The sequence below is a fragment of the Hymenobacter piscis genome, from assembly GCF_018760735.1.
GTDB classification, from domain to species: Bacteria; Bacteroidota; Bacteroidia; order Cytophagales; family Hymenobacteraceae; genus Hymenobacter; species Hymenobacter piscis.
On record NZ_JAHHZN010000004.1, the window covers coordinates 114,896 to 335,827 of the forward strand.

Annotated in this window: 180 protein-coding genes, 4 tRNA genes and 1 other RNA gene (1 of these 185 running past the window's edge); 99 read left to right on the top strand and 86 right to left on the bottom strand. The window is 63.0% G+C overall.

Annotated features, from left to right (window positions below):
* On the top strand, positions 1–280 hold the final stretch of the coding sequence (locus tag KLP40_RS06075; RefSeq protein WP_215592867.1) for a hypothetical protein. The gene continues 344 nt to the left of window position 1, outside the view; the window shows 280 of its 624 coding nt (coding positions 345–624); the start codon falls outside the window, past its left edge; the stop codon is at positions 278–280.
* A gap of 186 nt (positions 281–466) precedes the next feature.
* Here KLP40_RS06075 and KLP40_RS06080 read toward each other — a convergent pair whose 3' ends face one another.
* From KLP40_RS06080 to KLP40_RS06120, 9 genes are all read right to left on the bottom strand, one after another.
* Positions 467–1,003: a pyridoxamine 5'-phosphate oxidase family protein gene (locus tag KLP40_RS06080; RefSeq protein ID WP_215592868.1), complete on the bottom strand. Its 537-nt coding sequence runs from the start codon at positions 1,001–1,003 to the stop codon at positions 467–469.
* 503 nt (positions 1,004–1,506) lie between these two features.
* On the bottom strand, positions 1,507–6,516 hold the full coding sequence (locus KLP40_RS06085) for a DNA repair ATPase (protein ID WP_215592869.1): 5,010 nt from the start codon (positions 6,514–6,516) through the stop codon (positions 1,507–1,509).
* 897 nt (positions 6,517–7,413) lie between these two features.
* Positions 7,414–9,573, bottom strand: a complete 2,160-nt coding sequence (locus KLP40_RS06090) for a flotillin family protein (RefSeq protein WP_215592870.1) — start codon at positions 9,571–9,573, stop codon at positions 7,414–7,416.
* A 300-nt stretch (positions 9,574–9,873) separates the two neighbouring features.
* On the bottom strand, positions 9,874–10,281 hold the full coding sequence (locus KLP40_RS06095) for a PH domain-containing protein (RefSeq protein ID WP_215592872.1): 408 nt from the start codon (positions 10,279–10,281) through the stop codon (positions 9,874–9,876).
* Between the two features lie 61 nt (positions 10,282–10,342).
* Positions 10,343–11,008, bottom strand: a complete 666-nt coding sequence (locus tag KLP40_RS06100) for a hypothetical protein (RefSeq protein ID WP_215592875.1) — start codon at positions 11,006–11,008, stop codon at positions 10,343–10,345.
* Between the two features lie 55 nt (positions 11,009–11,063).
* A complete protein-coding gene (locus KLP40_RS06105; RefSeq protein WP_215592877.1) occupies positions 11,064–11,252 on the bottom strand; it encodes a hypothetical protein in 189 nt (62 codons plus the stop codon).
* Positions 11,253–11,290: 38 nt separating this feature from the next.
* Positions 11,291–11,491 carry a hypothetical protein gene (locus KLP40_RS06110; RefSeq protein ID WP_215592879.1) on the bottom strand — a complete coding sequence of 67 codons (201 nt, stop codon included), beginning with the start codon at positions 11,489–11,491 and terminating at the stop codon, positions 11,291–11,293.
* Between the two features lie 88 nt (positions 11,492–11,579).
* The gene (locus KLP40_RS06115; RefSeq protein ID WP_215592881.1) at positions 11,580–12,281 is read right to left on the bottom strand and encodes a PspA/IM30 family protein; all 702 of its coding nucleotides are present in this window, start codon (positions 12,279–12,281) and stop codon (positions 11,580–11,582) included.
* A 74-nt stretch (positions 12,282–12,355) separates the two neighbouring features.
* Positions 12,356–12,802 (bottom strand): YbjN domain-containing protein, encoded by a 447-nt coding sequence (locus tag KLP40_RS06120; protein WP_246558665.1) that lies wholly within the window; start codon positions 12,800–12,802, stop codon positions 12,356–12,358.
* A 182-nt stretch (positions 12,803–12,984) separates the two neighbouring features.
* Between KLP40_RS06120 and KLP40_RS06125 the strand changes: the two genes are divergently transcribed.
* Positions 12,985–13,767 (top strand): XRE family transcriptional regulator, encoded by a 783-nt coding sequence (locus KLP40_RS06125; RefSeq protein WP_215592883.1) that lies wholly within the window; start codon positions 12,985–12,987, stop codon positions 13,765–13,767.
* A 104-nt stretch (positions 13,768–13,871) separates the two neighbouring features.
* Here the strand turns inward: KLP40_RS06125 and KLP40_RS06130 are convergent, their stop codons facing one another.
* Positions 13,872–14,021, bottom strand: coding sequence for a hypothetical protein (locus KLP40_RS06130; RefSeq protein ID WP_215592884.1), 150 nt, complete (start codon positions 14,019–14,021; stop codon positions 13,872–13,874).
* Between the two features lie 304 nt (positions 14,022–14,325).
* On the opposite strand from KLP40_RS06130, the gene hutU reads away from it, so the two are divergent.
* The 3 genes from hutU to KLP40_RS06145 all read left to right on the top strand — a co-directional run bounded on the left by hutU (position 14,326) and on the right by KLP40_RS06145 (position 17,641).
* Positions 14,326–16,092 (top strand): urocanate hydratase, encoded by a 1,767-nt coding sequence (hutU, locus tag KLP40_RS06135; protein WP_215592885.1) that lies wholly within the window; start codon positions 14,326–14,328, stop codon positions 16,090–16,092.
* Between the two features lie 28 nt (positions 16,093–16,120).
* Positions 16,121–16,765: a hypothetical protein gene (locus KLP40_RS06140; protein ID WP_215592886.1), complete on the top strand. Its 645-nt coding sequence runs from the start codon at positions 16,121–16,123 to the stop codon at positions 16,763–16,765.
* 147 nt (positions 16,766–16,912) lie between these two features.
* Positions 16,913–17,641 carry an NADPH-dependent F420 reductase gene (locus KLP40_RS06145; protein WP_215592887.1) on the top strand — a complete coding sequence of 243 codons (729 nt, stop codon included), beginning with the start codon at positions 16,913–16,915 and terminating at the stop codon, positions 17,639–17,641.
* A gap of 151 nt (positions 17,642–17,792) precedes the next feature.
* Here KLP40_RS06145 and KLP40_RS06150 read toward each other — a convergent pair whose 3' ends face one another.
* Positions 17,793–18,344, bottom strand: a complete 552-nt coding sequence (locus KLP40_RS06150) for a hypothetical protein (RefSeq protein ID WP_215592888.1) — start codon at positions 18,342–18,344, stop codon at positions 17,793–17,795.
* 367 nt (positions 18,345–18,711) lie between these two features.
* Between KLP40_RS06150 and KLP40_RS06155 the strand changes: the two genes are divergently transcribed.
* Entirely contained in the window at positions 18,712–18,918 is a 207-nt protein-coding gene (locus KLP40_RS06155; RefSeq protein WP_215592889.1) for a heavy-metal-associated domain-containing protein, read from the top strand.
* Positions 18,919–18,996: 78 nt separating this feature from the next.
* Here KLP40_RS06155 and KLP40_RS06160 read toward each other — a convergent pair whose 3' ends face one another.
* Positions 18,997–19,947: an NmrA family NAD(P)-binding protein gene (locus KLP40_RS06160; RefSeq protein WP_215592890.1), complete on the bottom strand. Its 951-nt coding sequence runs from the start codon at positions 19,945–19,947 to the stop codon at positions 18,997–18,999.
* A gap of 351 nt (positions 19,948–20,298) precedes the next feature.
* Here KLP40_RS06160 and KLP40_RS06165 point away from each other — a divergent pair, with 351 nt between their 5' ends.
* Complete coding sequence (locus KLP40_RS06165) at positions 20,299–20,490, top strand: cold-shock protein (RefSeq protein WP_019949498.1); 192 nt, start codon at positions 20,299–20,301, stop codon at positions 20,488–20,490.
* A gap of 130 nt (positions 20,491–20,620) precedes the next feature.
* Complete coding sequence (gene ctlX, locus KLP40_RS06170) at positions 20,621–21,550, top strand: citrulline utilization hydrolase CtlX (RefSeq protein WP_215592891.1); 930 nt, start codon at positions 20,621–20,623, stop codon at positions 21,548–21,550.
* A gap of 163 nt (positions 21,551–21,713) precedes the next feature.
* Here ctlX and KLP40_RS06175 read toward each other — a convergent pair whose 3' ends face one another.
* The 3 genes from KLP40_RS06175 to KLP40_RS06185 all read right to left on the bottom strand — a co-directional run bounded on the left by KLP40_RS06175 (position 21,714) and on the right by KLP40_RS06185 (position 25,292).
* Positions 21,714–23,252 carry a malate:quinone oxidoreductase gene (locus KLP40_RS06175; RefSeq protein WP_215592892.1) on the bottom strand — a complete coding sequence of 513 codons (1,539 nt, stop codon included), beginning with the start codon at positions 23,250–23,252 and terminating at the stop codon, positions 21,714–21,716.
* Between the two features lie 217 nt (positions 23,253–23,469).
* Positions 23,470–24,033: a GNAT family N-acetyltransferase gene (locus KLP40_RS06180; protein ID WP_215592893.1), complete on the bottom strand. Its 564-nt coding sequence runs from the start codon at positions 24,031–24,033 to the stop codon at positions 23,470–23,472.
* Between the two features lie 134 nt (positions 24,034–24,167).
* Positions 24,168–25,292 carry a mechanosensitive ion channel family protein gene (locus tag KLP40_RS06185; protein ID WP_246558666.1) on the bottom strand — a complete coding sequence of 375 codons (1,125 nt, stop codon included), beginning with the start codon at positions 25,290–25,292 and terminating at the stop codon, positions 24,168–24,170.
* A gap of 179 nt (positions 25,293–25,471) precedes the next feature.
* Here KLP40_RS06185 and KLP40_RS06190 point away from each other — a divergent pair, with 179 nt between their 5' ends.
* Together KLP40_RS06190 and KLP40_RS06195 are read left to right on the top strand one after the other, a co-directional pair.
* Positions 25,472–25,915 (top strand): BLUF domain-containing protein, encoded by a 444-nt coding sequence (locus KLP40_RS06190; protein WP_215592894.1) that lies wholly within the window; start codon positions 25,472–25,474, stop codon positions 25,913–25,915.
* A 20-nt stretch (positions 25,916–25,935) separates the two neighbouring features.
* A complete protein-coding gene (locus KLP40_RS06195; protein ID WP_215592895.1) occupies positions 25,936–26,742 on the top strand; it encodes a class I SAM-dependent methyltransferase in 807 nt (268 codons plus the stop codon).
* 24 nt (positions 26,743–26,766) lie between these two features.
* Here the strand turns inward: KLP40_RS06195 and pncA are convergent, their stop codons facing one another.
* Positions 26,767–27,375: a bifunctional nicotinamidase/pyrazinamidase gene (pncA, locus tag KLP40_RS06200; RefSeq protein WP_215592896.1), complete on the bottom strand. Its 609-nt coding sequence runs from the start codon at positions 27,373–27,375 to the stop codon at positions 26,767–26,769.
* Positions 27,376–27,528: 153 nt separating this feature from the next.
* Here pncA and KLP40_RS06205 point away from each other — a divergent pair, with 153 nt between their 5' ends.
* Together KLP40_RS06205 and KLP40_RS06210 are read left to right on the top strand one after the other, a co-directional pair.
* Positions 27,529–27,960, top strand: coding sequence for a BLUF domain-containing protein (locus KLP40_RS06205; RefSeq protein WP_215592897.1), 432 nt, complete (start codon positions 27,529–27,531; stop codon positions 27,958–27,960).
* Positions 27,961–28,068: 108 nt separating this feature from the next.
* A complete protein-coding gene (locus KLP40_RS06210; RefSeq protein ID WP_215592898.1) occupies positions 28,069–28,998 on the top strand; it encodes a hypothetical protein in 930 nt (309 codons plus the stop codon).
* A gap of 13 nt (positions 28,999–29,011) precedes the next feature.
* On the opposite strand, the gene KLP40_RS06215 is transcribed toward KLP40_RS06210, so the two are convergent.
* Together KLP40_RS06215 and KLP40_RS06220 are read right to left on the bottom strand one after the other, a co-directional pair.
* Positions 29,012–29,530, bottom strand: coding sequence for a 2'-5' RNA ligase family protein (locus KLP40_RS06215; protein WP_215592899.1), 519 nt, complete (start codon positions 29,528–29,530; stop codon positions 29,012–29,014).
* Between the two features lie 123 nt (positions 29,531–29,653).
* The gene (locus tag KLP40_RS06220; protein ID WP_215592900.1) at positions 29,654–31,165 is read right to left on the bottom strand and encodes a T9SS type A sorting domain-containing protein; all 1,512 of its coding nucleotides are present in this window, start codon (positions 31,163–31,165) and stop codon (positions 29,654–29,656) included.
* A 229-nt stretch (positions 31,166–31,394) separates the two neighbouring features.
* On the opposite strand from KLP40_RS06220, the gene hutI reads away from it, so the two are divergent.
* Positions 31,395–32,666 carry an imidazolonepropionase gene (gene hutI / locus KLP40_RS06225; protein ID WP_215592902.1) on the top strand — a complete coding sequence of 424 codons (1,272 nt, stop codon included), beginning with the start codon at positions 31,395–31,397 and terminating at the stop codon, positions 32,664–32,666.
* A gap of 65 nt (positions 32,667–32,731) precedes the next feature.
* Here hutI and KLP40_RS06230 read toward each other — a convergent pair whose 3' ends face one another.
* The 3 genes from KLP40_RS06230 to KLP40_RS06240 are packed head-to-tail and all read right to left on the bottom strand — an operon-like array spanning position 32,732 to position 35,818.
* Positions 32,732–33,697, bottom strand: a complete 966-nt coding sequence (locus KLP40_RS06230) for a hypothetical protein (RefSeq protein WP_215592903.1) — start codon at positions 33,695–33,697, stop codon at positions 32,732–32,734.
* A gap of 38 nt (positions 33,698–33,735) precedes the next feature.
* Positions 33,736–35,271: a hypothetical protein gene (locus KLP40_RS06235; RefSeq protein ID WP_215592904.1), complete on the bottom strand. Its 1,536-nt coding sequence runs from the start codon at positions 35,269–35,271 to the stop codon at positions 33,736–33,738.
* Complete coding sequence (locus KLP40_RS06240; protein ID WP_215592905.1) at positions 35,264–35,818, bottom strand: RNA polymerase sigma factor; 555 nt, start codon at positions 35,816–35,818, stop codon at positions 35,264–35,266. The genes KLP40_RS06235 and KLP40_RS06240 overlap by 8 nt, the downstream gene beginning before the upstream one ends.
* 218 nt (positions 35,819–36,036) lie before the next feature.
* Here KLP40_RS06240 and KLP40_RS06245 point away from each other — a divergent pair, with 218 nt between their 5' ends.
* On the top strand, positions 36,037–36,840 hold the full coding sequence (locus KLP40_RS06245) for a PhzF family phenazine biosynthesis protein (RefSeq protein ID WP_215592906.1): 804 nt from the start codon (positions 36,037–36,039) through the stop codon (positions 36,838–36,840).
* Positions 36,841–37,058: 218 nt separating this feature from the next.
* Positions 37,059–38,096 carry a tetratricopeptide repeat protein gene (locus KLP40_RS06250; RefSeq protein WP_215592908.1) on the top strand — a complete coding sequence of 346 codons (1,038 nt, stop codon included), beginning with the start codon at positions 37,059–37,061 and terminating at the stop codon, positions 38,094–38,096.
* Positions 38,097–38,104: 8 nt separating this feature from the next.
* Here the strand turns inward: KLP40_RS06250 and KLP40_RS06255 are convergent, their stop codons facing one another.
* From KLP40_RS06255 to ruvC, 3 genes are read right to left on the bottom strand one after another with little or no spacing between them, the layout of a single operon-like run.
* The gene (locus tag KLP40_RS06255) at positions 38,105–38,323 is read right to left on the bottom strand and encodes a KTSC domain-containing protein (RefSeq protein WP_119656118.1); all 219 of its coding nucleotides are present in this window, start codon (positions 38,321–38,323) and stop codon (positions 38,105–38,107) included.
* A gap of 30 nt (positions 38,324–38,353) precedes the next feature.
* On the bottom strand, positions 38,354–38,797 hold the full coding sequence (locus tag KLP40_RS06260) for a hypothetical protein (RefSeq protein ID WP_215592909.1): 444 nt from the start codon (positions 38,795–38,797) through the stop codon (positions 38,354–38,356).
* Between the two features lie 31 nt (positions 38,798–38,828).
* Positions 38,829–39,467 (bottom strand): crossover junction endodeoxyribonuclease RuvC, encoded by a 639-nt coding sequence (ruvC, locus tag KLP40_RS06265; RefSeq protein ID WP_215592910.1) that lies wholly within the window; start codon positions 39,465–39,467, stop codon positions 38,829–38,831.
* A 190-nt stretch (positions 39,468–39,657) separates the two neighbouring features.
* On the opposite strand from ruvC, the gene KLP40_RS06270 reads away from it, so the two are divergent.
* The 6 genes from KLP40_RS06270 to KLP40_RS06295 all read left to right on the top strand — a co-directional run bounded on the left by KLP40_RS06270 (position 39,658) and on the right by KLP40_RS06295 (position 45,555).
* Positions 39,658–40,722 carry a lysylphosphatidylglycerol synthase transmembrane domain-containing protein gene (locus tag KLP40_RS06270; protein WP_215592911.1) on the top strand — a complete coding sequence of 355 codons (1,065 nt, stop codon included), beginning with the start codon at positions 39,658–39,660 and terminating at the stop codon, positions 40,720–40,722.
* The gene (locus KLP40_RS06275; RefSeq protein ID WP_215592912.1) at positions 40,719–41,912 is read left to right on the top strand and encodes a glycosyltransferase; all 1,194 of its coding nucleotides are present in this window, start codon (positions 40,719–40,721) and stop codon (positions 41,910–41,912) included. Before KLP40_RS06270 ends, KLP40_RS06275 begins: the two co-directional genes overlap by 4 nt.
* A gap of 182 nt (positions 41,913–42,094) precedes the next feature.
* Positions 42,095–42,622 (top strand): c-type cytochrome, encoded by a 528-nt coding sequence (locus KLP40_RS06280; RefSeq protein ID WP_246558669.1) that lies wholly within the window; start codon positions 42,095–42,097, stop codon positions 42,620–42,622.
* Positions 42,623–42,716: 94 nt separating this feature from the next.
* Positions 42,717–42,974: a MarR family transcriptional regulator gene (locus tag KLP40_RS06285; RefSeq protein WP_215592913.1), complete on the top strand. Its 258-nt coding sequence runs from the start codon at positions 42,717–42,719 to the stop codon at positions 42,972–42,974.
* Positions 42,975–44,150 (top strand): ABC transporter permease, encoded by a 1,176-nt coding sequence (locus KLP40_RS06290; protein WP_215592915.1) that lies wholly within the window; start codon positions 42,975–42,977, stop codon positions 44,148–44,150.
* A 172-nt stretch (positions 44,151–44,322) separates the two neighbouring features.
* On the top strand, positions 44,323–45,555 hold the full coding sequence (locus KLP40_RS06295; RefSeq protein WP_215592916.1) for a PP2C family protein-serine/threonine phosphatase: 1,233 nt from the start codon (positions 44,323–44,325) through the stop codon (positions 45,553–45,555).
* Between the two features lie 111 nt (positions 45,556–45,666).
* On the opposite strand, the gene KLP40_RS21530 is transcribed toward KLP40_RS06295, so the two are convergent.
* On the bottom strand, positions 45,667–47,124 hold the full coding sequence (locus tag KLP40_RS21530; RefSeq protein ID WP_215592917.1) for an O-antigen ligase family protein: 1,458 nt from the start codon (positions 47,122–47,124) through the stop codon (positions 45,667–45,669).
* Positions 47,121–48,200, bottom strand: a complete 1,080-nt coding sequence (locus tag KLP40_RS06305; RefSeq protein ID WP_215592918.1) for a GumC domain-containing protein — start codon at positions 48,198–48,200, stop codon at positions 47,121–47,123. The genes KLP40_RS21530 and KLP40_RS06305 overlap by 4 nt, the downstream gene beginning before the upstream one ends.
* A 230-nt stretch (positions 48,201–48,430) precedes the next feature.
* Between KLP40_RS06305 and KLP40_RS06310 the strand changes: the two genes are divergently transcribed.
* From KLP40_RS06310 to KLP40_RS06345, 8 genes are all read left to right on the top strand, one after another.
* Positions 48,431–49,834: an oligosaccharide flippase family protein gene (locus tag KLP40_RS06310; protein WP_215592919.1), complete on the top strand. Its 1,404-nt coding sequence runs from the start codon at positions 48,431–48,433 to the stop codon at positions 49,832–49,834.
* 78 nt (positions 49,835–49,912) lie between these two features.
* Complete coding sequence (locus tag KLP40_RS06315) at positions 49,913–51,049, top strand: glycosyltransferase family 4 protein (RefSeq protein ID WP_215592920.1); 1,137 nt, start codon at positions 49,913–49,915, stop codon at positions 51,047–51,049.
* A 210-nt stretch (positions 51,050–51,259) separates the two neighbouring features.
* The gene (locus KLP40_RS06320) at positions 51,260–51,889 is read left to right on the top strand and encodes a polysaccharide deacetylase family protein (RefSeq protein WP_246558671.1); all 630 of its coding nucleotides are present in this window, start codon (positions 51,260–51,262) and stop codon (positions 51,887–51,889) included.
* Between the two features lie 208 nt (positions 51,890–52,097).
* A complete protein-coding gene (locus tag KLP40_RS06325) occupies positions 52,098–53,201 on the top strand; it encodes a glycosyltransferase (RefSeq protein WP_215592922.1) in 1,104 nt (367 codons plus the stop codon).
* Between the two features lie 212 nt (positions 53,202–53,413).
* Positions 53,414–55,690: a glycoside hydrolase family 3 C-terminal domain-containing protein gene (locus KLP40_RS06330; protein ID WP_215592923.1), complete on the top strand. Its 2,277-nt coding sequence runs from the start codon at positions 53,414–53,416 to the stop codon at positions 55,688–55,690.
* Positions 55,691–55,885: 195 nt separating this feature from the next.
* Complete coding sequence (locus KLP40_RS06335) at positions 55,886–56,665, top strand: TatD family hydrolase (protein WP_215592924.1); 780 nt, start codon at positions 55,886–55,888, stop codon at positions 56,663–56,665.
* Positions 56,666–56,938: 273 nt separating this feature from the next.
* On the top strand, positions 56,939–57,991 hold the full coding sequence (locus KLP40_RS06340) for an asparaginase (RefSeq protein WP_317196754.1): 1,053 nt from the start codon (positions 56,939–56,941) through the stop codon (positions 57,989–57,991).
* Positions 57,992–58,072: 81 nt separating this feature from the next.
* Positions 58,073–58,160 (top strand) — tRNA-Ser (locus KLP40_RS06345).
* Positions 58,161–58,387: 227 nt separating this feature from the next.
* On the opposite strand, the gene KLP40_RS06350 is transcribed toward KLP40_RS06345, so the two are convergent.
* Positions 58,388–60,067 (bottom strand): SBBP repeat-containing protein, encoded by a 1,680-nt coding sequence (locus KLP40_RS06350; protein ID WP_215592925.1) that lies wholly within the window; start codon positions 60,065–60,067, stop codon positions 58,388–58,390.
* A 430-nt stretch (positions 60,068–60,497) separates the two neighbouring features.
* Between KLP40_RS06350 and KLP40_RS06355 the strand changes: the two genes are divergently transcribed.
* The 8 genes from KLP40_RS06355 (at position 60,498) to KLP40_RS06390 (ending at position 69,844) form a co-directional block, all read left to right on the top strand.
* Positions 60,498–60,974, top strand: coding sequence for an META domain-containing protein (locus tag KLP40_RS06355; protein ID WP_215592926.1), 477 nt, complete (start codon positions 60,498–60,500; stop codon positions 60,972–60,974).
* 229 nt (positions 60,975–61,203) lie between these two features.
* Positions 61,204–61,839: a (2Fe-2S)-binding protein gene (locus KLP40_RS06360; RefSeq protein WP_215592927.1), complete on the top strand. Its 636-nt coding sequence runs from the start codon at positions 61,204–61,206 to the stop codon at positions 61,837–61,839.
* A 153-nt stretch (positions 61,840–61,992) separates the two neighbouring features.
* Entirely contained in the window at positions 61,993–62,976 is a 984-nt protein-coding gene (locus tag KLP40_RS06365; protein WP_215592928.1) for an FAD binding domain-containing protein, read from the top strand.
* Positions 62,977–63,078: 102 nt separating this feature from the next.
* Positions 63,079–65,409, top strand: a complete 2,331-nt coding sequence (locus KLP40_RS06370; RefSeq protein WP_215592929.1) for a xanthine dehydrogenase family protein molybdopterin-binding subunit — start codon at positions 63,079–63,081, stop codon at positions 65,407–65,409.
* Positions 65,410–65,555: 146 nt separating this feature from the next.
* Entirely contained in the window at positions 65,556–66,752 is a 1,197-nt protein-coding gene (locus KLP40_RS06375; protein WP_215592930.1) for an XdhC family protein, read from the top strand.
* 153 nt (positions 66,753–66,905) lie between these two features.
* Entirely contained in the window at positions 66,906–67,499 is a 594-nt protein-coding gene (locus KLP40_RS06380; RefSeq protein WP_215592931.1) for a nucleotidyltransferase family protein, read from the top strand.
* A gap of 308 nt (positions 67,500–67,807) precedes the next feature.
* Complete coding sequence (locus KLP40_RS06385) at positions 67,808–69,214, top strand: MFS transporter (RefSeq protein WP_215592932.1); 1,407 nt, start codon at positions 67,808–67,810, stop codon at positions 69,212–69,214.
* A 114-nt stretch (positions 69,215–69,328) separates the two neighbouring features.
* Complete coding sequence (locus KLP40_RS06390; protein WP_215592933.1) at positions 69,329–69,844, top strand: DinB family protein; 516 nt, start codon at positions 69,329–69,331, stop codon at positions 69,842–69,844.
* Positions 69,845–69,939: 95 nt separating this feature from the next.
* Here KLP40_RS06390 and KLP40_RS06395 read toward each other — a convergent pair whose 3' ends face one another.
* Positions 69,940–71,607, bottom strand: coding sequence for an amidohydrolase (locus tag KLP40_RS06395; protein WP_215592934.1), 1,668 nt, complete (start codon positions 71,605–71,607; stop codon positions 69,940–69,942).
* Between the two features lie 187 nt (positions 71,608–71,794).
* Positions 71,795–72,568, bottom strand: a complete 774-nt coding sequence (locus tag KLP40_RS06400) for an AMP nucleosidase (RefSeq protein ID WP_215592935.1) — start codon at positions 72,566–72,568, stop codon at positions 71,795–71,797.
* 236 nt (positions 72,569–72,804) lie between these two features.
* Between KLP40_RS06400 and KLP40_RS06405 the strand changes: the two genes are divergently transcribed.
* Positions 72,805–73,251, top strand: coding sequence for a type I restriction enzyme HsdR N-terminal domain-containing protein (locus KLP40_RS06405; RefSeq protein WP_215592936.1), 447 nt, complete (start codon positions 72,805–72,807; stop codon positions 73,249–73,251).
* Between the two features lie 160 nt (positions 73,252–73,411).
* Here the strand turns inward: KLP40_RS06405 and KLP40_RS06410 are convergent, their stop codons facing one another.
* The 4 genes from KLP40_RS06410 to KLP40_RS06425 form a co-directional block, all read right to left on the bottom strand.
* Positions 73,412–75,841, bottom strand: coding sequence for a TonB-dependent receptor (locus tag KLP40_RS06410; protein ID WP_215592937.1), 2,430 nt, complete (start codon positions 75,839–75,841; stop codon positions 73,412–73,414).
* A 119-nt stretch (positions 75,842–75,960) separates the two neighbouring features.
* Positions 75,961–77,301: an HTTM domain-containing protein gene (locus tag KLP40_RS06415; RefSeq protein ID WP_215592938.1), complete on the bottom strand. Its 1,341-nt coding sequence runs from the start codon at positions 77,299–77,301 to the stop codon at positions 75,961–75,963.
* A 140-nt stretch (positions 77,302–77,441) separates the two neighbouring features.
* Positions 77,442–78,563 (bottom strand): imelysin family protein, encoded by a 1,122-nt coding sequence (locus tag KLP40_RS06420; protein WP_215592939.1) that lies wholly within the window; start codon positions 78,561–78,563, stop codon positions 77,442–77,444.
* Positions 78,564–78,664: 101 nt separating this feature from the next.
* Complete coding sequence (locus KLP40_RS06425; RefSeq protein WP_215592940.1) at positions 78,665–79,771, bottom strand: DUF4856 domain-containing protein; 1,107 nt, start codon at positions 79,769–79,771, stop codon at positions 78,665–78,667.
* A 357-nt stretch (positions 79,772–80,128) separates the two neighbouring features.
* Here KLP40_RS06425 and KLP40_RS06430 point away from each other — a divergent pair, with 357 nt between their 5' ends.
* Both KLP40_RS06430 and KLP40_RS06435 read left to right on the top strand, forming a co-directional pair.
* Positions 80,129–82,006 (top strand): PAS domain-containing sensor histidine kinase, encoded by a 1,878-nt coding sequence (locus tag KLP40_RS06430; protein WP_215592941.1) that lies wholly within the window; start codon positions 80,129–80,131, stop codon positions 82,004–82,006.
* Positions 81,987–82,409 (top strand): response regulator, encoded by a 423-nt coding sequence (locus KLP40_RS06435; RefSeq protein ID WP_215592942.1) that lies wholly within the window; start codon positions 81,987–81,989, stop codon positions 82,407–82,409. Before KLP40_RS06430 ends, KLP40_RS06435 begins: the two co-directional genes overlap by 20 nt.
* Here the strand turns inward: KLP40_RS06435 and KLP40_RS06440 are convergent.
* The 4 genes from KLP40_RS06440 to KLP40_RS06455 form a co-directional block, all read right to left on the bottom strand.
* Positions 82,406–84,370, bottom strand: a complete 1,965-nt coding sequence (locus KLP40_RS06440) for an LTA synthase family protein (protein ID WP_215592943.1) — start codon at positions 84,368–84,370, stop codon at positions 82,406–82,408. The two genes, KLP40_RS06435 and KLP40_RS06440, sit on opposite strands and share 4 nt — an antisense overlap.
* A gap of 132 nt (positions 84,371–84,502) precedes the next feature.
* Positions 84,503–85,105, bottom strand: coding sequence for an SMI1/KNR4 family protein (locus KLP40_RS06445; protein WP_215592944.1), 603 nt, complete (start codon positions 85,103–85,105; stop codon positions 84,503–84,505).
* 156 nt (positions 85,106–85,261) lie between these two features.
* Positions 85,262–86,389 (bottom strand): alanine dehydrogenase, encoded by a 1,128-nt coding sequence (gene ald, locus KLP40_RS06450; RefSeq protein WP_215592945.1) that lies wholly within the window; start codon positions 86,387–86,389, stop codon positions 85,262–85,264.
* Positions 86,390–86,605: 216 nt separating this feature from the next.
* On the bottom strand, positions 86,606–87,379 hold the full coding sequence (locus tag KLP40_RS06455; protein WP_215592946.1) for a DUF1573 domain-containing protein: 774 nt from the start codon (positions 87,377–87,379) through the stop codon (positions 86,606–86,608).
* Positions 87,380–87,681: 302 nt separating this feature from the next.
* Here KLP40_RS06455 and KLP40_RS06460 point away from each other — a divergent pair, with 302 nt between their 5' ends.
* Positions 87,682–90,105, top strand: coding sequence for an alpha-ketoacid dehydrogenase subunit alpha/beta (locus tag KLP40_RS06460; RefSeq protein ID WP_215592947.1), 2,424 nt, complete (start codon positions 87,682–87,684; stop codon positions 90,103–90,105).
* An 82-nt stretch (positions 90,106–90,187) separates the two neighbouring features.
* Here KLP40_RS06460 and KLP40_RS06465 read toward each other — a convergent pair whose 3' ends face one another.
* Positions 90,188–90,739, bottom strand: coding sequence for a hypothetical protein (locus KLP40_RS06465; RefSeq protein WP_215592948.1), 552 nt, complete (start codon positions 90,737–90,739; stop codon positions 90,188–90,190).
* 117 nt (positions 90,740–90,856) lie between these two features.
* On the opposite strand from KLP40_RS06465, the gene KLP40_RS06470 reads away from it, so the two are divergent.
* The gene (locus KLP40_RS06470) at positions 90,857–91,858 is read left to right on the top strand and encodes an acyl-CoA synthetase family protein (protein ID WP_215592949.1); all 1,002 of its coding nucleotides are present in this window, start codon (positions 90,857–90,859) and stop codon (positions 91,856–91,858) included.
* A gap of 47 nt (positions 91,859–91,905) precedes the next feature.
* On the opposite strand, the gene KLP40_RS06475 is transcribed toward KLP40_RS06470, so the two are convergent.
* The 5 genes from KLP40_RS06475 to KLP40_RS06495 form a co-directional block, all read right to left on the bottom strand.
* Positions 91,906–93,084, bottom strand: coding sequence for a sigma-54-dependent transcriptional regulator (locus KLP40_RS06475; RefSeq protein ID WP_215592950.1), 1,179 nt, complete (start codon positions 93,082–93,084; stop codon positions 91,906–91,908).
* A 203-nt stretch (positions 93,085–93,287) separates the two neighbouring features.
* Positions 93,288–93,775: RNase P RNA component class A (gene rnpB, locus KLP40_RS06480), an RNA gene on the bottom strand.
* 236 nt (positions 93,776–94,011) lie between these two features.
* The gene (locus tag KLP40_RS06485) at positions 94,012–95,880 is read right to left on the bottom strand and encodes a M1 family metallopeptidase (protein WP_215592951.1); all 1,869 of its coding nucleotides are present in this window, start codon (positions 95,878–95,880) and stop codon (positions 94,012–94,014) included.
* Positions 95,881–96,104: 224 nt separating this feature from the next.
* Positions 96,105–97,232: a Smr/MutS family protein gene (locus tag KLP40_RS06490; protein ID WP_215592952.1), complete on the bottom strand. Its 1,128-nt coding sequence runs from the start codon at positions 97,230–97,232 to the stop codon at positions 96,105–96,107.
* Positions 97,233–97,469: 237 nt separating this feature from the next.
* Positions 97,470–98,429 carry a DUF2279 domain-containing protein gene (locus KLP40_RS06495; RefSeq protein ID WP_317196755.1) on the bottom strand — a complete coding sequence of 320 codons (960 nt, stop codon included), beginning with the start codon at positions 98,427–98,429 and terminating at the stop codon, positions 97,470–97,472.
* Positions 98,430–98,614: 185 nt separating this feature from the next.
* On the opposite strand from KLP40_RS06495, the gene KLP40_RS06500 reads away from it, so the two are divergent.
* Positions 98,615–101,452: an alpha-amylase family glycosyl hydrolase gene (locus KLP40_RS06500; protein WP_246558673.1), complete on the top strand. Its 2,838-nt coding sequence runs from the start codon at positions 98,615–98,617 to the stop codon at positions 101,450–101,452.
* A gap of 199 nt (positions 101,453–101,651) precedes the next feature.
* Here the strand turns inward: KLP40_RS06500 and KLP40_RS06505 are convergent, their stop codons facing one another.
* Positions 101,652–102,500 carry an N-acetylglucosamine kinase gene (locus KLP40_RS06505; protein WP_215592953.1) on the bottom strand — a complete coding sequence of 283 codons (849 nt, stop codon included), beginning with the start codon at positions 102,498–102,500 and terminating at the stop codon, positions 101,652–101,654.
* A gap of 355 nt (positions 102,501–102,855) precedes the next feature.
* Between KLP40_RS06505 and KLP40_RS06510 the strand changes: the two genes are divergently transcribed.
* Both KLP40_RS06510 and KLP40_RS06515 read left to right on the top strand, forming a co-directional pair.
* Entirely contained in the window at positions 102,856–104,079 is a 1,224-nt protein-coding gene (locus KLP40_RS06510) for a T9SS type A sorting domain-containing protein (protein ID WP_215592954.1), read from the top strand.
* A 475-nt stretch (positions 104,080–104,554) separates the two neighbouring features.
* Positions 104,555–105,667, top strand: coding sequence for an IS4 family transposase (locus tag KLP40_RS06515; RefSeq protein ID WP_215592955.1), 1,113 nt, complete (start codon positions 104,555–104,557; stop codon positions 105,665–105,667).
* 224 nt (positions 105,668–105,891) lie between these two features.
* Here KLP40_RS06515 and KLP40_RS06520 read toward each other — a convergent pair whose 3' ends face one another.
* The 3 genes from KLP40_RS06520 to KLP40_RS06530 are packed head-to-tail and all read right to left on the bottom strand — an operon-like array spanning position 105,892 to position 111,437.
* A complete protein-coding gene (locus KLP40_RS06520; RefSeq protein WP_215592956.1) occupies positions 105,892–106,674 on the bottom strand; it encodes a SusE domain-containing protein in 783 nt (260 codons plus the stop codon).
* A gap of 56 nt (positions 106,675–106,730) precedes the next feature.
* Positions 106,731–108,395: a RagB/SusD family nutrient uptake outer membrane protein gene (locus KLP40_RS06525; RefSeq protein ID WP_215592957.1), complete on the bottom strand. Its 1,665-nt coding sequence runs from the start codon at positions 108,393–108,395 to the stop codon at positions 106,731–106,733.
* A gap of 12 nt (positions 108,396–108,407) precedes the next feature.
* The gene (locus KLP40_RS06530) at positions 108,408–111,437 is read right to left on the bottom strand and encodes a SusC/RagA family TonB-linked outer membrane protein (protein ID WP_215592958.1); all 3,030 of its coding nucleotides are present in this window, start codon (positions 111,435–111,437) and stop codon (positions 108,408–108,410) included.
* A gap of 969 nt (positions 111,438–112,406) precedes the next feature.
* Between KLP40_RS06530 and KLP40_RS06535 the strand changes: the two genes are divergently transcribed.
* The 13 genes from KLP40_RS06535 (at position 112,407) to phhA (ending at position 127,180) form a co-directional block, all read left to right on the top strand.
* A complete protein-coding gene (locus KLP40_RS06535) occupies positions 112,407–113,831 on the top strand; it encodes an alpha/beta hydrolase-fold protein (RefSeq protein WP_215592959.1) in 1,425 nt (474 codons plus the stop codon).
* 381 nt (positions 113,832–114,212) lie between these two features.
* Entirely contained in the window at positions 114,213–115,628 is a 1,416-nt protein-coding gene (locus KLP40_RS06540; protein WP_215592960.1) for an anthranilate synthase component I family protein, read from the top strand.
* A gap of 116 nt (positions 115,629–115,744) precedes the next feature.
* Positions 115,745–116,311 (top strand): anthranilate synthase component II, encoded by a 567-nt coding sequence (locus tag KLP40_RS06545; RefSeq protein WP_215592961.1) that lies wholly within the window; start codon positions 115,745–115,747, stop codon positions 116,309–116,311.
* A 159-nt stretch (positions 116,312–116,470) separates the two neighbouring features.
* Entirely contained in the window at positions 116,471–117,460 is a 990-nt protein-coding gene (gene trpD, locus KLP40_RS06550; RefSeq protein WP_215592962.1) for an anthranilate phosphoribosyltransferase, read from the top strand.
* Positions 117,461–117,559: 99 nt separating this feature from the next.
* Positions 117,560–118,372: an indole-3-glycerol phosphate synthase TrpC gene (gene trpC / locus KLP40_RS06555; RefSeq protein ID WP_044012943.1), complete on the top strand. Its 813-nt coding sequence runs from the start codon at positions 117,560–117,562 to the stop codon at positions 118,370–118,372.
* 122 nt (positions 118,373–118,494) lie between these two features.
* On the top strand, positions 118,495–119,163 hold the full coding sequence (locus KLP40_RS06560; protein WP_246558674.1) for a phosphoribosylanthranilate isomerase: 669 nt from the start codon (positions 118,495–118,497) through the stop codon (positions 119,161–119,163).
* Between the two features lie 95 nt (positions 119,164–119,258).
* Complete coding sequence (trpB, locus tag KLP40_RS06565; RefSeq protein WP_044001618.1) at positions 119,259–120,455, top strand: tryptophan synthase subunit beta; 1,197 nt, start codon at positions 119,259–119,261, stop codon at positions 120,453–120,455.
* A gap of 133 nt (positions 120,456–120,588) precedes the next feature.
* Complete coding sequence (gene trpA / locus KLP40_RS06570) at positions 120,589–121,371, top strand: tryptophan synthase subunit alpha (protein WP_215592963.1); 783 nt, start codon at positions 120,589–120,591, stop codon at positions 121,369–121,371.
* Between the two features lie 159 nt (positions 121,372–121,530).
* Positions 121,531–122,544 (top strand): 3-deoxy-7-phosphoheptulonate synthase, encoded by a 1,014-nt coding sequence (gene aroF, locus KLP40_RS06575; RefSeq protein ID WP_215592964.1) that lies wholly within the window; start codon positions 121,531–121,533, stop codon positions 122,542–122,544.
* 341 nt (positions 122,545–122,885) lie between these two features.
* A complete protein-coding gene (locus KLP40_RS06580) occupies positions 122,886–124,229 on the top strand; it encodes a helix-turn-helix domain-containing protein (protein ID WP_215592965.1) in 1,344 nt (447 codons plus the stop codon).
* 266 nt (positions 124,230–124,495) lie between these two features.
* Positions 124,496–124,882: a hypothetical protein gene (locus KLP40_RS06585; protein ID WP_215592966.1), complete on the top strand. Its 387-nt coding sequence runs from the start codon at positions 124,496–124,498 to the stop codon at positions 124,880–124,882.
* Between the two features lie 428 nt (positions 124,883–125,310).
* Positions 125,311–126,060: a phenylalanine 4-monooxygenase gene (locus KLP40_RS06590; protein WP_262898920.1), complete on the top strand. Its 750-nt coding sequence runs from the start codon at positions 125,311–125,313 to the stop codon at positions 126,058–126,060.
* Positions 126,061–126,421: 361 nt separating this feature from the next.
* Positions 126,422–127,180, top strand: coding sequence for a phenylalanine 4-monooxygenase (gene phhA, locus KLP40_RS06595; protein ID WP_215592968.1), 759 nt, complete (start codon positions 126,422–126,424; stop codon positions 127,178–127,180).
* A 182-nt stretch (positions 127,181–127,362) separates the two neighbouring features.
* On the opposite strand, the gene KLP40_RS06600 is transcribed toward phhA, so the two are convergent.
* The 6 genes from KLP40_RS06600 to KLP40_RS06625 form a co-directional block, all read right to left on the bottom strand.
* A complete protein-coding gene (locus KLP40_RS06600; protein ID WP_215592969.1) occupies positions 127,363–127,848 on the bottom strand; it encodes an Mpo1 family 2-hydroxy fatty acid dioxygenase in 486 nt (161 codons plus the stop codon).
* Positions 127,849–128,181: 333 nt separating this feature from the next.
* Positions 128,182–129,045 (bottom strand): dienelactone hydrolase family protein, encoded by an 864-nt coding sequence (locus KLP40_RS06605; RefSeq protein ID WP_246558676.1) that lies wholly within the window; start codon positions 129,043–129,045, stop codon positions 128,182–128,184.
* Positions 129,046–129,336: 291 nt separating this feature from the next.
* Positions 129,337–130,653, bottom strand: a complete 1,317-nt coding sequence (locus KLP40_RS06610) for an ABC1 kinase family protein (RefSeq protein ID WP_215592970.1) — start codon at positions 130,651–130,653, stop codon at positions 129,337–129,339.
* A 149-nt stretch (positions 130,654–130,802) separates the two neighbouring features.
* Entirely contained in the window at positions 130,803–131,471 is a 669-nt protein-coding gene (locus tag KLP40_RS06615; RefSeq protein WP_215592971.1) for a TetR family transcriptional regulator C-terminal domain-containing protein, read from the bottom strand.
* Positions 131,472–131,528: 57 nt separating this feature from the next.
* A complete protein-coding gene (locus KLP40_RS06620; protein ID WP_215592972.1) occupies positions 131,529–132,836 on the bottom strand; it encodes a cryptochrome/photolyase family protein in 1,308 nt (435 codons plus the stop codon).
* A gap of 113 nt (positions 132,837–132,949) precedes the next feature.
* The gene (locus KLP40_RS06625; RefSeq protein WP_215592973.1) at positions 132,950–133,663 is read right to left on the bottom strand and encodes an SDR family NAD(P)-dependent oxidoreductase; all 714 of its coding nucleotides are present in this window, start codon (positions 133,661–133,663) and stop codon (positions 132,950–132,952) included.
* 326 nt (positions 133,664–133,989) lie between these two features.
* On the opposite strand from KLP40_RS06625, the gene KLP40_RS06630 reads away from it, so the two are divergent.
* The 3 genes from KLP40_RS06630 (at position 133,990) to KLP40_RS06640 (ending at position 139,885) form a co-directional block, all read left to right on the top strand.
* Positions 133,990–137,439, top strand: coding sequence for a pyruvate carboxylase (locus KLP40_RS06630; protein ID WP_215592974.1), 3,450 nt, complete (start codon positions 133,990–133,992; stop codon positions 137,437–137,439).
* Between the two features lie 59 nt (positions 137,440–137,498).
* A complete protein-coding gene (locus tag KLP40_RS06635) occupies positions 137,499–138,227 on the top strand; it encodes a hypothetical protein (RefSeq protein ID WP_215592975.1) in 729 nt (242 codons plus the stop codon).
* A 317-nt stretch (positions 138,228–138,544) separates the two neighbouring features.
* Positions 138,545–139,885: a M20/M25/M40 family metallo-hydrolase gene (locus KLP40_RS06640; RefSeq protein WP_215592976.1), complete on the top strand. Its 1,341-nt coding sequence runs from the start codon at positions 138,545–138,547 to the stop codon at positions 139,883–139,885.
* Positions 139,886–140,065: 180 nt separating this feature from the next.
* Here KLP40_RS06640 and KLP40_RS06645 read toward each other — a convergent pair whose 3' ends face one another.
* Together KLP40_RS06645 and KLP40_RS06650 are read right to left on the bottom strand one after the other, a co-directional pair.
* Positions 140,066–140,920 carry a transporter gene (locus KLP40_RS06645; RefSeq protein ID WP_215592977.1) on the bottom strand — a complete coding sequence of 285 codons (855 nt, stop codon included), beginning with the start codon at positions 140,918–140,920 and terminating at the stop codon, positions 140,066–140,068.
* A gap of 232 nt (positions 140,921–141,152) precedes the next feature.
* Positions 141,153–143,624: a M1 family metallopeptidase gene (locus tag KLP40_RS06650; RefSeq protein ID WP_215592978.1), complete on the bottom strand. Its 2,472-nt coding sequence runs from the start codon at positions 143,622–143,624 to the stop codon at positions 141,153–141,155.
* 194 nt (positions 143,625–143,818) lie between these two features.
* On the opposite strand from KLP40_RS06650, the gene KLP40_RS06655 reads away from it, so the two are divergent.
* Complete coding sequence (locus KLP40_RS06655; RefSeq protein WP_215592979.1) at positions 143,819–144,697, top strand: alpha/beta hydrolase; 879 nt, start codon at positions 143,819–143,821, stop codon at positions 144,695–144,697.
* A 225-nt stretch (positions 144,698–144,922) separates the two neighbouring features.
* Here the strand turns inward: KLP40_RS06655 and KLP40_RS06660 are convergent, their stop codons facing one another.
* Positions 144,923–145,264: a tetratricopeptide repeat protein gene (locus KLP40_RS06660; protein ID WP_125419800.1), complete on the bottom strand. Its 342-nt coding sequence runs from the start codon at positions 145,262–145,264 to the stop codon at positions 144,923–144,925.
* A gap of 74 nt (positions 145,265–145,338) precedes the next feature.
* On the opposite strand from KLP40_RS06660, the gene KLP40_RS06665 reads away from it, so the two are divergent.
* The 4 genes from KLP40_RS06665 to KLP40_RS06680 all read left to right on the top strand — a co-directional run bounded on the left by KLP40_RS06665 (position 145,339) and on the right by KLP40_RS06680 (position 148,677).
* Complete coding sequence (locus KLP40_RS06665) at positions 145,339–146,079, top strand: electron transfer flavoprotein subunit beta/FixA family protein (protein WP_215592980.1); 741 nt, start codon at positions 145,339–145,341, stop codon at positions 146,077–146,079.
* A gap of 121 nt (positions 146,080–146,200) precedes the next feature.
* A complete protein-coding gene (locus KLP40_RS06670; RefSeq protein ID WP_215592981.1) occupies positions 146,201–147,178 on the top strand; it encodes an electron transfer flavoprotein subunit alpha/FixB family protein in 978 nt (325 codons plus the stop codon).
* Positions 147,179–147,280: 102 nt separating this feature from the next.
* Entirely contained in the window at positions 147,281–147,913 is a 633-nt protein-coding gene (locus tag KLP40_RS06675; protein ID WP_215592982.1) for a bifunctional nuclease family protein, read from the top strand.
* Between the two features lie 218 nt (positions 147,914–148,131).
* Positions 148,132–148,677, top strand: coding sequence for a YfiT family bacillithiol transferase (locus tag KLP40_RS06680; RefSeq protein ID WP_215592983.1), 546 nt, complete (start codon positions 148,132–148,134; stop codon positions 148,675–148,677).
* Positions 148,678–148,915: 238 nt separating this feature from the next.
* On the opposite strand, the gene KLP40_RS06685 is transcribed toward KLP40_RS06680, so the two are convergent.
* Both KLP40_RS06685 and KLP40_RS06690 read right to left on the bottom strand, forming a co-directional pair.
* The gene (locus tag KLP40_RS06685; protein ID WP_215592984.1) at positions 148,916–149,692 is read right to left on the bottom strand and encodes an ABC transporter ATP-binding protein; all 777 of its coding nucleotides are present in this window, start codon (positions 149,690–149,692) and stop codon (positions 148,916–148,918) included.
* An 82-nt stretch (positions 149,693–149,774) separates the two neighbouring features.
* Positions 149,775–150,506, bottom strand: a complete 732-nt coding sequence (locus KLP40_RS06690) for an MlaE family ABC transporter permease (RefSeq protein ID WP_215592985.1) — start codon at positions 150,504–150,506, stop codon at positions 149,775–149,777.
* A gap of 118 nt (positions 150,507–150,624) precedes the next feature.
* Here KLP40_RS06690 and KLP40_RS06695 point away from each other — a divergent pair, with 118 nt between their 5' ends.
* Positions 150,625–151,335, top strand: coding sequence for an SDR family oxidoreductase (locus tag KLP40_RS06695; RefSeq protein WP_215592986.1), 711 nt, complete (start codon positions 150,625–150,627; stop codon positions 151,333–151,335).
* Positions 151,336–151,395: 60 nt separating this feature from the next.
* On the opposite strand, the gene KLP40_RS06700 is transcribed toward KLP40_RS06695, so the two are convergent.
* On the bottom strand, positions 151,396–152,175 hold the full coding sequence (locus tag KLP40_RS06700) for a GIN domain-containing protein (RefSeq protein ID WP_215592987.1): 780 nt from the start codon (positions 152,173–152,175) through the stop codon (positions 151,396–151,398).
* A gap of 17 nt (positions 152,176–152,192) precedes the next feature.
* On the opposite strand from KLP40_RS06700, the gene KLP40_RS06705 reads away from it, so the two are divergent.
* From KLP40_RS06705 to gldG, 4 genes are all read left to right on the top strand, one after another.
* Positions 152,193–152,888 carry an SDR family oxidoreductase gene (locus tag KLP40_RS06705; RefSeq protein WP_215592988.1) on the top strand — a complete coding sequence of 232 codons (696 nt, stop codon included), beginning with the start codon at positions 152,193–152,195 and terminating at the stop codon, positions 152,886–152,888.
* 138 nt (positions 152,889–153,026) lie between these two features.
* The gene (gene gldA / locus KLP40_RS06710) at positions 153,027–153,938 is read left to right on the top strand and encodes a gliding motility-associated ABC transporter ATP-binding subunit GldA (protein WP_215592989.1); all 912 of its coding nucleotides are present in this window, start codon (positions 153,027–153,029) and stop codon (positions 153,936–153,938) included.
* A gap of 104 nt (positions 153,939–154,042) precedes the next feature.
* On the top strand, positions 154,043–154,768 hold the full coding sequence (gene gldF, locus KLP40_RS06715) for a gliding motility-associated ABC transporter permease subunit GldF (protein ID WP_215592990.1): 726 nt from the start codon (positions 154,043–154,045) through the stop codon (positions 154,766–154,768).
* Between the two features lie 115 nt (positions 154,769–154,883).
* Positions 154,884–156,614, top strand: a complete 1,731-nt coding sequence (gldG, locus tag KLP40_RS06720) for a gliding motility-associated ABC transporter substrate-binding protein GldG (protein WP_317196759.1) — start codon at positions 154,884–154,886, stop codon at positions 156,612–156,614.
* 27 nt (positions 156,615–156,641) lie between these two features.
* Here the strand turns inward: gldG and KLP40_RS06725 are convergent, their stop codons facing one another.
* Positions 156,642–157,553, bottom strand: a complete 912-nt coding sequence (locus tag KLP40_RS06725) for a DUF2971 domain-containing protein (protein ID WP_215592991.1) — start codon at positions 157,551–157,553, stop codon at positions 156,642–156,644.
* Positions 157,554–157,833: 280 nt separating this feature from the next.
* On the opposite strand from KLP40_RS06725, the gene dnaN reads away from it, so the two are divergent.
* Positions 157,834–158,958 (top strand): DNA polymerase III subunit beta, encoded by a 1,125-nt coding sequence (gene dnaN / locus KLP40_RS06730; RefSeq protein ID WP_215592992.1) that lies wholly within the window; start codon positions 157,834–157,836, stop codon positions 158,956–158,958.
* Between the two features lie 98 nt (positions 158,959–159,056).
* The gene (gene gldC / locus KLP40_RS06735; RefSeq protein WP_215592993.1) at positions 159,057–159,395 is read left to right on the top strand and encodes a gliding motility protein GldC; all 339 of its coding nucleotides are present in this window, start codon (positions 159,057–159,059) and stop codon (positions 159,393–159,395) included.
* A 78-nt stretch (positions 159,396–159,473) separates the two neighbouring features.
* Here the strand turns inward: gldC and KLP40_RS06740 are convergent, their stop codons facing one another.
* From KLP40_RS06740 to KLP40_RS06760, 5 genes are all read right to left on the bottom strand, one after another.
* Positions 159,474–159,989: a hypothetical protein gene (locus KLP40_RS06740; protein ID WP_215592994.1), complete on the bottom strand. Its 516-nt coding sequence runs from the start codon at positions 159,987–159,989 to the stop codon at positions 159,474–159,476.
* A gap of 163 nt (positions 159,990–160,152) precedes the next feature.
* Positions 160,153–160,689 carry a dCTP deaminase gene (gene dcd, locus KLP40_RS06745; protein ID WP_215592995.1) on the bottom strand — a complete coding sequence of 179 codons (537 nt, stop codon included), beginning with the start codon at positions 160,687–160,689 and terminating at the stop codon, positions 160,153–160,155.
* Positions 160,690–160,803: 114 nt separating this feature from the next.
* Complete coding sequence (locus KLP40_RS06750; RefSeq protein ID WP_215592996.1) at positions 160,804–161,652, bottom strand: hypothetical protein; 849 nt, start codon at positions 161,650–161,652, stop codon at positions 160,804–160,806.
* A 216-nt stretch (positions 161,653–161,868) separates the two neighbouring features.
* Positions 161,869–163,194, bottom strand: a complete 1,326-nt coding sequence (gene hemL / locus KLP40_RS06755; protein ID WP_215592997.1) for a glutamate-1-semialdehyde 2,1-aminomutase — start codon at positions 163,192–163,194, stop codon at positions 161,869–161,871.
* A gap of 154 nt (positions 163,195–163,348) precedes the next feature.
* A complete protein-coding gene (locus KLP40_RS06760; RefSeq protein WP_215592998.1) occupies positions 163,349–165,175 on the bottom strand; it encodes an ABC transporter substrate-binding protein in 1,827 nt (608 codons plus the stop codon).
* Positions 165,176–165,496: 321 nt separating this feature from the next.
* Here KLP40_RS06760 and KLP40_RS06765 point away from each other — a divergent pair, with 321 nt between their 5' ends.
* The 6 genes from KLP40_RS06765 (at position 165,497) to KLP40_RS06790 (ending at position 174,897) form a co-directional block, all read left to right on the top strand.
* The gene (locus tag KLP40_RS06765; protein WP_215592999.1) at positions 165,497–167,209 is read left to right on the top strand and encodes a peptidase domain-containing ABC transporter; all 1,713 of its coding nucleotides are present in this window, start codon (positions 165,497–165,499) and stop codon (positions 167,207–167,209) included.
* Between the two features lie 98 nt (positions 167,210–167,307).
* Positions 167,308–168,690, top strand: a complete 1,383-nt coding sequence (locus tag KLP40_RS06770) for an HlyD family secretion protein (RefSeq protein ID WP_215593000.1) — start codon at positions 167,308–167,310, stop codon at positions 168,688–168,690.
* Between the two features lie 138 nt (positions 168,691–168,828).
* Complete coding sequence (locus tag KLP40_RS06775) at positions 168,829–170,316, top strand: TolC family protein (RefSeq protein ID WP_215593001.1); 1,488 nt, start codon at positions 168,829–168,831, stop codon at positions 170,314–170,316.
* Positions 170,317–170,411: 95 nt separating this feature from the next.
* Positions 170,412–171,113, top strand: a complete 702-nt coding sequence (locus tag KLP40_RS06780) for a DUF1361 domain-containing protein (RefSeq protein WP_215593002.1) — start codon at positions 170,412–170,414, stop codon at positions 171,111–171,113.
* An 88-nt stretch (positions 171,114–171,201) separates the two neighbouring features.
* The gene (gene dgt, locus KLP40_RS06785) at positions 171,202–172,626 is read left to right on the top strand and encodes a dGTP triphosphohydrolase (RefSeq protein WP_215593003.1); all 1,425 of its coding nucleotides are present in this window, start codon (positions 171,202–171,204) and stop codon (positions 172,624–172,626) included.
* 243 nt (positions 172,627–172,869) lie between these two features.
* Positions 172,870–174,897 (top strand): tetratricopeptide repeat protein, encoded by a 2,028-nt coding sequence (locus KLP40_RS06790; RefSeq protein ID WP_215593004.1) that lies wholly within the window; start codon positions 172,870–172,872, stop codon positions 174,895–174,897.
* A 4-nt stretch (positions 174,898–174,901) separates the two neighbouring features.
* Here the strand turns inward: KLP40_RS06790 and KLP40_RS06795 are convergent, their stop codons facing one another.
* The 4 genes from KLP40_RS06795 to KLP40_RS06810 all read right to left on the bottom strand — a co-directional run bounded on the left by KLP40_RS06795 (position 174,902) and on the right by KLP40_RS06810 (position 180,008).
* Positions 174,902–178,138 carry an AsmA-like C-terminal region-containing protein gene (locus KLP40_RS06795; RefSeq protein ID WP_215593005.1) on the bottom strand — a complete coding sequence of 1,079 codons (3,237 nt, stop codon included), beginning with the start codon at positions 178,136–178,138 and terminating at the stop codon, positions 174,902–174,904.
* A 119-nt stretch (positions 178,139–178,257) separates the two neighbouring features.
* A complete protein-coding gene (locus KLP40_RS06800) occupies positions 178,258–178,734 on the bottom strand; it encodes a nucleoside deaminase (protein ID WP_215593006.1) in 477 nt (158 codons plus the stop codon).
* 660 nt (positions 178,735–179,394) lie between these two features.
* On the bottom strand, positions 179,395–179,769 hold the full coding sequence (locus KLP40_RS06805; protein ID WP_215593007.1) for a hypothetical protein: 375 nt from the start codon (positions 179,767–179,769) through the stop codon (positions 179,395–179,397).
* A gap of 56 nt (positions 179,770–179,825) precedes the next feature.
* Positions 179,826–180,008: a DUF2256 domain-containing protein gene (locus KLP40_RS06810; protein ID WP_215593008.1), complete on the bottom strand. Its 183-nt coding sequence runs from the start codon at positions 180,006–180,008 to the stop codon at positions 179,826–179,828.
* Positions 180,009–180,133: 125 nt separating this feature from the next.
* Between KLP40_RS06810 and KLP40_RS06815 the strand changes: the two genes are divergently transcribed.
* Together KLP40_RS06815 and KLP40_RS06820 are read left to right on the top strand one after the other, a co-directional pair.
* Positions 180,134–180,868 (top strand): class I SAM-dependent methyltransferase, encoded by a 735-nt coding sequence (locus KLP40_RS06815; protein WP_215593009.1) that lies wholly within the window; start codon positions 180,134–180,136, stop codon positions 180,866–180,868.
* A gap of 199 nt (positions 180,869–181,067) precedes the next feature.
* Complete coding sequence (locus KLP40_RS06820; RefSeq protein WP_215593010.1) at positions 181,068–181,523, top strand: acyl-CoA thioesterase; 456 nt, start codon at positions 181,068–181,070, stop codon at positions 181,521–181,523.
* A gap of 160 nt (positions 181,524–181,683) precedes the next feature.
* On the opposite strand, the gene KLP40_RS06825 is transcribed toward KLP40_RS06820, so the two are convergent.
* Positions 181,684–182,223 (bottom strand): DinB family protein, encoded by a 540-nt coding sequence (locus KLP40_RS06825; RefSeq protein WP_215593011.1) that lies wholly within the window; start codon positions 182,221–182,223, stop codon positions 181,684–181,686.
* A 95-nt stretch (positions 182,224–182,318) separates the two neighbouring features.
* On the opposite strand from KLP40_RS06825, the gene KLP40_RS06830 reads away from it, so the two are divergent.
* On the top strand, positions 182,319–182,993 hold the full coding sequence (locus KLP40_RS06830; protein ID WP_215593012.1) for a nitroreductase family protein: 675 nt from the start codon (positions 182,319–182,321) through the stop codon (positions 182,991–182,993).
* A 165-nt stretch (positions 182,994–183,158) separates the two neighbouring features.
* Here the strand turns inward: KLP40_RS06830 and KLP40_RS06835 are convergent, their stop codons facing one another.
* Positions 183,159–184,142, bottom strand: a complete 984-nt coding sequence (locus KLP40_RS06835) for a pyruvate dehydrogenase complex E1 component subunit beta (protein ID WP_215593013.1) — start codon at positions 184,140–184,142, stop codon at positions 183,159–183,161.
* A 205-nt stretch (positions 184,143–184,347) separates the two neighbouring features.
* On the opposite strand from KLP40_RS06835, the gene KLP40_RS06840 reads away from it, so the two are divergent.
* Positions 184,348–184,938, top strand: coding sequence for a hypothetical protein (locus tag KLP40_RS06840; protein WP_215593014.1), 591 nt, complete (start codon positions 184,348–184,350; stop codon positions 184,936–184,938).
* A 55-nt stretch (positions 184,939–184,993) separates the two neighbouring features.
* Here the strand turns inward: KLP40_RS06840 and KLP40_RS06845 are convergent, their stop codons facing one another.
* Positions 184,994–186,808, bottom strand: coding sequence for a tetratricopeptide repeat protein (locus KLP40_RS06845; RefSeq protein WP_215593015.1), 1,815 nt, complete (start codon positions 186,806–186,808; stop codon positions 184,994–184,996).
* Between the two features lie 171 nt (positions 186,809–186,979).
* On the opposite strand from KLP40_RS06845, the gene KLP40_RS06850 reads away from it, so the two are divergent.
* On the top strand, positions 186,980–187,198 hold the full coding sequence (locus tag KLP40_RS06850) for a PspC domain-containing protein (RefSeq protein WP_215593016.1): 219 nt from the start codon (positions 186,980–186,982) through the stop codon (positions 187,196–187,198).
* Positions 187,199–187,363: 165 nt separating this feature from the next.
* On the opposite strand, the gene KLP40_RS06855 is transcribed toward KLP40_RS06850, so the two are convergent.
* From KLP40_RS06855 to KLP40_RS06895, 9 genes are all read right to left on the bottom strand, one after another.
* Entirely contained in the window at positions 187,364–188,425 is a 1,062-nt protein-coding gene (locus tag KLP40_RS06855; RefSeq protein ID WP_246558678.1) for a glycosyltransferase family 2 protein, read from the bottom strand.
* Positions 188,415–188,750, bottom strand: coding sequence for a YbaB/EbfC family nucleoid-associated protein (locus KLP40_RS06860; RefSeq protein WP_215593017.1), 336 nt, complete (start codon positions 188,748–188,750; stop codon positions 188,415–188,417). The genes KLP40_RS06855 and KLP40_RS06860 overlap by 11 nt, the downstream gene beginning before the upstream one ends.
* A 236-nt stretch (positions 188,751–188,986) precedes the next feature.
* Positions 188,987–190,924 (bottom strand): T9SS type B sorting domain-containing protein, encoded by a 1,938-nt coding sequence (locus KLP40_RS06865; RefSeq protein ID WP_215593018.1) that lies wholly within the window; start codon positions 190,922–190,924, stop codon positions 188,987–188,989.
* A gap of 96 nt (positions 190,925–191,020) precedes the next feature.
* Positions 191,021–192,520: a histidine ammonia-lyase gene (gene hutH / locus KLP40_RS06870; protein WP_215593019.1), complete on the bottom strand. Its 1,500-nt coding sequence runs from the start codon at positions 192,518–192,520 to the stop codon at positions 191,021–191,023.
* 78 nt (positions 192,521–192,598) lie between these two features.
* Complete coding sequence (gene hisS / locus KLP40_RS06875) at positions 192,599–194,017, bottom strand: histidine--tRNA ligase (protein WP_215593020.1); 1,419 nt, start codon at positions 194,015–194,017, stop codon at positions 192,599–192,601.
* A 92-nt stretch (positions 194,018–194,109) separates the two neighbouring features.
* The gene (locus KLP40_RS06880; protein WP_215593021.1) at positions 194,110–194,478 is read right to left on the bottom strand and encodes a hypothetical protein; all 369 of its coding nucleotides are present in this window, start codon (positions 194,476–194,478) and stop codon (positions 194,110–194,112) included.
* Positions 194,479–194,668: 190 nt separating this feature from the next.
* On the bottom strand, positions 194,669–195,343 hold the full coding sequence (locus tag KLP40_RS06885; RefSeq protein ID WP_215593022.1) for a TIGR02117 family protein: 675 nt from the start codon (positions 195,341–195,343) through the stop codon (positions 194,669–194,671).
* A 128-nt stretch (positions 195,344–195,471) separates the two neighbouring features.
* On the bottom strand, positions 195,472–195,945 hold the full coding sequence (locus tag KLP40_RS06890; protein ID WP_215593023.1) for a carboxypeptidase-like regulatory domain-containing protein: 474 nt from the start codon (positions 195,943–195,945) through the stop codon (positions 195,472–195,474).
* Positions 195,946–196,103: 158 nt separating this feature from the next.
* Positions 196,104–198,584 (bottom strand): outer membrane beta-barrel protein, encoded by a 2,481-nt coding sequence (locus KLP40_RS06895; RefSeq protein WP_215593024.1) that lies wholly within the window; start codon positions 198,582–198,584, stop codon positions 196,104–196,106.
* Positions 198,585–199,170: 586 nt separating this feature from the next.
* On the opposite strand from KLP40_RS06895, the gene KLP40_RS06900 reads away from it, so the two are divergent.
* The 7 genes from KLP40_RS06900 (at position 199,171) to KLP40_RS06930 (ending at position 209,299) form a co-directional block, all read left to right on the top strand.
* Positions 199,171–200,418, top strand: coding sequence for an efflux RND transporter periplasmic adaptor subunit (locus KLP40_RS06900; protein WP_215593025.1), 1,248 nt, complete (start codon positions 199,171–199,173; stop codon positions 200,416–200,418).
* A 119-nt stretch (positions 200,419–200,537) separates the two neighbouring features.
* Positions 200,538–201,983: a TolC family protein gene (locus KLP40_RS06905; RefSeq protein WP_215593026.1), complete on the top strand. Its 1,446-nt coding sequence runs from the start codon at positions 200,538–200,540 to the stop codon at positions 201,981–201,983.
* Positions 201,984–202,262: 279 nt separating this feature from the next.
* Entirely contained in the window at positions 202,263–202,931 is a 669-nt protein-coding gene (locus KLP40_RS06910; protein ID WP_215593056.1) for an ABC transporter ATP-binding protein, read from the top strand.
* A gap of 102 nt (positions 202,932–203,033) precedes the next feature.
* Positions 203,034–204,284, top strand: a complete 1,251-nt coding sequence (locus KLP40_RS06915) for an ABC transporter permease (RefSeq protein WP_215593027.1) — start codon at positions 203,034–203,036, stop codon at positions 204,282–204,284.
* Between the two features lie 25 nt (positions 204,285–204,309).
* Entirely contained in the window at positions 204,310–205,503 is a 1,194-nt protein-coding gene (locus tag KLP40_RS06920) for an ABC transporter permease (RefSeq protein ID WP_215593028.1), read from the top strand.
* 768 nt (positions 205,504–206,271) lie between these two features.
* Complete coding sequence (locus KLP40_RS06925; protein ID WP_215593029.1) at positions 206,272–207,648, top strand: sigma-54-dependent transcriptional regulator; 1,377 nt, start codon at positions 206,272–206,274, stop codon at positions 207,646–207,648.
* 328 nt (positions 207,649–207,976) lie between these two features.
* A complete protein-coding gene (locus tag KLP40_RS06930) occupies positions 207,977–209,299 on the top strand; it encodes a sensor histidine kinase (RefSeq protein ID WP_215593030.1) in 1,323 nt (440 codons plus the stop codon).
* Between the two features lie 242 nt (positions 209,300–209,541).
* Here the strand turns inward: KLP40_RS06930 and KLP40_RS06935 are convergent, their stop codons facing one another.
* From KLP40_RS06935 to KLP40_RS06950, 4 genes are all read right to left on the bottom strand, one after another.
* Positions 209,542–210,990, bottom strand: a complete 1,449-nt coding sequence (locus KLP40_RS06935; RefSeq protein WP_215593031.1) for a toxin-antitoxin system YwqK family antitoxin — start codon at positions 210,988–210,990, stop codon at positions 209,542–209,544.
* 163 nt (positions 210,991–211,153) lie between these two features.
* Positions 211,154–212,335, bottom strand: coding sequence for an acetyl-CoA C-acyltransferase (locus KLP40_RS06940; protein ID WP_215593032.1), 1,182 nt, complete (start codon positions 212,333–212,335; stop codon positions 211,154–211,156).
* A 239-nt stretch (positions 212,336–212,574) separates the two neighbouring features.
* Positions 212,575–213,552 (bottom strand): tetratricopeptide repeat protein, encoded by a 978-nt coding sequence (locus KLP40_RS06945; protein ID WP_215593033.1) that lies wholly within the window; start codon positions 213,550–213,552, stop codon positions 212,575–212,577.
* Positions 213,549–214,541, bottom strand: a complete 993-nt coding sequence (locus KLP40_RS06950) for a vWA domain-containing protein (RefSeq protein WP_215593034.1) — start codon at positions 214,539–214,541, stop codon at positions 213,549–213,551. Before KLP40_RS06950 ends, KLP40_RS06945 begins: the two co-directional genes overlap by 4 nt.
* Here KLP40_RS06950 and KLP40_RS06955 point away from each other — a divergent pair.
* The 8 genes from KLP40_RS06955 to KLP40_RS06990 all read left to right on the top strand — a co-directional run bounded on the left by KLP40_RS06955 (position 214,540) and on the right by KLP40_RS06990 (position 219,692).
* Positions 214,540–214,752: a hypothetical protein gene (locus tag KLP40_RS06955; RefSeq protein ID WP_215593035.1), complete on the top strand. Its 213-nt coding sequence runs from the start codon at positions 214,540–214,542 to the stop codon at positions 214,750–214,752. The two genes, KLP40_RS06950 and KLP40_RS06955, sit on opposite strands and share 2 nt — an antisense overlap.
* Positions 214,731–214,818 (top strand) — tRNA-Ser (locus KLP40_RS06960). Before KLP40_RS06955 ends, KLP40_RS06960 begins: the two co-directional genes overlap by 22 nt.
* A 101-nt stretch (positions 214,819–214,919) precedes the next feature.
* Positions 214,920–214,993 (top strand) — tRNA-Pro (locus tag KLP40_RS06965).
* A gap of 50 nt (positions 214,994–215,043) precedes the next feature.
* Positions 215,044–215,117: transfer RNA gene (locus KLP40_RS06970), tRNA-Arg, on the top strand.
* A 98-nt stretch (positions 215,118–215,215) separates the two neighbouring features.
* Entirely contained in the window at positions 215,216–215,509 is a 294-nt protein-coding gene (locus tag KLP40_RS06975) for a hypothetical protein (protein WP_215593036.1), read from the top strand.
* Between the two features lie 314 nt (positions 215,510–215,823).
* Positions 215,824–216,339 (top strand): (2Fe-2S)-binding protein, encoded by a 516-nt coding sequence (locus tag KLP40_RS06980; RefSeq protein ID WP_215593037.1) that lies wholly within the window; start codon positions 215,824–215,826, stop codon positions 216,337–216,339.
* A gap of 93 nt (positions 216,340–216,432) precedes the next feature.
* Positions 216,433–217,455 carry an FAD binding domain-containing protein gene (locus KLP40_RS06985; protein WP_215593038.1) on the top strand — a complete coding sequence of 341 codons (1,023 nt, stop codon included), beginning with the start codon at positions 216,433–216,435 and terminating at the stop codon, positions 217,453–217,455.
* Between the two features lie 5 nt (positions 217,456–217,460).
* Positions 217,461–219,692, top strand: coding sequence for a xanthine dehydrogenase family protein molybdopterin-binding subunit (locus tag KLP40_RS06990; RefSeq protein WP_215593039.1), 2,232 nt, complete (start codon positions 217,461–217,463; stop codon positions 219,690–219,692).
* A 66-nt stretch (positions 219,693–219,758) separates the two neighbouring features.
* Here the strand turns inward: KLP40_RS06990 and KLP40_RS06995 are convergent, their stop codons facing one another.
* Complete coding sequence (locus KLP40_RS06995) at positions 219,759–220,733, bottom strand: hypothetical protein (RefSeq protein ID WP_215593040.1); 975 nt, start codon at positions 220,731–220,733, stop codon at positions 219,759–219,761.
* Positions 220,734–220,932: the final 199 nt, after the last annotated feature.

The window sequence follows — 220,932 nt, forward strand, 5'->3', positions numbered from 1 at the left end:
AGCAGATGCGTATTTGAAAGATGGGTTTCCAGTTAAAATACCTTACTCTACAAACAGGACCAAATTAGAGGATTATAAAAAAATAAGAAATCATATCGCACATAATTCTGTTCAATCGTTAAGTCAATATAAAAAAGTTTTGCTGAGATATCTGGGTGTTATTCCTCTGAGAGCGCCAGTTCCTGGTGAGTTTCTGTTAAAACGGTCAATAACTCATGGATACATTCTTCTTGAATTCTTTTCAATAATCCGTCAATTAGCAACTGATTTAGTTAGTTGATATTCCTAATCAACTTCACCTCAACACCTCCCAAATCCCACTCCATCCGCCGGCAATGTTTTCCAGTTGCTCGAGCATCTGCAGGAGCTGAGTGGGGCCGGGGTGGCGGAGGTGGTTGGGGAAGGGGTGCTTGATTGGGTGTTAGCGGGCGGGGTATTGGTGGCGGGCCCACGCCGCTGGGCCGGCTCAGATGCCGGTGGGTTTGCCGTCGAGGCTGCGGGTGTTGCGGGTGTACCAGTATTGCGCCACCTGCTCGGGGCCGCGCTTGTCCATGGCGTGGTTCAGCTCGTTGCGCTCTTGCTGGTATTCGAAGAAGGGCACGGCCATGCCGCAGGAGGTTTGCACCAGATCCACGGTTACCACCAGTATCTGGCGGGCGCCGGGCAGGGGCGGGAACAGCGGCAGCAGCTCAGCCCACTCCGCGTCGCGGGGATGGTAGACGGTGGCGGTGCCGTAGAGGCGCAGGATGTTGGGCTTGCCCTCGAAGGCACACCACATCAGGGTAATGCGGTTTACCTCAAGCAAGTGGGCGGCGGTTTCGTTGCCGCTGCCGGTCAGGTTGAGCCAAGCCACGCGGTTGGCATCGAGCACGCGCAGAGTATCCTGGCCCTTGGGGGAGATGTTGACGCGCCCATCCGCAGCGGCAGTGCCCACGAAGAACAGGTGCTGCTGCTCAATAAACGTTTGAATTTCAGGCGTGATGGTGGAGTAGTGCTTGCCCATTAGGAAGTGCGGTTTAGCCGGGTAGCAAGGTAAGGCTGCTTTGGAGTGCGGTCAAGCTTCTCTAACAAAGAGCGTGTTTGGAAATGTCGAAGAACGTCATGCTGAGCCCGCCGAAGCATCTCGCGTGCTGACGTTGGGGTAGTCATCCAGAACGTCATGCTGAGCTTACCGAAGCATCTCGCGTGCTGACATTGGGGTAGTCATCCAGAACGTCATGCTGAGCCTGCCGAAGCATCTCGCGTGCTGACATTGGGGTAGTAATCCAGAACGTCAGCACGCGAGATGCTTCGGCAAGCTCAGCATGACAGTTACTTTGGCAACGTCAGCGGGCGAGATGCTTCGGCAAGCTCAGCATGACGGTTACTTTGGCAATGGCAGCGGGCGAGATGCTTCGGCTGCGCTCAGCATGACGTTCTTTTGACAATGGCAGCATGACGGTTACTTTGGCAATGTCAGCGGGCGAGATGCTTCGGCAGGCTCAGCATGACGTTCTGGGTTGGTAGTTACTTCCGCTTCAATGCCTCCCGAATGCCGCTTAGGCCGCCGGCAATGTTTTCCAGTTTCTCCAGCATTTGGAGAAGCTGGGCGGGGCCGGAGTGGCGGAGGTTGTCGAGGTAGGTTTGCTTGATTTGCTGCCAGCGGGCGGCTTGCTCGGGAGTTTGCCAGCCGAGCAGCTCGCGCAGCTTGAGCAGGTTGGCTTCGGTGGCGCTGGTCAGGGTTTGGGCCTCGCTTTCGTAGTGAGCGGCCAGCAGGTCCGTTATTTCCTGGTCGTTCATCACGGGGCGGACTTTCTCGGCCAGTTTGTTCATGTTGCGGTAAGAGCCTTGCAGCTTGAAGGGCGGCTCGGTGCGATAGGCGTCGGCCTGGGCGGCGCTGGCAATGTAGGCGGCGTTTACGCGGGCCACTACGTCGCGCAGGCGCAGCAGCTGGCCGAGCACGGCCACATATTCGGTGAGCTCCTCGGGCGAGTGGTTGCCCTCGAAGCTGAGGCCGTCCTGCTGGCCGGTTTCGGCGAGGCGGATGAGGGCGGGCACGTCCTGGGGGCTCTGGGTGGCGAGGCGGGCCAGGGCCGTGTTGCTGGTGAGGGCGTTTTCGAGGTAGGAGAGGCGGAAGGCGTCTTCGGAGCCGGCCGTGAGGATGTCGCCGAGGTTGTAGATGTCGGCGCGGTTGGCGAGCATGTCGGGCAGCTGGAACACGTCGCCGCTTTCGGTGTAGGGGTTGCCGGCCATCACCACGGCCACCTTGCGGCCCCGGAAGTCGTAGGTGCGGGCGCGGCCCTGGTACACGCCCTCAATCTTGCGCTGGGCGTCGCAGAGCGAGATGAACTTCTGCAGAAACTCGGGGTGGCAGTGCTGAATGTCATCGACGTAAATCATCACGTTGTCGCCCATCTCGAAGGCCAGGTTCAGCTTCTCCAGCTCCTGTCGCGCCCCGGCGTTGGGGGCCTGGGCGGGGTCGACGCTGGTGACGGCGTGCCCGATGGCGGGGCCGTTGATTTTCATGAAGATGAGGCCCAGGCGGTTGGCCACGTACTCCATGAGGGTGGTTTTGCCGTAGCCGGGCGGTGAAATCAGCAGGAGCAGGCCCATCAGGTCGGTGCGCTTGCCCTCGCCGGCCGTCCCGATCTGCTTGGCCAGGTTGGCCCCGATGAGCGGTAGGTACACTTTGTCAATCAGCTGATTGCGCACGAACGACGTGAGCACGCGGGGCCGGAAATCTTCCAGGCGCAGGTCCTCGGCGGCGCGGGCCAGCAGCTGCTTTTTCGTCTCCTGAAACTGCTCGAACTGGGCCACGGTGGCGCGGTCGTAGTGCAGCAGGCGGCGGCGGAAGTCGGGGAAGTTGAGGGTGTAGTTGTTGGTTGTTAGTTGTCCGTTGTTGGTCGTGATGATGCGCGGGTGGGTGCCCTGGAAGCCGGTGAGGGTTTCGGTGGTGGGCGTGTGGACCACGCGGGCGGGGTCGAAGGTGTGGGTGAGGAGGAGGACGGCGGTTTCGAGGGCCAGCCCCGTGGACCCCACCCCCGGCCCCTCCCCGGTGGGGAGGGGTGCGTCCTGGAGTACAGTTCCCTGCTCTTTTGTCTGCAATGTCGTCTGGCTCCCCCTCCCCACCGGGGAGGGGGTTGGGGGGTGGGGTTTGGCCGCCTGCACCCACTGGCGCACCAGCTGGAACTGCGCTACGGGCTGGTCGTGGAGCTGGTCGATGGACTGCTGGAAGAGGTCGGTGGCGTGGCGGTCCTGCAGCTGCTTCTGGAACTGCTGGTGCAGGTCGGTGGCTTCGTGGGAGATGATGAAGGAGCCGGTGTGGGTCAGCTCGTGGAAGAGGTAGTCGCCGGCTTCCTGCACCTGAGCGGGCGTGAAGAGGCCGGTTTGGGCAGCGAAGGTTTCGACGGCGGCTTGCAGCTCGGCTTTGAGCTGGTCGAACTCCTGGGAATCGGGGAAGACCTGCAGCAGCACACCGATGCCCTGCAGCTGCCGCTCCCAGTGGGCGCGCTGGTCGGGGTCAGCGAAGCGCAGCCAGTAGAGGGCAGCGGCGGCGCGGGTATCGGCCGGGTAGCGGAGCAGGTCGGCGGTGCGGGTGAGGCGCACGAGGGCCGTGAGCAGCAGGGCGGCGTCGTGGTCGTGCACGCCTTTGAGGTAGCCTTCCTGGTAGCGCGCGGCCATGAACTGCTGCACGTAGGTGAGCAGCTCGGCGGGGCTGAGGTGGGTTAGCTCGGGCACCGACAGCACGGCGGGGCGGCCGGCCTCCGGGTTGGCGGGGGCGGGGTGCTGGGCGGCCTGCAGGATGCGCCAGGCCAGAAACTCGGCCCGGTACACGTCCTGGTTTTCCGACACCACGGTTTGCTCCCACACGGGCCGGGAGGCCAGCAGGGCGGGGTCGGTTATCTTCTGGAAGAAGTTGGTGCCGGTGAGATGGTAGTGCAGGTCGCCGTCGCGCAGCACCACGGTCAGCTCCAGGGGCTGGGTGTTCACGGTGAAGGCGTGGGTGCCGAACTTGAGCGTCTGGCCGCCGTCGGCGAAGAGGTCGGCCCGGTCGCGGAGCTGGCGCACGGCGTTTTCGCGCAGGGTTTTCAGGCGGCTCTGCACGTCGTCGGCCTTCACCGAGTCGCCGAGGCTGAGCAGGTCCTGGGCGGTCTGGCGCACCTTTTCCACCATCACGTCGGCGGCAAAGTAGCCGTTGATGTCGGCCACCGATTCCAGCCGGCTGACGCGGCTCTGCACCGCCTTTAGCAGCCGCTCGGCGCTTTGCAGCAGGGCGGTGGCGCGCTGGTTGCGGGCGGCTACCAGGGCGGTTTTCTTGCTCTCGAAGGCTTCTACCACCTGCTCGCGGCGGGTGGTGAGCTGCTCGATGAACTGGTCGAAGTCGGGGAATTTGCCTTCCAACTCTTCCAGCTGCACCATGAGCTTGGTCAGGTACTCGTCGCACTTGGCGGGGGTGTCGGCCAGGTCGAGGTAGTTGGTGAGGGCCTGTTCCAGCAGCTTGAGCTGGGCCGTGAATTCGGCCTGGGCCTCGGTGCCGGCCAGCGCCTGCCGCCGCCGCTTCAGCGCCGCCCGAATCTGATTGAAGCGGGCGTACACCGTCGAGATGTTGTCGATGATGGCCGTGGTCTGGGTGGGGTCGGGGATGGGCAGGTTGCTCACCACCTCAATCAGCAGCTCCAGCTCCTGGGCCACGGCGGCGGTTTCCTGCTCGCGCTGGTCGGCCTCAATGGTTTTCTGCACCTGCTCCACGCCGTCGGCAATGGCCTGCACGCGCTGGGAGTAGGGCAGGAGGGCATCGGGCCGGAGCAGGAAGTCCACGGTTTGCAGCGCCACTTCCTTGCTCAGCGCCTCCAGGTCCTGGGCGTGCTTTTCCACGGCTGGCAGCTCCACGTAGCGCAGCTCCTTCAGCGAAATAACCTCGCCCCGCACCCCGCGCAGCTCGCCCAGCTGCTGCACAAACTCCGTGACGGTATCGGGGGCCGAGCGGCGGATACGGCCGGTCAGGTCGGCGGCTTTCTGGAACACGGCGGCCGTTTGCTGGGCCGTGTTCTTGCGCAGGCTCTGCACCTTCTCAAACTCCTCCACGGCCGCCGTGGCCGTCTGGCGGATTTCGGCCAGGGGCTCGGCCAGGGCCTGGGCCGCGGGCTCGCGCAGCCAGTGGTAGGCGTCGGTGAGGGCGGTGGTCTGGCGGATCAGGTCGAGGTAGAGGCCGGCGTAGGAGTCATCCTTGCCGGCCAGGGTCAGGACTTCCTGCACCTCGCTCATGGCCCGTACAATCTCCTTGTTGCCCAGCTTGTAGAGGTAGGAATCGGAGGTGACGGGCAGCTGGAAATCGGGGGCGGTGTAGGGTGTCTGCCAGATCTGCACGGCGTGGTGCTTCTTGGGCTCGTCGTCGGCGCGGAAGTAGCACAGCTCCCCGTTCTCAAACAGCGCGTAGCCGTGGCACACGATGGGGTTGTCCACGCGCTGGGCAATGCGGTTGTAGCTCAGCAGCAGGTAGGTGCCGTGGTCCTTGTTGAAGAACACGTACAGGAAATCCTCCCCGTTCGGCGACACCACGCGCTTCTCAAACAGCATCTCGCGCAGGCCGTTGTCGAAGAGCTTGTTGTCGCCGGTTTGCAGGTAGAAGCCGTGGGGGAAGATGAGGCCCTGGCCGTCGGGCAGCAGCACGCAGGCATCGGCCAGGGCGTCGAGGCGCTGGGCGGTTTTGAGCCGGTGGTTGAAGATGAAGTACCGATACTGCTGCTCCTGGTAGGGTCGGATTTTCAGCAGAATCAGGTTGCCGACTACCGCATAGTAGATTTCCGAGTCGTCGAGGGTCTGGTCCTTGTCGTCCACCGGCTCGCTCAGAATGCCCTGGCCGGTGCTGGTGTTGTCCTCGACTTTGATGGTCAAATCACCGCCCACAGTTTCCACGAACACCTTGTCCTCGATGCTGATGTGGGGGTGCTTGCCGCCGCGCTGCATGTCGCGGGTGGCGCGCTTCCACTGGAACTCGTGTTGGGGCGGGAAAGTGTACTCGTGGTCGGAGCGGTTGTCGAGGTAGCTCAGCGTGTCGCCCTGGATGAGCCACTTAAACGTCTTCACATCAGAACTGCCCCGGCCCACCCGAAACACCATGAACAGGTGCACGCCGATGACGGCGAACTTCACGAACTGGGTGTTTTTGTAGTAGCGGTAGAGGTTGCGGAACTCCTCCAGAAACTGCGGGTTCTGCAGCATCTCCAGCCCCAGCGGCCGGAAGTCGTGCCCGGCGTACTCGTACACCCCAAACACGTCGGCCAGATCGGGCTCGGCCTTCAGCCCCAGCACCACGTTGTACCCGAAGATGAACCGCTGGCCCACCGGCACCATGTCCCAGGCCACGCAGTTGTTTTCGGTGCTGATGCGGCCGGTGCCTAGCAGGCGCGTATCCACGGCCCCGAACACCTGCTTGCGCTCGGTATTCAGCTTGTCGAGGCGCTGGCGCAGGTCGGTGCTGCTTTTGAGCAGGCGGTTGCGCAGGATTTCGTAGGTGCCGGTTTCGAGTTGGTTCATCGGTTAGTGGCCTAGCTCTAGTCGCCTCACCCCAACCCCTCTCCGGAAAAGGAGAGGGGCTCTAGTTGTAGCTTTTCAGAGGTAGTAGTTAGGTCTAAAAACTGTTTCCTTTCCTCAACAGTAGCCAGGAAAGCTGCTTGTTAATGGGACTTAGAAATTTGAGTGGGACTCGTACTTTCGGATGCGTAATACCTCCCCGGTGTGCGCGTTTAAAACGATTTTCCTCATGTCTGATGCGAAATCGGTTTTGCGTTGGCGCACGGTCATTATCCACCTCATAATGCCCAATTCAGGCGCATAACTCAGCTCGGAGTAAACATCTTCAGGCCGGGTGTTTTTGCGAACTACTCGTTTCCGCTTCGCAATTTGAAGCGCTGCGCTTCTGGAAATCCAATTGGTTCTTTCCGGATACCGGCGTACATCCGGTAAGGTGAGGGCGTTGATCGGCTGGCCCCATCTGTCAAGCCCTATCTGCGCAATAGCGCCCTGGAAAGTGAAGCAGAGATAATAGCTGCATATGTTCCATTTGTAGTTGTTAGGCCGTTTCAGCACGCTGTCTACGTCAACTACACGTCCTTCAAGAAACCTGACTCGCGAGTAGGCAGATTCGCCTAAGCGGTCTTTTATGTACGAGTCCAGCTTATAGCGGACATTGTCAGGCAGCTCGCTCAGCGAGGCAACCGTTTTTGAAGGTGAAATAAATGGTCCACAATAGAGTGAGGCAATGACGGTGCTATCCTCTGCTGAGTTAGCGGTGTAGTTTTGCGCACTGACACTATACGCTCTTAATACTGCTAACAGTAGTGCAGCCCAAAATCGAAAACACGCCATAAAAACTAGAAGCTAGTTCCCCCTCTCCTTTTCGGAGAGGGGGTTAGGGGGTGAGGCGACTAGAGGTTACAGCAGCCGCGCCGGCTTATCCCCGATACCCAGGGCCACAGCCGTGCCGGCCAGCTGCGTGATGGTGGCGCGGGTGGCGTCGTCGCCGGCCTGGTTCATCATCTTCAGCAGCAGGGCCGAGACGCTCAGGTTCTTCATGTCCTCCGAGCTCAGGCCGAACTGGTCCACGAAACGGCGCAGGTTGGCTTTGAAGTCGCCGCCGCCGTCCGGGGAGAAGAAGGCGTCCTTCACGGTGCCCAGCACTTCGGAGTTGTGCACCGTGCGGTCAATCATCTTGCCCTTGGTGATGGAGCCGATGATCTGGTCGAAGAACATGGTTTCGCCGCCCACGATGTCGATTTTGGCGGCTTTGAGGGCCTCACCGATAACGCCGGCCTGGGAGGCGGCAATGTCCTTCTGGATGTTGATCTGGGCCAGCTCCACCGACTTGTCCTTGTCGAGGCGCAGCTTGAACTCCTCGTGGTCTTTGCCCACGCCGTCGAGCTTCTTCATGGCGTCGGCCTTGGCCTCGATGCCCTTGGCTTCCACCGCGAATTTCTGCTCCGATACGGCGGCTTCGGCCAAGCCCTTCTTCTGGTCGGCGGCGGCGCGGAACTGGATGATGTCGGCGTCGGCCTGGCCTTTCTCGCGGTTTACTTTGGCGGCTACCAGACCCAGCTTCTCGTCGGCTTCGGCCTGGGCGCCGGCTTTGGCCTGGATGGCCTGGGCCTCGGCGGCGGCGGTGAGCTGGAGCACGGCGGCCTCGGTTTCGCCTTCCTTCTGGCGGGCAGTGGCTTTGGCCTGCATCACCTGGGCTTCGGCCAGGCCCACGGCCGTGGCTTTGCTGGCTTCGGCTTCGGCCAGGGTGCGGATGGCCTGACCCTTGAACTCGGCGGCAGCTTTTTCGGCTTCGGCATCAATGAGGGCCTGCCTGGCGCGGAACTCGGCGGCCTGGCGCTCCATGTCGGCCGAGCCCACCATGCTCACGGTGGCGGCTTCAGTTTCCTGGCGGGCAGCGGTCAGGGCCACCAGCTTGTCGCGCTCGGCCTGGGCCTGGGCGCGGGTGTCCTTGATTTTTTCTTCCTCAACCACTGTGGCTTTTTCCACCGTGATTCGCTCCCGGATGATGGTCTGAATGTTCTTCTTTTCTTCCTCCAGCGCCTTTTCCTTTTCAATCTGGGCCAGGGCCACAATCCGCTCCCGCTCGTTGGCTTCCAGGGCCTGGGCCTGGGCTACGCGCTCGGTTTCCACGGCGTCGGTGCGCTGCTTGTTGCGCTCGGCCACCAGCACCTGCCGGTCGCGGTTCTGCTCGGCAATGCGCACTTCCTCCTCGGTGGCAATGCGCGCCTTTTCCGATTTCAGGGTTTCTTCCTGCTGCACCTTGGCCGCCTCGGCGTTTTCGCGGGCCTTGATGTTGGCAATTTCGCGCTTCTGCTTTTCCTGGTTTTCAATCAGCTGCTTTTCGAGCTGCAGAATGGTTTCCTGGGCCTCCACGTCCTGCTTCTTGATGGTTTTCTGCTTTTCGCGCTCAATGGAGTTAGCCTGGATTTTCTGCTCCGAGGTCAGAGCAATAATCTTCTTGATGCCCTCGGCATCGAGAATGTTGTCCTGGTTGAGGGCCGTGAGCGGGGTTTGCTCCAGGTAGTCGATGGCGCAGTCGTCGAGCACGTAGCCGTTGAGGTCGGTGCCGATGATGCGCAGGATTTCCTGCTTGAACTGCTCGCGGGAGTTGTAGAGCTCAATGAAATCGAAGTGCTTGCCCACGGTTTTGAGGGCTTCCGAGAACTTGGCGTCGAAGAGGTTTTCCAGGGCGGCCGGGTCGGAGGCGCGGTGCGCCCCGATGCTCTGGGCCACGTTGAGCACGTCGTCGTGGGTTTTGTTGACGCGCACGAAGAAGTTCACCTTCACGTCGGCCCGCAGGTTGTCTTTGCACACCAGCCCCTCGGAGCCGGCCCGCTGGATGATGATGGTTTTGAGCTTGATGTCCATCACCTCCAGCTTGTGCAGCACCGGCACGATGAAGATGCCGCTGAACGAGACCTTGGTTTCGCCCATGCCCGTGCGTACCAAGGCCTCGCCCTGCACGGCCTTTTTGTACATGCGGGCCACAATGGCAATAAAGCCCAGCAGCAGCACCGCCACGATGACCAGCACCGCGAGAGAAAGTTGTTCGATCATGAAGGTAAGGAGTAGAGGTTTTTTCAGAAGAGAAGGAGATGGCGCGGCACGAAGCCGGAGCAGGGAAAAAGCGGGAAACGGGACCCCCCACCGGGCAGCGGCCGGGCGCGGCAGACCGGGCGGGCCGGGCGCAGGAGGCCGGGCGCGGCGTTACCGCGGCGGGTACCCGGCCGGAAACAGGAGGGGGGCGGCGCTCAGGACAGAAGCCAGTCGGCCAGCCAGTTGAAGAAGTCGGCCAGCAGGCCATCGAGCAGGGCCTCGCCCAGCCAGTGCAGGGCTTTGGCTACCAGTTGCAGGAGCTTATTCATAGCGGATAGCCGGATTGAGGGCCCGCAGCGCCGCCAGCAGCCCGGCTTTGTCGGCCGGCGAAATCAGCACGGCATCAGAAGTGCCGTAACGCACCCGGAGCCGGTCCAGGGACAGGGCGGGCGAGCTGAGCGGGTTGTGGGTAGTTGTGATAGACGTAATGGTGGTCACCGGCACCTGCCACACCATGGGCCCCGACACAATGCGCAGGTTTTGTTGGTCGGGCTGCACCTCGTAATAGGTGTAGCGCAGCAGCCAATAGAAGATGCCAAGTACCGTCAGGCTCGTCAGCACCTGCGGCCATACCTGCTTAACTGCCGCGTAAATGCCCTGACCCAACAAAAATGCGATAATTGGCCCGAACAGCCACCAGCTGACTTTGGAAGGAAATATCTGGCTCATAAAAGTAGAATAGGCAGCGGGGAAGGAAAGGTAGGAAGATTTCGGGAAGCCGCAAGACCGGTTAACGGTCGAGCTCGAAGGGCTCCACCAGGTAGCAGCGGCGGTGCGCATCGTAGTCGAGGATGAGGGCCGTATCGCCCTTGCGCAGCTCGGCGGTGGGGGAGGCGGCGCGCACCGTGAGCACGAGCGGAGAACCGTTGCGGAGCCGCACGCTGGCCTGGCCCAGGTGGGTGTGGGTGGCGGGCAGCAGCAGGGTACACACCTTACCCAGGGGCGAAGCGCCGGCATCGGCGTCGCGGTCCAGGGCCGCAAATACCCGTACGAAGGGCGTGGTCAGGACCTTGGCGGCCAGCAGGCTGGCCAGCAGCAGGGGCACCAGCAGCACCGCGCCCAGCAGCAGGGTTTCGTTGCCGAGGTAGTAGTTGAGCAGGATGCTGCCCACCCACCAGGGCAGGGCCAGCAAACTCACGAACACCATCAGCGGCACCCGGCCCAGGTTGAAAAAGGCCAGGGCGTGGTTGAGAAACGAAACGCCCGCTTCGCCCGCGTGCAGGCCCGGGTGGCCGTCAACGGCATCGACATCGACCCCCGTGGCCACTTCCAGGTCCAGGGATTTGAAGTCAATCAGCCCCAGAATAACCGTCAGCCAGTACAGCAGCACGAACACCAGCAGGCCGGTGGGTAGCAGGTTGGGCGGGGCGACGGCCGCGTGCAGCAACTCATTCATGGGCAAGAAGGCTAGCGGCGGAAAGATAGAGTAGAGTGGGGGCGGGAGCAGGCGCCTAAGGGCGGTTGGCAGTCGGGTTCTGACAGCGGTGGTAGCGTACCAGCGCAATGGTCAGGATGTTGGAACCAAACAGCAGCAGCACCGGCGACCAGCGGGCATCCACCCCGGCGGCGGAGCGCAGCCCCGCGCTGGCCAGCAGCAGCAGACCACCGAGTAGAAAAGTAACGTAGTCGGAGCGTTTCATAGGGATAGGGTGAAGGGGGAAGAATGATGGGAAAAGGGCTAGGGGCGGGCTTCCAGCGTCTGATTGTGCTGCCGGAGCCGGGTGAGGCAGCGGCGCTGCCCACTGGCCAGCAGCACGGTACCTACAATTAGGGGCAATATCAGCTTATCGGCGGACTGCAGGTGGAAGCCGTAGGCCAAGATGGCGACGGCGGCCAGCAGCAGGCCCGGGTAAAAGAGGATTTTTTCGGAGGTATTCACTGGTCGATCGGTAACGGTAGAACAAAAGGGCAGTGACGTAAATCGGGGCAGCAGCAGAGCCGCCGGCCAGTAGCCGCCCGGGGGCAGCTTACAGGCCCAGCCGGGCCTTGAGCGCCGTCAGCTCAGCCGAAGCCTGACCGCCACCGTCGGTGCCCAGCACCTTCTCGATTTCCTGATCGATGGACTTGCTTTCCTGCGCAATCTGTCCGTACGATTCAGCCAGGGCTTCCTCGGTGGCTACCTTTTCCTTCATGCGCTCCAGCAACGTTACGGTGCCCGAGGAATCGAGCTGGGCCAGCTGCTGGTTGATGGTTTTGGTGGCCGTGCTCACCGTGACGCGGGCCTTGAGGGTGCGCAGCTCGTTGTCCCACTGCGAGATGGTGGCTTTGAGCTGCTGCACGTTCTGGTCGAGCTGCTGGGCGGAGGCTTCGAACTTCTGCTGGTCCTGGGTGGCGCGGGCGGCCTGGGCTTCGTGCTGGGCTTTTTTGCGCAGGGCCTCGGTGGCCAGCCGGTCGGCCTCGGCGGACTCCAGCTCCTGGCGCTGGGCTTTCTGGAGCAGCAGCACGGCCTTGTTCTCGTAGTCGAGGGCGCGGTTGCGGTCCTGCTCGGCGTCGTTGCGGCTGCGGATGGCCAGGGCTTTCACTTCGGCCAGGGCCTGCAGGGCCTTGTCGAGGTCCTCGCGCAGGTCGCGCAACCCCTGCTCGGTCATCTTGATGGGGTCTTCGAGCTGGTGAATGGCGGAATGGGCTTCGGCCTGCCCGATTTTGAAGAGGCGGTTGAGAAAGTTCATAGTGGTTGGGGTTGATGGGGTCTTGGGGTTGATGGGGTTGATGGGGTCTTGGATGACGTTCTGCTATTGGGAGTTCACGGCAGCACGTCAACCAAGCTCCTAAGCCCCCCCAAGTCCCCAAGACCCTCCTTAGAAAACTCAATCAGCTCGTCGCCAAACTCGCTGAGTAACAAAGCCAGGGAATTGAGCACGGCTTCCAGGGCGGCGCGGTCGAGCAGGTCGAGCTGGAGGGTGTCGCGGTAAATGACCTTCAGGCCGGATTCGTCGAGCACGAAGGCGCCGTGGATGATGTCGCGGTTTTTCTGGAGCAGGCGCTGGTAGATGTCGCCGTTGGGGGCGGGCAGCTCCAGCAGGTACTGCTCCAGAATCAGCAGGGGCTCACCGCAGCCCAGCACTAGGTGGTCGATGCCCAGCTCCGGGCGGCTGACGACCAGCAGGTTGCTGGCTTCGTGCTCGTGGTGCAGCACGTAGCCCAGCTCCAGCAGGTAAGTCCGGATACTAGTAAAGTAGGAGTTGGTCATCGGCAGCGGGGAATAGGTAAAGGAGAGAAGGAATAGGCGGGCAGTGGAAACGGCGGCGGGCTTATGCTCAAAAAAAGAGCGTTTTTTTCGGGGCGGCCGGAACTAATGTGCTAGCTTTACGATGCAAGTGTACTCAAAGTTTGAGATATGCTCAAGGTTTGAGCGAAAAATATTTTGCCCGTATGTCGCACGTAGGAAAGAACATTCGCAAGATCAGAACCGTCAAGAAGCTGAGTCAGGCCGCTTTTGCCGAGCTTTTTGGCCTCGCCCGGCCCAGCGTGGGGGCCTACGAGGAAGGCCGATCGGAACCCAAAATGGAGACACTGATACAGATTGCTCAGCATTTTGGCTTGTCGGTGGACCTGCTACTAACAAAAGAGCTGACCGTAAATGAGCTCTACCACTTCGATATTTTCCGCAAGGAAGGCGTGGCCCCGCCGCCCCCGCCGCCCACCGCCCAGGCCGACCGCCAGCCCCATACCACGCCCTTCGTGCCCGCCGACCGGCTCCTGGAGTACATCGTGCAGCACCACGACACCGGCTTCGTGGATGCGCTGCCCCCGCTTTCCTTTCCCCACCAGCTGGGGCCCGCCACCCGGGCCTTCGAAATTGTAGGGGCCGAAATGCAGCACCAGCAGCAGGGGCTGCGCCACCAGGACGTGGTGCTCTGCTGCCGCGTAGACAAGGCCACGGCCACCCTGCGCCCGGGCCGCATCTACGCCTTTGTCACGCAAAACAGCCTGCTGGTGCGCCGCCTGGCCGAGCGCCTGCCCGCGGGGCTGCTCAAGCTCCGGGCCGATAACCCCGACTACGGGGCCCAGGAATTCGCCCTCGACCAAGCCCTGGAAGTCTGGGAAGTGAAAGCCGTGTTCACCACCCACCTGCGCCCGCCCTCCCGCATCGAAGACCGCGTGACCCGCCTGGAGCGGCAGGTAGAAGAGCTGCTGGCCCGTCTGGATGGGTAGCCGGCCGTAGCGCGAAGCGAATTGGCCGGCCGCCCCGGGCCACAAAAAAAACGCGGAGCCGAAGCCCCGCGTCTGGTGTAATGCGCCCGGAAAAATGTCGTCCGCTAGCCTTTGGGGATGGTCACGGTCCGGAGCAGGGCCGAAACGTCATCGGAAAGGGAGGACTGCTGCACGGGCCGGGGCCGGTTGGCGGCACCCAGCACGAGCAGTAACAGCAGAGCAATAAAGCGGAACAGAGTAGAAAAACGCTGCATAAGAAAGTGAGCCTGGTCAACACATTGCCTACCACCCGGTGGCAACGCCGATACATACGGCAAAGGTAGCCCCGGAGCGGTTGGCACCAGGTTATTATTAGATGAACAGGCAGTTAAGGGCCACCAACCGCAGAAAAACCGGGTGGTGTTCTGGCCGGCCTGTCCTGGCTGGCGGCCGGCCCCGAGGGCAGCGGAAAGCCAAAGCCGGCGGTAGGGAACACGGGTAAGGGAGCCGGCCGGGGAGGGCCTAGCGCGCGGGGTAAAATCAATATCTTGCCGCTTCCCACCCCTGCTTTTCTCCACCATGTCCCACTCCGCCCTCGATACGCCCGAACACCACCGCGCAGCCACTGCTACGTCTGCCACCACCGCGCCCCCCACGCGGCCCATGTACTACGAGTACCAGCCCGCGGAAACCGTGAAAGCCATGCACGGCACTACCCTGCGCTGCAAAACCTGGGAGGCCGAAGCCGCCCTGCGGATGCTGGAAAACAACCTCGACCCGGCCGTGAGCCTCGTGTACGACGAGCTGATTGTGTACGGCGGGGCCGGCCGCGCCGCCCGCAACTGGAAGGAGTACCAGACCATTGTGCGCACCCTCAAAAACCTGGAGCCCGACGAAACCATGCTGGTGCAGAGCGGTAAGGCTGTGGGCGTGCTGCGCACCTGGGCCCACGCCCCGCGCGTGCTCATCGCCAACTCCAACCTCGTGCCCGCCTGGAGCACCCAGGAATATTTCGATGAGCTGGACCGGCTGGGCCTCATGATGTACGGGCAGATGACGGCCGGCTCCTGGATTTACATTGCCACCCAGGGCATTTTGCAGGGCACCTACGAAACCTTCGCGGCCGTGGCCGACAAGCACTTTGCGGGCACGCTGGCCGGCACCGTTACCGTGACGGCCGGGCTGGGTGGCATGAGCGGTGCGCAGCCCCTGGCCGTGACCATGAACGACGGCGTGTGCCTGGTTATCGAGCCCATCGACGAGCGGGTGAAGCAGAAGGTGCGCGAAGGCTACCTCGACGAGCAGGCCCGCGACCTGCCGCACGCCCTGGCCCTGTGCGAGCAGCACAAAGCCGCCCGCACCGGCTGGAGCATCGGCCTCACCGGCAACGCCGCCTCCGTGCTGCCCCAGCTGCTAACCCAGGGCTACCGGGTGGACATCGTAACGGACCAGACCTCGGCCCACGACCTGCTCGACTACATTCCCGAAGGCGACATCGACGCCGTACTGCAGCTGCGCAAAGACAACCCCGCCGAGTTCCGGCGGCAGGCCCTGCAGTCCATCATGAAGCACTGTCAGGCCATTATCGATATGCAGGCGGCCGGGGCCGTGGCCCTCGACTACGGCAATAACCTGCGCGGGCAGGCTGAGAAAGGCGGGCTGAAAGTGCGCGACGAGCACGGCCAGTTTCTCTATCCTGGCTTCGTGCCCGGCTACATCCGGCCGCTGTTCTGCGAGGGCAAGGGCCCGTTCCGCTGGGCCGCCCTCAGCGGCGACCCCCAGGACATCCTGCGCCTTGACCGCGCCCTGCTCGAAACCTTCCCCGACAATAAGATGCTGGCCCGCTGGATTGAGAAGGCCCAGGCCAAGGTGCCGTTCATCGGCTTGCCGGCCCGGGTGTGCTGGCTGGGCTACGGCGAGCGAGAGAAGTTCGGCCTGGTCATCAACGACCTGGTGGCGCGGGGCGAGGTATCGGCCCCCATCGTCATCGGCCGCGACCATCTCGACTGCGGCTCGGTGGCCTCGCCCAACCGCGAAACCGAAGGCATGAAGGACGGCTCCGACGCCGTGGCCGACTGGCCCCTGCTCAACGCCCTGGCCAACTGCGCCAGCGGCGCCGACTGGGTTTCGCTGCACAACGGTGGCGGCGTGGGCATCGGCAACTCCACGCACTCCGGCATGGTGATAGTGGCCACCGGCACCCCCGAAAAGGCCGAACGCCTGCGCCGCGTGCTCACCACCGACCCCGGCATGGGCGTCTTCCGCCACGCCGATGCCGGCTACGAGCTGGCCCAACAGGTAGCTGAGGAACGCGGGGTGAAGATTCCGGGACGGGAACAGGCGTAGCGTATATCTTGCAGCATCTTACCTTATCATGTACACTGTGCTAATTTCCGTGAAACCGGTATTTCTACTCGCTGGCCTGCTGGGGCTGGCTGCCTGTCAGAGCACCCCCGATGCTGGCGCTGCCATTACGGAGCCGGTCCGGCCGGCCCAGACAACCCCGGAGTCGCCCCAACCCGCCCTCACTGCTACCCCGCCCGATAACCCGGAATATATTGAGCTGTCCATGCTGACCATCAACGGCAAGCCGCACGAGCAGCTCAGCACTAAGATGCTGATCAGTCAGCTCGGTCGCCCCGACAGCATCGCCAGGGGAGCGGTAGAGTGCGGCGGGGAGCTGGAGCCCATCGATAACACCAACGGCGACTTCTGGTACTATGGCAAAACATGCTACGAGGTAGCCGGCTCCCAGGCCGTACTGGCCAGTTTCAACGTGACTACCGGCCAGTTTCAGGGCAAGCTGGGGAAGCTCCGGCTTAATCAGCATACCACCCTGGAGGACGTCCGCCGCTTCTATCCGATTTCTGCCAAACAAGCTGACGAGCCTGCATCCGGCCGGCCGGGAGAAGCAATGTATTTGCCTTTCTTCTACAAAGGCGTTCCTACGGATGCTTCGCTGAATCTGCTGTTCAAAAATGGCCGTCTGCAGGAAGTGGAGTTTTTCAACCCCTGCTAATTAATTGCGTGCCGCCCGAGCACCCGCTCCGGCGGCGTTGCTCGTTCTACACACCCCGCCCAAAAAAGCAAAACCTATACCTCCGCTGTTTAGTAACCTATACCTGCGCCGGTCCATCACCGGCACATCAACCAAAACAACGGAACTATGAACATCGGAATCATTGGCGCCGGCCACATCGGCAGCGCCCTGGGCGTGCGGCTCACCAGCCTGGGCCACCAAGTCTACATTGCCAACTCCCGCGGCCCCGAAACGCTCAAGGACGTGGCCCAGAAAACCGGCGCTACGCCCGTTACAGCCGAGGAAGCCGCCCAGCGCGGTACCGACCTCATCGTGGTAACCATTCCGCTCAAAAACATCCCTGACCTGCCCAAGGACCTGTTCGCGGGCGTGCCGGCTGAGGTGCCCGTCATCGACACGAGTAATTACTATCCCCACCTGCGCGACGGGAAAATGCCCGAACTGGAAACCGGCGACCTGACCGAAAGCCAGTGGGTGCAGCAGCACCTGGGCCGCCCCGTGGTGAAGGTGTTCAACAACATCTACGCCGACCACCTCGAAAACAAAGGCCAGCCCGCCGGCACGCCCGGCCGCATTGCCCTGCCCGTGGCCTCCGACGATGCCGCCGCCAAGCAGAAAGTAATGGCCGTGGTGGACGAGCTCGGCTTCGACGCCGTGGACGACGGCACCCTGGCCCAGTCGTGGCGCCAGCAGCCCGGCACCCCGTCCTACGGCGCCGATATGCCCGCTGACAAGCTGCGTGAGCACCTGGCCAGCCTCGGCACCGAGCGCAGCGAGGAACAGCACAAAGAATATCTGGCCAACCACGCCAAGGCCGAGAAGGCCATGGAAGACCAGGGCATTAAGCTGAAGTAGCCCAGGGCCGCCGCCGGAATCACCCGCGGCTCTGCCTCGTATGCTACCACCCGTCAAAGCCAAACGCCGCGCTGCCCCGGACTGTCCGGGGGGCGCGGCGTTTGGCTTTGACGGGTGGTAGCATCTGGGGCGGTGGGGCCGGGCGCGGAGCTTAGGCAGCCGGCTGCCGGTGGCTGGCCCGGTAGAATAGCAGTGCCGAACCAGCCCAGAGCAGCGCAAAGACGCCGTTGAAGGCCAGCGTCAGCCAGAAACCCCTGTCGATTGCCGGCTGCCAGATCAGGGCCGCCACCAGGGGCACCAGCAGCTGAACGGCGGCCGCGGCCAGCATCGTGCGGGCCAGACCGGCGGCCCGGAACCGCGCCCGCAGGGCCCCGGTCAACACCGTGCCCAGCACCCCGAGGTAGAGCAGGTTGGCCGGATTGGCCTCACTGCCGATGATGCCCACGGCCAGGTTCACCCACACCAGCAGCAGCCCTGCCACCACGCCCAGCGCCACGCCCAGACGGTAAACCGTAGTAGCACCCGCCCGGGCGGCCACCAGCTCGTAGGTCAGGCCCGTGCCGAACAGGAGCATGCCCATCACCACGAAATCGAAGAAAGTCCAGCTCACTTCCCGGGTGAACTGCATGGCCACCAGCGGCACTGCAAGGAGCAGCAGGGTGAGCAGAATGGGTCGGGCGAAGATTTTAAACGACAAAGACATCCGATAGAGGCGAAAAGAGAATGGAACACATGTCAGCCCGCCCAGGCCGCCAGATGGTGGCCAACCAGCAAGCCTGGCGGGAATGGCTTGTAAATAAAACGAAAGAACTTTGAATTGCAAAGTATAAGTGAATCTGTTTTTGTAACGCAGGGTAGTGATGTCGGTCGGGGCTGGTAGCCGGCCCGGCCACCGGCCCGCAGCGGCGGGCTCCCAGCGCAGCAGGGGCTCATTCCCCGAAAAGATGCCGGATTGCAAGCGAATCCTGTACGGCGCTTCTGCTCGGGCGGCCGTATGTTTGTTGAGTGCTGGCGGCACCTTCGCGGGCGCCGGTCAGCGTTTTACCCACTCTGCTTTTCTTCTGTTCAGTATGGATACGCTCCATTTCAAAACCAACATCAACTGCGGCGGCTGCATCAGGGCCGTGACGCCCACCCTCAACGGCGAAAAAGCCATTGCTAAATGGGAGGTGGACACCGCCCACCCTGCCAAAATCCTGACCGTGACCTCCGACCTGACCGCCGCCCAGGTGGTGGAACTGGTGACCGAGGCCGGCTTCGAGGCTCAGCCGGTGTAGCTACTGGCCCGCCGGTTACGTCAAAAGCCCGCTCTCCGGCCTCGGAAAGCGGGCTTTTGACGTAACCGGCGGGCCGGCTTACTTGCCCCCGGCCAGCACCGCCCGCACGGGCGTCCAGCGGATGTCGGGGTAGCGGGCGTTATCCAGAGGCTCGGCTAATTTGGCCTGGCCACTGAGCATGTTGTGCAGGTACTGCATGCCCTGCCAGGGCGAGAATACCTCGTCGGGGGCCGGGGCCAGGGTTTTGGTGACTTTGATGAGCGTGCCAAGCAGGCCCAGGCCGCCGGCCCGGAATAGCTTGAATGTATGGCCCGTGGCGGCCGTGGCCGCTTCGCGCAGCTGCCGGATGCTGGCTACCTCACCCGCAATGCGCAGGAAGCGGGGCGTAGTGGCATCCAAGGCGGCGGCGGCCGTAAACTCGGCCGTATTGACCATGGTGGTAAAATCCAGGGGCTGGTCGGCGGAGCCCCAGTACAGCACCCGCCGTGGCCCCTGCAGCACCAACGGCGCCTGGCCGGTAAGCAAATCCGCGAACATGCCGTTGAGCACCGACGTGGCCCGGATGGGCGCTTGGTCGAGGCGGCGCTGAAACTCCCGGCGCAGGTCGAAGTTGCGGTTGCTGCCCTCGGGCAGGCGGGTGAAATCGGCCGAGAAATCGGAGGGAATGAAGCGCGGCACGCCGGCCGCCACCGCGGCATCAAGCAGGCGGCTTTGGGTATCCACGATGATGTTGCGCAGGCCGTTGAGGGCCGATACCACGCAGCTGGCGCCCTGGCAGGCCCGGGTGAGGTCGGCCACGCTCCCGTAATCCACGGCCACCACGTCCGCCCCCTGCAGGCGCAGGGAGTCGGCTTCCGCGCTGGTGCTGCTTTGGGGGCGTACCAGGGCCCGCACGGCGGCTCCGCGCCGGCGCAGGTGGTGGGCAATGAGCAGGCCCAGGGCCCCGGTTGCGCCGGCCAGCACCACGAGTGGGGTGTCAGGGGCAGCGGAGTCAGGGGCAGCGGCAGGCAGAGGAGTAGGGGTCGTCATGGGGGATTGGGAAGTGGAAGGAAGCGGAACCGGCGGGGCCGGGCGGGCCCGCCGGTAGTACCCGGGAGCGTATCATAAGGTTGTGCCGCGGCCTTCCCGGCCCCGACTCCGCCGCTGCGCTCCGCTCGCTGCGGCCGGTTGGGCCGCCCGAGGCCGGGACCGTAGCCGACGCGCGGGGGGGAGGTTTCCGGCCAATCTGCGGGGCAGGGCGCCGGTTGTCGAAATAAAGTATACCTTTACACAGTTAAAAGGCAAATCGCCAACGAGTCGCTATCATAATTCATTGTGTTGAATTAGTAATAGGGTTCCGCTGCTGCTTGCTTCATCATCCATCACCTCCTTCAAAGCATCATGCAGACGGGAACCGTAAAATTCTTCAATGAAACCAAAGGGTTTGGTTTCATCAACAACGCCGAAACCGGCGAAGACATCTTCGTACACGTAACCGGCCTCATTGACGAAATCCGCGACAATGACAAGGTAGAATTCGAAGTGGAGCAGGGCCGCAAGGGCCTGAACGCTGTTAAAGTGCGTCGCGCTTAGTACAGCCCGCTTTCGTTAGCTTAAAAAGCACGTTCCCTCCCGGGAACGTGCTTTTTTTATGGGCTTTTGACTAATGGCAGAATTCTGGTCGCCGCGCCTTAGTCCGGCCGCTTTGCTGTAGTTTGGGGCCATGATGCAAACTGCCCGTACCGTATTCGTCGTCCGCCCCGCCCGCTTTGGCTTCAACACCGAAACGGCCGCTTCCAACCACTTCCAGCACCTACCCGGTGGGCTGAGCGCCGCAGAAACCGCCACCCGGGTCGCCACCGAATTTGCCGCTTTGGTGGAAACCCTGCACGGCCGGGGCCTGCGGGTACTCGTGTTCGAGGACACGCCGGAGCCCGCCAAGCCCGATGCCGTGTTTCCCAACAACTGGCTCACCCTGCACGCCGATGGCCGGGTGGCGCTCTACCCCATGTGCGCGCCCAACCGTCGCTCTGAGCGCCGGCCCGACATACTGGCGGCCCTGGCCCGGGAGTTTCGGGTGGGGGAGGTGCTGGACTGGTCGGGGGCCGAGCAGGCGGGACGGTTTCTGGAGGGCACCGGCAGTATCGTCTTCGACCACGTGCACCGCCGCGCCTACGCTGCCCTCTCGCCCCGCACCGAGGCCGGGCTGCTAACCGAGGTCTGCGCCCGGCTGGGCTACCGGCCGGTGCCGTTCCGGGCCCTGGATGCGCAGGGGCAGGCAATCTACCACACCAACGTGCTGCTCAGCATCGGGCCGGGTTTCGCCGTTATCTGCCTGGAAAGCCTGCCCGACCCCGCCGAGCGGGCCGCCGTAGCCGATTCGCTCACCGAAACCGGCCACGAGCTCGTGCTCATTTCCCGGGCCCAGGTGGGGCGTTTCGCCGGGAACATGCTGGCCCTGCAGCCTGCCGGCGGCCCGGTGCTGCTGGCCCTCTCCCAAACCGCCCACGACGCCCTCAGCCCCACCCAGCGGGCCCGGCTGAGCCGCCACGCCGAGCTGCTGCCGCTGGCCATCCCCACCATCGAAACCATCGGGGGCGGCAGCGTCCGGTGCATGCTGGCGGAAGTATTTCTGCCGGAAGGTGGAGGGTAAGTGGATTAGTAGCGGTTTGTGGTTAAAGAGAGCGTCATTCCGAGCGGAGCCGAGGAATCTAGCGTGCTGATGTTGCAATGGTGACCTCAACGACAGGCTTACTGTGGCAACCTCAGCACGCGAGATTCCTCGCGCTGCTCGGAATGACGGGCTTTCTGATTCCTTAGCGGCCAACTTCTTCCGAAGACGGCTCCACGAGGCCCAGCACGGCGCTGGTACGCTCCCGGATGCGGGTCACGAGGGCGGGCTCCTCGGCCAGGTGATGGCCGAAGGAAGGAATCATTTCGCGGAACTTGGCCTGCCACTGCTCCGTGGCGGCCTGGCGGGGGAAGCACTTCTGCACCAGCTCCAGCATGATGCTCACGGCCGTGGAGGCCCCGGGCGAAGCACCCAGCAGGGCCGCAATGGAGCCATCGGCGGCCGTTACCATCTCGGTGCCGAATTCGAGCACCCCGCCCTGCTTCTTATCTTTCTTGATGACCTGCACGCGCTGGCCGGCCACGGCCAGCTCCCAGTCCTGGGCCTGGGCCTCGGGCATGTACTCGCGCAGGGCCGCCACCCGGTCCTGGGGCGACTGGCGCACCTGCTGGATGAGGTACTTGGTGAGCGAGAGGTTCTTGAGGCCGGCCATAATCATGGGCTTCACGTTGCCCAGCTGAATGGAGGCCGGCAGATCGAAGTAGGAGCCGGTTTTGAGGAACTTGGTGCTGAAGCCGGCGTAGGGCCCAAACAGGAGTTGCCTTTCGCCGTCGATGACGCGGGTATCGAGGTGGGGCACCGACATGGGTGGCGAGCCCACGCTGGCCTTGCCGTACACCTTGGCCTCGTGGCGGGCAATAACGGCGGGATTGGTGCAGCGCAGCCACTGCCCGCTCACCGGGAAGCCCCCGAACCCATCGGCCTCCGGAATGCCCGATTTTTCGAGCAGGGGCAGCGAGCCGCCCCCGGCCCCGATGAACACGAATTTGGCCCGCACCTTTATTTCCTGGCCGGTCTGCAGGTTTTCGGCCTTCACGCCCCAGGTGCCGTCGAACTTATGGCGCAGCTTCTGTACTTCGTGGTGGAAGTGGAACGTGACGCCGGGCTTCTGCTGCAGCAGCGTGAACATGCCCCGGGTCAGGGAGCCGAAGTTCACGTCGGTGCCCAGATCCATGCGGGTGCCGGCTACGGGCTGGGCCGGGTCGCGGCCGTCCATGACCAGCGGAATCCAGTCCTGCAACTCGGCCCGGTTTTCGGTGAACAGCATGCCCTTAAACAGGGCCGACTCGGTGAGGGCCGCGTGGCGCTTGCGCAAAAATTCCACGTTCTCGTGGCCCCACACGAAGCTCATGTGCGGAATGTGGTTGATGAAGCGCTGAATTTCCTGCACGTGGTACTGCTCCGTGAGGTAGGCCCAGAACTGCTTGCTTTCCTCGAACTGCTCGGCAATTTTGAGGGCCTTGCTGATGTCGATGCTGCCGTCGGCCTTTTCGGGGGTGTAGTTCAGCTCGCAGAAGGCCGAGTGGCCGGTGCCGGCGTTGTTCCAGGCATCGGAGCTTTCGGCGGCGGCCACGTCGAGGCGCTCGAAGATGGTGATGCTCAGGGTGGGGTCTAACTCCTTAAGCATGAGGCCCAGGGTGGCACTCATAATGCCGGCCCCGATCAGGATGACATCGGTGGGGGCGTCGGAGGGAAGCAGGGTAGCTGCGCTGGTAAGGCTCATAGGGCAAGTCGGGCAAGTCGGAAACGGGACTTAGCAAGTACGGGCGTCCGCTGAAAAGGTGGGGGCCGGCGGCGGATTTGCCGCGTTTCGGGGCGCAAAAGTACCGCGCCCCGGCCCGAAAACGCAACGCCGCGCCCAACTCTGCCACCCGCTGCCGAGGCCCGCGCCGCCGCCAACCGGCCCGGGGGCGGGCGGCGGCCCCTACTGCCAAACGGACCTACGCCGCCGGCTCCTGGGGGACGCGGGGCGCCTGGAGCGCCCGCCACTCGTGGTCGAGCATGCTCATCTCGATGAGGCTCCAGTATTCGTCTTCGTACCTGAGGATGTCGCGGGAACGGCCTTCCTGCTGCATGCCGGCCTTCTGGTAGCAGCCAATGGCGGCGTGGTTGAAGTCGTACACGCCCAAATCGATGCGGTGCAGGCCCAGGTCTTCGAAGCCGATGCGCAGCAGGGCCTTCATCATGCCCTGGCAGATGCCCCGGCGGCGGGCCGTGTTGTTGCCCACCAGCACCCGGCTGATGCGGGCGGCGTTGTTTTTGCGGCTGATGCCACCCAGGGAAATGTGGCCCACCACCTCGCCGGTAGTGGTTTCAATGGCCTTGTACACCAGCGCGTCGGAGGTGAGCGGGTCGTTGGTATCCTCCAGATACCAGGCCAGCTTGGCCTCGGTGAGCGGAAAGCTGAAGAGCGAACCCGACCAGTTCATGAGCAGGCGGGCGTCGGTAATCCAGGAAATGAGTTGCGGAAAATCGGCGGGGGTGAAGTATTCGAGGCGAATCATGCGGGGTACGGCAGCCACCGGCGGCACGGCCGGGCCGCGCAAAGGTAGCGCCGCCCCACCCCGTTTGATGCTGGGAACGGAAGCCGCCGGCCGGAAATTTAGGTGAGCCCGACCCGCCGGCCGCCCGACCCGGCTTAGCTGCCGGCCGCTGCCGCCGCCGCCGGCGAGAAGGGCTGGTCGGTGGGCTCGGTGAGGGTGCGGGTTTTGGGCAGGCTTTCGGGGTGGTGCTGCTGAATGTAGGCCACCAGATGCTCGCGGATGTCGCAGCGCAAATCGAAGGCCTGGGCCGAGTTGTGGGCGCTCATCAGGCAGCGCAGTTCCAGGGTGCGCTCCTTGGAATCTGTGACCTGCAGCACGCACACGCGCTGGTCCCAGAGTGGGTGTTGGGCCACCAGGCGTTTTAGCTCGGTGCGCACAGCCTCCACCGGGATGGCGTAATCGGTGTACAGAAACACGGTGCCCAGCAGGTGGGCCGTGGTGCGGGTCCAGTTCTGGAAGGGCTTCTCGATAAAGTAATTGAGCGGCAGCACCAGCCGGCGTTCGTCCCAGATGCAGAGCACCACGTAGGTGAACGTGATTTCCTCCACCCGGCCCCATTCGCCCTCCACCACCAGCACGTCGTCGAGGCGGATGGGCTGGGTGAAGGCAATCTGAAAGCCGGCCAGCAGGTTGCCGATGGATTTCTGGGCTGCAAAGCCGATAATGACGCTGGCAATGCCGGCCGAAGTGAGCAGGCCCGTGCCGATTTTGCGCACCGTGGCGAAGCTCATCAGCACCAGGGCCACGGCCACGAAAATAATGAGCGAGACCACCATTTTCTTCACGAACTGCAGTTGCGTAAAGAGCTTGCGCACCCGCAGGTTGTCGCCGTGGTCGTTGGCGTGGGCCAGGCGGTAATGCTGCAGCACCAGGTCCTGAATCACGTCCACGGTCTGCACCAGCCCCCAGGCGAAGGTGGTCAGCAGGGCCGTTTCCACCAGGCGGCGAGCTACTTCCAGGGCGCGGGCGGTGAGGGGCGTGAGCGGCAGCACGAAGGAGAGCACCAGCACCGGAAAAAACCAGGCGCTGGCCCGGCGCAGGTGGCGCAGCACGGAGGCGGCCAGCAGCGGGGCCGGCTCGCGGCGCACGTAGGCGGCCAGCAGGCCAAAAATAACCAGCTTCAGCACCCAGCCCATCAGCAGGCTGCCCGCCACAATACCAATAGTGGACAGCACCTGCGCAAACGGGACAGGCAGGAAATCGGGGAAAGAAAAGGTCATGCGCAGGGGCGTAACGGAGGGAAAGGCCCGGAGGCAAACGGCTTTAACTACCCGTTAGGGGCGGCAAAGGTTATCGGCGGCCGGCGGCCGGCGCCGGGTAAATCAGAAATTTTCCGCAATTTCCGGAACGCGTCGGTGCCCACTGGCGGCCGGGCTGAATCCGGCGGGAAATTTACGTTATGCTGATCCGGATGATGCACCACATTGTGTACCTGAGCGAGGCCGTGGGGGAGTTGAGCGAAGTCGAGCTCAAGGAGCTGCTGCTCCACTCGCGCCGTAAAAACGAGCAGCGTGCCGTCACGGGTGTGCTGCTCTACAGCCAGGGGCACATGTTGCAGGTGCTCGAAGGCGAAGAGCCGGAGGTGGCGCAGCTCTACGAGCGGATTGCCCGGGATTGTCGGCACACGAACCTGGTAAAACTGGCCGACGGGCCCGCCACGCACCGCGAGTTTCCCGACTGGTCGATGGGTTTTGCCGTGGCCAATACCGAAGCCTTTAGCCGGCTGGCCGGCTACTGTAACCCGGCTAATCCCGGCTTCCCGGTAGCCCGTGGCCGCCACCTGAGCCCGGCCGTACTGGCCCTGCTGCGCGAATTCGCCCACGCCCACGAAGCACCATTTTAAGGTTCCTGACAGGCTCGCCCATGCCCGCTTACCCCGCTGACTACGCCGACCTCAACCGCCGGCTCTGGAATGAGAAAACCGCTCATCACGTGGCCTCGGCCTTCTACAACGTGCCCGCCTTTCTGGCCGGAGCCTCGTCGCTGAATCCCATTGAACTGGCCCTGCTGGGCGAGGTGGCCGGCCAGCGCGTGCTGCACCTGCAATGTCATTTCGGGCAGGATTCCCTGTCGCTGAGCCGCTTGGGGGCCCGGGTCACGGGCGTGGATTTATCGGACGTGGCCGTAGACCAGGCCCGGCAGCTGAACGCGCAGCTCGGGCTGGATGCCGAGTTTATCTGCGCCGACGTCTACGATTTGCCCGGACAGCTGCCGCCCCGGTCCTTCGACGTGGTATTTACCACCTACGGCGTGCTGGGCTGGCTGCCCGACCTTTCCCGCTGGGCCGCCGTGGTGGCGCAGTTTCTGCGGCACGGCGGCCGCCTGGTGCTGGTGGAGTTTCACCCGGTAGTCTGGATGTTCGATAACGATTTCACGCGCTTCGACTACTCCTATTTCAACCGCGAAACCATCACGGAGCAGGAAACCGGCACCTACGCCGACCGGAGCGCACCCATCGAGACCACCTCCGTCACCTGGAACCACAGCCTGAGCGAGGTGCTGAGCGCCCTGCTCGGCCAGGGCCTGGAAATCCGCCACTTCGACGAGTACGACTACTCGCCCTACGACTGCCTGCCCGGCCTGGAGGATATGGGCGAGCGGCACTACCAGTTTCCGCACCTGCGCGGCAAGCTGCCGATGGTGTATTCGGTGGTCGCCCACAAAAAGTAGGGGAATGCCCCGGCCGCCGGGCCGCTACTCCACGTCGGCCGCCTGCACGAACCGGACCCCGCGCTCCTGCAGGTCGGCGCGGGCCTGCTCGTAGCCCTCAGGGGAAATGGCGCGGGTGGCGTCTTCCACCACTGCCACTGCAAAGCCTTCTTGCACGGCATCCAGGGCCGAGAAGTACACGCAGTAGTCGGCCGCCAGGCCGGCCAGCCATACCTGTCTCACGCCCCGGCCGCGCAGGTAATCGGCCAGGCCGGTGCTTTTGCGGTGGCCGTTGTCGAAAAAGCCGCTGTAGGAGTCGAGGGTGGGGTTGGTGCCCTTGCGGAAGATGGCCTCAATGCGGTGCTGGTCGAGGGCTGGGTGCAGTTCGGCCCCGGCGGTGCCCTGCACGCAGTGGTCGGGCCAGAGGGTCTGGGGCAGGCCGTGCAGCTCGCCCTGCTCGAAGGGCCGGCGGCCGGGGTGCTGGCTGGCGAAGCTGCCGTGGTTGGCCGGGTGCCAGTCCTGGGTGGCCACTACCAGCTCAAACTGCGGCTGGAGCTGGTTAACGAGGGGCAGAATGGCGTCGCCGGCGGGCACGGCCAGAGCCCCGCCGGGCACGAAGTCGTTTTGGATATCAATCAGGAGCAACGCGTTCATGGAGCAGAGCAGAAAGAAAAGTGCAAATACGGGATGAATTCCTCACAATGGGACGTTTTCTGGCCCAAAATAGAGCATAACTGACGTGTTTCCGTCGGCCCGGAATCCGTACATTTTGATACCCTAGTTCACCTCATCAACAAAGGCTATGTTATGGAACCGTTACATCATCTTATCTACCAGAGCAAGGCTACAATGGTTTTCTCGGGGCCGCAGGTAAGCCAGCTGCTCAACTGCGTACAACAGCGCAATCAGGCGGCCGGCATCACGGGCATGCTCTGGTACGACGGCCGCCGGTTTCTGCAGATTATGGAAGGGCCGGCCTCAACGCTGGAACACGTATTCTCCCGTATCTGCCTCGACTGCCGCCATACCCGGGTGCAGGTGCTGGCCAACGGCCCCATTGGGCACCGGCAGTTTACGACCTGCGCAACGGCCATCGTGAGCGGTTCGCACCCGGAGGACGGCTCTGCCCCCGGCTCGCCGCATCTGGCCGAGCAGGATGAGGCCCTGTGGCTGCTGCTGGAAGATTTCCGGCTGACTGCTCCGCCGACTGCTCTGCTGGTTGCGGCCGGCCATTCGTAGGGGCCGGCCGCCATTTCTTCGGCTACTGACTGTCCTTGGGCTCAATTCCTGCCTACCTTGCGGCCCCGCCCAGACGGCGGGACCCCGGCAGATTCAGGTAGCGTAGCAATGAGAAGTCAGATTCTGGCAGTAGCGAGTGTAGTAGCAGGCAGTTGGTTGCAGCCCGGGCGGAGCCTGGCCCAGGCCCCGGCCGCGCAGGTGGTGGCCGGTACCCAGGTATGGCTGGTGCCCCCCGCCGGGTTCGGTCCCGCGGCCGGCTTTACCGGACTGCGCCGGGGGCCGGCCGCTCTGCAGGTGCTGGATCTGAAGGGCAGCAATTATTACCGGCAGTCGCCGGGGTTTAGCGCGGCGCGGTTTGAAGCCAAAGGCGGAAAAGTAGTGGAGTTCCGCCAGCTCACGGCCGGCGACTATCCGGCCCAGTTAGTGCGCGTGCGCCTGACGCCCACGCAGGAATCGGCCCAGCTGTTGTTCGGCGACTCCACCTTCGCCGTACTGCTCGACGCCCGCTACCCCGTTGCCGATACGGCTACGGGTGCCGCGTTGCGCCACAGCCTGCTCTCGGCCACTTACCGCAAACCCGACGATGGAGCTGTGCCCACCCTGGGCAACACGGTGTTCGTGCTGGAGGAGAAGAAGTCGCCCTTCGCCCTGGCCCAGGTACGGAGCGGGCACTACACCTACTCCCTGGGTGGCCAGCGCAAGCCCGATTACGGCACCGAGCCCCTCGTGACGGTGAGCATCTATCCTTACAACCCATCCGTTACGGCCGCCGACATCAGCCGGCAGGCCCTGAGCCGTCAGAATGGGCTGACCGGGTACACGGCCCGCAAAATGACCTCGGGCAAAGTAAACGACCTAGTTACCTACGAAACCGAAGGCTTTGCCCAGTGGCAGGGGCGGCGGGTGCTGGTATACCAGCAGGTGACGGTAATCGGGAATACGGCCGTGGCCCTGCAGGGCCTGGCCCACCAGGATTTCGACACCGCCCTCGCCCAGTTCAAGAGCCTGACGCACACCATCACGGCCCGGACCCGGTAGGCGTTACGGGTTTTCAGCCTGTAAAAGGGAACTGGCCGAGCGCCTCCCAGGGGCCGCCCCGGTACGCCCACAGTCCCAGTCCCGTCCCGGTAACCGTGCAGGGCACGAAGTCGGCGGCCAGCTGCTCGTGCAGGGCTTTGGCCACGGGGGGCAGTACTTTATTCTGAACGGTGACGTGGGGGCGGAGCGGCTGGCGGTCCTGGGGCGTAAGCCAGTCGGCCCACTGGGTTTGCAACTGGCGGTGGAGCTGCCGGAGGACGTCGTTTTCGAGGCTGTAAGCCACGCCCTGCCCCAAAAACCGCAGGCCGGTTACGCGCACGTTCAGGAGGGGAGTGGCCTGGGCGAGACGGCCGAGCTCCGCCGCCACAGCGGCGTATTCGGGGCCGGGTAAGTGGTGGAACAGCGTGACGTGGGCCTGCAGAAAGTTGCGCGCCGGCGGGAAGTGGGCCTGGCGCAGGGCATCGAACTGTTGCTGGGCAGCTTCATCGAGCAGCAGCGTTACAATCAGCGGGGCATCGGAAGCGGCAGACACGGTAGGGGAGGGAAGAGGGGAAGATAGAAAGCAGACGAAACGGCCCTGCAGCGGCCGGAAGAAGTCGGGATCCGACGAGCATTCCAACGGCTGCAGGGCCGGTAGGTTCCGTTTCCGGAGGCGTTAGGGCTCCAGCACCAGCAGGCGGGAAGTAGCGGTAGTGCCCGCCTGCTGCACGCGCAGCAGGTACACGCCCTGGGGCAGACCGGCCGTACGCAGGCTGGCGTGGGTGGTGCCCGCTCCGGTGACAAGCCGGCGCACCACCTGGCCCTGAGCCGTGAGCAACTCCACTACGGCTGCCGGCTCACGGCCGGCCAGTTCCACCGTAACCTGCTGCGAAGCCGGATTAGGATAGGCAACCAGGTCTACCGGCCGGGCCACGGTCTGCACCGGGGAATAAGAGCTGGTCCCATCCTGGTCGTGCATGGCCAGGCGGTAATAGGCCAGGCCGGGCAGGGGCCGGGTGTCGGCGACGGAGTAGTGCTGGCCCTGGGGCTGGTTGCCGGCTGCCACCCGGGCCACGGGCTGCCAGCTGAGGCCGGTGGCGCTACGCTCCACCTCAAAATACGCCGCCTGCTGCTCGGTGGCGGTCGTCCAGCGCAGGCGCACGGCCGGGCCGCTGGCCTGGGCCGTGAAGCTGACCAGCGTCACGGGCAGGGGCAGGGCATCGGGAAAGCTCACCGCGTCGCCCCGGTTGCAGCCCAGGGCTGAGCCAAAGGTCTGGCCCGTGAAATTGCCGGTCAGACGGTCAATCTTGTAGAGGGTGCCGTCCTGGGCATTCACCGCGTACACGCCCCCAAACCGGTCGGTAAACATGGAGCCGATGTCCTGGGTCGCCGGAATGGGGGTGGTGGGCGTGGTCGTGACGGCCACCGGGCTGGTGCGGATGCCGCTGATGGCAATAAACTTGTCGTCCTGCCCCGCGTAGCTGATCAGCCGGTCAGTACCAGGGTCGAATACCCAGTCCTGAATGCCGCCCTCCGGCGCCGGGCCGCTGAAGCCGCTGCTGATATAACTCTGCACCTGCTGGGCGAACTGGGCAATCAGGGCCGCCGTGGCCGGGTCGCTCACATCAAGCAGGCGCCAGGTAGGGGTGGCGGTACTGAACGGGCTGAGCTGCACCTGCCCCACGTAGAAGCGGAAATTGGAAATCCTACCGGAGAAGATGTTGTAGGTGAAGGAGACGCCGCCCACAAAGTAGCCGGACGTGTTATCCCCGTCGCCGATAAAGTTCAGCGTCTGGCGGTAGGCAACATTGGGGAAGTTAGCCGACGGCAGCGGCGGCGGCGTAACGGGGCCCAGGGCCGTAGCCTGGGCCGTGGCCAGGTTGACGCGGTAAAGAGTAGGCGGCGTGCTGAAATTGGCCAGCGTGACGGGCTGCACCACGTTCATGGCGTACAGATTGGCTGGGTCCTGGGCGTTGTTGCCCAGGGCGTTGAGCACCAGTCGGGTAGTGCCCGTACGGATGGTGTCAATCAGGGTCAGCGACCCGTCGGTATTGATAATTTCCAGTACCGATGGGTTGTTGGCAGTACCCGGGCAGGCGGAACGCACGGCGTAGCTGTTGGTGGGGAACTGAGCCTGTACCCGCCAGGAAAACGCCACTAAACTGCAGATAAGGAAGAGCTTTTTCATTTTTGGAAAGGAAGGAGTGGGGTGTGGCCGAATGGTAACCTGCTTCTAAACAATGTTTTGCTGTTTAAATAAGATACGCATTCTCTCGCTTCTAACTCCGTTTTCTCAAATTTGGATGCTTTTTGACCCAGGTATTTTTAAGTATTTATATAGGAATAATAACATTAAAAGTTGCTTTTCCGGATTTGCGGGCCGTTCTGAGCATCTTTGAGGCTCCTTAGCTCTGCCCATGTCCTACACCCTGCTCCTGCGCCACTGCGGCCAGCTCCTGACGCTGGCCGGACCCACTGCCGCCCGTCCCCTGGCCGGTCCCGCCCAGGCCAGCTGGGCGGTGATTCCGGACGGCTACGTGGCCTGCTCCGGGGCGCGGATTGTGGCCCTGGGGCCCATGGCGGAGCTCGACGAAACCCAGGTGACGCCCGCCACCCGCGTGGTGGATGCCGCCGGCCGGGTCGTGCTGCCGGGCCTGGTGGAATGCCACACCCACCTGGTGTTCGGGGGCAACCGGGCGGCGGAGTTCCAGCGCAAGTTGCAGGGTGAAACCTACCTTGATATTCTGGCCAGCGGCGGCGGCATTCTGAGCACCGTGCGCGCCACCCGGGCCGCCCCGGAGGCCGAGCTGCTGGACAATGCCCTGCACCACCTGACCGGCTTCCGGCGCTATGGCGTGACCACGCTCGAAGCCAAGAGCGGCTACGGCCTCGAGGCCGAAACCGAGCTGCGCCTGCTACGGGTGGCCCGGGAGGCCGGCCGCCGCCAGCCGGTGCGGGTGGTGCCCACCTTCCTGGGCGCTCACGTGCCTGGGCCCGAGTACCGCGGCCGCCCCGCCGAGTACCTGCAGATGCTGGTGCAGGACGTGCTGCCCCAGCTTAACCCCGTCGAGGTGCCGTTCGTGGATATTTTCTGCGAGGAAGGCGCCTTCAGCGTGGCCGAGTCGCGGGATTTTCTCACGCGGGCGCAGCAACTGGGCTTCGGCCTGAAAATCCATGCCGAGCAGCTCCACGAGCTGGGTGGCTGCGAAATGGCCGCCGCGCTGGGTGCCGTCAGCCTCGACCACGCCGACTACCTCACCCCCGAGGCCGCCGCCCGCATTGCCGACCAGACTCAGGGGCACACCGTGGCGGTGCTGCTGCCGCTGGTGCCGCTGTTTCTGCGCCAGGAACGCTACGCCCCCGGCCGGGCCTTCATCGACGCGGGCCTGCCAGTGGCCGTCAGTACCGATTTCAACCCGGGCTCCTGCCCCAGCAAAAACCTGTGGCTGGCCCTGAGCATGGCCTGCCTGAAAATGGGCCTCACCCCCCGCGAGGCCCTGGCCGCCGTCACCATCAACGCGGCCTGGGCCATCGGGCAGCAACGGGAGTGCGGCTCCCTGGCGCCCGGCAAGCGCGCCGACCTGCTGGTGCTGGACGTGGCCACGGCCGAGGAAATTCCCTACTGGCTGGGTGAAAATCCGGTCCGCCACGTCATCATCGGCGGCGAGCTGCTGGAGGATAAGGCCTGAGGACCGCCCGTAAAAAAGGCCCGGCTCTGCAAACGAGAGCCGGGCCTTTCGATAAAGTGTTGCGCTCAGAGAGAAGTTAGCTCAGCCACCAGGGCGGCGGCAGTGGTTTCCTGCAGGACCGGCGCAAACGGCGTACCGGCCTGCACCGTACCGTCTTGCCGGCCGTAGTAAAGCTTGTCGTTTTCGGTGCGGATGACCACAATGCTCACGCGGGCCCCCTGGGGCACGTTGGCGGTCTGGAACACGTTGGGGGCGGTGAAATTGCAGACGGCGAGCGTGCCGTTCATGTCCCGGAATACGGCAAAAACCATTGTATTCAGGTCGCTGACATTGGTGGCGGGCACTTGTACCACGAGGGGCAGCGGGTTAGGCGTGCCGTAGAACCGGTCGCAGTTAAACCAGCCGATGCCGTTGTTGTACAACAGGCTGCTAACGGTCATTGTGTTGCCTGTGGCCGTGGGCGTGAGAGTAGAGCCCGGATCACTATTCAGGTTCCAGTTGAAGCAGTTGTTGGATCCCGTACCCGCAGAAGCCGGGGCCACAAACAGACGCATGGAGTCGCGGCTGGCCAGGGTGGGCGGGTTTTGGGTCTGCAGGCGGATAACGGCCCCAGACACCATGCGCACCGTGGAATCCTGGTCGGCGGCGCGCAGGAACACTTCCCCCGCCGACTCCAGCAGCTGCCCGTTCGATACGGTGGGCATGTTGCTGAGCACCATGTCGGCCCGGCTAAAAATTTCGCGCAGCGTCAGCTGAATCGGGGCCGAGATGGGCTGGCCATGCCGTACGAAGGCATTGGCGGGAATTGTCACGATGGTGCCCTTCGCGCCGGTAAAGGTATTTACCTGGCCCGGCGTGTAGGTAAAGGTCTGGCGGGCGGCCCCGAGTTGGGTTTGCAGGTCGCGGATGGTGGCCGGAACCGGGAGCTGGGGGCCGGGCGTGGTGCCATCCTCACAGACAACGATACCCGCGTCGAACTGGCAGGCGGACAGCAAAGGCAGCAGCAGAGCAGCGAACAGAAGACGTTTCATAGTACAAGGGGGATAGGGGAGGATACTGGAATGAAGGATTAATGCTGGCGTGGGTCGAGGTCCCAGCTGTAGCCTACCTGCACGCCCACGCTCCAGGGGCGGCGCGCGGTGCGATTACCGAGGGTAAGCGAGTTAAGGAACAGCTGGCCCTGGGGCCGAATGGTGAGCCACTGTCCCGGGGCAACCTGGTAATTGGCAAACGCCCCAACGGTCAGGGCTAGGTTCAGGCGCTGGAAGGTGGAGTCAGCGGTGCCCGGAATCCAGCGCCGCTGGCCGCAGTTGCAGACCGAGCCTTCAGTGGTGCGTGCGCCGGTAAGCAGGGCCAGTGTACCGCCGCCCAGCACCCCGTAGCGCCAGCGGTGGTTGCCCTGTAACGTGAACTGGGCTTGTACCGGGATGGTCACGAAGTTGTACACGTCGCGGAAGTCAATCTGCCGGGTCTGGTCCGTAGCGGTTTTCTTGAGCGTGTAGCGCATCGCGTTGGCATACTGCGCGAAACCCAGCCCCCCGGCCACCGTGAGTTGGCGCGACCAAGCGTAGGCGCCCATCAGCTGCCCGCTGCCACCTATGGCCGGCCGCTCCAGACCCTCGAGCTGAGTGGGCGACCCACCCAGCAACCGGTACGTCAGGCCCGGGCCGCCGGTGAGCTGCACGCTCCAGTTGTGCAGGCGCAGCTCCTGCTGGGTCGGGCGCTTGGCGCGGGGGAGACGCTGACGGTTCACCTCGGGTTCTTCGGTCAGGGCTGGGGGCGTGAGAAGCGGGCGCAAAGCCAGCGGCTCATTCGTGAACGAAGCGGCCGATTCGGGTTGAGCTGCCTGGTCGGTAGCCCGGTCCCGCCGGCTCAGCGGCCGACCTTCTACGCGGCTGCGTAGTCCGGGCCGGTCAGTGGTCCGGGAGTGAGCCTGCGTCCCGCCCCGGTCAGCTGCCGCCACCAAACCCAATCGGCGGGCAACCGCCGTGCGAGATTCCGCCGCGGTCCGGTTTCGACGGCTGGTGGTGCCTTCGGTGGCGGCATAGCGGGCCACGTCCGAAGCGTCGGAACCGGTGCGGAGGCGCGTCCGGCGGCGGTTGGGCAGCACGCCGAACCGGCCACTGGGTCGCTTGGCCGCCAGTGGGGCCAGTCGCCCCAGGCGGATGGTCGTCCGCTCGTTCGGGCCCGCGCCAGCGGCCAACGGGTCATCCCCGGCGCTGGTAGCCGCGGGCGGGTTGACACCCGTTGAATTAGCTGCGGCGGCCGTAGCCGGCGAGGTATTGGCCAGCTGCTCAGAAGCCGACGAGCCAGTCATCGACCCCGATTCAGAGTTGCGTTGGGTCGCCACCGAGCCGTCCGTTGGCGCGACCTGCTCCGCTGAAGAGCCGCCGAAAAGTGGCCGCCAATACGGAGTGGTTACCGTGATGCTGACCAGCAGCAGGGCCAGCAGCAGCACCGGCGCCAGCCGCCGCCAGCGGGGCGGCCGCGGGGGCGGCAGCTGCTGCTGAATGCCCGCCCACGCCGATTCGGGCGGCGGGCTCCCGTAATTTTCCAGCTTGCGGCGCAGGTCCTGGTAAAATGGATCAGAGTCTTGCTCAGTCATGACAATGGGAGATGTGGGCCTGCTGGTGCAGGCGTTCTTCGAGCAGGCGGCGGGCCCGGGAGAGTTGCGATTTGCTGGTGCCTTCCGAAATGCCCAGCAGCTCCCCGATTTCGGCGTGCGAGTAGCCCTCAATGGCGTAGAGGTTGAGCACGGTCCGGTAGCCCGGGGGCAGGGCGTTGATCTGGCGAATCAGGTCCTCGGCCGAAAGCTGGTCGAAGGGCGTGCCGCCGGGGGCGGGTACGTCGTGGGCTTCGTCGGCGTCGAGGTGGGAGCCGCGCTGCTGGTGCTGGTGCCAGAGGTTGAGGGAGGTGGTCACGGCAATGCGCCGGGCCCAGGCCTCAAACGGCCCCTGGTTGCGGAACTGGTCGAGGCGGGTAAAAATCTTGACGAAGGTGAGCTGCAGGGCATCCTCGGCTTCCTCCCGGGAAGGGCAGTAGCGCAGGCACACGCCCATTAGGTGGTAGCCCAGCCGCTCGTACAGGCCCCGTTGGGCCGCCGGCCGGCCACGCCGGCAGCCCGCTAGCAGGGTATCAAGTGATTCGGCCATAGGCGGGGAAGAATAAGCAAGTAGACATGTCGTACGCTAGCGTTCTGCCCCCATGACCGACCCGGGTAGCGCCGGGGTTGCGTGGAGGAAAGAAATATTTTCATTGTCCGATAAAGCCCCGCAACATACGACACGCTACCGCCCGAAACCGTAGTTTCGCCTTCTCGTCGTGCGCCGTTGGCCGGCGGGCTTATCTGCTTCTATTTTCCCGCTCCGCTATGCAGCTGCCCCTCTACCAGATTGATGCCTTTTCCGACCGGCCCTTTGCCGGCAACCCCGCCGCCGTGTGCCCGCTCCGCGAGTGGCTGCCGGCCGAAATCATGCAGGCCATAGCCGCCGAAAACAACCTCGCCGAAACGGCCTTCTTCGTGCCCAAAGCCGGCAGTGAGGGCGAGTATGAGCTGCGCTGGTTTACGCCGGCCGTGGAAGTGGAGCTCTGCGGCCACGCTACCCTGGCTTCGGCCCACGTGCTGTACCGCCACCTGGGGTTCACGGGCCCGGAAATCGTGTTTCACTCGAAAAGCGGCCCGCTGCGCGTCAGCCAGGCCGAAGGCGGCCTGCTCACCCTCGACTTCCCGGCCCGGCCCCCGCACCCCATTACCGCGCACCCCGACGGCCTGCTCGACGGCCTGCGCGCCACCCCGCTGCAGCTGCTGGCCGGCCCCGACCTGGTGTGCGTCTTCGCCACCGAGGCTGAAGTGCGCGCCCTGCAGCCCAACCAGAACCGCCTGGCCGAAATAGCCTACCGGGGCATTATCGCCACCGCCCCCGGCTCCGACGGGGTGGACTTCGTGTCGCGCTTTTTCGGGCCCCGGGTGGGCGTGCCCGAAGACCCGGTGACGGGCTCGGCCCACACCACGCTGGTGCCCTACTGGGCCGACCGGCTGGGCAAGCTGCACCTGCACGCCCGCCAGGTATCGGCCCGCAGCGGCGACCTGTGGTGCGAGCTGCGCGCCGACCGGGTGCTGATGAGCGGCCACGCCGTCACATATCTGCGGGGCGAGATAGAAGTGCCGGCGTAGTGGATGCCGGAATCCGCAAAGTGCTAATGATAAGTGGATTACAGCAGAATGTGGCCACTCAGGGCGCTTCTCATGATAAGCTAGTGCTGAAGGCCTATTGGAGCGAACACACGCTGCGTGAGGCCGCGGCTTGCTGAACGGCCAGCCATTTATATACCCTCAACGTATCCGAGCAACCTATGCCTTTCCGCCGATTCTCCGCCTCCGTTCTGAGCCTAATGCTACTGGCAGCAGGCCCCCTGCAAGCCCAGCAAACCGATACTCCCGCGCAGCTGGTGAAGCAGGGCGTGGCCCTCTACGACCAGGGCAAATACGACGAAGCCGTGCTCCGCTACAAGCAGGCCCTCCGGCAGGATCCGGGTAACCACACCGCCCGCTACGAGCTGGCTATGACCTACAACGCCCTGGGCCAGAACGAGGAAGCCGTGGCCCTGTGCCGCAAGCTGGCCAAGGACGACCCCGAGCCCGGCCCCAGCCTCTACGACACCTGGGGCAACGCTCTCGACGGTCTGCACAAGCCCAAGGACGCCGTGAAGGTGTACCAGCAGGGCCTGCGCTTTTACCCCAACGAAGGCTCGCTCTACTACAACCTGGGCGTGACGCAGGCCGTGAGTCTGGGGCAACTGGAGGAGTCGATGGCCAGCATGCAGCAGGCCGTGCGCTGCCGGCCCACCCACGTCAATTCGGTTAATACGCTGATGCAGCTCACCCTCAAGCAGGGCAACCGCGTGCCGGCCCTGCTCGAAATGCTGCGCCAGCTCCAGCTGGAGCCCACCGGCGAACGGGCCGCCGTCACCCTGAAAGGCTTAGACCAGCTGGTGGGGCGGGGCGTGGAAAAGACCGGCGAGCAGGCCGTCACCATCAACGTATCTAGGGAGTCTTTGAAGAACAGCGGCCGGAAGAACCAGCCCGATAATTTCGGTCACGCCGACATGCTGCTGAGCATGAGCGGCGCCCTCGACTACAGCGAGGAAAATAAGGATAAAACGCCCACCGAGCAGCTCATCCGCAAGCTCGAATCCCTGATTAGCGTGCTCGAGGAGCAGCACCCGGCCACGCAGCCGGGCTTTGCCTGGCAGTACTTCGTGCCCTATTTCGTGGAGCTGAAAAAGCAGGGCTACCTGCCCGCGCTGGCTTACTCGGTGCAGGCTTCGCGGGCCGCTGCCACGCCCGAGGTGCAGCAGTGGCTGGCGGCCCACACGGCCACCCTGGAAGAATACCAGCACTGGTCGGAAGCCTACAGCTGGCCCAAATAGGGGCCGGGCTACCCCCGCAGCTGCTCGCGCCCGAAGCCGCCGCGCTCCACCACCTGCTCCACGAACAGGGCCTTGCCCGGCACCCGCAGCAGCGCCTGATGCAGCTCCGCCGGCACGCCAGTGTAGCGCACCAGCCCGCCGTGGCGATACTCAATTTCCAGGGTTTGCGTAGCCGGGTCATAGCCCACGGCTTTCAGGGAAGTGGAACGGATAGGGCGGCGGAGCATAGTAGAAAAGTGCTGTCGGCAGACAGGTTGCTATAATATTTGTTTTACCAAGTATATATCGAACTCATCGTTATAAAGCACACGACGTTTCTTTATAATCAAGGTATCGGCATCCAAGCGCGTAGCAGAGTGACGGAATAATTGACCATACGTAAGAGTGTCGGCAAGTGGCCTACGGCGCCCGTTGACGCGATGCCATCTGTTGCTGGTTTCATGCACTGTACGGATAGAGGAAAGAAGTATGCGTTGTTTACGCATCTCATAATACCCAGAATCATGCACCGAATAGCCAGCATGCGTCCATTCATCATAGGTGTAAATATTTGGCCCGAGTAATACGAGTGACGTATAGATTTCTCGTCCTACCCCTCCCTTGTATGAAATAGGATAAGCTGCACGAATTACGGGTGTTGGCCATGCACAAAAGGCGATGGTCAGGATGGTGCTAATAATGTTGAGGAAGAAAAACTGCATTTCTCTAAAAATCCAAGGCTCATAAAATTTCCTACGCCGCCGGTTTCTTCCTGGGCGCGGCCACCTTCTTGCCGGCCACGGGGGCGGCGAGCTTGCCGGGGTTGTCGGCCAGGAACTTGCCCCAGCTTTTGCCGCCGGCTTTCACGTTGTTGCCCTTCTGGTAGTGGTGGCAGAGGGCCACGCCTAGGGCATCAGTAGCATCGAGGAACTTGCTGGCCTCCTCGATGGGGGGCAGCGTGAGCGTCTGGCGCAGCATGTGGGCCACCTGCTCCTTGGTGGCGTTGCCCGAGCCGGTAACCGACTGCTTGACCTTGGTGGGGGCGTACTCCACGTACGGAATCTGGCGGGAGAGGCAGGCGGCAATGGCCACGCCCTGGGCCCGGCCCAGCTTGAGCATGCTCTGCACGTTCACCCCGAAAAACGGGGCTTCAATGGCCAGCTCATCGGGCAGGTACTCGTCAATCAGCTCCAGCATCCGCTCGAAAATCCGCTTGAGCTTGAGGGCGTGGTTGTTGCCGATTTTCTTCATGTCGATGACGTCGTAGCAGAGCACGGTCACCTTCTGGCCCCGCACCTCAATCACGGCGTAGCCCATCACCGACGTGCCGGGGTCGACGCCCATAATCACTTTGGGCAGCAGTTCGGAAGAGGAGGCGAGGGGAAGAATCATTTTTTAAAGCTGGTAGCGGGAAGCTAGTAGCTGTTGGCTTTTGGTGGGCGGCCAGTAGAATATCAGGCGTGCTGAATAAAGAATACGAGTCCGTATCCGGAGCCGGCAGCATTCCAAAGCTAGTGTTTTACTTGTTAGCTTCGCCTGAAAAAAGGCGGACAGTCCGCCGCAAATAGCCATCAACGCCCGCATGCTGCCACCCCAAAGCTACGCCCAAACTCCTGAACCTGCCTCAGCTTCGGCCCGGCGCGGGGGCTGGGTGGTAGCGGGCAAGCTGGCCATCACCCTGCTCACGCTGGGCCTGCTCTGGCACTCGGTGGTGGCCGATGCCGCCACGGCCGCCGCCTGGCGGGGGCTGCTGGCGCGCAGCCTGGGCGGGCAGGGGCGGGGCCCGGTGCTGGCGGCCCTGCTGCTGATGCCCCTCAACTGGGGGCTGGAGGCCTGGAAGTGGTGGCGGCTGGCCCGGCACCTGGAGCCCGTCTCGTTCCGGCGCAGCTTCCGGGCGGTGCTGGTGGGCCTCACCCTGGGCTTCGTGACCCCCAACCGGGTGGGCGACTACGCCGGCCGCATCATGGAGCTTAAAAGTCGGCGGCTCGATGCGCTGGGGGCCGTGTTCCTGGGGCGCTACTGCCAGCTGGTGGCCACGGTGGCGGCCGGCACGGTGGGGCTGCTCTACTTCCTGGTACGCTTCTACCTGCCCGGCTACCCGGCCGCCCAGCTCGGGCTGCTGGTGCTCACGGTGCTCATCAACCTGCTGGTGCTGCTGCCCCTCTACCACTCCGAGCTGCTGGTGGCGGCGGTGCGGGCCGTGAAGCCGCTGCGCCGGTTTACGCCCTACCTGGCCGTGATGCCCACCTACCCGGCCCGCCTGCTAACGGATGTGCTGCTGATTTCGGGCCTGCGCTACCTGGTTTTCGGGGCCCAGTTCGGGTTGCTGCTGCTGGCCTACGGGGTGCGCGCCCCGCTGGGGCCGGCGGCGGCGGCCGTAGCGGGTACCTTCCTGCTCAAGTCGCTGGTGCCTTCGCTCAACGCCCTGGCCGACGTGGGCGTGCGGGAGTTGTCGGCCACCCACCTGTTCGGGCTGCTGGGCCAGCCGGTGCTGCCGGTGCTCAGCGCCAGCCTGAGCTTGTGGGTGCTCAATATTGCCGTGCCCAGCGCCCTGGGGCTGGTATTTGTGCTCCGCCTGAAAGTGCTGCGGAAGAAGAAAAGTAGCCGCCCGGCCCCGGCCGAAAATCCGCAACTCCCGGCCGCATGAGCAGCGCCTGGGGATTGTTGCTGCTGGCCTTCACGGCCCTCTACGCCGCCCAAATGGGGCGCTACCGCCGCGCCTGGCAGCGGCTGCCGGCGCCCACGCTACCGGCTGATGTGCCGCCCGCGCCGCCTGCCCGCGCTGCCGTGGCCGCGGAATCCGCCGCCCCGCGCTTCTCGGTGCTGGTGGCCGCCCGCAACGAGGCCGCCAACCTGCCCCACCTGCTCCGCGACCTGGCCCGGCAGACCCTGCCCGCCGCCGAGTTCGAGGTCCTCATCACCGACGACCACTCCACCGACGATACGCTGGCCCTGCTCACCGCCGCCACTAAAAACAGCCCCTTTCCCTTGCGGGTCATCAATCTGGCCGATGGGACGGAAGCCGGCACCGGCAAGAAAGCGGCGTTGCAGGCAGCCCTGGGCCGGGCCCGGGCGGAGTGGATCATCTGCACTGATGCCGACTGCCGCGTGGGGCCCGACTGGCTCCGCAGCTACGCCGCCTTGCTAACTCAGGAAGGCCCGGCGGTACGCTTCGTGAGCGGGCCGGTGCTGCTGACGGGGCCGGATACGGTGCTCCAGACCTTGTCGGGGCTGGAGTTTGCCGGGCTGGTGGGCACGGGCGGGGCGGGCATCGGGGCCGGCACGCCCACCATGTGCAACGGGGCCAACCTGGCCTACCACCGCGCCGCCTTCGCGGCCGTGGCCGGCTACGCGGGCAACGACCACCTGGCCAGCGGCGACGATGAATTCCTGCTTCACAAGCTCCACGCCGCGTTTCCGGGCAGCATTCGGTTCCTGAAGCACCCGGCGGCGCTGGTACGTACGGCGGGCCCCGCCACGCTGGCGGCCCTGCTGCGGCAGCGGGTGCGCTGGGCCAGCAAGTGGCGGCACTACCGGCACCCGGCCTCCCAGCGGCTGGCCGTGCTGGTGCTGCTGGCCAACGTGGCCCCGGCCGTCGGCCTGCTCGCCGCGCCCTGGCAGTCGGCCCTGCTGCCCTGGGCGGTAGCCGCCACCGGGCTCAAGCTGGGTGCCGATGCGTGGTTTCTGGCCCCGGTGCTACGGTTTCTGGGCCGCTCCCGCTGGCTGAAGTGGGTGCCGGTGCTCCAGCTGGCCTACGCGCCCTACGCCCTGCTGGTGGGCCTGGCCGGCCTGCGCGGCGGCTACGAGTGGAAGGGCCGGCGGGTAGGAGGGAAGTAAGTAACGGTGGCGGTGGCGGTGGCACGGACTTCAGTCCGTAGCCCGCTGGGCAGTATAGTTTCAATCGGGCTACGGACTGAAGTCCGTGCCACCGCCACCGACGACCATACAAACCCCAAAAACCCCTTGCGTTTACCGCGTTTGGGGGCGTACTTCATAGGATACTTATAAACCCTTATCCAATGAGTAAGAATCTGCTGGAAATCGTGATGCCCGCCAGCCTGACGGTGGTGGCCGGGGCCATTGGCTTGTGTTTGGTAATGCTGGGCGGTGAGTTGACCGGTACGCAGGTTTTTGAGAAAGCGCAGCCTTTGTCACTTGCCGATGATGTAGTAGAAATGGCTCCGTTTGCCGATTCCGTTTCGATGAAGGCTGTAGCTTTGTCGGAAGAACAATCCGCTTCGGTAGCCGCCGGGAATGCCCTGTTCAAAGGCAACTGCGCCCAGTGCCACGCCGCGAATGAGGTGATAGTAGGCCCCGCCCTGGCCGGAGTGCGGAAGCGGCGGCCGGAATCCTGGCTGCGGGCCTGGGTCCGGAACTCCAGCAAACTGGTGGCCAGCGGCGACGAGTACGCCGTCAAAATCTTCAACCAGTATCAAAAGCAGCAGATGCCCAGCTTCCAGCTCTCGGATGAGGAAATCAGCCAGATCCTCGACTACGTGGAAACCTACGAGACTCGGGCTACGGATGTAGTTGTAGTGGTTGATTGAATGTCCGCTGCGTTCCTTGGCGCATCCCTGCGCGAACCACTGCGGGAAACCTCCTCCGAACGGCTACCTTTGCCCTGAACCCGCGCCCCAACCCGTGACCGACGCTGAATTTGACATCCTCGACGAACTCTACTTCGTCACCCCCTTCGCCGAGCTGAGCAAAAAAACCGGCCTTTCGGCCCCCGTGCTCACCGAAAACCTGCGCCGCCTGCTGGAAGTGGGCTACGTGCGCAGCTTCTGGCCCGACCCCGACACCGAGCTGGCTTACGAGGAAAGCTCCTTCGGGGCCCTAGTGGGTGACTGCCACTTTCTGGCCTCCAAGGAAGGGCTGCTCCAGCACAACACCCGCTGAATGGCCGTTGCCGCGCCCGCTGCCCCTCCCGCGCTGCCGCCGGCCCGGCCGCCGGGCTACTACGTGCGCCAGCGCCTGCTGCGCAACATGCCCGCCATGCTCGGGCTGGGCTTTATCGTGCTCTGCACCCTGGTGGCCGTGCTCGGCTACTGGGTGATGCCCGATAACTCACCCTCGGCCAACAACGGTCTGGTCCAGCTCCAGAAGGAAGCGCCCGGCTTCCGGGCCACCATCCTACGCCTGCCCCGACCCGACTCCATCCGCGGGGCCGATAACCCGCTCCTGACCTGGTGGCAGGGCCGGGCTCCGCGCTTCCGCGAGGTGCCCATTGCCAGCTATGAAATCCGGGGCGACTCGCTCATTACCCGGCCCTACCAGAACCACTCGGCTTTGGCCGACCGGCGCCAGGCCTACGCCCTGAGCGCCGTGGCCGGCCAGCCCGGTTCGGCCGCCGCGCTGGCCCCGCTGGCTCGCCAGAACATCATTGAGCGCACCTACTGGCTGGGTACCGACAAGGCCGGGCGCGACGAGCTGAGCCGCCTGCTGCTGGGTACCCGCGTGAGCCTGGGTATCGGGCTGGTGGCGGTGCTGATTTCGGTGCTGCTGGGCATGCTGGTGGGGGCCGTGGCCGGCTACGTGGGCGGCTGGGTCGATTCGGTGCTGCTGGGGCTGATGACGGTGGTGTGGAGCATTCCGGGCATTATGCTCGTCATTGCCATTTCCCTGGCCCTCGACAGCAAGGGCGTCTGGACCTCGTTCGTGGCCGTGGGCCTGACCATGTGGGTGGACGTGGCCCGGGTGGTGCGGGGCCAGATGCTGAGTCTGCGCTCGGCTACCTTCGTGGAAGCCGGCCGGGTGCTGGGCCTGCCCCAGGACCGCCTGATTGCCCGCCACCTGCTGCCCAACATGACCGGCCCGCTGATTGTGCTGGCCACGAGTAATTTTGCGGCGGCCATTCTGCTGGAAGCCGGTCTGAGTTTCTTAGGTTTGGGGGTGCAGCCCCCGGCGCCCTCCTGGGGCCTGATGGTCAACGAGGGATTTCAGCTCCTGGGCACCGCGGCCGGCCTCTGGCTCACGCTGCTGCCCGGCCTGGCCATCAGCCTGCTGGTGCTCAGCTTCAACCTGCTCGGCAACGGCCTGCGCGACGCCTACGACCCCAAAACGCCGTTGGCGTGAGGTGAGATGGTGAAATAGTGAGCTGGTGAGTTGATGTTTGGCCGGCGCTGATGGCAACAGTGTCCTCCTCCAGTCAACCGCTAATTTTCCGTCACCGTTTCTGATTTTACCCTCGCGCCAGCAGCCCATCCGAACATCAAACTCACCATTTCACCATCTCACCACTTCACCGATGTCGACCATTACTCCCGAGAAACGGTTATTTCTGAAAGAGCGGGAGCTGGGCGCGCTGCTGGAAATCACCCAGGCCATCAACCAGGAGCTGCCGGAGGCCGCGCTTTACAAGATTTTTCAGTTTACCCTGCTCGGCCAGCTCAACATCCGGCGGCTGGTGCTTTACGTGAAGGAGGAAGGGGCATGGGAGTGCACCGTCTCGTTCGGAGCGGGCCTTTCCGACTTCCGCCGCGTGGCGCTGCCCGACAGCATTGCCGACCGCAGCACCGCCGAGCCCTACCGCCTGCGCGACCTGCCCGGCCTGAGCGCCGCCTGGGACAACCTGGAAATCGTGATTCCGGTGGTGCGCAACGGCGTGGTGCTGGCCCAGGTCATCATCGGCAACGTGAACGACGACTACGCGGGCGAGGAAGCCACCAAGTTTCTGCAGACGCTGAGCAATATTCTGGTGGGCGCCATCGAGAACCGGCGCCTGGGCCGGCAGCGGGTGGCTTCGGCGGCCATGCGCAAGGAAATCGAAATTGCCCGCGAGGTGCAGACCATGCTCTTCCCGCGCACCCTGCCCAACGACGCCTGCGTGGCCGTGCACGCCAGCTACGTGCCCCACACGGCCGTGGGCGGCGACTACTACGACGTGGTGGAGCTCGACGCCGACCGGTTTCTGTTCTGCGTGGCCGACGTGTCGGGCAAGGGCGTGGCGGCCTCGCTGCTCATGTCCAACTTCCAGGCCGGGCTGCGCACCCTGCTGCGCCAGAAGGTGGACCTGGCCACCGTGGCCCAGGAGCTCAACAACCTCATCTTCCGCAATGCCGGTGGCGACAAGTTCATCACCGTGTTCTTCGGCCTCTATGACCGCCGCAGCCGGGAACTGAGCTACGTCAACGCCGGCCACAACGACCCCATGCTCATCCCCGATGCGGGCCCCGTGCTGCCCCTTAAGGAGGGCACCATCATGCTGGGCGTCATGGACGAGCTGCCCATGCTCAAGGTCGGCCGCCTCACGGTGCCCCCGCGCAGCCTGCTGCTGGCCTACACCGACGGCCTGACGGAAGTCTTTGATGCCCAGCAGAACGAGTTCGGGGAAGAAGGCGTGCTCGAGGTGCTGCGCCACACCCGCTACGCCCCTCTGCGTACCGTGCACAGCGAGCTGCTGCGCGAAATCACGGCCTTCGACCGCTCCGGCTCCGGCTTCGCCGACGACGTGACCATCCTCAGCTGCCGGTTTAAGTGAGAAGTGAAATAGTGAGGTGGTGAAATGGTGAGTTGATGTTCGGTAGGTCCTGACTGCGCCACTTGCGCCAAACAGGATGCCCGAACATCAACTCACCATTTCACCACCTCACTATTTCACTGTATTCTCCTCCCGCACCCAGGTGCCCACGCGGATGAGCAGGGCCAGGTTGATGAAAAAGAAGGAGCCGATTTTGTCCACTTCGACCAGCTCATTGAGCAGCAGGTGGAACACGATGATGACGAAGCTCAGGCCGCTGGCCAGCAACACGTAGCGGGGCGGGGTACCGGGCCGGGTGCGGTGGTAGAGGGTTTCGATGGTGATAAAGGCCGCGCCCACCAGCGCGACAAACAGCAGCATGCCCGGAAAGCCCTGCTCGGCCAGCAGCAGCAGGAAGTAGTTGTGGGTAGTAGAGCGTTCGGGGTTGTCACTCACGTAGGTACGGAAGCTGCGCACCGTGTAGCGCTTGTATTCGGGGTAGAAGGTGCTCGGGCCGCTGCCCACCAGGGGCTTGTCGGCGGCCATGCGGCTGGCGGCCACCCAGCGGTACACCCGCTCCATGCCCGACACGTCTTCCAGCTTGTAGGTGGCCTCCAGGTGCTTTTCGAAGTTCTCGCCGTTGAAAATCGTTTTCTCGAAATCCGGGGCGTAGAGCATGAAGTTGTTCTGGCTCAGAAAGTAGGTAGCGCCCGCCAGCGCGGCCACCAGCACGCCCGCCAGCAGCAGGCGCGTCTGCCGCAGCCGGATAACTCCGTAATACAGCCCGGCTACCGGCACGGAGAGCACCGAGGCCCGGGTGTAGGAGGTGAGCAGGCCCAGCAGCATAAGGCCCAGGGCCAGACCCCAGGCCAGCTTCGGCAGGCCCCGGGTGCTGCGCAGGCGGTAGAAGGCAAACGGCAGCAGCAACGCCAGCACCGTGGCGTAAATCACGTGGTTGCGGTAGAAGTCGTGCAAGGCCCACTGCACCTCGTTGAAGGCGAAGCCCCGGCTGGCGTGCCGGGCCACAATCACCACCACCGTCACGCAGGTCCCGGCCGTGTAGAGCGCGGCCACCCGCCACACGTCGGCCGGGCGGCGTAGCAGCAGCAGCGTGCCCAGCACGAAGGGCATCAGGTACCAGCCCTTGGCCAGCAGAAACTTAACGGATTTGGTGCTGTCAACCGAAAACAGGCTCGACACTACGGCCCAGAACAGCGTGAGCAGCAGCAGGACAATAAGCGGGTGCTGCAACTCCCGGGCGGCCAAACGGTGCCGGCCGATGAGCAGGCTGGCCCCCACGCAGCCGGTGAGCACCAGCATCAGGGGCTCGGAGGGTACGTCGAGGCTCAGGCTGCCCACTCCAATTTCGCGGGCGAAGGGCAGGGTCAGAAAGAACAGGAAGTACACCAGTCGCCAGTCGGTGAGCAGCAGCAGCCCGCCCAGCACCAGTACCACCGGCAGCAGGAGCACCACCGAAGACGTAACAGCCAGCAGCGTGCCGCCCAGCAGCAGCAGGCCCATTACGCCTACAAACACGCGCTGCGCCGGTTCCCGGGGCAGCCAGCGGCGCAGCTGCTCCACTACGCTCACGCCCGTGCCCCGCCGAGCGACCGGCGTTGGGTGCGCTGATAGAGCTCCAGCAGGGTGATGAGCACCAGCGCCACGGCCAGCGTCACTACCATCGAGCCCACCACAATCAGCCAGCGGATAGGCTTGCTTTTGCGGGTGGCCGGGTAGGCCTTCTGCACCAGGTAGAGCGAGGAAATCTTGCCCTTAAGCGTCAGGTCGGCCGTTTCGTAATCGCCCCGGGCTTTCACCAGGCGCTCCTGCAAATCAGTGAGGCGGGCGGCAAACATGGTCAGCGAGTCGGAGCCCTGCACGTAGCGCGCCAGGTTGAGCAGGTTTTCCCCTTCCTCGTCGGTCAGGCCGCGCAGGGCCCGGCGCAGGCCGGCGGCCTGGCTGCGGTTGCCGCTGCCTTCGGCCTGGCGCAGGGCACTTTCGAGGCGCACAATTTCGCGGCTCATGTAGCGCGATTCCTCCTCGAGGCCGTAAATGCCGTAGCGCCGCCGGGCCTGCACCAGCTGCTGGCGGGAACGCTCAAACTCGGTGCGCAGGAAGTCGTAGCGCTGGCGGTAGAGGCCGAGTACGCTGCGGCGGTTCTCGAGCGTAAGCTGCTGGTTGATGGAGTCGATGACCTCCACCAGGCGGTTAGCCAGACGGGCCGCCAGCTGCTTATCCGGGTCCTGGAAGGTCAGCTCGATGGCGTCGCGCTCGTTGTGCACGATGCTCAGGTTGGAGCTGAATTCGTAGAGCACCGCGTTATCGGCCGCATCGTCGCCGGGCTGCCCGGCCTCGTAGTGCCGGTACAGGTCGAATTCGCGGATGAGCAGCTCGGCTACCGGCTGGGCCTGGCCGATGGTGATGATGCGGTCCAGGTCTTCACTGCGCCCGCCCAGCTCCAGCTTGCCGCCGTTCACGAGGCGGTCGGGGTCGGTACTTTCGGGGTTGGTGGGGAAGAAAACGGCCGTCGATTTGTAGATGTTGGGCAGCCACAGCGCCACGGCCACGCTGATGGCGCCGGCCAGGCCCACGGCCAGCAACACCAGATTTTTCCACCGACGAACAATGGGCCAGAGCCCTAATAAGGAATACGCTTGATCCGACATACGAGCAACGGGCCGGCCAGTCCGAAGGAAGGAAAGGAAGGAGAGCGGACTGGCGGCGGGCAAAGATAGGGGGAAAATGCGGTCCGGGAGGGGAGCGGAAGCCTGGTCCGGCCCGACGGGTTTTTGCGTAGTTTTGCCCCCAGTAGTCCGGTGGCCCGTACCGGCCGGGCTGCCTTCCGCCCGCTCAACTCCCCGCTGATATCAAACGCTTCTTCGGAAATATCGGGTTTGTGGTCCTGCTCAACCTGCTCATTAAGCCCGGCTGGGTAGTGCTGGAGAATGTAGTGCAGGACCGCCTGGGCCACGAGCTGTTCGGCACCTTCACGGCCGTGCTCACGCTGGCCACCATTGTGGCGGCCGTGTCCGATCTGGGCACTACCCAGCTCAGCACCAAGCGCCTAGCCGCGTCGGCCAGCTACTTCCCCGATTTCTTCCCGACGCTGCTGCCCCTGCGGGCCGGGCTGGGGGGCGGGTTTCTGGCGCTTACCGTAGGTCTGGGCTGGCTGCTGGGCTACCGCAACTACTGGCTGCTGGTGCTGGCGGCGGTGGCGGCCGGGCTGCTGTTTACCCACTACACCCAGTTTCTGCGGGGTGTGCTCCAGGCCCACCAACGCTTTACTACCGACGCCGTGCTTTCGGTGCTGGAGCGGGTGCTGCTGCTGGGCCTGGTGCTGGCGCTGCTGCCGCTGGGCCTCACGCTGGAGCGGTTCGTGGCCGCGCGGGTAGTGGCGGGACTGTTCACGCTGCTGCTGCTCGGGAGCCTTATCCGGCGCTTCTACGGACGGCTGCGCCTGCGCCCGCGCTGGCCGCTGGCCCGCCAGGTGCTGCGCGAAAGCCTGCCGCTGGCGCTCATTACGCTGGTTTACGGCCTCAATGAGCGGGTAGACATGTTGATGCTGGAGCGGCTGGTATCGGCCCGCGAGGCCAGCTACTACGCCGCCGCCTACCGCTGGGTTGATGCCGTGATGATGTACCTCTGGACGGTACTGCCCCTGTTCTTTGCCAAGTTCGCCCGGGCCACGGGCCAGTCCGGGGAGCAGCAGCAGCTGCTCTGGTTCGGCCAGCGGGTTGTGACGGTGCCGCTGCTGCTGGTGGTGGCCTTCGGACTGTTCCGGGGCGAGCTGCTCTTCTTCCAGTTCGGCCACAGCACCCCGGCCGAAATCGGTTACATGACCCGCTGCCTGCAGCTGCTGTTTCTCAACGTGCTGGTGCACGGCTTCTTCGCTATCTACAGCACCCTGCTTACCAGCACCGACCACGAAAAGCCCGTTTCCTGGCTGGTAACGGGGAGTATCGTCCTCAACGTGGGGCTCAATTTCTGGCTCATGCCCCGCTACGGCGCCCTGGCCGGGGCGGCCAACACGCTGCTGTGCGCCGTAGTTGTGTCGGGGGGCTACCTGTGGCTGGTACCGCGCCGCACCGGTGTGACGCTGCCGGTACGCCTGCTGGGCCAACTGGCCCTGACCTTCGCAGGGCTGTGCGCCGGCTGGTACGTTCTGCGTACTTCCGCCGGGCTGCCCTGGTGGCTGGAAACCGCCCTGGCCGCCGTCTGGCTGCTGGCCTTGGTATTCGCGCTGGGGGTAGTGCGCGTACGTGAGGTCCGGGCCGTGCTGCGCCGCCGTGCTGCGCACTGAATCTGCGGCAAAATCAGGTAGGCAGCGCCACGTTTTACATCTTCTCCGAGCCCCCAAGCCCCCAAGCCCCCAAGCCCCATGCACATTGCCGTTAACGTCCGCTTTCTGCTGCCCGGCGATAAGCTGGAGGGCATCGGGCGCTTTACCCTCGAAACCGTGCGGGAGCTGGTGCGCCAGCAGCCGGAGCATACGTTCCACTTCCTTTTTGATCGGGCGTTTGATGAGCGGTACCGGCTGGGTCCCAACGTAGTGCCCCACGTGCTGAGTCCGCCGGCCCGGCACCCGCTGCTGTGGGTGGCCTGGTTCGAGGGGGCCGTGGCCCGCTGGCTGGCCCGCCACCGTCCGGCCGTTTTTCTAAGCCCCGACGGCTTCACCACGCTGCGCACCCGGGTCCCCCGCGTGACGGTGCTCCACGACCTGGCCTTCGAGCATTTTCCCCGGGACGTGGACCGGCTGGTGCTGGCCTACTACCGCTACTTCACACCCCGTTTCGCCCGGGCCTCGGCGCGGCTGGTGGCCGTGTCGAAAGCCACCAGGCAGGACATCACGGCCCGCTACGGCACCGACCCGGCCAAAATCAGCGTGGTGTACAATGCCGTGGATGCCCACTTCCGGCCCCGGCCGCCGCAGGTGCAGCAGGCGACCCGGGAGCGGTACGCAGCGGGCCGGGCGTACTTTCTGTTTGTGGGCGCCCTGCAGCCGCGCAAGAATCTGGTCAACCTGCTCCGGGCCTTCGACGCGTTCAAGACGGCCACCAACGCCCCCACGAAGCTGCTGGTGGTGGGGCGCACGGCCTGGAAAGCCGGTCCCATCTTCGACGTGTACCAGCAGCTTACCCACCGCCACGACGTGCACCTGACCGGCCGCGTTACCGATGTCGAGTTGGTGGAGCTTTACGCCGCGGCCCTGGCCACCTGCTACGTGCCCTATTTTGAGGGTTTCGGCATTCCCATCATTGAGGCCCAGGCCAGCGGCTCGCCCGTCATCACGGCCAACTGCAGCTCCCTGCCCGAAGTAGCCGGCGGCGCGGCCTGCCTCGTCGACCCGTTTGCGGTGGACTCCATCAGCGCCGGCCTCACCCGGGTGCATGAGTCGGCCGATTACCGCCGGGAATTAGTGGAACGTGGCCACCGCAACGTGCAGCGCTTCAGCTGGGCCGAAAGCGCCCGGCAGCTCTGGCAGGAAATCGAGCGGGCGGCTGAAATGCGTGAATGAGTGAAGTGGGGAATGAGTGAAGTGGGAAGTGCGTGAATAAGTGAACGTCCTGCTGAGCGCAGCCGTAGCCGGAGGCGAAACCGACGCAGCTCTACCACCGCCATAGTAATCCTGCCGGCTGCAACAAAAACAGAAGAGCTGCTTCAACTTCGCTCAGCATGACGTTCGTACTTTTACTCACTACTCACTACTCACTACTCACTACTCAGTTTGCACTTACACCGCCTGCCGGGGCTGGTGCGGGGGCTGTTTCCGGACTGCCTCTGGAGCCTGCCCGCCACCGACCCGCCTACGCTTTACCTGACCTTCGACGACGGCCCGATTCCGGAGGAAACGCCCTTCGTGCTGGAGCAGCTGGCCCGCCACGGGGCGCGGGGTACGTTTTTCTGCGTGGGCGAGAACCTGGAGCGCCACCCCGACGTGGCCCGGCGGGTGCTGGCCGAAGGGCACCGGCTGGCCAACCACACCTACCACCACCTCAGCGGCTGGCGCCACGCCCGCCCCACCTACCTGGCCGATGTAGCCCGCTGCCAGACGGTGCTCCAAGAACTGCAGCCCGAGGCGCGGCCCCTGCTGCGCCCGCCCTACGGCCGCCTCACGCCCGGTCTGGCCCGCGCCCTGCACCCTACTCATCAGGTGGTGATGTGGGACCTGCTCACCTGCGACTATGACCGGGATTACGCCCCCGCCGAGTGCCTGGCCACCGCCATCCGGCTCACCCGGCCCGGCAGCATCGTTGTGTTCCACGACAGCCTCAAGGCCAGCCCCAACCTGCGCTACGTGCTGCCCCGCTACCTCGACCACTTCGCCGGTTTAGGCTACCGGTTCGCAGCGCTGTAAGGCGGGGGAGTTGTTGGTTGTTAGTTGCCAGTTGCCAGTTGTCAGTTGCCAATTGTCAGAAAGAACGTCATTCCGAGCGGAGCGAGGAATCTCGTGTGCTGACGTTGAACTGCCATGACAACATCAGCACGCGAGATTCCTCGCTTCACTGGGACTGACGTACTTTCTGACAACTAACAACTAACAACTAACAACCGACAACCACAACATGCTCCTCTTCGCGCTTTACTTCACGGGATGGTTCACGCTGCTGGCGGTGGCAGTGCTGGTGCTGGCCCGGGGAGGAGGGGAGCCGGCGCCGCCGCTGCCGCCCGGGCCGTTGCCGCGGGTAAGCATCCTGATTGCGGCCCGCAACGAGGCAGCGGCCATCGGCCGCTGTTTGCTCGCCATCCGGGCCCTCAACTACCCCGCTGAACTGGTGGAAGTGCTGCTCGGCAACGACGGCTCCGAGGACGCCACGGCGGCCGTGGCGGCGGCGGCTATGCAGGGGTACGGGGGCACGTTCCGGGTGTTGGAAATTCAGGAGAACCTCGGCGCCGCCCGGGGCAAGGCCAACGTGCTGGCCCACCTCGCCCGGGCCGCTACCACCGACTACTACTGTATTACCGACGCCGATATTGCCGTGCCCGCCACCTGGCTTCAGGGCCTGCTGGCTTACCTGGCTCCGGGCGTGGGCAGCGTCACGGGCCTGACGCTGGTGACGGGCCCGCGCCTGTTCCACCGCCTCCAGGGCCTCGACTGGCTGCTTTCCCTGGGATTGGTGCAGGTGGTCACGGACCTGGGCCGGCCCGTGACGGCCATGGGCAACAACATGCTGGTTACCCGGGCGGCCTACGAGGCTACCGGCGGCTACGAGGCCCTGCCGTTTTCCGTGACCGAGGATTTTGAGTTGTTCAAGGTCCTGATGGTCCGAGGTTTCGGCAGCCGCAACCTGTTCCGGGCTGAGGTGCTGGCCGAGTCGCTGCCCCAGTACCGCTGGCGGGGGCTGCTGCACCAGCGGCGGCGCTGGCTGCGCGGGGTGGAGCAGCTGCCCGGCTGGCTGCAGGCGTGTCTGGCGCTCTACGGGTCGTTTTACCTGGTGCTGCTGGCGCTGGCCGGGGTGGCGGGCCCCGGGGCGGCGCTGGCGGTGTGGGCGGCCAAGCTGGTGGTGCAGGGGGCGCTGGCCGGGGTGTGCTTCCGGCGGGTAGGCCGCCGTCCGCCCCTGGCGTTGCTGCCGCTGTTCGAGCTCTACACCCTGGGGCTTTCCGTCAGCCTGGTGCTGTTTCGGCTGCTACCCCTGCCCTTCGAGTGGAAGGGCCGGCGCTACCGGTAAATAATCGATTGTTTTTTAAGCGTTCCGGCTTCCGTCTGCGAGGGCCGGAGCGGCCTGCAGGAGCCCGGTTGCGTGTGCCCTAAGCGTATGGGTTGATTCGGGCAGGCGGAGGATAAAGGCTGTTTGCGTGGTGTGAGGGTGGTTTTTGCTGGCTGCGGAGCTTACATTTGGATACCCCACCACCTACTTCCCACCGCGTTTCGCGTTTTTTTATGTTCCCATCTTATTCCCGGGCCGCCCTGCTGGCGGCCGCCCTGTTCTGCGCCTCCTGTCAGGCCTCCTCCTCTTCCTCCGAAACTGCGGCGGCCGACTCGCCCGCCGCCGCGGACGTCAACCGCCAACAGGCGCTGCTGGCCAATGAGGCCAAGATTGACGCGCTGCTGGCCAAGCTGACGCTGGAGGAGAAAATTGCCATGATTCACGCCAATTCCTCCTTCACCTCGGGCGGCGTACCCCGCCTCAACATCCCGGAGCTGGTTACCTCCGACGGCCCCCACGGGGTGCGCGTGGAGCACGGCCGCGACTGGGAGGTGGACAAGGACGTGAACGACGCCGGCACTTACCTGCCCACCGGCAACACCCTGGCTTCCACCTGGAACCCCGAGCTGGGCTACGCCTTCGGGGCAGTGCTGGGCAGCGAGGCCGCCTTCCGGGGCAAGGACGTAATTCTGGGCCCCGGCATCAACATCATCCGCACGCCCCTCAACGGCCGCAACTTCGAGTACCTGAGCGAGGACCCCTACCTGGTGTCGAAGATGGTGGTGGGCTACATCCGCGGGGTGCAGGACCAGGGCGTGTCGGCCTGCGTGAAGCACTTCGCGGCCAACAACCAGGAGGAGCACCGCAACGACATCGACGTGAACATGAGCGAGCGGGCGTTGCGCGAAATCTATCTGCCCGGCTTCCAGGCGGCCGTGCAGCAAGGCGGCGTGAACACGCTCATGGGCTCCTACAACAAGTTCCGGGGCCAGTACGCCACCCACAACGCCTACCTGATGAACGACATCCTGAAGGGTGAATGGGGGTTCAAAGGGTTGGTTATCAGTGACTGGGGCTCGGTGCACGACACCCAGCAGGGCCTGCGCAACGGCACCGACCTGGAAATGGGCACCGACCTGTCGCTGATGTACAATACCGTCGACCAGACGGCCAGTGCCGGCATGCCGGCCCTCACCCCGACCCTCTACGACCGGTTCTTCTTCGGCACCGCCGCCCTGGAAGCCGTGAAGAAAGACCCCGCCCTGGTGCCGATGCTCGACGACAAGGTGCGCCGCATCCTGCGCGTGATGTACGCCACCAACATGCTGGACGGGGCCAAGCGCAAGGCCGGTGCCTACAACGCGGCTGAGCACCAGGCCACGGCCCTTAAGGTGGCCGAGGAAGGCATTGTGCTGCTCAAGAACGAGGGCAACCTGCTGCCCCTGAGCAAATCCACCAAGACCTTCGCCGTTATCGGAGCCAACGCCACCCGGCCCAACTCCATGGGCGGGGGCAGCTCCCAGGTGAAGGCCAAGTACGAAATTACGCCCCTCATGGGCCTGCAAAAGGCCCTCGGCCCCAGCGCCCGGATCAACTACGTGCCCGGCTACACCATTGCCCGGGGCCAGCAGGCCGACGCCCAGCAGATTGCCCAGGCCGTAGCTGCCGCCAAGGCCGCCGACGTGACCATCCTGGTGGGCGGCACCACCCACGGCTACGATTACAAGGTGTGGAGCGACAACGCCTACGATGCCGAGGGCTACGACAAACCCGACATGAAGTTGCCCTTCGGCCAGGATGAGCTGATCAGCGCTGTGTTGGCGGCTCAGCCCAACACCGTGGTGGTGCTCCTGGGCGGCGGGGCCGTCGATGTATCGGCCTGGGCTGGCAAGGCCCGCGGCATTGTGGAGGCCTGGTACCCGGGCATGGAGGGCGGCACCGCCCTGGCCCACGTGCTGCTGGGCGACGTGAACCCCTCGGGCAAGCTGCCCTTCACCTTCCCCGTGAAGCTCGAAGACGCGCCCGCCCACAAGCTCGGCGAGTACCCCAGCACCCCCGGCAACCCCCTCCAGCAGACGTATAAGGACGATATCTGGGTGGGTTACCGCTACTTCGACACTTACAAGGTGGCCCCCCAGTTTGCCTTTGGCCACGGCCTGAGCTACACCAGCTTCGAGTACGGCAAGCTGAACGTGAAGCCCGGCTCCCGCAACGCCACCGTCACGCTCGCGGTGCGCAACACCGGCAAGGTGGCCGGGGCCGAAGTAGTTCAGCTCTACGTCCACGACGACCAGGCCAGCCTCAAGCGCCCCGAGAAGGAGCTCAAGGCCTTCCAGAAGGTCTTTCTTAAGCCCGGCGAATCCAAAACCGTTACCCTCACCCTCGGTCCCGACGCCTTCCGCTACTACGATGAGGGCCAGAAGCAGTGGATTCTGGAGCCCGGCCGCTTCACCCTGCTCGCCGGCTCCTCCAGCCGCGACATCCGCCAGCAGGGCACCGTGGAGCTGTAGGGTTTGAGCGACTCAGGAACCGGGCAACCGGGGGACTGAATTGATATGCTGTCATCCTGAGCGAAGCGAAGGACCTTGTCCCGCCAAAACGAGTAGTCTTGACTATTCCGGCGGAATAAGGTCCTTCGCTCCGCTCAGGATGACAGTATCTTTGTGGCCCAATCCCCCAGTTCCTAAGTCCCCCAGTCCCTCACAATGACCTTCTCCGATTCCCACGCCCACGTGTACTCGCCCCAGTTCAAGCCCGACCAGGACGAGATGCTGCAGCGGGCCTATGAACACGGCATCGAAACCATCTTCATGCCCAACATCGACCACGACAGCATCGAGGCCATGCTCGACGTGGAGGCGCGCTACCCCAGCCAATGCTTTGCCATGATGGGCCTGCATCCCTGCCACGTGACGCGCAACCTGCAACGGGAGCTGTACGAGGTGGAGGAATGGCTCAGCCGCCGGCCCTTCGCGGCGGTGGGGGAGTGCGGCATTGATCTGTACTGGGACAAAACCCTGCTCGCCGAGCAGCAGGAGGCCCTGCGGGTGCAGGTGGCGCTGGCCAAACAGCACCACCTGCCCCTGGTGCTGCACACCCGCGACGCCTTCCGCGAAACAGCCGACATCATCGCCGAGGCCCAGGACGGCACCCTGCGGGGCGTGTTCCACTGCTTCTCGGGCACGCCCGCCGAGGCCGAGGAGGTCGTGCGCCTGGGCTTCAAGCTGGGCATCGGGGGCGTGGCCACGTTCAAAAACGGCGGCCTTGATAAGGTGCTGCCCGGCCTGGGGCTGGAGCATGTGCTGCTGGAAACCGACTGCCCCTACCTGGCCCCCGTGCCCCACCGCGGCAAGCGCAACGAGCCCGCCTACGTGCCCCTGGTGGCCCGCCGGGTAGCCGAGCTGCTGGATATTTCGGTGGAAGAAGTAGCCCAGGCCACTACCCGCAACACGCTGGCCCTGTTTGGAGAAGCGGGGGTTAGGTAACAGGTGATGGGGTGAGGAGGTGAGGAGGTGAGGAAAGAACTGTCATCCTGAGCGGAGCGAAGGATCTTATCACGTTGCAACTAGTCGTTGGTGCGGCCGTTTCGGCGTGATAGGATCCTTCGCCACATGCTCAGGATGACAGTTCTTTCCTCACCTCCTCACCCCATCACCTCCTCACCCTATCACCTCCTCACCCCATCACCTCCTCACCCCATCACCTCCTCACCCCATCACCTGTTACCTTAGCAGCTCCACCCCAACCCCTGTCCGACCGTGTCTGCTACGCTGCCTGCTGCCCCCGAAACCTCCATTCTCGTGATTTACACCGGCGGCACCGCCGGCATGGCCTATAACAAGCGCGGTGAGCTGGTGCCGATGAAGTTCGAGCAGATCCGGCGCAAGATGCCCGAGCTGGGCCAGCTCAACATGCAGGTGGACGTGACCAACCTGGGCGAGCCCATTGACTCGAGCAACGTAACCACTGCCGACTGGCGGCGCATGGCCGCCCTCATTGCCGAAAACTACGCCCGCTACGACGGCTTCGTGGTGCTCCACGGTACCGATACCATGGCCTACTCGGCGGCGGCCCTGAGCTTTCTGCTCGAAAACCTGGGCAAAACGGTGGTCTTTACCGGGGCCCAGGTGCCCGTGGGCCGCATCCGCACCGATGCCCGCCGCAACCTGGTAACGGCCCTGGAAATGGCCGCTGCCCGCCACCCCGCCACCGGGGCCGTGCGCGTGCCCGAAGTCTGCCTGTTCTTCAACGACCTGCTGATCCGGGGCAACCGGGCCAAAAAGGTGGAAAGTCAGCAGTACGCGGCCTTCCGCAGCGAAAACTACCCGCCCCTGGCCCGGGCCGGCATCGAGCTTACCTTCCACGACCGGCAGATCCGACCCCTGCCCGCCGCCGCCCTGCGCGTGCACGAGCACCTGGACGAGCGCGTAACGGTGCTGCGCCTGTTCCCGGGCCTGACCGAGCGCATGGTGCGCGCCCAGCTGGAAGTGGACGACCTGCGCGGCTGCGTGCTCGAAACCTACGGCTCGGGCAACGCGCCCACCACGCCCTGGTTTCTGCGCTGCCTGCGCGAAGCCGCCGACCGGGGCGTGCTGCTGCTCAACGTGAGCCAGTGCGAGGAGGGCCGGGTACTGCAGGGTCGCTACGAAACCAGCGCCTATTTGTCGGAAATCGGGATTGTGGGGGGGGAGGATATCACGGTGGAAGCGGCCATCACCAAGCTCATGTTCGTGCTGGGAATCAGCGAGAACCCGGCCCAGGCCCGCCACCTGCTCGGCCAGAACCTGCGGGGAGAAATCTCGCCCCTCTGAGGTTTTGGACCGGCGGGGCTTGCGTATCCCGAAAATCGGGTGTTATTTTGCGCCACCTAACCGCAGCCCGGCTGCGCACCCAGAGAGGTGTCCGAGTGGTTGAAGGAGCACGCCTGGAAAGTGTGTATGGGTCTAAAGCTCATCGTGGGTTCGAATCCCATCCTCTCTGCAAGAAAGCCCGTTTCTGAGTCAGAAACGGGCTTTCTGTTTCTTCAGGGTACGCGTAGGGAGCGGGTTGGCTCAGAAAAAGAGCTGTAGAGATGCAGCACTTCGCGTCGCAGCGTTAAATGGCGGGCCCGGCCCCGGTTTGCTTGCTGCGCGAAGCCTCGGGGAGCGGGAGAGACTTCGCCGGAGTCGGGGGGCGGGCCGGGGGGCGCCAACTGCCCCGACAACCGCTTACTCCACCACCAAGCGGCCAGCGTAGGGCTGGTTCTGGGCGTCGAGGGCGCGCAGGAGGTAGAGGCCCGGAGTAAGGTCCTGAAGGGAGAGGATGGCATCGGGGGGGAGGTGGGGGGTGCGCACAAGGCGGCCCAGGCCGTCCAGGATTTGTACGGGGTGTCCGGTGGGTAGGCCGCTGAGGTGCACTTGGCCACGGGCCGGGTTGGGGGCGAGGTGCAGAGCCAGCGGCCGGGCAGAACCGGTGCCGAGCATAGCATTGCCCAGGCGGGCCACGAAGGTTTCAGAAGAACGGGTGGTGGTGAGGGCGAGGGAGCCGAAAGTGGCCGCCCAAGCGAAACTGCCGGTTACGAACAGGTCGCCGTTGGCGGCGGCCCCGAGGTAGTAGCCGTTGTCGTTGCCGGGGCCACCGGCCTGCTGAACCCAGCGGAACTGCCCCTGGGGGGAATAAGCGGCTACCAGCACGTCGACCCCGCCAGCGCTGGTAAGGGTTTGGGTACCCATGGTAACGCGTTGCTCGAAATAGCCCGTTACGTAGGGGGCTCCGGCGGCATCCAGGGTCAGGCCCGAGAGCTTATCGAAGCCGGGGCCGCCCAGGGGCCGGGCCCACTCCACGGTGCCGGTGGCATCGTACTTAAGCAGCAGCCCGTCGGCGCTGCCGGCGTTGGGCAGGGTAACGCTGCCGGCCGTGACGGACCCAAATGACAGACCGGCCACGTACAGGTTGCCGGCGGTATCGGTAGCCGTCTGGCTTACTTCGTCGCGGGCGGGGCTCCCGAACTGGCGGGCCCATTGCAGGGTGCCGTCGGGAGCGTAACGAAGCACGGCCACGTCGGTATCGCCGGTGCTGGTGAGGGGGGTGGTAGTGGGCAGCAGCAGGCTCTGCTCGAAGCGGTTGAGCACGTACACCTGCCCGGTGGGGGAGGCTGTTATCAGAGGATTAAAATAAGACAGGCTGCCCGTGGTGGGAACCGGGTAGGTGAAGGCGGTGGTCAGGGCTTCCAGGGCGCCGGTAGCGGCCGTGAAGCGCGCTACGTAGCCAGCCTGTAGGCTTAGGAGGCCGGTTGGCTCGCCGATGGTGGTAGGGCCGATAGTGAGGGCCCGCGTCAGGAGTCCGGTGACGTACACGTGGCCGGCGGCATCGAGGGCAATGCCCGTGCCCCTGGCGGATTCGTTATTGTTGGCGCTGGTGCTTTGCTGCACCCATTCAGGCTGGCCCTGGGACGAGTAGCGGATGCAGTAGAGTTTGCGGCCGGTGGTGGTGCCGCCCTCCAGCTTCAGGTTGTTGCCCAGGTCCACGGAGCCGGTGAAGTAGCCCGTCAGATAGGCGTTGCCAGCCGCGTCGAGGGCAACGGCGTAGGCGTAGTCGGCCCCGGGGGAGGCCAGTTGCCGCACCCAGAGTACGGTGCCGTCGGAGGCGTATTTGGCCAGGAAGCCATCGGTGCTGCCCTGGCTGGTGAGGGTGGTACCGCCCACGGTAGTGGAGCCGGAGAACGTACCGGCTTCGTAGAGGTTGCCCGCGGCATCGACGGCAGCGTTGCCCACGGCACTGCTGCCCGACCCCACAGCCCGGGCGCTGGTCCAGGCAGGGGGGGCGGTTTGGGCAGTAGCGGCGGCGGCAGTCAGCAGCAGCCCGGAGAGGGCAGCGGTCAGGCGGCGGGGGAGGGTAAGCGTGTTCACGATAGGAAAAAGTAAGAAAAAGGAAAGTATAGGGGGATTTCGGGGGAGGGTAGTACTTCGCGTACGCGCCGTCGTGGGTGGGGACGGGGTTAGCCCAGCGGGTCGCAGAAGACTAGCAGGAAGAGGCCGTAGTTGGCGTGCGCCGCGTCGCCGGCTGATTTCCAGCGGGCTTCAAATTCAGGGTAAGTCAAGGAAGATAGAAACCAGGTAGCGGAACGGGCGGGGAAGATAGGGAGCTTCGGTTGTATTACGATGGTTTAAAAGCTGGTTGCGTGCAGAGCCGCAAAATCTTGCGTCTCTGCCCCAGTACAGTATCTGAAGACTACCGTACGACTCCCGGCGGAAACGCTGAGAATTTGCTGCTGAAAGCAGCCAAAGGACTTTTCTCGCGTATGGTCGTTACAGAGTGCTACCCTCTTTCCATACCCGCATGACTTTCTCCTTCCGCATCTACCCGGCCCTGATGCTGGGTCTGCTGGCCACGGCGGCCTGTAATCAAGAAATGAACAAACAACCCGCTGCCGCCGATGCTTCGGCAACGCCCGCCGTGGCACCCGCCACCATGCCCCTGCAGGGCCTGCGCTGGGAACTGCGCGAGCTGGCCGGCGAGCCGGCCCCGCAAACGGAAAAAATGCCGTTTCTGCTGTTGCAGAACGACCGGGCCGAGGGTGAGGCGGCCTGCAACGGTTTCGCCGGGCCGTTCGAGCTGGGCGCTGGCCGTCAGCTGCGGCTGGGGCCTTTGATGAGCACCCGCATGGCCTGCCCCGACCTGGCCGTGGAAACCCGCTTTATGCAGGCCCTGCGCGATACCCGCCACTACCGCATCAGCGCCAATATGCTGAGTCTGTTCGGGGCCGATACCCTGGGCACCCCGCTGGCCCGCCTGGCTACCGTGGGCGGGAAGTAAGCCATCTGCACTGATCATCTGCCTTGGGCGGGCAACTGCTGTTACGCCCCGTGTTGCCGCCGGCCGCTGGCACTTCCAACGGTGGCCGACAACGCGGGACACGGCGCGAGCGTACGTGTGAAGTACCGTGATTCGGCCCCGGCTGTCCCGCCCGGTACCGGGCGGAGCCAAACCATCAGTCCGGCACCAGGTTGCTTGCTTTCACCCCCTCATTATTCCTGCCCCTTCCATGACCGAACCTATCACCCCCGATACTCCCGCCGGCGGCCCGGGCAAGCCTGCCAACGACGGCTCCCGCCGCACTTTCATGAAGCAGGCTGGCGGCATCCTGGGGCTGGCCCTGGCCCCTCCTTTCCTCAGCCAGGCCGAGCGCCTGACAGCCCTTTCCCGCAAAGTGGAAGGGGTTTCGGCCCTGAGCCTGAAGGTGAATGGCACCGTCCGTACCATTCAGGCCGAACCCCGCGTCACCCTGCTCGATGCCCTGCGTGAGTACCTCGACCTGACCGGCTCCAAGAAAGGCTGCGACCACGGCCAGTGCGGGGCCTGCACGGTGCTGGTGGATGGCCGCCGCGTGAACAGCTGCCTGACCCTGGCCGTGATGACTCAGGGCAAGGAAATTACCACCATCGAGGGCCTGGCCAAGGGCGAGGAGCTGCACCCCATGCAGGCCGCCTTCCTCAAGCACGATGGGTTCCAGTGCGGCTACTGCACCCCCGGCCAGATTATGTCGGGCGTGGCCTGCGTGCAGGAAGGGCACGCCGGCTCCGAGGCCGAGGTGCGCGAGTGGATGAGCGGCAACCTGTGCCGCTGCAGTGCCTACCCCAACATCACGGCCGCCATTCTGGAGGCGGCCAAGAGTAGTTAGTATGGAGTACTGGGTATTGAGTCGATGACTGGAATGCCGTGGAGGCGAAATCGATTCTTCGACGCGAAATACCCTACTACTGACGTCAGCCTGCTAGCCGAAGCAGCCCGACGATTCATCAATACGAAGTACTCACTACTCAACACTGCACAGATGAATAACTTTTCCTACTACCAGGCCGACAAGGCCAAGGACGCCACCTCCGCCAAGCGGGCCGATAAATCGGCCGCTTTTATTGCCGGCGGCACCACCCTGCTGGATCTGATGAAGCTCAACGTGGAAAACCACGACCAGCTCATCGACGTGAACACGCTGCCCTTCCGGGGCGTGGAAATGACCAAGAACGGCCTGCGCATCGGGGCCCTGGAGCGCATGAGCGACGTGGGCGAGCACCCGCTGGTGGTGAAGAACTTCCCAGCCGTGTCGCAGTCGCTGCTGCTGGCGGCCTCGGCCCAGCTGCGCAACATGGCCAGCATCGGGGGCAACATTCTGCAGCGCACCCGCTGCGGCTACTTCCGCGACACGGCGTTTCCCTGCAACAAGCGCGAGCCCGGCACTGGCTGCCCCGCCCTCGAGGGTGACCACCGCAACCTGGCCATCCTGGGCACGAGCGAGGCCTGCATTGCCACCAGCTACCCCGGCGACCTGTCAGTGGCCCTCACCGCCCTCGACGCCGTGCTGACCCTGGAAAACGCCAAGGGCAAGCAACGCGAGGTACCCATCACCAGGTTCTACCTGCTGCCCGGCTCCACGCCTCAGAAGGAAACGGTGCTCGAAGACGATGAGCTGCTAGTGGCCGTGACCATTCCGCAGACCGTGGCGGCCCAGAAGTCTTTGTACCTGAAAGTGCGCGAGCGGACTTCCTACGCCTACGCGCTGGCTTCGGCCGCCGTGGGCCTGGAGGTGCAGGGCGGCATTATCCGGGCGGCCAAAGTGGCCCTGGGGGGCGTGGGCACCCAGCCCTGGCGCTCCCCCGAGGCCGAAAAGATGCTGGTGGGTAAAGCTCCCTCCGAGGCCGTGTTCCGGGCTGCCGCCGAAGCGGCCCTGCGCGGGGCCAAGCCCCGGGAGCACAATGCCTTCAAGGTGGAAATGGCCCAAAATACGCTGGTGCGGGCTTTAAGTGAAGTGGCCGCCTAACTTATTTCTCGCAGAGGGCCGCAGAAGGAGGCGCAGCGGTTGACCAGAAAACCTGCTTTTGCCTCCGCGAATCTCTCTGCGAGAAAACAACTACCGAATCAAATGGAAACCAATCAGACAAAGAACGCGCCCACCAACGTGGTCGGCAAGCCCCTGGACCGCGTCGATGGCCCGGCCAAGGTCACCGGGGCGGCCCGCTACTCGGCCGAGATAAGCGTGCCCGGCACAGTGTACGGGGTGCTCAAAACCAGCACCATCGCCAAAGGCCGCATTACCAGCATCGATACGTCCCGGGCCGCCAAGGAGCCGGGCATCATCACCATCCTCACCCACGAAAACCTGCCCAAGCCGGCCAAAACGCCCCAGCAGGTGGAGAAGTGGCGGGCCGCCCAGAGCTACTTGCCCATGCAGGATGCCCAGGTGCAGTACGCCGGCCAGCCGGTGGCCCTGGTGGTGGCCGACACGCTGGAGCGCGCCACCCAGGCGGCCGCCCTTATCAACGTCACGTACCAGGCCGAGGCACCCATCGACTCCTTCCACGACCCCAAAGCCGAGCTGTTCGACCCGCAGAAAATCCAGCAGGGCAAGAAGGACAGCCACGTGGTGCGCGGCAACCCCCAGCAGGCCTTCGACGGGGCGGCCATCAGGCACGAGGCCACCTACGTGCACGCTATCAACCACCACAGCCCCATGGAGCCCGCCGCCACACTGGCCGTGTGGGAGGGCGCCGATAAGCTGACGGTGTACGAATCTAGCCAGAACGTGACCATGCACCAGGGCGCGCTGGCCGATTTGCTGGGCATGCCCCGGGAGCAGATCCGGGTGGTAACCAAGTACATCGGGGGCGGCTTCGGCTGCAAGGGCTCGTTCTGGCCCCACACCATCCTGACGGTGCTGGCCGCCAAGGCCGTGAACCGGCCGGTGAAGCTGGCCCTCACCCGCCAGCAGATGTTTACCGGCGTCGGCCACCGCGAAGACCAGGAGCAGACCCTGAAAATGGGCACTACCGCCGACGGCAAGCTGGTGTCTCTGGTACACACCAAGCGCGCCACGACTTCACCCTGGGACAACTACACCGAGTCGAACGGCAAGATTCTGGACATGCTCTACGCCTGCCCCAACTACTCGACCACCTACGAGCTGGCCCGGGCCAACGTAATGACGTCGGTGTGGATGCGTGCCCCCGGCGAGGCCCCCGGCTCCTTCGCCCTGGAAAGCTCCCTCGACGACGTGGCCAACCAGTTGGGCCTGGATCCGCTCGAAATCCGGTTGCGCAACTACGCCGACTATGACCACAGCAACGGCAAGCCCTGGAGCAGCAAGAGCCTGAAGCAGTGCTACGCCCGCGGGGCCGAGTTGTTCGGCTGGGATAAGCGCCAGGCCAAGCCCGGCCAGAACCGTCGGGGCCGTCTGTTGGTGGGCCACGGCATGGCCACGGCCAGCTACCCGGTGCACAGCTCCCAGGGCACGGCCCGCGTGCGCCTCTTCGCCGACGGCCACGCCGTAGTGGAAGCCGGCGCCACCGACCTGGGTACCGGTACCTACACCGTCATGACCCAGGTTTCGGCCGATGCCCTGGGCCTGGCACCCGAGAAAATCCGCTTCGAGTTGGGCGACACGCGCCTGCCCACGGCCCCCGGCTCGGGCGGCTCGGTGGCGGCCGGCACGGTAGCTTCCTCCATCATGGCCGCCGCCGAGGATGTGTGGGACAAGGTGGTGAAGATGGCAGTGGCCGACAAGAAGTCGCCCCTCTACAAAGCCAAGCCTGCCGATGTGAAGGTGGAGCTGGGCCGTATGTTCCTGACCAAGGACCCCCAGAAGGGGGAAACCCTGGTGGCTGCCTTGGTGCGCAGCGGCCAGCCCGACATTGAGGGCAGCGGCACCGGCAAGTACGGGGCGGGGTACGAGGAAAAGAACTTCGGCCAGAACGGAGCCGACCCCAACAACGACAGCAAGGAAAAGAAAACCGGCGGCCACTCCATGCACTCGTTCGGGGCTCACTTCTGCGAGGTGGAAGTAGACCCCGACCTGGGCACGGTGCGCATCACCCGCTGGGTGGGCGTGCACGGGGCGGGCACGGTGCTCAACCTGAAAACTGCCACCAGCCAGATGATTGGCGGGGCCATCTACGGCATTGGGGCGGCCCTGATGGAGGAAACCCACCGCGACGCCAGTTTTGCCCGTTACACCAACGCTGATTTGGCCGGCTACCACATCCCCGTCAACGCCGACATCCCCGAAATCAAGGTGGAATTCGTGCCCGAGTCCGACCCCTATATCAACTACCTGGGAGTAAAGGGCATTGGCGAGCTGGGCATGGTGGGCGTGGCCGCGGCCGTGGGCAACGCCATCTTCAACGCCACCGGCCGCCGCCTGCGTCACCTACCCATCACCCCCGACAAGGTGCTGGAAGCCCTGCGCCAGCCAGCATAGTCTTCACACTGTTAGCTGAGAGCCAGTAGCTCAGAGCTTTGGTTCAAGGGGCGTATTTATCAGAATACTCGTCTTCTGCATCTTGGCTGAACGTTATCAGAACGAAAGCTAACAGCTACTGGCTCTCAGCTAACAGCTTCATAAATATGACTGAACTCCAACGCCTGCTTATTGCCTACGACGCGCACCGCGCCGAGGGCCGCGCCTGCGCCCTGGCCTCGGTGGTGGACGTGGCCGGTTCGGCCTACCGTCGTCCCGGGGCCCGCATGCTGGTCACCGACGAAGGCCGCCTGACCGGGGCCATCAGCGGCGGCTGCCTCGAAGGCGACGCCCGCCAGCGCGCCCGCCGCGTGATTCAGCAGGGCCGCCCCACTGTCGTCACCTACGATTCCACCGACCCCGACGACGACTTGCAATTCGGGGCCGCGCTGGGCTGCCAGGGCATCGTGCAGATTCTGCTCGAACCCCTCGACTTCCAAAACCCCGACAACCCCGTGGAGCTGCTGCGCCGCTGGGCCGAAGGCGTGGAGGCCAACGCCGTGGTGGCCACCGTATTCAGCACGGCCGGTTTGGGGGCTGAGGTAGCCGTGGGCCAGCGCCTGCTGCTGACTTCGGATAACACCGCTCAGGGCACGCTGCCGGAAGCCGCTGACCTGTACGCCGCTATTCTGGCTGATGCCCGCACTGCTTTGGCGGCCGGGCAGCCGGCTACCCGGCACTACCCGCCTGATGCCGGTACCGTGCGCGTGAGCCTGGAAATCCTGCGCCCGCCCGTGCGCCTCACCGTGTACGGGGCCGGCAACGACGTGCAGCCGCTGGTACGCTTGGCCGCCGGCCTCGGCTGGCGCGTGCTGGTAGTAGATGGCCGCCCCGCCCAGGCCCAGCCCGCCCGCTTCCCCGAGGCTGATGAAGTGCGGGTGCTGCCGCTGGCGCAGGTGAGCCAGCAGCCCCACGACGGCAGCTTCGCGCTGCTGATGACACATAATTACTACTATGACCTCGCGGTGCTCCAGCACCTGCTGCCGGCCGCCACGGCGCGCTACATCGGGCTGCTGGGGCCGCGCAAGAAGTACGAGCGGCTACTGGAAGACCTCACCAAAGATACGTCTGACGCGGCTGAGCAGCTGCGGGGCCGCATCCATAGCCCCATCGGCCTGAATTTAGGGGCCGAAACCCCCGAGGAAATTGCCCTGTCCATTGTGGCCGAAATCCAGGCGGTGCTTACGGGCCGCCCCGCCGGCTTCCTGCGCGACTCCCCGCATCCTATCCACCCACCTCTGCACGCCAACGCCCCGCTGGTACCCGAGGGCCGGGTAGACGCCATGTGCGCCATCGGCGAGTAAACCCACAGTAGCGTGAACTTTGTAGTTCGTGTCCCCGCGGCGTCAGATTCGTTCAACGGCCCGGGGGCGCGAACTGCAAAGTTCGCGCTACTGCTTTTTCAGCCCTCCGACTTTATTGCCGGATAGCCATTCATCCGGCTACCTGCCACCCCCATGTCCAACGCCATTCTCCTGCTGGCTGCCGGCTCCTCGTCCCGACTCGGCCAGCCCAAACAGCTGCTCCAGTTTCAGGGCCAAACGTTGCTGCGCCGCGCCGCCGAAACGGCCGTAGCCGCCGCGTCTGGCGCGCCGGTGGTGGTTGTCACTGGCGCCCTGCATCAGGAGTTGCTGCCGGAGCTGGCGGGCCTGCCGGTGCAGGTGGTGCGCAACCCCGACTGGGCCGCCGGCATGGGCGCTTCCATCCAGACCGGCCTCACCTTCCTCGAAACCCTGCTGCCAACCCCGGCCGGCGTAACCGTCATGCTCTGCGACCAGCCTTTCGTGACGCCCACCTTGCTGGCGGAGCTGCACGCGGCGCACACCTGCACCGGCCGGCCCATCGTGGCCTCGGCTTACGCCGAAACCCAGGGCGTGCCGGTGTATTTCGCGACCGAAGCGTTTCCGCTGCTGCGGGCGTTGCCGGCCGGGGCGGGAGCGGGGCAGCTGTTGCGCCAGCACGCGGCCTTGGTGGCGGCAGTGCCCTTCGCGCTAGGTGCCGTGGACGTGGACACGCCGGAGCAGTACGCAGCGCTGCTGGCTGGGGAGTAGAAGGGAATCGGTTGGGATTACAGGTTGCTGCTTCGCTGATGAGAGGCCTTTTGAGCTGTTTTTTCAGTGAGCTGAGAAGTGTGTAGAGACGCAATATTTTGCGTCTCGTCGTTGAACAACTGGCACCGAGCAGTTCACCAAAACAACTTCAGCAACGACGAGACGCAAAATATTGTGTCTCTACATCGTTTTATACCGTTCGGGCAGCTATTCGTATTGGTTCGAACAGCTTCCAGGGACCCAGGCCCAGCAACGGTGGCGCCAAAATCCCGTTATCTTGCCCGAATCTACCTAAACTCTCCCCTTGTATGAGCGACGCTACCGCCGCCCAAGCTACTCCCGGTACGGACCTGTACCATATTCCCAAGGACGATAAGCGCATCACCCGGGGCTGGACGTTCTACGACTGGGCCAACTCGGTGTACCCGCTGGTCATCACCTCCAGCATTTTCCCCATCTACTGGGGTGCCATGGTGAAGCAAATCACCAAAACCGACAGCGGCAAAAGCCCGGTGGATTTCCTGGGGTTCCAGGTGCCCGGCTCCTCGCTGTTGACCTACGCCATTTCGGCGGCCTTCCTGTTCATTGCCCTCATCAGCCCGTTTCTCACGTCGCTGGCTGATTTCTCGGGGCGCAAGAAGCTGTTTATGCAGATTTTCTGCTACCTCGGGGCCTTTTCCTGCGCCGCGCTGTTCTTCTTCACGCCCGATACGCTCACGCTCAGCACCTTCGTGTTCGTGCTGGCTACCATTGGGTTTTCGGGGTCCATCGTGTTCTACAATTCCTACCTGCCCCTGATTTCCAGCGAGGAAAAGTACGATTCGCTGTCGGCCCGCGGGTTTTCCATGGGCTACATCGGCTCGGTGCTGCTGCTGTTGGTTTGCTTGGGGCTGATTATGGGCCACGAAGCGGTAGGGCTAGAAGAAGGGTTTGCTACCCGGCTGGCTTTCCTGCTCACGGGGCTGTGGTGGGCCGGTTTCGCCCAGATTGCCTTTTTCGCCCTGCCCGCCGACCCTGGCCGTCCCGCCGGGGCCGCCGACGAGTCGGGCTGGCTGCTCAACGGCTTCCGGGAGCTGGGCAAGGTATGGGACCAGCTCAAGCAGCTCCCCAATCTGAAACGCTTCCTGCTGGCCTACTTCACTTACAACATGGGCGTGCAGACGGTGATGTACGTGGCCACCATCTTCGGCGATGAAGAGCTAAAGCTGGAAAGCACGGCCCTGATTCTGACTATTCTGCTGCTCCAGATTGTGGGTATTCTGGGCGCGTACCTGTTCTCGAAACTGTCGGAGCGCATCGGCAATACCCGGGCCCTGAGCTGGGCCGTGTTCATCTGGATGCTGATCTGCATCGGGGGCTACTTCGTGCAGGCGGGCTGGTCGTTCTACGCGCTGGCCGCCGTTATCGGCCTCACGATGGGCGCGGTGCAGAGCCTTTCGCGCTCCACCTACTCCAAGATTATTCCCGAAAACACGCCCAACACGGCGGCTTTCTTCAGCTTCTTCGACGTGACCGAGAAGCTCAGCATTGTGATTGGTACGGCCGTTTTCGGCGTTATCGCCCAACTCACGGGATCCATGCGCAACAGCATTCTGTCGCTCATCGTGTTCTTCGTGCTGGGCCTGATTTTCCTGCTTCGCCTACGCGGCAAGAAGCTGCGCGACGATGTGAGCGGCGCTGATCCGAAGCTGGCGGAAGGCCTCAGCGGCAACTAGCAGCCGGACGAAACGTAGCCGTTGGCTGATACCCGCAAATTTCAGTACTTGCCAACGAGCACCGGCCGCCCCGGTGCTCGTTGCTGTTTTCACGCCCTCAAACCGCAGTTGCTCATGCACACTTCCTCCCTTCAACAGAACATCCTCGCCGAGCTCGACCACGAGCTGGCCACCACCCGCAAGCTGCTGGAGCGCGTGCCCTACGAGCAGGCCGACTTCACGCCTCACCCCAAAAGCATGAAGCTGTGGCAGCTGGCCTCCCACATCGTGAACCTGCTGGCCTTCAACCAGCTCTTCGTGCAGCACGCCTCCCGCGACTTCCTCGACCCTAACGGCCCCAAGCCCGGTCCCACGCCTACCAGCTCCGAGGAGCTGCTGCAACGCTTCGACCAGTACAGCGCCAGCCTGCGCCAGGCCCTCCAAGACTCCGACGATGAGCAGCTGACCAGCAGCTTCCGCCTGCACGCAGGTGAGCAAACTTTCATGGAGCGGCCCAAAGGCGCGGCCATCCGCATCATGGGCCTCAACCACAGCATCCACCACCGCGGCCAGCTCAGCGTCTACCTGCGCCTGCTCGACATCCCGCTGCCCGCCATGTACGGCCCCTCCGCCGACGAGCAGGGCTGGTAATTTTATAGAGCTGAGAGTATAGAAGTGAGAGCAAAGACTTTCGTTGTGGAGCCCAAATAGGCCAACAGAACGAAAGTCTTTGCTCTCACTTCTCACTACTTCACCGAAAACACCCGTTCGCCGGCAATCCAGGTTTGCTGGACCTGGGCGGTGCGGAGCTGCTCTTTGGGGGCTTCCAGCAAATCGGTTTTCAGGATCACGAAGTCGGCGGCCATGCCGGGGTGGATGCTGCCTTTCTGCTTGTCCTCGAAGGCGGCGTGGGCGGCCCAGGTGGTCATGCCGCGCAACGCGTCGGGGCGGCTAAGGGCGTTTTCCATCTGGAAGCCGCCGGCCGGGTAGTTCCTGGCATCCTGCCGGGCCACGGCCGAGTGGAAGCCGTAGAGCGGGTTGATGTCTTCCACCGGGAAGTCGGAGCCCAGGGCCACCTGGCCATATTGCTTGCGCAGGTCATTGAAGGCGTAGGCGGTTTTGAGGCGGTCGGCACCCAGCCGCTCGCCGGCCCAGTACATGTCGGAGGTGGCGTGGGTGGGCTGCACCGAGGGCACGATGCCGTACTGCCCGAACTTGGCTATGTCGGCCCCACTCACCACCTGGGCGTGCTCGATGCGCCAGCGCCGGTCCTGCTGGCCCTTCAGCGCCTCGCCGTAAATGTCCAGCAGCAGGCGGTTGCTGGAATCCCCAATGGCGTGGGTGTTCATCTGGAATTTGCTGGCCGCCAGCTCTCTTGCCAGGTTACGGAAATCCGCCACCGACGACAGCAGGAAGCCCGTTTCCTTGGGCCGGTCGGCGTACGGATGGATCAGGCAGGCCCCGCGGGAGCCCAGGGCGCCGTCGGCGTACACCTTGAATGAGCACACCGTGAGGCGGTCCTTGAATACCGGACCGTTTTTGAGGTAGAACTCTTTGTTTTCCTTGGTGGGGGCCAGCATGGCGTAGAGGCGCACTTTCAGCTTGCCCTGCTGCTGTAAGGCATCGAGCCGGTCCACGTTGGCTTTTTCCAGGCCGGCGTCGGCCATGCTGGTGAGGCCCACGGCCACGCAGCGTTTCTGGGCTTCCAGCAGCGCCGTTTCGGCCTCGGCGGCAGTCGGTTCCGGGATTTTGGTGGCCACCAGCTTCACGGCGTTATCCACCAGCAGTCCGGTGAGCTGACCGGCAGCGTTTTTGGTGATGGTGCCGCCGCTGATGGGCGTGCGGGCCGTGACGCCCGCCAGATCCAGCGCCTTCTGGTTCACGAGGGCCGCGTGCCCATCCACCCGAATGATGAAGACGGGCGTGTTCGGAAACAGCGCGTCGAGGGTGTCTTTGGTGGGAAATTCCTTGCGGGCCCAGTCGTTCTGGTCCCAGCCGCGGCCCGTGAGCCAGGCGGCCTGCGGGTACTGCTGGCGCTGCTGCTGGAGCTTCTGTACCACTTCCTGCCACGAGCCGGTGCCCACTAAGTCGGCATCACGCAACCCCAGGGCGTAGCGGTAAAAGTGGCAGTGCGCGTCGTAGAAGCCGGGGTAGATGAACTGGCCCTGGGCGTCCACTTCCTGCTTGCCCTGGTACTTGGCCCGGATTTCCTCGGCCGTGCCCACGCCCACAAACTTGCCATCCTGCACCGCAAACGCCTGCACTTTGCTGAACGCCGAATCGACGGTGTACACCGTGGCGTTGTACACGATAAGGTCGGCGGGCTGGCGGTTGCCGGCGGGGTTCGACTGGCAGGCGCTGAAGCCGGCCGCCAGCAGGGGCAGGGCCAGCCAGAAGCGGAAATGTGGGAGCATAGAAGAGGGAGTAGGTTTGGAAACGGGAAGGTCGGGGAAAAGCCGGAAAGGTTGTTGGGCCGAAATAAGAAAACCGTGTCATCCTGAGCGAAGCGAAGGCCCTTGTACCACCAAAACGGTGAGTGGTGCAAGGGCCTTCGCTTCGCTCAGGATGACACGGTTTTCGTTCTGTAGCGGTCAGTCGGCTCTAGTCGAAGCGCATGTGCTTGACCGACTCGCCGGAGTTCTTGAGCTCCAGCAGCGACTCAATGCCGATCTGCAGGTGGGTTTTCACGTAGCCGGCGGTTACTTTCTTGTCGCTCTCCGACGTTTTCACGCCCTCGGGCGTCATCGGGTTGTCGCTCACCAGCAGCAGGGCGCCGTGGGGAATACCATTGACGAAGCCCACGGTGAAGATGGTGGCCGTTTCCATGTCCACGGCCATGGCCCGGATCTGGCGCAGGTACTCCTTGAACTCCTCGTCGTGCTCCCACACGCGGCGGTTGGTGGTGTACACCGTGCCGGTCCAGTAGTCCATTTCGTACTTCTTGATCATGCTGCTCACCGCGCGCTGGAGGCGGAAGGAGGGCAGGGCCGGAATTTCGGCCGGCAGGTAGTCGTCGGACGTACCCTCGCCCCGGATGGCGGCGATGGGCAGGATCAGGTCGCCGAGCTTGGTGTTGGTTTTCAGACCGCCGCACTTGCCCAGGAACAGGGCCGCCTTGGGCTCAATGGCCGAGAGCAGGTCCATGACGGTGGCCGCCATGGGGGAGCCCATGCCGAAGTTGATGATGGTGATGCCATTGGCCGTGGCCGTTTGCATGGGTTTGTCGAGGCCGCGGACCTCGGTGCCGAACTGCTCGGCAAACATGGTCACGTAGTTCATGAAGTTGGTCAGCAGAATGTACTGGCCAAATTCCTCCAGCTCCACGCCGGTGTAGCGGGGCAGCCAGTTCTTTACAATGTCGGCTTTGGTTTTCATATGTAGGGTCTTGGGGACTTAGGGTCTTGGGAGCTTAGGGTCTTGGATAACGTTCAGGGGAAATACTTTGGAGCATTGAACAACGGTGCCACACGGGGCGTGCGAACATCATCCAAGTTCCCAAGCCCCTAAGCCCCCAAGACCCTATAAAAAAAGCCGTCGAGGCCCTCAGCGGGGGAACGACGGCACGGAATGAAAAGCGGGAGGAAATCCCCGGGGCCGTACCTTTGGAGGTGATGCAAGAGTTGAACCTGCCGCCTTTCGAGGCCAAAGTTACACAAAGCGGCGAAAATTTGCTAATCTGGGACGTGCTGCGCCGCCGCCACGTGGTGCTCACGCCCGAGGAATGGGTGCGCCAGCACGTGGTGCACTACCTCATCAACCACCGCGGCTACCCAAAGGGGCTCTTGAGCCTGGAGCGGGGCCACCAGTACAACAAGCGCCAGAAACGCACCGACCTACTGGCCCTCGACGCCACCGGCCGGCCCCTGCTGCTGGTGGAGTGCAAGCGCCCCACGGTGCCCATCACGGCCGCCGTGGCCCAGCAGATTGCCACTTACAACGCCACCATCGGGGCGCCGCTGCTGCTGCTCAGCAACGGCCTGCACCACTACTGCTGGCGCGTGGATACGGAAAAGCGCACGAACGAATTGCTGACGGAGGTGCCGATGTATTTGGGGTAAAATATTGTCATTCTGAGCGAAGGCGCAGCCGCAGTCGAAGAATCTCACGTGCCAAAGTAATTCTTGGCGACAGGTCTACCATAACACGCAAGATTCTTCGACTGCGGCTGCGCACCCTGGCTTGATTCGCCACATGCTCAGAATGACGGGCTATTGACCGCTAGAACTGCGCCTGCAGGGTCAGGTAGAAGCTGCGGGCGTCGGCGGGGATGATGCCGGGGCCGGGGTAGGCGGTGGCGCGGCGGGTGAAGTAGCGGTTGTCGGTGAGGTTGTTGAGGCCGGCTTCGAGCTTGAGGAACTTGTACTCGTAGCTGCCCGAGAGGTCCATGATCCAGTAGGCCGGAATTTCGCCGAACACAGCCGTGGGTTCGCGCAGGCTGTTGGTGGCATCAGTGAACTGGCGGCTGGTGTAGGCGTACTGGTAAGCCAGCTTCAGCGGGCCCCGACGCAGGGTGAGGCCGGCTTTGGCAATGAGGGCGGGGGCCAGCTCCACCTTTTTGTTGCGGAATACGGCTCTGTCGATGTTGTAGCGGGCATCGACCAAAGTCAGGTTGGAGAACACGCTCAGGCCGGTGCGGGCATTTTCGCCCTGGAGCAGGCGCAGCAGGTCGGCTTCCACGAAGGTTTCGAGGCCCAGGTTGCGCGAGGGACCAATATTGGTGCGCAGCAGGTAGTTCTGGCTGCGCACCGTATCCTTCTCGGGGCTCAGACCGATACGGTTGTTGTAGGCCAGGTAAAACAGGCTGGCATCGTAGGTAAACACGCCCGGTCGGCCCCCGCGCAAACCCAGATCGGCGCTGAAGCCCCGTTCGTCGCGCAGGTTCTGATCCACCCGGATGCCGGGGTTGACGACGCGCATGTCGTTGAAGTTGATGGCCCGGTAGTTCTGCGAGAAGTTGGCGTACACCTCCACCTGCTCAGTGGGCTTAAAGCTGGCCCCGAAGCCGCCCAGCAGCAGGCCCCGGGTGGTCTGACGCTGCTCGGCGAAATTCTCTTCCGACAGGAAATTGTTGGCCTGGTCGTACTCTTTCTTAAGAAACGTGCCGCGGGCGCGGGTCTGAATCCACTCGTAACGCAGGCCGGGCGTGAGGCTGAGGCGGGGCGTGAGGTTGAAGATGTTCTCCACGAACACGGCCGCGTTGCGACTCGGGTACTTGTAGCCGGCCTGAACGATGGAAGCGTTCTGCTCGGCGGGGTAAAACGTAAAGTCGGCGTCGGCGGCGCGGGAGCCGGGGCCCTGGCGCTGGTCGGTGAACCCGTGGTAGTAGCGCCCGCCCACCAGCAGGGTCGAAAACGAGCCGGCCAGGGAGTAGCGGTGCAGCAGCCGCAACTCGGAGCCCACGTTGCGAAACTCGTCGCGCAGCAGCAGGCGGGCCGTGCTCAGGTCGTCGGGCCGGTTAATGCGGCTCAGGTTGCCCAGGGCGGTGCGGTCGGCCAGCAGCCCGAAGGTGCGCCAGTTCAGGCGGGTGGCCTCGGAGAAGCGGTAGTCGGCGGTGGCGGCCAGCAGGTTCCAGTTGACGCGGAACCAGTTGCGGGTGCGCTTGCTCTGGCGGGCATCCTGGTCAAACTCGGCGTCGGTGAGGCCGCCGGGCTGCTGGGCCAGGTAGTACATGCGGGTGTAGTCGAGCCCGATTTTGAGTTGCTCAGTGGCCGCGTGCTGCACGCTGGCGTAGGCTGTGTGCACATCAAAGCCCGAATTGGGCCGCCACCCGTCGCCGCGCTTGTACTGGTAGTAGGCGTAGTAGTTGGTGCGCCCGAGCTGGCCGCCCACGCTGTTGAAGGAGTTGAAAAAACCGAATGAGCCGCCCGTCTGCCGGGTCGTGAACTGCACCTTTTTATCCGTCGGCCCCCGGCGCAGCACGAAGTTCAGCATGCCCCCGAACTGGGTGCCGTACTGCAAGGAAGCCGCCCCGCGCACCACCTCAATGCGGTCCAGGGCCTCAGTAGGCGGCGTGTAATAGCTTTCGGGGTAGCCCAGGGCGTCGGCCGAGATGTCGTAGCCGTTCTGGCGGGTGTTGAAGTTGGCCGTACGGTTGGGGCTCAGTCCCCGCCCCCCGATGCCGAGCTGGAGGCCCGCCCCGTCGCTTTCCCAGATGTTGAGGCCGGCCACCTTGGCAAACACCTGGCGGGCGTTGTTGGTGGCCAGGTTGGCCGTCACGTTCTGAAGCTCCACCACCTCCGTTTTCTTGGCCTCGTAGATGGCCGTGCCCTCCACCGCGTTCAGGCGCCGGATGCCGAAGCCCTGCTCGCGCTGGCCCTCCACGTTCACTTCGCGCAGCTGCACATCGGAGGGCGCGAGGGCAAAATCCAGCGTGGCGTCGGCCGTTGTCAGCTCCACGGGCCGGGTCAGGGAGGTGAACTGCTCGGCAAAGGCGGTGAGGGCGTAGGAGCCCGCCGCCAGCCCCCCGAACTGGTAGCGGCCCTGGGCGTCGGTGCGCGTGAGTTGGTCCGAGCCGGTTAGCAGCACCTCGGCCCGGGCCACCGGCTGCCCCGTGCGGGCATTGGTCACCCGCCCGCTCAGCGTCAGGTTCTGGCCGAACGCGGGCAGGGTGAGCAGCAGCAGCAGAAAGGGGAGGAGCAAACGGGGCATGAACGGTGAATGAGTGATGCAGTGAATGAGTGAAGTAAGGAATGAGTGAGCCGGTGAATAGTTTTATAGCCGGGTGCGCGGACCATTCAGGCTGATTTGCCCTCCACTCATCCGCCGAATCACTGTTCCAGGGGCAAGATCCAGGTTTTTGGCCCGAATCCTTCCCGCTGAGAGGCCAAATCCAGGTCGGGGTTGATGAGCAGGCGGGAACTGCGGCCGTTGAGGGTGACGTAAACTTCGGCCCGGACCTGGGGCGCCGGCATACCGCGGCGGCGGTAGTCGTCGCGCAGCAGGTGGGCGAATTGCAGGAGCATATCGGGCTGGGTGGCCACCTGTTTTTCCTGGGTGACGGTGAGGTAGTCGCGGTTGCGGATTTCGGTTTCGTGGCCCGTGCGTGGGTCCCTAACGTAGAAAAAGGCCGTGCCGCTCTTTTCCATCAGCATCACCCGCCACGAGAAGCGGTAGCCCTGCTCGGTCCAGAACAGCGGCCCCGGGTAGAGCACAAACCGCCAGGGCACCAGCACCTGCACTAGCAGCCAGAGCCCCAGCGCCCCCACCAGCCAGGGCGAGGCGGCGGCTGGCACTGCGGCCACCGGGGCGGCGCGCGGTCCGGCCGGGCGGCCCAGCAGGCGGCGGGCAACAGCCAGCACTTTTTCGTGGAACGAAGCCGGAAAAAACAGCAGGGTGCTCACCAGCATGATGTAGGGAAACATGCCAATCTGAAACAGCACCGCCGTGAGCACATGAAACACCACCACCGTGGCGTAGGCCCAGGCCCGGGTGCGGCGGGCACTCAAAAAAAACGGAATCGTGAGGTCGTAGAGCGCCCCGAACCAGCTGAAGGCGTAGGCCACCCAGAGCTGGTCAAAAAGCGGCCCGATGAGCGGCAGGTCGGTGTGGGCGGGCAGCCACAGGCGCAGGGGCATGGCCTCCAGCAGCCAGTCGGGGTTGAGCTTGGCCACCCCGGCAAAGAAGTACACCAGCCCCAGCTGGGTGCGCAGCAGCAGGCCGGCCCACTGCGGCACCGTGGCCCGCCAGCGCCCCGGCTGCCGGCGGGCATCGAGCGAAAACTGCGCATTGGCCGGCACCCAGATCAGCAGAAACGCCACCACCGACACGAAGTAGTAGTGGTTGAGGTAGTTGCTCTTGTCCAACAGCTCCACGTAGGTGAAGGTGAGAAAAAACAGCCCCGCCGACCACCGGTACCAAGCCCCCAGCAAAATGCCCAGGGCCCCCAGCGCCATCAGCCCGAACACCACGGGCATGCCCACCGCGCCGGCAGGCTTCACCCACTCGAACCCGTAGTAGGGAAAGAACACCCTGGGCGCCACATAGAGCTCGGTAATCCAGCCCTTGGCCGCAAACCGCCCGATGCTGGCCAGCATCATCCCCCCGAACAGCACCCGGAATACCACCAGCGGCGCCGCCGAAACCGGCCGCATCAACCAGGAAAAGGTCATATCTGAGCGGTTAGCTGAGAGCTAGTAGCTGTCAGCTTTCTGGTGGGAAGTAGAAAAGTCGTCGGGGGCAAGCGGTTGCTCAGCTGTTATCAACCGAAAATGCTATCAGCTACCAGTTCTCAGCTACCAGCCAAAAAAAGCTAGTCGCCGTCGTTGTCGGTGTAGGTGATGGACACGCCCAGGGCCGAGGGCATATCGGTTTTGGTGAGCACGATGAGCTTCTGGAACTCGTCGTACACCTTATTCACGGTGGCCGGCTGGCTGACCACGGCCTGGGTGAGGGGGCCGGGCACGGCGTCGATGGCCGTGAGCACGGCGTTGAACTGCTGCTCGATAACGCCGGCCAGCGGCTTGCCGTTGTACTGGGCGTTCACGTGGGTCAGGTAGTCGTCGAGGCCCGGGCCGTTGGTGGTGCCGGTTTGGCCCAGGAACAGGTTCCTTTCGGCCTGCACGTTGCGCTTGAGCAGCTCCAGCGAGAGGTTGCCGTAGGGAGCCTCGGCCTTCAGGGGCTGGGGCGTACCCGCCGTGAAGCGCCCGCCCGGGATGCCCACCTTGTAGCGCTTGGTCATGTCGATGTCGGAGTTGAGCTGGTTGACCAGGTTGGCCACCGAACTGCCCACGGCCGTGCCGGTAGCCTGCTGGAAAGTGCTGGTGTAGCCCCCCGCGAGCCAGCCATTATAGGTGGCCTCCGTTAGCTGCCGCAGCTGGTCGCCCAGGGCTACAGCGTAGTCGGCGCGGTTGGCTGAGGCCCCGAACCTGGCGGCTACCGTTTCCGGCGTTGCGCCATCGTAGAGCAGGTAGTCCAAGGCCGGAAAGCCCTTGGCGGCCAGATTGGAGGCGGCGTTCAGGTCGTAGGTACCGGCCGCGATGTTGCTTTCAATCTGGGTCGTGGACGTGGGGTACACGTTGAGGTTAGAGCGCAGCATCTGCTGCTCGGCGGGGCCGAACTCGTAGCTGCTCATAGCCTGCCAGGCCAGGCTAGCCTCGCGCAGGGCCTCGCGGGCGCTCAGCACGGCGGCAGCCGTCGGAGTACCGGCAAGCGCCACCAGGCGGGCTTGCAGCTGAGTGGTTTTCTCGCTCAGGTCGCGGAAGCCGGGTACAATCAGCTGGTCGCTGTAGTTGGTGAGCATGGCGGCCCGGTCGAAGGAGTCGGCGGGGGCGTTGTCCTCGCCTTTGTCGGAGCTGCAGGCGCTCAGCAGGGCCAGGGCCAGGGCCAGGGCCAGGGTGGCGGCAGTCAGGCGAAAAGTTTTCAGGTCGGGCATCAGCAGGGAAGCGAAGTGAAAAAGCAACGGGCAGCTCCCGTCCGCGAGCGGAAAAAGAGCTGCCGGGTGCGAGTAACAGATAGGCCGAGGCCGCGGTTCAGTTAAATCGTGCCTTTGATGGCATCGAAGCCGTAGGCCGTGCTCAGCAGGTCGATGGCCTCGTTCACATCGGCGCCGGTGGTGTCATAAAAATTGTCGCCTATTTTGGCCAACACCTGCGCATACACCGCGTCGCTGATTTTCCGGTCGCCCTTATAGCGCAGGCCCATCACAAAGCCCCGGGCCTCGGAGAGGTAGTGGCTCTTGAGGGCTTGGTCGGCCAGCACTTTCTTGGTCACGTTCAGCTCATAGATGGCCGAGGCGGCCACCAGCCGCTCCCACTCGGTGCGCAGGGTGGCGGCGGCTTCGGCTTTGCCGGCCATGTCGTTGTTGGAGATGGCGGCCCGGCCCTTGAGGAAAGCGTCCATCATGGTTTTGTTCGACTTCAGTGCCGCGTCCACTTTGTTGCTGTAGTTTGCCCAGAACGTGAGGTCGTTAACGTTGGCCGGGAAATCGGTGGGCGCCCCGAAGTAGCCGAAGGCCTCGTCCCAGTGGTGCTCCATGGCGGTGCCCTGACCGGGCTTCACGGTTTTGTTGTCCACGGCGGCCCCGATCTTTTCCTCCGTCAGGTAGCTGTCCACGGCCTGGGAGTAGAACACGGCGCCCATCAGGCCCTTCTGAATCAGCTGGCCCAGCTCCACGCCCTTGGCATTCACCAGGTACTTTTTGGTGCCGTCGGCCGAGGTAAGCACGCCGGGCGTGCCGTTGGTGGCCGCCTGCTGGCCACTCAGGCTGGCCGTGGCTACGTCGGTGAGGTAGCCCTCGTACTCGGCGCGCACGGTGCTCAGGGTTTTGTCGCGCAGCTGCTTGCCGGAGGTGTTGAGGGCCGCCGTGGAGAAGGCGTTGTTGGTGTTGGCGTACAGGTTTTGCAGCTTCTCCTGGCTGAGCACAGCCCCGGTATTAGCGGTTTTGATGTAGGCATCGAGTTCTCCCAGCATGGCGATCCGGGCCTGCTGACCGCTGTAATCGACGTTGGCAAAAGAGTAGGTGGTAGGCACCTGGTAAGCCGGCGTCGGGTCCGTTACGTCTTTGTCGTCGGAGCAGGAAGAGAAGGCAACGGAGGCCACTGCCAGGGCAGCAAACGCGAAGGAACGAGCGGTGGAGAACATGAAAAGAGGGAGATGCTTATGTAGAATCATTTCAATTATGCTGCAAAAGTAGAGGTGTCAGCAACGTCAGGCAAGCTTATCTTTAATTATTTTAAATAAAGATAAGCCAGGCAACTGGTTTCTGAAGCAGGGCCTTCCCGCCAACAAACCCCGTTCCGGCGGCTGCCCCAGCCCGTCTTCAGTCATCCGTTCCGGCTCCTCCGGCTGGTAGGGGCCCGGCCAGCGTTCCGGGACGCGAAGCCCCATAACTGCCGCCCCGATTTGCCGTAGTAGCAGAGAAGTAAAAATCTGTACTATTTATAGATGGCGGCCCACCCGTTGCTACAGCAGCCCCCGGCCCCGTTCATATCCGCCGCCATGTCGCTTTCGTCTTATCCTTTCGCCGCTGGTTTTTTTTCTCAGGAAGCGGCCGCCGTACTGACGCTGGATTCCGGCGGCCGGATCAGTCAGGCAAGTCCGCGCCTGGCTGGCCTGCTGGGGCAGCCGGCGGCGGCGCTGCCGGGCCGTTGCCTGCTGGAGTTTCTGCCCCTAATCGAGAAAAACCGGGTTCAGGAACTGATAGCCCAAGCGGCGGCTGGTCAGGTGCTGGGTGAGGAAAGCATCCTGCTGGGCGTCCAACGGCCCCGCAAGTACCGGCTGGCCCTGTTCCCGCAGTTGGCCGACAACCGGATTACCGGGGTGTACGGCGTAATCGGGGCCGCGCCGGAGGCGGCCAATGGTACTCTGCTGGCTCAGCAGCAGCTGTACTCAGTTATCTTCGAGAACATGAACGACGGCACGTTTGTGGTGGAGGTGGAGCCCCCGGAACGCTACCGCTTCACGTTTGCCAACCGCGCGTTCGGGCGCACTACCGGCCTGGACCTGCCGCAGGTCATTGGCGGGTACGTCGATGAGGTGCTGCCGGAGCCCGCCCGTTCGGTGATGCTGGTTCATTGCGCAAGCGCAGTGCGCACCCGGCAGCCGGTGGAGTGGCAGGAAACGGCCGAGTACCCGACCGGTAAGGTGACCAGCGAGGTAACGCTAACGCCGGTGCTGGATGAAACCGGCGCCTGCTGCCAGCTGGTGGGCATCGTACACGACCTGACCCGGCAGAAAAAGGTAGAAGAAGACCTGCGCGCAAGCAACGAGCGGTTCCTGTACGCCATCAAGGCCACCACCGATGCCCTCTACGACTGGAACGTGGAAACCGACACGCTGTACTGGGGCGAGGGATACGAAATGCTCTTCGGACACCGGCTGCGCGAAAATCCGGAGCCCTTCAGCCGCTGGGCCGACCACGTGCTGCCCGCCGAGCGGCTGCGGGTGGTGGGCGGGCTGCGTCACCTGGCCTACGAAACCACCGACTGGCACTGGCAGGATGAGTATCACTTCCGCCGGGCCGACGGCAGCCTGGCCTGGGTGTTCGACCGGGGCTATATCCTGCGCGACGAGCACGGCCGGCCTGTGCGCATGATCGGGGCTATGCAGGACATTACGGAGCGCCGCGAGGCTGAGCAGCGCCAGCGCCTGATGGGGGAGCGGCTGTTTCGTCAGAACCAGGATCTGCAGCAGTTCACCTACATCGTATCGCACAATCTGCGCGCCCCGCTGGCCAATGCCCTGGGCTTTAGCCAGCTGCTGACGCAGGTGGCACCCGACTCGGAGGTGTTTCGGCAGTCTTTGCAGAATCTGCACACCAGTCTCCGGCAGGTCGATGATGTGCTGATGGACGTGAATACCATTCTTTCGGTGCGGGACCAGCGCGGGGGCTACCGCCCCGAGCCCGTGGCACTAGCTGCCGTGTGCCGGGAAGCGTTGCAGAGTCTGGAACCGCTGCTGGAAAGCTGCGGCGGCCAGTGGCAGTGCCACATTGCCGAGGAACTGCGGCTGCCGGGCCGCCGGGCCTACTTTCACAGCATCTTCCACAACCTGGTATCCAATGCCATCAAGTACCGCTCCGATGACCGTCCGCTGCGGATAGAAATCGGGGCCACGGCCGAAGAAGAAAACGGGCCCACCACCCTGTGGGTAGCCGACAACGGCCGCGGCTTTGATCTGGCTGCCGCCGGCGACGCCGTATTTCAGCTCTACCAGCGCTTCCACTCCGATAAAAAGGGCCGTGGCATCGGGCTTTTTCTGGTGAAGGCCCACGTGGAATCAATGAGCGGCAGTATCAGCGTAGAAAGCCAGCCCGGCGTCGGCACCCGGTTCGTCCTGCACTTTAACCCGGCTGGCCATGAAGACCTACCTCATTGACGACGACCGGCTGGGCCTTTATCTGACCGAGCAACTGCTGCGGGCCGAAGGTTTTGCCAGCTGTATCTGCCCGTTCGAGTCGGCGCAGCAGGCTCTCGAGGCGCTGTTGCGCGAGTCGGCCGCCACGCTGCCGCAGGTGGTGTTTCTGGATCTGAACATGCCCCTGCTCAACGGCTGGCAGTTTCTCGACGCCCTGGCCCCCTACCAGGACCGGCTGCGGGGCCGTTGCGCCGTGTACATCCTCACTTCTTCGCTGGCCCTCACCGACCTGGAAAAGTCGCGCAACTACGAGCTGGTAGCCGGCCTGATTCACAAGCCCATCGACGGCGAAGAAATCCGGGCTATTCAGGCCCGCCTGGAGCCGGGCTTCCGGGCCGAGGAGGCGGGTAGCCTGGGGGGCTAGGGTCGGGCCGCGCGGGGTGAAGCAGCCGGAGCGGGGTAAAGGCGGTTGTCGGCCAGCCCGTTCACGTACCACTGCACGCAGGCCCGGAGCTCCTGGCCGTAGGCCCGCAGCGTGGCCGGGTCGGGGTGAGCGAGCGGGGTGGCGGGCAGCCGGTGGCGGCGGTAGGGGTAGAGGCGCACCTGGTCGTCGGCGGTGAGCTCGGTAACGTAATCCGTATGCACCAGCCAGTAGCTGCCCCCGCTCAGAAACAGGGCCCGGCCGGTGGTAGTGGTATCGAAGACCGAGTAGCCGAAGGGCAGCAGCCGGCCCCGGGCCGGCAACCCCAGCAAATCGAGCACGGTGGCCGGTACATCGGCCTGCTGGGTGATGCGGGGCGCGGGCAGGGCCGGCAACGCCGCGCCGGGGGCAAACAGCAGCAGGGGCGTCTTGTACTGGCCCAGCAGGTTCTGGTAGCCCGGCGCATCCGACTGCGACGTATGGTCGGCCAGCAACACGAACAGGGTGTTACGGTACCAGGGCTGGCGGCGGGCGGCGGCGAAAAACTGCCGCAGCGCCCGGTCAGTGTAGGCGACGGTGGGATGAATGGGCAGCGTACCCTTCGGCAGCCGGGCCGGATAGCCGGTCGGCAACCCGAAGGGCTCGTGGGCGCTGAGCGTGAACAGGGTGCTGAAAAACGGCTGGCGCTGCCGGCTCAGCTGCCGGCTGAAATACTGCAGATAAGGCTCGTCGAAAATGCCCCAGTGCCCATCAAAATCCGGACTCCGGGTCGCGCCCGGGTATTCCTCAAGACCGTAGTAGCGCTGCATGCCGGCTATGCCGGCGAAAGTGTTAAAGCCCATGGTGCCGTTCTGGGCCCCGTGGAACAGGCTGGTCTGGTAGCCGTGGCCGGCCAGCAGGGAGCCCAGACCGTGCAGCTCATTGGTCTGGAAGTTGGACGTGATAAAGGCCCCTTCCATCAGGTTGGGCAAACCCGCCAGCACCGCCGGCAGGGCCTCAATGGAGCGGCGGCCGTTGGCGTAGTGGTCGGGCAGCAACCGGCCGCCGTGGGTGGCCAGGGAGTCGAAGAACGGAGTATAGCCACGCCGGCCGGGGTTTTCCACGCCGGTGTACTCGGAGCCGAAGCTTTCCAGAATCAGCACCACCACATTGCGGCCCGGCAGGGGGGGCGCCGGCCGCCGGGGCAGGGGCCGGGCCGCCAGGGCCCGGGTGAGGGCCGCCGTCGACTGGAAGTAGGCTTTGCGCTCGGGGGTGGCGTAGCCCAGGCTCTTGAGAAACGTAAAGGTGCTGTTCAGGGCCAGGTGGCCCAGCACGGCCGGCTGCTGCACAAAGGCGGCTCCGGTGCGCAGGGGCTTCAGCTGCAGCCCACCCCGGATGCCCAGCACCACCAGCAATACGATAGTGGTGAGCTGTAAGCCATAGGCAGTCAACTGCTTTTTCGGTCTGCTGGGTTTGCTGCCGTTGGCTTGCGGCGCGGAACTTACCGTTGGCTGCTCCTGGCGCGGCATCGGGTAAAAAGACCAGAGCGCGGCCACCAGTACCGCAAAAGGCAGCAGCAGCCACCAGTAGCTGAGCAGCAGCTGCCCGGCCTGGCGCTGTACATCAGCCCCGATGGTGGTCAGCTCGTTGCTGGTGCGCCGCCCGATAAAGCGGAAATACTCCCAGTCGATGAGGTTCAGGGCTAGGCCGAAGCCGTTGAGCAGCAAGTACACGGCCCGTACCAGCCGCTGCCAGCCCCGGCCCCGGGCCGGCACCAGGCTCAGCACCAGCCAGGGCAGGTTGAGCAGCAGCAGGGCCGCCATATCGAAGCGGAAGCCGTGCCAGAAGGCCAGCGCCACCTGGCCCGCCGTAGCCGCCTGGAAAGCCGCCTGGTTCAGCGCATAGAAACCCGCCCGCAGCAGCAGGTAGGCGCCCAGCAGCAGGGCAAAACGACGAACCAGCAGGCGCAGAAATTCGGAGGGCATAGGCGGGAGGGCAAAGCGCCGCTTCACCCCGAAGGCAAAAAACAACCAGAACGGAACGGGCCGCTAACTGCTGCCTTCACTTCGGCGCGCAGCACGCGGAGAATACGAACAGGAACGAAGCCGCGCTTCGTTCTAAAGCGGGTCGAAGGTAACGGCCTGGCCGTCGGGCAGGTGCTTGATCTGCTCGTGGAAGCTGGCCAGCCAGGCCAGCCGCAGGCTGACTGGTACAGCCTTGGCCGAGGGCCGCGACGCCGCATTCTTGGGGGCGATGCACAGGGGCGGGTAGAGGCTCAGCAGCTGGCCCGGCCGCAGCACCCCGCCCGCCTGCTGAAAGGCCCGCAGCGGCTCCAGGCCCAGGGCGTCTACTGGAAACTTCTCGGCCCCGAACAGGAAGTGCTTGAAATCGACTTCCAGGTCGGCCAGCTCCCCTGTTTCGGTGTCGAGGAAAAGTACGGCGTCGCCGCGCAGCAGAAACTGGTTGCCGGCGCAGTCCTGGGCAAAGGGGATGTCGGACTTTTTCAGCGCGGCGTAGGTGCGCCAGAGCGCCCGCTCGCCCTGCCAGACGCCGGCCAGGGAGTGCCAGCCCGGCGCGGCCACGCAGCCCCGGAGGTGCAGCCCGCCGAAGTAGGCTACCACCCCGTTCTGCTCGCGCAGAAATGCCTGCAGGTAAACCGGCAGCCGGGCCAGCGTCACCAGGTCGGTCAGCTCGCCGCCGGTATAAATAATTCCTTTCACGTGGGTCAATTTAAGAGGAGAAATGAGCAAGCCGGCCGGCACGCCGCCCGCACCACTGGCCGGAGCGTAAAACCGGGTGTTGTAGAAATCAAAAAATTGAGCGTCCCAACGCCCAAAGGCCGCCGGAACGCTCAATTTCTAACACGCAACGTTCAACTAAACAGCCGCTTCTTCCATGACGGATTCCACCGACTCCAGGGGCAGGCCCCAGGCATCGGCCACGCCTTTGTACACCACTTTGCCGTGTACCACGTTCAGGCCGAGGCGCAGGGCCTCGTCGCGGCGGCAGGCTTCCTGCCAGCCCAGGTTGGCCAGCTTCACGGCGTAGGGCAGCGTGGCGTTGGTCAGGGCCAGGGTGGAAGTGTAAGGCACCGCACCCGGCATGTTGGCCACGCAGTAGTGCACGATGTCGTCGATGATGAAGGTCGGGTTTTCGTGGGTGGTGGGCTCGCAGGTTTCGATGCAGCCACCCTGGTCCACGGCCACGTCTACGAGCACGGTGCCGGGACGCATGGTCTTGAGCATCTCGCGGGTGATGAGGTGCGGGGCCTTGGCACCCGGAATCAGCACCGCGCCGATGATAAGGTCGGCGGTTTTGATGGCTTCGCGGATGTTGTACTCGTTGGAGTACTGCGTCACCACGTTCTTGGGCATGAAGTCGTCGAGCTCGCGCAGACGGTTCAGGCTGATGTCCATCACGGTTACTTTGGCGCCCAGGCCGGCGGCAATTTTGGCGGCCTGCGTGCCCACGATGCCGGCGCCCAGCACCAGCACTTCGGCGGGCTTCACGCCGGGTACGCCCCCCAGCAGAATGCCGCGGCCTTTCAGGGGCTTCTCCAGGTACTTGGCGCCTTCCTGTGGGGCCATGCGGCCGGCCACCTCGCTCATCGGAATGAGCAGGGGCAGGGCGCGGGTGGGCAGCTCCACGGTTTCGTAGGCCAGGCACACGGCCTTGCGCTCAATCATGGCGTGGGTCAGCTCCTCGCCCGAGGCAAAGTGGAAGTAGGTGAACAGCAGCTGATTTTCCTTGATAAGCGGGTACTCGGAGGCAATGGGCTCCTTCACCTTCACAATCATCTCGGCCTTGGCGTACACGTCCTCAATGGTGGGCAGCACGGTAGCCCCGGCCTGCTCGTACTCGGCGTCGGAGAAGCCGCTGCCGTTGCCGGCCGTGGCCTGCACGTACACCTCGTGACCGTGCTTGCGGAATTCCGCTACACCGGCGGGCGTCAGGCCCACGCGGTTTTCGTTGTTTTTAATTTCTTTCGGTACGCCGATCAGCATGACTCGCAGCTAAAAGTGAGGGTGGGTGGTAAGGGTGGTTTTCTTGTGCCGCAAAGGTAAGGAGGACAGGAGTCAGAAGCTAGAAGTAAGGAGTTGCTTGGTAGAAGCCAGAAGCCAGGAGCTGGGAGGCGAGAAGAGCCGAATCAAATCTGGCGTCTCCTGGCGTCTCACTCCCGTCTTCGCGCTTCTGCCAAGCAACTCCCACGAAGCAACTCTTTATTTGAACGGCACCGAGGTAGCGCTTTCCTTCACCATGCTGCCCGCGTTCAGGTCCTTGAGCACGAAGGCCGAAAGCGTGAGCTGGGCGTCGCCGGTCAGGTCGTTGCTGGTGATGGTGACGGGCTCCTGCTGCAAACCCAGCTTGCGCTGGCTGTACACCAGCTCCACCATGGCGCTCTGGCCGGGCTTGATGGGCGAAGGCACGTTCTTGTAGCCCACGCAGTAGCAGGGCGAGCTGATGGCGCCCAGCACCAGGTCCTGCTTGCCGGTGTTGGTAACCTTGAAGCGGGCCGTAAGGGCCTGGCCGGCTTCCATCTTACCGAAATCATGAGTGGCGCGGTCCAGGGTCAGGCGCGGCGACTGGGCCAGCTGGGCGGGCGTGAGCCGGGACTTCATCTGCTCCTTATTGAGCACGTTGCCTTTGATGGTGAGCACCGTGCTGGGCGTGGTGGCATTGCTGGTGACCGTAACGGTTTTGTTGAAGATGCCGGGGCGGCCGGCGCTGCTGTACACGGCCTTCACGATGCCGCTCTTGCCGGGCAGAATGGGCGTCTTGGTCCAGTCGGGGGTGGTGCAGCCGCAGCTGGCCTGCACGTTGGCAATGATGACGGGCTGGTTGCCGGTGTTTTTGAAGCGGAACTCGTGGGTGGCCATCGTGCCCTCGGGCACCTGCCCGAAATCGTGCAGCTCTTTTTCGAACGTGAGCACGCCCTGGGCCTGGGCGGCCGAAGCGCCGAGCAGCGTGAGCAGGAAGAAGAAAAGGTGTTTCATAAGGAAGAGTTAGAAGGTAGAAGTCAGGAGCTGGGAGTCAGGAGCGGGCATAAAAAAAGCTGGAAACAACAACGTTTCAATCAGCCTCCTCAAAAGCGGGCTGAAATTCAAACCTGGCGCTGTTGCCGCTGCTTCTGGCTCCCGGCTCCGGACTCCTGTCTACTTCAAAGTTAACCACAAAAATTGCGCGCGGCCGCATCGGCGGCAAATCCGTACTTTTGGGGGCCTGATTCCCGGGGCCGCGGTTCCCACCCGCCGTGCTTTCGTCCCCACTTACTCCCACCACCCGCCCGCTCATTCTTATGTTCACCGCCGAAACTGCCGCCGACGTGCCGACCCGTGTAGCCTCCCTGACCAAAGACGATTTCCTGCGTGATTACCGCCTGGGCTGGGAAAGCCGACAGGCCTCGCTGGCGGGCCGCAAGGAAGTGTTCATGGGCAAGGCCAAGTTCGGCATCTTCGGCGACGGCAAGGAAGTGCCCCAGCTGGCTATGGCCCGCGCCTTCCGGGCCGGCGACTGGCGCGCCGGCTACTACCGCGACCAGACCTTCATGCTGGCCATCGGGGAGCTGACCCTGCAGCAGTACTTCGCCCAGCTCTACGCCCACCCCGACGTGGAGGCCGAGCCCGCCACCGCCGGCCGCGCCATGAACGGCCACTTCGGCACCCGCCACCTCGACGAGGACGGGCAGTTCAAAAACCTGGCGGACAGCAAGAACTCCTCGGCCGATATTTCGCCCACCGGCGGCCAGATGCCCCGCCTCGTGGGCCTGGCCTACGCCTCCAAGCTCTACCGCCAGAACCCCGAGCTGCACGAGCTGACCCAGTTCTCCACCAACGGCAACGAGGTGGCTTTCGGCACCATCGGCAACGCCAGCACTTCGGAGGGCATGTTTTTCGAGGCCATCAACGCGGCCGGCGTCCTCCAGATTCCGATGCTGGTCAGCGTCTGGGACGACCACTACGGCATTTCGGTGCCTGCCGAGTATCAGACAACCAAGCAGAATATCAGCGAGATTCTCAAGGGCTTCCAGCGCGAAGGCGAAGGCCAGGACGGCTTCGAGATTTACCGGGTGAAGGGGTGGGACTACGCCACTCTGGTGGACACCTACCAGCAGGCCGCCGAGGTCTGCCGCGCCCAGCACGTACCCGTGCTCATTCACGTGCAGGAAGTCACCCAGCCCCAGGGCCACAGCACCTCCGGCTCGCATGAGCGCTACAAGAGCAAGGACCGGCTGAGCTGGGAAGAGGAGCACGACTGCCTGCGCAAGATGCGCGAGTGGCTGCTCCAGGAAGGCCACGCCGCCGAGCACGAGCTGGACGCCATCGAGAACGAGGCCAAGGAAACCGTGAAGGCCGCCCGCACTGCCGCCTGGGCCGAGTTCTTCACCCCCATCAAGCAGGAGCGCGACGAGGTGGTGGCCCTGCTCAACCAGCTGGTGGCCGAAACCGGCACCGAAAACACCCTGCACGAGCTGGTGGAGCCCCTGCAGCACAACCCCACGCCCATCCGCGCCGATCTGGTGCGTACCGTGCGCCGGGCCCTGCGCCAGGTGCGCGGCACCCGCAACTACACCCGCCGCGAGCTGCAGAACTGGCTGGAGCAGGCCCTGGCCGAAAACGCCGACCGCTACAACTCCTACCTCTTCAGCCAGAGCGAGGAAGCCGCCCTCAACATCGAGGAAGTGGGCGTGGAATTCGCCGCCGACGCCGCCCAGGTGGACGGCCGCGAGGTGCTCCAGGCCTGCTTCACGGCCAACTTCGAGCGGGACCCGCGCATTTTCGCCATCGGCGAGGACGTGGGCCGCATCGGCGACGTGAACCAGGCCTTTGCCGGCCTCCAGGACAAGTTCGGGGAGCTGCGCGTGACCGATACCGGCATCCGGGAGTGCACCATCATCGGGCAGGGCATCGGGGCGGCCATGCGCGGCCTGCGCCCCATCACCGAAATCCAGTACCTCGACTACCTGCTCTACGCCATCCAGATTTTGAGCGACGACGTGGCCTGCCTGCAGTACCGCACCAAGGGCGGCCAGAAGGCGCCCCTCATCGTGCGCACCCGGGGCCACCGCCTGGAGGGCATCTGGCACTCGGGCTCGCCCATCCAGATGATTCTGGGCGCCATCCGGGGCATGCACCTGTGCGTCCCGCGCGACATGACCCAGGCGGCCGGCTTCTACAACACGCTGCTGCGCTCCGATGAGCCGGCCATCGTGATTGAGTGCCTCAACGGCTACCGCCTCAAAGAGAAGATGCCCCGCAACGTGGGCGAGTTCACCCTGCCCCTGGGCCAGCCCGAAACGCTCAGGAAAGGCGACGACCTGACCATCGTGACCTACGGCTCCATGTGCCGCATCGTGCTCGAAGCCGCCCGCCAGCTGGCCGAAGTGGGCATTACGGTGGAAGTAATCGACGTGCAGACCCTGCTGCCCTTCGACGTGGACCACGTGATTGTGGACAGCATCCGGCGTACCAACCGCGTGCTCTTCGCCGACGAGGACGTACCCGGCGGCGCCACCGCCTACATGATGCAGCAGGTGCTCGATGAGCAGCAGGCCTACCGCTTCCTCGACTCCCAGCCCCGCTGCCTCTCGGCCCAGGCCCACCGCCCGCCCTACGGCTCCGACGGCGACTACTTCAGCAAGCCCAACGTGGAGGACGTCTTCGACGCCGTGTACGAAATCATGCAGGAAGCCTACCCCAAGCGGTTCCCGGCCATTTACTAGCGCGGGGTCACTCACTAGAAAAAGGCCGGGCCGCTCCGTAAGGTGAGCGGCCCGGCCTTTCTTTGAGGAGATGAAACCCAAGCTACTGAAGCGTGATGGGCGAGGTCAGCACTTCATTGCTTTCGTTCAGGTCACGGTCCTTGATTTTGATCTTGAACCGCACTACCGAGCCTCTGGGCAACACCGGCGGTGTAGCGGTAACCACAACATTAAGGGTCAGGTCGCCCCGGATGGGGGCCGCTCGGTCGCCTTGTTCTGCCGGGGGCAGGTACGGAAACTGGCCGCTGTAGCCGGGGAAGATGGGGGTAAAGTTGTAATCAATGAATGTGTTGCTGCCGTCGCGGATCTGCAGGGTGCAGATGTAATTGTAGCTGTTCGGGCTCTGGGGCGCATTGCCCGCCTGCCTAATCTCGTCCTCCTTCATGCCCAGGTTGCCGTCGCCGTCGCGGTAGCTGACCGTGATGCCCACGTTGTTCTCGATACCCCCCAAAGGGTTCGTGCGGGGCTGCTGGGTGATGCTCTTGAACTCAATTTCCGGGGTGTCCGGGTAATCGGGCGGGGAGATGCAGGCGGCGGCGCCCAGGCCCGTGAAAGCCAGCAGGGCAGCCAAGCGGAGCGTAGGAAGTGTGAGCATACGAAATCAAGCTAAAATACGGCGAAAGAAAGCCCGGCAGGCAGGAAGGTACAACATCTGAACGAACGAACCGCCGCCCGCATTGTTACTCCCTTTCGCTAACCCCAACCTCTGTCCATGAGTTTCCGCGACGACTACCTGGCGCAACTCCCGCACCTGACGGCGGCCACGGCTCCGGCCGCCGCCCTGGCCCTGTTCCGCTACCAGGCCGAACACTGCGCGCCCTACGCCGCCTATCTGGCGGCCCTGGGCCGACTGCCGGAGCAGGTGCAACAGCTGGAAGACATTCCGTTTCTGCCCATTGAGTTCTTTAAAACCCACGCCGTCCGGACCGAAGAAGCCACCTGGGAGCCCCGGGAAACCTTCCTGAGCAGCGGCACCACCCGGCAGCAGCGCAGCCACCACTACGTGCGCGACCCGCAGCTCTACCGCCGCCACGCCCAGCGCATTTTCGAGCAGTACTACGGCCCGCTTTCGGGCTGGACGGTGCTGGCCCTGCTGCCATCCTACCTGGAACAGGGCGGCTCCTCGCTGGTCGCCATGGTGGAGCACTTCGCCCGCGAGTCGGGCCAGGGCCAGCCGGCCTTTTTCCTGCACGACCACGCCGCGCTGCTGGCCGCGCTGGCGGAGGCCAGGCAGAAGCCAGCGCGGAAAGTGCTACTGATCGGGGTGAGCTACGCCCTGCTGGACTTTGCCGCCGCCCACGCCGGCCGGCCCGAGCTGCTCGGTCTCACGGTGCTGGAAACCGGCGGCATGAAAGGCCGCCGCCGCGAGATGATCCGGGAGGAGCTGCACGCCGAGCTGCAATGCGCCTTCGGGCCGGCGGGTATTCATTCCGAGTATGGCATGACGGAAATGCTGGGCCAGGCCTACAGCTTCGGCGACGGCCGCTTCCACGCCCCGCCCCAGCTGCGGGTGCTGCTGCGCGACCCGTCCGACCCGTTCTCCGCGTCGGAAACCCGCCCCGCCGGCGCCCTCAACGTCATCGACCTGGCCAACATCGACAGCTGCGCCTTCCTCGAAACCAAGGACCTGGCCCGCCGCCATTCCGACGGTTCCTTCGAAGTGCTCGGCCGCCTGGATAACTCCGACGTGCGCGGCTGCAACCAGATGGTGTAGGGCTTTTTCTAAGTTCTAAGCTCTCCTGTCTAAGCTCTAAAAAAGCCCTATTTCCCCGCAAACGCCCTGGCGTCGGCTTCCGAAATGGTGGCGTCGCTCATAATCACGAGGCGTTCCACCACGTTGCGCAGCTCCCGGATGTTGCCGCGCCAGTCCAGTCCTTGCAGGTATTCCAGGGCCTTGTCGTCGATTTTCTTGGGCTTGTTGCCGTAGTCCTGGGCAATGTCCTTGAGGAACTTCTCGATGAGCAGGGGCACGTCGTCGCGGCGCTCATTGAGGGAGGGCACCTGAATCAGGATGACGGAGAGGCGGTGGTAGAGGTCTTCGCGGAAGTTTTTGTCGGCAATTTCCTGGAGCAGGTCTTTGTTGGTGGCGGCCAGCACGCGCACGTTCACCGAAATTTCCTTCTCGCCGCCGACCCGGGTAATCTTGTTTTCCTGCAGGGCGCGCAGCACCTTGGCCTGGGCCGAGAGGCTCATGTCGCCGATTTCGTCCAGGAACAGGGTGCCGCCGTCGGCCTGCTCGAACTTGCCGATGCGCTGCTTCACGGCCGAGGTGAACGAGCCCTTCTCGTGGCCGAACAGCTCCGACTCAATCAGCTCCGAGGGGATGGCGGCGCAGTTCACTTCCACCAGTGGGCCGTTGCTGCGGCCGCTGAGCTCGTGCAGCTGCCGGGCTACCATCTCCTTGCCCGCCCCGTTGGGACCGGTAATGAGCACCCGGGCATCGGTGGGGGCCACCTTCTCAATGGTTTTGCGCACGGCCTGCAACCCGGCCGAGTCGCCAATCATTTCCGAGCTCTTGGCCAGCTTCTTCTTGAGCGTCTTGTTTTCCGAGCTGAGCTTGGTGGTTTCGGTGGCCAGCTGCACGTGGTCGAGGGCGTTGCGCACCGTTACGAGCAGGCGGTTGAGGTCCGGGGGCTTCTGGATGAAATCGTAGGCGCCCTTTTTGGTGGCCTCCACGGCCATTTCCACGTTGCCGTGGGCCGAGACCATAATAAAGGTGGAGTGGGGGGCCAGGATGCGGGCGCGCTCCAGCACTTCAAGGCCGTCCATCTTGGGCATTTTCACATCGCAGAGCACCACGTCGTACTTTTCCTGGATGAGCATATCGAGGCCGGTGGGGCCGTCCTCGGCCTGGTCAACCTGGTAGCTTTCGTATTCAAGAATTTCCTTCAGCGTGTGCCGAATGGCTTTTTCGTCGTCGATAATAAGCAGGCGGGGCATAGTGCGGGAAAAGGTGTAGCGGCGAAAGTAACAAAATGCGGGGCGAAGCACTGCGGCGCCCCCTTCGGAAACGGTGCGGACCCCACAACGGTTTTGCCGGCCGCGTCGCAACGTCGCAACAAGCACCCGCCAAGGCAGGCAGAGGCCGGGCCCTGTTACGCCCAACGGCCGCCGCAGCTAAATGCTACGGCGGCCGCGTGAGGGGACGTGATGAGTCTGTAAGCCGGGTTTTGTCCGCCTGCCCGAAAGCACGCGGCCCCACCATTTATCTAGGCCAGTCGTTGCCGAAAGGCTCCATCAACCTACCCGCCAGCGCCGGACGAGCCGCCCGGTGCCGCCCCCTGGAAGCGGGGCCGACGTGCTGGCTTATTTGGTCTTTCAACCCCTGAGGTTTACCCAGCCGGACTGGTCACCCAGCCGCTGGTGCGCTCTTACCGCACCTTTTCACCCTTACCCGGTTAGGGTCTTGGGGACTTAGGGTCTTGGGGACTTGGCTGTCGTTCAACAATCCAAGACCCTAAGCCCCCAAGACCCTAAGCCCCCAACGGGCGGTTATTTTCTGTGGCACTGGCTGTCCTGGTTCGCATTATACTAGCCAGTCCTTCCCGTTAGGAAGCAGGGTGCTCTGCGTTGCCCGGACTTTCCTCGTCGCAGTTCTTGCGTTCCGCGCCGCGGTGGGGCGACCCATCACTGCGGGCAAAGGTAGGGGAAGTTTTGGGCAACAGCTGCAAAAAATGGCTTTGAAAGCCCCAAAATGGCGGCATATCGGTAGAAAATACGCGCCATGCTATTTTAAGCCCCAATGGGGCGACACATCCCGTTCAACCCGTGGTGTCGCCCCACTGGGGCTTTATTATTCCTGAATAGGCTGATTGCTACCGATATGCAGCCCCGTTGGGGCTTGCCTGAACGATTACACTTGAACGGTTATTTCCCCGTCCACACGTTGTCCTGGGGGTAGCTGTCGGGCACCAAAGTGGCGCCGAGTTTCAGCTGCTTCACGGCTTTGGTGGTGGCCACGGGCACCGTGACGGTGCGGGCGCCGGATTCCCAGACGGCGATGGTGCGGTGAAGTTTGGCGGTAGAGTTGTCGGCGTAGGTGATAGTCAGGTCCACGGGGACGGGCTTGGTGCCTTTGGATTCCACGACCACGTCGTAGCCAGCCGCCGTTTGGGTAACCTGCTGAATGGCCAGGTCGGGGTAGCCGCCGTCGAAGAACCAGCGCCGCCAGAACCAGTTCAGGTTGCGGCCTGCGCCTTCGTTCATGGAGTTGAAGAAGTCGTAGGGCATGGGGTGCTTGCCGTTCCAGTTACGGATGTAGGTGTGCAGGGCCTTCGTGAACAGCTCGTCGCCCAGTAAGTCCTTCACGTAGAGGTAGCCCAGGCCGGGTTTGGGGTAGGAGTTGAGGAAGAAGGCCGTGCCCGTCTGCTGGGTGCTGAGCGTGACGATGGGCAGGTCCACCTCGGTGTCGGCGGCGGCGGCGTAGGGCGCAATGCCGTAGTTGTCGTCGAGCTTGGGGTCGATGATGCCCGAGATAATCCACTCTCCGATGGTAGCCCAGCCCTCATCCATCCAGCCGTACTTGGTTTCGTTGGTTCCCATGTAGAAGGGGAACATGGTGTGGAATATTTCGTGGTCGGTGAGGGTGATGGCGTCCTCGCGGGTGCTGGTGGGGTTGTCGTTCACCATCATCGGGTACTCCATCTGGTCGAGGCCGTCGAAGATGGTTTCGTGGGCGTAGGGGAAGGGCCACTTAGGGAAGGTGTAGCTCATGGCCTCCACCGTTTTGCGGGCGAACTGCACCACCTCCTCGTAATCCTTGTGCTTGGGGTTGTACACGGCATCCACGCGGGTGCGGCGCCGGGTGGCGGGGTCTACCACCACGGAGCTGGCTTGCCACACGTAGTGGTCGGTGGTGGCAAACACGAAGTCGGTGACATTCTTGGCCTCGAAGTGCCAGGTGTTGAGCGGGGTTTTCTGGGTGGTGATGGCGCGGGCCTTCACGTCGGCGGCCGAGATGATGCTGGTGATGCCGTCCTTGGTTTCCGCCTCCCGCAGGCGCTGCACGAATTTTTTCTCCAGCACCTGGTCGGCGTTGGTCAGGTCGCCGGTGGCCCAGACCACGAAGTGGCGGGGCACGGTCACATCGACCGAGAAATTGCAGAAGTCGTTGTAGAACTCCTGGGAGCCGAGGTAAGGGTGGCGGTTCCAGCCGTCGATGTCGTCGTAAACGGCCACCCGGGGGAAGAAGTAGGCCACGAAATCGGCCCCCGGCTCCACCTCGCCGGTGCGCATGTGGGAGCCGTTGTTGAGCGTGTAGGAGTAAGCCACCGTGATGGTCGCCGTCTGCCGGGCCGCCAGGGGCTGGGCCAGGGGCACCACCAGATTCGTGAAATCGGGCCGCAGCTCGTCCACCTTTACCGCCTTCCCGTTCACTGCCAGCGACTCAATCTTCAGGCCCTCGCCCACGTCCTGGGGCTTCATTCCGGAAGCCCGGGGCGCGCCCTTCTGGTAGAGGTTGGGGTAGAGCTTGAACCAGAGCGAGGATAAGGCGTCGGGGCTCTGGTTGTGGTAGGCGATGGTGGCCGTGCCCGTCACCCGCCGCGTGGTCGGGTCGAAGTTGACTTTAATGGTATAATCGGCCGAGTTCTGCCAGTACTTGGGACCAGGCTGGCCACTTGCGGCGCGGGTGCCCTTGGTGTAAGTGGTCTGCAGGTTGCGCGGCACGGGCAGCGGCTGCTGGGCCAGGGCGGCAAAGGAGAGAAGGGAAGCGGCGAGGAGCGCAGGGAGCTTCATTGGGGAGTTAGAAAGTTTGGAAGTGGAAAGGTAGAAAGTTGGAGAGGATGAAGACGTAAAAAAAAGCCTGTCATCCTGAGCGGCGCGAAGGACCTTATCACGCTGGAACGGCAATCGTAAGTACGATGCGTTTTCACGTGACAAGGTCCTTCGCGCCGCTCAGGATGACAGAACATTAATCCAAGCCCCTGAGACCCTAAGCCCCCAGGACCCTCAACTCCGACTTACTTCAGCCGCACCAGCGTGGCACCGTAGCCGAACTTCTCCTTCTGTGAGTCCTCGAAAAACTTGATGTCGCGGTTGCGGCTCAGCAGCTTGTGCAGCTCCTTGCGCAGGGTGCCGTTGCCGGAGCCGTGGATGTAGATGATTTCGTGCATGTTGGTGGCCAGGGCCCGGCTGAGCGTGTCCTCGAAGGCTTCGAGCTGGAGCTTGAGGATGGCCGTGTTGCTCAGGCCTTCGGTGCCGCCCTCGGGCTGGAGGGCTTCCAGGTGCAGGTCCACCTCGTGGGGCGGGGCCACCAGGGCCTTGGCCGGCTGGGGCGCGGGGGCCACGGCGGCGGGCTTGGCCGGGGCGTTGCCGCTGAGCTGGGCCTTGAGGGTTTCGGCCAGCTTCTCGGGCGCAATAGCGACCGGGGCGGCGGGCTTCTCATCGAGCTGGAACAGGTAGGCCTCGCGCTGGAGCACCGGCACATTGGGCTGGCGGCTGGTGTAGAAGCTGGCGGCCTTGAACTGCAGGCGCTTGGTGAGCAGCTCGTAGGCCGAAGTGCCGTTGAACTGAAACGGCAGCAGCTGCACCACCACGGCCGGCCACTGGTCGAAATCTTTGAGGTGCCAGTGGCCCAGGGCCGCGCTGGCCGTTTTGGCCTCCAGCTTCTCCGATTTCAACCCCCGGTACTGCCCCCCGGGCTTTTCCTCCCCGAAGGTGAAGAGCACGTCGCGGTCGGTGTGGTTGACCAGGTGCAGGGCCAGCAGCTCCGGCGACTGGTGGGTGAGGGCCAAGTACAGGCCTTTCTGCACCGGCGGGGCCTGGGTCTTGTCGGCCTTCACGGGGGCGGGGCCTTCGGTTTTCACGGGCTCCGGCGCAGCCTTGGTGGTGGCCACGCCGGCCGATTTAGCGGCCTGGGCCGCACGGTCGGCTCCGCTGGTAGCGGCCTTCTTTTCGGCCGCTACCGCCGTGGCGCTCTTGCCGAAGGCCTTGGTTTCCTCGGCGGCTACCACCACAATTTCGCGGCGCAGCACCGGAATGGTAAAATCGTTGTCGATGGCTACTTCCACCAGCTCGTCGCTGAGCAGGCGGGTGATAATGCCTTCTTCGCGCCCGGTGAGCAGGCGTACTCGGTCTCCTATATTCATCACTGATTGTCGCTGATTTTTTCGCTGATTACGCTGATTGGTTTCTATCCCCAGCGCCGGGGAAAGCAAAGGTCGCCATTTGCATACGGAAAAGGGTGAGGAGTGAATTGGTAAGGTGATGAAACGGTAAGGTGACGAAATGGGGAAACGGTGAGTTGATGTTCGAAAGCCCTGATTGCGCAGGCGGCACCGATAGGAGTGATGAACATCAACTCACCATTTCGCCACCTCACCATCTCAATAATACAGCCCATGGGCTACGAAGCCGCGGCGCGGGTTCCATTCCAGGGCGGGGGCGGGCAGGTGGAAGATGCTTAAGGTATAGAATACCTTTTTGAGCACCTTGTTGTTGGTGGGGATGCGGCGCAGGTCCACGTCGAGGCTGAGGTAGAACTGGCGGTAGGAGCGCAGGCCCAGGGCGGCGTTGGCGGCGGGGTCGTTGAAGACCATCTGCTGGGCGCCGTAGCCCAGGGCCGGCTGCAGCCAGCGGGGCCAGCGGCTGGAAGCGGGCAGAAACGCCCCCACGTCGGCGCAAAGCCAGTAGGTCTGGCCGTTGTAGTCCTTGAGAAACTGCTCGCCCAGGTTGCGGCCGAGCACGTTGGGGCGCAGGTCGGCGTAGCGGGTAGGGTGGAAGGAGAGCTTGGGCATGAGGCGCACCTCGTTCCAGGCCAGCTGCTGGCCGATGAGCCCGGCCGAGCCCAGAAAGTTGGCCGCCAGATCGGTAGCGGAGGCCCCATAGGCCGGGTCGCGGCCGTCGAGCAGTTCGATGGGACTCTGGAGCAGGAATCCCACAAAGCCCCCGTACCAGATGGAACGGCGGTCGGGCACACCGGCCCAGCGCAGCATATCCACCGCGCCCCGGCTCTCGTGAAACGCGCCCCAGAAGTGTCCGGCCTTGTCGAGCTGCTTCCACTCGGGCAAGTCGTTGAACCAGTGCAAACGGGTTTTCTCGCCCGTGTACCAGCTCTGACCAAGCACGTACATAAGGGAGGAATAGGACACCACCAGCCCGCCCGCCAGCAGCGGCAGCCGCCGGTTCAGCCGAGAAGAGCCAGCCAGGCTGTCGGGTTGCGGTAGCGGGGCCGCGGCCACGGCCAGGGGGGGCTGGGCCGCAGCGGGGCGGGCTCCTGACAGCAGCAGCCCGCTCAGTAGCGAAGCCCACCCGGCGGCGCGCAAAAAACCAGGGAGTACAGGCACGGACGGACGAGGAATTAAAAAGGGCTTAAAGCTACGAGAAAAGCGGCTGTTGACTTGGGTAAGTGGTCGGTCACTCCTTATCTTTAATGCCCCCTTGTGCCTGATTGACCATCTTTCATGATGAACAGGTTAACAGGGAACCACTGATGCGTTTCTTCCTTCTACATTTTTCAACCCAATTTACCATGAGAATACTTCGACTCGCGCTGGTCTTAGTGGCCCTGGTGGCTGCCAGGCCGGTTTCGTGGGCGCAGGTAGTCACTACCCAACCCACCTTCTTTACTGATGCCGACGCGGTGACCCTGACCTACGACGCCACGAAAGGCAATGCAGCACTAGCCAACTTCAGTGGCGACGTGTACGTGCACACCGGCGTCATCACCGATAAGAGCACGACGCCCTCGGACTGGAAGTTCGTGAAGTTTACCAGCTTCAACACCCCGGATCCGTCCATCAAGCTCACGCGCAGCACCACCAACGCCAACCTGTACACCATCAGCCTCACGCCCAACGTGCGCGCCTGGTACAACGTGCCGGCCAGCGAAAAAATCCTCAAGCTGGCCATGGTATTCCGCAACGGCGACGGGAGCCTGGTGGGCCGCGGCCCCACGGGTGATATTTTCGTGGACGTGTCGCAGGGGGGGCTCACGGCCCGCATCACCACGCCCACCGCTACCGGCACCCAGTTTGTAGCCGCCGGCGCGCAGGTGAGCCTGACGGGACAGGCCTCCGTTTCGGCTCAGCTCAAGTTTGATCTCAACGGCACCACGCTGGCCCAGCAGACCGGCACCACGCTCAGCACGACGGCCACCATCAGCCAGACCGGCCGCAACGTGGTGCGCTTCACGGCCACCAGCGGCACTACCGTCGTTTCCGACTCGGTAATCTACATCGTGCGGCCCGCCGTGACGGTGGCCGACCTGCCCGCCGGCACCAAAGACGGGGTGACCTACCTCAACAACGGTACCTCGGTCATTCTGAACCTGACGGCGCCCGGCAAGGAGTTCGTGTACGCCATCGGGGAGTTCAACAACTGGCAGGCCACCACGGCCGGCTTTATGAAGCGCACGCCCAACGGCAAAAACTGGTGGGTACAGATCGATAACCTGCAGAGCGGCCGCGAGTACGCCTACCAGTTTCTGGTGGATGGCAGCCTGAAAGTAGCCGACCCCTACGCCGAGAAAATCCTCGACCCCAACAACGACCGGTTTATTCCGGCCGTCACCTACCCCAACCTCAAAGCCTATCCCACGGGCCAGACGACCGGCATCGTAGCCGTGCTGCAAACCGGCCAGACGCCCTACCAGTGGAAAATCAACCGCTTCGATAAGCCCAAGCGCACCGACCTGGTGGTGTACGAGCTGCTGGTGCGCGACTTCATTGCCCGCCACGACTACCAGACCCTGCGCGATACGCTGGCCTACATTCAGCGCCTGGGCATCAACTGCATCGGGCTGATGCCGGTTAATGAGTTTGAGGGCAATGAAAGCTGGGGCTATAACCCGTCGTACTTCTTCGCGCCCGACAAATACTACGGCCCCAAGGACGAGCTCAAGAAGTTTGTGGATGAGGCCCACCGCCGCGGTATTGCCGTAGTGCTCGACGTGGTGCTCAACCACGCCTTCGGCCAGAACCCGATGGTGCAGATGTACTTCGATGCGGCCAACAACAAGCCCGCGGCTAACTCGCCCTGGTTTAATCCCGATGCCACCCACCCGTTTAACGTAGGCTACGATTTCAACCACGAAAGCCCCGATACCCGTTACTTCGCCAAGCGCGTGATGGAGCACTGGCTGCGCGAATACCACGTCGACGGCTACCGCTTTGACCTGAGCAAGGGCTTTACCCAGCGCAACAACCCCAACAACGTGGGGGCCTGGGGGGCCTTCGACCAGTCGCGGATCGACATCTGGAAGGATTACTACGCGACCCTCACGGCTACTGACCCGACGGTGTATCCCATTCTGGAGCACTTTGCCGACAACTCGGAGGAAATCGTACTCTCCGACATGGGCTTCATGCTGTGGGGCAACATGAACCACAGCTATAACGAAGCCACCATGGGCTACCTGCCCGGCTCTAACTTCAGCGGCGGCTACTACAAGGCCCGCAGCTGGACTCAGCCTCACCTGGTGACCTACATGGAAAGCCACGACGAGGAGCGCCTGATGTTCCGCAACCTCAACTTTGGTAAAGAGGTGGCCGGTTATTCTACCAAAAACCTGAACACGGCCCTGGCCCGTCAGGAAATGGCGGCCGCCTTTTTCTTCACCGTGCCGGGCCCTAAAATGGTGTGGCAGTTCGGAGAACTGGGCTACGATATCAGCATCGACCAGAACGGGCGGGTGGGCAACAAGCCTATCCTGTGGAACTACCAGCAGGTAGCCGCCCGCCAGCAGCTGTACGAGGTGTACCGCAGCCTGATTGGCCTGAAAGTGCAGGAGCCGGTGTTCGAAACGCCGTTTTCTTACACGCAAAGCTTGACCGGCGCCGCCAAAACCATTCATCTCTCCGAGCGCGACCCCGCCTCCGCCGACCCTGGTCTGCAGGTAACGATTGTGGGCAACTTCGACGTGCAGCCCGTGCAGGTGAATCCGCAGTTTCAGAAAACTGGTACCTGGTACAACTACCTCACCGGCACCACGCTCAATGTGAGCAGCACCACCGCTGCGCTCACGCTCCGGCCCGGCGAGTACGCCGTCTACACGTCGCGCAAGGTAAATAAGCCGAGCTTGGTACTGGGCAGTAAGTCGAAGGCCGCGGCCGCCCTGCAGCTGCGGGTGCAGCCTAACCCGGCCGGCGCCATGGCCCAGCTGCGCTACGAGTTGCCCCAAGCCGCCACGGTGGAAGTAACGGTAACTAACCTGCTGGGTGCCACGGTACAGACTTTGCCCACCACCCGCGAGTCGGCCGGTTCCAAGTCCGTGACGCTGCCGCTCCAGAACCTGGCTAACGGCGTATACATCGTGCGCCTGCGTACCGGCGAGGTGCAGCAAACTACCCGCCTCGTGGTAAGCAAGTAACCGGCAGCCGGCCGAAAACCAGCTGCCATAAAAAAAAGTCGGCCCGCCTCATATTGAGGCGGGCCGACTTTTTTTTATGGCAGCTGGCAACCGAAAAGCCGCCCACCAGTACCCTCTAAGCTCTAAGCTCTAAGCTCTAAGCTCTAAGCTCTAAGCTCTAAGCTCTAAGCTCTAAGCTCTAAGCTCTAAGCTCTAAGCTCTAAGCATTGTGCTCTTCGTGGTAAGCCACAAGGTCGTCGATGGGGGAGCGGATGATTTTGCCTACTTCCATGCCGTGGTCCTTGGCAACCTGAGTGAGGGCGTCGCGGAAGTTGTAGCCCACCGAGCCCACGCAGTTGAACGTATAGTCCTGGTAGTTGGGGTAATGCCGCACGATGTTGGCAAAGAACGTCTCGAAGCCCTGGAGCACGATTTCGCGGCAGTAGCTGATGTTGTTGTGGTCGTAGGTGAACTTGGCGAAGCTGGCCAGGAAGCGGTTGGGCAAAGGCTGGTTGTAGAGCCGGTCCAGGATGTCGTCGCGGGTGAACTTGAACTCCTCCTGAAAAATGTCCTGCAACCCGTCGGGTAGCAGACCGCGCAGGTAGTCGCGCAGCAGGCGCTTGCCAATAAAGGAGCCGGAACCCTCGTCGCCGAGGAAATAGCCCAGCGAGTCCACGTTGTAAGTAATCTGGGAACCGTTGTAGAGGCAGGAATTAGTACCCGTGCCTAGGATGGCGGCAAATCCGGGCTTGTTGCCCAGCAGGGCGTGGGCGGCGGCCAGCAGGTCCTCCGCCACGAAGGCCGTAGCGTTGGGGAAAATTCTGCGCATGGCCGCGGCTACCCGCTCGGCCTTCTCCGCATTGTGCACCCCGGCGCCGTAGTAGTACACCTTGGTTACTTCCTGCCGGGGCAGAGTGTCGGGCAGGTTTTTATCGAGCGAGGCCGCAATGGCGTCCGTGCCCATGAAGTCGGGGTTGTATCCTTCGGTATTGAAGTACACCCGGTTGCCAGCTGCATCGAGTTGGCACCAGTTGCTCTTGGTCGAGCCGCCGTCGGCAATAAGAATCATATCAGGTTGAAAAGGAAAACGGAAAATTCAAGCGGTAAGCCCTGAGACCGGAAAGGGCCCAACCGAGCATACTCATAACGAAACACGGAAAAGATTTCGGCACAAAAAAATACCCGGGCGATTTAATCCCCAGTTTTATTTCTGCGCGGAAGCTTCTGGAATTCTGATGTGAGCGGATATTCGCTGTCTTGTCGAAATACGCTGAAAAAAATATGAAAATAGCCGTTATTTTTTTGGTGCACGAGCCCTTGTTACCAGCAATAAAGGAGTATTTTTAAAGCGCGAAAGGCAGTGAGTAATTCCTTACGCTCACTTGTCTGAGTACCTATATTCATCCACTTCTTTTCCCTTTATCATGAAGCAACGTTTTACGCTTGCAGCCCTTGGACTGCTGACTGCCGGGGCCTTTTCGGCTCAGGCTCAGATTACGCTGGACGGGCAACTGACCGCCGCTGAACTCACGGCTGGCAATTATGTTCTGCTGGGCAAAAGCACGGCCTTTACGGGTGATCAGAACACGGGGCGTCCTTTTGGCAGCGCTGGTTTGCTGAGCCTGTACGTCGCTAATACGCCCACCAAAGTGTACATGTTTTTGGCTGGAACAGTAGAAGCCGGCGGCAACTCTTTCCAGCTTTACCTGGATGTGCCGGGTGCCACAGGCGTACCAACGGGTACTTTCCTGCCGGCAGGTGCCAGTGGTACTTCCTTTGAGAAAGTATCGCGCATCAAACTTGATCAGGAGGCTGACCTTGCTTTGGCCCTGCGGAGTGAGGGAGGCTTGGTGGCTGGCGTACAAGGCTATCGTATTGAGGCTGCGGCCTTCACTTCGGCAACAGCTGTAGATAGTAAGCAGATCACGGATGCCGGATCTGGCCTTATAGGTGATGGTACCGCGCTTACTATTCCTGCGGCTGGCACTATGGCAGCTTATGCCCCCCTGGCCGGGGCACGTATGGCTTACCGTAATACCAGCGACGGTAAAATTGCCAATAATCCAGGCAATAGTGTGCCTACGACTGATGCCGGTTACGGGGGCGTTGGTTCGTTTGGCTGGGAAATTGAGCTGGACCGTGCGGCTCTTAGCGCAACTACCGGTACTCCACAGTTTCGCATTTTCGCCATTCAGAGCAATGGAAGCGGCGGTTTTGCTTCGGGTGAATTCATACCGCAGGCAACGGGTCCGCTGCCAGCTTCAGTGCCGGCTCCCAATCTGGGCGGTCTCGACAATGGCACTCCTAATGACGTAGACTTCGGAAGCATTCCCGGAACCCAGAGCGCAACGTTTACCCTAGGCGCCAGTGGCACGCTCAACAGCCGATCGGCTGTGGCTAATGCCCTCAAATTTGGCGTGTATCCAAACCCTGCCGCTGGTTCGGCAACCATCTCGTACGTAGTACCAGGTCGGCAGGACGTTGCCCTGGACGTTTTTAATTCGTTGGGGCAGCGCGTAAGGACTGTAGCCTCAGGTAAGCAAACCGGCGCCAACAAGTTCGACCTGACCAACCTCACTTCCGGAGCTTACCTCGTGAAGTTGCAGGTGGGTGGCCAAATCACCAGCCAGAAGTTGATTGTTGAATAAATACGGTTTTCTTATCAAGGAAAAGGGGCCCCGGCAATTTGCCGGGGCCCCTTTTCCTTGATAAGAAAAGCAATGCTTACTTTTTGGTAATCGTGTAAGTTGGTTTCGGCGTCGAATTCATATTCAGCACAACTTCGTACTTGCTGGCCTGAGCGACGGTAATATTGAGGCTTACCTCGTGAAGCTACAGGTTGGCGGACAGGCCACCGGTCAGAAGTTAATTGTTGAATAGACGCCACTCAGTATTGTACCAACCAAAAGGGCCTGCATGTGTGCAGGCCCTTTTGGTTGGTACTCGCCTTATCACCGAAGCCATTTATACCAAAGCCATTTGTAAGACGCTCGGCACCGTTCTGAACGTCCTTATACCTGCTAGGCCGTAACTGGTTGCGTACTCTACCCTACTAAACTTTGAGGGCTAAAACGGGGAGGCCCGACCTTTGGAGTTCCTACACTTCTCAGCCCGTTCCTCCCCGTGAAGCAACGCCTCAAGGCCAAACTTACGACCCTTTTGCAACAGGTGCCGATTGTGCGCCACTTGTCTCGCCAAAAGTTTATTGCCCAGTTCGTTATCGGGCTCATTAAGAACCGCAACGTGCAGTTTGGCGAAGTGGCCCAGCACCTCAATGACCAGGTTAAAGTGGCCTCCAACGAGACCCGCATTCAGGATTTCTTCCGCGAAGTATCGCTCGATTATGGCCTGCTAGCCCACTTATTGCTGCGCCTGTTGCCGGCTACGGGCAAGTTGCGTCTATGCGTAGACCGCACCGAATGGGATTTTGGCCAGTGCCAGGTCAACATTCTGCTCGTTACCGTCGGCCAGGGTGCCTTTCAGCTGCCCCTGTACTGGGAATTGCTCGACAATCGCAGCGGCAATTCCAGCGCCGCTGACCGCATTGCCCTGCTGCAAACCTGCGTACAGGTGCTGGGTAAGCACCGCATTGGGCTCGTGCTGGGCGACCGCGAGTTTGTGGGCCACGTGTGGCTGAAGTGGCTCAAGGACAACGGATTGAATTTTGTCATGCGCCTGCCCAAACACCATCAGCTCACCTATGCCAACGGGGGGCGACAAGCCGTGACCGATCTAGGCCTGGCTCCCGGGCAGGTGCGCCGTTTCGCTCACGTGCAAGTCGACGGCGTGTGGGGACACGCGTGGGTCAAAGCCTTGGCCGAGGGCGATTTGGTGTTCTTATTTGGCACCGTGGGCCGGCCCTACATGGACCAGCTCTACGCCAAACGGTGGACGATTAAGCAATGCTTCCAAAACCTGAAAGGCCGCGGCTTCAACCTGGAGGCCAGCCATTTGCGTTGTCGCCACAAGTTGCGCAAGCTCGTCGCCCTGGTTAGTTTAGCCTACGCCTTGTGCTTAAGTGTGGGCACGGTGGCCCACGCCAAACGCGCCCCGATTGCCCGTAAGAACCACGGCTACCGGGCCACCAGCTTGAGCCGCCACGGCCTCAACATCTTACGCCAACTCACCCGCCCCGCCACGAGCCCGCACGAACCCATGGCCCGCATGGTGGATGCCATAATGCGCTGGATTAGCTGGAAAGTCGCTCGCTATCAACCAACTAAAATAGTAGGGTAGAGTACTGGTTGCGTACCAGCTATGTTTCCCTTGACTACAAAAGTCTGTGACATATTTAATAAGGTGAAGCTTGTACAACCAATCGTCCTAATTTCTACTCAGTAGATACCACCGTTAATAAGTTACGTTGACTACGTATGGGCAAATAAAAAAAGGTACTGTTTCCAGTACCTTTTTTTATTGCGTTCAGAACCAATTGGAGGATTACAGATGCTCCGTCAGTATTAGTTGCTGAGGGTATATGTATTGGTGTTCAGGTCAAAGGTAATTGTGTACGTACCGCTGGTAGCTACCGAAATATTAGCACCATTTGCATTGAGCGGACCAGTGCCATCACCATTGCGCGGGCTATCGGAACCAAAGTTAACTCCCCAGTCGCTGTTCTTACGGAACTTGAATTCGCCGGCATTCAGAGCACGGGTGAGTTTGTACGTTTCAGTAGCGCAGTCGTACACCAAGGGAACATCCGTATTCCAATCAACACCTGCCGGACCAATAATGGACCAGCGGTCTGTGTTAGGCGGAAGGCACACTTTGTAGGCACTAGCTGTAAGAGGCAAAGCACCGGAATAAATCGGGGCGTTTGCGGCATAGCTGGCCCGCAGACGAACTTCAAGTGGAGTTGCCACGCCTTCGCTCAGGCCAAGGCTGTTGAGGGCAGCATTCAGAGAATCAACCCGTAGGCGGGTAGTTGGACCCGAACCAGCTGGCACGGCCACGGCCGAGGCGAAATCGTTACCCTGCAGGTCGATTTGCAGATCATATGTAACGGCCGGGTCGTAGGGATGCTCTACATTGCTCCATGCAAAGGAGGAGATAGGGGTCCAGGTGTAAGTCAGAGCAGTCTGACTTTCGTTGGCCTGCACCAGCGTTACGGAGCTATTAGAGAGAGAGAGCGTGGGCGCGTTTGAAGGAGTGAGTGTTGCCCGGGTTTCGTCTTTCTCACAGGCAGAAAAGACGAACAATAAGGAACAAAACCCCGCCAGCGTTGATAGCCAGTTTTTCATGTTGAAGGGCAAATTGAAGGTGGGAAAGCGAATGATTCAGACCTAGGTGCGGCAGCTTACTGACCGTAACCCGGGTTCTGCTTCAGGTTAGGATTCACGGTCAGGTCTGATGCTGGCAGCGGATACAGAGTGCGGAAAGACTCTACAGCCCGGCCGGCAGCTACTCCGCCCTTCCAGGGCCACAGGTAAGAACCTTCTACAAAACGGCCGTAGCGGATCAGGTCGGTCCGGCGGAAACCTTCCCAGAACAGTTCCCGGCCCCGCTCGTCGAGCAGGCCATCAACCGTCAGGCTGCTCAGGTCAGCAGTGCTGTTGGCCGTGCTTACCGGCAGGCCATAAGCCCGGCGACGGATCTGGTTGACGTAGCTCAGGGCCAGATTCGCATCACCGGCCCCGCCACGCGCTACCGCTTCGGCGTAGTTGAGCATAATTTCCGACAGACGAATCATCGGGAAGTCGACGCTGGACTGGCTTTGCGCCCCGCCCAGGGCAGTTCCTGCCGACGTCACGTTGCGGAACTTAATCACGCCGTAGCCATCCGTGAAGCTGCCGATATCGGAAATTTCCAGGTTCTGCCCCTGGGTCCAGAACTGTCCGCGGGTATCACGGACGGTATCAGCGCCAAACAGGTTAACCAGGTTTTTTGTGGAGCGCATGCCGCCCCAGCCGCCCTGAGGCATGCCATTTTTGGCTTTCCAGGCCGTGTTGCTGGGGCTGGTGGAACCGTTCACCAGGAACGTAGTGCCACCGAAGCTGCGGGTATTGTCGGCATCGAAAACAACCGGCCAGATAATCTCGTTGCGGGCCGGAGCCGTGTGGTTGTCGCCCAGGAACAGACGACCGTAAGCCGAGGCTACGTTGCCGGCAGGCGTAGTGGAAAGGCTGTAACCAGCGTCAATTACGCGTTTGGCGTAGGTGGCGGCATCAGTGTAACGAGCCGTGCCGGTGTATACCTGCGCATTCAGGTAGAGGCGGGAAAGCATCGCCCAAGCCGCGGCCTTGTCGATACGGCCGTATTCGTTGGCGCGGGGCTCCGCAAAATCGGCGTCAGTGCTCAGGGCCAGCAACTCGCTCTCAACGTAGTTGAAAAGCTCTTGGCGCGTCCGGTAAGGGGGGGTAAATGGGCCGGCCGGATCAGTCTCCACGACGAAAGGACCACCGCCGTACAGATCGATAACGTGCTGATAAGCCACCGCGCGCAGGAAACGCGCCTCCGCCCGGTAACCACGAGCGGTAGCCACTTCCGCCGCACTCAGGCGGGAGCTGAGCTTATCGTCGCTGGCTTCGCGGATGAATTCGTTGGCAACGGCAATTTCGTAGTAGATGCGGTAGTAAAGGCCGCGCACGAACGGGTTGGAGGCCGTCCAGTTCATGTTGTGCCAGTCCCGCACTCCCTGGTCACCCCAGGCAAGAATGGCTTCGTCAGTCGACAGCGTCTGAGCGCTCCACAGCTGGCGGATGTAATCGGAGAAACCTTCGTCAATCCCTTGTACGTCGCCCCCGCCGGAAGCCCCGTTATCGTCGGAGCCCAAGCCGGTTACGGCGAAGCCTGCGTATACCTTGGCCAGCACGGCCCGGTAGCCGTTCAGGTCCGTATACACACGGTCAGGAGTCGTTTCAAATTTAGGCTCCAGGTCCAGGTCGTTACAGGACGAGAGGCCGGCACTCAGGGCCAGACCAGTGGCAGCAGCCAGAAGGCCACGCGTTAGATATGTATTCATGGGTGGGACGGGTTAGAAGCTGGCGTTGATACCAAACGTGAAGGTGCGGGAACGGGGGTAGAAGTTGTTGTCTACACCATTGAAAATCTCCGGATCCAGACCGCTGTATTTGGTGATGAGGAATACGTTCTGAACAGCAGCCGTGAGCCGAAGATTCGACCCTTCACTGAAAATTTTGCCTACGTTGTAGCCCAGGGTAATATTTTCTCCCCGGATAAACGATCCGTTCTCTACGTAATAATCCGACAGCACCTGCTGGGTGCGGAAACCCGTATCACGGATGCCTACCGGCAAATTGCCCACAAAGCCAGTGGACGTATTGGCATTAGCGAAATTAGCCGAGTTGCCAGCCAGGGAGTTATACACGTAGTTGCCGGTATTGGCCCGAACTACAGCGTTCAACGTCAGGCGTTTGTAGGCAAAGTTGGTGGTGAGGCCAAACGTAGCCAACGGTGCCCGCTGCTTGTAGCGGTAGAGGTCTTGCTCGTTCACCACGCCGTCGCCGTTGCGGTCCACGTACACGCCCTCCAGCGGCCGGTTGTTCTCATCGTACACCTGCTGGTACACGTAGAAAGCGTTGTTGGGGAAACCTACCGAGTTAATCTGAACGGTGGTACCGGTACCGCCCGGAATACCTTCCACCAGATAACCTGGGAAGTCCTCCTGCTGCGGACCAAAGTCCGTGATTTCGGTTTTGTTATAGGCCCCGTTAAAGTTCAGGTCCCAGGTGAAATCCTGAGTCCGTACCGGTACTACGTTCAGGGCGAATTCAACGCCCCGGTTACGCAGCGAGCCAATGTTGCGGTTGAGCTGGTTGCTCAACCCCCCGGCTGGTACAAATACGTTTGCCAGCAGGTCAGTGGATTCGCGCTGGTACACATCAATGGTACCGGTGAGGCGATTGTCAGCCACGCCCCAGTCCAGGCCTACGTTCAGCGTTGAGGTCGTTTCCCATTTCAGCTCCGGGTTGTAGCCCGAAGGGCGCTGGGTCGTCACGTAAACGGGGGCGCCGTTGGCATCTACCCCAAACTGGTAGCGCACCGTGGAACGGCCCGTTACGTAGCGCGGGAAGTAGTCGAAGGGCCCACCGATTTCCTGCTGGCCGGTAATGCCGTAGCCGGCCCGCAGCTTGAGTTCCGTAATGGCGGCGTTATCGGCCAGGAAGCTTTCTTCCTTCAGGCGCCAGCCCAGGCCCAGGGCCGGGAAATAGCCACTGCGGTTGCCGCTGGCAAAGCGCGACGTGTTATCGTTACGTAACGTAGCCGTGAGCAGGTAGCGGTCCTTCACCGTTACGTTGGCGCGGCCGAAATAAGAGATCAGCCGGAACGGGTCGTAATAGCCAGTTACCGTTTGCACCTGATCCGTGTTGAAGAGAGTGGTCCGGTCGAAACGCAAGGGCAGGAAGAGCGGGCCCTGGGTTTCAAAATCCTGATAAGAGTAGCCGGCCTGTACATCGAAGCGGGTGCTTTCGCCCAGCTGTTTGTTGTAAGCCAGGTAGAAATCAAGCAGGCGCATATCCTTGTCCTGCTCATACCGGGCAAAGCGCCCGTTCTGGTTGATGTTGGCGGCGCCAGCGTTGAAGTTGCTGAAATCGGTTACCGAGTTGGTCGTCGAACCTTTGCCGCGCGATATATCCGTGGCCAGGTTCAGGTTGGCGCGCAGGTCGGGTAGGAAGTGGAATTTGTAGTCCAGCTGCACGTTGCCGATGAAGCGGTCCACGTCGCTCACGTTGTTCGTATTGCGAAGGGCTGCTACGGGGTTGCCGGGCGCCAGCGTCAGAGGGATACCAGCCGGAGTGAGGTACTGGGAATACCCGCCGAAGGGGGCAAACTGCGCTTCCGAAGAACGGACCGGCTGGGTAGGGTCGTAGAACAGAGCCCCACCGATGGAGCCGTTGTCGATGAACCGGTTTTCGAGGCGGGTGCCTTTGGCGTTTACATCCACGCGCAGGTGGCCATCGAGCAGCACCGGCGTCAGGCTCAGCGAGCCGGTGTTCCGCTTCAGGTTGTTGGTGATGACGATACCATCCTGGTAGAGGTTGCCATAGGAAATACGGAAGGGCACTTTTCCCAGGCTACCACGCAGGCTCACGTTATTATCGTAGCTGGCGGCGGTACGGAAAATTTCGTCCTGCCAGTCCGTGTTGGCCGCGCCCAGGGTAGCTACCTGGGAGGGAATACCGTTGGCCTCGATGAGCGAGCGGAACTCATCGGCTCCGAGGACATCATAGGTTTTAAATGGTGTGGCTATCGACGTCTGCGACGAGAAATTCACCGTCAGCTTCTCGCCCTGCAGGCCGCGCTTGGTCGTAACAAGTATTACCCCGTTGGAGGCGCGGTTACCGTAGATAGCCAGGGCCGAGGCATCCTTGAGCACCGTCACCGACTCAATATCATTGGGGTTGATGAGGGAGAGAGGGTTGCTGGCGCCACTGATGCCACCTTTATCCACGGGTACGCCGTCAATTACGAACAGCGGATCGTTGTTGGCAGTAAGCGAAGAGCCCCCGCGAATCCGGATGGTAGTCGCCGCACCGGGGGCGCCGCCGCCGGTCGTGATGTTTACCCCCGCAATTTTGGACTGCACCAGCTGCTCGGGGTTGGTTACCTGACCCGGTACGAAGTCTTTGGCCTGCACCGTGGCGATGGAGCCCGTCACGTCCTGGCGGCGCTGCACGCCGTAACCCACCACCACCGCTTCGTTGAGCAGCGTCGTGTTTTCCGAGAGCGTAAGCGTGGGCACGGTCGTGTTCTGGCCGGTCGTCACGTTGATAATCTGCCGCTGCGTAGTGAACCCTACGAAGGACATGATGAGGGTGTGGGGGCCGGAAGGCACGTTCTGAATCGAGAACGAGCCATCAGAATTGGTGGAGCCGCCCAGCGAAGAGCCCTCGATCAGCACAGTAACGCCCGGCAGGCCTTCGCCTTTCTCGTCCAGCACGCGGCCGCTTACCGTCCCGATTCCCTGAGCGTGTGCGCTGCTCACGCTCACACCTGCGCACAGGAGGGGCAGCGCCAGTTTCGCTAGATAGGGGTGTTTCATGGAAAAAGTGTTAGGGGTTGAAATGGATTTTTCCGGCCTGACCGGAGTGGGAATTTAGTGGTCCTAACTCGGGAGGCAACCAGAATACAATGAGTGAGTGACCCATTCTGCACCTGTGCTTGCGCTCCCGCTCAACATCACCAAATCATGAAGAAACAATGCAAGTTAAAGGGTTCTGGCCTACAAAAACAATGAGGGTAAAAGCATAAGTCGGATTAGTCATAATTGGATTTTGTGACTGATGATGGCCTGCGGACTGTTCGGCAGGCGGGTTAGCCACTGCAATGCTGCCAACGGCGGCCCCGATAAACCCGCCGGGAAGGGCAATCCGGGGGGCTGCAGGCGCTAATGGGACGGGGGAGTGGCTGGTAGTCTATTGACTGTTTTTGATGGTGTATTGCCGAGGCAAGGGGTTGGGGACTGGCGGATTAAGTGAACGGGCCAAATGACTGATTTTGCCACCTTAACTGGTTTTCAGAGCTCACTATTTGCGCTACATAGGCTTGTATTGATCATTTAAAGCGAGTTAAATCGAATTCCGGCGAAGAGAAGAACAATAGTGCTGGATTTAAATAGCAAATAGAAGCGGAGTTTAGGTCAATACAGCAGTAGTGTGCTCTCGTGTTCCAGGTGGCCGCAACAGGTAGATTTTTGCATATATTCTAGTGCCGTCTTTTGAGCCTGCCTCTTAACCAGAGCCGGGCTCATGCGTGATGCAGCAGACCCCTGCATTGCTTCACCCGTGAGGGCTCACTTACTGTAATAACGGAGCAGTGACGAATGTTTTGCGGTAGCTTTTCCCGGAAAAGTACAGGTTGATTTTATCGAATAGGGCGCCCCGACGGGAGGAAGCAGCACCATCAGGCGCTGACCCGCTGCCAACTGGGTGGGATAGTTTGGGTAAGTGGAGGCTAACTTTCTGAGCCCCTTCCGTAGCTTGCCACCTTGTTCCAACTGCTGTTTTCACCCATGAATCGTTTTTTACTTGCCGCGCTGCTGGGTTTACTTGCTGGTAGTGCTCGGGCCCAGACCACTGTACGCCTGACCAGTATACCTGCCGCCACGCCCGCCGGGGCCACCCTCTACCTGGCGGGCACCGTCAATAACTGGACACCCAATAGTGCCGCGCACGCCTTCAGCCGCAACCCCGACGGCACCTACCAGCTCACCCTGCCCGCCACCGTGACGGGCACCATCGAGTTCAAGTTTACTCGTGGTTCCTGGGCCACTGTGGAGGCCGATGCTCAGTTCAACGATATCGGCAACCGGCGCTACACCATCGGCAGCGGCCCGGCTACGGTGGAGCTGCAGGTGGCCGCCTGGAAAGACCAGGGCAATGGGGGCGGCAACTGCCAGAGCACCGCCCTGCAGCCCAACGTGCAGGTGCTGAGCACTGCGTTCCAGATGCCGCAGCTGGGCCGCACCCGCCGCATCTGGGTGTACCTGCCCAACGACTACGCCACGGCTCCGGCCAAGCGCTACCCGGTTCTGTACATGCACGACGGCCAGAACGTGTTCGATGCCTGCACCAGCTTCTCGGGCGAATGGGGCGTGGACGAAACCCTGAGCCAGCTGCAGCAGCAGGGCCTGGATGCCACCAGCTCCATTGTAGTGGCCGTGGACAACGGCGGCGCCGACCGGCTCAACGAACTATCTCCCTGGAATAACCCGCAGTACGGCGGCGGCCAAGGCGACCAGTACGTGGATTTCCTGGCCCAGACGCTCAAACCCTACATCGACCAACAGTACCGTACCCTCACTGGCCGCGAGTACACGGGCATTGCGGGCAGTAGCATGGGCGGCCTGATTTCCACCTACGCCGCGCTGAAATACCCGCAGGTGTACGGCCGGGTAGGCGTGTTCTCGCCGGCTTTCTGGTTTGCCCAGCAGCCGTTGTTTCAGTACCTGCGGCAGCACCCGGCCAACCCGGCCACCCGGTTCTACTTCGTGAGCGGCACCCAGGAAAGCCAGACGATGGTGCCACTCATGCAGGCCATGCGCGACTCGCTGGCCCGCGGCGGTGTGCCAGCTGCTAACCTGAGCTTCAACACGAAAGCCGACGGTCAGCACGCCGAGTGGTTCTGGAAGCGGGAGTTTTCGGCGGCGTACCAGTGGCTGATGCAGCCGACTGTAGTAACCAACGCCCGCACCAGCCGGTCGGCCCTGGCGTTTAGTGCCTATCCCAATCCTGCCAAAGACCGTTTGACACTACAGTTGCCTGCCGCCACGCGTGAAGCCCGCGTGGAAGTGTTGGACCTGAGCGGCCGCACAGTGTTGCGCGATAAGTTGAAAGCCGGGGCCACGCTGGATGTGAGTCGGCTGGCCAAAGGGCAGTACCTGCTGCGGGTCACGGCCGGCCGCGAACAAGGTACGCAGGCACTGGTGAAGGAGTAAGAGCTCATGGACGTCATTCCGAACGGAGTGAGGAGTCTGGAGCAAAAGTCGAAGCACATCCCCAAATTCCTCGCTCCGCTCGGAATGACACTGGTGTGAGAGGCGCGCCTCAGATAAAAAATTTGGGCCTACTGTTGTGTCAATCCGAACCCGGCGTACATTTGCAGCGTTCAACGCCCCAAATTCAACTTTCGGCAATGACCCTTTCGATGAACCTGCAAGCATGGTGGTGGCCCTACGGAGAATCCGGACGGGACAGCCTGTGCGTGCGTTAAGGTATCGAACTACTTTCTTCGCAACGACTCAAAAGCCCGGCCGACCAGCCGGGCTTTTTTTGTGCCCGGCGCTGGCTTACTTCTACCAACACAACCAGCCCCGCTCATGCAAACCTACCAGCTCACCACCCGCCACCTGCGCGTTCTGGCCGATACCGTAACGCCCGTGGGCCTCTACCTGCGCCTGCGCGACCGGTACGACAACTGCCTGCTGCTGGAAAGCTCCGACTACCACGGTCAGCAGAATGCGTTCAGCTACCTGGCCTTCGACCCGCTGGCCCGCTTTGAGCTGCGCGGCCGGGAGCTGACCCTCACGCTGCCCGACGATACCACCGAAACCGAGACGCTGGACTCGCCCCGCGCGGCCCTGGCCCGCCTGCAGGCCTTTGCCGCCAGCTTCCAGACCGAGGATACCGGCCACGACTTCATTACGGGTGGGCTGTTCGGGTATTTGGGCTACGAGGCGGTGCAGGCCTTTGAGGACCTCACGCTCAACCCCGACAAGCAGCCCGCCGGCCAGATTCCGGACATTCTGTACGGCACCTACCGCTACGTCATTGCCATCAACCACTTCCGCAACGAGCTGTACGTGTTCGAGCACACGCTACAGGGCCAGGAGGTGGACGAGGACGGACTGACCAAGCTGGTGAACCTGATCCGCAACCCCTCGCTGCCCGATTTCAAGTTCCGGACGGAAGGGGAGGAGCAGACCAACCAGACCGACGAGGAGTTCCTCAAGGTGCTGGCCCAGGGTCAGCAGCACTGCCTGCGGGGCGACGTGTTTCAGATTGTGCTGTCGCGCCGGTTTCAGCAGGGCTTTTCGGGCGACGAGTTCAACGTGTACCGGGCGCTGCGTTCCATCAACCCCTCGCCCTACCTGTTCTACTTCGATTACGGCTCCTTCAAGATTTTCGGGTCGTCGCCGGAGGCGCAGGTGCGCATCCAGGGCCGCGAGGCCAGCCTGTTCCCCATTGCGGGCACCTTCCGCCGCACCGGCCACGACACCGAGGACGCCGCCCTGGCCCAGAAGCTGGCCGACGACCCCAAGGAAAACGCCGAGCACGTGATGCTGGTGGACCTGGCCCGCAACGACCTGGCCCGCCACGGCGACAACGTGCGGGTGAAAACCTTCCGCGAAATCCAGTTCTACTCGCACGTGATTCACCTAGTGAGCGAGGTGAATGCCACCCTGGCTGCCGGCACCAACTCGCTGCAAGTGGTGGCCGATACCTTCCCGGCCGGCACGCTCTCGGGCGCCCCCAAGCACCGCGCCATGCAGCTCATTGATGGCCTGGAACCGACCGCCCGGGGTTACTACGGCGGCGCCATCGGCCACCTGGGCTTCAACGGCGACTTCAACCACGCCATCATGATCCGCTCGTTCCTGAGCACCGCCGGCCAGCTCTACTTCCAGGCCGGCGCCGGCGTGGTGGCCGCCTCCGACATCAACTCCGAACTCAACGAAGTGCACCACAAGCTAGCCGCCCTGCGCAAGGCGCTGCAGGCCGCGGAGCAGGTGTAGCATCGGTGGCAGCCGTCCCAGGGCTGAAGCCCTGGGCTACGGAGCACTCCTTATAGAAGTCACTCACTAGCCCAGGGCTTCAGCCCTGGGACCATCGGGCCGACCGGCCGAACCCAATGAACATTCTCGTTATCGACAACTACGACTCCTTCACCTACAACCTCGTGCAGGTGCTGCGGGAGCTGGGGCATACGGACAACGTAACCGTGATTCGCAACGACAAGCTGGCCGTGGACGACGTGGCCGCCTACGACGCGGTGCTACTGTCGCCCGGTCCCGGCGTGCCGTCGGAAGCAGGTTTGATGCCGGAAATCATCCGCCGCTACGCGCCTTCTAAGCGGATACTGGGCGTGTGCCTGGGCCACCAAGGGTTGGCGGAGAGCTTCGGCGGGGAGCTGTACAACCTGCCCCAGGTACTTCACGGCCTGGCCACCGACGCTCACCTCACCGCCCCCGACAAGCTGTTCGATGGCCTGCCCGACACCTTCAAAGTAGGCCGCTACCACAGCTGGAGCGTGCGCCCCGAAAGCATCCCCGCCGAGCTGGAAGTCACCGCCCTCGACGCCGACGGGCAGGTGCTGGCCTTCCGCCACCGGGAGTATGATGTGCGCGGTGTGCAGTTCCATCCCGAGTCCATCCTCACCGAGCACGGCCACCAGATACTGCGCAACTGGCTGAGCTAGTTGGTTGTAGAGACGCAATATTTTGCGTCTCGTCGTTGAACGACAATAGTAGCGCGGAGCTAACAACATCAGCACGCGGGGAGACGCAAAATATTGCGTCTCTACCTCCAGCAATTACCCACTCAATTCCCCCAAACCCGCCTTCGTGGCGGTCTGATTGTGAAACAGATTCTCAATAAACTATTCGACCAGCAGCTGCTGACTCACCCCGAGGCGCTGGAAGCCATGCTGCGCATTGGGCAGGGCGAGGCCAACGCGGCGGAAATGGCGGCCTTCATGAGCGTGTACCGGATGCGGCCCATTTCGGTGCCGGAGCTGGCGGGCTTTCGCGAGGCCCTGCTGAGCCTCAGTCGCGACCCGGAGCTGGGCACCCGCGACACGGTGGACATTGTGGGCACCGGCGGCGACGGCAAGGACACGCTCAACATCAGCACGCTGGCCTGCTTTGTGGTGGCCGGGGCCGGCTACAAGGTCACCAAGCACGGCAACATTGGCGTGTCGTCGGTGTGCGGGTCGTCGGATGTGCTGCAGCAGCTGGGCGTGGAGTTTGGGGTGGGCAACGACGTGCTGCAGCGGCAGCTGGAGCGGGCCGGCATCTGCTTCCTGCACGCGCCGGCCTTCCACCCGGCCATGCGCCACGCCGGGCCGGTGCGCCGGGAGCTGGGCGTACGCACGTTCTTTAACATTCTGGGCCCGCTGGTGAACCCCGCGCGGCCGAAGTTCCAAGTGGCGGGCACCTTCAGCCTGGAGCTGCTGCGCCTCTACCACTACCTGCTCCAGCAGACTGATACCCGCTACGCCGTAGTCCACGCCCTCGACGGCTACGACGAGCTTTCCCTCACTGCCGCCGCCAAGCTGGCCACGCCCGAGGGCGAACGGGTGGTATCGGCTGCCGACCTAGGCCTGACTCTGAACCAGCCCGAGGAGCTGGCCGGCGGCCGCACCGCCGCCGAATCGGCCGCCATCTTTGTGGATGTGCTGGAAGGCCGCGCCACCCGCGCCCAGCGCGACGTGGTAACGGCCAACGCGGCCCTGGCCATCGGCTGCCTGGAACCCACCTTCAGCTTCGCCGACAGTCTGGCCGCCGCCCGCGAGTCGCTGGATTCCGGCCGCGCCCGCCAAGCGCTGCGGACACTCATTAGTTGTTAGTTGTCAGTTGTTGGTTGTCAGGTCGCTCATCTATACATAGTGAACCTGACAACCAGCAACTGACAACTGACAACCAACAACTGACAACTAACCAACACCATGACCATTCTCGATACCATCATTGCCCATAAGCGCCAGGAAGTTGCCACCCGCCAGAGCCTGGTGCCGGTGAAGCTGCTGGAGCAAAGCTTCTACATGCCGGCCCAGCCGCTGAGCCTGCGCCGCTACCTGCTGCGCGACGATTTGAGCGGCATCATTGCCGAATTCAAGCGCAAATCGCCCAGCAAGGGCATCATCAACGCCCACGCCCCGGTGGAGCGCACCACGCTGGGCTACATGCAGGCTGGCGCCTCGGCGCTGTCGGTGCTGACGGATACGGAGTTTTTTGGCGGTAAGAACGAGGACCTGACTACGGCCCGGCGCTTCAATTTCTGCCCCATCCTGCGCAAGGATTTCGTGGTGGATGAGTACCAGATCATCGAAGCCAAGAGCCTCGGAGCTGATGCCGTGCTGCTGATTGCGGCCGTGCTCAGCGGCGAGGAAGTGCTGCGCCTGGGCCGGCTGGCCAAGAGCCTGGGCATGGAAGTGCTGCTCGAAATCCACAACGCCGAGGAGCTCGACAAAACCCTGCACCCCGACGCCGTGAGCCTCGTAGGCGTGAACAACCGCAACCTGCACGACTTCTCCGTGAGCCTCGACACGTCCGGCGAGCTGGCCCAGCGCATCCCCGACGAGTACGTGAAAGTGACCGAAAGCGGCCTCAGCACCGCTGCCGACATCGAAGCTCTGCGCGCCGTAGGCTACCGCGGCTTCCTGATGGGCGAAACCTTCATGCGCCACTCCCGCCCCGAAAAAGCCTGCGCCGCCCTGGTGCAGCAGCTCCGCGCCACCGAGGCCGTGACGTTGCTGTAAGGGTCAGAACGAGGTAGAGACGCAATATTTTGCGTCTCGTCGTTGAACGACCAGCACCGCGCATATCAAACAACATCAGCAACGGGGAGTCGCAAAATATTGCGTCTCTACACCTTCCACACATGCCCACCAACTCCCACCACATGCCTCACCTCAAAGTCTGCGGGATGGCCGATGCCGACAGCCTGCGGGCGGTGGCGGCGCTGCAACCCGATTTTCTGGGGTTCATCTTCTACCCGAAGTCGAAGCGGTACGTGGGGGAGCGGCTGCCGGCGGCGGTTGTGCAAGCCTTGCCGGCCGCCATCCGCAAGGTGGGCGTGTTCGTGGACGACGACGCGGCTACGGTGCTGGCGCGGGTGCGGGAGTTTGATTTGCAGCTGGCCCAGCTCCACGGCCACGAAACGCCCGAAACCTGCGCCGCGGTGCGGGTCGGCGGCGTGCCGGTGGTGAAGGCGTTTGCGGTGGGCGAGGGGTTCGACTTCGCGCAGCTTCAGCCCTACGTAGGCTGCGTGGATTACTTCCTCTTCGATACGGCCGGCCCCCAGCCCGGCGGCAACGGCACCGCCTTCGACTGGACGGTGCTGCAGAACTACAACCTGCCGGTGCCCTACTTCCTGGCTGGTGGCATTGGGCCGGAGCACGCGGCGGCGCTGCGCAACCTTCGGCTGCCCGGCCTGTTTGCCCTGGACCTGAACAGCCGCTTCGAAACCGCGCCGGGCACCAAGGACGTCGGCCGGCTGGCGGAGTTTTTCACCGAAATCCGGCCTTTGTCGCCAGCGCCCCAGGGCTGAAGCCCTGGGCTATGCAGCGAAATAATCAATACCAAACTACCCGCTACCTAGCCCAGGGTTTCAACCCTGGGGCGAAGGATTTGATAGAAACCATCATGAAACCAACCTACCAACAACCCACGGAGCGCGGCTACTACGGCCAGTTCGGGGGCGCGTTCATCCCCGAAATGCTCTACCCCAACGTGGAGGAGCTGCGCCAGCAATACCTGAGCATTATGGCCGAGCCCGAGTTCCAGCAGGAATACCAGCAGCTGCTGCGCGACTACGTGGGCCGGCCCACGCCCTTGTTCGAGGCTAAGCGGCTGTCGGCCAAGTACAACACCCGCATCTACCTCAAGCGCGAGGACCTCTGCCACACCGGCGCCCACAAGGTAAACAACACTGTGGGGCAGATTCTGCTGGCCAAGCGCCTGGGCAAAACGCGCATCATTGCCGAAACCGGCGCCGGTCAGCACGGCGTGGCCACCGCCACGGTGTGCGCCCTGATGGGCATGGAGTGCATCGTGTACATGGGCGAAATCGACATGGAGCGGCAGAAGCCCAACGTGTACCGCATGCGCCTGCTGGGGGCCGAAGTGCGGGCGGCCATGAGCGGCAGCCGCACCCTCAAGGACGCCACCAACGAAGCCATCCGCGACTGGATTTCGAACCCAGTAGATACGCATTACATCATCGGCTCGGTGGTGGGTCCGCACCCGTACCCCGACTTGGTGGCACGTCTGCAGGCCGTTATCAGCGAGGAAATGCGCAAGCAGCTGCTGGAGAAAACCGGCTCCGAGCTGCCCAACTACGTGGTAGCTTGTGTGGGCGGCGGCTCCAACGCGGCCGGCGCGTTCTACCACTTCCTGGAGGAGCCCTCGGTGCAGCTGGTGGCCGTGGAAGCCGCCGGACACGGCGTGCACTCGGGCCACTCGGCCGCTACCTCGGTGCTGGGTACGCCGGGCGTGATTCACGGCAGCCGCACGCTGCTGATGCAGGATGAGGACGGCCAGATTACCGAGCCGTACTCCATTTCCGCTGGCCTCGACTACCCCGGCATCGGCCCGCTGCACGCCTTCCTGGCCGATTCCAAGCGCGCCCGTTTCATCAGCATCGAAGATGAGCAGGCCCTGAAAGCCGTGGCCGAATGCAGCCGCCTCGAAGGCATCATCCCGGCCCTGGAAACCGCCCACGCCCTGGCCGCCCTCGACCAGCTCGGCGCCGGCCCCGACGACGTAGTGGTCATCAACCTATCCGGCCGCGGCGATAAGGACCTGGAAACCTACATCAAGTACGCTGACGCTATTATGTAAGGCAATGCCATTGTCATGCTGAGCTTGTCGAAGCATCTCTACCTCTGGCTAATTTCTACTTGTAGACGAAGCGGTAGAGATGCTTCGACTGCGGCTCCGCCTTCGCTCAGCATGACAGACAATATCACGTGACATGAACAACCGAATCAAAGACGCCTTCGCCAAAAAGCAGAAGAACCTGCTCAACATCTACTTCACCGCCGGCTACCCACGCCTGCACGACACCGTACCGCTGATCAAAGCCCTGAGCGAAGCCGGGGCCGACCTCATCGAAATCGGGATGCCGTTTTCGGATCCGCTGGCCGATGGGCCGGTGATTCAGGCCAGCAGCACCGTGGCCCTGGCCAACGGCATGAACCTGCGGGTGCTGTTTGAGCAGCTGCAAGGCATCCGGGAGAGCGTGCCCGAAACGCCGATTCTGCTGATGGGCTACCTCAATCCAGTGATGCAGTTCGGGGTAGACAACTTCTGCCGCGAAGCCGCTGCCGCCGGGGCCGATGGCATCATCCTGCCCGACCTGCCCCTCGACGACTACGTGGCCGAGTATCAGGATATCTTCCGCCGCCACAACCTGCGGCCGGTGTTCCTCATCACCCCGCAAACCGCCCCGGAGCGCATCCGCCGCATCGACGAGCTGACGGATTCGTTCCTCTACTTGGTGTCGGGTCCCGGCACCACGGGCGGGGCCAATACCCAGGCCGAGGGCGTGCAGGAAGCCTATTTCCAGCGCATCGAGGCCATGAACCTGCGCAACCCCCGCCTCATCGGCTTCGGCATCGGCGACAAAGCCTCCTTCCAGAACGCCTGCCAGTACGCCGAGGGCGCCATCATCGGCTCCGCGCTGATTCGCGCCCTGGACGGCGTGGACGACGCCCCGGCCGCGGCTAAGCGGTTCGTTTCTTCGGTGCTGGCTTAAGCACCAAAAAAAGAACGTCATGCTGAGCGAAGGCGCAGCCGTAGTCGAAGCATCTCGCGTGCTGACGTAGTAGTAATGCAACGATTCGAGCGAGATGCTTCGACTACGGCTGCGCCTTCGCTCAGCATGACGTGCTGATATTTTTCTCTCTCCCCGAATATGATCATTCAACTAGACCCCCATATCACCGCCGCCAACAAAGCTGCTATTGAAGCCCGCATTCTGGAGCTGAAATACAAAGCTACGGAGGTGAAAACCCAGCGCGCCCACTACCTGGTGGCCATCGGCAAGGCCGATGTGGACCTGCGCACCATCGGCCAGCTGCCCGGCATTCTGGATATCCACCGCGTCTCGGACGACTATAAGCTGGTGAGCCGCAAGTGGCGCGTGCGCCCCACGGTGCTCGACCTCGGCGACGGGGTGCGCATCGGGGAAGGCTCGCTCACGCTGGCCGCCGGCCCGTGCAGCATCGAGAGCGAAAAGCAGATGGAGCTAATCATGCAGCACCTCGTGGACAACGACGTGCGCATCATGCGCGGGGGCGTGTTCAAGCCCCGCTCGTCGCCGTACGCCTTCCGCGGGCTGGGCATGGAAGGACTGAAGGATTTCCACCGCATGGCCCGGGAGCGGGGCATCAAGATTGTGACCGAGGTGATGCAGGTGTCGCAGGTGGAGGAGATGCACGACTACGTGGACGTGTTCCAGGTGGGAGCCCGCAACACCCAGAACTTCAACCTGCTCGACGCCCTGGGCGGCGTGGATAAGCCCGTGATGATCAAGCGCGGCATTTCCGGCACCATCGAGGAGCTGCTGTCGTCTGCCGAGTACGTGTTTTCGGGTGGCAACGAGAAGCTGATTCTCTGTGAGCGGGGCATCCGCACCTTCGAAACTGCCTCGCGCAACACCCTCGACCTGAATGCGGTGCCCATCCTGAAGGAGAAAACCCACCTGCCCGTCATTGTGGACCCCTCGCACGGCATCGGCATCCGCGAGTATGTGCCCACCATGGCCCTGGCCGGTGTCATGGCCGGCGCCGACGGCATCATCTACGAAGCCCACGAGAAGCCCGAAGAAGCCGCCTCCGATGGCGCCCAAACCCTGAATTTCGCCGAGTCGGAGCGCCTGATCCGCAACCTGCGCAAAGTGTACGCCCTGCGCCAGGAGCTGGAGTAGGGGCGTGAGGCAAATAAAAACGAACGTCATGCTGAGCTTGCCGAAGCATCTCTACCGCTTCGTTGCAATGCTGTTCACGCGAAGCAGTAGAGATGCTTCGGCAAGCTCAGCATGATGTTCTGTTCTGTTTCAGATGCAATATTGAACGGTGTAGAGACGCGACACTTCGCGTCTCGTCGTTGAACGACCCGGGACCGTACCAATCAAAACAACATCAGCAACGACGAGACGCGAAGTGTCGCGTCTCTACACCGTTCAACAGCGCACAAACCGCCCCAGCTTCCTAAAGCCGGGGCGGTTTTTTATATAGCCGAAACCAGATATACTGTTACCTTGCCGGTATGTTCTTCGGCTTCAACCTGTACAGCGGTCTGCTGCTGCCGTTTTTCCTGCAAGGCATCATTGTGGCGGCGGTGCTGTGGGCGCGGCGGCGGCGCGAAGACACGGCCGCCGACGGCTGGCTGGCCCTGCTGCTGTTTGCCATACGGCTGGCCCAATGGATGCTGGGCTTTGCCGGCTGGTACGACTCGCACGACGCCCGCACAACGTTCATGTTCTACTGGCCGTTCAGCAACTGGCTGGCGGTGGGGCCGGCGCTGTACTTCTACTTCCGCAGCCTTACCAACCAGGAGTTCCGGCTGCAGCGGCAACACTGGTGGCACTTTGCGCCCGCCCTGGTGGTGCTTGCGTGGCTGCTGGTGGTATTCAGCTACGATATCGGCTGGTGGCACGGGCTGCAGGGCCGGCCGCTGCCGGGCCACTTCGGCACCAAAGGGCCCCTGGCCAGCTGGGCCGACTACCAGCCCATCGGGCTGCTGGCCGATACGCTGGGCTACCTCTCGGTGCTGGCCTACGCGGTGCACACCCTGCGTGCCTACCGCGCCTACGCCCGCTACCTCAACGACAACTTCTCCGATACCGAACAGCTGCGGTTTCGGTGGCTGCGCAACGTGCTGGTGGCCGTGTTGGTGGGCACCGGCGTCACGCTGGCATTCGGGGTGATTAACCTTTTCATCACGCCCCTGAACTACGTGCAGAGCTGGTACGATTACCTGTTCACCGGCCTACTGATCTATTACCTCAGCATCTCGGGTCTGCTGACGGGCTACCGCCTGGCCGCCCTGCGCTTCCAGTTGCCCACCGCTGCCGAGGTGCCGTCGTCAACCTTAGTACCAGCGGTGGAAGCCGCCGAAGTACCCGGCCCCGTTGCACCAGCGACAGAAGAGAGGGTAGTTGCCGATGCAATACCCGCTGCACCTGCAACATCGGTTTCGCCCGCCGCTACGGCTGTCCCGCCAACAGCCGATGTCCCAACTCAAGCACCAGCCGCCGCCGAGCCCGACGCGGAGCTGGCCCGCTGGACTACCCGCCTGCTGGCCCACATGCAAACGGCCCGGCCCTACCTGGAGCCCGAGCTGACGCTGGGCGAACTGGCCACCCAGCTGCGTACCAACACGTCCTGGCTCTCCAAGGTCATCAACTCCGGCTGCGGCCAGAACTTCAACGACTTCGTGAACGAGTACCGGGTGCGCGAGGCCGAGCGTCGCCTCCGCGACCCGCAGTTCCGGCACTACACCCTGCTGGCCGTAGCCCTAGAGGCCGGCTTCAACTCCAAGTCCACCTTCAACCGCGTCTTCAAAAAACTCCGCGGCCAGACTCCCAGCGAAGCAGCCCGACAGTTGTAGAGACGCATACTTGCGTCTCTTCATTGAACGACAGGTCCTACGCCGACAGCACAGTGTAGAGACGCGACCCTTCGCGTCTCGTCGTTGAACGACCCGGAACCGCGCCAATCAAACAACTTCAGCAACAGCGAAACGCGAAGGGTCGCGTTTCTACGCCTGCCCAGTATCAAACTATAAATTGAGGCGTCCCAGGCTGTAAACTGGGGCGTTTGGCGGCGGCGGGGGCAGTTCCTTTGGGACATCGTTTCACTTCACCCCCCATTGCCATGCGTACTTTCCTGCCTTCACGTTCGGCCACTGTTGCCACTTTCGCCGCCCTGTTACTACTCGTTACGGCCTGCTGGGCGGGTATCACTTCTAATCTCCTCATTGAGCCGGGCAAGCAGTTTGTGCTGGGCGGTGGCCAGCTGGGCGGCTTCAAAGTAGAAGCCCACAACGTGGGCAAAGTACCCGTCGAGTTCAAGGAGCGGCCCCGGGGCGGCGGCATCTTCGGCAAAACCACCTTGGCTCCCGGCGAGCGGGGTACGCTGCGCTTCATGGCCGGCTCCACGGCGCTGTTGCTCAACCCCTCGGACCAGCAGGCTAAAGTAGACCTCAAAATCACCGGCGACACTCGGCTGAGCATGACCTACGAGCCTAACGGCAAGCTGTAGGCGTTGCCAGTAGCCACAGCCAATGCGTCATCAGTTCACGAACCTATACGAAAGCAATAGTAAATTGCTTTGGGGGTTAGAAAACGTTTTATTGCAAATTGACCCTAGATTTTGGGGTGCGTATTGTCTATAGGTGTAGGCATTTTGCAGAAAATGCCTGCTAAACGAAGGTGTACTTCTACAGTATATATAATAAAATACGAAAGTGGCATCATAAAATAAACCTGGATATAAATTAGGATTGGTTGTAAGTAGTGCTATATTTGCATCATGCTGAACCTAAACGCGAAACGCTTTATGACCATTAATCGTCCTGTCCAGGACGAGGTCGGGCGCTTTTGCGGAAATGAAAGGTAGAGCACAGCATGCTTCTTCTCCTCTGAAATCCACTTAAGAGCCCGACTCCTCCCCAGGAGCCGGGCTTTTTTCTGCCCTGTACGCATATGATACAGCAACACTACGACCGGTACACCACGCAGGATCAGCTGGTTTGGAAGGTATTGTTCGACCGCCAGACGGCCCTGCTGCACAAGCGTGCCTGCTCGGCGTTTGGCCGGGGGCTGAAGGCCGTGGGCTTCCACCGCAACGCTATTCCCGACTTCCAGGAAGTAAGTCAGCGTCTGCACAAAGCCACTGGCTGGCAGCTGGAACCGGTGCAGGGCATGCTCAATGATGCCGAGTTCTTCGGGCTGCTGGCCCAGCGCAAGTTCCCGGCTACTGTCTGGATCCGGAGCATGGCGCAGTTCGACTTCATCGAGGAGCCCGACCTGTTCCACGGCGTGTTCGGCCACGTGCCCCTGCTCATGGACCAGGCCTTCGCCGATTTCCTGCACTTTCTGGGCCAGGTAGCCGCCCAACACCTCGACGATGCCGTGGCCCTGGCCCGCCTCGAGCGGCTCTACGGCTTCACGGTGCAGTTCGGGTTGGTAGAAGAGCACGGCCAGACGCGCATGTACGGGGCCGGCCTGCTGTCGTCGTCGGGCGAAATCCACCACTGCATCGGTGACGTCTCGCGCCGCTTCCCTTTCGACCTGGCCACCGTGCTGCACACGCCCTACAGCGAAGCGCACCTTCAGGACCAGTACTTCGTGCTCACCAGCTGGGAGCAGCTCACCGAAAGCGTAGCCGAGCTGGCCGCGTTGCTGTCGTCGGGCTGGGAGCTGCAGCCGGTGGAGTAGGGGATGGTGAAGTAGAATTAGGTAGAAAAAGGCACGTCATGCTGAGCTTGCCGAAGCATCTCGCGTGCTGATGTTGAGTTACTATTGCAACGTTAGCACGCGAGATGCTTCGGCAAGCTCAGCATGACGTGCTTTTATTAATTCAAAAACCAAAAACTCTCTTACCTTTACCGCCACATGCTGCTGTTCACGTCCCGCTATTATTACGCTGCCACCTATTACGCTCCCCTCTGGAGCGGAGCGGCCGCGGCGTACGCGAGGAACTGAAACTAGCACTTCACCCTCCCCAACGTCTTTTCAAGCCTGCCTCCGCTTCCTGCGGAGGCAGGCTTTTTCTTTTTCCACCTTTTCCGTTTTCGTTATGCAGTCTGTTTCTGCCGCTCCCATTGCTTCCGATGCCCTGCCGCTACTCACCCAGGTATATGCCGATTACACCGCCGCCGACCAGCACGTGTGGCAGCTGCTCTTTGACCGCCAGATGGCTCTGCTGCCCGGCCGCGCCGCCGAGGCATTTCTGGAAGGCGTGCAGCGGGTGGGCTTCACCCGCGACGCCATTCCCGATTTCCGGGAGGTGAACCCCCGTTTGCAGGAGCTGACCGGCTGGGAGCTGGTGGTAGTGCCGGGCATCGTGGACGACGCCGTGTTCTTCCAGCTGCTGGCCGACCGCAAGTTCCCCGCCACCACCTGGCTGCGCACCCTCGAGCAGCTCGATTACCTCGAAGAGCCCGATATGTTCCACGACGTATTCGGCCACGTGCCGCTGCTGACGGATGCCGGCTTCGCCGATTTTCTGCAGAAGTTGGGCGCGGCCGCCGTGCACCACGGCCAGCGCTGGCCCGGCACCTTGGAGCAGTTCACGCGTTTGTACTGGTTTACGGCCGAGTTCGGCCTGATTCAACAGCCCGACGGCCTGCGCATCTACGGGGCCGGGCTGTTGTCGTCGCACGGCGAGGTGAAGTTCAGCCTCAGCGACGCACCCACCCGCCTGCCCTTCACCCTCGACGGCGTGCTGAATACGCCCTTCGAGAAGGACAAATTCCAGGACCTCTACTTCGTGCTCACCGATATGCAACAGCTCCCCGAAAGCCTGGCCCAGCTACAGGCGCGGCTGCTGGAATAAGCTGCGGTTGATAAACAACGCTGAACGTCATGCAGAGGCGTAGCCGAAGCATTGACATTGCTTCACTAGCCCAGGGTTTAAACCCTGGGCTACGGAGCGGTTATCGTTCGACGATTGGACAACACCAGCACGCGAGATGCTGCGCAGGCTCGGAATGACGTTCTATTTTGTCCAACAAACCATCAATACCGCCAGCCCAGCCGGCGGTAGATGAAATGCAGCAGCCAAAGCGGGCCGATGAGCAGAAACTGCAGGTCTTTGAGGAAGCTGGGTTTCTTGCCCTCCACCTTGTGGCCCCAGAACTGCCCAATCCAGGCCAGCACGAAAATAATCAGGCACACGGCCCACAGAGGCAAAGGCGCGTAGTTACCCACAAAGCGGAGCATGCCGGCCATCAGCAGCCACACCAGCAGCATGCCCACCGTCAGCCGGGGGCTCAGGCGTACGTAGTACACTAGGGCCAGCACCATCACCACCGTGCCCCAGTTCAGCCACGGACTAACGGCGCTAACCGCCGCCGGCACCGGCACCGACCACAACAAGCCCAGAATGGCGAACATAATCAGTGGCACGCATACCCAGTGCACCAGCTTGTTGGTGGGGTTTTGGTGGCTTTCGGCGTACTCATTCAGCAGCTGCTGAACCGGGGAAATAAGGGCGGTAGACATTACGCGGGACTTGGTGGGAGCTATAAGGTAGCAGTTTCCTTCCATTGGGAAAATCCCGAACGGCTGTAGAGACGCGACACCTCGCGTCTCGGCGCGTGCTGATGTTGTTAAGGGAGTGCGGTACTGGTTGTTCCGGCGGGAGACGCGAAGTGTCGCGTCTCTACAGCCGTGCAGGCTAAAACAAAAAAGAGGCTGCCCAAGCGGGCAGCCTCTTTTTTCTGGGGCGGTCAGTAGCGCGAACTTTGTAGTGCGTGCCCCAGAACGACAAGGATTCTAACGGCGCGGGGGCGCGAACTACACAGTTCGCGCTACTGCGTCCGGTACTGCGGAAAGCTATTTTACTTTCAGGTTCTTCTTCAGGTAGGCAACCGAAGCGGCGTGGGCGTCGGCGGCGAAGTCCTTGCTGTACTTGGGGTTGGAGGGGTTGGCGAAGGCGTGGTCGGCGTCGTAGGTTTTCACCGTAAGGCCTTTTTTGGCGGTGGCCATGTCCTTGCGGAACTGGTCTACCACTTCTTGGTTGATCCACTTATCCTGCTTGGCGAAGACGAACAGCACGTCGGTGTTCAGCGTTTTGAGCTTGGCTACGTCCTTCTCGGGCATGCCGTAGTAGGCCACGCAGGCTTTTGCTTTGGGGCCGGCCAGCAGGGCCGTCTGGATGCTCCAGCCGCCACCGAAGCACCAGCCGATGCTGCCGATTTTGGCGTTGGGGCCGGCGTAGGCGAGGGCACCGTTGATGATTGCCTGGGCACGCTCGGTTTTCACGCCCTGCATCAGCTTACCGGCCTGGTCGGCGTCGGTGGCAATCTGGCCGTCGTAGAGGTCGAGGGCAATGACGTTGACACCGGGCAGCTCCTCGGCGAAACGGCCGGCTTCCTGCTTAATGTAGTCGTTCAGGCCCCACCACTCGTGAATCACGAACAGGTACTTGTCCGACTTGGTCTTGCTCTTGATTTCGAAGGCTTTGCCAGTCTGGCCGTCGGTGGTCTTGAACTCTATCATGCTGCCTTCGCCGGCGTAGGTGAAGGGCAGGGGGGCATCGTGGCCGCCGGAGAAGTCCTCGTTGGAGGCCAGCATGGCGAATACTTCGGTGGCCGCCTGGCCGGTGGCGGGCTTGGTGCAGCAACTCATCGTCGATTGGGCCGAGGCCACTGATACCACGCTCAGCAGCGCGGCGCAAAGGGTCCAGATTTTTTTCATGGGAAAAGGGGAGGTAAAGAAGGGGAGAGAAAAAAAGCATCCCGGGGCTATTCGTGTAAGTACATGAGTTGCTCCGGGATGCTTAAACTGTAGTCTGACGGTTTAGTTTGGAAGTACCCGATTATTCGGCGGAATAGGCATGTTTGAGCAGCTGTATGACCGTTATGCTCTATCTGGCGTCCGCTTGTCGAAGCATCTCGCTCGCCAACATAGGATTACCGTTGCAACGTCAGCACGCGAGATGCTTCGACAAGCTCAGCATGACGTTCTTTTGTGGTTCTTAATCCCTGATTATTCGGCAGAATTGGTGCGGATAGAGGCGCGCAGCTCCGTGAGCAGGGCGTAGAGGCCCACGTAGGTGCGGTTGAGGTAGATGAAGTGCTCGGAGCCGCGGGGCTCGCGCTGCTGGCGTAACTCGGGCTGCTGCATCAGGTCGTCGCCGAGGGCGTAGAGACTCTGCATGTAGGCCGGGTCGCCGAAATCGAAGGTGGGCTGGCGGAAGGGGCGGCCCACCAGCTCCAGGGAGGCACGCATGGTATCCACGTAGAAGGCGCGGCGGGCGGCCGGGTCGTCGGGGCGGAGCACGCCGCCTTCTTCCAGCAGGGCCGCCAGGCGGGCGGGGTCGGCGAGGGTTTCGGGCGTGAGCAGGGCCGTGAACAGGCGGTGTACGTCGGCCGGAATTTCCTTTACGCAGCCAAAATCCAGCACGCCCACGGTGCCGCCGTCGGTATCCGTGAGCAAGAAGTTGCCGGGGTGCGGATCGGCGTGCACCTGGCGCAGCTCGTTGAGCTGGAACATATAGAAGTCCCAAAGGGCCTGGCCGAGCTGGTTGCGCACTTTCTGGCTGGGATTGGTGGCCAGAAACTCCTTCATGTGCTGGCCGGGCAGCCAGTCCATCGTCAGGATGCGGGCGGCCGACAGCTCGGGGTAATACTGGGCGAACTGCAAATGCGCCAGACCGGCCGAGGCGGCGGCAATCTGCTGGCCGCGGCGCAGCTCCAGGGCGTAGTCGGTTTCCTCGAGCAGGCGGGTTTCCACTTCCTGCATGTAGGGGCGCACGGTGGCTTCATCGAGTCCCAGCACGCGCAGCGCAATGGGCTTCACCAGCCGGATATCGGAGCGGATGCTGTCGGCCACGCCGGGGTACTGCACCTTCACGGCCAGCTCCCGGCCGTCTTTGCGCGCCGCATGCACCTGCCCGATGCTGGCCGCCTGCCGGGCCTCGATGTCGAACTCGTCGAACACCTCAAACGGCGACCGGCCAAACGCTTCCCGAAACGTTTTCACCACCAGCGGCCCCGAGAGGGGCGGGGTCTGGTACTGGGCCTGGGCAAACTGGTCGGCGTAGGCGGTGGGCAGCAGGTTCTTTTCCATGGCCAGCATCTGGGCCACTTTCAGCACCGAGCCTTTCATTTCGCTGAGCGTGCCGTACAGCTCGGCCGCATTGGCCGCATGCAGGTCCTCGGTGGGGCTGTCGGCGCCCACGGCCCGCTTGGCGTAGTGCTTCACGTAGTTGGCCCCCACGTTGAGGCCGGTTTTGGCGAAACGCGCCGCCCGGGCCACTTTGGTGGTGGGCAGGGAGGTAAGGGGCTTGGGAGTATCGTCCATGAGGATGTTAACGAGGCCGTTTATGAAACTGTCATCCTGAGCGGAGCGAAGGACCTCAACACGCTGCAACGGTTTGTTCACGCGTGATAAGGTCCTTCGCTCCGCTCAGGATGACAGCTGGTACTATATGCTCGGAATAACGTTCTGATTTACCGGCGCACCAGGAACCGCACGAAATCGGCGGCGGAATCCAGGGTGTTGCGGCCTACCAGGTCGAAGCTCAGGGTCACGGCTTTTTCGATGGCGGCGTCGGTGCGCTCGAAGTTTACGGTGTCGTCTTTGGCGAAGAAGCCGAGCACGAACAACTGCTGCTGCCAGAAGAAACGCGGGTAGCCGTGCTGCACCAGCTGGCGGCTGGCCACTTCCTCGGTGCGGCGGCCCTCGCGCAGCAACTCTTCCACGAAGGCCTCAAAGTCCTGCCGGAAATCATCCAGCACGCGGGGCGTGATGCCGGGCATTTTGGAGAGCGAGCGGCGCAGGCTTTGCAGGGCGTAGCTGCGGTTGTGCTTGAGAATCTCGATGAGCGTGTAGTAATAGCCCAGCAGCTTTTCGCGGGCACCGTACTGCTCCCATACCGGCTCGCGGGCGGCCGTGGCGCGGGCCTCGCGGCCAAAGTCGGCCCAGATTTCCCGGTCGATGGCGTCGAAGTTGGCGTAGCTGGCGTAGAATTCCTGCTCGGGCAGGCCCAGCTTCTGGGTCAGCTTGAACACCGAAATCGGCGGCTTGCCTTTGCGCAGCACGTAGTCGAGGTAGGCTTGCTTGATCCGTTCTTTGGGCGAGAAAGCCGCTTCGGGAGCGGGCGTGGGTTGCTGTTTCATAGTAGCAGGATAACCGCTTCGGCGGCTGAAAGTTGTGAGAAACCCGGCCGGATTTGGCTAGGCGTGCAGGTCGCGGGAGGCACGATAGGCGGCCAGGGCCCGGTCGCGGGTGGCGGGGTGCTCCACCAGGGGCTTGGGGTAGCGCGGCGTGCCGAACTCGGGCACCCACTGCTTCACGTAGACGTGCTGCTTATCGAACTTGGCCAGCTGCGAATCGGGGCTGAAAATGCGGAACCAGGGCTGCGAATCGGCACCGGTGCCCGCCACCCACTGCCAGTTGCCCACGTTGGAGGCCATTTCGTAGTCGAGCAGCTTTTCGGCGAAGTAGGCCTCGCCCCATTTCCAGTCGATGAGCAGGTTTTTGATCAGAAAGCTGGCCGTGGCCATTCGCACGCGGTTGTGCATGAAGCCGGTGGCGTTGAGCTGGCGCATGCCCGCGTCGATGAGCGGGTATCCGGTGCGGCCCTCGCACCAGGCCCGGAACTCATCCTCGTTGTTGCGCCACTGAATGTCGCGCAGCTTGGGGTCGTAGCTTTCGTGGGCCGTGTGCGGGAAGTGCCAGAGCAGCTGCATGAAGAAGTCGCGCCAGATGAGCTCACTCAGCCAGATTTCGGCCTTGGCCTCCAGGGCCCGCTGCACCAGGTGGCGGATGCTCACGGTGCCGAAGCGCAGGTGCAGACCCATGCGGCTGGTAGAGTCGCGGGCGGGCACGTCGCGGGTATCGGCGTATTGCTCCAGGGTGCGGGTGGCCAGCCGCCGGCCCGGAATGTGCTCGGGGCTGCGTTCAAAGCCCATGTCGGCCAAGGAGGGGCGGGCGCCGGCCGGCACGCGGGCCAGCTGGTCGAGGTGGTCGGCGGAAGGGTGGGGGCAATAGTCGGCCTCGGTGAGGCGGGCCAGCCAGGCGCGCTTGTAAGGGCCGTAAATCTTGTAGGGCTGGCCGGTTTTGGTCTGCACCTCGTCCTTCTCGAAGATAACCTGGTCCTTGTAGGTGTGCAGCGGCACGTCGTGCTTCTTTAACAGCTCCGTCACAGCCGCGTCGCGAGTGGCGGCGTAGGGCTCGTAGTCGTGGTTGGTGTGCACGGCGGCTACGTCCAGCTCCTTGAGCAGGTCGGCAAACACCTTTTCCGGCTTACCGTAGCGCACCAGCAGGGTGCCGCCGGCTGTCTCGGCTTCTTCCGTCAGCCGCTGCACCTCATCAAAGATGAACATGACGCGGGCATCCTGGCGGTTTTCCAGCTTGTCGAGGATTTCGGGGTCGAAGATGAATAGCGGCACCACCGGCTGCCCGCCCTGCAGCGCGGCGGCCAGCCCGGCATTATCCTGAAAACGCAAGTCGCGCCGGTGCCAGAACAGGGATACTTTCATAGGAGAGAAGTGAGATGGTCAGAGCTCAGAAATGAGACTACGTTCAAAGCCTGTTTGTGAAGGTTGAACATCTTCTTACTTCTCAGCTCTCATCATCTAAGGTCTAAACAAGGTTACTTCAGCCGGCCCATGCCGCCGTCTACGGGCAGCACCTGGCCGGTGATGAAGGAGCTATGGTCGGATAGCAAAAAGGAAGTCATGTAGGCCAGGTCCTGGGGCTGACCGATGCGTTGCAGGGGGTGGCGCTTGGCGCCGGCTTCCTGCTTTTCGGGGGTGCTGAGCAGGGCCGCGGCCAGGGGCGTATCGGTCAGCGAAGGGGCCACGCAGTTGACGCGGATGTTGCTGGCGGCGTACTCGGCGGCTAGGGCCCGGGTAAGGCCCTCCAGGGCGGCCTTGGCGGTGGCAATGCTGGCGTGAAACGACATGCCCGTATCGGCGGCCACGGTGCTGAAGAGCACCACCGAGGCGCCTTCGGCCTTTTTGAGCCGCTTCATGCAGGCCTGCAGCACCTGCACCGCGCCCAGCACGTTGAGCTGGAAATCGGCCTGGAAATCAGCCACCGGAATCCGCTCGAAGGGGCGCAGCTTGATGGAGCCGGGGCAGTACACCACGCCGTGCAGCACCTCCGGCAGGGCATCCAGCGCCGTCCCGAAGGGCTGCGTCACGTCCAGGGGCAGGAAGGTGGTGCCCAGCTCGGCCAGTTCCGCCGACTCGTGGCGGGAGGCGGTGTAGAGCCGGGCGCCGAGCTTGCTCAGCAGTTGGGCCGTAGCCAGTCCGATGCCCGAGGAGGCACCAACGAGGAGAATATTCTTATCTGCGACTTCCATGCGGGGAGGCTTAAGGGTGAGGGAGTGGCCTGAAAACTGAGCGGCGCCGGGAAAGTTTGGCCCATAGCCATTGTAATCTGGCCAGGGCCCGACTTGGGTACTCGCCACCGATTCTGCATATTGGCAAGTTGTCGTAGTAGTTTTCCTGCCGCTCCCTGCTTATTGGGTTATCACCTAATAAGGCAGTGAGATGGAGAGCGTCGCGGCTTGATGCTTTCTTATAACTGCGAAAAATTAGTTTTCAGCAAAAATTCGCTGCTGCTTCCGGCTTCCTTCCGTAGCTTGCGGCATCTTTCTTTCTCCGCTCTTTATTCTCTTCTTTCCGCATGAATATTCGCAGACTGCTGGTCGCTAACCGCGGCGAAATTGCCATCCGCGTGCTCCGTGCCGCCACCGAGTTGGGCATTCGCACCGTGGCCATCTACACCTACGAAGACCGCTACTCCCTGCACCGCTACAAGGCCGACGAGGCCTACCAGGTGGGTCGCGACGACGATCCGCTCAAGCCCTACCTCGACATTGAGGGGCTGATCCGGACGGCCAAGGAAAACGACGTGGACGCCATTCACCCCGGCTACGGCTTTCTGAGCGAAAATGCCACCCTGGCCCGGCGCTGCCGCGAGGAAGGCATCACGTTCGTGGGGCCGCGGCCGGAGGTAATGGAAGCCTTGGGCGACAAAGTGGCCGCCAAGCGCGTGGCCGTGGAGTGCGGCGTGCCCATCATTGAGAGCAGCGAAGCCGACCTGACCGACCTCGACGTGGCCCTGACCGAGGCCCACCGCATCGGCTACCCCGTGATGCTGAAGGCGGCCAGCGGCGGCGGCGGGCGCGGCATGCGCGTCATCCGCGACGATGAGCAGCTGGAGCGCGGCTTCTTCGAGGCCCGCAACGAGGCTCTCAAAGCCTTCGGCGACGATACCGTGTTCCTGGAAAAGTTTGTGGAGCGGCCCAAGCACATTGAGGTGCAGCTGGTGGCCGACAACCACGGCGGCCTCACCCACCTCTACGAGCGCGACTGCTCGGTGCAGCGCCGCTACCAGAAGGTGGTGGAAGTGGCGCCCTCCCTGCACCTGACCGAAACCATGCGCGAGCAGCTCTACGAGTACGCCCTGCGCCTGGGCCGGGCCGTGGGCTACAACAACGTGGGCACCGTCGAATTCCTGGTCAACCCCGAGCTGGACCGCATCTACTTCATCGAGGTGAACCCGCGCATTCAGGTAGAGCACACGGTCACGGAGATGATTACGGGCGTGGACCTGATCAAAACCCAGCTCTACGTGGCCGCCGGCTACCGGCTCACCGACCCCGAAATCAACCTGGGGCCGGAGGTGAAGCCCCTCAAAACCGGCTACGCCATTCAGTGCCGCATCACCACCGAAAACCCCGAGGAAGACTTTAAGCCCGATTACGGCACCATCACGGCCTACCGCTCGGCGGGCGGCTTCGGCATCCGCCTCGACCAAGGCTCGGTGTACACCGGCGTGCGGGTGTCGCCGTTCTTCGATTCCCTGCTGGTGAAGGTGTCGACCCACGCGCCCACCTTGGCCGATGCGGCCCAGAAAATGGCCCGGACGCTGGATGAGTTCCGGGTGCGCGGGGTGAGCACCAACATCCAGTTTCTGCAGAACATCATTGCCCACCCCGTGTTCATGGCGGGCCAGGCCAACGTGGACTTCATCAAGGACCACCCCGAGCTGTTCCGCTTCAAGCACCGCCTCGACCGGGCCACCAAAGTGCTGCGCTTCCTGGGCGACGTGACCGTGAACGGCAACCCCGACGTGGCCGGCAACGTGGATCCGAAAAAGGAGCTGCGCAAGCCTCTGCTGCCCGATTTCGACCCCTCCGGCGCCCCGCCCGCCGGCACCAAGCAGAAACTGATGGAACTGGGCCCCGAGGGCTTCGCCCAGTGGCTGCGGGCCGATTCGCAGATTCACTACACCGACACGACCCTGCGCGACGCCCACCAGAGCCTGCTGGCCACCCGCATGCGCACCTACGACATGCTGAAAGTGGCCGGCCGCTACGCCCACCAGCATCCCCAGACCTTCTCGCTGGAGTGCTGGGGCGGCGCCACTTTCGACGTGGCCCTGCGCTTCCTGCACGAAGACCCCTGGGAGCGGCTGGCCAAGCTGCGTACGGCCGTGCCCAACATCCTGCTCCAGATGCTCATCCGCGGGGCCAACGGCGTGGGCTATAAGGCCTACCCCGATAACCTCACGGAGCGCTTCGTGCAGCAGGCCGCCGAAACCGGCATCGACGTGTTCCGCATCTTCGACTCGCTGAACTGGATGCTGGGCATGGAAGCCTGCATCAACTTCGTGCGCACCAAAACCGACCGCCTCGCCGAAGCCAGCATCTGCTACACCGGTGACATCCTCGATACCCGGCGCAACCAGAAGTACAACCTCGACTACTACCTGCGCCTGGCCCGCCAGATTGAGGACGCCGGGGCGCACATTCTCTGCATCAAGGACATGGCCGGCCTGCTCAAGCCCTACGCCGCCACCGAGCTCATCACGGCCCTGCGCGACACCGTGAGCCTGCCCATTCACCTGCACACCCACGATACCAGCAGCCTGCAGGCCGCCACCTACCTCAAGGCCATTGAGGCCGGCGTGGATGTGGTGGACGTGGCCCTGGGCTCGCTCTCGGGCCTCACGTCCCAGCCCAACTTCAACTCCGTGGTGGAGATGCTGCGCGGCCAGCCCCGCCACCGCGAATACGACCAGAAGTCGCTCAACGAATTCTCGACTTACTGGGAAACCGTGCGCGAGCATTACTACCCCTTCGAGTCGGGCCTGAAGGCGGGTACCTCGGAAGTGTTCCAGCACGAAATTCCGGGCGGCCAGTACTCCAACCTGCGGCCCCAGGCGGCGGCCCTGGGCTTGCTCGACAAGTTCGAAACCGTGAAAACCACCTTCGCCGACGTCAACCAGCTCTTCGGTGACATCGTGAAGGTGACGCCCTCCTCGAAAGTGGTGGGCGACATGGCCCTGTTCCTGGTTTCCAACGACCTGACCACCCGCGACGTGCTGGAAAAGGGCGCCGGGCTCAACTTCCCCGAGTCGGTGCGCCAGCTTTTCCGCGGCGACATCGGCCAGCCCGAGGGCGGCTGGCCCCGGCAGGTGCAGGAGCTTATCCTCAAAGACGAGCAGCCCTTCACTGACCGGCCCAACGAGCACCTGGCCCCCATCGACTTCGAGCAGGAGAAAGCCAATTTCCAGGAGAAATTCGGGGTGGAAGGCAAGTTCACCGACGTGCTCTCGTGGCTGCTCTACCCCAAGGTGTTTGAGCAGTACTGGGACTTCCGTCAGCAGTACGGCGACGCCTCCATTGTCCCCACCAGCGTGTTCTATTACGGCCTGCAGCCCGGCGAGGAAACCATCATCGAAATTGCCCGTGGCAAGAGCATCATCGTGGGGCTGCAAAGCATCGGGCCGGTAGATGAGGACGGCTGCCGCACGGCCTTCTTCAACCTCAACGGCCAGACCCGCAACCTCAAAATCCGTGACAACGCGGTGGAGGTGAAGCGCATCCTGAATCCCAAGGCCGATAAGGGCAATCCGCGCCAGCTGGGTGCCCCGCTCCAGGGCCTGCTCAGCCGGGTGCTGGTGGAGCCCGGGCAGCAGGTACGCAAAAACACGCCCCTGTTCATCATTGAGGCCATGAAGATGGAAACCACCATCACGGCCCCCGACGATACCACCGTGCAGGCCGTAAACCTGGCGGAAGGCACGCTCGTGAATGCCGACGACCTGGTGGTAACGCTGGGGTGAAGAAATAGCGGGTAAATGTGGTAGCTTAGACCGCTACAACACCTTTCATTCGTACAGCTATGCGCTACGTTTTTATGCTGGTTGCCCTGGCGGGCATCACCCGGGCCCAGGCCCAGCAGGTACCCCTGGAGCAGGCCGGAATAGCGGCTCAGGCCAATCTGGATGCGCTGGTTTCCGGCGCCCCGGCCCTCATTCCCTCGGGGGCGGCCTACGGCGTCAAAGGCTCTCCCTATCTGGAGAACCGGTGGCTGCCGACCCGCCTGCGCATGGGCGAAAAGGTGCTGCTGGCCCCGGTGGCTACCAAATACGACGTGCTCAACAAGCGGGTGCTGATGCAGCCCGTTAACCGGCCCAACGATTCGCTGGAGCTGAATGCCCGGCTGCTCACCGGCTTCGAGATACAGGAGCCGGGCCTGGCCGGGCAACCGGCCCGGGTCCGGACGTTTCGGCGGTTCGTGGAGGCCCCCGTGCCGGTTCAGCAGGCCGACTACGTAGAAGTGCTCCACGAAGGCAAATACGCCTTACTGAAGCGCCACGTCAAAACCCTGCGAAAAGCCAACTACCAAGGGGCCTATAGCTCCGGCAACCTGTACGACGAAATCGAGGACAGGTCTCAGTACTACCTCAAGCGGCCCGATAAAACCCTGGTGCCTCTGAAGCTGACGCTGAAAATGCTGCAGGCCGCGGCCCCCCAACTGGCGGCGCAGCTAAAAGCGGCCCCCGGGGCCAGCCAGGCCAAATCCGATGCGGAGTGGGCCGCCGTGCTGAAGGCGGTAGATCCACTGTAGAGAAAAAGCCCAGGTCCGGTAACCGTTGCCGGGCCTGGGCTTTCTTATCGGGTGGTGGAAGAGAAATCCGAGACAGAAAGTAGTAGAAAAGGGGCCTGAAGGAGAAGAGGCCGGGTGAAGAGCAGTTGGTTGGGTGCAGAATGAGGTTGCCTGGGGCAGCGGGAACGGATCCAAGCGTAGTGGTGGAGAACATGAGGTGCGAAAAGGCTAACGCACTAAGGGCGAAGCGTGCTTTGTCTGATATGTCAACTGGTAATACTGCCGAACCGTGGCCGAGGAGTTGCATTAGTTCCAGAACAAAAGGGTTATTTTGCGGTATGCGAACATTCCCCCCCTTCGTCCTGTTTCTCGCTCTGCTCACCACTCCGCTTTTCGCCCAGAAAAAAACGGTAGCCCTGCCGGCCACGCCCGGCGTGTCGGCCGCTACCGTGGAGCGGGTGGTACGGGCCCTGGCCGCCGATGATATGGAAGGCCGGGCTTCCGGTAAACCCGGCAGCACAAAAGCGGCCAACTTTCTGGCCGCTGAATTTCAGCGGATCGGCCTTGAGCCGTTGCCCGGCCTGTCGGATTTCAATCAGTCGTTTCCGGCTTACGAAGCCCGCACGGCCGCCGCTTTCGTCTCGCTCAACGGCAGCAACCTCAGCCCCGACAAGTTTGTGCTCATCTCGGGGCAGCCCCACCTGAACTGGACGGAAGCCGATGAGCCCGCGGCGCGCACCTTCACCATTGGGCCCAAGGACAACCTGCTGAAGGAAATCCGACCCCTGCTCGACCCCCGGGAAAACACCATTGTGTTTATTGATCCGGCCCAGGAGGCTACTTTCAAACGCGTGGCGGGATTGGTAAAGCGGGGCGGCCTCCGGGCCGAAAAGCCAGCTCCTTTCACCACCCTGCTGGTACTGGCCCCGGCGCCGGTCCCGCCGCTGCGGTTTCAGGTAGCCGCTACCACAACCATCCGGACGGTGGAGCTCCGCAACATCGTGGGCGTGTTACCCGGCCAGGATGCGGACCGCGCGAAGGAGCAGGTGCTCTTCAGTGCCCACTACGACCACCTGGGGCTGCTGCCCGCCGTGGCTGGCGACTCCATTGCCAACGGAGCTGACGACGACGCCAGCGGTACCACGGCGGTGGTGGCCCTGGCGGAGTACTTTAAAAAGCAGAACAACAACGCCCGCACCCTGGTCTTCGTGGCTTTTGCGGCCGAGGAAATTGGGGGCTACGGGGCCCGCTACTTTTCTAGCCAGCTCGATGCCAGGCAGGTGGTGGCCATGTTCAATATTGAAATGATTGGCAAACAGGCCAAATTCGGCCCCAACACGGCCTTTATTACGGGCTTTGATAAGTCGGATTTTGGGTCCCTGCTTCAGGCCAATGCCAAGGGTACCGTGTTTCATTTCGAGGCCGATCCGTACCCCGAGCAAAACCTGTTTTACCGCTCTGACAATGCCACGCTGGCCCGCCTGGGCGTGCCCGCCCACACCATCAGCACCGACCAGATTCCCACCGACAAGCGTTACCATTCCGTCGACGACGAGGTAGAGAGCCTGGATCTGGCCAACATGACGGCCGTTATTACGGCCATCGGCCGGAGCGCGGCCGGCATTATCAGCGGCCAGCAAACTCCCACGCGCATTGCCCCGGAAACTGCGCGGCAATAGGAGTTGGAACTGCTGAATGGTTGAATATCGTTGAATCGTGCTTTTGAGCACAGTGAATGACCTTGTGACACCCGTATTGCTGGGTATTGCAAGGTCCTTCGCTGTGCTCACAATGGCTGTTTGGCTATTCAATCATTTAGCCACCTAACTATTCATCTGCTCAGCAATTCAACACTTCGCTCATTTCCCAAACCGAACGCTCAGGCCAGCTCCCAGGCTTAGGCCGCCGGCGGCAGGGGTGAGGCCGTGGGCGGCAGTTACATCGAGGCGGAAGCCGGGCAGGGGGCGGTAATACAGGCCCGAGGTGAGGCCGGGCTGCCAGCCCTGCTGGCGCTGCCAGGTGGCGTAGGTTTCGGCCAGGAAGCCAAAGTGCGTGCCGGCCCCCAGCGGCCCATTCAGGGCCAGCGTGGTCAGGTACTGGCCCTGCTTCGTATCGGCGGCCCGGAACCCGCGCTGGCGGAAGCCGAAGTTGCCCTCCAGCCCGAACCGCTGGCCCAACTGCTGGGAAATCAGCACACGGCCGCCGGGCTCCAGCTGCTTCTCGCCAAAGCGGGCGTCGCCGTTGCGCAGGTTCATATCCAGTAACACCACCACTTGGGAACGGGCATTCTGCACCGTGGAGGCCAGGAATTTGGCTCCCACGTTCAGGGGGGCAAAACCGGCCGGTCCGGTGTACCGTGCTGGCGCACCCTCCGCGCCCAGGCGGGAGCGGGTGGCCGGGGTCAGCAGGTAGTGCTGGGTGGCACGCAGCTCAATGTGGTTGAAGAAGCCCACCCGCAGCGTGCTGCCCCAGGCCGTACGGCCGGGATACCCGAGGCTGCCCCCTGGATCGGCCTGCGTGAGCCCGGTTTCCAGCTGAAACTGCCCCGGATAGAGCATGTTGGTGGTGATGGTCTGCCCGGGCCGGTCGGGGCGAATGAGGCGCACAAAGGGCGACTCGTCGTTGGTCGAACTCGGGTCGATGGTCTGGGCCAGGGTGCAGGCCGGGCCGGCAAGCCACAGGGCTCCGGCGGTCAGCAGAGTGGTCGTACGCATGATTACCCGACGCCCGGGTGCCGGTAAAAGTTCAATTTTCAGTCCTATAGCACCTAACTATCAGGGTTCGAATCCTATTCAAATACAAAAAAGGATGCCCCGCCGTAACCACGGCGGGGCATCCAACATACTCTCTAAGCTCTAAGCTCTAAGCTCTAAGCTCTAAGCTCTAAGCTCTAAGCTCTAAGCTCTAAGCTCTAAGCTCTAAGCTCTAAGCTCTAAGCTCTAAGCATTACTCCGCCTTCTGGATGGCTTCCTGGGCGGCCTGCACCAGGGCCTGCTGGTCGGCGGGCTTGTTTTGTTTTACTTTTTCGAGCATGCCCAGAATGGGTTCGGCAATGCCGTACTGCTTGTACTTCACGGCCATGTTCTGGAGGCGGCTGACGCCTTCCCGGACCACGGTGGCGTCGGAGAGGCGGGTCATGAAGCCCACCAGGCTTTCGAGCATCTCAAACTGGCCCTGGGGGCCGGCTGCGTCGAACTCGTTGCGCACGTAGGCCCAGGTGCTGGCGTCGCCTTCCTGGGCGTACACACTGGCTACGGCGGCAGCCACGGCGCCCTTGGCGTCGGGAGCCAGGGCCTTGGCGCGGGCCAAGGCCTGCTGGGGCTGCACAGCGGCCAGGGCCTGCAAAGCGGCACCCTGCACGGCGTACGACTGGCTGCCCAGCAGTTTCACGAAGGTTTTAGTGTCCTTTTTCTCTTCCAGGGAGCCCAACGCGTTGAGCAGGGCAGCCTGGTTGTTGGTGTTTTTCTCCTGGGCGAGCTGCTTACGAATAACGGGGCCGGCGGCTTTGGCCACGGCTTTGTCGTCGAGCTTGAGGGCGGCCAGGGCGGCCAGGCGCAGGCCCGGATACTTGTCGTTGAGGGCCGTGAGCAGGAGCTGGCGGGCGTCGGCATCGGTGGGCGGAAGCTGGGCGGCGGCGGCCACGGCCTCGCGCCGGTCCACGTAGCGGGGCGCGTTCTGGTACTGGTACACAAACTCGGCGAAGGGCTTGTTGTCCTTTTTCTGCCAGAGCAGCACCTTGTCGGCATCCACATTCACCAGCGTGGGCTGGCTGGCGGCCGGGAAGCGGAAGGTCTGGGTGCGCTGGTCCATGGTGATGCGGTGGCGCTCGGCCTTCCCGTTCACGTACACCTCCACGGCCATCGGCAGCTGGAACACGGTGCCCGGCTGGGTCTGGGTGAGGGTGACGAGCTGCTGCCTGGCGGCCGCGTCGTAGCGGTAGTCAATCGTGACTTCGGGGTGGCCGGCGCTGAAGTACCACTGGTTGAAAAACCAGTTCAGGTCCTGGCCCGAAACGGCTTCCATGGCCAAACGAAGCTGGTGGGCTTCGCCGTTGCCGAACTTGTTATCGGTGAGATACTTTTTCAGGCCGGCGAAGAACACGTCGTCGGAGAGGTAGTTGCGCAGCATGTTCAGAATCTGGCCACCCTTCTGGTAGCTGACCAGGTCAAACATGTCCTCCTTATCGGCGTAGTGGAAGCGGACGAGCTGTTTCTGGGCGTCGCGGGGGCTGCGCAGGTAGTTGCGCATGTTCATGTAGGCGTGGGCGTCGCCGGCTTCCTGACCATACTTGTACTCAGCCCAGAGGGCCTCCGAGAAGTCGGCAAACGACTCGTTCACCGTCAGGTTACTCCAGCTTTCGGCCGTCACCAAGTCGCCGAACCACTGGTGGAACAGCTCGTGGGCAATGACCGATTCGCCGCTGGCATACTCTGCGTCGAGGGCCTCGCGGGCGTCCTTCTGCAGAAACTCGCCGTGCAGGGTGGCCGAGGTGTTTTCCATGGCCCCGCTCACGTAGTCGCGCACCACTACCTGGGCGTACTTGTTCCAGGGGTACTCCACGCCCAGGCGCTGGGAGAAAAACTCCAGCATTTCGGGCGTGTTGCCGAAAATCTGCTTGGCGAAGGGCGCGTACTTGGGTTCGAGGTAGTAGTTCACCTCCTTGCCCCGCCAGGTGTCCTTCGTGATGCGGAAGTCGCCCACGGCCATCATGAACAGGTAGGGCGAGTGGGGCAGCTCCATTTTCCAGGTGTCGGTGCGCAGGCCGGGGCCGGCCGGCTTCTGGCTCACCAGAGCGCCGTTGCTGAGCGTAACGTAGCGGGCGGGCACCGTCAGGCTGATTTCCGAGGTGGTTTTCTGGTTGGGGCTGTCGATGGTTGGAAACCAGGCCGAGGAAGCTTCCGTCTCGCCCTGGGTCCAGATCTGGCGGGGCTTGCCGGCCTCGGTGCTGTCGGGATTGATAAAATAAAGGCCCTTGGCGTCGGTGATGGCGGCGCTGCCCTTGGCCTTGAGCTCCTCGGGTTTGGCCACGTACTCCAGGTACACGGTGTACTGCTGACCGGGGGCGTAGAGGCGGTCGAGAGTGATGTTGAGCTGCTCGCCGTTGTACTGATACTGGAGCGTTTTGGCCTCGCCATTGCCCACCATTGTCACCGATTTAATGTCCATGCCCTTGGCATCAAGGCGCAGCGAGTCGGTGGCGTAGGCGAAGGGCTGGAGCGTGACCCACTCCTTGCCCAGGAGCTGGCGCTTGGCATAGTCGAAGCTCACCTCGAGCTTGGTGTGCACCAGGGCGTTGATTTTGCGGACCGAGGCACGGTAGGGGAGGGTGCTTACCGAATCGGGGCGGGCGGGCGCAGTCTGGGCGAAGGCTGGGGCGGCCCCCAGCAGGCCGAGGCCAAGTAACAGGGCTTTGGTCATAGGGAATAAAAGGAGAGAAAATGTTTCCGGGCTGCTAGTTGCAAACTTTTGGGCAAAGCCGCGAAACCAGACCAGGGCAAGGATGCACAAAGCCGGGCCGGAGTTGCCCACCGCGCCCTGATGGCCAGCCCCTGGCGGGCAGAGTTGGGCAGGAATCCGTACTTTCCGGCAACAGACACCCCGTTCCTGAACGTATGAAAAGTCTCCGCCTGCTGGCACTGCTGCTGCTGCTGCTGATTGCTCCCGCCGCCCGCGCCGCCACCGTTGATACCGTGGCCATTGCCAGCGCCGCCATGCAACGCACCTACAAGGCCGCCGTGGCCGTGCCGGCCTCCTACGCCAAAAACAAGAAGGCCCGCTACCCCGTGCTCTACCTGCTGCACGGCGCCTACGGCCACTTTTCGGACTGGAGCAGCAAGACGCCCGACAAAACCCTCATCCACCGCCTCGCCGACCAGTACAACCTGCTCATCGTCATGCCCGAGGGCGAGACGTTCAGCTTCTACCTCGATTCGCCGGTGAACCCCGGCAGCCAGTTTGAAACCTACATTACCAAGGACGTCATCGGAGCCATCGACCAGCGGTACCGCACCGTGGCGCGCAAGGAAGGTCGGGTTATTTCGGGCCTGTCGATGGGCGGGCACGGGGCGCTGTACCTCTCGGGGCGGCACCCGGAGCTGTTTGCCGCGGCCGGCAGCATGAGCGGAGCCCTGGACATGAGCATCGCCAATCGCAAGCTCAGCCCCGAGGAAGCCCAGCAGCGCCAGAGCCTGTTCAACCCCATCCTCGGCCCCGAAACGCCCGCGCCCAGCGCGTACAGCGCCAACTCGGTAGTAAACATGGTCGATAAGCTCTACACCAACGGCCTGCCCCTCACCATCGACTGCGGCGTGGACGATTTCCTTATCGAAATCAACCGCGAAGTGCACCGCCGCCTCGTCTACAACCACACCCCCCACGACTACACCGAGCGGCCCGGCGCCCACACCTGGGAGTACTGGCAAAACGCGCTGCCCTACCACCTGGTCTTCTTCCAGCAAGTGCTGGAAAAGGGCGGGGTAGCGGTAAAGTAGAGACGCAACAGGTGGAGTCGCGTCGTTGCTGACGTTGTTTCGGGGGCGCGGCACCAGGTTGCCCACACCGTCATTTACTACAAAAGCCAGCCTCCCGACTACCATTGGTCGGGAGGCTGGCTTTTTCGTCAGGAAGCTACGGAGGTTAAAATCGGCGTAACTCCTGGGGCTTTTTACGGGTTGCTGTGCCGTAGCGCGAACTACAAAGTTCGCGCTACTGTACAACTAGTCCTCGTCCTCGTAATCCAGGCCCAGCAGTTGGTTCAGAGCTTGCTGGATTTCGCTGGCGGCGTGCAACTGGCCGGCTTTGCGGGCCACGGTCAGGCCTTTGCGGTAAACTTTTTCGGCTTCTTCGGGCTTTTCCAGCTGTTGCAGCATCTTGCCGGCGTGGTAGTACGTACCCACGTAGTCTGGATGCTCGTCGAGCAGTTTCTGGTAGTACGTCATGGCCCGTTCCGGCTCCGTAACGCGGTATTCGGTGGCCAGCGCGTAGATGGTAAACGCGTCGGTAGGATCATCCTGGTAGAAGGCCAGGAGTTGTTGCAGGCGGCTCGGCGCAGTTTCCATGGGGCGGGAGTTTTGAGTATCTTCGCCCCAAATTTGACACTTTCTCCTAGTATCTTCCATATAAGCAGCCGTAGATGAAGTTTCTCGTTTGCATCAGCAACGTACCCGACACGACCACCAAAATCACGTTTACTCCTGATAACAAGGAGTTTAACAAAGCTGGCGTGCAGTTCGTGATTAATCCTTGGGATGAGTACGCACTCACTCGCGCCATTGAGCTGAAAGAAGCTCAGGGTGCTGGCACCGTTACCGTCCTCAACGTAGGCGAGGCCGACACCGAGCCCAACATCCGCAAGGCCCTGGCCATCGGCGCCGACGACGCCATCCGCGTCAACGCCCACCCGAAGGATGCCTTCTTCGTGGCCCAGCAAATCGCCAGCATCGCCAAAGACGGCGGCTACGACGTGATTCTGATGGGCAAGGAAAGCATCGACTACAACGGCTTCCAGGTGCACGGCATGGTGGGCGAGCTGCTCGGCATCCCGACGGTGGCCCCGGCCATGAAGCTGGATATGAGCGGCAACACCGCCACGCTGGAGCGCGAAATTGAAGGCGGCAAGGAAATCGTGGAAGTAAACACGCCCTTCGTGGCTTCCTGCCAGCAGCCTATGTGCGAGCCCCGCATCCCGAACATGCGCGGCATCATGACGGCCCGCACCAAGCCCCTGAAAGTGGTGGAAGCCACCGCCGACGCGGCCCGCACCGAGGTAGCCACCTTCGCGCTGCCTCCCCAGAAGCAGGGCGTGAAGCTCATCCCCGCCGAAAGCGCCGGCGAGTTGATCAAACTGCTCCGCAACGAAGCCAAGGTTATCTAGTTGGAGAGCTTAGCTGTTAGAACTCAGAGCTTAGTTTCAGCCAAAGTAGGCGCTATGCTATTTGTTCTCAACGTAAAAAATCTAAGCTCTAAGCTCTCACCTCTAAGTTCTAAAAAGAAAAATGTCTGTACTAGTAGTTGTTGAATGTGACGGCGGCGAGGTAAAGAAATCCTCGCTGGAAGTAGCTTCCTACGGCAGCCAGGTAGCCCAGATGCTGGGTACCACGGCCACGGCCGTAGCCGTGGGTGAAGCCACCGAAGCCAACCTGGCCAAGCTGGGCGAGCAGGGCATCACCAAGGTGTTGCACGACGCCGAGCCCCGTCTCAAGGATTTCGTGAACGGTGCCTACACCAAGCTGATTGCCGCCGCCGCCCAGAAGGAAGACGCCAAAATCATCGTGTTGGCTAACTCCAACATCGGTGCTTCGGTTGGCTCGCGTCTGTCGATCCGGCTGCAGGCCAGCTTGGCCACCAACGTGGTAGAGCTGCCCAAAACCGACGGTGGTTCGTTCACGGTGAAGCGCGGGGCCTTCTCGGGCAAAGCCTTTGCTGACGTGAAGCTGGACGGCGACCGGAAAATCATTGCCGTTAAAAAGAACTCCATCGAAGCCCTGCACGAGGCTGGCAAAACCGCTCAGGTAGAGGCCTTCTCGGCCCAGCTGTCGGATGCTGACTTCGCCGATGCGCCTAAGCAGGTGGTGATGCAGGATCAGGCCGGTGGCATTCTGCTGCCCGAGGCTGACCTCGTGGTATCGGGTGGCCGGGGCATGAAAGGCCCCGAAAACTGGAACCTCATCGAGGAACTGGCGCAGGCCCTGGGCGCGGCTACGGCCTGCTCCAAGCCCGTGTCGGACGTGGACTGGCGCCCTCACCACGAGCACGTGGGTCAGACCGGCATCACCGTATCACCGAACCTGTACATTGCCTGCGGTATTTCGGGAGCTATCCAGCACCTGGCCGGCGTGAACTCGAGCAAAGTAATCGTGGTCATCAACAAAGACCCCGAAGCTCCGTTCTTCAAAGCGGCCGACTACGGCATCGTGGGCGACGTGTTCGATGTGCTGCCCAAGCTCACGCAAGCGGTAAAAGAGCTGAACTAATGTGACTGTAATGTGCGAAATGCGGGAATTGTGCTGCGGCCGTTCCCGTATTTCGCACATTTTCACATTCTTCGCACCAGCAAATTCACCAAGACCCTACTTGTGAAAAAAATACCGCTCGAAATCCTGGGCCTCTCGTCCAGCCAGTCGCAGTCGGGTTCCTTTGCCCTCATCCTGGGGGAGAAGACCGGCAACCGACGCCTGCCGATTATCATCGGCATGTTTGAGGCGCAGAGCATTGCCATTCAGATAGAGAAAATTAACCCGAACCGGCCCCTCACGCACGATTTGTTCAAGTCGTTTGCCGAGCAGGTACATGTGGCCGTGCTGGAAGTGCTGATTTCCGACCTGAAAGAAGGCGTGTTCTACTCCAAGATTGTGTGCTCCGACGGGGCCACCACCTTCGAGCTGGATTCGCGCCCTTCCGATGCCATTGCCATCGGCCTGCGCTTCGGCGTGCCCATCTTCACGGTGGAAAGCGTGCTGAGCGAAGCCGGCATCATTCTGTCGGACTTGGACGAAAACGCCGAAGATTCAGATGATGATGAGGATGACGACGACGAGGATGATGACGCCGGCCTCGGTGCCGACAAGCCCGCGCCTGAACCCCGGGAGCCCAGCGGCCAGGTACCGGTGGACGAGCTGACCAAGATGCTCGCCCAGGCCATCGACCGGGAAGACTACGAGAAGGCAGCCAAAATCCGGGATGAACTCGACAAGCGCAAAGACAGCTGATTCGGCCCCGGCCCCGGCTGCTCCTCCCGAAGGCGGTTGGCGGGGTAAGCTGACCGGTTTTTTGGCGAAGCTGGTGACGGAGGTCACGGAAGTACTTTCCGAGGCAGCCGATGAGCAGTAAACTACACTGATTGAACCCAAACCCCATCCGACTTTCTGAGTTGGGTGGGGTTTTTCGTGGGCGTTGTACCTTGCCGTCCTATTTTCCCCCTTCCCGTATGGATTCTGCTGCTGCTGATTTACGCTACCCCCTGGGCCCGCCCGCGCTGCCCGATGCCCCCCTGGACCGTGGCGCCCGCACGGCGTACATGGCCCATCTGGCTACCCTTTCCGACCAGTTGCGCGCCGCCGTGGCCGGCCTCACGCCCGCCCAGCTCGATACGCCCTACCGCCCCGACGGCTGGACGGTGCGCCAGGTTATCCATCACCTGCCCGATTCTCACCTGAACGCCTACACGCGCTTTCGCCTGGCCCTGACCGAGGACAGCCCCACCATCAAGCCCTACGATGAGGCTGCCTGGGCCGAACTGCCCGACGTGGCCGCCACGCCGCCGGCCGTGTCGCTGGCTTTGCTGGAGGCGCTGCACATCCGGTGGGTGCGCCTGCTGCGCAACCTCACCGATGCGCAGTGGGAGCGGACCTTCTTGCATCCCGGCACCCGCACCACCTTCACCCTCGACCAGGCCCTGGTACTTTACTCCTGGCACGGCCGCCATCACCTGGCCCACATTACCGAACTCCGCCGCCGCGAAGCCTGGGGCTAGCGGTACATGAGTGAAGTGGGGAATGCGTGCATCGTTCGGTTGTTGCTGCGAGGCGGAGCCGACACTATCCATTCTTCAGGCAGCCCAAGGAAATACAAAGCCCCTGACGTGCGGACGCCAGGGGCTTTGGGCTGAAAAAGGATTTTGCGCTCTGGAAAGGACGGATTGCGTCGGCTGCGCCTCGCAGGAACAACCGAATGATGCACGCATTCCCATTTCGCTCACTCACCGATTCCCGCTACGCCGGGGTGTGGGATTCGTCGTCGATGCGTTTGGCGGCCCGCACGAGGCTGCTGCTGAAGATGAATTCCTTGAGCTCGGGAACCTGGGCATTCAGAATTTCATCCTTGTTGCCGTCCCAGAGCTTGAGGCCCTTGTATAGGAAGATGATATGGTCCCCGATTTCGACCACCGAGTTCATGTCGTGGGTGACGATGACGGTGGTAATGTCGTACTCGTAGGTGATTTCCTGGATGAGCTCATCAATCTTGATGCTGGTGAGCGGGTCGAGGCCGGAGTTGGGCTCGTCGCAGAACAGGTAGGTGCAGTTGGGGGCAATGGCCCGGGCAATGCCCACGCGCTTCTTCATGCCGCCCGATATTTCGGACGGCATTTTATCCCCCGCATTTTCCAGGCCCACGCGCTTGAGGCAGAACTGCACCCGGTCGCGGCGTTCTTCCCGGCTCATTTCGGGCGTCAGCATCTGGAGCGGAAACTCCACGTTCTGGGCCACCGTCATCGAGTCGAACAAAGCCGAACCCTGGAACAGCATCCCGATTTTGCGGCGGATTTCCTGGCGGATCTGCACCTTGTTGTTGGTAAACACGGTGCCGTCGAAGGTAATGCTGCCCAGGTCGGGCTGCATCAGGCCCACAATGCACTGCAGCAGCACCGATTTGCCGGTACCCGAGCCGCCCAGCAGCAGGTTGCACTTGCCCGTTTCGAAGGTGCACGTGATGCCCTTAAGCACCTGGTTGCCATCGAAGGATTTCTGAACGTTATGAACTTCAATCATGAGAGTAGAAACTAGGAGCCAGGAGTTAGGAGCCAGGAGAAGAAGAAATCAGCTCCTGGCTCCTAACTCCTAACTACTTCTTTTACAGAAGCAACGCCGCCAGGGCGAAGTCGGCCACCAGAATGGCGATGATAGAATTGTTGACCGCCGTAGTGCTGGCGTTGCCGACTTCCAGGGCGCCGCCATCCGTGAAGAAGCCCTTAAAGGAGGAAATGGCCGACACCAGGAACGCAAACACCACCGATTTGATGAGGGCAAACACGATGTTGTACGGCACAAAATCAGTGCGGATACCTTCGATATACTCCTGGGCCGAAACAGCGCCGGTAAGCGAGCCGGCCAGATAGCCCCCGATGATGGACAGGGCCATGGCCAGAATCACGAGCAGCGGAAACATCAGGATGGAAGCCGTAATGCGCGGCAGCACCAGGTAGGAGGCCGAGTTGATGCCCATCACCTCCAGAGCTGATACCTGCTCCGTGATGCGCATAGTACCCAGGCCGCCGGCAATGCTGCTGCCCACCTTACCCGCCAGCACGATGCTGGTGATGGTGGGAGCCAGCTCCAGAATGGTCATTTCGCGCACCATGAACCCGATGGTGCTCTTGGGGATGAGCGGATTGACGAGGTTGTAGGCAATCTGCACGCAGGTAACTGCCCCGATGAAGGCCGAAACAATGGATACAATGAAAATGGAATTTACCCCGATGGTGACGCACTCATCAATCGTGCGCTTCCACAGCACGGCGAACCGCTCCTTGCGGGTGAGCATACTCTGAATAAAGAGTAGAAACCGACCAAATGATTTGACCATAAAAGCGAGAAAACAGAAAGGAAAAGCGGAAACTTGCGGGCGCAAACGGACGAGCTGGGGCCGTGCCCGAAAATTCGTTCGCTCTACCTACGTAAGAACTGATTCAGGAATCAAAGGAATGCAAAAAAATATCGTCATCACCGGCGGCACCAAGGGAATCGGCCGGGCTCTGGTATTTCGTTTTCTGCGGGCCGGCTACCCGGTTATCACCTGCGCCCGCTCGGCTGCTGACCTGGCCGCCCTGCACGCAGCTGCCACCGAGCTGGTGCCCGGAGCCGTGCTGCACACCCACACCGCCGACCTGAGCGAGCCGGCCGACACCCGCCGCTTCACTGGGTTCGTGCGGGAGCTGGGGCCGGTGGCCGTGCTCATCAACAACACCGGCGCCTTTATTCCGGGCCGGCTGCAGGACGAACCCCAGGATGGCTCCCAGCTGCGGCGGATGCTAGCCGTGAACCTGCTCAGTGCCTACGATGTGACCCAGGCCCTGCTGCCAGGGCTGCTGGCTCAGGGCGAAGGGCACATCTTTACCATGTGCTCCACGGCCAGCACCACGGCCTATCCCAACGGCGGCTCCTACGGCATCGCCAAACACGCCCTGCTGGGCTTCAGCAAAAACCTGCGCGAGGAGCTCAAGGAAGCTGGCATCCGGGTAACGGCCGTATTGCCGGGGCCAACGCTTACGGCCAGCTGGGAGGGCGTGGAGCTGCCGGCCGAGCGCTTCATCAAGGCCGAGGACGTGGCCGACGCCGTTTTTGGGGTTTTCAGCCTGTCCTCCCAGGCCGTGGTAGAAGAGCTGCTGATCCGCCCGCAGCTGGGAGATTTGTAGCACCTGGCGCCCGCAGGCTGCCTCGGTAACCTGCGGGCCTGCGCGCTGCCGAACGGGTGCTTACTCAGTCTGAACTTTGCCCTTGCCCGTGATGCGGAGCACCTTTTCGAGCGTGGGCGAAGCCGGGTGAAAAACGGTGCCGGTGCCGGCGTGGGTGCCGGCCAGCAGGCGGGCAGGGCGCAGGTGCAGGTTGCCACTGCTGCTGTAATCCGTTTGCAGATAAACGTGCTGAAGCGGAAAATCCTGGGCGTAGAAGCTGCCGCTGCCACCCAGCGTATGGTGGAGCTCCTGGGTGGAGCCGCTCAGGTAGATGTTGCCGAGCTCGTACTGGCTCATGCCGAGGTAGTGGCTGACTAGGTTCAGGTGGAAGTCGCCGGCCCCAACGAGGTGGGCGAAGAGGGTATCCTGGCGGAAGGCGCCCTGGGTGCGGATATCGGCCTGGCCGCGCAGGAAAACATCGGTGAGGCGGGGCAGGTGCAGGGTCACTTCCCGGGGCGTATCGTAGCGGCGGACCCAGTTGCAGCGGCTGGTGTTGCGGATGGTGAGCTCGTTGCCCCGGACCTCGAGCCGGATGTCATCCTGCAGATTCCGGCCGGCCCGCACCTCGGCGTAGGTGGCCGTATCCTGCACCAGCACCACGCTCACGTTATCGTAGGTGATAAGTACCCGCACGGGGGGCAGGGCGCGGCGCTCCGTCACGATGGGGCCGGTGCTGGTGAAGCAGCCGGCCTCGTTGCCTTTATCGCAGCTCCCCAGCCCGGCGGCCAGGCCCAGCACGGCTGCCGTACGCAAAACCCGCCCCAGCGCGTTACCTTGCACCTTCAAACGAATCTTCAGCATTTTTCTCTTCGATAACTATGGACCTGAGCGGCAAGGTAGCCATTATCACAGGCGTCAGCAAAGGCATTGGCCTGGCCACCGTGGAGGCGCTGCTGGCCCGCGGCATGCAGGTAGCCGGCTGGGGGCGCACCGCGCCCAGCGCGTTTCAGCACCCGCGCTTTCATTTCGTGGAGTGCGATGTGCGCGACGAGAAGTCGGTGCAGAAGGCCTTTGCCGCCACTACCAAACAGCTCGGCGAGGAAGTGCACGTGCTGGTCAATAATGCCGGCCTGGGCATTTCGGGCGAAGTCGACGGGTTTTCCTCCGACGACTGGCGGCTGATGTTCGATACCAACGTGCACGGCACCTTTTACTGCATCCAGGCCGTGCTGCCCGCCATGAAAAAGCAGCAGCTGGGCCATATTTTTAATATCAGCTCCATTGCCGGCACCACCGGCATCGAGAAGATGGCCGGCTACTGCGCCTCCAAGTTTGCGGTGCGGGGCTTCTCGCAGTCGTTGTTCAAGGAAGTGCGCAAGGATGGCATCAAGGTCACCTGTATTTATCCCGGCTCCACCCAGACCAATTTCTTCGACGACATCCCCGGCGTGGAAGCCAACGAAGGCATGATGCAGCCCCGCGACATTGCCGAAACGATGGTGTATGCCTTGGAAACGCCGTTTAATTTCCACCTAGTCGATATCGAAATGCGGCCCTTGCAGCCGAAGAAGTAGGCGGTTTAGCCTGGCTGTCATCCTGAGCGGAGCGAAGGACCTTATCACGTTCGCACTATTTGTTCATTCGCGATAAGGTCCTTCGCTCCGCTCAGGATGACAGCCGGGAGCGGCATCAGTACAACGTGTAACGCAACTATGGTAGAAGTTCAGCACCTCACGAAAACCTTCGGCACCCAGGCGGCCGTGGACGACATCAGCTTTTCGGTGGGCAAGGGCGAAATCCTGGGCTTTCTGGGGCCGAACGGGGCGGGCAAATCCACGACCATGAAGATGGCGCTGGGGTATCTGCCGCCCTCGGCCGGCACCATTGTGGTGGAAGGCTACGACGTGCAGACGGCCCCGCTGGAAGTGCGCCGCCGCGTAGGCTACCTGCCCGAGCACAATCCGCTGTACCTGGACATGTACGTGCACGAGTACCTCGAATTCATCGGCTCTGTGCACGGGCTGGGCGGTAGCGCCCTGCGCCAGCGGGTGCGCCAGCTGGTGGAGCGCGTGGGCCTGGGCCGCGAGCAGAACAAGCTGATCGGGGCGCTCAGCAAGGGCTACCGCCAGCGCGTGGGCCTGGCGCAGGCCCTCATCCACGACCCCGGCGTGCTCATCCTCGATGAGCCCACCACCGGCCTCGACCCCAACCAGATCGGCGAAATCCGCAGCCTGATCCGGGAGCTGGGCCAGGATAAAACGGTCATCTTCAGCACCCACATTCTGCCCGAGGTGGAAGCCCTGTGCAGCCGGGCCGTCATCATCAACCGCGGCCGCCTCGTGGCCGATTCCCCCGTTTCGGAGCTGGGCGCCCGCGCGGCCGGCGAAACTATCATCCGCGCCGAGTTCGAGCAGCCCATCGACGTGGTGCTCCTGCTGGCCCTGCCCGGCATCGTGGCCGCGGAGGCGGAGGCGCGCGGCGCCACCTACCGCATCCGGGCCCGCGCCGGCTCCGACCAGCGCGGAGCCATTTCCCGCCTCGCCGCCGCCCAGGGCTGGGTGCTGCTGGGCCTGCGCCAGGAAGAACAGAGCCTGGAGCAGGTGTTCCAGGAGCTGACTAAATGAATGTGCAGAATGTGAAAAATGTGGGATAATGCGCTACAGCATTTTTCGCATTTTTTAGCGCCTTGACACATTCTCCGCATTCCGCACATTTTGCACATTAATCAATGCTCGCCATCCTTCGCAAAGAATTCAACAGCTTCCTGAACTCGCCCGTGGCTTACGTGGTGCTGGGGGTGTTTCTGGTGGCTACCGGGCTGTTCGTGTGGGTGTTCCCGGACAGCTCGGTGCTCGATTATGGGTTTGCCGATTTGCAGACCCTGTTCAGCACCGCGCCCTGGGTGTTCCTGTTCCTGATCCCGGCCCTGACCATGCGCACGTTTGCCGAGGAGAAGAAGGCCGGCACGATGGAGCTGCTGCTCACCCGCCCGCTCACCGACACCCAGATCATCGGGGGCAAGTACCTGGCCTGCCTGCTGCTGGCCCTGCTGGCGCTGGTGCCCACGCTGCTCTACTACTACTCCGTGTACCAGCTCGGCAACCCCGTCGGCAACATCGATTCGGCCGCGACGGTGGGCTCCTACCTGGGTCTGATGCTGCTGGCGGCTGTATTTGCGGCCCTGGGCGTGCTAGCCTCAGCCCTTACCCGCGACCAGATTGTGGCCTTCCTGGCGGCCGTGGTGGCCTGTTTTCTGATCTATACCGGCTTCGATTCCCTGGCTTCGGTGTTCGACGGGGCCCCGGCCTACTACATCAGCCAGCTCGGCATTGCGGCCCACTACCGCGACCTTAGCAAGGGCCTCATCGACTCCCGCGACCTGCTCTACTTCGGCACCCTGATTGCCGGCGCCCTGCTCACTACCCGCCTGGTGCTGCAAAGCCGTAACTGGTAGTTTTTCTCAGCTGTTAGCCCCTCGCTGATGGCTGTTTGCTTTCTGTGCTGGTAGGTTAGAATGCGTCCTGCTGGCCATGAAAAATTGATTTTGAACGACTCTTCAGCGTGAATTCGTGAGTACTGAACCAGAACAGCAGCCAACAGCTACCAGCCAACAGCCAACAGCTACCAAAAGGCGCGACCTGACCCGGTTCGGGGTGCTGCTGGGGGCGCTGCTGCTGCTCAACTTTCTCGGCGGCCTGTACTTTTTCCGCCTCGATCTGACGGAGGAAAAGCGCTACACCATGGCGGGGGCCACCCGGGAGCTGCTCGCAACGCTACCCCAGCCCGTCACCGTGACCGTGTACCTCGACGGCGACTTTCCGCCCGCCTTCCGCCGCCTCCAGCAGGCCGTGCGCGAAACCCTGACCGAAATGCGCGTGTACGGGGGCACCAACCTGCACTTTGTGTTTATCGACCCCTCGGCGGCCGGCACCGAGCAGGCCCGCAACGAAGCCTACCAGGCCCTGTTCAAGAAAGGACTAACTCCTACCAACCTGGGCGCCAACGAAAACGGCCGTCGCACCGAGAAAATCATCTTTCCCTGGGCCGTGGTGTCGGCCGGCGGCAAGGAGGAAAAGGTGCTGCTGCTGCGCGGCAACCAGGCTGCGCCGGCCGACGTGCGCCTCAACCAGAGCATCGAGGGCCTGGAGTACGAACTGGCCAGCGCCATCCGGCGGCTCAGCCCCGGCCAGCGCCGCCGCATTGGCGTAGTGGAAGGCCACGGCGAGCTTTCCAACCTGGAAGCCGGCGACCTGATCGGCTCCCTGAGCCAGTACTACGATGTATTCCGGGTGAACCTGGCGCAGTCGGAGCCCGAGGCGCTGGGCACGCTCAGTGCCCTGGTGGTGGCCCGGCCCGGCCAGCCCTACACCGAGGCCGAGAAGTTCAAGCTCGACCAGTTTATCACCAAAGGCGGCAACGCCCTGTTTTTCGTGGACGCCATGCGCGTAAACCTCGACAGCGCCAGCCGGGGCGGCATGCTCGCGTTTCCCCAGAGCCTCAACCTCGACGACCTGCTGTTCAAGTACGGCCTGCGCGTCAACCCCGACCTGCTGCTCGACCTCAACTCCGGCGTCATTCCGCTCGTGACGGGCATGAACGGCGATAAGCCCAAGGTGGAGCCCATGCCCTGGCAGTTCTACCCGCTCATCAACAAGTTCAGCGCCCATCCCATCACCCGCAACCTCGACGCGGTGTACACCAAGTTCGTGAGCAGCATCGATACGGTGAAGGCCACGGGCATCCGCAAAACGCCGCTGCTGTTTACCTCCCGCTACACCCGGGTGCTGCCCTCGCCGGTGCCCGTGAACCTCAACGACGCCCGCCTGCCGCCCGATCCCAAGCTCTACAACACCCAGTTCAAGCCCGTGGGCTACCTGCTCGAAGGCCAGTTCAGCTCCCTCTACGCCAACCGCGCGGCGCCTGGTACCACCAATTTTCAGCCCGCCACGGTGGCCGGCGCCCGCCCCGCCAAAGTGCTGGTCGTTTCCGATGGTGACTTCGTGCGCAACGAGGTAGACCCCAAAACCGGCCGCCCCCTGCGCCTGGGCTTCGACCGCCTCGCGCCCACTGAATTTGCGAACCGCGAACTGGTCCTCAACGCCGTGGACTACATGCTCGACGAGTCGGGGCTGATTGGCGTGCGCGGCAAGCAAATCACCCTGCGCCCCCTGGATAAGCTGCGGGTAGTGGAGGAGCGCCGCCGTTGGCAACTGCTGAACCTGGCCGCCCCGCTGGTGCTACTGGGCCTGTTCGGGGCGGTGCGCGCCTGGTGGCGCAAGCGGCGGTACGCGCGGTTTTAGGGTTTGTAACTATTCTGACAACAGATATCAGAATGACAATTCATTGAAATCTATCTTAAATGATTCATTGCACTTGAATGCTTGGTGTATTTTAATATTAGGATATTTTGCTTTGCATATATTTTTTATTTTTTCGATTGTCTCGTTCTCGCATTTAATACCCAAATATATTGATTTAAGAAAAATTTGATTGAAATTTATTTTTCTATCAGAATTTTTTAATAATCCAGTTTTTAGTACTCTCCATTCTTTTTCATAAGACCATTCTCTGGACTTAGTATATATCATGTTGAAGATCGAATCATCTCTTTCAGCTTGAAAACTAAGCTTTTGGAATGAATCACTATAGCATACTGGAAGAGGATGAATACCGTTAGGATCACTGGTAGGGAATGAAAATTCCAAACAAAAGCCTTTGTGGCTATTAGCGTAGTGCGACCAAAGTAAAATAGAGTCCTTGACTGTTGAAAAGCAACAGATGCCAATGGTGCTGAGGTTATTTCTAAACCTTGTGATTAACTTGTTATTCTTCGACTTGCCTGTGGGAAAAACAATTAGATCCTGATTGCAGTCATAAGGGTCATTAAAATAGCTCGGAGGAGAGAAATATATATAGTTTTTTTCTAGACTTTCGAAATGAAAGTCACTTGTGCCAAAATACTTAAAGAAAGAATTTGGTTGACCTATTCTCTTTCTCTCTCTAATTATGCTATCTAAAGTTGTAGCTTCTCTGTTTACTGTTGTAGTTTCGGTGTTTAGGTCTTGGATAGAATTTGAAAACGCTTTATTTAAAATTGCTATCTGCTCAGTGGTTAGTATTGTTGTGGGTTTGTTTTCAATATAAAACCCCTTTTCTGCTAAAAAATTAACAATAGTAGTAAGTCCAATATTTAAGTCTTTAGCTGCTTGATTTAGTCGTTTGAAGGATGGATTAGTCATTTTGATGTTATAGGAGGTTTCCCAAATATATGAAGTGAATGTCGAATCAAAATGGAGACATTAGATAGATGTTCATTGTCTTTGTAGCCTGATGATAAATATATGAAAGTATATGTGCATATGTGTTGCTATTGCTGGCTTTATAGACAGCAGGGGCCTTGGCCCTTATTTTCTGACCCACTTGGCGGCAGTAGGGGCGGCCCGGTTTCATTAGAAAACCCCGCCCGCGTTGCCTATCTTTGCCCACTATCCCAAAACGCCTCCAACCCAACTGCCTGATATGAAGTTCATCGTCTCGTCTTCCGCCCTGCTCAAGCAGCTTCAGAGCATCAACGGCGTGGTTACGAACAACCCCGTGGTGCCCATTCTGGAGAACTTTCTCTTCGAAATTGAGGATGGCAAACTGACCATCACGGCCTCCGACCTGGAGACGAGCATGATGACCGAGCTGCCTGTGGAAGCCCGCGAAAGTGGCCGTATTGCCGCCCCCGCCCGCATCCTGCTCGATACGCTCAAAAACCTGCCCGACCAGCCCGTGACCTTCACCCTGGACGAGGAAACCTACACCATCGAAATTGCCTCCTCCAACGGCCGCTACAAGCTGGCCGGCGAGAATGCCACCGACTTCCCCCGCGTGCCGGTGGTGAAGGGCACGGCCCCGGTCGAGATGCCGTCGTCGTCGCTGAGCCGGGCCATCAACAAAACCATCTTCGCGGTGAGCACCGACGAGCTGCGCCCGGCCATGACCGGCATTCTGGTGCAGCTGGCCGACAACCAGGTCACCTTCGTGGCCACCGACGGCCACCGCCTGCTGCGCTACCGCCGCTCCGACGTGGGCGCGGGCCAGACCAGCAACATCATCATCCCGCGCAAGGCCTTTAACCTGCTCAAGGGGGCGCTGCCCTCCGAGGCCACGCCGGTACGCATGGAGTTCAACGCCTCCAACGCCTTCTTCAGCTTCAACCAGATGCGCCTCGTGTGCCGCCTGATTGATGAGCGCTACCCCGATTACGAGAACGTGATTCCGGTCAGCAACCCTAACAAGCTCATCATCAGCCGCCAGGAGCTGCTCAACTCGGTGAAGCGCATCAGCATCTACTCCAACAAAACCACCCACCAGGTGCGCCTGCGCCTAGCCGGTTCGGAGCTGACGGTGTCGGCCGAGGACCTCGACTTCTCGAACGAAGCCAACGAAAAGCTGGCCTGTCAGTACGACGGCGAGGACATGGAAATCGGCTTCAACGCCAAGTTCCTGCAGGAAATGCTCAGCAACATCGACTCCGAGGAAATTACCCTGGAGCTGAGCACGCCCAACCGCGCCGGTCTGCTCATGCCCACCACCCCCGACGACCACGAGAACATCCTGATGCTGGTGATGCCCGTGATGCTCAACAACTACGTTTAAACTGAATGTGGTGAATGTAAAAAATGTGCTGAATGTGGAGTAATGCCACGTTCAGCACATTTTTTACATTCACCACATCCTTCACATTTTTCACACTCATGAAAAAGTCTGAAATCCGCTTCAGCATTGCCCTCGACGACCAGAAAGTACCCGAGGCCATCAGCTGGTCGGCTACCGATGCGGGACCCGATATTCACTTTGCCAAGGCCATCAATATTGCCCTCTGGGACCGGGACGAGCGGGGCACGATGAAAATCGACCTCTGGACCAAGGATATGCCCGTCGACGAGATGAAGCACTTCTACGTGGATACCATCGGGGCCATGGCCGAAAGCGTGCTCACCGCCACCAACGACTCCGTGATGGCCACCAAGATGCGCGACCTGTGCCGTCAGCTCATGGACCACATTGAGGAGGAGCAGCGCAAGCAGAAGTAACCGGCCCCTACTACCAAACAACGGAAAGCCCCGCCAGCAACGTGCTGGCGGGGCTTTCGGCCTATAGCGGTACCTAGCTTACTTGGTCGTCGTTGTCGTGGTTGGGCGGGCAGGCCCGATGGTGGCCCCCTTGCTGCTGACCGGTGCCGGGCTTTGCACCGACTTCACGAAGGCGTCGTTGGTGGCCTGGGTGGTATAGTTCATGCTAAAGCTGTTGTAGGTACCCCGCGAGCCGTAATACGTGCTGTACTGGTCGGTGCTGAGCACGTCTTCCAACTCTTTGTCGCGCTCCCGGCAAACGGCGTCGCACTGCTCCTTGATGAGGCCGGGATTACCGGCGTTCTTCTGGTTGATAGCCACAATTTTGGCCTGCTTGGCCTCATTGATAGCCTGCAGACGCGTTTTCTGGTACCCGTTCAGGTGCAGGTCGCGGGTCATCTGGTAGGAAAGCTCCTGCGCACGTTTCTGGGCGGGCGTGAGTTGGCCGGTGACTTTGGTTTCGTCTTTGGGCACTACCAGCGGGCCACGTTGCTGGGCATACGTTGCCAGGGACGTGAGCAGAAGAGCGGTAACTATGGCAAGTTGCTTTTTCATCGGGGAAAGGATAGCGTGAACGGATGGAATTCGCACGGAACCAACTGCTTTCGGTGAAAATGAAAACCGGCTGGTACCCTTCCCTAACGAAAAATTGTGCCAGTGAGTTTGCGCGGGAGCCGGAGTTGCGCCCGCTACCCCCTTAAGGCACCTGCTGCCGGCCCTAGAACGTGTTCTTCCACATCATCGATTCCACCGGCTTTACGGTGCGCTCGTTGTACTTGGCGTTGGGCTTGCGGTTGTAGAAATTCTCCACCTCGCCTTCTACCGTGAAGTAAATAAGCTGGCCCACGGGCATGCCGTGGTAGATGCGCACGGGCATGGACACGCTGATTTCCAGCGTCCAGGTGTTGCAGAAACCGATGTCGCCCTTGCCGGCGGTGGCGTGAATATCAATGCCCAGGCGGCCGACGCTGCTCTTGCCCTCCAGGAAGGGCACGTGGGCGTGGGTTTCGGTGTATTCCTCCGTAACGCCCAGGTAGAGCGTGCCGGGCTGCAGCACGAAGCCCTCCTCCGGGATTTCGAACACGTCGATTTGGTTGTGCTTGCGGGCATCCAGCACGGCGTCGCGGTAGGTGGCCAGGTAGCGACCCAGGTGCACGTCGTAGGAGTTGGTGCCGAGGCAGCCTCGCTCGTAGGGCTCAATGACGATGGTGCCCCGCTCAATTTCGGAGAGAATCTGCTGGTCGGAAAGAATCATCTTTTCAATTAAAAATTAAGAGTTAAAAATTAAAAATGAATGGAAAAAAGAGCCGAATCCTACCTCGAAAATGGATGGACAAGCAATTTTTAATTCTTCACTTTTAATTTTTAATTAGTTGTCCTCCTCCTCGTAGCGGTCCTCGGGGAGGGCGGGGGAACGGCGGCGCGGGGTCCGGACCTGGGGCTCCGACTCCTCGGGCAGGGCCTCCTCAAGGCGGCTGCGCAGGGCCGGGAGCACGCTTACGGTCAGGTAGAGCACTAGCAGGAAGGAGCCGCTGGCGAGCATCAGCGAGAGGTAATCCATCCAGTCGTGGCGCGGGGCCACGTCGAGGGGGCGGGGGCCGGCGTAGGAGGTCGTTAGGGCGGCTTCGGGCTGGGGCTGCGGATCTTCGGCCACGGTGGCGGGCGCGTCGAGGGCGGGCGTAGGGCCGTCGGCGGGGGGCACGGCGGCGCCGTCGGCGGCTATTTCCTCGGGGGCCGGGTCCTGGGAGGCGTTGAACTGGGCCGCGCCCTGCTTGATGATGCGCTGCAGGTTGCGCACCAGCGACACGCGCTCTTCGCGGGGCAGCACCCGGATGAAGAACTCAAAGTTGCGGTCTACCAAAATGCTGTTGAGCTGCTTCTCGAACTCCATCAGGTCGGTACGACCCTTGCCGAACTGACCCTTAAACCGCTCCGAAACGCCGTTGTAGTTGCGGAAGAGCTTCTTGAGGTCGTCGCGGCCAAAAAAGGTATCGAACTCGCGGCGGGCCTTGGCCGTGCGCAGGCCGGCCGGAAACTTGGCCCGGGTAAACGACTTGTCGTAGACCGTTTCCATGGTCCGGTAGTTGAGCTCGTCCACGGTCCGGTCGAAGAGGCGCTTGTTGGCGGCGGCCGGGTCGCCCGACTGGGCCACCAGCAGAGCGGGCAGAGCAAGCCACAGCAACAGAAAAAGCGGCAGCAGCGGGCGGAATCGGGGCATGAACACGCGGTTAGTTGCCGCAAAGGTCGGGGATTTGCGAATGTGAAAATGTGGAAATGTGAAAAATGTGCGAATTGCTTCATCCGAGAGACAACTCGTTCCGTGCCCCTGCAAGCTCATCGGAGCAACCAAATAGCAGATAGCGGTTCTAGAGGATGTACCGCTATAAAATGGCACGTCCACATTCTGCACATTTCTCACATTGCCCACATTGAACTACAGCCCGTGGGCTTCCCGCATCGACTCGCGGCAGGCGGTCAGGTACACGTCCACCAGCTCGTCGGTGATGGCCGTGCTCACGAACAGGGCTTCGTAGAGGGCCGGCGCGAGGTAGATGCCACGGTGCAGCATGGCCCGGAAGTAGCGTCCGAAGGCCTCCGTATCGGAGGTTTTGGCCTCGTCGAGGTTTGTGACGGGCTGATCGGTGAAGAAAACGCTGAACATCGAGCCCACCCGGTTCACGGTGTAGTTCAGGCCCAGCTCCCGGCAAATCTGGCGGGTGCCGTCGGCGAGGCGGGCTGTGATGCGGTCCAGCTCGGTGTAGAGCTCGGGGTGCTGTTGCAGGTAGGTGAGCTGGGCGATGCCGGCGGCGGTGGCAATGGGGTTGCCCGAGAGCGTACCCGCCTGATAGACCTTGCCGGCCGGGGCCACGTTGTCCATGATGTCCTGGCGGCCGCCGTAAGCGCCCACCGGCATGCCGCCCCCGATGATTTTGCCCAGCGTGGTGAGGTCGGGCGTGACGCCGTAGAGCTCCTGAGCGCCGCCCCGGGCCAGGCGGAAACCGGTCATCACCTCATCAAAAATGAGCACGATGCCGTGGCGGGTGCACAGCTCGCGCAGGCCCTGGAGGTAGCCTGCGGCCGGCTCCACGAGGCCCATGTTGCCTACCACCGGCTCCAGAATCAGGGCGGCCACCTGGCCTTCGTTGGCCAGAATGAGCTGTTCGGCGGCGGCCAGGTCGTTGTAGGGGGCCGTGAGCGTGTCCTGGGCCACGCCCTGGGTTACGCCGGGCGAGTCGGGCGCGCCCAGGGTAAGAGCCCCCGAGCCGGCCGCAATCAGGAAGGAGTCACCGTGGCCGTGGTAGCAGCCCTCGAATTTGATGATTTTGTCGCGGCCGGTGTAGCCGCGGGCCACCCGGATGGCCGACATGGTGGCCTCGGTGCCCGAGTTCACCAGGCGTACTTTCTCAATGCTGGGCACCATCTGCTTGATGAGCTCGGCCATTTCCACCTCCCGGCGGGTGGGGGCCCCGAAGGAGAGGGAGTGCTCGGCGGCAGCCCGCACGGCCTCCACCACCATAGCCGGGGCGTGGCCCAGAATCATCGGCCCCCAGGAGTTAATGAAGTCCAGGTACTGGTTGCCGTCCACGTCGGTGAGCCAGGCGCCCTGGGCCGACTGCATAAACACCGGGTGGCCGCCCACGGCCCGGAAGGCGCGCACCGGCGAGTTTACGCCGCCCGGAATGTGATGCTGGGCGCGGGTGAAAAGGGTATCGGAAGTAGCCAGGTGGAGGGTAGGGGTAGAGGCGGGGGAAGCGGACATGTCTTTTTTTTAATGTGCGGAATGTGCGAAATGAGAATAATGTGCGGAATGGAATTTATGGAGGGCAATATGTAGCTGCTGAACGTCGTGAGGAAGTCTGACCGGAAGCCATTTTCACATTAACCACATTTCTCACATTCCGCACATTAAGTAACTACCGGAAGCCTACCGGGTTCAGCACTTCTATTTCGAGGCGTTCGAGCTTGGTAATGGGCACGTACTGGTTGTCGTGGGCGCCATTGGGGTAGCCGATGCCCTGGAACACGGCTCCGGAAACCGGGCCCCCGTTGGCCAGCGGCTGCTGGAAGGCCGGACCGTACTGGTGGAGCTGGTTGCCGAAGTAGTAGAGCAGCTCGAAGCCGGTGTAGGCAAATACCGAAGGCGGCAGGTTCTGCTGCTGCAGGTAGAGCTGGCGCACCCGCCGCACGCCCGGGTTGGTGCGGTCCAGGTACTTGGGGTGCACGAAGTAGACGTCGCGGGAATCGAGCTGATCCAGGGAGAGACGGTTGTTGTTGAGCCAGGAGGCGTACGTGAGCAGGGGCGGCTTGGCGTTCTGCACCCGCAGGGCCGAGAGCGTATACACGCCGGCCTTGGGGTTGTCGGACGCCACCACCAGGTGGCCAATGGTCTTCAGGTCAACGCCCGCGAAACCGGCGGCCAAGGACGTTTCGTCGTCGGAGTTGAGGCGGCGCAGCTGGAGCACTTTGCCGCCCAGGGCCTCGTAGGCCTGCTGGTAGGCCAGGCCGAAGGATTCCTCGTCTTTAGTGTCTTCGTAGAGCACCACGGCCGTGCGGGGGCCGCCCAGGCGGGTGTAGGCAAACTGGGCCGCCTGCCGGGCCTGGGTAGCGGTGCTGGGCTCGAACAGGTAGTGCCAGGCATTATCGAGCACCAGCTCCCCGTCCTGGGACAGGGGGTTCACCACGGCAATCTGCTTCTGCTGGGCGTAGCGGGCCAGCAGCCGGGAGCCTGATTTATACACCGGCCCGATGAGCAGGTCCATGCCGGCCAGCTCGGGCTGGGCCAGCAGCTGCTTGAGCTGAAGCGTATCGGCCCCGGTATCGTAGGCGAAGAGCTGCACCGGGTGACCTTCGCGCTGCAACGAGTCCTGGGCCAGGCGCAGGCCGGCGTAGAGGTCGGTGACGAACTGGTTTTTGCGGCGCTTTTCCCAGCTGGGGTCGTTAAACTCGAAGGGCAGCAGCACCCCGATGTTGTAAGTGCTTTTCCTGACGGCGTTGGGCCGGGGCGTATAAGCGGCGCGAGGTAGCTGAAACTGACTGATAAGCTGGTCGAGCTGAGCTTTGTCGGCCGGCGTGTACCAGCCCCCGTTTACCAGCTTGTCGGCGTAGGCGCGAGCCAGGGCCGCATCCTGGGGGTGGGCCGCCAGCAGACTCTGGAAGGTGGATTTGTCTTTGACGCGGGGCAGGTACACGGCTTCCATGTTGGCCCGCTCCGTGGCCAGGGTGCCGGCCGGCAGCTGGCCCAGCACGCGCAGAGCATTCTCGAAGTCGTTCTGCTCGAAGGAAATCTGCCCCTGCAGAAAGAGGGCTTCGGGCACACCGCCCCAGCTGGCGTAGCGGTTGCGCAGCAGATTGAGCATCTGCTCGGCCTCGGCCCACTTCCTGGCCCGACTGGCGGCCACGGCGTAGAGGTAGGCCGCTTCCGGGGCCCGCTCGAATTTGGCGGTGGGGTTGGTCAGGGGCTCCAGCTCCTGCAGGGCCAGCTCGTAGCGGCCCTGTTCCACCAGAATCTTCCCGTTTTTATAGCGCAGGTTCTGATCGGGCGAGCCCAGACCGGCGGGCAGGGGCGGGCCGGCCGGCGCGGGTTTGGCCGTGGGTTTGGCCACGGGCTTGGGGGCCAGGGGGCCAGGGGTCTTAGCCGGCGGTTGCGTGGCCGCCGGGCCGGCGGGTTTGGGGGCTGGCTTTTGCTGAGCCCGCAGGGGCGGGGCAAAGGCCACGCCGGCGCACAGCAAAACAGTAGGCAAAAGAGCAGATAACCTCATAAACCGAGGAGCCAGGGGAAAAGGCGGGAGGAACCGCGAAGCCGCAACCAGCGCGGCCCGCGGGGCAAAGGTACGCAGTAGCGGGCTCAGTAGCGGGCGGGCAGCCCACGCCGCGAGGCCGGCCCCGGCGGCTGGCTCCGGTAGTTTTTAATACCGAATTAAGCCGGCTTTAATCTGATCTTAAGATGGAAGACCGGGCATCGGCGTACCTTTGCCCTGCCAAAAACCGGCCTGTAACATCTCCGGGTACCTCCGGGACGGGCGGCTTACTTTTTTCTGGTTTTTTTTCTGGACTCCCGCTTTATGGCTTCTTCCTCCCCGGCTTCGCTTACCCCGGGCCAGCGCTTTTGGAAACTGGTGGCATTGGAACGCCGCGACATCACCTACCTCTACGTGTACGCCTCCCTGACGGGGCTCATCAGCCTGACCCTGCCGCTGGGCGTGCAGTCGGTGATTGGCTTTGTGAGCAGCGGCAGCCTGAGCACCTCGCTGGTAGTGCTGATTGGCTTTATCGTTTTCGGCACCTTTGCCGTGGGGGCCCTGCAGGTGATGCAGCTCTACCTGGTCGAGTTTATTCAGCAGCGCCTGTTTGCCCGCGTAAGCTTCGATTTCGCCCAGCGCGTGCCCCGGGTACGCACCGAAGACCTCGGGGGCGAGTACCTGCCCGAGATTGTCAACCGCCTGCTCGATACGCCCACCCTGCAAAAGGGCCTTTCCACCTTGCTCATTGAGTTTTCGGCGGCCGCTTTGCAGATCCTGTTCGGCCTGATTCTGCTCTCCTTCTACCATCCCGTCTTCATTGCCTTCGGCCTGCTGCTGTTGGGCGTACTGGCCCTGCTGATCCGCTTTACCGGCAACGATGGGCTGGAAACGAGTCTGGCGGAGTCGAAGTACAAATACCGGGTACTGGCCTGGCTCGAAGACGTGGCCCGCTCGGTGCACTCCTTCCGGCACGCCCCCCGCCAGCAAATCGTGCTCAAGCGCACCGATTACCTGGTCGACGGCTACCTGACGGCCCGGCAAAGTCACTTTAAGGTGCTGCTGACCCAGTACTGGGGTTTTGTAGCTTTCAAAACCCTCGTGACCGGCGTGCTGCTCGGCCTTGGGTGCTGGCTGCTGATCAGCAAGCAAATCAACATCGGGCAGTTTGTGGCCGCCGAAATCGTGATTATCCTCACCATTTCCGCCATTGAGAAAGTGCTGCTCAAGCTCGACGTGGTGTACGACGCGCTGACTTCGCTCGATAAAATCGGGCACGTGCTCGACCTGCCCCAGCTCGCGGCCCACACCGGCACCCACGATCTGCCCCTGGCCACCACCCGCACCGGCCTTCACGCCGAGCTGCACGATGTGCGCTACCAGTACCCCGGCAACGTCCGGCCCACGCTGGCCGGTGTGGCGCTCACCCTGGAGCCGGGCCTGCGCCTGGGCCTGGCCGGCACCGACGGTGCCGGCAAAAGCACCCTGCTCAACGTGATGGCCGGCGTGCTCAGTGGCTACACCGGCGTGGTGGCCTACGACCACCTGCCCCTGCACGACCTCTCGCCGACGGCCCTGAGCCGGGCCCTGGGCGACACGATGTCGCACCGACATTTGATCGAAGGTACGCTGCTGCAGAACCTGACCCTGGACCAGCCGGGCATCAGTGCCGACGACGTGGCCTGGGCCCTGGACCTGGTGAATATGCGCGACGAGCTTTATGCCCTGCCCGAAGGGTTGAACACGCCCGTCGGGGCCGGCTCCCGCTTCTCCGACAGCAGCCGCGAAAAGCTGCTGCTGGCCCGGGTGCTGGTGGCCCGGCCCCGCCTGCTGCTGCTCGATAATCCGCTGCTGAGCGTGGGGCTGGCCGAGCGCCGCCGGATTCTGGAGCGCCTGCTGGCACCGGAGCAATCCTGGACTCTTTTGCTGGCCACCCACGAACCGGAGCTACTGCAGCAATGTTCTCGCATTGCCGTGCTTCAACAGGGCCAGATCATGGCCCAGGGCGACTTCGACGCGGTGGCTTCTTACCTGTAAATGCGTTGTATGCCGGCCGCGGCGGCCCTGTTTCAGCGGGCCGCTGTTCCGGCGGCGCCCTTGTTCCTCCCTTCCGTTTTCTCTCAATTCTACTGCGCATGCCTTTTGCTGAACACCATTCGGAAGCCATAGCTCCCGCGGAGAACTTCCGTTCGCTTGCCCGGGTGCAGACGCCTGAGGTGGGCCGGACGCTGGCCCGCTGGCTGGGCGGGCTCGGGTTGTTGCTGCTGCTAGCCGGCTTCCTGCCCTGGACCCAGAACATCCGCTCCAACGGGCAGCTGACTACCCTGCGCCCCCAGGACCGCCCCCAGACCGTGCCCAGCACCATCGGCGGGCGGGTGGCGCGCTGGCACGTGCGCGAGGGCCAGCGCGTGCGCAAGGGCGACACGCTGCTCACCATCACGGAAATCAAGGAAAAGTACTTCGACCCCGAGCTGCTGGCCCGCACCCGTGAGCAGCTCGAAGCCAAAATTGCGGCTCTGGAAGAAAACCGGGGCAAAACGGCCGCCCTCGGCGACCAGCAGGATGCCCTGCGCAGCGGCTTGGCCGTGAGCCTGGACAAGGCCCGTAACAAAGTCAGCCAGGCCCGCCTGAAAGTCAACTCCGATGAGGCCGACCTGCGGGCCGCCGAAAACGACATTGCCATTGCCACCCGCCAGCTGGCACGCCAGGAAGAGCTCTACAAGCAGGGCCTCAAGAGCCTGACCGAACTGGAGCAGCGCCGCCTCAAGTTCCAGGAAAGCACGGCCAAGCGCCAGGGCGTGGAAAACAAGCTGGGCGTTTCGCGCCAGGAGCTGGTTAATGCCCAGCTGGAGCTGTCCTCGCTGCAGGCCGAGTACCAGGACAAACTGGCCAAGTCGGAGTCGGACCGCCGCTCGGCCGTGGCCTACCAGTTCGATTCGGAGGGCCAGATTGCCAAGCTGCGCAACGAGCTGGCCAACCTCAGCATCCGGGCCGGCTATTACCACATTCAGGCCCCCCAGGACGGCTACGTGGTGCGCGCCCTCAAGGAAGGCTTGGGCGAAATCGTGAAGGAAGGCGAGGACGTGGTGACGGTGATGCCCATCTCGCCCGAGCTGGCCGCCGAGCTTTACGTGCAGCCCATGGATATTCCGCTGCTGAGCGTGGGCCGCAAGGTGCGCCTGCAGTTTGATGGCTGGCCGGCGCTGGTGTTCACCGGCTGGCCCGGCACCAGCTTCGGTACGTTCGGGGGGCGGGTAGCCGTTATCGACAACATCGACTCCCAGGGCCAGTACCGTATCCTCGTTACGCCCGACCCCGACCTGGAACCCTGGCCCGCTCCCCTGCGCGTGGGCTCCGGCGTCTACGGCTGGGCCCTGCTCGACGACGTGCCCATCTGGTACGAGCTCTGGCGCCAGCTCAACGGCTTCCCGCCTGATTTTGTGGGCCGGCCGAGCGATGCCAAGGCCAAGGGTGGCAAAATCGAGAAAAAGGCCGACAAGCCGGCCGAGGAGTACTAGCCACCAGGTGGTTGCCGGGCCTTATGCATGGCGCTGGTTTGCGCTCGTTGACGCGCCCGACGGCCACCTGACCTTGATCCGTTCCCTTGCCCCGGGTCGCCGCCCGGTGGCAGGTACTACCGCTGAACGCACGCCTTCATGTCCTCTCGCTTTCTTCTTCTGATCCTGACCTGGCTGACGGCCACTCCGGCCCTGGTGGCCCAGGTGTCGCGGGTGCCGCAGTTGCCGGCCGTGCCCTCGCCGGCCGATTCGGGCCGGGTATTTTCGCTGACGGATATGCTCACCTACGTGGCCCTGCGCCACCCGGTGGCCCGGCAGGCGGGCCTGTTGCCCGAGCGCGCCTTCCAGGAGGTGCGCTACGCCCGCGGCCTGTTCGACCCCACCGCTACCAGCAAGTACTACGGCAAGACGTTCAAGGACCAGGAATACTTCCACGACTGGGACACCCAGCTGCGGGTACCGCTCTGGTTCGGAGCCGACATCAAGGCCGGCTACGAGCGGGGCACGGGCACCTACGTAAACCCCGAGAATTTCACCTCCCCGGCCGGTCTGAGCTACCTGGGCCTGTCGGTGCCCCTGGCCCAGGGCCTGCTCATTGACGAGCGCCGGGCGGCCGTGCGCGAGGCCCAGGCCCTGCAGGGCCTGGCCGAAGCGGAACGCCGCGGGGCCCTCAACAAACTGCTGCTGCAGGCGGCCAAGGACTACTGGACCTGGAGCCTGGACTACCGGGAGCTGGAGCTGCGCCGCCAGAATGTGCGCCTCGGCGACGAGCGGTTTCAGGCCGTGCGCCAGCGCGTTATCTTCGGCGACCTGGCCGCCATCGACTCGGTGGAGGCCCTGGGCGAGTTGCAGAAGCGCGCCGCCGAGCTGCGTCAGGCGCAGGTGGAGTTTCGCAATTCCAGCCTGCTGCTGAGCACTTACCTTTGGAACGAGCAGCAGCAGCCCCTCGACCTGCCCGAGGACACCCGTCCTCAGCGCCTGCCTGGCCCTACGGCCTGGCGCAGTCTGCCTGCTGACTCGGTAGCCGAGCTGACCGACCTGGCTCAGCGCCTGCACCCGGAACTGCAGAAAAGCCGGGCCAAGCTCAACCAGCTCACGGTGGAAAACCGGCTGCTGCGCAACAAGCTGCTGCCCAAGCTCACGCTCGACTACAACCTGCTCCAAGCCGGCCAGCCCTTCAACCCCGAAAAAGCCGCCAGCCTGAGCAGCTCCTACCTGGCCAACAACTACAAGCTGGGGGTAAGTTTTGCCTACCCGCTGCTGCTGCGGCAGGAACGGGCCAAGCTCCAGATCAACCGCGTAAAGCAGCAAACCACCGTGCTGGATTTGCAGCAGGACGCGCGCGATATTGAGGCTGGCGTGCTGACGGCGGCCAACAACTGGGAAGCTCTGCGCGAGCAGCTGATTCTGCAGGAACAGGTGGTGGAAAACGCGCTGCGCCTGCGCAACGGGGAGCAGACCCGGTTTGAAAACGGCGAGAGTTCCGTGTTCCTGGTCAACTCCCGCGAGTCCAAGCTGCTGGAGGCCCGCCAGAAACTGGCCGAGCTGCAGGCCAAGTACGCCCAGACCCAGGCTACGCTGCGCTGGGCCGCCGGCGGGGTAGAGGAGCTCCAGACCAGCCCCTAGCGCCCCGTACCGGCCGCGCTCCTGACCACGTGCCCGGGACTGAAACCGGCCCGGGCGCGTGGTCAGGAGCGCGGAAATTTTCCGTACTTGGGGCTATGCCAATGTCCGTTGCTACATTATCCTTGCTGCAGCTGCGGCAGCGCCTGCATCTGCTGCTGGTGCTGGGTGCTTCGCTGGCTTTGAGCGTGGTCCTGGTGGCCTTCCGGGTATTCCTGACTCACCAGGTCACCTTCGTTTTCCTGCTCTGGAACCTGCTGCTGGCCCTGATTCCGTTCGGGCTGAGCACCATGCTGGGCCTGAGCGCCGGGCGGCTCCGGGCCCGGGTGCTGCTGCCGGTCGGCGCGGCCTGGCTGCTGTTCTTCCCCAACGCGCCCTACCTCCTCACCGACCTCTTCCACCTCGAACCCCGCGCCGGCGTGCCCTACTGGTACGACTTGGCCCTGCTGCTGAGCAGCGCCTGGAACGGGCTGATGCTGGCCTACGCCTCCCTCACCGACATGCAGCAGCTCGTCACCCGCCGCCTGGGCTGGTGGTCGGGTTGGGCGTTTGCCACGGCGGCCCTGCTGCTGAGCAGCTTCGGGGTTTACCTGGGCCGCTACCTGCGCTTCAACAGCTGGGACGTGCTCACCAACCCGCTGGCCCTCTTCTACGACATCGTCCACCGCCTGCTGCACCCCACGGCCTACTCCGGCACCTGGGGCATCACGCTGCTCTACGGCGCCTTCCTGCTGCTGGGCTACGCCACCGTGCGCCTGCTGGGGCGGATGGGAGAGGAGAACCTGGCGAATAGCTATTAGCTGCGGGCTGTCAGCTTGCGGCTGGCTTTTAACTGCCAACGCGTAGCTTGCGGCTATTCGCTGGCAGTTAAAAGCGAACAGCCAAAAAATGCTCCACCTCACGCCTCCCGACGAAAATGCCCCCGCCATGCGCTGGGCGCAACTGCTCAGCCGCCGCCGCTACCCCGAGCAGCCCCAGCTCCACGTGGTGACCGATGCCCCGCCCGTGCGCGGGGCCTTCGTGGCCGACTACGACCGGGTGGTGTTCAGCTCGGCCTTCCGGCGGTTGCAGCGCAAAACCCAGGTCATGCCCCTGCCCGAAACCGATTTCGTGCACACCCGCCTGACCCACTCGCTCGAAACGGCCTGCGTGGGCCGCTCCCTGGGCCGGCTCGGGGGGCGGCTGCTGCTCGAAGAAACCGAGGGCTTGGCCGCCGAGCTGCCCCACCTCGACGCCGATTTCGGCGACATCGTGGCTGCCGCCTGCCTGGCTCACGACATTGGCAACCCACCCTTCGGGCACTCCGGCGAGGATGCCATTTCGGCCTACTTCCGCTCGCCCGCCGCCGAGCCCTTCGTGCGCATGCTCAACGCCGCCCAGCGCGCCGATCTGCAGCAGTTCGAGGGCAACGCGGCCGGTTTCCGGGTGCTCACCCATACCTACGCGGCCCACAGCAGCGGCTCGGCCGGCCTGGGCCTGACCTACGCCACCCTGGGCGCCTTCAGCAAGTACCCGCGCCCCTCGGTGGTGGCCGATAGCGGCCTGACCGAGGGCACCAGCGAGAAAAAGCACGGCTACTTCCAGACCGAGGCCGCGCGGTTTCAGGACGTGGCCCGGGAGCTGGGCCTGCTGCCCAAGCCGGCCGACGGGGGCGAAACGGACGGCTTCTACCACCGTCACCCCCTGGCCTTTCTGGTGGAAGCGGCCGACGACATCTGCTACCGCATCATCGACTTTGAGGACGGCCTGCGCCTGGGCCTGATTCCGTGCCAGCCGGGTCTGGCCCTGCTGCGCGACATGCTCGGCGACGCGCCCGGCCGCCGGGGCTCGGTGGAGTGGCGCGACTGGCGTGAGGAACTGGGCTACCTGCGCGCCCGCCTCATCAACCACCTCGTGCAGCAAACTGCCCGCCGCTTCGCCGACCGCGCCCCCGAGCTGCTGCGCGGCCACTTCGATGCGCCCCTGGTCCAGCTGCTCGACTGCCGGGAGCAGCTCGAGGAAGTGCACCGCCTCACCGTGGAGCACCTGTACCAGAGCCGGCCGGTGCTCGAAATTGAGGCCGCCGGCTTCGAGGTGCTGGCCGGCCTGCTCGGGGCCTTCCTGCACGCTACTTTCGACCCCCAGGCCAGCCCCCGCTCGCGCAAGCTGCTGCAGCTGCTGCCCGAGCAGTTTCGGGCTGCCGGCGCGCAGGCGCAGGCTTCGGCCTATGAGCAGATCATCCTGCTCACTGACTACATCGGCGGCCTCACCGACCAGAACGCGCTCAGCCTGTTCCGCACCATCCACGGCATCGACCTGCCCAGGGGCTTCTGAGCACGAGTGGGCCGGGTTGCGGGGCTTGGTTTGCGGCCTGCCGGGTCGCGGCCCTGCGCAGCACCGGCCGGGGCAGCTGCCGGCTTCACGGAGAGCCACCGCCTGTCCGTCGAGTGAGGCCGATTGGTGCCGCCCCCGGGCTTGCCGTAGCGGCAGGCGGCAGCGTATCTTGGGGCAGAATTTATGCGCACGACTTTTCAGGCCCCACGCTTAAGCTGGCGGTTGGTTTTCTCTTTCTGGGCAATGCTGTGGCTGCTGGCCACATCCAACCCCGCCGCGGCCACGGCCCCCGCCGATAGTGCGCGGGTGAACCGGCTGAACGCGGAGGCGTTCGAGCTGCGCGGCTCCAATCCGCGCCTGTCGCGCCAGCGTTTCGAGCAGGCTGCGGCCCTGGCTACGCGGGGGCGCTACGCCCGGGGGCAGGCGCAGGCCTGGCTGGGGCTGGGATTCTACCACCGCAAGCGCAACGAATACGGCCCTGCCCTGGCCTTCACCCGCCGGGCCGAGCCAATTTTTCAGCGCCTGCGCGACGTGCCCAACCAGATTGCGGTGGTGTATAACCTGGGCTACGTCTATTTCGGGCAGGGCAACTACGCCCGGGCCCTGGCCAGCGGGCAAACAGGGCTACTGAAGGCCGAGGTGCTGCAGGATGCCAAATGGCTGGTGCTGATGAGCGCCCAGTTGGGCTTTATCAGCACCCAGCTGGGCGAGTACGAGCAGGCCCGCCGCTACCTGGAGCGCAGCCAGCGCCTGGCCCGGCAGGCTGGCGACCAGGGCGGCGTGTCGCAGAGTCTGCGCGGCCTTGGCGACCTGTACCGGGCCCAGGGCAACTGGGCTGCCGCCCGCCGCTACTACGAGCAGGATGCCGCTTTGGCCCGCCGCTTAGGCGACCGGCCGGGCCAGCTGGTGGAAGAGCTCAACATCGCCGATATGAGTGAGCGGCAGGGCCGCTACGCCGAAGCGCTGCGCTACGGTCGCCAGGTGCGCGCCCGCCTCCGTCGCCTCGATGTGGTCGGCTACCTGCCCTGGGTGGAGCTGGTGCTGGCCCGTGCCCAGCTCCATACCGGCCGCGCCGACAGCGCCCTCTACTACGGCCGGCCCAGCCTGACGGCCAGCCAGCGCAGCGGGGTAAAGGAAAACATCCGCGATGTGAGCCAGGTGCTGGCCGAGGCCAGTGCCCGGCAGGGCCGTTTTGCCGACGCGTACCGCTACCACCGGCTCTTCGCCGCGTACCGCGACACGCTCAGCAGTCGGGACCTGATCCGGCGCACCGCCGCCCTGCAGTACAGCTACGAGCTGGCCCGGCGCCAGGCCCGTATCGGGGAGCTTACCCGCCGGGCCGCCCTGAGCCGGCAGCAGGTGGCCCAGCAGCGTCGGCTGCTGGGCGTGTCGTTGGTGGGGCTGTTGCTGGTCACGGCGCTGAGTGTGGTGCTGTGGCGCAGTAACCACCAGAAAAACCGGGCCTACGGGTTGCTGGCCCGTCAGCAGGCGCAGTTGGTGGCTACGCAGCAACAACTGGTGGCGGCCGAGAAGTGGGCCTTCGTGGGAGAAGTTTCGGCGGGCATTGCCCACGAACTGCAGAACCCACTCCACTTTATGAACCGGCTGGCCGCCGTCAGCAACACGCTGCTGGCCCAGGAGCCGGCCGGGGCGGTGGCCGATGAGCTGGGCCAGGAAATACTGGGCGGGCTGCGCCAGAATCTGCACGAAATCAGTCAGCACGGCCAGCGGGCTTCGTCCATTATCAGCAGCATGCTCACCCACGCCCGGGTGGGAGCTACCCCGCTGGCGCCTACTCCCCTGAACCAGGTGGTTGCGGCCCAGCTGGCCCTGGCCTACGAGGCCCGTCCTGCGCCGCTGGCGCTGCTCCCGCCGGATGCGCTTCAAACGGAGCTGGACCCCGCCGTGGGACTGGTTCCGCTGGCGGCGGATATGGAGCGGGTGCTGCTGAACCTGTTTACCAACGCCCTGCACGCCCTCACTACCCGGGGCCAGCAGGCTCCGGCGGCTTACGCGCCCGTGTTGCGGGTAAGTACCCACCGGACCGGCCGCCGGGTGCAGGTACGCATCCACGACAACGGTACCGGTATGGCGGCGGCCGTGCGGGCGCGCGTCTTTGAGCCTTTTTTCACTACCAAAGCCATGGGCGAGGGTACCGGCCTGGGCCTGTCCCTGGCCCACGACATCGTGACCAAAGGCCACGGCGGAACGCTCACGGTCACGTCGCGCGAAGGCCACTACACGGAGTTTCTGCTGACCCTCAACGGCTAGTCGCTCACTGCCACAGCACCGTGTCGGGGGGCTGCTGGCGGAGCAGGTGGCGGTATTTTTCCCGCAGCCGGTCCTGCTGCTGGCGCTGCTGCTGCTTCTTGAAAAAGCTGACTTTGTAGCGGCGGCTGCCGGGCGGGCGGTGCAGGTGCAGGTAGATGAGGCCCCGGCTGCGACGCTGGGTGGCCTCGCCGCTTTTAATGCGCGCAATCCGCTTGCGGTTGTTGCCAAACAGCGTCTGGAGCGGACTCAGGCCCACGTACAGGTCGGCCTGGCCGTTGAGGTGGTACTCGCCCGTTACCTGCATATCGGTGAGGTTGCTGCTCAGGTTGAGGCCCGGAATCAGCAGGCGGCCCTGCTCCAGCAGAAAACGGGACTGCACCGGCTCGAAATACAGGTGGCTGGTGCGGCGGGGGCTGAGCAGGTGCAGGGCCTGCACGAGGGCGTCCACTTCGATCAGCTCCAGGTGCTGGAGGTTGGTGCGGGCAAAGGCGCGGGTGCGGTTCAGGCGGGGCAGAAAGGTGTGGTCGAGGTCGGTTTGCACATCGGCTTCGGCGTTCATTTGACCCCGCACGTTGTCGGGCCCCAGGGCGTCGAGGCCCAGCGGGGCGGCCAGGGCAAAAAGCTGGGGCAGCTGCACGTTGCGAAGCCGGAGCTGGGCGCGCAGGGGATGATGGTGGGCGCCGGAATCCGTTTGCAGAACGCCCTGCAGCTGCAACTGCCCCCCGAAGGCCTGCAAAGAGCACTCCTGCACGCGGGCCCGGCCGGCTTCCAGCGTGCTGCGCAGCTCAAAATCCTGGCCCTGGAGCACGCCGTAGCGCACCCGCGCGGCTACCACGTGCACCCGGCCCGTAACGGTCCCGTCCAGGAACGGGGAAGTGCCGCCTGCGGAGCGTGCGGCGGGGCGGGCCTGGGCAGGAGTAGGGTCGGGAGTGGTGTTGAGGGCCGCCAGCAGCTGCAGCAGCTGCTGCACATCGAGCATGCCGTAGCGCAGTTCCACCATGGCCTGGGCCCGGGCCAAGTGAATGCCGGCCAACGTGGCGCTGGCACTGATGCGGCCCCTGCCGTCGGGACCGGTCCGGAACGTGAGGGCCGGAATGTCGAAGTGGGAGCCGTTCTTGTCGATGTAAAGCTCCACGTTGCGCAGGCGGTTGGTGCCGGGCAGGATAAACTGGTCGATGGTGGCCGTCACGCGGCCGTTGGCGGAAAGCAGAATTTCGCGCAGGGTGGGGTCGGTGGCTTTTTTGCCGGTAGCCCGGCGCGGGGGATGCGTCACGCGGGCCAGGAGCTGGCGGTAGCGCAGGATGGGGAAGTGGGCGGCCAGTTCCAGCAGCACGGGCTGGGGGTTGAGCGTATCGGTAGCCCAGCCGGCCAGGCCGCTCAGCTGCCCGCCCCATACCCGGGCCCGCAGGTTGCGCAACTGCACGTGGCGGCCGTCGTGGCGGATACTGGCGGCCAGGGCCCGTAAGGTATCGGCGGCCACAACCAGCCGGCCGCATTCCAGGTCAATATCGAGGTGCAGGCCTGGGGGGAGCAGGTTCATCATGTCGGCCACCTGCATGGATCTGCTATCCGCGTTGCGGGCCGGGCGCTGGCGGGCGGCGGGCCGGGGTGCCCGGCTGGGGGCGGCCAGCAGACGGCGCAACTCGGGCAGTTGCAGTTCATCCACGGCAAAGCGGCCCGTAACGGCGGTGGTAGGGTGTTGGCCGCTCACGTAGGCCAGCAGGTGGGTGGTGGTGGCGTTGGCCTTTATCTGCATGCCATTGAGCTGTCCCGCCAGGTTTTCGAGCCGCCACACGCTGTCGAGCAGCCGCACGCGCACGTTCAGGGCCCGCATCCGGGCCTGGCGGCTCGGGATATCGAAGGCCGCGTGCTCCAGCCGCACCGTGCCGCGGGCGGCAAGGGGGGGCAGCAGCGTGTCGGGTCGCTGCGTCAGGCGGGTGGCCCGGTCCGGAATATCGGGCAGGGCGCCATGGAAGCGCAAATCAAGCGAAACCTGCCCGGCGCGGGCCCGCCACAGATCAGGAACGACTACGGAGGCCACCGTTTGCAGCTCAGTACGCCCCACAACGTGCCCGTTCAGGTGAGGGCTGGTGAAGTTGCGCACCGTCAGGCGGGCATCGAGCTGGCCGGCGCTGGAATACAGCCGACACTCCTCGAAGGCCAGCATGGTGGACTGGGAGTTGTGGGCGGGGCCGTTGTCGTACACGCCGCGGGCGTCCCAGCGCCGGATGCGCCGCAGGGAGTCGGCCCAGCGCACCTGGGCATTGCGCAGGGCGAAGCGCAGCACCATGCGCGGGCGGGTGGTGGGGCCGCTCACGCCCCGGATGGTGTAGTGGATGTGGGCGTGGCTGGAACTGTGGGCCCCGCGCAGAAACCGCTCCAGGCTGGGTGGCAGGGCCACGCGCAGCACTTCCAGCAGGGGCTGGTTACCCCGGAAGGCCAGGTTGAGGTGGGTGCCGCGGGTTTCCCCCGGGCCGGCGCCCCGGTGGGTGCCGTTGATGCGCACGGTGTCGCCGTTGAGGGTGGCGCTGGTACGCAGAAACGTGCCCTGCCGCTCCCGGAAGTTGTAGCGGTAGCGTATTGCGGCCACAATGGGCTCTTGCTCGAAGAGGTTGCCCCGGCTGGTGCGCAGGTAGTCCAGCCGGCCCTGCAACCGGCCCCGCACCTGGGCCTGCCCGTTGCGGACGCGCACCACCAGGCCGCCCGTGGCTACCCGGGCGGCAAAGCCGCTGTTGTGCAGCTCGTTGCGGTCCGATACGCGCAGATTCCGGATCAGCAGGGAGTCGAGGTCGAAATCAGGCGGGCCGCTGGGATGGTCCTGGCGCGGCCCCCGGCCCCGCAGGCCCCAGTCGTGGCCCTGGGCATCGGTCAGCTGGCGGAATTCGGCGTCCTGCAGCGTCAGGCGCTTAGCCCGGAACTGGCCCCGCAACAGGGGGCGCAGCTCCAGCCGCAGGTCGGCCCGACCCACGCGCAGCACATCTACGGAGCGCTGAAAGGCCGTGTCGGTGAGCAGCACGTGGTGAACCGAGGCCGTGAGGTAGGGGAAGTCGCGCCAGAGCGAAAAGTCGATTTCCAGCGGCCCCAGAACCAAGTCGGAGCGTTGGGCCATCCGCTCCCGGATCAGCCGTTCCAGCTGCTGACGGCCCCAGTCGGAACCCAGCAGCCAGAGCGCGCCGCCCGCCACCAGCACCAGTCCCAGCAGGCCGCCAGCCAGGATGCGCAGGAGGGTGGAACGTTTCATAAAGGCGGTGGCAGGCGGGTAAGGTGGGCAGAAGAGTATGCGGAACTGTACGCAAAATAGTCCGCCAACGCTGCCCGGCAACGCCCGGGCCGCCAAAACTTCGCCCCCTGGCCCCGGGCTTAGTAGTCTACCCGGCCGGTGTGGGCCTGCCAGGCCCGGAACCCGGCCAGGGCTTCTTCGCGCAGAAACTCACGCATGGGCAACTGGCGCGACGCCAGCGGCTTTTCCAGCTCTTCGTAAATAAACTGGTCATCGAAGCCAATAGCGGCCGCGTCCTGCTTGGTGTTGCCGTAGAATACGCGCCGGGGACGGGCCCAGTAAATAGCTCCCAGGCACATGGGGCAGGGCTCGCAGCTGGTGTAAAGGTCGCAGTCGTCGAGCTGGAAAGTGCCCAGCACCGTGCAGGCCTTGCGGATGGCGTCTACCTCGGCGTGGCAGGTGGGGTCGTTGGTGCTGGTAACCTGGTTGAAGCCGCGGGCAATGATTTCGCCGTTCTTCACCACCACGGCCCCGAACGGTCCGCCGTGGCCGGCCTGCATTTTTTCAACGGACAGGCGAATTGCTTCGCGCATGAAATCGGGGTTGGGAGCTTCCATAAATCAACGTGTAAGGGACGCGCGGTATTACCGCGCCGGCCCGGCTAAACAGCAAAAGTACGCGTACGGAAGCGGAAAGCGGGCCAGGCGACGGAAGGAACGTCTAACTCACTGGGAGTCAGTTGAGCGGGAGTCCCGGCAATGGCGCGCAGCTGCTTCCGCCACTGGGCCGGCTCGCCGGGTCCTTTGCCGCTGACGATTCCGACTGACCCCAACTGTTACTGGCTCCGCCTGGAATTTTGCCGGAAGCCCCACTGCTTGGAATGTTACTTTTCTTTGACTCTAATCCGCTGCGAATCAGGCGGGAGTAAGGGAAGTAAAAATATTTTATCGGCGGTCTGCAACTCTTCAGCGGTTAACCCGCCTCTTGTTCGTGTAGACACTTGAAGTTATTCCGCCGGACTTTATTGGCAACCACGATTCGCGCTTTTGGCCTGATAGTTGCTAATGTGAATTCGAAAGAATAGTTTTTTAGGTGTTTTGGTTGTGGAAAAGGGGCGGCTCATTGAGTCGCCTTTTTTTATGGCTGAAAGTTAGGCAGTTGCAGTTTTTTTTGGGCCTCAAAATATTCTGAATTACCCGGATTTTCCGTTGCCGAGAGGATAAGTCCGCACCGGGCACTCAAGTCTGAGCACGGCCCTCACCAGCAGGCCGCCGCCGTTATATCACAATGCGCAGTTCGAAATCGGTGGCGGGAGCGGGGAGCTGGAAGGCGCCCACCCGGCTGGGGCCGTAGCCCAGGTTGAGTTTGATCCATTCGTCGCGCACGGGCAGCAGCTGCAGAATTTCCTGACGGAGGTGCGTGAGCTCGTCGCGCAGGTTCTGGAGGCGGTTGGCGGCCTCGGCGGTTTGCTGGGGGTAGCTGCCGGCGGCCGAACGCTGCTCAAAAACGACGGGGGCCGGTTCAGCGGGTTGCGCAAGCGTGGTGGCCTGAATTTCGGCCTGAGCCAGATCTTTTTCCAGCTGCAGATAGGCCGTCACCTTATCTTCGAGGGGTTTGAGTTCAGGGGCGAGGTAATCGAGGTTGCTGGCCATGGGGCACGGGGAAGGTGAAAGGAGGGAAGATGGAGGTCAGAACGCAGAAAAGGCCCTCAGGGATGCAAGCCGGCGGTGGTGGATTCGGATTTGGGGCGGTTGCGCTGGCATTTTTGGCCGCAGTACTTCACTTCGTCCCAGCAGTTGCGCCACTTCTTACGGTACTCAAACGGGCGCCCGCAGGTGAGGCAGATTTTGGTGGGCAGCTGGCCTTTTACGAGGCGGGAGGGAACGGGCACGGCAGAAAAAGTAAGGAAGACAAAACTACCACCGCGACCGGTTGGGCGGCGGGCCGCCACCCGGGGTGGTAGGCTGTCTGCTTACTGATTCCCGCGGGCTTTGGTTAGGCGCGTATCTTTGCGGCATGTCAACCCCCGTTTCTTCCGCGCCCGATGCTCTGGGCCAGGCCTTGCTGGCGTATCAGCAGGGCCATTTGAGCGCTACGCTGGCCGTGCACAGCTCCGTGGCCGATGAGGAGGTGCTGCCGGCCGCCTATTTTTTTCGCTCCCTCTGGGAAATGCCCGAAATGGAACGCACCGCCCTGGAAGAATGCCGGGGCCGGGTGCTCGATCTGGGCGCCGGGGCCGGCTGCCACGCCCTGGAGCTGCAGCAGCGGGGCTTCACGGTGAAGGCCGTGGATATTTCGCCGGGGGCCGTGGCCGTGATGCAGGAGCGCGGCGTGGGCGAAGTAGCCTGCCACGACCTCTTCGACCCGGCCCTGGCCCAGGGCGAGAAGTTTGATACCCTGCTCATGCTCATGAACGGCATCGGCCTCACGGGCACCCTGGAAGGGCTGGAGCGCTTCCTGGAGCACGCCAAAACCCTGCTCCACCCCGGCGGCCAGATTCTGGCCACATCGTCGGATATCAGCTACCTCTACGAGGACGAGGACGGGGCCCTGGTATTCGACCTCAACGGGCCCTACTACGGCCAGGTCACGTATTCCATGCAGTACGCCCATCAGACCGGCGCCGAGTTCCACTGGCTGTTCGCCGACCCCTCCCTGCTCCAGGACTACGCCCAAGCCGCCGGCTATGAAGTCGAGTTCCTGGAAGAAGACGACCAGCAGCAATACCTGGTACGCCTTACTTTAGTTTAGCTGATGGCTATTGGCTTTTTGACCGGCTTTTCTGCGTTTTAATGCAACCCTTCCCCACTTCTACCATACACGCTAACAGCTAACAGCTAACAGCTAACAGCTAACAGCTAACAGCTAACAGCTAACAGCTAACAGCTAACAGCTAACAGCTAACAGCTAACAGCTAACAGCTAACAGCTAACAGCTAACAGAAAAAAATATGTCTGTTTTTGAAAGAACGTACACGGTGCGCTGGGCCGATATGGACCCCAACGGCCACATGCGCCACTCCGCCTACGCCGATTACGCTGCTCAACACCGCATCGAGTACCTGTCGGCCCATGGTTTTACGCTGCCGTACTTTGCCAAGGCCGGCCTCGGCCCCATTCTGTTCCGTGAGGATACGCGCTTTCTCAAGGAGCTGCACATCAACGAGCAGCTGCGCGTCACGGGCGAGCTTGCGGGCCTGAGCGCCGACGGCTCCCGCTGGAACATTGTGCACACCCTCTACAAGCCCGATGGTCGTTCTGCCGCCACCGTCACCGTGGAAGGCGCCTGGCTCGACCTGCGCGCCCGCAAACTCACCGTGCCCCCCGCCGACATCACCACCCTCATGAGCCAACTGCCCCGCCACGCTTCTTATCAGGACATTGTGCGCGGCGGCAGTGGTGAATAAGTGACTCGGTAAATGAGAGAAAAAGAACGTGTCATCCTGAGCGGAGCGAAGGACCCTATCACGCTAAAACGATTCGTTGTTGCGGTCGTTCAGGTGTGATAGGGTCCTTCGCTCCGCTCAGGATGACACGTTCTTTTCTCTCATTTACCGAGTCACTCCTTTACTTACTGACCACTTTGGCGATGCGCTCGACCTGCTTTTGGTGGTGCAGCACGTGGTCGACCATAAAATCGAGGGTCTGGTGGATGGTGAGCATGCCGGAGCGCGGGTGCTTGAAGATGGCGCGGTTGAGCAGGTTGGCCGGATACTCGTTGAGCAGGCGTTCCAGGCGGCGGCGGGTGGCTTCCCACTCGGCGCGCAGCTCCGGCAGCGGGGGCAGGGTGGCGGGCGTGAGCTCCTGCAGATACTTCGGGGCCTTGAAGCGGGTGAAGGGCAGCCGCAGGGCCAGCCGCAGCAGCCGCGACTTCAGAAAGGCCTTGAAGCCGGATTTGTGCAGCCCCTCGGCCTGCAGCAGCTTCTTTTCCATGTACTGCCCGATGCCCGTTTCCGACACCAACAGGTGCTGCACTACCTGGGCCGCCGACCACTGCGCCGGACCCGGTGTCTGGGTAGCCCGGTCGCCGAGGGCTTCCACGGTGTCGAGCAGGCGGGTAGTGGAGCGTTCGAGCTGTTCCAGACGAAGATGCAGGCGATGATTCATGGGGGAAGGATGGCGGAAGATGGTAGCTTTGGGGAAAAGGTACGCAAAATCCGGCCTTGAGGTCCCGTTCTCCCGCTTTCCTTCGCCCATCCCTGATGTCCGATTCCGCTATACATCCCTTCCGGCCCTACCAGCGCCCCGACGTATCGGAGGCGGAGCTGCTACGCCGCAGTAAAGCCTATTACCAGCACCTGGAGCAGCGCCGCTCGGTGCGCGAGTTCTCCGACCGGCCCGTACCCCGGGCCGTTATTGAAAACCTGCTGCGGGCGGCCGGCACCGCGCCCAGCGGAGCCCACAAGCAGCCCTGGACGTTTTGTGCCGTGCAGAACCCCACTCTCAAACACCAGATCCGCCTGGCCGCCGAACAGGAAGAAGCTGAAAGCTACGGCCACCGCATGCCGCCCGAGTGGCTCGAAGACCTGGCCCCGCTCGGCACCGACTGGCAGAAACCCTTCCTGGAAACGGCGCCCTGGCTGATTGTGGTGTTCCGCCGCATCTACGAAGACCGGCCCGACGGCGGCCAGCGCAATAACTACTACGTGAACGAATCGGTGGGCCTGGCAGCGGGCTTCCTGCTGACGGCCATTCACGAGGCGGGCCTGGTGGCCCTCACGCACACGCCCAGCCCCATGAACTTCCTGACCAAGCTTCTCCACCGTCCCAAAAACGAGCGGCCCTTCCTGCTCATCCCCGTCGGCTACCCCGCCCCGGATGCCCAGGTCCCCGACATTCAGCGCAAGCCCCTGGAGGACATCAGCGTTTTTTATTAAATCACCGGTGGTACAGATGAAATTGATGGCGCAGATTCGTGCTGCCAAGTGTTTGAAAGCAATGATTTCACACCAACAAAAAAGCCCGCTCGAAGCGGGCTTTTTTGGTTGACTACACAGATCCTAGCGTAGCTGCGTTATCCTTTTCATCTGCAACAGCTGTGATCAACCCTTCACGTACAACACCTCCTTCACGGCCTTCACGGTACGCTCCACGTTGGGCAGGGAGGCTTCGATGAGGGTGGGGGCGTAGGGCAGGGGCACGTCCATGCAGGTAATGCGCAGCACGGGGGCATCGAGGTAGTCGAAGGCGCGGCGCTGCACCATGTAGGCCAGCTCGGAACTGATGCTGGCCAGGGGCCAGGCTTCCTCTACTACCACCATGCGGTTGGTTTTCTTCACCGATTCCACCAACGTGTCGTAGTCGATGGGGCGCACGGAGCGCAGGTCGATTACTTCGGCTTTGATGCCTTCCTTGGCCAGCTCGTCGGCGGCGGCCAGGGCCACTTTCATCATCTTGCCGAAGCTCACGATAGTCACGCTCTCGCCCTCGCGCACCACGTTGGCCTTGCCAATCGGAATGAGGTACTCTTCCTCGGGCACTTCGCCTTTGTCGCCGTACATGAGCTCCGACTCCATGAAAATCACCGGATCGGCGTCGCGGATGGCGGATTTGAGCAGGCCTTTGGCGTCGTAGGGGGTGGAGGGCACCACCACTTTCAGACCGGGGCAGTTGGCGTACCAGTTCTCGAAGTTCTGGGAGTGCTGGCTCGAAAGCATGCCGGCGTTGCCGGTAGGGCCGCGGAACACGATGGGACAGGAATACTGCCCGCCCGACATGGAGTAGATTTTGGCGGCCGAGTTAATCACCTGGTCGATGGCCACCAACGAGAAGTTGAAGGTCATGAACTCGATGATGGGCAGCAGGCCGTTGATGGCCGCGCCCACCCCGATGCCGGCAAAGCCCAGCTCGGCAATGGGCGTATCAATCACGCGCTCCGGCCCGAATTCATCGAGCATGCCCTGGCTTACTTTGTAGGCGCCGTTGTACTCGGCCACTTCTTCGCCCATCAGAAACACGCGCCCGTCGCGGCGCATTTCTTCAGACATGGCTTCACGCAGGGCTTCCCGGAATTGGATGGTCCGCATAATTGGTAGAAAAGTCGAAAGGTTCAATTCAGAAAAAAGCCGGACAAATCCGGCCCGTAAAGCTACAACGACTAGCCGGGACCGGCAAATGGTGAGATGCGGCGGTGGTGAAATGGGAAACCTGCCCGTGTGGATGAGCTTGCGCCTTGTCTATATAGCCGCTATTGATGGGGCAGTGTGAGATTGATACCCGTATCATTGCCCAATGAATATGTCAGTCAAAGAAGCTTACGCCGCATTTCTGGTCCTGCTCTTTTTGTGTAGCAATTGCACACAGGATCGGCAACGTGCTCCTAAACCGGAAGGGGAGGCATTTACTCCCTACACTCTTGAGCTAATAACACTGTTGATTCCTTCATCATGGCAGAAGAAGGATTATGAACCAAATTCAGAGAGTGTAGAGGAACCATATGTCTTTATGGCCCCCAAACATCAGCAGGATAGTCTTCTCGGTGATGCGGTTATGGTTGTCATCAAGAAAAAAGAGAAGAAGCCTGACTTCAGGCGCTTGAAAGAGAATTTCGTTAAAAGCATCGAGGTAGATGGGCAAAACCGAGTGAGGATGCTTTCCTATCAGGATTCAGTTCTCGCAGACATGAGCTTTGTACTAATCGATTATGATAATACAATCCCAGCACTAAATCTTAACCAGGTATGTACCTATGCTTGCTACCATAAGAAAGGTGCGTTCATAACAATTGTAGGGGTAGCTCGAAGAGGGTCGACACAGGAAAATCGGAAGAAGCGTGTGCTATTTCGAAAAATAATCCATTCAATAAAGTGGATCAGCGAATAGTATACTGCCGCTGGAAAGCAAGTAGTGTCAAGCTATGCGCCGTTCGGTTTTACACCTACCGCAGCGCCTCCAGGAACGGCTTGCCTTTGGCGAAATCCCGGAACTCCAGGTCCTCGACGGCGCGGTTGGCGTAGCTGCGGTCCAGGCCCACGGCGTGGCGCAGGTGCATCACCGCGGCCGACTCGTTCTGCTGGCGGGCGGCCACCACGGCCAGGCAGTAATAGAGCAGCGGGTCGTTGGGGCGCAGGGCAATGGCCTGCTGGTAGATATCGGCCGCGCCCTGGTAGTTGCCCTTCAGCACGTAGATGAGGGCGCGGTTCATGATGTTCTGGTAGGTGCGGGTGCTGTAGCTGAGGCTGCGCAGGGCATCATCGAGCTGGCCGATTTCGATTTCCAGGGCGGCTTTATCGGCGAAAACCTTGCTCAGAACGGCCGGGGAGCCGCCCAGCTTGATGGCGTAGTCGTAGTTCTGGAGGGCTTCGAGCTTGTCGCCGGCGCGGTGGTAGGCGCTGGCCACGCGGTAGAACAGCTCGGCCGTGGGGTTGCGGTGAGCGGCCAGCGTGAAGTTGACGGCGGCCCGGCGCTGATAGGCGCGCACCACCTTGGGGTTCACCTCCTTCTCGGAGCGCAGCTGCAGTACCACGGCCAGGTTGTGGTAGGCCTGCCAGGCTCCGGTGGTGGCCACCGAGGTTTCGTAAATGCGCTGCTTTTCGGCCAGCAGGGGCGTGAGCGAGGCCGAGTAGCGCAGCTCCTCGGGCGTGAGGGCGTCGGCCTCGGTCTGCTTTTCCACAATCTTTTTGGAGAGCAGGTAGATTTCCGAATCGTAGCGCTTGGGAGCCGTGTAGCGCACGGCCACCGTGCCGAAGCGCAGCACCGGGTAAATGTACTGCTCCAGGTAGTCGTAAAAACTGAGTTGGTGGAGGCGTTTTTCCTTCTGGGCGTAGGTGCCGGGCGTGTCGTTGATGAGCAGCACCACCGAATCAATCTGGGCCGGTTTGAGAGCCGACTGCTGCACCTTGCTCAGCAGCAAATCCCAGCGGCGGTGGTAGGCTTCCGTCTCGAAGTCAATCTGGCTTACTTTGTTGAGGTAGGAGTCGGTATCGACGCGCTTTTTGTAGTAGTTCATCAGGGCCCGCACGCGCTTGTCGGCCAGGCGCGGGTCGTGGCGGTCCAGGGAGTCGGGCGAGTGGCCGGCGGCAATCATCACCTTCTCGGTGCGCTGGTTGGCCTCGATGAAATCTTCCAGGGCGGCCACGTTGGTACCCAAAAAGTTGCGCACCTCTGCCTGCCCCGCGTCGAAGAAAAACGGCAGCACCCGGGTGCCGCTCATGTTGTTGTCCACCGATTCGGGCAGCAGGGCCACGGCCGTATCCTGGCGCACCACCAAGCGGCTGGTGGTCACGATGCCGCGGGCTAGCACCAGTTCCTTGCCCTTCACGCGCTTGCCGCCGGGGCGCACCTCGCGGGCGTCAGGCAGGGCCACCAGCTCGCCGGGGCTTTTCTGGGCCGAGTAGGGAAAGGAAAACTGCTTCCGGATCACCAGCAGGTTCTGCTGCTGCTCATCGTACACGTATTCGCCCGAAATAAAGGTCAGGCGGCCCACCGTATCTTCGCGCAGGCCGTTCTGGTAGCGGTAGCTCAGGCCCAGGTTGTAGGCGGCGCCCTTGCGCAGGTGGCTGGCGGGCACCGTGGCCGTCACCTCGAACAGCACGTTTTCGCCGTTGCTTTCCAGCACGGCGGGCTGTACGGAAAGCTGCTGGCCGGCCTGGGCCTGCTTGAGTACTTTAGACAGGGGCGAGCAGGCGGGCAGGGCCGCCGTGAGCAGCAGACCGGTCAGGCCCGGCAGGATTCGCGGCAAGAACAGGGGCATAGGCAGAGGGCAAAGCAGGGGCAAGTACGGCAGGAATTCGCCCTACCAACGCCGAAAGGTAACCGATAGACGTATCTTGCGGCCGGCTTCTGGCGTAAGTGCTTGATACCGGGTTACAATTACTGTATCTTACTTCCGGCAATCCGCCTCCGGGTCCGAAAAGCAGCAACTATGAAACGACTAACCGACTACATCGAAAAGCAGAGTTTCGGCGTCTGCGACGCCATCGGCAAGCGGGTCGGCTTTTCCAGCAGCAGCGTCCGGCTTTCATTCGTATACGCGTCGTTCTTCACCTTTGGCTCGCCTATCGTGCTGTACTTCGCCCTGGCGTTCTGGCGCAACGTCCGTCAGGCCCTGCGCCGCCAGCGCAGCACCGTCTGGGATTTGTAGGTGGTAGGGGTGAGGAGACAGGAGTGAGGAGTTAAGGAGCTAGAAGGAATTCAGAACCGGAATCGGGAGCCCGTTTGCTTGGCAGACGGGCTTTTTTTGCGCAACTCCGAACCCTAGCCAGCCTTCGCGTATCACTCCTAACTCCTAACTCCTAACTCCTAACTCCTAACTCCTAACTCCTAACTCCTCAAAAAACCGCTTTCCCAGCGCGAAATATGCCCAGACGAGGCTGCCGGCGTAGGTGCCGGGGCGCTCGGCGAGGCGCAGGCGGGGCGGGAACTGCCGCCGCTGCCGACGCCAGTAGCCGAGGTGACCCAGGAAGTGCCCGTGGGCCCGCAGCACCGCCCGGCAGTCGGCCAGCTGTCCCTGGGTGAGCAGGCGCAGGGCCGCCACCCAGTCGAGGGCCACGCGGCCAATCATCACGCCGGCCAGCTCGGCCGGGTGGGTGTTTTTGAATACCAGGGCCAGGCCGTTGCGGAAGTTGAGGTAGGTTTTGCGCGGGTTGGATTTGTGCAGGGTGCCGCCGCCCACGTGAAACACCGTGCAGCCCCCATGGTACCACACCCGCCAGCCGGCATTCTGGAGCCGCCAGCACAGGTCAATTTCCTCCATGTGGGCGAAAAAAGCGGTTTCCAGCCCGCCCAGGGCGTGCCAGGCGGCGGCCCGCATCAGCAGGCAGGCCCCCGTAGCCCAGGCCACCGGGCGCGGGTCGTCGTACTGGCCGGTGTCGGTTTCGAGGGTGTCGAAGAGGCGGCCCCGGCAGAAGGGGTAGCCCAGCGAATCGAGGTAGCCCCCGCCGGCGCCGGCGTACTCGAAGAGCTGACGCCGGGCCGGGTCGGGGCTGTGCTGGCGGATTTTGGGCTGGCAGGCGGCTATGGTGGCGTTGGTTTCCAAGAGTTCCCGCTGGGGCCGGAGCCAGCCGGGCGTCACCTCCACGTCGGAGTTCAGCAGCACGTAGTACCGGAACTCCGGCCCCAGCTGCGCCAGGGCCTGGTTGTAGCCCTCGCAGAAACCCAGGTTGCCGCTATTCTGAATCAGGCGCACGGCCGGGAATTCGGCCCGCACCACGGCCACCGAGTCGTCGGTGGAGGCGTTGTCGGCCACGAAGACGGCGGCGCCGTCGGAGTGCGCCAGCACGGCGGGCAGGAAGCGGCGCAGGAAGTCCCGGCCGTTCCAGTTCAGAATGACCACCGCCACATCGGCGCAGGCGGCGTTATCAGAGGCCAAAGCCGCTCAGGTCGAGGCCGGGAATGTTGGGAATCAGGCCGGAAGTCGTCTTTTTCAGCTCCTGCTTGCCTTTCTCGCCGGCTTCGTCCATTACCTTGTTCACGGCGGCCACCACCAGATCGGCCAGCATGTCGCGGTCCTGGGGCTGGAGCAGGCTTTCGTCAATTTCGAGCTTGAGCAAACGGCGCTGGCCGTTAGCGGTGGCCTTCACCAGCCCGCCGCCCGATTCGGCGGTGGCCGTCAGGTACTGGAGTTGGTCCTGGGCCTGCTTCATCTTCTCCTGAAGCTCTTTCATCTTACCCATCATGCCCATCATGTCAAACATCGGCGCTTCGTATCAAAAGGTGGAAAGTTAGGGGGCGAAGATACGCCGGCGGGCCGGAAAGCCCGGTGGGAAGGCCGCTGGTAGGGTCAAGGCATTCAACCAGGACGTCATTCCGAGCGGAGCCGAGGAATCTCGCGTGCTGATGTTGCAGTAGTAACTCAACGTCAGCACGCGAGATTCCTCGGCTCCGCTCGGAATGACGTTCTTCTAGGCAAGCCTTCAACCAGTAGCTCTCCTTACCGCAGAATCGTAACCGTGCCGGCTTCCGAGGTGCGGCGGCCGGACTGGTCGGTGGCCTCGAATCGCCAGACGTAGGCGCCGGGTACGGGGGCGGCGGCGTTGATGCGGCCGTCCCAGGTCTGGGCGCGGTCGGTGGTCTGAAACACGGTCTGGCCGTTGCGGTCGATGACGGTGAAGCGGAAGCTGTCGAGGAAGCGGCCCTTGAGCTCCAGCACGTCGTTGAGGCCGTCGCCGTTGGGCGTGAAAGCCGTGGGTACGAATACCTTCACCCGGCGGGCCACGGTGGCCACGTTCGAGTAGCTGGGCGCCGCGAGGCCCGCGCCGGTGGCCTCCACCCGGTAGCGCACCACCTGCTGATTCGGGGGCGGCTGGAGGTCGAGGTAGGTCAGGCCCGCCACCGGTACGCTGGCCAGCACCGCGTTGGTGGGCGAGAGCGTGAGCACGCGGTAGCGCACGGCCGCCGTGGTGTCGGGGCCGCGCAGGGCCGTCCAGGTCAGGCGGATTTCGGTGCCGGTGTCGTTGGCGGGCTCGGCGGCCAGCCGCACCGGGCACACCGGCGGGCTTTCGACGGAGGGGTTCCCGCAGGCATCCAGAAAACGGGCGGCGTAGCAAAGCGGGGCGGCCGGGTCCGGGGTCAGCACGGAATCAACCAGGCTGCGGGCGGGCGTTACGCCCAGCTCCGCGCCGTTGCGCAGGTAAGTCAGCTGCCCGCCGGTGGCGGCCCGGGGCACCACGGCCTTCAGCTCCACCTGATTGCGCAGGTTGAAGCTGGCCGTGAGCCGGGGCGCGGCCGGGGCAGCCCCCGCGGTAGTCGCCACCGCCACTTCTTCGGAAACCGAGGTGGTCAGGCCCATACTCAGGCTCACCTGGTAGCGGTACACGGTGCCGCAGGTGACGGCCGTGTCGAGGTACTGGGTGGCCCCGGGCGGCACGGGCAGCAGCGTGGTGGTGGTGCCATCGGTGCGGCGCAGGGTGTAGCTGCCGCTGCCCGCGCTGGTCCAGCTCAGCCGGTTCCGGCCGTTGGCGGAGGTACCGGTCAGGGCTACCGAGCAGATGGAGAACGAGGCCGTGCTGGTGACAGTGGGCTGGCAGGCATCCTGGAGCAGCAGCCGGAAGCAGCCCGGCAGCGGGGCGTTGGGAAGCGCGAAGCTGGTGAGGCCGGTCGCTACCGGGGCCAGGGTGCGGTAACCGCCCGGCGCGGCCCCGTCGGCTATTTGCAACTGGTACTGGTACTCGGGCTGCAAGGCCCCGAAGGCAAACTGCGCCGTGCCGCCCTGCACCGTGAGGCTCTGCAACGCCGGGCGCTGGGGGGGCGGCAGGGGCGTGAAGCTTTGCTGGTTTTCACCCGTGCACAGTCCGGCCTGGTTGTAGCGCCCGATAACAGTCACGGTGTTCGGACTGCTGACGGGGTAGGTAACGGTGGCATTGCGCGCGGCCGGCACCGGCGCATCGTTGCCAATCTGGACGAAGTACTGGTCGTAGCGGGCATCCGTCACGGTCACCTGCACGAAGCCTGGGCCGCAGACGCTCAGGGCAAACGTGGGCACGGGCGCGTCCAGGACCTCAAAATTCCGGGAAAAGATAATGCCCTGGGTGCCGCCCTGGGTGCCCTGAGTGTTCTGGGTGATGACCAGCGGCCCGGGCGCGGCGGGCGTGAAGGTGGTGGTGGTATCGGTGAAGCCGGAACAGACGGTAGCGGCGGCCTGGCGGTAGTAAATCTGGGCGGGGTTGAGGCCCTTGCCGCTGCAGTCACGCAGGCGCACGGGCCGGCCCACGCACAGAAACCGGGGCAACTCCTGGCCCGTAATGGCGTCGTAGGCCTTAAAGCAGGCCCCGGAACTGGGCGTGGGGGTGCATGCCTGCGCCCGCGCCCCGGGGGCCGTCAGCCCCGCCGTCAGCAGCAGCCAAAAAAGCAGAAATCCAGATTTTGCCATCCCCGCCATAACGAAGCAACTGCACGTTTACGTTTATGAGTGGGGCTAAAATAGCCGATTCACGCCGGAAACCGCCCGGCTCCACGGGGGGGCGACCTACTGCCAGGCGTACTCACGCACGAAGGCGGCAGCGGCCTGCAAATCGGGGTAGAGCACGCGGTCCTGGCGCACGAAGGGTACTTTTTCGCCGAAGGCCGCCAGCAGCTGCTCCAGGGGCTCGGAGGTGCGGGCGGGGCGGCGGAATGCCAGGGCCTGGGCCGCGTTCAGCAGTTCAATGCCCAGCAGCTGCTCCACGTTCTGCACCACCCGCAGGGCCTTGGTGGCGGCATTGGCGCCCATGCTCACGTGGTCTTCCTGGCCGTTGCTGCTCACCAGACTATCCACCGAGGCGGGGGTGCAGAGCTGCTTGTTCTGGCTCACGAGGCCCGCCGCCGCGTACTGCGGAATCATCAGGCCCGAGTTCAAACCCGGCTCGGCCACCAGAAACGGCGGCAGCCCCCGCTGCCCGCTGATGAGCTGGGCGGTGCGCTGCTGGGAAATGCTGCCCAGCTCGGCCGTGGCAATGGCCAGCATATCCAGGGCCAGGGCCAGGGGCTGGCCGTGGAAGTTGCCCCCGCTCAGGATGGCGTCATCGTCGGGAAAGATGTTGGGGTTGTCGGTGACGGCGTTGCACTCGGTCTCGGTGGTTTGGCGCACGTAGGCCAGCGCGTCGCGGGTGGCGCCGTGCACCTGGGGCATGCAGCGCAGCGAGTAGGGGTCCTGGACGGCGGTTTTGGGTTGCTGCTGCAGCTCGCTGCCGCTGAGCAGCTGCCGCAGCCGGGCCGCCACCGCCACCTGCCCGGCGTGGGGGCGCAGCTGGTGCAGGCGCGCATCAAACGGCTCCCGCAGCCCGTCGAAGGCTTCCAGCGACAGGGCCCCGATGACGTCGGCTGCGTCGGTGAGGCGCTGGGTGCGCAGCAGGGCGTGCACGGCGTAGGCCAGCATGAACTGGGTGCCGTTGAGCAGGGCCAGCCCTTCCTTGGCCCTGAGCGTGACGGGCTCCCAGCTGAAGAGGCTCATGGCGTCGGCGGCGGCCAGGCGGTAGCCTTCGTAGTTGACTTCGCCCAGGCCCAGCAGCGGCAGGCAGAGGTGGGCCAATGGGGCCAGGTCGCCGCTGGCGCCCAAAGAGCCCTGCTCGTACACCACCGGCAGCATGCCGCGGTTGTAGAAATCGAGCAGGCGCTGCACGGTGGCCAGCTGCACGCCGCTGTGGCCGTAGCTCAGACTCTGCACCTTCAGCAGCAGCAGCAGACGCACCAGCTCGGCCGGCACCTCGGCCCCCGTTCCGCAGGCGTGCGACATGAGCAGGTTGGTTTGCAGCTGCTGGCGCTGAGCCGCCGGAATGGCCTGCCCGCACAGGGCCCCGAAGCCGGTATTGATGCCGTACACAGCCGTATCGGGGTCGCGCTCCAGGCGCTGGTGCAGATAGTCGTGGCAGGTGGTGATGCGCTGGCGGGCTTCCTCGCTGAGTACCACCCGGGCCCGGCTGCGCAGCAGCTGGTCGAGGGTAGCCAGGTCGAGGTGGGCAGAAGGGGTGAGGGCGTAGTCGGCGGCCATGAGCGGGGAAGAAAGGGGCGGGAAGAAGCAGCGGCGGGCGTCCGTGGTGTTGCCAGGGGCGCCCGCCGACGGGTGGGGCTACTGCGCCAGTTCGGCCAGCACCTCGTCCAGGGAAAGCGTCTGTTCCTGGCCGGTGGCCAGGGTTTTGAGCTTGAACTGCCCGGCGGCGCGCTCCTCGGGGCCCTGGATGAGCACGTACGGAATGCCTTTGGCATCGGCGAATTTGAACTGCTTGCCCAGCTTGCCGGCTTCCGGAAACAGCTCACTGGCCACGCCGGCCGCGCGCAGGCGGCGCAGCACCGGCAGCATGGCCAGCTCGCCCTCGGCATCGAAGTTGGTGAGCAGGCAGCGGGTGGTAGCGGCCACGGCTTCCGGGAACAGCTGCAGCTCCTCCAGGCAGTCGTAAAGGCGGTCGACGCCGAAGCTAAAGCCCACGCCCGATACGCCCGGCAGCCCGAAGGCGCCGGTCAGGTTGTCGTAGCGGCCGCCCCCGCTCACGCTGCCCATGTTCACGTTGTTGATCTTGATTTCAAAGATGCAGCCCGTGTAGTAGCTCAGGCCCCGGGCCAGGGTCACGTCGAACTCCAGGTTGTTCCACTGCTCGAACCCAAAGCCGCGCAGGTAGTCCAGCACCCGGCGCAGGTCCTGCAGGCCCTTGTAGCCATCCTCGCCATCGGGCTCCACGCCGGCCGTTACGAAGGCGGCCAGCAGCCGGTCGAGCTTCTCTTCGAAGTCGCCGCCCACGCTCAGCAGGTCGAAGAGGCGGGTGGAGGCTTCGGCCGAGAAGCCGCGCTCCAGCAGCTCCTTCTCCACACCCTCGCGCCCGATTTTATCGAGCTTGTCGATGGCCGTGAACAGATCCACTTCGGTGCCCTCGCCGCCCAGGACTTTATAAAAGGCCCCCAGCACCCCACGGTGGTTGATTTTGATGGTGTGGTCGGTCAGGCCCAGGGTGGTCAGCACCTCGCTCATCATGAGCACGATTTCGGCCTCACAAAGCAAGGAGTCGGTGCCCACCACGTCGGCGTCGCACTGGTAGAACTCGCGGTAGCGGCCGCGCTGGGGCCGGTCGGCGCGCCACACAGGCTGAATCTGGTAGCGCTTGAAGGGGAAGGTGAGCGTGCCGCGGTTCATGACCACGTAGCGGGCGAAGGGTACGGTGAGGTCGTAGCGCAGGCCTTTTTCGGCAATCTTGGGCAGCACCTTCCTGGGCCCGGCCAGCAGGTCGTCGGGGGTTACTTCTTCCTTGATGACCTCGCCCTTCTGCTTTTTGAGAAAGTTGCCCGAGTTGAGGACTTTGAACAGGAGCTGGTCGCCCTCCTCGCCGTACTTGCCGGTGAGCACCGAGAGGTTTTCCAGGGTGGGCGTTTCGAGCGGAGCGTAGCCGAACTTCTCGAACACGCGGCGAATCACGCCAAAAATATAGGTGCGGCGGGCCACCACGGCGGGGCCGAAGTCGCGGGTGCCTTGGGGGATGCTGGGCTTCTGAACGCTCATCAGGAAAAATCGGAATGCGGAGATAGAACCGTAAAATTCGCGGTTTGCATCGGATTTCCCCCATTTTTTCCCCGTTCCTGCTGGCGTTGGCCTTACCGGCCCGTTGTCGGCCGGCCCGCCTGAAAGTTGATTTCCTCCATGGCATCGAGCAAAGAAGCCACCAGCAGGGGCTGGGAAGCGGCATCGAGGTAGAGAAAATGATGGTGAACCGGCTGGGGCACGTGGCACAGAATCAGGCGCCGGTCCTGGGCGTGGAGCAGGTAGGCGTAGGCCAGCAGCAAGTCAATGGCTTCTTCCGACAGTGCGTTTACCAGGCTGAAATCGAGCACGATGGCGGGCTTGTCGGAACGGCTGGCCCGGTGCAGGGCCCGGGTCAGCATCAGCTCGCTGGTGGCGGAGCTGGCGGGCGAAAGGATAAGCAGATACGCATGCGGTAATTGTTCACGGTAAACGTCAAGCATTCGGGCAGGTCCACGGAGAAGAGGAAGACTGTAGCTAACGCGGGTTTTGTGCGGTGGGGTTGTGCGCCGAGCCGGGAATAAATAGGATTGTAAGAGGGTATTTCGATTTAAACCGGTAAAAAGGCCAGTTGAGCGAGGGTAAACAGGTTTTTGGCAGATTGGCTGGCGGCAAGTCAGGTACCCGGGGTGGTTACCGCTCCCGCGGCGCGCGGCGGGCCTGGAACAGCACCGGAGCCGCCAGCGGAGCTTTCAGGGCGGCCCGCAACCCGGCCCAGCGCAGGCCCCGGTTCGTCCAGTCGTTGCAGGTGCGCAGGGCATGGTAGCGGCCCGTGGCCCGGAAGAAAAAATCGTGGGCGGAATAGCCGGTGGCCTGGCGCAGGGGCCGCGCCCCCAGAGAGTCGGGGGCGGCAAAGGACGCCCGGATGTAGGCCGTCAGGCGCTGGTACTGCGCCCCCGAAATGCGGAGCGGCACTACGTAGCGGCCGGAATCGGGCGGGGTAGGGTAGAAGTTGACGTGCATGAGTGTGGGCGAAGGCAGCAGGGCCCCGGCCACGGCCCCCGGACCGGGCAGGCGGCCGCCCATTGAGCCCAGGTAAAATCCCTCGTTGCCCCAGCCAAAAGCTACGAACCGGGCGCGGCCGAAGCGGGCCGTGAGGGCGGGCTGCCCCAGCTCGCGCAGCCAGTCCTGGCCGGTGCGGGCTTCACGCAGGGGTACCACCACATCGGTATGAAAGCCGTTGGAAACCAGGTACACGGGCACCCCGCCGGGCGTCTGCCGGAACTGCCGGTTCACGGGCACCAGCGAGCCGGTCAGCACCAATAAAACAAAGGCCACGAAAACCGCCATACGCATCCGGTGCATCATCCGGCCCCGAAGATACGGCCCCGGTCCCCGCCGGCAACGCCGGCTCCCGGTCCCGGAATGAAAAGCGCGTTCTTCCCGGCCCGGGGCCGGAAAGAACGCGCTGCGCGGTTGCAGGCCGCCGGGCTAGCTCAGGAGCGCACCCGCACCACGGGCCGGACCGGCACCAGCTCGGCCACCGCGGGGGTGCGCCGGGCCCAAGCCAGGCGGTTGGCGCGGGCCACCAGGGGCATATTGGCCGGCACCAGCACTACCGTGCCCAGGGCCTGCCGGGGCCGGGCCGGGCGCAGGGCCACCACCGAGCCCAGGGCGTGGTAGCCGAGTACCGTGGTGCGCACCGTGTAGCTGCCCAGGGGCAGGCCCGTTACCCGGAAGCGGCCGTCGGCATCGGTTTCCACCGACTTGATGAACCGGCCATCGGCAGCCCGCAGCACAACCACGTAGGAGTGCGGAATGGGCTCCTGGGTTTGCCCGTCGAAGAGGCGGCCGGAAACAGAGCCGGCAGGACCGGTCGGAGCGGGCAGCGCGGCGGCCAAGGCGAACGGGGTGGCTGCGAGCAGCAGGGCGGCAGCCAGCAGGAAGCGGAAAGCAGAGCAGGTTTTCATGGCAGTAAGGAAAAGGAGGTACCAGTAGCGGCCGGGAGTGCCGGTTGGCGGGCCGCCGCAGAAAAAAATGGGAAGGTCGAGCCCGGCTCCAGGCCGGGGCGGAGCCCCATCCCGAAGGGCGGGGAAGCAGCAGCGCGGGGTAGGGCCGGGGCAGCAGGCTAGCCGCCGAAGCCGCCGCCACCGCCTTTGGGCGCGGCCTCAATGCGGCCGGCTTTGGCTTTGGAGGCCCCCACGTACCAGGTGAAGCCCAGCCAGCCCACCCGCGTTTCGGGCTTGGTGTAGAGGCTGGCCGTGAGGTCGGGCGAATCGACGATGGAGCGGCGCACCTGGGTGTTGAGCACGTCGGATACGCGCAGGGTGAGGGCGGCGCGATTCTGCCACAGGCGCTGGCGCAGGGCCACATCAATGCCCCCGTAGGCCAGGCGGCGGCCCTGGGCCGTAAGGATGGCCGAGTTGTACTGGCCGGTCAGCTGCACATCCAGCGTGGGCGTGGGCGTGAAGTTCTGGTTGAGGCGCACGTTGCCGGCCAACGCGCGACGGTCCACGGTGTTTTCGGCATTGGTCTGGAATTGGGTGCGGTAGAGTGAGCCGCTGGCCTGCACGCGCCACCAGGCCGTGAGGGGCTGGGCCCAGGTCATCTCCAGGCCCACGTTGGCGGTGGTGCCGGCGTTGCGGTAGGTTTCCACCAGCACCAGCCCGGCGGCGGGGTTCAGGTTGGTGGCCACCGTATCCACGTTGCGCAGGCGCTGAATGGCGTTGCTGGTGAAGCGGCCGAACAGGGTGGTGGTGATTTCGGCCCCGCCGGGCAGGCTCAGCTGGTGGCCCACTTCCAGGTTCTGGCTGAACTCGGCGCGCAGCGAGGGGTTGCCGAGGCGGTAGAAGCGCGGGTCCTGGTAGAGCGGCACGGCCAGCTGCTGCATGAAATTGGGGCGGTTAAGGCGACGGGCATAGCTAAAGGAAAGCTGCTGCGGCTGCGCCCCGCCTTTGGTAGAATCGGCCTGGCCCAGGCCCCGGCTGATGCTGGCAGTGGGAAATAGGCCCAGGTAATCGAGCTGAAACTTGCCCTGGCCGCCGTTTACGGCCCCGTTGGTGGTGGTGTATTCGGTGCGCAGGCCAGCCTGGGCGTTCCAGCCGTTCCAGCCGCGCTGGAAGTTGGCGTAGGCGGCCGGCACGGTTTCGCGGAAATCATAGGCTAGGGAGCGGGCCGGGTCGCGCACGTACTGGCCGGGGGCGTCGGGCTGGAGGGCAAACAGGTCGGCAATGCCATTGCTGCGCTGCTGCTGCACCTTCAGGCCGGTTTCCAGCTTACCCTTGTTGCCGGCCAGCGGGTGGGTGTAGTCAAGCTGGGCGAAGTAGATGCGGGCCTGCACATCCATCTGCTGCCGCCAGCCGCTAAGGGCGCCTTCGTCCAGCGTCTGGGTCACGGGTACTTTGGCATCCACCAGCACCGCGCCGCCCACGGCCGTCAGCTCGCGGCCTTTGTGGGCTTCCCAGGTGCGGCGGTAGCTGCCCACGTTTTCCAGCACCCGCACATCCACGTTCAGCTCCTGCTGACCCAGTTGGGTGGCCGTAGGCTGCCCGGTCCGCTCGGTGCTGAGGCGCTGGAAGCTCAGGTCCTGCTCGTGCTGCCAGGTGGGCGATACGCTCAGGCTCAGGCTTTGCTCGGGCGTCAGCTCGTAATCCAGGCCCAGGCGCAGAGAGTGGGAGTCGTTCCGCTCCCGGCCGGTGCCGTTCTGGCGGGTGGTCACGTCGCCGGAAGTCTGGCGGTTATCGGTGCGGTTGCGGTAGTGCTCATCCTGGCGGTCGTAGCTCGCGCTCAGGTTGCTTTTGCCCTGGTGCCGGTTCAGGCTGAGGCTGGCGTTGTACTTGTCGCCGGTGCCGCCCAGCACGCTGGCCTGTCCGTTCACGCCGTTTTTGGTCTGTTTTTTCAGAATCACGTTCAGCACGGCCGTGCCCTGGGCGTCGTACTTGGCCGAGGGGTTGGTAATCACCTCGATGCGCGAAATGCGGGAAGCCGGAATCTGGTCGAGGCGCAGGCCGGGGCCGCCGTTGCTGCCGCCTGAGGGCTTGCCGTCTATAAGGATGGTCAGGTTGGCCGAGCCGCGCAGGCTCACCGCGCCGTTGGCATCCACGGCCACCGAGGGCACGTTGCGCAGCACGTCGGTAGCCATGCCGCCCACGCTGGCCAGGTCCTTTTCCACGTTGATAACCCGCTTGCCGGGCTCGTTTTCCAGCGTAGCCCGCTCACCGGTCACCGTCACGCCCTTGAGCTGGGTGGCCGCCGACTGGAGCCGGATGGGGCCCAGTTGGACATTCGGGGCGGTACTGGTCAGGTTTACGGTCCGCCGAAATCCCTGGTAGCCAATGGCCGACGTTTTAAGCAGGTAGTTGCCCAGGCCCAGTTTTTCAAGGCGGAAGGTGCCGTTTTCGAGGGTTTCGGTGCCGGCCACAAAGCTCGAATCCTGAGCCCGCAGCAGCACCACGTTGGTAAAGGGCAGGCCCTGGCCGGTGCCCTGGTCGAGCAAGGTGCCGGCCACGCTGCCGGTGGGCTGCTGCTGGGCCGTGGCGGCCAGTGGAAAGAGCACAGCGAGGAACCCCAGACCCCGCAGGGTCCGGCCGAAAGTGGAGGAGGAAGTCATAAGAAGGGAGGGGTTAGACGAAAAATCGGGCAAGCAGGGGCCGTTCCCGGTGGCCGCGGTTCCGCCGGGGTGGCAGGATTGCCAGCAATTCAGACGTGAGCAAGAGGGGCACGAGCCGCCAGCGGGCGGGTGCCAAAAGCCGGAACACAGCGGGCGGCGGCGGGAAACCAGGGTTTCCGACCGGGGCCTCCCACCCGGCCCGACTGGCTCGAAGGTGGTGTCCGGAGGGGGCGGCTGCGGCGGGCTCCTGTGCAGGGGCAGCGTCGTGGCCGGATGATTACCTAATCAACGAACCAAAGGTAAGTAAAGGTACTATGTAACGCAAGGTACTGTTAGTATTAATTTTTCGTTTCCTGGAATTCCTTGTGTTTTGCGGGCTTTCAGACGGGTTCAGCAGGACAGATGGCCGACTATCGCCAACGGTTGCCTGGCCGGCCGCCAGAACGGACAAGGCGTCCGAAACCGGACAGATTTTCGAGTCGCCTTTCCGATTGATTTGAGTGTAATAAATTGATTTTCAGAATTTTGAATAAGTGGCAAGGCTGTTGGCTGAGTAGGGTGAAACCTTTCTTCTACCTGTACGAAAATGGACAGAGCCATTTCCCAAACCACTCAAAACCGCCGCCTGCGCCGCCGCTGGCTGCTGGGCGCGGGGCTGCTGCTGCTACTGGCAGCGGGCCTGCTGGCCTTCCGCACAGTGCTCCGGCCCGGCCTCAGCCGCAACGCCATCCTCACGGCCCGCGCCGAAACCGGCGACGTGGAGGCGTCCCTTACGGCGGCCGGCGTCATCATTCCGGCCCATGAAGTGGTGATTACCAGTCCTATCCAGAGCACCATCCGGCGGGTGGCGGTGGCAGTGGGCAGCCGGGTGCAGCCGGGCCAGACGATTCTGGAGCTGGACCGGGAGCTGACCAGCACGGCCCTGGCCAAGCTCCAGGACGAGCAGCAGCAACACCGCAACAAGAACAGCCAGCTCCAGCTCAGCCTCGAAAAAGCCCTCAACGACCTTCGCTCCCAGGAGCAGGTGCAGCAGGTAAAGGTGCGCAGCCTGCAGTCGGCGCTGCGCGACGAGCAGTATCTGCTGCAGATTGGGGGCGGCACCGCCGAGAGCGTGCGCCAGGCTGAGCTGAATCTGCGCGTGGCCCGGCTGGAGCAGCAGCGCCTCACGGAGCAGATCCGCAATCAGCGCGCCGCCAACGCCGCCGACGTGCGCGAGCTGGGCTTCACCCTCCAGATTCAGGACCGCAGCATTGCTGAGCTGGCCGGCAAGCTGGCCCAGGCCAACATCAGCAGCCAGCAGCCCGGCGTGCTGACCTGGGTAAACGAGGACCTGGGCACTACCGTGCAGGCCGGCGACCCGCTGGCCCGCGTGGCCGACCTGAGCCGTTTTCGGGTGCGCGCCACCATTTCCGATGCCTACGCCGATGCCCTGCACCTGCAGGATGCGGTGGTTGTCCGCATCAACGGCACCGATTTGCGTGGCACCATCAGCACCATCAGCCCGGCTGTGGAAAAGGGCGTGGTCACCTTCTACGCCACCCTGGCTCAGGACCACCACCCGGCCCTACGCGCCAACCTGCGGGCCGACGTGTTTGTGGTGACGAAAGCCCACCACAACGTAGTGCGGCTCAAAAACGGGCCGTTCTACCAGGGCGGCAAGGAGCAGCCGGTATTTGTGGTGCAGGACGGCAAAGCCGTGCGCCGCACCGTGCAGTTCGGCGACAGCAACTTCGACTACGTGCAGATAACCGGCGGCCTGCGGCCCGGCGAGGAAGTAGTGGTGTCCGATATGAAGGACCACGCCGACACGCCCGAACTCACCCTTCACGACTAACGGCCATGCAACAGCTTTTCTCCGCCTTAGCCGCTTGGGTTGTAGAGACGCGACCCTTCGCGTCTCCCGTCAGAACGACCTCGCCGGAACAACCTCAGCCCGCACCGAAACGCGAAGTGATGCGTCTCTGTACCGGGCTGCTGCTCTTGCTGACGACGCCTGCGCTGGCCCAGAACCAGCCGCCGGCCGTGTCTCTGCAGCAGGTGATTGAGCAGGCGCTTAGCCAGTCGGCGGTGGCCAAGCAGGTCGCCACCAGCCGCGACCAAAGCTACTGGCAGTGGCGCGGCTACCAGGCCAACTACCGGCCGCAGCTGGGGCTGCAGGGCACGTTGCCCGGTTTCAGCCGGGCCGTAACGCCCGTGGTGCAGCCCGATGGCACCACCGACTTCCGGGCCGTACGCATCAACAACTCCAACCTGGCCCTGACGCTCACCCAGAACATCGGCCGCACCGGCGGACAGGTGTTCGTGGCCTCCGAGCTGCAGCGGTTCGATGACTTCAACGGCGGCCTGAAACGCTACAACAACCAGCCCGTCGCCATCGGCCTCACCCAGCCGCTGGGCATGTTCAACGGCCTGAAATGGGCCCGGCGGATTGAGCCGCTGCGCTACCAGGAAAGCCAGCGGCTGTTCGTGGAGGAGCGCGAAACCATTGCCCAGCGCATCACGGAGCTATATTTCGATGTGCTGCAGCAGCAGGTAAACGCCGAAGTAGCCAGCCAGAACGTGCAGGCCAACGAGGAGCTGCTGCGCATCGGGCAGGAGCGGTACCGGCTCGGCCGCCTCTCCCAGAGCGACGTGCTGCGGCTGGAGCTCAACCTGCTGAACGCCCGCCAGGCCGTAGCCCAGAGCCAGCTCGATGCGCAAAATGCCGCCGTGGAGCTCCAGATGTACACCGGCCTGCCGGCCCAGCAGCTCCGCCTCGCGGTGCCGGAAGCCGCCCCGCTGCTGGCCGTGCCGGCTGGCCGGGCGCTGGCCGAGGCCCAGCAGCACCGCAGCGTGGGGCTGGCGTTCCGGCGGCGCCTGCTGGAAGCCGAGCGGACCGTGGCCGTGGCCCGGGGCAGCACCGGTTTTCAGGCCACGCTGGCCGCCAATCTGGGCTACGTGAACCAGGCCGGCAACCTCTGGGACACCTATGCCGCTCTGCAAAACCAGCAGCAGGTGCGCCTCACCTTCGCGCTGCCGCTCGTGGACTGGGGCCGGCAGAAATCCATCCTCAAAACCGCCGAACTGACCCGCCGCCAAGTGCAAGCCGAGGTGGCGCAGGAGGAAGCCAGCTTTGCGCTCAGCGTGGAGGTGCAGGCCGCGCAACTGGGCACCCTGGCCGGGCAATTGGCCCTCACGGCCCGCGCCGACTCGCTGGCCCGGCAGCGCTACGCCATTGCCCAGGCTACCTACAAAGTCGGCCGCATCAGCCTCACCGACCTCACCATTGCCCTGGCCGAAAAGGACCAGGCCCGCCGCGCCTACATTCTGGCGTTGCGCGCCGCCTGGGTGGCGCATTACCGCCTCCGCGCCCTCACCCTCTACGACTTCGAGCGGCAGCAGCCCCTAGCCGCGCAGTAACAGTCGGCCCGGTCCGGCGCGACGGCTGCAACCGAACACCGTGTCCGAAATCGGACATATTTTGCAAGGGGTTGAAGAATGAAATAGCACGTAAGTAATTGACTAAATGAATCTTGAATAATTGGCACTCGGCTTGGCAAAGGTACTGTACTCCGGCCCGCCGACTGCCCACAACCGGACACGCTTCCAAACCCTCTCACGACTACTGCCATGGAAAACATGCTTGCCCCCGCCGCTCACCGTGCCGGCGATACCGTTCGCCCTCAGGCCGGTCCGCCCGTGTTGCAGCTGCGCAACATCGAGAAAGTGTACCAAACCAAAACCATTGAAACGGTGGCTCTGCACCAAGTGAACCTGACCATCGGCAAGGGCGAGTTCGTGTCGATTATGGGGCCCAGCGGCTGCGGCAAATCCACGCTGCTCAGCATTATGGGGTTGCTGGATGAGCCCACCAGCGGCGAGATTGAGCTGGACGGCCGCCCCGTGCAAAGCTACTCCGACCGGGAACTGGCCGCGCTGCGCAACCACAAAATCGGGTTCGTGTTCCAGAGCTACCACCTCATCAACGACCTCTCGGTGCTCGATAACGTGGAGCTGCCGCTGCTCTACCGGCCCGGCGTGAGCGGCCGGGAGCGGCGCGAGCGGGCCTACGCCGCCCTCGAAAAAGTAGGGTTGGGGGCGCGCACCAACCACTTTCCCGGCCAGCTGTCCGGGGGCCAGCGCCAGCGCGTGGCCATTGCCCGGGCCCTGGCCGGCCGCCCCGAGCTCATCCTGGCCGACGAACCCACCGGCAACCTCGACTCGGTGATGGGAGAGGAAATCATGGACTTGCTGCTGCACCTCAACCGCCAGGAAGGCACCACCATCGTGATGGTAACGCACGATGAGCAGCAGGCGCTGAAAACCCAGCGCCTCATCCGCTTCTTCGACGGCAGCCAGGTCAGCTAGAGGTGAAATGGTGAGGTGGGGAAAGGGTGAGTTTGAGGTTCAAGCTGTGCCATTCGCCCGATAACTCACCCTTTCACCACCTCACCATTTCATTATTCCCTCATGCTTCTCTCTTACCTCAAAATCGCCTGGAAAGTCTTGCTGCGGCGCAAGTTCTTCACCTTTATCAGCCTGTTCGGCATCAGCTTCACGCTCATGATTCTGCTGGTGGTGTACGCCCTGTACGACCACACGGTGGGCCCCCACACGCCCGAAAAGAAAGTGGACCGGCTGCTGTTCATCAACCGCGCCACCGTCTCTTACAAGAACGACAACGGCACCAACAACGGCACCGTCAGCTACAGCTTTCTGGAGCGTTACGTGCGGCCCCTGCGCACCCCGGAGAAGATTTCCATCAGCACGTATTTCAGCTCCACGGCCGCTTACGTGGGCACTCAGAAGCTGGACGTGGATCTGAAATACACCGACGGCCAATTCTGGCAGGTGCTGGATTTCGACTTTGTGGAAGGCCGGCCCTACACCCCGAGCGAGGTGCAGAGCGGCGCCCACGTGGCCGTCCTCAACGAGCGAACCTGCCGGGCGTATTTTGGCACCATCAGCGGCGTGCTGGGTAAAACCATTGAAACCGACCGGGTGCGCTACCAGGTGATTGGGGTGGTGAAGGACATACCCGGCATGCGCTTCAACTCCTACGCCGACATGTGGGCTCCCCTCAGCACCAGTACCCTGGATGCCAAAGAGCCCGGCTATTTCGGCAACTGCATGGCTATTGTGCAGGCCCGTACCCCCGCCGATATACCGGCTGTTCAGGCCGAATTCAACCGCGTGGTAGACCAGGTGCCCGTGCCCGACCCCAAGAAGCACGCCAAGGTGTACGTGTACGCCGGCACGCTGCTTTCCTCCACGGTGCGTTGGTTCAACAACAACAGTACCCCCGACGACGGCGTGGCCGCTCTCACGGGCAAAGTGGCCCTGCTGACCTTGCTGTTTATGCTGCTGCCGGCCCTCAACCTGATCAACGTTAACGTGAGCCGCATGCTGGAACGCTCCTCCGAAATTGGGGTACGGAAGGCCTTCGGGGCCACGTCGGGCACGCTTATCCGGCAGTTTCTGGTAGAAAACGTGTTCCTGACCTTGCTGGGTGGGGTGTTGGGGTTGGTGCTGGCCAGCGTGGTGCTGCACCTGATTGACAGCAGCGGCTTCATTCCCTACACCACGCTCACGCTCAACCCCCGCATTTTCGCGGGTGGGCTGCTGCTGAGCCTGCTGTTCGGGGTGCTGTCGGGCGTGTACCCGGCCTATAAAATGTCGAAGCTCCAAGCGGTGCAGGCCCTGAAAGGCGGCCGCAATTAACTATCCCCTTCTGCTCTCCAACCGCATGATACGCCATCTGTTTACCTTGATCTGGAACCGCAAGCGGGCGAATTTCCTGCTGGTTACCGAAATATTCTTTGCCTTTGTGGTGCTGTTTGTGCTGGGCAGCCTGCTGGTGGACAACTACCGCAAATACACGGCCCCCCTGGGGTACACCTATGAGCACGTGTGGCAGATAGACCTGGACCCTAACGGCCAACCCATCAGCCGGCAGGATGCCACGTTTGAGCGCCTGATTCAGCTCCTGAAAGCCGTGTCCGGCGTGCGCAGTGTGGCGGCTACCCGCTCCAACACCCCGTTCTCGTTCAGCGACAGTAGCACCGATTTCAAAGCCGGCAGCAAATCAACCAACAGCGACATTTACATCGTCGGCGACGACATGCAGGACGTGTTGAGCCTGCAACTGGCGGAAGGCCGCTGGTTTAACCGCCACGACGAAGTAGCGGCGCATCCGCCGCTGGTCATCTCGCAGGAGGCCCGCCAGGCTTTGTTTGCTAAGGGGCCGGCCTTAGGTAAAACCGTGCGGGGCCTAGACAATCAAGACTTTCAGGTAGTAGGCGTGCTGGCCACGTCTTACCGTGGCCGGGGCGAGTTTCAGGAGTTGGAACCGGCCATATTTCTGCGCAGCGCCAAACTGGTAGGCTCCGCAGATACTACCAGCTTCGACCAGCCCCGACTGCTGATTCGGGTGCAGCCCACGGCCACGGCCGAGCTGGAGCAGCGCCTCACCAAAGAAATTGCGGCCGTGACGGGCGGTTGGAAATCCACGGTCATCACCCTGCCCGAGCAGCGCACTATCCGCATGAAGTTCGCGCTGGCCCCCATGGGCGGTATGGTGCTGGTGTGTGGGTTCCTGATTTTCAACGTGGCCCTGGGCCTATTCGGGGTGCTGTGGTACAATATCAGCCAGCGTCGCGCCGAAATCGGGTTGCGCCGCGCTATCGGGGCCACCGGCAGCCGCATCAGCGGCCAGTTTCTGGGCGAAATCCTGGTAGTGACGACGTTCGGCCTGGCCTTCGGGCTGCTGGTGGCGGCGCAGTTTCCGCTGCTGGGCGTGATGAACATCCGGCTGCCGGTGTACCTAGCCAGCATGGCCCTGGCCACCGCGCTGGTGTACGTGCTGACCGCCATTTGCGCCCTCTACCCGAGTCTGCTGGCGGCCCGCATCCGGCCAGCCGTGGCCCTGCGCGAGGAGTAGGGTTGCCGACTGGCCAAACCCGTAGGCTGTTCCGGCGAACCGGTTCGGGTCGGACCCAAACTGATTCGCCGGAACAGCCTACTACCTCGCATCGGACCCGAACGGGTTGCCTGAAAAGATAAACCGGCCCGGCTTGCTGGGAAACTGGTTCGGGTCGGACCCGAACCGGTTCGCCAAAAACGCCTTCCGGTTGGGGTTGAACCCGAACTGGCTGGCTGAAAAGGGTAATCGGTTCAGATTCGACCCGAATTAGTTGGCTGAAATGAGAAACCGGTTCGGTTTGCTGGGAGACTGATTCGGTGAGAAGCTGAACCAGTTGGCTACGGCGGCAAACCCGGTAGCATCAGCCGCTAAGGCCAACCAGCTAACACCCGGAAGCAGGCACCAGCAGCCCGGAAGCAATTGCTTCAGCCCGATTTCGCGGGTATGTTCCGCGTAATCGGGCTGAAGTGGACCGAAATTGATCCGAAAGGGCTCGATTTTGAGCCCCGGACCCACCTAATCGGGCCAGATTAGCTGCTAATCGGACTAATCTGGCCCGATTAAATAGGTCCGACCCACTTAATCGGGCCTGATTAGCTCAAATAAGGAGGTCGGACCCATTTAAGCGGGCCAAACTGGCTCCTAATCGGGCTAAGTTGGCCCGATTAGGAGCCTCTCACACTCCTAATTGAACCAACTTAGTCCGACATCGAGGGTCGGCCCCCTTTAATTGAGGGTCGGACCCCCGATTAAGTGCCGGCACTTGCCGTTCTTCGCCTCTGCTTTATGATTCTGATTATCGACGACGATATAGCCGTGCGGACCTCGCTACGGCTGCTGCTCAAGCAGCATGGCTACGCCCCGGAGGCTGTGGCCACGCCCGCCGAGGCCCTGCGCATGGTGGAAAACACCCCGCCCGAGCTGGTGCTCATGGACATGAACTACTCCCTGGACACCTCCGGCCAGGATGGGCTGCGGCTGCTGGCTCGGGTGAAGCGGCTGCGGCCGGCTCTGCCGGTCATCCTTATCACGGGCTGGGGCAGCATTGCGCTGGCCGTGGAGGGCATGAAGGCCGGGGCCGCCGAGTTCATCACCAAGCCCTGGAACAACGAGGCCCTGCTGCAAACCATCGGCACGGTGCTGGCCCTGGCCGCCCCCGACGCCCCGGACCCCGCCGCCCTCAGCCGCCGCCAGCTCGATGCGCAGTATGATTTCCGGGCTATTGTGGGCCAGGATGCGCGCCTGCTGCACGTGCTGCGCAGCGTGGGTCAGGTGGCCGCCACCGATGCCTCGGTGCTCATTGAGGGCGAAAGCGGTACCGGCAAGGAGCTCATTGCCGAGGCCGTGCACCAGAACAGCCGGCGCAGTCGGCAGCCCTTCGTGAAGGTGAACCTGGGCGGCATTTCGGCCTCCTTGTTTGAGAGTGAGATGTTCGGGCACCGGCGCGGGGCCTTCACCGACGCCAAAGCCGACCGCCAGGGCCGCTTCGAGCTGGCCAACGGCGGCACCATCTTCCTAGATGAAATCGGGGAGCTGGATCTGAGCAGCCAGGTGAAGCTGCTGCGCGTGCTCCAGGACCGCACCTACGAAGTGCTCGGCGACAGCAAGCCCCGCCGCCTCGATATCCGCGTGATTTGCGCCACCAACCGCAACCTGGCCGAGCTGGTGCAGCAGGGCCGCTTCCGCGAGGACCTGTTCTACCGCATCAATCTGATTACGGTGCGTCTGCCCGCCCTGCGCGAGCGGCCCGAGGATATTCCGTTGCTGGTGCAGCACTTCGTGGACGGGCTGCGCGCCACCTATCACCGCCCGGCCCTGAAGGTGGGCACCCGCGCCCGCCACTGGCTGCAGGAGCAGCCGCTGCCGGGCAACATCCGGGAGCTGAAAAACCTGGTGGAGCGCGCCGTGCTGGTGTCGGGCAAGGACGAACTAGGTCCCGAAGACTTCCAGGCCCAGTTTCAGCCCGCCCCGCGCGTAGCGGCCGCCGGCGAGCTGCCCGAGCCCGGCACCATCACCCTCGACGCGCTGGAAGCCCAGATGATCCGCCGCACGCTGGAGCACTACAGCGGCAACATCAGCCGCGTGGCCAAAGCCCTAGGCCTGAGCCGCGGCGCGCTCTACCGCCGGCTGGAGAAATACGCCATTCCCTTCGACGCGGAGTAGGGGAGAGGCCCGCCCCGGCAACCCCGGAACGCCAGGCCGCGCGGATAAAGACCGTCAGGCTGAGAGCCGATAAAGAACGTCAGACTGAGCAAACAAAGAACGTCATGCTGAGCGCAGCCGAAGCATCTCGCGTGCTGACGGTGCCAACGTAATCCACCGTCAGCACGCGAGATGCTTCGGCTGCGCTCAGCATGACGTTCTTTGTTTGTTCCGCACGTTCCCCGCACGCGAGGAGCCCCAGGGCTGAAGCCCTGGGCTACGTAGCGGCCATAGACTTCCGCTGACTAGCCCAGGGCTTCAGCCCTGGGAGGTAGAATATCTTTTGCTTATGTCCCTACGCCTGCAATTCATCCTGTTTGTCGTCATTATCCACGCCGTGCTGATTGTGCTGGCGGCGCAGGTGCGCACCACCAATGCGCCGCTGTTCGTGGGGCTGGAGGTGCTGCTGCTGGTGAGCCTGGGGCTGACGTGGCGGCTGTACCGGGGCTTCGTGCGGCCGTTTCAGCTGATTGCGGCGGGCACCGAGGCCATCCGGGCCCAGGATTTCTCCCTGAAATTCGTGCCCGTGGGCCAGCATGAGATGGACCAGCTCATTGCGGTGTACAACCACATGCTGGATGCGCTGCGGCAGGAGCGCATCACCCAGCACGAGAAAAACCATTTGCTCGAAAGCCTGATCCGGGCGTCGCCGGCCGGGGTGCTGCTGCTATCCTTTGAGGGCCACATTGAGGGCGTGAACCCCGCCGCCGAGCGGATGCTGGCGCAGCCCACGGCGCAGCTGCTGGGCCAGCTGCCGGCCCACCTGCCCGGCGACTGGGGCCCGGCCCTGGCGGCCCTGAGCGAAGCGCAGCCCCAGGTAGTGCAGCTCTCGGGCCTGCAGACCTACCGGGCACACAGCTCGCGGTTTATTGATCGGGGCTTCACGCGGCGGTTTATCGTGCTGGAGGAGCTGACCCAGGAGCTGATCCGGCAGGAAAAGCAGGCCTACGAGAAGCTGATCCGGATGATGGCCCACGAAATCAACAACTCCATCGGGGCCATCAACTCCATCTTGCAGAGCTTCCACCACTACGCCCCCCAGCTGCAGCCCCAGGACCAGCCCGATTTCCGGGAAGCCCTCGACGTTTCTATCGGCCGCAACACCCACCTGGCCAACTTCATGGCCAACTTTGCCACCCTGGTGCGTCTGCCGCCGCCCCAGCCGCAGCCCACCGACCTGCACGCCTTGCTGCGCACCACGGCGCGGCTGCTGCAGGTGCAGGCCGAGCGCCGCCGCATCCGCTGGCACTGGGAGCTGGCGCCCGCGCCGCTGGTGGCCGAGGTAGATCCGGTGCAGCTGGAACAGGCCCTGCTCAACATCTGCAAAAACGCCCAGGAAGCCATCGGCGAAGACGGCAACATCTGGGTGCGCACCATGCAGGAACCCGCCTGTATGATCATTGAAAACGACGGCCCCGGCTTGGCGCCCGAGGTGCAGCGGCGCCTGTTCACGCCCTTCTTCAGCACCAAGCGCGACGGCCAGGGCATCGGCCTCACCCTGGTCCGCGACATCCTGCTCCAGCACCAGTTTCGCTTCCGCCTCGAAACCCAACCCAACGCCCGCACCGCGTTTACCATCTGGCTGGCGGGGAATGACACGGTGAATGAGTGAAGTGGTGAATGAGTGATTCGGTGAATGTGTGACTCGGTGAATGCGTGAAGTGGGGAACGAGCGAAATAGAGCGTCATTCTGAGCGAAGCCGGAGGCGTAGTCGAAGAATCTCGCGTGCAATGGTAACTCCTGATAGCGGACTTACTCTGGCATGCGAGATTCTTCGACTACGCCTCCGGCTTCGCTCAGAATGACGTTCTTTTTGCTCGTTCCCCACTTCACGCATTTCCCGCTTCACGCATTCACCGCTTCACCGGGGGCTTGCGGGCCGGCGCGGGCTTTGCCGGGGTGGCGGCGCCGGGCTCCACTACCTGCCCGTTGCGGAAGGTTTTTTTCTCCTTGACTGTGGTGCCGTCGGGGCCGAAGTAGGACCAGACGCCGGTTTCCCGGCCGTTGCGGAAGGCTCCGCTGATTTCCGGGGTGCCATCCTCGCGCAGCAGGCGGTAGGGGCCGGTTTTGAGGCCGCGCACATAGGTAGTTTCGGCCTGCAGCTTGCCTGAGGGGTAGTACGACTGGGCTAGGCCGGCGGGCTTGCCGTTTTCGTGGAGCAGCTTGCTTTGCAGGGTGCCGGTGGGGTAGTAGGTGAGCTGCTCGCCGGCCAGACGGCCGTTCTGGTAGGTTTCCAGCTGCTGCACCTGCTTGCCGCCGGGAAAATACGTACGCCACTGGCCCACGGGCTGGCCGTTCTTGTACTGCTGCTCCCGGTGCAGAGTGCCATCCTCGAAGTAAGCCGTGATTTTTCGGTCCCGGGCCTGGTTGGCGTACTCCGTTTTCTGCTCCGGCTTGCCCGATTCGTAGAAATCCTCCTGGGTGCCCGTAAGCACGCCCTGGCGGTAGTTCATGCGGCTTTTCACGGCCCCGCTCTCGTAGTAGGCCCTGGCCGGACCATCGAGGTTGCTGGTGCCCCCGGCCAGACTGCGGGCCTGCTGGGTGAGGTCGTCGCCGAGCGGGTTTTTCACGGTCCGGCCGCTGAAGGTGGCCGCCACGTAGTTGCCCTCGGTCTGGAGCTTGCCGGAGCGGTAGAACGTGCGGTAGCTGCCCCGGCCCGACTGGTCGGCCAGCACCTCGGTTTCGAGCTGGCCGTTGTCGTAATAGGTTTTGTAGGGGCCGGCCAGCAGGCCGCGGCGGTAGGTGCCCTCGCTCTGGAGCTGGCCGTTTTCGAAGTAGGTTTTCACGGGGCCGTTGGCCTGGCCGTCGGCGTAGGTGATTTCGACCTTGGGCTTGCCCGAGTCGTAGAGCTCCCGCACCAGGCCGCTGGGCTGGCCCTTGGCGAGGGTGGTTTCGAGCTTCACGGTGCCGTCGGGGAAGTAGTAGCGCAGCAGGCCGGTGGGCTCGTCGTTTTCATAAGTGCCTTCCTGGGCCAGCTTGCCGGAAGCGTAGTAGGTTTTAAACGGCCCCTGGCGTACGCCCTCCTGGTAGGTGACCTCCAGCCGCCGCCCGCCGTTGGGGTGAAATTCCACGTAGGTCGAGTCGCGCTTGCCGGCGGTGTAGCGGGTCTGGGCTTCGAGCGGACCGGCGTAATAAAACCGTTTGTAGGGGCCCTGCATCACGGTGTCGCCGGCCACCAGGGCCGAGAACACCTCCCGCTTGTGCACGTTGGTGGAATCGAAGTAAGTAGTCAGCCGCCGCAGCTTCTGGGCCTGGGCGGCGGTGGTGGCGGAGAGCAGCAGGAGGACAATAATCGGTTTCATGGGAGCAAGAACGGGGGAAAGGACGAAGTAGTGCGTTATCGGTTTCACGCAGAGTTTCGCAGTGAGTGAAATCCGGCAAACAAAAGCCCTGCCGCAAAACATGCAGCAGGGCTTTGTGCTCATAACGTAAGCTAACGGCTGCTGGCCAGCCGCTAACAGCTCCTTACACGCGCTCCAGTACGATGCTGCTGGCCCCGCCGCCGCCGTTGCAGATGCCGGTGACGCCGATTTTGCCGCCCTCGTTCTCCAGCACGTTCAGCAGCGTAGTCACGATGCGCGCGCCGGAAGCGCCCAGCGGGTGGCCCAGCGACACGGCGCCGCCGTACACGTTCACCTTGGTGCCTTCCAGGTTCAGCAGCTTGTTGTTGGCCAGCGAAACCACCGAGAAAGCCTCGTTGATTTCGTAGAAATCAACCTCCGAAGCCTCTACGCCGGCGTTTTTGAGCGCCTTCGGAATAGCCAGCGACGGCGTGGTGGTGAACCACTCGGGGGCCTGCTCGGCGTCGGCGAAGCCACGGACGATGGCCAGCGGCTTGATGCCCAGCTCCTCGGCCTTCTCGCGGCTCATGAGCAGCACGGCAGCGGCACCGTCGTTGAGGGTGGAGGCGTTGGCGGCCGTCACGGTGCCTTCCTTGGTGAAGGCAGCGCGCAGACCGGCAAACTTGCTGAAATCGGCCTTCAGGTACTCCTCATCGTCGCTGATAACGGTTTCCTTGCCGCGCACCGTAATGGTCACGGGCACAATTTCGTCCTTCTTCTTGCCGGCCTTCGCGGCGGCGGCGCTGCGCTCGTAGCTCTGCTGGGCGAAGGCGTCCTGGTCCTGGCGCGAGATGCCGTAGTGGGCGGCCGTGGCGTCGGCGGCGTTGCCCATGGCGTAGTCGTGGTAGGGGTCCCAGAGGCCGTCCTTCATCAGGCCGTCAATCATCTGACCGTTGCCGTATTTGGCGCCGAAACGGGCTTTATCGAGGTAATAGGGCACGTTGCTCATGCTTTCCATGCCGCCGGCCATCACCACGTCGGCTTGGCCGAGCATAATGGCCTGGGCCCCGAACATGATGGCCTTCGAGCCCGAAGCGCACACTTTGTTCACGGTGGTGCACTCCACGGTGTCGGGCAGACCGGCTTTCTTGGCGGCCTGGCGGGCGGGGGCCTGGCCCAGGTTGGCCGAAATCACGTTGCCCATAATCACCTGCTGCACTTCCTTGCCGTCGACGCCGGCTTTTTCCAGGGCGCCCTTAATGGCAATAGCGCCCAGCTCCACGGCCGATAACGAGGCCAGGCTGCCGCCAAATGATCCAATCGGGGTCCGCACGGCGGCCACAACGACTACTTCCTTAATCTGCATAACTGAGTTGTTGGGTGGGGTGAGAAACCAAAGGTACGAATTGGTGAATGAGTGACTGGGGGAATGAGTGAGGGGAGGAATGAGTGAATTGGAAGGACGTCATTCTGAGCGCAGCGAAGAATCTCGCGTGCAATGCTAATCCTTGCTTCATCCGGGCTAACGGCAGGAATTACTTTGGCACGCAAGATTCTTCGCTGCGCTCAGAATGACGTTCTAATCTTCCCTCACTATCTCACCGCTTACCAGCCGGGTTTGGTTTTATCGGTGGGTTTGGTGGCTTTGCGGGGCAGCTGCTGGAGGTACTGCTGCTCGGCGGTGTGCAGGGCTTCGAGGAGCTGGCGGGCCTGGCCGGGGCTGAGGTTCATCTGTTGCAGGCGGGCCCGCTGGGTTTGCAGGTTGGCCTCCTGTAGCGTAGCCGCTTCCGTGCCGCCCCGCCGACTCGTGCCGCCGGGGGCCTCGGGGCCGGTTTCTTCGTCGCTGAGGCCGCGCACGTTACCGGGCTCGCGGCCGCGGGCCACGTTGCGCTGCTCGCCTGCCCCGGGCCGGAAGCCGGCGTCGGCCGAGTTGCCGGGCGTGGCGGAGGGCTGGCTGGGGTCGCGCCGGCCATGGGGGTCGGGACGGCGCTCGGGGGCGCTGTTCGGGTCCTGGAGTTGGCTGTTGTCGGGGCGCTGGCCGGGCGTGTCGGGGCCGGCTTTGGGGCGGGTCTGCTGGGGGCGGGGGCCGTCCTGGGCGGTTTCGGGGCTGTCAGCGGAACCGGGTGGGGGCGGGGCAGGGGCGTCGGTGCGGCGGGCCAGGAAGTCGCGCAGCAGCTCGTAGTTGTAGCGGGCGGCGGTATTATTGGGGTCGGCCAGCAGGGCCTGGCGCAGCAGCGTGATGGCCTGGGCGTACTCGCCCCGGTCGGCCATGAGAGCGGCCAGCTGCTGCAGGGCTACGCTGCGCACGGGTTGGTTGGGGCTGCTAAGCAGGCGGCTGTAGTAGGAGCGGGCCTCGGCCGGTCGGCCGGCCTGCACGGTGGCGTGGGCCAGGTTCAGCCAGACGGCGTCCTCGGCGGCGCCCAGGTGCAGGGTGGCTTCCTTGTAGGCAGCGGCGGCCTGGGCGTAGTCGCCGCGGGCGTAGGCGGCGGCCCCGCGTGCCACGGCCGCGTTCCGGTCGTGGATGCGGGTGAGGCCGCCGCCCAGGCTTAGCAGCAGCAGGCCGCCGGTCAGCAGCATCTTCATGGCCGAATGACTTTTACGGTGATTAACACATCGAGCAGAATCAGGAGCAGGGCTACAGCCAGGGGGTAGCGGTAACGGTTATCGGCCACCGACACGGTGCGCACCTGCTGGGCCTGGCCTTCCACCCGGTTGATGGCGTTGAGCAGTAAGGGAAACTCGTTGCGCTCGTCGCTGAGTTCAAAGTACTGTCCGCTGGTTTGCTCGGCCAGGCGGCGCAGGGGGGCGGGCACGAGGCGGGTCACCACGTCGCGGCCCTTGGCGTCGCGCAGGTAATCATTGCCGGCCGGACCCGGGATGCGGCTGCCTTCGGGCGTGCCCACGCCCACCGTAAACACCCGGGCGCCGGAGCGAGCCAGCACCCGCACGGTGGGCTCCAGGTTGTCGCCGAAGTCCTCCCCATCGGTTACCAGCACCAGCACCGTGGCCCGGGGCGGGGTCTGGGGCTCAGGGGCTTCGGTACCGGGCGGGCCCAGGCGGGTGAGCACCAGCTCCAGGGGCGGCACCAGGTCGGTGCCGGTGGGCGGCACCAGGGCTGTTTTCAGGGTGCTGATAAAGAGCTGCAGGGCCTCCTGGTCGTAAGTGAGCGGGCACTGCACGTAGGCTTCGCCCGAAAACACGATCAGGCCCAGGCGGTCGGCCGGGAAGCGGCGCAGAAGGGTGCCCAACTCGGCCTTCACCTTCTGGAGGCGGGAGGGCGCCACGTCGGGCGCATCCATGGAGCGGGAGAGGTCCACGAGCAGCCACACGTCTTTGCCGGCGGTGCGCACCGGGTGGCGGGTAAGGCCATAGGCGGGCCCGAGCAGGGCCCCGGCCAGCAGCCCGAAGTAGAGCAGGCGCAGGCCCAGTTTCCAGCCCAGCCGCCAGCTGCCCTGACCCAGCGGGGCGGCCAGTCGGCGGGTCCGGAGCAGGTAGCCGAGGTAAAACAGAAAAAAAAACGCGGTGGCCAAAGCCTCCGGCCAGCCCGGCTGGTAGGCCCAGTTCAACGCCATGATAACCGCTTATCGTTCAAAATACAACCGTGAAAAAAGGGAGGCGTGGAAGTCCGGAAAAGAAGGGAAAAACCGGCTTGCCGGACCCAAACGCGGCGGCAAGATGGAAGATATTTTTTTTGAAAAAGGTTTGTTTCTCCGTTCTGCTCGTATATTTGCACAGCTTTTAACCGGAAAGCAATGCCACCTGGAGAGGTGGGTGAGTGGCTGAAACCAGTAGTTTGCTAAACTGCCGTAGCTCTAAAGGTTACCGGGGGTTCGAATCCCCCCCTCTCCGCATGTCTGAATTAAAAATTAAGAGTTAAAAATTAAAAATTGCCGGTTCTTACGGCACGGCCAATTTTTAATTTTTAACTCTCAATTTTTAATTACTCTTTTCGGGGTGTAGCGTAGCCCGGTATCGCGCCTGCTTTGGGAGCAGGAGGCCGCAGGTTCGAATCCTGCCACCCCGACTTCAAATAGCCGTCAGCCCGCCTCTGGGGCGGGCGGCTATTTGTGTTTTGACCCCGTAGCTCAGCTGGATAGAGCAGCTGCCTTCTAAGCAGCCGGTCATGTGTTCGAATCACATCGGGGCCACTTCGGCACTGAGCCACTTAGCTGCTGTGCTGGGTGGCTTTTTTGTTGGCCGATAGCGCCACCACCATCACGTCGTCCTCCGAGCAAACCCTTCGCCTATGAAAGCACCCCTTTTTCACCCCGGCCAGGAAGTTGTGTGCACCAACGACGACTTCACGATGCTGCTGGTGCAGAATCCCAACATCCAGACGCCCAAGCGCGGGCCCATTTATACGGTGCGCGACATTTACGATACGCACAAGGGTTACGGCATCACGCTCCAGGAAATCAACAACGCCGCCGTGGCCCCGGGCTTCCCGGAAGCCAACTTCCACGAGTCGCGCTTTGCGCCGGTGCCGCCCCTGGAGGAAGTGGATATTGCCGCCGTAATGGAGGAAACCGTAACGGTCTAAACCGCTGAAGGGGAAGCCTCCGTGCCGGGAGCTCCACGCCCGCTTCGGGCAGGGAAGCCGTCGGATTCATGCGTGCCCGGCCGTCGGCCCACTCCGGCCACTTGAGCGGCCGGAGTGGGCCGACGGCCGGGCACGGCAGTTTAGAGCGGCGCGTGAAGCGGTAGGAGGCAGATGAGGGGCCGTATTGCGCCCCGCGCGAGAAAACATGCGGGAAGGCATAACGCTGGCGCCGCATCCGGCGTAAGCAAAAAGCCGGGTGTCGGCTCCGGGCCGGCATTCTGTTTTCACTCCCATCACCCCTATTTCTTTCTAGTATGTCCGAGCAAACTACCCCCGCTTCCGGCGGCGCGGTGGCCGCGCCGCCACCCGTCGGCACGGTTCGCCTCACCATCAACGGCACCGCCCACGAGGTGCAGCTGGCCCCCTGGACCACCTTGCTCGACGCCCTGCGCGAGTACCTGCACCTGACCGGCACCAAAAAAGGCTGCGACCACGGCCAGTGCGGAGCCTGCACGGTGCTGGTGAACGGCACGCGCATCAACAGCTGCCTGACCCTGGCCGTGATGCACGAAGACGACGACATCACCACCATTGAGGGCCTCGGCTCCGAAGACAACCTGAGCGCCCTCCAGCAGGCCTTCGTCGACCACGACGCCTTCCAGTGCGGCTACTGCACCCCCGGCCAGATCTGCTCGGCCCAGGGCCTGATCAACGAAGGGAAAGCCCACTCCGAGCACGATATCCGCGAAATGATGAGTGGCAACCTCTGCCGCTGCGGCGCCTACGTCGGCATCCTGGCCGCCGTGCAGGAAGTCGTGAATAAAAAGTAGTGAGTACTGGGTATTGAGTAGTGAGACGTTCCGTCTGGCTACTCGATTCCGCTGCATACTCAATACCAACTACTCACTACTCAATACTCCAAGATGAACTCATTTACTTTCCACCGCGCGACGGGCGTTGACGACGCCGTACGCGAAACCACCCGCCACACGGGGGCAGCCTACATCGGGGGCGGCACCAACCTCATCGACCTGATGAAGGAAAACGTGATGCGCCCCAGCTACCTGGTGAGCGTGGCCAAGCTGCCGCTGGCCGCCATCGAAGCCCTGCCCGACGGCGGGCTGCGCCTCGGCGCCATGGCTACCAACGCCGATACGGCCTGGCACGAAGACGTGAAAAGCCGCTACCCGCTGCTCAACCAGGCCATTCTGGCCGGGGCCTCGCCCCAGCTGCGCAACGCGGCCACCAACGGCGGTAACCTCATGCAGCGCACCCGTTGCCTGTACTTCTACGATCTGGCCACGCCCTGCAACAAGCGCGAGCCGGGCACCGGCTGCTCGGCCATCGGGGGCTTCAACCGCATCCATGCCATTTTCGGGGCCAGTGACCAGTGCATCGCCACTCACCCCTCGGATATGTGCGTGGCCCTGGCCGCGCTGGCGCCCACCGTGCGCGTGAGCGGCCCCGATGGGGAGCGGAGCATTGCCTTCGACGACTTCCACCGCCTGCCCGGCGACCAGCCCGAAAAGGACAACAACCTCCGGCCCGGGGAGCTGATCATCAGCCTGGATCTGCCCGCGAAGGGCTTCAGCAAGAACTTCAGCTACCTCAAGCTCCGCGACCGGCAGAGCTACGCCTTCGCCCTGATTTCGGTGGCGGCGGGCCTGGAGCTCGACGGCACTACCATCACCGACGCCCGCCTGGCCCTGGGCGGCGTGGCCCATAAGCCCTGGCGCGACCAGGAGGCCGAGCAACTGCTCATTGGGCAGCCGGCCACCGTGGAAACCTTTGCCCGCGTGGCTGCCCAGGTGGTTTCGACCGCCGTGGGCCAGGGCTCCAACGACTTCAAGATCGAGCTGGCCCGCCGCGCCGTGGTGCGCGCCCTCAAGCAGGCCGCCGAAGGCTCGCAGCAGGCCACCGACGTATTTCAGAACTCTAATCCTTAAGCCAGATGAGCACGACTAACTATATCGGCCAGGCCACCAGCCGCGTCGACGGGCCGGCCAAGGTATCGGGCGCGGCCACGTATTCGGCCGAAGTTCACCTGCCCAACCTGGCCTACGGCTACGTGGTAAGCAGCCCCATTGCCCGGGGGAAAATCACGAAAATCCACGCCGACGAAGTGCTGGCCCTGCCCGGCGTTATCCAGGTGTTTTCGCACGAGAACGTGCCTTCCGTGGCCTGGCTTGATAAGAAGCACCAGGATCAGGTAGCGCCCGGCGGCTCGCCCTTCCGGGCGTTGCAGTCGCCCGAAATCCAGTTCAGCCAGCAACCGGTGGCCATGGTCATGGCCGAGAGCTTCGAGCTGGCCCGGTACGCGGCCTCCCTGCTGCGCATCGAGTACGAGCAGGAGGCCCACGAAACCAACCTGGAAACCCAGCGCGCCAAGGGCTACGAGCCGGGCAAGGGCAAAACCGGCTACCAGCCGCCACCGCCCCCCCGCGGCAACCCCGATAAAGCCTGGGAGCAGGCCGCCCACCGCATGGAAGCCGAGTACGTGCACGGCACCCAGCACCACAACCCGATGGAGCTGTTCTCTACCACCGTAGACTGGCACGGGGAAGGCAAAATCACGGCCTACGATAAAACCCAGGGCGTTTTCAACGTCAAGAACTACCTCGTGGGCGTGTTCGGCCTCAACAAGGACGACGTGCGGGTAGTGAACCACTTTGTGGGCGGGGGCTTCGGCTCGGGGCTGCGGCCTCAGTATTCGGTGTACCTGGCCGTGCTGGCAGCCCTGGAACTGCGCCGCCCCGTGCGGCTCACCCTCACCCGGGCCCAGATGTTTAGCTTCGGCCACCGGCCTCAGCCGCTGCAGTACGTGAAGCTGGGTACCAACCCCGATGGCTCCCTGGCTGCGCTGCAACACCACGTGCTGCACGAAACCTCCCACTTCGAGGAGTACACCGAGAACATCGTGACCTGGAGCGGCATGCTCTACCAGTGTGATAACGTAAAGCTGGGCTACCAGGTAGCGCCGCTCGACGTGTTCACGCCCCTGGACATGCGCGCCCCCGGTGCCGCCTCGGGCAGCATCGCCCTGGAAATTGCCATGGACGAAATGGCCTACGAGGCCGGCATCGACCCCCTGGAGCTGCGCCTGCGCAGCTACGCCGAGCGCGACCAGAACCAGGACAAGCCGTTTTCCAGCAAGAAGCTGCGCGACTGTTACCACCAGGGCGCGGCTAAATTCGGCTGGGAAAAGCGCACCATGGCCCCCGGTTCCATGCGCGAGGGCAACATGCTGGTGGGCTGGGGCGTAGGCGGCGGCGTTTGGGATGCCACCCAGAAGAAATCCGCTGCCAAGGCCAGCATCACGGCCGACGGGAAGCTGACGGTGCTCAGTGGCTCGGGCGAAAACGGCGCGGGCACTTACACCATCATGACCCAGATTGCGGCCGAAACCCTGGGCCTGCCCCTGGAAGCCGTGACCTACCAGCTCGGCGACACCGATCAGCCCGAAGCCCCGCTCCAGGGCGGCTCCTGGACGGCCGCCTCGGTGGGTACCGCCGTGCAGAGCGTATGCCAGGACCTGGCCGGCAAAATTCTGAAGCTGGCCCAGAAGCAGGCCGACTCCCCGCTCCAGGACGCCAAGTTCGAGGACGTGGAGTTTCTCAACGGCCAGATCCGCCTGCGCGCCGACCATAGCCAGTCGGTGGTGATCCGGGACGTGCTGCAAAGCAGCGGCGAGGCTAAGATTGAGGCCGACGGCTCTACCACGCCCAACATGCCCAAGCAAAGCCAGTACTCTCTGCACTCCCACAATGTGGTGTTTGTGGAGGTGAAGGTAGACGAGGACCTGGGCACGGTGCACGTGACGCGGGTGGTGAATGCCATTGCCGCCGGCCGCATCCTTAATCAGAAAACCGCCCGCTCCCAGGTGCTGGGTTCGGTGGTCTGGGGCATCGGGATGGCGCTTATGGAGGAAACGGTGATAGACCACAAGTTCGGCCGCTACATGAACCATAACTTCGCCGAGTACCACGTACCCGTCAACGCCGACATCCGCGACATCGACGTCATCTTCGTAGATGAAGAAGACGACATCGTGAATCCGCTGGGCGTGAAAGGCATCGGGGAGGTAGGCATGCTGGGCGTGACTGCCGCCGTAGCCAATGCCATCTACCACGCCACCGGCAAGCGCGTCCGCGACCTGCCCATTACCATCGACAAGCTGCTGTAACGCCCGCGGCTCGTCGTAACGAAAGCGCCCCGGAACCATGAGGTTTCGGGGCGCTTTTGTATTTACTCAGTTTAAGCCACTCAGCAGTTCTTTTAGCTTATGCATATTTCCATCTTTCTCGATAGGGTTTATCTTATTGAACGAGTGAGAAGATAAAGCCTCGTTAAGAATTTGAACTTTTTGTAGCATGGGTATGACATATTTTAAAAAGTGATTAAAATGTTCATATATATCTTGGTATGATGTTGCTAATTTATAACCGGGCTTTCCAGAATGGCTTATTATGAAAAGACCTTCAAATCGTAGGTCTCTGATTAGTATTCTTAATTTTTCAACGGTGAACTGCGAAAAAAATCTTCTTAAATATAGTACTAATTCTAGTGTTGATACTAGTCTTTTAGGGTTTATTTCGCTCTGTAATCTTAGGTAGTTGAGTATAATAGATTTTTCATGGCTTGATTTTATGTCATTATTGTATATGTATTTTTCTATTGATTGTAAATTTATCTTCCTTATTTCTTGGTCCATTGTTTCATTAGGGTCTAGAGAATAGATTACAGACGAAGAGTCAAAAGGAAAATATTCTACAAAGGTCCTTGCATGGATAATGTTGTATAACTCTCGCGCTCTTTCATGCTGATGACTTGTGCAAAATATCTTCCCAATACATCCTGAGATGAAATCTGCTAACTGTACCAATTTCTCTCCGCTTTTTTCATCAGTGAGTTGAAATGTCCTTTCAGGGTAAAATAAATCCCATTTTAATCCATTTTGCTGAATATAATTAGATAATTCATTCCTGAAATCAGTTCCTACTGCATCAGCCCATATATCATACCTGTTATATCTATTATTGTATTTTGATACAAATAAGTTCTGAAAATATTTATAAAATGTCCTTTTTTGCTTGAGACCTTCACTAGATATATATGATTTGTTGATTGCTAGAACATCGATGCTAAAATCTAAATTATCAACAAGGTCTTTTAATATATTTATTCTTTTATGAAAATGCTTTTCCTTTATATTAGACGATTTCATGTTGGGGCCTAGGGAGTATTTTTTGCAAATTTTCTCTCTTAGCTTGCATGCCTTTTTATAATCATTTTTATCTTAGAACTTACGCACTTGGTGGTATCTTGAAGTAAAACCTAATCCGATGGTTACGCAAGCTACCTACATCGAGTACCTGCTCAGCACGCCCCGCAACTACACGTGTACGCATCTAGCCGAACACCTC

Bases quoted from the DNA above. Each gene is read 5' to 3' on its own strand.
- KLP40_RS06080 (WP_215592868.1), bottom strand. From the start codon at position 1,003: ATGGGCAAGCACTACTCCACCATCACGCCTGAAATTCAAACGTTTATT.
- KLP40_RS06085 (WP_215592869.1), bottom strand. From the start codon at position 6,516: ATGAACCAACTCGAAACCGGCACCTACGAAATCCTGCGCAACCGCCTG.
- KLP40_RS06090 (WP_215592870.1), bottom strand. From the start codon at position 9,573: ATGATCGAACAACTTTCTCTCGCGGTGCTGGTCATCGTGGCGGTGCTG.
- KLP40_RS06095 (WP_215592872.1), bottom strand. From the start codon at position 10,281: ATGAGCCAGATATTTCCTTCCAAAGTCAGCTGGTGGCTGTTCGGGCCA.
- KLP40_RS06100 (WP_215592875.1), bottom strand. From the start codon at position 11,008: ATGAATGAGTTGCTGCACGCGGCCGTCGCCCCGCCCAACCTGCTACCC.
- KLP40_RS06105 (WP_215592877.1), bottom strand. From the start codon at position 11,252: ATGAAACGCTCCGACTACGTTACTTTTCTACTCGGTGGTCTGCTGCTG.
- KLP40_RS06115 (WP_215592881.1), bottom strand. From the start codon at position 12,281: ATGAACTTTCTCAACCGCCTCTTCAAAATCGGGCAGGCCGAAGCCCAT.
- KLP40_RS06120 (WP_246558665.1), bottom strand. From the start codon at position 12,802: ATGACCAACTCCTACTTTACTAGTATCCGGACTTACCTGCTGGAGCTG.
- KLP40_RS06125 (WP_215592883.1), top strand. From the start codon at position 12,985: ATGTCGCACGTAGGAAAGAACATTCGCAAGATCAGAACCGTCAAGAAG.
- KLP40_RS06130 (WP_215592884.1), bottom strand. From the start codon at position 14,021: ATGCAGCGTTTTTCTACTCTGTTCCGCTTTATTGCTCTGCTGTTACTG.
- hutU (WP_215592885.1), top strand. From the start codon at position 14,326: ATGTCCCACTCCGCCCTCGATACGCCCGAACACCACCGCGCAGCCACT.
- KLP40_RS06140 (WP_215592886.1), top strand. From the start codon at position 16,121: ATGTACACTGTGCTAATTTCCGTGAAACCGGTATTTCTACTCGCTGGC.
- KLP40_RS06145 (WP_215592887.1), top strand. From the start codon at position 16,913: ATGAACATCGGAATCATTGGCGCCGGCCACATCGGCAGCGCCCTGGGC.
- KLP40_RS06150 (WP_215592888.1), bottom strand. From the start codon at position 18,344: ATGTCTTTGTCGTTTAAAATCTTCGCCCGACCCATTCTGCTCACCCTG.
- KLP40_RS06155 (WP_215592889.1), top strand. From the start codon at position 18,712: ATGGATACGCTCCATTTCAAAACCAACATCAACTGCGGCGGCTGCATC.
- KLP40_RS06160 (WP_215592890.1), bottom strand. From the start codon at position 19,947: ATGACGACCCCTACTCCTCTGCCTGCCGCTGCCCCTGACTCCGCTGCC.
- KLP40_RS06165 (WP_019949498.1), top strand. From the start codon at position 20,299: ATGCAGACGGGAACCGTAAAATTCTTCAATGAAACCAAAGGGTTTGGT.
- ctlX (WP_215592891.1), top strand. From the start codon at position 20,621: ATGATGCAAACTGCCCGTACCGTATTCGTCGTCCGCCCCGCCCGCTTT.
- KLP40_RS06175 (WP_215592892.1), bottom strand. From the start codon at position 23,252: ATGAGCCTTACCAGCGCAGCTACCCTGCTTCCCTCCGACGCCCCCACC.
- KLP40_RS06180 (WP_215592893.1), bottom strand. From the start codon at position 24,033: ATGATTCGCCTCGAATACTTCACCCCCGCCGATTTTCCGCAACTCATT.
- KLP40_RS06185 (WP_246558666.1), bottom strand. From the start codon at position 25,292: ATGACCTTTTCTTTCCCCGATTTCCTGCCTGTCCCGTTTGCGCAGGTG.
- KLP40_RS06190 (WP_215592894.1), top strand. From the start codon at position 25,472: ATGCTGATCCGGATGATGCACCACATTGTGTACCTGAGCGAGGCCGTG.
- KLP40_RS06195 (WP_215592895.1), top strand. From the start codon at position 25,936: ATGCCCGCTTACCCCGCTGACTACGCCGACCTCAACCGCCGGCTCTGG.
- pncA (WP_215592896.1), bottom strand. From the start codon at position 27,375: ATGAACGCGTTGCTCCTGATTGATATCCAAAACGACTTCGTGCCCGGC.
- KLP40_RS06205 (WP_215592897.1), top strand. From the start codon at position 27,529: ATGGAACCGTTACATCATCTTATCTACCAGAGCAAGGCTACAATGGTT.
- KLP40_RS06210 (WP_215592898.1), top strand. From the start codon at position 28,069: ATGAGAAGTCAGATTCTGGCAGTAGCGAGTGTAGTAGCAGGCAGTTGG.
- KLP40_RS06220 (WP_215592900.1), bottom strand. From the start codon at position 31,165: ATGAAAAAGCTCTTCCTTATCTGCAGTTTAGTGGCGTTTTCCTGGCGG.
- hutI (WP_215592902.1), top strand. From the start codon at position 31,395: ATGTCCTACACCCTGCTCCTGCGCCACTGCGGCCAGCTCCTGACGCTG.
- KLP40_RS06230 (WP_215592903.1), bottom strand. From the start codon at position 33,697: ATGAAACGTCTTCTGTTCGCTGCTCTGCTGCTGCCTTTGCTGTCCGCC.
- KLP40_RS06235 (WP_215592904.1), bottom strand. From the start codon at position 35,271: ATGACTGAGCAAGACTCTGATCCATTTTACCAGGACCTGCGCCGCAAG.
- KLP40_RS06240 (WP_215592905.1), bottom strand. From the start codon at position 35,818: ATGGCCGAATCACTTGATACCCTGCTAGCGGGCTGCCGGCGTGGCCGG.
- KLP40_RS06245 (WP_215592906.1), top strand. From the start codon at position 36,037: ATGCAGCTGCCCCTCTACCAGATTGATGCCTTTTCCGACCGGCCCTTT.
- KLP40_RS06250 (WP_215592908.1), top strand. From the start codon at position 37,059: ATGCTACTGGCAGCAGGCCCCCTGCAAGCCCAGCAAACCGATACTCCC.
- KLP40_RS06255 (WP_119656118.1), bottom strand. From the start codon at position 38,323: ATGCTCCGCCGCCCTATCCGTTCCACTTCCCTGAAAGCCGTGGGCTAT.
- KLP40_RS06260 (WP_215592909.1), bottom strand. From the start codon at position 38,797: ATGCAGTTTTTCTTCCTCAACATTATTAGCACCATCCTGACCATCGCC.
- ruvC (WP_215592910.1), bottom strand. From the start codon at position 39,467: ATGATTCTTCCCCTCGCCTCCTCTTCCGAACTGCTGCCCAAAGTGATT.
- KLP40_RS06270 (WP_215592911.1), top strand. From the start codon at position 39,658: ATGCTGCCACCCCAAAGCTACGCCCAAACTCCTGAACCTGCCTCAGCT.
- KLP40_RS06275 (WP_215592912.1), top strand. From the start codon at position 40,719: ATGAGCAGCGCCTGGGGATTGTTGCTGCTGGCCTTCACGGCCCTCTAC.
- KLP40_RS06280 (WP_246558669.1), top strand. From the start codon at position 42,095: ATGAGTAAGAATCTGCTGGAAATCGTGATGCCCGCCAGCCTGACGGTG.
- KLP40_RS06290 (WP_215592915.1), top strand. From the start codon at position 42,975: ATGGCCGTTGCCGCGCCCGCTGCCCCTCCCGCGCTGCCGCCGGCCCGG.
- KLP40_RS06295 (WP_215592916.1), top strand. From the start codon at position 44,323: ATGTCGACCATTACTCCCGAGAAACGGTTATTTCTGAAAGAGCGGGAG.
- KLP40_RS06305 (WP_215592918.1), bottom strand. From the start codon at position 48,200: ATGTCGGATCAAGCGTATTCCTTATTAGGGCTCTGGCCCATTGTTCGT.
- KLP40_RS06315 (WP_215592920.1), top strand. From the start codon at position 49,913: ATGCACATTGCCGTTAACGTCCGCTTTCTGCTGCCCGGCGATAAGCTG.
- KLP40_RS06325 (WP_215592922.1), top strand. From the start codon at position 52,098: ATGCTCCTCTTCGCGCTTTACTTCACGGGATGGTTCACGCTGCTGGCG.
- KLP40_RS06330 (WP_215592923.1), top strand. From the start codon at position 53,414: ATGTTCCCATCTTATTCCCGGGCCGCCCTGCTGGCGGCCGCCCTGTTC.
- KLP40_RS06335 (WP_215592924.1), top strand. From the start codon at position 55,886: ATGACCTTCTCCGATTCCCACGCCCACGTGTACTCGCCCCAGTTCAAG.
- KLP40_RS06355 (WP_215592926.1), top strand. From the start codon at position 60,498: ATGACTTTCTCCTTCCGCATCTACCCGGCCCTGATGCTGGGTCTGCTG.
- KLP40_RS06360 (WP_215592927.1), top strand. From the start codon at position 61,204: ATGACCGAACCTATCACCCCCGATACTCCCGCCGGCGGCCCGGGCAAG.
- KLP40_RS06365 (WP_215592928.1), top strand. From the start codon at position 61,993: ATGAATAACTTTTCCTACTACCAGGCCGACAAGGCCAAGGACGCCACC.
- KLP40_RS06370 (WP_215592929.1), top strand. From the start codon at position 63,079: ATGGAAACCAATCAGACAAAGAACGCGCCCACCAACGTGGTCGGCAAG.
- KLP40_RS06375 (WP_215592930.1), top strand. From the start codon at position 65,556: ATGACTGAACTCCAACGCCTGCTTATTGCCTACGACGCGCACCGCGCC.
- KLP40_RS06380 (WP_215592931.1), top strand. From the start codon at position 66,906: ATGTCCAACGCCATTCTCCTGCTGGCTGCCGGCTCCTCGTCCCGACTC.
- KLP40_RS06385 (WP_215592932.1), top strand. From the start codon at position 67,808: ATGAGCGACGCTACCGCCGCCCAAGCTACTCCCGGTACGGACCTGTAC.
- KLP40_RS06390 (WP_215592933.1), top strand. From the start codon at position 69,329: ATGCACACTTCCTCCCTTCAACAGAACATCCTCGCCGAGCTCGACCAC.
- KLP40_RS06395 (WP_215592934.1), bottom strand. From the start codon at position 71,607: ATGCTCCCACATTTCCGCTTCTGGCTGGCCCTGCCCCTGCTGGCGGCC.
- KLP40_RS06400 (WP_215592935.1), bottom strand. From the start codon at position 72,568: ATGAAAACCAAAGCCGACATTGTAAAGAACTGGCTGCCCCGCTACACC.
- KLP40_RS06405 (WP_215592936.1), top strand. From the start codon at position 72,805: ATGCAAGAGTTGAACCTGCCGCCTTTCGAGGCCAAAGTTACACAAAGC.
- KLP40_RS06410 (WP_215592937.1), bottom strand. From the start codon at position 75,841: ATGCCCCGTTTGCTCCTCCCCTTTCTGCTGCTGCTGCTCACCCTGCCC.
- KLP40_RS06415 (WP_215592938.1), bottom strand. From the start codon at position 77,301: ATGACCTTTTCCTGGTTGATGCGGCCGGTTTCGGCGGCGCCGCTGGTG.
- KLP40_RS06420 (WP_215592939.1), bottom strand. From the start codon at position 78,563: ATGCCCGACCTGAAAACTTTTCGCCTGACTGCCGCCACCCTGGCCCTG.
- KLP40_RS06425 (WP_215592940.1), bottom strand. From the start codon at position 79,771: ATGTTCTCCACCGCTCGTTCCTTCGCGTTTGCTGCCCTGGCAGTGGCC.
- KLP40_RS06430 (WP_215592941.1), top strand. From the start codon at position 80,129: ATGTCGCTTTCGTCTTATCCTTTCGCCGCTGGTTTTTTTTCTCAGGAA.
- KLP40_RS06435 (WP_215592942.1), top strand. From the start codon at position 81,987: ATGAAGACCTACCTCATTGACGACGACCGGCTGGGCCTTTATCTGACC.
- KLP40_RS06440 (WP_215592943.1), bottom strand. From the start codon at position 84,370: ATGCCCTCCGAATTTCTGCGCCTGCTGGTTCGTCGTTTTGCCCTGCTG.
- ald (WP_215592945.1), bottom strand. From the start codon at position 86,389: ATGCTGATCGGCGTACCGAAAGAAATTAAAAACAACGAAAACCGCGTG.
- KLP40_RS06455 (WP_215592946.1), bottom strand. From the start codon at position 87,379: ATGAAACACCTTTTCTTCTTCCTGCTCACGCTGCTCGGCGCTTCGGCC.
- KLP40_RS06460 (WP_215592947.1), top strand. From the start codon at position 87,682: ATGTTCACCGCCGAAACTGCCGCCGACGTGCCGACCCGTGTAGCCTCC.
- KLP40_RS06465 (WP_215592948.1), bottom strand. From the start codon at position 90,739: ATGCTCACACTTCCTACGCTCCGCTTGGCTGCCCTGCTGGCTTTCACG.
- KLP40_RS06470 (WP_215592949.1), top strand. From the start codon at position 90,857: ATGAGTTTCCGCGACGACTACCTGGCGCAACTCCCGCACCTGACGGCG.
- KLP40_RS06475 (WP_215592950.1), bottom strand. From the start codon at position 93,084: ATGCCCCGCCTGCTTATTATCGACGACGAAAAAGCCATTCGGCACACG.
- KLP40_RS06485 (WP_215592951.1), bottom strand. From the start codon at position 95,880: ATGAAGCTCCCTGCGCTCCTCGCCGCTTCCCTTCTCTCCTTTGCCGCC.
- KLP40_RS06490 (WP_215592952.1), bottom strand. From the start codon at position 97,232: ATGAATATAGGAGACCGAGTACGCCTGCTCACCGGGCGCGAAGAAGGC.
- KLP40_RS06500 (WP_246558673.1), top strand. From the start codon at position 98,615: ATGAGAATACTTCGACTCGCGCTGGTCTTAGTGGCCCTGGTGGCTGCC.
- KLP40_RS06505 (WP_215592953.1), bottom strand. From the start codon at position 102,500: ATGATTCTTATTGCCGACGGCGGCTCGACCAAGAGCAACTGGTGCCAA.
- KLP40_RS06510 (WP_215592954.1), top strand. From the start codon at position 102,856: ATGAAGCAACGTTTTACGCTTGCAGCCCTTGGACTGCTGACTGCCGGG.
- KLP40_RS06520 (WP_215592956.1), bottom strand. From the start codon at position 106,674: ATGAAAAACTGGCTATCAACGCTGGCGGGGTTTTGTTCCTTATTGTTC.
- KLP40_RS06525 (WP_215592957.1), bottom strand. From the start codon at position 108,395: ATGAATACATATCTAACGCGTGGCCTTCTGGCTGCTGCCACTGGTCTG.
- KLP40_RS06530 (WP_215592958.1), bottom strand. From the start codon at position 111,437: ATGAAACACCCCTATCTAGCGAAACTGGCGCTGCCCCTCCTGTGCGCA.
- KLP40_RS06535 (WP_215592959.1), top strand. From the start codon at position 112,407: ATGAATCGTTTTTTACTTGCCGCGCTGCTGGGTTTACTTGCTGGTAGT.
- KLP40_RS06540 (WP_215592960.1), top strand. From the start codon at position 114,213: ATGCAAACCTACCAGCTCACCACCCGCCACCTGCGCGTTCTGGCCGAT.
- KLP40_RS06545 (WP_215592961.1), top strand. From the start codon at position 115,745: ATGAACATTCTCGTTATCGACAACTACGACTCCTTCACCTACAACCTC.
- trpC (WP_044012943.1), top strand. From the start codon at position 117,560: ATGACCATTCTCGATACCATCATTGCCCATAAGCGCCAGGAAGTTGCC.
- KLP40_RS06560 (WP_246558674.1), top strand. From the start codon at position 118,495: ATGCCCACCAACTCCCACCACATGCCTCACCTCAAAGTCTGCGGGATG.
- trpB (WP_044001618.1), top strand. From the start codon at position 119,259: ATGAAACCAACCTACCAACAACCCACGGAGCGCGGCTACTACGGCCAG.
- trpA (WP_215592963.1), top strand. From the start codon at position 120,589: ATGAACAACCGAATCAAAGACGCCTTCGCCAAAAAGCAGAAGAACCTG.
- aroF (WP_215592964.1), top strand. From the start codon at position 121,531: ATGATCATTCAACTAGACCCCCATATCACCGCCGCCAACAAAGCTGCT.
- KLP40_RS06580 (WP_215592965.1), top strand. From the start codon at position 122,886: ATGTTCTTCGGCTTCAACCTGTACAGCGGTCTGCTGCTGCCGTTTTTC.
- KLP40_RS06585 (WP_215592966.1), top strand. From the start codon at position 124,496: ATGCGTACTTTCCTGCCTTCACGTTCGGCCACTGTTGCCACTTTCGCC.
- phhA (WP_215592968.1), top strand. From the start codon at position 126,422: ATGCAGTCTGTTTCTGCCGCTCCCATTGCTTCCGATGCCCTGCCGCTA.
- KLP40_RS06600 (WP_215592969.1), bottom strand. From the start codon at position 127,848: ATGTCTACCGCCCTTATTTCCCCGGTTCAGCAGCTGCTGAATGAGTAC.
- KLP40_RS06605 (WP_246558676.1), bottom strand. From the start codon at position 129,045: ATGAAAAAAATCTGGACCCTTTGCGCCGCGCTGCTGAGCGTGGTATCA.
- KLP40_RS06610 (WP_215592970.1), bottom strand. From the start codon at position 130,653: ATGGACGATACTCCCAAGCCCCTTACCTCCCTGCCCACCACCAAAGTG.
- KLP40_RS06615 (WP_215592971.1), bottom strand. From the start codon at position 131,471: ATGAAACAGCAACCCACGCCCGCTCCCGAAGCGGCTTTCTCGCCCAAA.
- KLP40_RS06620 (WP_215592972.1), bottom strand. From the start codon at position 132,836: ATGAAAGTATCCCTGTTCTGGCACCGGCGCGACTTGCGTTTTCAGGAT.
- KLP40_RS06625 (WP_215592973.1), bottom strand. From the start codon at position 133,663: ATGGAAGTCGCAGATAAGAATATTCTCCTCGTTGGTGCCTCCTCGGGC.
- KLP40_RS06630 (WP_215592974.1), top strand. From the start codon at position 133,990: ATGAATATTCGCAGACTGCTGGTCGCTAACCGCGGCGAAATTGCCATC.
- KLP40_RS06635 (WP_215592975.1), top strand. From the start codon at position 137,499: ATGCGCTACGTTTTTATGCTGGTTGCCCTGGCGGGCATCACCCGGGCC.
- KLP40_RS06640 (WP_215592976.1), top strand. From the start codon at position 138,545: ATGCGAACATTCCCCCCCTTCGTCCTGTTTCTCGCTCTGCTCACCACT.
- KLP40_RS06645 (WP_215592977.1), bottom strand. From the start codon at position 140,920: ATGCGTACGACCACTCTGCTGACCGCCGGAGCCCTGTGGCTTGCCGGC.
- KLP40_RS06650 (WP_215592978.1), bottom strand. From the start codon at position 143,624: ATGACCAAAGCCCTGTTACTTGGCCTCGGCCTGCTGGGGGCCGCCCCA.
- KLP40_RS06655 (WP_215592979.1), top strand. From the start codon at position 143,819: ATGAAAAGTCTCCGCCTGCTGGCACTGCTGCTGCTGCTGCTGATTGCT.
- KLP40_RS06660 (WP_125419800.1), bottom strand. From the start codon at position 145,264: ATGGAAACTGCGCCGAGCCGCCTGCAACAACTCCTGGCCTTCTACCAG.
- KLP40_RS06665 (WP_215592980.1), top strand. From the start codon at position 145,339: ATGAAGTTTCTCGTTTGCATCAGCAACGTACCCGACACGACCACCAAA.
- KLP40_RS06670 (WP_215592981.1), top strand. From the start codon at position 146,201: ATGTCTGTACTAGTAGTTGTTGAATGTGACGGCGGCGAGGTAAAGAAA.
- KLP40_RS06680 (WP_215592983.1), top strand. From the start codon at position 148,132: ATGGATTCTGCTGCTGCTGATTTACGCTACCCCCTGGGCCCGCCCGCG.
- KLP40_RS06685 (WP_215592984.1), bottom strand. From the start codon at position 149,692: ATGATTGAAGTTCATAACGTTCAGAAATCCTTCGATGGCAACCAGGTG.
- KLP40_RS06690 (WP_215592985.1), bottom strand. From the start codon at position 150,506: ATGGTCAAATCATTTGGTCGGTTTCTACTCTTTATTCAGAGTATGCTC.
- KLP40_RS06695 (WP_215592986.1), top strand. From the start codon at position 150,625: ATGCAAAAAAATATCGTCATCACCGGCGGCACCAAGGGAATCGGCCGG.
- KLP40_RS06700 (WP_215592987.1), bottom strand. From the start codon at position 152,175: ATGCTGAAGATTCGTTTGAAGGTGCAAGGTAACGCGCTGGGGCGGGTT.
- KLP40_RS06705 (WP_215592988.1), top strand. From the start codon at position 152,193: ATGGACCTGAGCGGCAAGGTAGCCATTATCACAGGCGTCAGCAAAGGC.
- gldA (WP_215592989.1), top strand. From the start codon at position 153,027: ATGGTAGAAGTTCAGCACCTCACGAAAACCTTCGGCACCCAGGCGGCC.
- gldF (WP_215592990.1), top strand. From the start codon at position 154,043: ATGCTCGCCATCCTTCGCAAAGAATTCAACAGCTTCCTGAACTCGCCC.
- KLP40_RS06725 (WP_215592991.1), bottom strand. From the start codon at position 157,553: ATGACTAATCCATCCTTCAAACGACTAAATCAAGCAGCTAAAGACTTA.
- dnaN (WP_215592992.1), top strand. From the start codon at position 157,834: ATGAAGTTCATCGTCTCGTCTTCCGCCCTGCTCAAGCAGCTTCAGAGC.
- gldC (WP_215592993.1), top strand. From the start codon at position 159,057: ATGAAAAAGTCTGAAATCCGCTTCAGCATTGCCCTCGACGACCAGAAA.
- KLP40_RS06740 (WP_215592994.1), bottom strand. From the start codon at position 159,989: ATGAAAAAGCAACTTGCCATAGTTACCGCTCTTCTGCTCACGTCCCTG.
- dcd (WP_215592995.1), bottom strand. From the start codon at position 160,689: ATGATTCTTTCCGACCAGCAGATTCTCTCCGAAATTGAGCGGGGCACC.
- KLP40_RS06750 (WP_215592996.1), bottom strand. From the start codon at position 161,652: ATGCCCCGATTCCGCCCGCTGCTGCCGCTTTTTCTGTTGCTGTGGCTT.
- hemL (WP_215592997.1), bottom strand. From the start codon at position 163,194: ATGTCCGCTTCCCCCGCCTCTACCCCTACCCTCCACCTGGCTACTTCC.
- KLP40_RS06765 (WP_215592999.1), top strand. From the start codon at position 165,497: ATGGCTTCTTCCTCCCCGGCTTCGCTTACCCCGGGCCAGCGCTTTTGG.
- KLP40_RS06770 (WP_215593000.1), top strand. From the start codon at position 167,308: ATGCCTTTTGCTGAACACCATTCGGAAGCCATAGCTCCCGCGGAGAAC.
- KLP40_RS06775 (WP_215593001.1), top strand. From the start codon at position 168,829: ATGTCCTCTCGCTTTCTTCTTCTGATCCTGACCTGGCTGACGGCCACT.
- KLP40_RS06780 (WP_215593002.1), top strand. From the start codon at position 170,412: ATGCCAATGTCCGTTGCTACATTATCCTTGCTGCAGCTGCGGCAGCGC.
- dgt (WP_215593003.1), top strand. From the start codon at position 171,202: ATGCTCCACCTCACGCCTCCCGACGAAAATGCCCCCGCCATGCGCTGG.
- KLP40_RS06790 (WP_215593004.1), top strand. From the start codon at position 172,870: ATGCTGTGGCTGCTGGCCACATCCAACCCCGCCGCGGCCACGGCCCCC.
- KLP40_RS06795 (WP_215593005.1), bottom strand. From the start codon at position 178,138: ATGAAACGTTCCACCCTCCTGCGCATCCTGGCTGGCGGCCTGCTGGGA.
- KLP40_RS06800 (WP_215593006.1), bottom strand. From the start codon at position 178,734: ATGGAAGCTCCCAACCCCGATTTCATGCGCGAAGCAATTCGCCTGTCC.
- KLP40_RS06805 (WP_215593007.1), bottom strand. From the start codon at position 179,769: ATGGCCAGCAACCTCGATTACCTCGCCCCTGAACTCAAACCCCTCGAA.
- KLP40_RS06815 (WP_215593009.1), top strand. From the start codon at position 180,134: ATGTCAACCCCCGTTTCTTCCGCGCCCGATGCTCTGGGCCAGGCCTTG.
- KLP40_RS06820 (WP_215593010.1), top strand. From the start codon at position 181,068: ATGTCTGTTTTTGAAAGAACGTACACGGTGCGCTGGGCCGATATGGAC.
- KLP40_RS06825 (WP_215593011.1), bottom strand. From the start codon at position 182,223: ATGAATCATCGCCTGCATCTTCGTCTGGAACAGCTCGAACGCTCCACT.
- KLP40_RS06830 (WP_215593012.1), top strand. From the start codon at position 182,319: ATGTCCGATTCCGCTATACATCCCTTCCGGCCCTACCAGCGCCCCGAC.
- KLP40_RS06835 (WP_215593013.1), bottom strand. From the start codon at position 184,142: ATGCGGACCATCCAATTCCGGGAAGCCCTGCGTGAAGCCATGTCTGAA.
- KLP40_RS06840 (WP_215593014.1), top strand. From the start codon at position 184,348: ATGAATATGTCAGTCAAAGAAGCTTACGCCGCATTTCTGGTCCTGCTC.
- KLP40_RS06845 (WP_215593015.1), bottom strand. From the start codon at position 186,808: ATGCCCCTGTTCTTGCCGCGAATCCTGCCGGGCCTGACCGGTCTGCTG.
- KLP40_RS06850 (WP_215593016.1), top strand. From the start codon at position 186,980: ATGAAACGACTAACCGACTACATCGAAAAGCAGAGTTTCGGCGTCTGC.
- KLP40_RS06860 (WP_215593017.1), bottom strand. From the start codon at position 188,750: ATGTTTGACATGATGGGCATGATGGGTAAGATGAAAGAGCTTCAGGAG.
- KLP40_RS06865 (WP_215593018.1), bottom strand. From the start codon at position 190,924: ATGGCAAAATCTGGATTTCTGCTTTTTTGGCTGCTGCTGACGGCGGGG.
- hutH (WP_215593019.1), bottom strand. From the start codon at position 192,520: ATGGCCGCCGACTACGCCCTCACCCCTTCTGCCCACCTCGACCTGGCT.
- hisS (WP_215593020.1), bottom strand. From the start codon at position 194,017: ATGAGCGTTCAGAAGCCCAGCATCCCCCAAGGCACCCGCGACTTCGGC.
- KLP40_RS06880 (WP_215593021.1), bottom strand. From the start codon at position 194,478: ATGCTTGACGTTTACCGTGAACAATTACCGCATGCGTATCTGCTTATC.
- KLP40_RS06885 (WP_215593022.1), bottom strand. From the start codon at position 195,343: ATGATGCACCGGATGCGTATGGCGGTTTTCGTGGCCTTTGTTTTATTG.
- KLP40_RS06890 (WP_215593023.1), bottom strand. From the start codon at position 195,945: ATGAAAACCTGCTCTGCTTTCCGCTTCCTGCTGGCTGCCGCCCTGCTG.
- KLP40_RS06895 (WP_215593024.1), bottom strand. From the start codon at position 198,584: ATGACTTCCTCCTCCACTTTCGGCCGGACCCTGCGGGGTCTGGGGTTC.
- KLP40_RS06900 (WP_215593025.1), top strand. From the start codon at position 199,171: ATGGACAGAGCCATTTCCCAAACCACTCAAAACCGCCGCCTGCGCCGC.
- KLP40_RS06905 (WP_215593026.1), top strand. From the start codon at position 200,538: ATGCGTCTCTGTACCGGGCTGCTGCTCTTGCTGACGACGCCTGCGCTG.
- KLP40_RS06915 (WP_215593027.1), top strand. From the start codon at position 203,034: ATGCTTCTCTCTTACCTCAAAATCGCCTGGAAAGTCTTGCTGCGGCGC.
- KLP40_RS06920 (WP_215593028.1), top strand. From the start codon at position 204,310: ATGATACGCCATCTGTTTACCTTGATCTGGAACCGCAAGCGGGCGAAT.
- KLP40_RS06925 (WP_215593029.1), top strand. From the start codon at position 206,272: ATGATTCTGATTATCGACGACGATATAGCCGTGCGGACCTCGCTACGG.
- KLP40_RS06930 (WP_215593030.1), top strand. From the start codon at position 207,977: ATGTCCCTACGCCTGCAATTCATCCTGTTTGTCGTCATTATCCACGCC.
- KLP40_RS06935 (WP_215593031.1), bottom strand. From the start codon at position 210,990: ATGAAACCGATTATTGTCCTCCTGCTGCTCTCCGCCACCACCGCCGCC.
- KLP40_RS06940 (WP_215593032.1), bottom strand. From the start codon at position 212,335: ATGCAGATTAAGGAAGTAGTCGTTGTGGCCGCCGTGCGGACCCCGATT.
- KLP40_RS06945 (WP_215593033.1), bottom strand. From the start codon at position 213,552: ATGAAGATGCTGCTGACCGGCGGCCTGCTGCTGCTAAGCCTGGGCGGC.
- KLP40_RS06955 (WP_215593035.1), top strand. From the start codon at position 214,540: ATGATAACCGCTTATCGTTCAAAATACAACCGTGAAAAAAGGGAGGCG.
- KLP40_RS06950 (WP_215593034.1), bottom strand. From the start codon at position 214,541: ATGGCGTTGAACTGGGCCTACCAGCCGGGCTGGCCGGAGGCTTTGGCC.
- KLP40_RS06975 (WP_215593036.1), top strand. From the start codon at position 215,216: ATGAAAGCACCCCTTTTTCACCCCGGCCAGGAAGTTGTGTGCACCAAC.
- KLP40_RS06980 (WP_215593037.1), top strand. From the start codon at position 215,824: ATGTCCGAGCAAACTACCCCCGCTTCCGGCGGCGCGGTGGCCGCGCCG.
- KLP40_RS06985 (WP_215593038.1), top strand. From the start codon at position 216,433: ATGAACTCATTTACTTTCCACCGCGCGACGGGCGTTGACGACGCCGTA.
- KLP40_RS06990 (WP_215593039.1), top strand. From the start codon at position 217,461: ATGAGCACGACTAACTATATCGGCCAGGCCACCAGCCGCGTCGACGGG.
- KLP40_RS06995 (WP_215593040.1), bottom strand. From the start codon at position 220,733: ATGAAATCGTCTAATATAAAGGAAAAGCATTTTCATAAAAGAATAAAT.